Genomic DNA, 230686 nt, shown 5'->3' on the forward strand with positions numbered 1-230686 from the left:
TCGATCACCGGCAACTCGACCAACCCGACCCGCTTCCAGCACCCGGTAGCCGGCACTTATAAGAAAGAGTGCTACGAGCAAAACAAAAAATACTTCTCGGTCGCTTCGGGCGGCGGCACCGGACGCACGCTGCACCCGGACAACATGGCCGCAGGCCCCGCTTCGTACGGGATGACCGATACGATGGGCCGTATGCACTCCGACGCACAGTTCGCCGGATCGTCGTCGGTGCCCGCTCACGTGGAGATGATGGGCTTCCTCGGCATGGGCAACAACCCGATGGTCGGCGCTACGGTGGCGGTCGCCGTAGCCATCGAAGAGGCGATGAAGTAACGCCGCCGAAATTTTCAAAGAGGAAGGGCGAACCGATCACGGTTCGCCCTTCCTCTTTTTACCGACACCGACGCATCCGGCACGATCACTCGACAACGACGTCCCAGATGCCGGCGCTGCGTTCGAGTTCGACCAGCGCCGCCGCATGGTCGTACAACGTCTCGATATAGGCCGTCCGCAGGTCGTCGTAAGTCCGCTGCGCGTTCAACACCTCAAGCAACGGCGTTTCGCCCCGGTCGTAACTGTATATCTTACCGTCGATGACCGATTTGGCTTTCTCCAGCAACCCCGTTTCGTAACGTCTGACCTGTTCGGCCAGCGAAAGGTACTGCCGCAGGTTTTGCAACACTTCGGTCTGCACCTCCAATTCGGCCTGCCGGTAGCGGGCTTCGGCCTGTTGGATCCGGTACTTGGCCGCCTGCACGGTACCTTTGTTCAGGTTCGAAAATTTCAACGGTACGGAAAGCCCCACCGTAACGCCGTTGAAACGCGGCGCCGGAGCGATTTCGTTACGCACTTCGGTATTATGGTTCACACCGAGCGATACGTCGAAATCCATATTCCGTTCGCGCCGGGCTACCGTCAGCGCACGCCGGGCAACCTCCGTGTCTTTCAGCGCGGCGGCCAGGTCGGCTCGGTTGTCCAGCGCGGACTGTACGAGCCGATCGGGATCGAACGTCCGTTCCGGCATGTGCAACGAGCCCGACGGCACGTAGAGCGTATCGCGGTCGAAGGTCGCCGTCTGCAAATTCAGCGCGAAAAAAGCGTTGTGCAGGTCGGTACGCGCCTGAAGCAGTTCGTTGTACATCATGCCGGCTTCGAGCCCGCTCTGGATATCGTCCACGCGGGTAATTTTGCCCAGCGTGTATTTGACGCTGTCCCCTTCGGCAAGTTTGCGGATGTTCTCGTAAGCGTCCTGCTTCACGCGGAACAACTCGGCCTGCTTGACCGCATCGAGATAGGCAAGCGTCGCTTCGGCCCGCAGGTTACGGAAATAGTCTTCCAGCAACGCCCCGCTCAGTTCCTGTTCGCTGCGGGCCAGGTCGATCCGCGCGGCGCGCTTGCCGGGCGAGAAGGTCTTGCTCAGCTCGGCCGACACGCTCTGCCCCATCTGCATCCGCCGGTCGGCGTTGTTGCCGTACTCGACGCCGAACTGCGGATCGTTGAATACGCCCGCGGCTTTCACCTCGGCATCGGCGATGCGGACATTCAGCTTCTCGGCGGCATAGGAAAGATTTTCCCGCCAAACCCGACCGATGTACTGGTCGTACCCCAGCGGACATTCCGTCCGGTGGAGCGTCTGCGCCTGGGCCGCGACGCCCGGCAGCAATGCTATCCATAAAATGATTCTCTTTTTCATGCTTGATCCGGTTCCGGTCTTTTACGTTTGAGATGATAACTTTCGACCATGTAGTAGAGCGCCGGCAGGATGAACAGCGTCACGACGGTCGCGAACAACAGTCCGTAGACGATGACGGTGGCCAGCGGTCGCTGCACGTCGGAACCGATCCCGGTCGACAGCGACGCCGGCAGCAAGCCGAGCACCGCCACCGTCGCGGTCATCAGCACCGGACGGAAACGGTGACGCGCGCCGGAAACCACCGCATCGAACAGCTCCTTCCCCTGCTGCCTGCGCAGGTTGTTGATGTGCGAGATCATGATGACCCCGTTCTGGATCGCCACGCCGAACAGCGCGATGAATCCCACCGCCGACGAGACGTTCAGCGTCATACCGCGCACGTTCAGGGCCAACATGCCGCCGAACAGCGCCAATGGAACGACGCTCATCAGTACGGCCGCCTGCCGGAATTTTCCGCAAACGACGATCAGCAGCAGCAACATGATGCACAGCGCCAGCGGAACGACAAAGGCCAGCCGCGCGTAAGCCCGGTGCTGATTTTCGAACTGTCCGGCCCATTTCAGGTGAAATTCTTCGCGATCGTACTTCACGTTCCGGGCGATGGCCCGGTTCGCATCGCGCAGGAACGTACTCAAATCCACGCCGCGCAGGTTTACCCGGACGGTCATGTGACGCCTGTTCATCTCCCGTGTGATCGTGCTGGCCCCGGTGGTCATCCTGACCTCGGCGACCTGCGAAAGCGGAATTTTCGTACCGCTGCCGTTGGTCAGCATCAGCGACCCGATCTTTTCGGGCGTATTCCGGTACTCTTCGTTCAGCCGGCAGGTCACGTCGTACGACTTGCTGCCGACAAAAACCTGCGAGATGGCGCTTCCTCCGATCGCGAACTCGATCAGCTCGGTCACATCCGAAACGTTCAGCCCGTACTGCGCGATCCGGTCGCGGTCGGCGATGATCTGCAACTGCGGCAGCGGCGGTTCCTGATCCACCGCCACGTCGACGGCGCCCGGCACCGTCCTGAGCGTTTGTTCGATCCGCTCGGCGATGCGGCGGGTTTCGTGCAGGCCTTCGCCGTAGATTTTTACGGCAAGGTCGCTGTGCGCTCCGGCCACCTGATCCATCACCATGTCGATGATCGGCTGCGAAAAACCGACCGAATATCCCGGCATCTTCTGCAGCTCGACCGCCATCGCATCGATCAGTTCGCTCTTGCTGCGCCCGCTTTTCCAGGTATTATAGGGCTTCAGCCCGACGCCGCATTCGACGTGCGACAGCGAGAACGCCTCCGCTCCCTCGTCGTCGCGTCCTACCTGGGTCATCACGTACGAGACCTCGTCGAATCGTTTCAGCGTCCTGCGCAGTTCGGCTCCCATCTCTTTCGACTTTTCGATCGAAATGCCCGGCGGAAGCTGCACCTGTATCCAGATCGCCCCTTCGTCCATCGGCGGCAAGAAGTCCTTGCCGACCGTAACGGAAAGCACGACGGCCCCGGCCAGAATCGCAGCCAGCGGAGCGAAAATGCGCTTCGGACGCTTCATAATGTTCCTTATCCGGCGGTCGTAAGCTTCGGTCAGCCTTTCGAGCCACCGGTTCCGGTAGGTTTTGCGCGGCATCCGGTAAGCGAGGAACGCCAAGCCGGGAGTCAACAACAACGCGACGGCCAACGCTCCCAGCAGCGCATATCCCACCGTATAGGCCATCGGGGTAAACATCTTCTGCTCGATATGTTCGAAAGCGAACAGGGGCAGGTAAGCCGTAATGATAATCAGCGTCGAGAACAGGATCGGACGCGCCACTTCGGTGGCACGCCGGACCACGCCGTCCTTGGAAAGCTCGACGTCGGGACGACTTTCACGTCCTTTGAGAATCGTCTCCATCATCACGATCGCCCCGTCGACCAGTATCCCGAAGTCGATCGCCCCGAGCGACAGCAGGTTGGCGGGAATATCCGTAATCTTCATCAGGATAAAAGCGATCAACAGCGACAACGGGATCGTTACGGCCACCAGCAGCGCGCCCCGCCAGCTACCCAGGAACAGGATCAACACCAGCACGACCAGCAGCATCCCTTCGAACAGCGTATGCGACACGGTATGCAGCGTCGTATTGACCAGGTCGGTGCGGTCCATGAACGGATGGATCGAAACCCCTTCGGGCAATATATCGCCGTTCAGTTCGTCGACCGCTTCGTGCACTCCTTGCAGCACCTGCGAAGGAGTCTGTCCGCGCAGCATCTGCACGATCCCTTCCACGCCGTCCTGATAGTCCCGCGTATCGTCCGTAAATCCCAGCACCCCCTTGCGCTCGAGGTTGCCGTATTTCAACCGGCCGATGTCGCTCAGGTAGACCGGGACGCCGTTCTCGGTCTTGACCACGATGTTCCCGAGGTCTTCGAGCCCTTTGACCAGTCCGATTCCACGGATCACATAGCTCAGATCGCCGTGCGAAATCATGCTGCCTCCCGCATTGACGTTGTTCTTTTCCACCTTTTCGACCACGTCGGCGAGCGAAATTCCGTACTGTTCGAGTTTGTGCGGGTCGATCTCGATCTGGTACTGCGTCGTGATCCCGCCGTAATTGCTGACGTCCGCCACGCCGGTCACCTGTTTCAGGCGCGGAATGATCACCCATTTATGCAGGTCGGTCAGCTCTCGCAGATCGTGCCGGTCGCTTTCGACCACGTAACGGAATATCTCGCCGGTCGGCGAAGTCAGCGGATTCAGGCCCGGAACGGCATTGTAGGGAAGTTCCACGTCCACCAACCGCTCCTGCACGCGCTGCCGGGCCCAATAATCGTCCACCCCGTCCTGAAACACGAGGATCACGGTCGACAGGCCGAACGTATTTTTGCTCCGCATCACATGCAGGCCGGGCAGGCCGTTCATCGCCCGCTCGATCGGAATGCTAATCTGTTGCTCGATCTCTTCGGCCGCCAGTCCAGGAACCTGCGTAACGACCTGCACCGTTACGTCGGCGATATCCGGATAAGCGTCGATAGCCAGCCGAGTCCACGCGTAGTAGCCGATCACGGCCAACAGGCCGAACAGCACAAACATCAGCGCCCGCCGATGAATGGCCTCATAAATCAACTTTTTCATAAGCTACCGCGCGTCGATCAGGTAAAACGCCCCCTCGGTAACGACCTCGTCGCCATCGCCGAGGCCGGAAGACACGACCGTCTGCCGCTCGTCGGAAGACGATACGGAGATCCGGACTTTACGGTAACGATCCTCGGACTCGCGTACCAGCACGTAACAATCGTCCTCCCGCTGCAGGACGGCCGAGGTCGGAATCACCAGCGCGCGCGACGGCGTATCGGTTAGCTGTACGGTCCCGTACATGAACGGTTTCAGCCGCCGGTCACGGTTATCGCACTCGATAATGACCTCCACCGAACGGGTTTCCTCGTCGAGCAATTCGCTGACATGATAAACGGTACCGCTGAAAACGGTATCCGGAACCGCCATCAGACGAATATCCGCCCGATTCAACCGACGGATCAGAGGGATGTCCTTTTCTTTCACATGGGCTACCACCCAAACCTTGTTCAGATCCGCCACCAGAGCCAGCGGACCGGCGTCCTCTTTGATATATTGCCCGATAACGATATTGTTTTTCACGATTTCGCCGGCGATCGGCGAAGTAATGACCAACGGCTGTCCCAACGTCATCTTTTCAGGTTCGATCTGGAACACGCTCAATGCGGCGAGAGCGTTCTCGTAATCTTTCTTCCGGAGTTCGTAGTTTACCTCCGCCTCCTCGACCTCCTTGGCGACGCCGACATTGTTACGGAGCAGGTCTTTCTCTCGGTTCAGGCTTTTCAGGGCCAGTTCCATCTCCTGTTTGGCCTGGTAATAAGCCTTTCCTGTCTCGAAAAACGACGGAGAACTGATCGAAAAAACGGGACTTCCCGGCACGACCTGCTGGCCGAGACGGACGAACGACTTGACGATACGCCCGGCAAACGGCGAGGCGATCTCGGCATAACCGGTCGGAATAGCCTGCACGACCCCGGAGGTCGTAAACGCAGCCTGGTAATCGGAAAAATGAATCGATTGGGTTTTAATGCGCTCCCGGATCGGAGAATCCGCCGCCAGCACGACGCACTCTTCCTCCACCCGGACTCCCCGGTCGTCTGCATGCCGCTGCCCCTGCGACCTGTCCGCGCAGGCATACAGCAATACAAGACCAATGGAAAAAATTATTTTTTTCATTTGCTCGAATTATAAAAAACATACGCTTTTTCCTCTCCGGAACGAATTTCCGGAGAAACCGTGACTTACGAAAACCTGTCGGTAAATCACCCGCAAATGAAAACAGGAGGGGCCCTGAGCAAAATGCCAGGCAAACGAAGGTGCGAAACGTACCGCGAAAAGAAAACATAAATCGGCGTAACGATCGTCCTTGCGAAAAGAAAAGCCGGAGCGACAGCGATCCACAAAACGATTGCCGACAACAAACCGATCGTCGCGCACTGCTCGGCCGTATGGGAATGCGAAGGCATCCCGCCTTCGAACGGAATGTAAGGATGGGAGTGCGTAACGGTTCCCCACTGGAAATGATGGGTATGGTAAAAAAGCGTAGTACTGAAGTAGTAACTCATAAAGAGCACCACCATCAGCCATTTCGCTATTTTCACCAGTCCCTGCTTCATACGCTCGACGTCCGGTACAAAGATAATCGTTTATTTTATATATCACCGTTTCCGGCAAGAACTGTCGGCACAATCCCGCCGGATTCATTCCCGCGCCGGCCGTTCGGTCCGTCCGACGAAAGCCGGCAGGCTGCGGACGTCGCCTCCCCGACAAATATAAAACTAAGGGGTTCGGCAAATTTGCCGAACCCCTTAGTTTTATAGACAGGATTAAAATCCCTTTAAATCCTTATTACAAAGGCATCGCGATAAGTCCCTGAGAGTACTGATAGCCGACCCACGTCTTAGCTTCGTCCGGAACGATACCGGCTTCATTCGTGAAGTAACCTACCTGGGTCGCCCCCGCTCTGGTTCCGTCCACAACGATGTCGCCCGCTTCGAATTTATCGGTACCGGCATCGGCTACGTAAGAAGAGATCACGTCGCTCTGCGAATAGAGAATCTGGTATTTACTGATGTTCGCATTGTACACGACCGAAACGCCGCCTACACCGCTGGGAACCGTCAGTACCGATCCGTTATCTTTCAGCGTCGTGTACCAATCACTGCTGCCGGCGCTCGTCGTTGCGACGTGAATGTCGCTGCCGACCTGGAAGTAGAGGTAAATCATCGCGTCGTTGATGAACATCGAAACTACCTTACCGCTTTCAAGGATACTCTTGTCGCCCAGAATCTCCCAGTTATCTTTTCCGTTGGCGGATTTAGCCATCCAGATTCCGTTTTCATCGTGAGACAACGCCATGAAATAATCCGAACCGACTTTGGCTATCGCCATATTGTTAGCATATCCCAGGTTATCTCGCTGCGACAGCATCGCATTGTTCGCAGTGAAGACAAATTCGGGTTCATCCCACGACTGACCGTCAGCCGAATGCGCCTTAACCATCGCCGAGAAGTCGTATGCGTTGAAATTATCGAACTCTACGCCAGGATTCTGGAAGTACACTTCGTAAGACAGCGCCAGGAATTTCTTGGTCGAAGCGCCGTTGGCGTAAGCCCAAACTTCGTCGTCCGGTTCGTTCGTCGTTACCATTACCGAGTTGCCCGCGCTTCCTTCGACAACAGCCAGATAATTTCCGGCAGGCAGGTATTCGCCCGCTCCGGTAGGATAAGCCCATCCGCCGTCATAAGTCATAGTCTTCTGGAAGACCGGCGTTTTGGCCATACTCGTCGCATAATCCGTATCCCACGGATACAAGGTAAAGGTGCAAGAACCGCTGCCCATGTAGCACAACTGATTGAATGCCGTGGAAGCGTAGAATTTCAATGCAATGGGGCCGCTGCCCAGATCGTACGCGTCTTTACCCCAATGTGCGTTGTTGGTATTATCGGTAACAGCATACCACCAGCCCGTCTTATTATACATATGCGGTTCGCTCTGGAACTTCATCGGAGTCGAACGCAGGAACCACGCATCCATCGATCCGTCGCTGTTCTTCACGAACGAAACGTTTCCGCGGAGATCGGTCTCTTCGTAGATCGGGTACTCGATCAGTTCCGAAGCGCCGGCCTGCGTAACCGTAACCGGTACGGCTTCGCCTCCTTCCGGATAGATCGTGATCGTCCCGACGCGTTCGCGGCTCCGGTTGCTGGCCAGAATCTGGAACTGAAGCGTCACGTTGTCCACCGCTTTACCCAACACAGGGATAATCCACTTCTGCGCGTTGTCGCTGATCGAATAGTCGTACGGCACGTTCACCGTGAATTCGACTTTGATCACCGTATCGCCCGCTTCCACGTTATAGGTGTCCTGTTTAACCACGGCTCCGATCGGGGTCGGCTGGTAAATCCTCATGGTTTCGGTCTGTTCTCCGCTGGAGAAAACCAAAGAAGCCTCGCGGGCAAACTCGTAGGAAGTGTTCGCGCCGGCGACAAGAGTCAGTTTATATTTACCGAAACTACCCGTGGTATCGCTGATCTTCACCCACTTGTCAGTGGTTCCTTCCGGATATTGGATCTTTACAGTCCAATCGCCCGGCGCCTCGATCACCCGGTAATCCCGTCCACCGTCGACGGGAACTTTCCAGGTGGTCGTATCGAGCATGAATGAGAAGTCGCCCAACTTCATAGACGACTGGAAATCATCCTCGCACCGCCAGAATATTACCGAAGACAGCAATAATAAACTGCATAAAGTAAATTTTTTCATAGTTTGAGCATTTAGAGATTTTAGATTGAACAAATATAAAGAATTTTTTCATAATTAATCAAATAAATACGATAAATTGACTCGAAATTTGTCGGGAAAAATTATTTTGCACCCTTTCGCAGCGTCGCGCCGGACGGAAACAGCGAACATTCTCACCCCCTTACAATCCCGCGCCGCGCCGAACGGCCGTTCCGTCCCGTTCCGAAAAACGAACCCTTTTTCGAAATTTTCAGGCCGGTTTTATAGGAAAATAAGACATTCCGGTCAATGGTTGGTGCCCTCGAACAGGTCATGACTCTCCTTCGCCGGATCCGTTTTTGCCTTAAAACTGTTGAAAACATACCCCAACGTCAGGGCGATCAGCGGATATTTGGGACGGATGCGCGTCAACGACTGCAGGTCGGCCGTACGGATATCGCTGACATAACGCGCGCTGCCGAACAGATCCCGGCAGGAGAGCGTCGCGGAAAGCTTCCGTTTGAAGAACTGCTGCCGGACGGCGAGATTGACGTACCAAAAAGCATCGGTACGCCCCTGGGTCGTGACCGAAGGCCCTACGAAGTTGGCGTCCAACTGAATCCGCGTATTTTTGCCGGCATCGAAGGCATTGTTCCACATGATGTCGTAATTCGTACTCGATTCGCGTCCGCCCCCGGCGGCCAACTCGTTGCGTATCTTATAATAATACAGATTGCCGTTCAGCGAGGTATTCCACCAGCGCGCGACGCGAACGACGGCGGTCAGCTCCACGCCGGTCGAATAGTCGTGCCCCACGTTGGCCATCGAGTCGAGCGTGACGCCCGCCTCGTAAGGCACCCGGAGCCGTTCGATCTTGTCCCTGCGCGAACGGTGGAAAAAAGTCGCCGAAACGTTGTTGTCCCGAAAACTTTTCCGGTAGGTCAGTTCGTACGAATGGATGTATTCGGGACGGATATCGGGATTGCCGATCTCGGCCGTATAGTAATCGCGGAAAGTAATATAGGGCTCCATGTAAAAAAGCTGCGGGCGGGTGGTTCGCCGCGAATAGGAAACCAGCAGCCGGTGGCCGCGCGGAAACGTATATCCCAAGTGCATCGACGGAAACCCCTCGAAACGCCGTTTGTCGCGGCTGGCCCCGGCGATCGAACTGCGCAGGCGGGTGTGGGTATATTCGCCCCGGACGCCGGCCTGGATCTCCAGCGCGCGCAGGTTCTCGGACAGAATCGCGTAGACCGAATTGACGTTCTCGCGGAAATAAGAAGTATTGTAAATGTCGTCGCGCCAGTAAAACGTTTTCGTCTCGGGATTCCAGAACTGCATTTCGTACTTGCTGTCCTCCAGGTAAGAGTAATACTGGTAACCGGCCTCGATCTTCCCGGTTTTGCTGTACGGCAGCACGTAGTCCAGGTTTCCGCGGGCCGTGATGCGGTACTCGGATTCCCAGGCGCGGTGCCCTTGCTCGCGTTCGCCCTGCAGATTGAAGAGATCGCTCTGGAAATATTCGACCGCGCCTCCGCCGTATTTATAATAAAAACTGGCCGAAAGCTCGTGTCCTTTGTCGTTGAACCTGTGTCCGACGGCCACGGTTCCCAGGCCGATGGTTTCGCGGTTGTCGTAATCGTCCAGGCTTCGGTAGTCGCCGATCTCGCCGTCGCCCGTTCCCTGCGAAAAGCGGCTCTCCCGGTAATCCAGTCGGCCGTTGCGCTTGTTGCCCCGGTATCCGCCTTCGACGTCCACCGAGAACGACGTGCGCGGAAGCGCGTACGCCCATCCCGCCTTCAGCGTATAATTGTAATTATCCCCGACGCGCGGCCCTTTCGAACGCGACGTGGTGGTAAGGTCGTCCACGACCGTCGTCTTCTGCTGCTCGAAATCGCTTTTGCGCAATTTGTCGAACCACACGCCGCCGGCATACCAACGGGAAGCCTCGTTCTGACGGGTCAACAGGAAATCGACGTTGCGCGACAACGCCGTGCTGCCGGACAGGTTCACCGTGCCGCTGAGCCCGCGTTGCGTATGCTTTTTGGTAATGACGTTGATAATGCCCACATCGCCCTCCGCGTCGTGCCTCGCCGACGGAGTCGTAATGATTTCGATGTTCTCGATATGCCCGGCGGGAATCTGTTCGAGCGCCTGCGAACCGGAAAACACGCTGGGCTTGCCGTCCACGTAGACCGTAAACCCGCTGCTGCCGCGAAACGACAGGTTTCCCTCCGCATCCACGCGCACCGAAGGGGTATTCTCCAGAATATCCACGGCCGACCCGCCGCCGCCCATGATGTTGGACGAAGCGTCCACCACTTTTTTGTCGAGCTTGTAAACGAGCTGTTTTCTCGCGGCGACGACCTCCACCTCGGCGATCCCGTTCTCCAGCGGGGTAAGGTACAGCACGCCCAAATCGACCGTGCCGGCCGAATGTTCCAGCGCGACCTCGCGGGTCAGCACGTCGTATCCTATCAGGCGGATCATCAGCGTATAAGCGCCCGGATCGACGGAATCCAGCCGGAAACCGCCCTGCTCGTCCGGCAGCGTCTGACGCGCCGGCCGGACATTCCCGCCGGTAAAAAGGTAGATTTCGGCGAAATCGATCGCCTTTCCGGAGCCGGTTTCAGCCAGTCTTCCCGCCACGCAGATCGGAGAAGCGGCCGCGGGCGCCGCGAAAAAAGTCAACAGCAACAGGCAAAGCAGTCTCATGCAGTTCGGTTAATCGGGTTAGGTCAGGGTTAGGTATTCGAAACGACAAATGTAAAATAAAATATCCGAATTCGGGAAACGCGACCGGAGTCGGCTCCTCTCCCCGGCGGAATCCGCCGCACTTTTTTTTGGGAGAATGCACAGTTTTTCGTACCTTAGTCCACGAATATAACCCGATCTAAAACCGACTCAAAATGAAAATCTTTACCACGATCGCCTGCTCCGCGCTGGCTGTTGCATTCGCATCCTGCGGCTCCTCTCCGAAAAAGACGGAAGACCCCGACCGGATCACGGTAGCCTGCTACTATTTCCCGAATTACCACACCCACGACCGACGTAACGACAGCCTCAAGGGCGACGGCTGGGCCGAATGGGAACTGGTCAAGAAAGCCCGTCCCTGTTTCGACGGCCAGCAGCAGCCCAAAGTGCCGGCCTGGGGATATACCGACGAAAAAGACCCGGCGGAGATGGCCCGTAAGATCGACGCGGCAGCCGACAACGGGGTCGACGTTTTCATTTTCGACTGGTATTACTACGACGACGGGCCGTTCCTGAACCGCGCGCTGGACGAAGGCTTCCTGAAAGCGCCGAATACCGAAAAACTGAAATTCGCGCTGATGTGGGCCAATCACGACTGGCTCGACATCCACCCCTACACGAAAGGCGACGAACAGAAAATCCTCTATCCGGGACGGGTGACGCCCGAAACGTTCGACAAGATCGGCGACCTGATTATCAAAGAATATTTTACGAAACCGAATTATTGGACTGTGGACGGCAAGCCCTACTTTTCGGTCTACGACGTGCAGAAATTCGTCGAGAACTTCGGTTCCGTCGAAGCGGCCCGCGCAGCTATGGACAAACTGCGCGAAAAAGCCGTGGCGGCCGGCCTGCCGGGAGTTCACTGGAACCTGGTAACGTGGGGCAATCCGGTGCTTCCGGGCGAAAAAGCCGCCGAGAATACGCCCGAACTGCTGAAAAAACTCGGATTCGACTCGGGAACTTCGTACGTCTGGATCCACCACACGCCGCTGCCCGATCTGCAAACGGACTACATCAAAGCCATGGACGACTATTTCGCGTTCTGGGACAAGGCGCGGGCGGAATACGGCGTGCCGTACTACCCGAATGTAACGATGGGCTGGGACCCGTCTCCGCGCTATGTGGAACAAACGCCCGAGGGCATTAAAAACTACCTGGTAACCTATACGATCGGCAACAACACCCCCGAAAATTTCCGGGAAGCGCTGCAGCGGACCAAGGACAGACTGCTCGCCGACCCGAACGGGCCGCGCATCCTGAACATCAACAGTTGGAACGAATGGACCGAAGGCAGCTACATCGAACCGGACTCGATCCACGGGACGGGATATCTCGAAGCGATCAAAGCCGTCTTCGGACAGGCCGCGCCGACAGCAGCCGAGTAACATAACACACGACAGAAAAACGATGATCAGATTCAAACTCGCCGTAGCGCTGTTGCTGGGAAGCACGGTCGCCTGCGCACAGAACGAAAAGAAACTGCAAGCCGATTTCCTGAAACCCACGCTCGAATACCGGATGAACGTCAACCGACACAGTATGCCGCGCGACGACCGGGAGCAGGACTCGATGATCCAGTGGATCATCTCCAACGGGTACGGCGGCATGGCGACCAACGTCAACCCGAACGAATACCTCAAAAGCGACGAAGAGCTGAAAGTATTCAATCGGTTCGTCCACGCATCGAAAGCGCGCGGACTGGACCTGTGGCTGTACGACGAAAGAAGCTATCCGTCCGGAATGGCCGACACCTACGTGCTCGACGAACATCCGGAGTGGGAGGCGGAAGGCCTTCTTTTTAAAGATACGACCGTCAACGGCGGAACCGCCGTCGACCTGCCGCTGCTGCCGGGACAGCCGATCCTGGTCAAAGCGGTGCCTTCGGTCGACGGGCAGTTGGAATACGACCGGGCGCGGAGCCTGCTGTCGTCGATTCGCGACGGTCGGATCCGGTGGACGGCTCCCGACGGCACGTGGACGATCGCCCAGATTTCGCACGCGCCGCTTTACACCGGATTCCAGGCCGGCACCGACCGGGGCGGAACGACGCCGCGCTACCCGAGTCTGCTGATGCCCGAAGTAACCAAACGGTTCATCGAACTGACGCACCGGCGCTACGCGCAGGCTTTTACAGAGAAACTCGGAACCCTTTTCACCTCCACGTTTACCGACGAACCGTCGTCGATGGCTCTGCCGTTCCCGAACCTCGGATACGGCGTCTACCCGTGGAAAGAAAACGTATCGACCGAATTCATGACCCGTTACAGCGCCGACCTGAAAGACGTGCTGCTGCCGATGATGCTGGATCGGGGGCCGGAAGGGGAGAAACTCCGCTACCGGTATTTCCGGATCATCGCGGATTTCATGAGCCGGAACTATTTTCGTCAGATACGGGAATATTGTTCCACGCAAAAGCTCAAATCGGGCGGACACCTGCTCGTCGAAGAGACGATGATGGCGCAGGTTCCGCTGTACGGCAGCATCATGGCCTGCTACCGCGAGATGGACGTACCGGGCATTGACGTGCTGACCGGTATGCCGAGCTTTACGCGCCGCTACCTGTACTCTTCGCGATTGGCGTCGTCGGCCGCCGAACTGCAAGGCAATTCGATGGTCATGTGCGAATCGTGCCCGATCTCGGACTATAATTTCTATGACGGCAAAGAGGCTCCCACGATCGAAATCAAAGGATCGCTGAACCGCCAGATCGTCGGCGGAGTGACCGACTTCAACAACTACCTGCAACTTCAGCACGAAGATTCGAACGGTCGCAAAGCGTTCAACGACTACATCGCCCGCGTCGAAATGATGCTGGCGGGAGGCGTGCGGGCTTCGCGCATCGCCGTCTACTACCCGGTCGAAACGCTGTGGTCGAAATACCGTCCGCTGCCGACCTGCCTGCAAAGCTGGGACAACGTCGCCGGAGGAGCCCCCGAAGCGCAGCGGCTGTCGCAGTTGTTCGACCGCGTCAGCGACTGCCTGTACGACAACGGCTGGGAATTTTCGTACGTCGACGCGGCCGGGATCGAACAATCCAAGGTAGAGAACAAAAGTCTCGCGCACGGCGAACTGCGCTGGGATGTGCTGATCCTGCCGGACGTCGAGACGATTACGCCGCAGATGTTGACCCGCATCACGGAGTTCGCCCGGGCCGGAGGTTGCGTGATCCTGCTCGAAGCGCTGCCGAAAAATACGCCGGACGCGTTCCCGTCCGAAGCGGTCGAAAGCGCCGTCGCCCAGATGGTCGGGGACAAGACCCTCACCCCTGCGGTCTACTACGAACCGACGTTCAACGCGCGGCTGCTGAACTACCTGCTCGAAGGGGTGCTCGACCGCGATATCGTATTGGACTCCTACGCCGGGGTGTTGCACAGCCACAAACGGATCGGCGGACGGAACGTCTATTTCATCGTCAACGATACGAACGCCCCGAAAACGGTCAAGGCAAACTTTCCCGGCGCCAAATCGCTCGAAGGATGGAATCCGCAGACAGGCGAAGTCAAACCGCTGGAAAACGGCGCGCCGCTACCTTTCGGCCCGTACGACGGCATGATCATACGACAAACCAAATAACTTAAAACCAACAGACAACTATGAAATTCAAACTGTTTCTCGCAGGAATCCTGCTGTCGGTATTGCCGGCGCTGAACTCTTGCAACGGATCCGGCGGAGCGAAACGCGCCGGAGGGGACACGGAAGTGACCGAACTGCGCTGCCGCGACCTGGACGATCCGGAAGGCGTCGATCGGGCCGTATTCAGTTGGCAGATCGAATCGGAAGCCGACAGCGTCGTGCAAACGGCCTGGGAGATCGAAATCGCTTCCGACGAAAAGGCTTTGAAGAATGGAAAAGCCGACGTATGGTCGTCCGGCAAACAACTTTCCGACCAGCAACTGAACGTCCGTCCGCAGGGCGCCGACCTGAAACCGGGCGAGCGTTACTGGTGGCGCGTCCGCATCTGGGACGGCGCCGACCGACCGACTTCGTGGAGCGATCCCGCATCGTTCTCGCTGGGTCCCGCAGCCGACCAATGGCAAGCGAAATGGATCACCGCCCAATGGGAGGAAGGCAGTCCGCTGCCCTATTTCCGCACCGTTTTCAACGCGGATCAACCGGGTACGAAACCGGTACGCGCCGTGATCTACCTCTCCGGTCTCGGGTGCAGCGACCTGTTTTTCAACGGCCGCCGCGTAGACTCGACCCGGATACTCGACCCGGCTCAGAGCAATTACGAACTGTATGCGCTGTACAGCACGTTCGACGTGACCGACCGACTGAAAAAAGGGGACAACTGCATCGGCGTGATGCTCGGCGACGGCTGGTACAACCAGGGCAAGGTATGGGGCCCCGGGTTCAGCTACGGCAAACCGATCCTGCTGGCGCAAATGGAAATTACTTATAAGGACGGTTCGAAAAAGATCATCGGCACGGACGAAACCTGGAAATGGGCGCCCGGGCCGGTACTCAGCTCGAACCTCTACGCCGGCGAGGTATACGACGCGAACAAGGAGATCGCCGGCTGGGCCGATGCGAAAACTCCGTGCGCGGACTGGCAGTCCGCACTGCCGGCCGGAGGCGTTATTCCGAAAGAACTGAAACCGCAACTGATAGAACCGATCCGAATGAAACAGGAGATCGCTCCGGTAGCGTTGTGGCAGGATCCGCAGGGCAACTGGATCTACGATTTCGGCGTCAACGTGGCAGCCATCCCGCTGCTGACCGTCGAACAGCCGGCCGGCACCCGGATCAAAATGCGGATGGGCGAAACGCTGGCCGCCGACAAGTCGATCGAATACAACACGACCGGCGTAGCCGCGACCGGCGTCGTACAGACCGACGAATACGTCTGCACCGGAAAAGGCAAGGAAAAATGGACGCCCCGGTTCACGTACCACGGATTCCGCTACCTCGAACTATCGGGCGCGGCGACCCAACCCGAAAAAGACTGGCTGAAAGCGGTGGTCGTACACACCGACGTCGAACGGATCGGTACGTTCGAATGCGCCGACCCGCAAATCAATCGCCTGCACGAACTGGCCGTCCGGACGATGTTGAGCAACATTCACGGCCTGCCGACCGACTGCCCGCACCGCGAACGCTGCGGCTGGCTCGGCGACGCCCATGCGGTAGCGCCGTTCGAAAGTATGAATTACGGCATGAATAACTTCTGGATGAAATACATGGGCGACGTCAGCTCTTCGTCGTCGGTATTCCTCGAAAACACGCTGCATCAGAAACTGCACAACAGCGAATTTTATTTTGCAGACAAGCAACCGGGCATTCCGTTCATGATCTCCCCGGGACGCCGCCTGTGCGGCGTGGCATCGCCGGACTGGGGCACCGCCGTCGTCCAGATCCCGTGGGATATCTACCTCTATTTCGGCAACAAGGAAGCGCTCGAAATCTACTACGGCGAAATGAAACAATGGGTCGATCACATCGCGGCGCTGACCGAGAACGACATCGTTCCCTACGGTCTGGGCGACTGGTGTCCGCCGAACGGAAACGCGGCGATCGACTGCCCGATCCCGGTCAGCTCGACAGCGTTCCACTATCACGACGCGGACCTCGTTTCGCAAGCGGCGGCCGTACTCGGCAAAACGGAAGACGCGGCGCATTATGCCGCCCTGCGCGACCGGATCGGCAAAGCTTTCGTCGATAAATTCTACGACAAAACGAACAAAACGTTCGGCAGCCAGACCGCAAACGCGATGGCGCTGGCTTACGGCATGGTGCCGGCCGGCGACGAAAAAGCGGTTTCCGACGCCACCGTCCGCAACATGAAGGAGAAGTACGACAACTTCATGCACACCGGTATCTTCGGATTGGGCCACATCGGCCAGGCATTGTCGCGCTACGGCAACAGCCAGGCAGCCTGGGACATGTTCACCAAAACCGGCGAAAACAGTTTCGCCTACATGTGGACCGACGCCGACGCCACGACGCTGTGGGAAACGCTGCCGGTCAATGCAGCCAGCAAGGAACTCTGCCTGAGAGGAAGTTCGCTGAGCCACCCGATGCAGGGCGTCTACGACACGTGGTTCTATGAAGACATCGCCGGCATCCGTCCGGACGCTTCGGGCCCCGGTTTCAAAGTGACCCGTTTCGAACCGACGATGACGGCCTACCTGCCGTGGGCGAAAGCGACGCTGGAAACCCCGTACGGCGAAGTCAAAAGCGACTGGAAACAGGAAGGCGGCAAAATGGACTGGAAGATCGAAATTCCGGCGAACGCCTCCGGACTGGTAGCCCTGCCAGACGGCAAAACCGTTACGGTCAACGGCCAGCCGCTGGACAAGAACCGTTATCCGACCGCCGGACAAGGCGCGGAAAATCCGCTGTACCGCTTCCCGTCGGGACACTACGCGATTGTTATCGAATAGCACGCGTCCATCAAAAAGCAAGGCGGATACCGATCGGTATCCGCCTTGCTTTTATTATGAAACCGAGGTTTACGATTCGATATACCCGAACCGGCGCAGTTGACGTTCGTCGTTCCGCCAGTTGTCGTTCACTTTGACGTACAATTTCAGAAAAACCTTTTTATCGAGAAACTGTTCAAGCTCCTCGCGGGCCTCGGTGCCCACCTTTTTGAGCTTACCGCCCTGATGGCCGATAACGATTCCCTTCTGGCTTTCCCGGGCCACGTAGATCGTCGCCGCAATCCGATCCATATCCGCGTCCTCTTTGTATTCGTCGATCACGACCTCGGTGCAGTACGGAATCTCTTTCTGGTAATTCAACAAGATTTTCTCGCGGATGATCTCCGACGCGAAAAAGCGCAGCGTTTTGTCGGTCAGCGTATCTTTCGGGTAATAGGGCTCGCCCTCGGGCAGGGCCGCCAGGATACGGTCGAACAGCCCGCCGATGTTGAAATTGTTCAGCGCGGACACCGGCACGATCTCGGCGTCGGGCAGCACTTTCCGCCACCGTTCCACCAGGGCGTCGAGCGTCTCCTGCGTAGTCAGGTCGATCTTGTTGATCACCAGGATCGTTTTGGTACCGCCGCCGGCGATCTTCGAAACGATCCCGTTGTCGTCTTCCGGTTTTTCGAACACGTCGGTCACATACAGCAGCACGTCGGCATCGGAGAGCGCGCTCCGTACGAAACGCATCATCGACTCCTGCAACTTATAATTCGGATTGAGTATCCCCGGCGTATCGGAATAGACGATCTGGAAATCGTCGCCGTTGACGATCCCCATGATCCGGTGGCGGGTCGTCTGCGCCTTCGACGTGATAATCGACAGGCGTTCCCCGACCAGCGCGTTCATCAGGGTCGATTTTCCCATGTTCGGGTTCCCAATGATGTTGACAAATCCTGATTTATGCATAATCGATGTGTTTCGGACAAAGATACGGCTTTATTTCCGGAAACGATAAAAACATCCGGCGCAATGTGCACGCAAAAGGAGGACGGCGATCGATCGTCGTCCTCCCGTTCATCCTGCTTTCCACCGGACGCCCTATTCGTCCTGAGGCTGCTCTTCCGGACGCGGACGATTTCGGTCCTGCATTTTGGCGCGTTGTTCCGTCCATTTTTCATACTGTTCTTCGGTCAGCACCTTTTTGATCGATTCGTCCATTTTGGCCATCCGTTCGGCATGCGGACCGCCCTGCCCCTTACGGCCGTCGGATTTGTCTCCCTGTTTCGGACGGTCGGATTTCTTCGGACGGTCGGATTTCATCTTCGCAGAGTCGGCCCGCGCCGCACGATCCGCTTTCATCTCTTCGAAATTGGAGAGGAATATCCGGCGGATCTGCTCGGCCTGGTCGGTCGACAGCGAAAGCTGTTCGGTCATGCGCTGCGTCATCCGGTCGGCCCGCTGCTCGGGAGTCATTTGTTCGCGGTGCTGCGGCTGAGCCGTCGCACCGATCGCGGCAAACAGCATTGCGAATGCCGATACAAAAAAATGTTTCGCTTTCATAATTTCAAAATTTAATGTTTACAAGAATCCTGTTCCGCAAAAATAATTCCAACGGCGCAGAGCGATTCCGAGAAATCGGCGAAACGCCGAATCGGCGCGGCGAAACGACCGGACGGAACGGCAAAACGCCCTGCCGGACGCGGAACTAACGCCAGAAAGAACGGTCGAAGGAGGCCTCGACGCGCATTTCGACGCTGTCGGGCAGCGCTGAATAGAAATCCATGCCGAGCACCCGTTCGAGACTGTCGACGCTGATCGCATAGCGAAAACAATCCCCGGCCGGACGCTCCGTATTCGGGATCAGGAAAGCGATCGCCCGGAAAGTACCGCCGTCCCGCGCCAGAATCGTTTTAAAAAACCGCTGCGGAATCCCGACGCCGCCCCGGATGCGTCGCAGCGACGGGGTCAGTTCGCCGCCGGTCACGATGTAGAGCGAATCGTAACGCGCCGCCCAGCGCCGCACCCGTTCTTCCAGCCTGCGCCACGTCCCGCGGTTCAGTCCCGGCCGCTGCGGCGAAACGTTCGACAAACGGAACGTAGCCCCGTTCTCCTGCGGGGTATCGTTCCGGTCGGCCGACGGCAGCAGGTGTCCCCGATCGAAACCGCTACCCGTATAATCCCGGTCTGCGGCCGAAGGCCACCCGCGGGCGATCACTTCCGGATCGCTCTTGAAAACCCCGCTGCGCTTCACCCCCTTGCCGGATACATCCCTGCGCGTCAGCAGGTAAGCTACCCAGGCAGCCTGACGATAAGCCGTATCGTACAGCATCGTATAGCGTCCCTCCGGACAACGGACGACAAACTCGTCGTTCGCGAAAAAAGGACAGGCGAGAATCTCGGGATCGGTTTCCGGCGATCCGCCGGAGCGCGCGCCGCGTTCCGCTTGCCGTCCACCCGTCCAGGGACGCACCGCAACGACCTGCGAAACGATCGCCAACACGACGATCGCCAACACCAGCAACAACACGATTTTCCAATGGGTCTGCCTCGATATTTTTATGGGGGTTCGTTTTTTCATGGCCGCGTAAACCGCACCAAAGGTAAAAAAATATTATCTTTGACGCATCAGACATCCGATAAATCAGAATCTATGCCATCGTCCAACTTCGTCGACTACGTGAAAATATTCGGCCGCTCCGGTAAAGGCGGCCCCGGCTCCCGCCATTTCCGCCGCGAGAAATTCATCGAATTCGGCGGCCCGGACGGCGGAGACGGAGGCAACGGAGGCAGCATCGTCCTGCGCGGCAACAGCCAGTACTGGACGCTGATCCACCTCAAGTACAAGCGTCACATCTTCGGCGAGGACGGCGAAGCGGGCAGCGGGGCGCGCTGCTCGGGGAAGAACGGGACGGACGTCGTCATCAACGTGCCGCTAGGCACCGTCGCACGCGATGCGGAAACCGGGGAAATCGTCTGCGAAGTCACCGAAGACGGACAGGAGGCTGTCCTGCTGAAAGGAGGCCGCGGAGGACTCGGCAACTGGCACTTCAAAACGGCGACCAACCAGGCTCCGCGGTATGCGCAACCGGGCGAGGATTGCGTCGAAGGATGGTTCATCCTCGAACTGAAAGTGCTTGCCGACGTCGGGCTGGTCGGATTCCCGAACGCCGGGAAATCGACACTGCTGGCAGCCGTTTCGGCGGCGAAGCCCAAAATCGCGAATTACGCTTTCACGACCCTCGAACCGAATCTGGGCATCGTCGAATGCCGCGACCACAAGTCGTTCGTGATGGCCGACATCCCCGGCATCATCGAAGGGGCGCATACCGGCAAAGGGCTCGGAACGCGCTTCCTGCGTCACATCGAACGCAACTCGATCCTGCTGTTCATGATCCCGGCCGACACGAAAGACGTGCGCGAAGAATACCGCATCCTGCTGAACGAACTGGAACAATACAACCCCGAACTGCTCGACAAGCAGCGCCTGCTGGCGATCACCAAAAGCGACCTGCTGGACGAAGAACTGCAAGAAGCCATCGCCGCCGATCTGCCGGACATTCCGTCGATCTTTATCTCGTCGGTCAGCGGGTACCACATCCGACAACTCAAAGACATGCTCTGGGAAGCCCTGCAACGCGACAATCAGTAACCGAAAACATACGCGGGCCGGAAACGGGGCAATTCCATCACCGCATTTTTCGGCGATACGACTTTCAACTGATAATTCCGGTTGAACCAACTCAGAATCCCTTCGATATAACCGCTGCCCGAAGGAAGCGGCCAATTTGCGAAGTCGGCCTTCGCAGAAGTTCTCACGATCAGCGTATCCCCCGCGGGATCGACCAGATGCCGATCGGTATCCGACATGGTGTCGCACCAGTTCTCCGAGCACTCCGCATCGACGAACTGCACCCGTTCGAAAGCCACGTAACGGCTTATCCAGGCGGCCGCCAGATCGGAAAAAACGAGGGTATCGGGACGAATATCGGTCACGCCGCCCTGCTTTTTCAGAAATTGAGGCCAGACCGACTGCGGAATGAACCCGTTTTCGTAAGCGAAATCGTCCGACGCCGCGCCCAGCGACACCACGCCTCCGTAGTCGCCCAGCACCAGCCCCTGGCAACGGATCCGTACGCTCTGCCCGACCGGAAATACGGTAAAGAGATCGCGTCCGCCGACCTTGACCTCGATTCCTCCGGTGGCATCCTGCACGACCAGCGTATTGCGGAACGCCCCGTAAGCATCGTTCGCCGTTACGACGACGCGCAGTTCGACGTCATCGGTCACACGAAGCGGATAACCGCGATACAGCGATTTCAGGTAAGCGACCGACACCGGATCGCCCCCGGGACTCTCTCCGTCGTCCCGATCGAAACCGTTTTTGGACACGCAGCCGGCCAACAGCAACAGCAGACAGCAGCTAATCAACCTGTACATCATTCAAATCACGCATTTTAAGTTCATACACCCGGCGTCCGCCCACTTTTCCGGGCAGCAGAATACCGGTCACCGAAACCGGCCCGTGCGGAACCCGTTCGCCGGCAAACGAAGCGTAACCGCTCGTATAGACATAAACAGAATCCGCTCCGCACCGGAATTTCAACAAGGCGCTGCGCGGCGTACCGTCGGCCGATACCGCCGCAGGGACGGCCCAGGTCGTATCCGACGGCGTATCGAGGCACAGCCGGGCGATCCGCACCAAACAGCCGATCCGGTCGTCGTTCAACCCGGCGATCGTCGTCGGCAGCGCTGTCGGCAGGATCGTTTCGCCGGTTCGCAACAGATGACGCCGCACGATCGCCGGACTCTCCATCGGGGCGACGGGTTCCGTCGCCGAACCGCCCCGCAAACCGATCCGCAACAACCCGTCGTCCAGCGCCGCGGTCAGGCCGTCGGCGGACAACGTCAACCGGCAACCGACCGGATAATCGTTGTGCAGATCGTACAGTCCGGCGCAGACCTCGACCGCGCCGGAATTGTCCTCGAGCATCAGCGTCCGGTAGAAATTATCGGCCCGGTCGGATGTGGTCACATACCCCGACAACACGACCCCGGAGCCGGAAAACGCAACCGGGCCCACCGCACACCGTTCGCGGAGCGTGGCGACCGACATATTGGGCAACGGCGCGGTTTCATCCGCAGGATGCGGTTCGCCGAAATCGTCATAACCGCACCCGGCGGCCAACAGCGCCGCAGCGCATCCGATCCATATTTTTATAAATCCATTCATTTTCGACCTCGTCAAATCTAAAAACGAAAATTCACAGTCAGGTAATAGGTGCGCGGATAGGCGTACAGGTACTTCGATCCGAAAGCCGTGATGCTCTGGTTCAACCCCGTCCCGCTTTTGCGCAGCCGCATCTGTTCGTAACCGCTGTAAACGATCTCCTTGCGGTTGGCCAGATTGTTCACCGCCGCGCTTACCGACAGGTAACGACTGCCGAGTCGAAACGATTTCGACACGAACAGATCGATCGTAAAAGCCTCCGGAAAACGCTCCTGCTCCGTCAGCGCTCGCAAGTCTTCCGGCGAAGCGGCATAATCGTACACCCGGCCCATCCGGTTCAGCGGACTGACCGTCGTGTAATGGTCGGCCGCATAATTGACCGACAGCGAAGCCATCCACAGTTTCGCCCCCCGGTAGCTCAATTCAGCCGAAGCGATCCGCTGCGGTGACCCGCTCAGGCGATACCCTTTCAACAACGAACGGGCGCGGTCGGCGATCACACTGCCATCCTTGTCGGACAGGATGCGTACCGACGGATCGTTCCGGTAACTGTTACGGGCCTGCGATGCGGCGACACGCAGAGCGAACCGCCGCGTAAGCAGCACCTCGGCCCCGAACTCGACTCCTGCATACAGTTTCCCGATCCCCGAAAGTTCCATGTCGGAATAGACCGACGCGATATCGTCGTAGTAGCGGCGCACTTCGGATTCGCCGCGCGAAACCGTCGCATACGCGCACAGTTCGAGTCGAACGGTCCGGCCCGCGTACCGGTAGCTCAGCTCGCCGCCGAACCGGTTCGCCGTACGCGGATCGCCAACCGTACGGTTCCGATAATCGATCGACACGAACACATCGCGCGCGGCCGGAGCGACGTCCTCGTACAGCAGGTCGAGGCGCAACGTATGCGCCGGCGTGAACAGGCAATCGATCCCGCCCTTGAGCGTATATTCGGTAAAATGCAGCCGGGAGGAGCGCCCGTAGGAGTCGCTTCCCGGAAACAATTCCTTCTCATAACGCCCGTTGCGGGAATATCCGACCGGGGCTACCCGCAACGCGACGTATCCGCCGAAACGCTCGTCGGAGCGGTTCCTCAGATCGGCCGTAAGCCACCCTTCGCCGCAGACGTAATCCAGGTCGTAGTCGTACCCGTACCGCTCCCCGACGGCCACCCGGCGGTCAGGCGCGCGCAGGTTATTCTGCAATTTGTCGCCGAAATAGCGATCGTCGATCAGGTACGGGTCGATGTCGAACAGAAAAGCGGCACCGAGCAAGTCGTCCAGCCGGTTGTAAGCGGTCGTCCGGTCGATCCGCACGCGCACCCCTCCCCGCAATCGCAGCGTCCGGGAAGGATGGTAATCGAAACAAGAAACGAACTGCCAGTTCCGGAACCGATCTACGGCGCTGCCCAGCACATAGGCGGCCGGCAGCGTATCGCGATTTCCGTTGGCGAGGTACAACTCCTCCCAATCGATCTGCGTAACCCGGACGTCGCGCTGCCTCCATGCCGCGGAGACGGCCCCGGACACCTCCGGATTCTCGTAGGAACCGGGCAGGTAGCGGTAATAGTCGGGCAACGGATTGCGCGCGTCGTACCAGTCGAGCGCCGAACGCGAAGAGGTGCCCCACAGAGCCGAAACGGTCGTAGTAAGGTTCCAGCGGGTGTCCGCTCCGCAACGCCAGGTAATCAGCGCCATCGGCGTCCGTTCGCAGCGGACGCGGGACGGGCGGACGCGTCCCTGCTGGTATCCCCAGGCCGGATTGTAAAGACGATCTCCGGACGCTTCGAATGCTTCGCCGGTCGAAGCGCTGCGCAATCCCCGCTCGGACGGGGCCATCAGGAACACGGCGGAAAGGGAATTTTTCGCGCCGAGCCGGCGCCCGAGCGAAAGACACAGCGACCACTCGTCGGCGTAGACGCCCCGGATATGCCGGTCACGCCCCCAGCGCCGGGTTCCGGTCGCTGCGAAAGCCCAGCCGCCGCCCAAGGTTCCGGTCGCGATTCCCGCACGCAAACCCTGCCGGAAACGGCGGTCGGTAAACATCCAGCCTGCACGGCCGCCGGGCGGCTCGTGCAAAACGTCGAGATCGTATTCGCAAATGTTACCGGCATTGCCGACCGTCGAAACGGACGGCGCGATCCCCGGCTGTTCATCCAGCCGGACGGGAGCCTGGCGAACGGCCGTTAGCACATTCCAGAACGGCTCGCCGGTAACCGGATTGTCCAGATCGATCCCGTTCAGCAACCGGCGGCTGCAATTCCACGCATAACCGCGCCTCGCATAACGGACGAACGAAAAACGATACCGCGACAGCGAAGCGAACGGCCCGTCGTAAGCCGAAAGCGGCACGGACAACCACAAGGAAACGGTATCGCCGTCCGGTTCGTAACGGTCGACGACATCGAAACGCTGCTGTTCGTCGAAAACCACGACGCTGCCCTGCCCGTGCAGCGACACGGAAAAAACAAGCATCCCGAGAATCGGCAACCACCGTTTGTTCATGGCAGACAGTTTTAACCCGCACGGGCGCACGGCCCCTCCGCTTCCGGCAAAACACCTCCGCCACCGCTCTCTCTCCGATCGAGCAAGCACGCAAAAAAACCGTCCGGGCTATGAAGTTACGCAAACCGAACGATTTATACAACTTTTTAGAACATTATTTTGCTTTACAGCAACATTTCACACGATTCCGCAAGGATACGAAACAAACGTGGGAATGCCTTTTACAGACATTCCCACGCCGTTCGATCGGTTTATTACGCTGTGAGCGCTACTGCAATAATTTTTTGACCGCCTCGGAAATCGCGCGGCCGTCGGCCTGCCCGGCAAGCTGTTTGGTGGCCACTCCCATCACCTTTCCCATATCCGCCGGCGAAGCGGCTCCCACCTGCGCGATAATCGCTTTCAGGACGGTCTCCAGTTCTTCTCCGCTCAATTGTTTCGGCATAAACACTTCCAGCACGGCCGCCTCGGCCAATTCGTTTTCGGCCAGTTCCGGTCGGTTGTTCTGCGTATAAACGGCGGCCGACTCCTTGCGCTGTTTTACCAGCTTCTGAATAATTTTCAGCACGGCGCCGTCGCTGATTTCGTCCGATCCATCGGCCGTTTTGGCCAGCAGGATCTCCGCCTTCACGGCCCGCAGGCCTGCCAGACGCACTTTCTCCTTGGCGAGCATCGCCGCTTTGATTCCGTCGTTAATCTCTTTTTCCAGACTCATATCGGTATTTTTTAATTTCTATGTTCAACGATTTGTCCGGCTCCGGCCGCACGCCGCTAAATATCGATGTTGGCATACTTGGCATGCCTTTCGATAAATTCCCGGCGCGGCGGCACGTCGTCGCCCATCAGCATCGAGAAGATACGATCCGCTTCGGCGGCGCTCTCGATATTCACCTGACGCAGGATACGCGTTTCGGGCGACATGGTCGTTTCCCACAACTGTTCGGGATTCATTTCCCCCAGACCTTTGTAACGCTGTACATGGGCCCCTTTCGACCCGAATTCCGCCAAAGCCGCCTCGCGCTCCTCTTCCGTCCAACAATAGCGACTATTCTTACCCTTTTTGACCTGATAGAGCGGCGGCGTCGCGATATAGACGTGTCCGTTTTTGATCAGGTTGTTCATGTAGCGGAAGAAGAACGTTAGCATCAACGTCGCGATGTGGCTGCCGTCGACATCGGCATCGGTCATAATAATCACGCGGCCGTAACGCAACTTATCGAGGTTCAGCGCCTTGCTGTCGTCTTCGGTTCCGATCGTCACGCCGAGCGCAGTGAAGATATTGCGGATCTCCTCGTTCTCGAAGATCCGGTGCTCCATCGCCTTCTCAACATTCAGTATCTTACCCCTCAACGGCATGATAGCCTGAAAATTCCGGTCGCGGCCCTGTTTGGCCGAACCGCCTGCGGAATCGCCCTCGACGAAGAAAATCTCGGCCTGATCGCGATCGCGCGACGCGCAGTCGGCCAGCTTGCCGGGCAGCCCCGATCCGGACAGCACCGTTTTGCGCTGTACGAGTTCGCGCGCCTTGCGGGCCGCATGCCGGGCCGTGGCGGCCAGGATCACCTTCGACACGATGGCGCGGGCGTCTTTCGGGTTCTCTTCCAGATAATGCGTCAACGCGCCGGAAATCGCCTGATCGACGACGCCGGCGACTTCGCCGTTGCCGAGTTTGGTCTTGGTCTGTCCTTCGAACTGCGGCTCCTGCACCTTGACCGAGACGATCGCGGTAAGCCCTTCGCGGAAGTCGTCGCCGTTGATCTCGAATTTCAGCTTGGTCAGCATACCCGAATCTTCGGCGTATTTCTTCAGCGTCCGGGTCAGCGCCCGGCGGAAACCGGTCAGGTGCGTACCGCCCTCGATCGTATTGATATTGTTGACGTACGAATGCACGTTCTCGGAGAAACTCGTATTGTACTGCATTGCCACCTCGACCGGAACGCCGTCTTTTTCGGTATCGATATAGATCGTGTTTTCGATCAGCGATTCGCGGCTGGCGTCGAGGAACTTGACGAATTCTTTCAACCCTTCGGTCGAGTAATATTCGTCGTGAACGGACTCCCCGTTTTCGTTCTTCGTGCGCAGGTCGGTGATATTGAGCTTAATTCCCTTGTTCAGGTAAGCCAATTCGCGCAGGCGCGAGGCCAGCGTCTCATAATCGTATTCGGTGACCGTAAAGATCGAACTGTCGGGTTTGAAGGTGATGATCGTTCCGTGATCGTCCTCGGTCGTCTCGCCGATGATTTCCATGGTTCCCTGCGGAACGCCCTTGCTGAAGTTTTCCCGGAAGATTTTTCCTCCGCGGTGCACTTCGGCGACCAGCAGCGTGGAGAGCGCATTCACGCAGGACACGCCGACGCCGTGCAGACCGCCCGACACCTTATAACTGTCCTTGTTGAACTTACCGCCGGCATGCAGCACCGTAAGCACCACTTCGAGGGCGGGACGCCCTTCCTTCTCGTGCATATCGGTCGGAATACCGCGCCCGTCGTCCTTAACGGTGATCGAGTTGTCCTCGTTGACGAAAACGTCGATGCGGGAACAGTACCCGGCCAACGCCTCGTCGATCGAGTTGTCGACCACTTCGTACACCAAATGGTGCAACCCCCGGACTCCGACGTCCCCGATATACATCGCGGGGCGCTTGCGCACCGCCTCGAGGCCCTCGAGCACCTGAATGCTGGAAGCGGAGTACGCCTCCCCGGTTTGTTGGATCTGATCTTTTTCCTCTACGCTCATATATTTTTCCTTTCTATTAATTTACTCTGCCAAAAAGTTGCCGGCCAGAACCGTTCCGGCCGAACGGATCCCGCCCCGGCGCACGGCATTCCGGCCCACCGAAACGCCCGGAACGATTCGAACAAAGATAGTCATTTTTCCGCTAAATTCCAAGGATCGAATGGAGATCAATCTCGGCCACTTTTCCCTGATGAAAACGCAGCGTACGGGACGGATACTGCTGGATATTGCTGATGTTATGCGTCGACATCAGCACGGCGCACCCGCGTGCGACGATCGACGCGAACAACTGCATGATCCCGTCTGCGGCGGCGGGATCGAGGTTGCCGGTAGGCTCGTCGGCGAGAATCACCTGCGGGTTGTTCAGCAGGGCCCGGGCGATCGCCAACCGCTGCTGTTCGCCGCCCGACAACTGGAACGGCATCTTATACTCCTTGTTTTGCAGGCTTACCATGTCGAGCACTTCGGCGATCTTGCTGCGGATCTGCAATTCGTTTTTCCACCCGGTCGCCTTCAGCACAAAATGCAGGTTCTGAAAAACGTTCCGGTCGGTCAGCAATTGGTAATCCTGAAACACGATTCCGATCCGGCGCCGAAGGTACGGCACGTCTTTGCGGCGCATCCGCCGCAGGTCGAACCCGACGACCATCCCGCCTCCTTCGCGCAGCGGCAGTTCGGCGTAAAGCGTCTTGAGCAACGAACTCTTGCCCGACCCGACCCGGCCGATCAGATAGACCAGTTCGCCGGGAAACACCGTCAGATTGACATCCGACAGCACCATATCGCTGGTTCTGCCGTTACCCCGGAAACTGGCCTCCCGCAGGGCATCGTCGAAATGGAAAATCGCCACATCCCGTAGTTCTATCACCGCATTCGGATTCATCGCTTTCAAATTTGATCCGGCCCGCCGACACACATTTTCCGTGCGGGCACATTTAACAAAACAAAGATACCGATTGTTTGGACAGCATCTCCCGTTTGTTGATGAAGTGTTGATATTTTTCACGTCCCCGAAACGTCCCCGGATATCTCCGGACGAATTTATATTGCCCGTAAAAATAATTCTTCCGAAAAAACGTATATCTTTGTACCGGGATCGTACTACCGTGCGATCCCGATCAGGGGCTGACCGGTTTTGACAGCAGGCAGAGTCTGATTGTAAGCACGCCGAGCGTTGTGTGGACTCTCGTAAAACTGAATGCTCAAACTACAAATGGCGATAATAGCTATCAACTCGCTGCTTAATTTTACAGAGTAAAATGGCTTAATCCGGCAGTCCAAGGAGGCTGTCGGACGAGTACCCCGCCGAAGCTTCGTTCCGTAGCGGAAGGCACCGGGGTATCATTCAAACGGAAATAGCGAATCGGATGCCTATAACGGTTTGCGAAAATCAATAGGCTGGGGCCGTAACTGGGTCGCCTTCGACCAGGTTGCGGCAGAAGGATCAACCGAAGGATAAGCGTGTAGAAAGCTTTTGGGTTCCTTGTTTGGACGAGGGTTCGACTCCCTCCAGCTCCACGGACTCGCGGAACATCAGCGTATTGAACAAGACGAACGGCTTTACCGAAAAGTAAAGCCGTTCGCTGTTTTGAGGTTATTGTCGTTCTGAGATCCGATTGCCGTTTATTTGGATTGCCGTATCCGGGAACAGCCGCCGGATACGCTCCACTCCCTCCTCGGTGATTTTCCCGGATAACATCAACTGTTCGATTTGCACTGCGGCCAATTCATCCGGTATATCGATTTCATCGACGAAGGCTATTTCGAGTTTTCTGATTTTTTTCAGTTCCAACAAAACGGCTGGAAATTCTTTAACCCTGATCGAGATGCCGGAATCCGCATCGGCTTCCAGTTTACTTTTCAATCCCCGGTTTCGAACGTCTTTCTTTCTGACCATCCAGCCTATCCGGGGCCTCAGCGCAAAATTATCCTTGTTTTGCTCCAAGCCTACGAAACCGGCCCAAAGTTCCAACGGGGTTTCGACCGCTTCGCCGTCGCGTACTTCCAGAAATTTCAGATCGACTTTTACGATCTCGCTGGGCAAACAATCGCGTCCTTCGAGCCGCTCCAGATTGTTCCTTTTCCCGTCTTTATCATAAGGGAAAAATTTGACGATCCATCCGTCGATGATTTCGGGCGCTCCGTATTTTTCCTGAGAATGATATTTAAACATATTACGCCAGAACGCTTTGTCTACTTCGCCTTTGGACGCTTTGACGAACTCCTCCAAAAGGGGCTCCAGTTCGGAAATCCACCATTCCAGTCCGTACTCCTTCAACTTTCTGGCTTTGTTCAGCACTTTTTTCCAATCCCCGGGGGTCCCTTCGAGCGTTATTTCGGGAATCCCGCAAACTATATACATCACGATAAATTCGAAATAAGGCTTCACCGCTTCCATGACCGTCACCTCGGAAGCAATTCGCTCCGACGGGGTCGTCGTCGAAAAATCGCCGGTCAGCAATCCGGCCAGTTTTTTCCCGGTATATTTTTCGATCTGTCCGGTAAATCCGCAAAGGGTCCGTTCCCACGGGAAAGCAGGATCTTCCGGCCTCATATCCGCTTCCACGATCAAAGACAATTTTCCGGAAAAATCGACGAAACAATGCCTCAGAGAGTCTTGATTGGCTTTCACATGCCGTGCAAACCCCTGGCTGATCAACAGCCAGATCATATCCGGAGACAAAACGAACGGTCTGTGTTCGGCGTATGCCCCATACATGCCGTTGAAAAAAGGATTATATTTACTATAAATCAAACTGTCCGGGGCTTCGCTTCGGGCAAGAATGCCGAACGGATAATTTATATTATTTTCTTCCACTTCGAAGGGCCTCAATTCGACGTCGGACAATATAAGTCTCTCCCAAACCTCCCCGTAGGATTGCATTCTAACCGGCCCCTCGGGTTTCGAAAGTTCCTCGACTTCGAAAGTAACTTTATGTTGGGCAAACGCGGAAAGGTTCCCGAACAGACACAGGCAGAACAGCAATTTTTTCATAATACCGGATTTTGTCGTTTCCGATGTCAATTCTTCGGACAAGTCTGTACTTCAACGGACGACCGTAGACAAATATAACATTATTTATTAAAAATACGGCAAACGCGATATCGAAATATTATCGTCCAACGGACAATTCGCCGAAATCGTAAAATGAACGACGAAACATCTCGGACTTTCCGCAGGGATCAAAAATGGCGCGGTTCTTGGAAATTTCAGGATCGGAACCGTCCGAAGGACAGCCGCCCGCGGTTTGCTCCGCGCCCGTGCCGTCGCATGACCGTCCCGAAAAAAATCACAGAACCTCTAAAATTTACAACCATGAACGACAGCGTCAAGGAAAAGGCCGAAAAGGTAAAACGGAAAATCGATGCCGGCATCGACCGAACGGCCGAAAAGATTTCGGATGTATCCGACAGCGTCCAGCAGCATGCGACGCACGTAAAACATGCCGTAAAAGAAAAAGTAGCCCGAGCGGCGGATTCCGTCAAAGAGAAGGCCCAGCACATCAGCGATTCGATGCGGGAGACGAAATAAAATCGTTCCTGCGTCCGCGCTGAAAATACGGATCGCCATCCGAAACGAATATCCGCACCGACGCGGCCGATCTGCAAATGCCGCAGCCGGTTCGCAACGCCCCGATTCATGCCGGACAATCGCCGACATGCAGCCTATCACGAACACCGGCCGGCGCTATTCGTAGCGCCGGCCGGCATTTTGAAAACGAAACGCCTCAGGCATCCGTTCCGAGTAGCCTTCGCACCGTTTTTCTCAAATCGTCCGGCGAATAAGGCTTCGAAACGACCGTATTGCATCCGGCGGCCAAAGCTTGTTCCTTCTCGCTGTAAAAGACGTGCGCCGTCACGGCGACGATCGGAACGTCGGGCGAGATCGCGCGGATTTTTTCGGTCGCCTCAATCCCGTTCATCACCGGCATCCGGATATCCATCAGGATCAGGTCGGGACGTTCGCGCACGAAGCTGAGCACCGCCTCCTGCCCGTTCGGCACCCACCGAAGCACGTATTCTTTGGACAGCGCGGCTTCGAGCAATTTGAAATTGGTTTCCACATCCTCGGCGACCAGAATCACTTTCCGCCGTCTGTCCGCCGAGCCTTCCGCATCCGTGCATACGGCCGTGGCCGAACAGCAAGGCAAACAAAGCGTAAACGTACTCCCCTCGCCGACCTGCGAACGCACCTCGATCCGTCCGCCGAGTCGCTCGGCGATGCTCCGGCAGATGGAAAGCCCCAGCCCCGTCCCCTGCACAAAATCGTTCAGCTTTTCGAAACGGTCGAAAATAAGCGGGACTTTCTCCTGCGGGATACCCCGTCCGGTATCGGTCACAAATAGTTCCAACCAATCGTTCCGCAACTTCGCTCCGAGGGTGATCCACCCCCGATCCGTATTTTTGATCGCGTTCGAAAGGAAATTGAAAAGCACCTGCGTCAACCGATTGCGGTCGGAAGAGATCCATACCGGCAGCCGCGGGCACTCTATTCTGAAACCGACTCCTTCCTTCATTTTCAGCCGGTGCACTTTCTCCACCTCCTCGAGCAATCCGGTAATTTCCACCTGCTGAAAATGGGTTTCCGCCCGTCCGGATTCGATCCGCGAGAGATCGAGAATATCGTTGATCAACTGCAGCAACAGGTTGCTGTTTTTGCGAATGATATCCAGGTATTCCTCCCTGTGCGCATCGCAGTCGTCGGCGGCGAGCAACTCCGAAAACCCGACGATCGCATTCAGCGGAGTCCGTATTTCGTGGCTCATGGTGGCCAGAAAAACCGATTTCAACCGGTCGGCCTCCACCGCTTTTTTCTTCGCGACGATCAGTTCCTCGGTGTGCCGGACGCGGTCGCCCACGTCGTGGATCAGCGCGAGCACCCTGTTCCCTTCAAACGGGGCGATCCGCGCCTGAAAATAGTGCCGTCCGTCCTTGTCCAGCGGATATTCGATCTCTTTAATCTGACCGTCCTGCAGGCACTCCCGTATATTGCGAACGAACAGATCGCTCACCTCCGGCGAATAGATCGTCCGCCCGTCCGCTCCGATCAGCTCGTTCACCGGATGGAGCAGGATCGTGCCCCGAGACATCAACACGTCGGTAATAACAAAACGGTCGTCCAGGATAAAAATAAATTCCGGCAATGCCTCGACGATTTTCCGGTTCCGCTCTTCGAGGCTCCGGATGCGGGCCTCTTTTTCGCAGCGGGAAGTGATGTTCGACGTATAGGCGATCAATTTGCGGGGACGACCCTGTTCGTCCGGCTCGCAGGAGAAAAAACAGTCTTCCAGCCAAACCGCCTGCCCCTCTCGGCCGACGCAGCGCACCCGTATCTTGGATACTTTGGTATCGGATGCCAACATGCATTCGAAAGCGTTTCTGTAAGAATCGACGTCGTCGGGATGCGCGAAACGGTAAAAATCGTCGATATCCGCGAATTCGATGCCGGCATCCCGGAGCCCCAGCACCCGGAAATAATCGTCGTCGAAACAGCAGGCTCCCGTCGGGATATCGTATTCCCACAGGGCGATCCGGTGAGCCGCCAGAACGGAAATGACGTTTCGGTATTTGTTTTCGATCGAATGATCGTGCTTTTCAGGAGGAAAAAAGCGGTCGTTTTCGTTCATGTCACACTTTTTGGATAGCAGTCCGATAGTAAAAGTATAAATAATCGCGTTCGAAGATACCTCTGCGGATATTTTTTCACCGGATTTTTCTGACCGCCATCCGAGCGTTATCGGAAACATCTCAGTAAGAATGCACTGCAAACCGAAAGCAGCCGCGACGCCCGCCAGGGCGACGACCGCTTCCCGTAAAATTCAATCTATAAATCCAACTTGACGACCGTAATGCCGGCCCCGCCGAGTTCTTCGTGCTCGTCCCGGGCGCTTTTGACCAGATCGACCGCGCGCAGGTAATTGCGAATCTCCTCTTTGAGGGCCCCGGTACCTTTGCCGTGCAAAATCCGGATTTCGGAAAAACCCAGCATGATCGCCTCGTCGACAAAATCCTGCGTAGCCTGCAGCGCTTCGGACACCCGCATACCGCGCACGTCGATCTGCTGGGTAAATTGCAGCCGGCGTTCGGCCGTACTGTAATTCGTGACCGGAACGGGCGCGGAACGTTCGTTGCGCACCGCCTTTTTATATTCGGCATTCGAGATGGGTTCCAGCCGCTCGGCGTCGAGAGTCGTCAGAATTTGCCCGAAACCGACGGTGGCCCGCTTACCGCTCACGCTAACAACCTCGCCTACGGCATCCTGCCCTTTGATCCGCACTTTAACGCCCGGCTCTACGATCCGGGGCTTTTCGGGGGGCGGCGCAGGCGTCGCACTCCCGGTCTCCGGCTTGCGGTTGCGGCGTTCGGCACGGCGCTGTTCGCGCCGGCGGATCTGCTCGATTTTCCGGTCGATCGCTTCGTCTCCGGCGGAATCCTGTTCCAGCGTCTCTTTAAATTCCTCCATTTTGCGCCGCACCTCCAACGTCTTTTCCTTATCTGCCTGCGACTCGCGGATCACCCGGATCGTATTTTCGATCTGTTTGTTCGCTTCGGCGGTAATCTGCCGCGCCTCGGCCTTCGCCTCGCGCAACAGCCGGCTGCGCTCCGCCTTCAGCGTTTCCAGCTCGGACTGATATTTTTCGGAAAGTTCGTCCACGCGCTTTTCGGCCTGACGGATTTTATCGCGCTTTTGCTCCCAGTAACGGCGGTCGCGGGCGATCTCGCGCAACTGGCGCTCGATGTTGATATGGTCGCTGCCGGCTTTTTCCGACGCGCTGCGGATGATCTCTTCCGGAAGCCCGATCTTGCGGGCGATCTCGACGGCGAACGAACTGCCCGGCTTCCCCATTTCGAGCCGGAACAACGGGCGGATGTTCTGCACGTCGAACGTCATCGCGCCGTTCTGAATGCCGCGCGCATTGCTGGCGTAGTATTTCAGATTCGAATAATGCGTGGTAATCACGCCGAAACAGTGCCGCTGTTCGAACTTCTCAAGCAGCGCCTCGGCAATCGCTCCGCCGATGATCGGCTCGGTACCCGTGCCGAACTCGTCGATCAGAATCAGCGAACGCTCCCCCGCGCTGCGGAGGATATTCTTCATATTCAGCAAGTGCGAACTGTAAGTACTCAGGTCGTTTTCAATCGACTGCTCGTCGCCGATGTCGATGAAGATATCTTTGAAAATCCCCATCTCCGAATTTTCGGAAACCGACACGAGAAACCCCTTCTGAAGCATGTACTGCAACAGCCCGACCGTTTTCAGACAGACCGATTTGCCGCCGGCGTTCGGCCCCGAAATCACCAGGATATGCTTGTCATCGGTCAGGGTCAGGTCGAGCGGAACGATCTCCTTCCCTTCGCGCCGCAACGTCTGCGCGAGCAACGTATGCCGGGCCCGGATCAGGCGGATCGAACTGCGGTTCTCGACGATCGGCAACGTACAGTCGTTGGCCAGCGCGAAACGCGCCTTGGCCCGGATGAAATCCATCGTCGTCAGGAAATCGCCCGACTCGCGGATACGGGGCAGGTCGGGACGGATCGCATCGGTAAAACGGGTCAGGATACGCACGACCTCGCGGCGCTCCTCGTATTCGAGCGCCTTCAGTTCGTTGTTGAGCTCCACGACCTCGATCGGTTCGATATAGACCGTCTTGCCGGTCGCCGACTCGTCGTGGATCAGGCCTTTGATTTTCTTTTTATTGGCGGCGGCCACCGGGATCACGGCGCGCCCTTCGCGGATCGAGACCGACACGTCGCCGTCCACGATGCCCGAAGCCTGCGCCTGTCCCATGATCTGTTGCAGGCGGCGCGACACCTGGCTCTCCCGGTCGCGGATCGTCCGGCGCAGCGAGAACAGTTCCGCGGAAGCGTTGTCCCGCACCTTTCCGAACTTGTCGACGATCGAGTCGATGTGGTTGATGATCTCCGGAAAACCGTCGACCCCGCTACACAGGGCCCTCAACTGCGGATACTGCTCGTCGGTACGGGCATTGAAAAAGGCGACCAGCCCGTGGACCATCGCCAACCCTTTGCGCAACGCCGCCAACTCGCCGACATCCAGGAAAGAGCCCTCGACGGCCCCTTTTTTCAGGAACGCGTCCATATCGACAAAGCTGCCTTCGGGCAGTCCGTTGTCCATCATCAACACCGTTCGCATCTCGAAAACCTGACCGAGACGCGCGACGACCGACTCGTAGTCGTCACTGAACGCCGCCTCGAAAAGTTTATCGACTGCGCCCTGCGTCACGCAGAGCGCCTTGACCTGGCTACGGATACGATCGAAACCGATCTTATTCTCAAAATTATCGGGATAAACCAAAACTTTCGGAAAAAAATTAATACGGTAAACGGACGCGCTATTCGTCCCGGTTGCGCCGGCCGAACACCGACACGTTGATATAACGGCTCGGGTGCGCTTTCAGATCTTCCAGCAGGGCCGACAGATTCGCCGTGGCGTCCACCAGTTCGTCATACAACGCCTGGTCGTTCAGGAACCGACCGACCGTGCCGTCTCCGTGGTTGACTTTTTCGAGCGTCGTGTTCAGCGATTCGAGCGTCGTGGTCACCTGCGCGATCATCGTCGGAATCTTCGACTTGCTTAGCGAATCGCTGAAATTCTCGACGTTGGTGACGATCCGGTCGATCTGTCCTGACTTGCCGTTCAGCGTTTTGGACAACTCGTTCAGGTTCTGCACGATCTCGCGAACGTTGTTTTTCTCCCCGGCGATCACTTCGTTGAGATTACCCGATATCGAAGCGATGTTCGTGAATGTCGCATTCAGGTTGTCCTTGTTGTCGGCCATCAGCGTATTGATATGTCCGAGCGTAATCATCAGTTGGTTGATCACGTCGTTGGCGCGCTGTTTCAGGAACTCGAACTCGCTGCCGGCCACCTCCAGGAAATCCTTGTTGATCTCCGAAAAGAGCGTATCGCCCTGTTGCAGGTATTTGGCCGACTTGCCCAGTTCCAGTTCGACGGCCTTGCCGCCCATAAGCCCGTCGCTGAAAATCCGCGCCTTGGTATCGTCCGGAATCTTGAATTTCGACTTGATCGAAAATTCCACGACCACCTTATCCGACCGTTCCGGATCGAAGCTGATATCGCTGATCGACCCCACCTTATAACCTTTGATCAGCACGGCGGCCGACGACTGCAGGCCGTTCACCTGATCGTATACGGCATAGTAATGCACCGACGACGTGAACAAATCCCGTCCCTTAAGGAAATTGATCCCCCAATACAACGCCGCGATCATCAGTATCCCGAAAAAGCCTATCTTAAATTCTCTGCTCAGTTTCAATTTCATGCCTAAAATTTTATCTGTCCGTTATTCACAATCGTTCGTTCAATCACTGCTGCCTGCGGCGCGCTTCGCCGACCGGGATCGTTTTATCGCCGTCGAATGCGACCAGGAACGCGTCCCGGATACTCTTGCGCACCTGGGTTTGCAAAGATAACGCTTCGTGGTAAGACGACGTGCCGCCGACGAAATATTTGTACGTGCCGCCGATCACGATCTCCTGCACCTCGCCGCGATAAGGCCCGAAACGGGACGAATTCTTCGGCAGTTTCTGCGGGGCCGAAGCGACTTGAACCCGGTAGACGATCTCCCCGCCGCTGTCGTCCGCGACGCTCTCCGTTGCGGCCGTTTCCGGCTCGTCCCGGGCGAAATCCGCCGCAGAATCGTTCCTCGGCTGCGAATCGTCCCCGTCGTCGTCACTCAAAACAATCCGTGTGCCACGTCCCTCGCTGCGCACCTTGTACTCGCTGAATGCGTTGAACAAACAGCGCGCATACGTCTCGCGCCCTTTGTCCGAACCGACGAACTTCTCCTCCGCGGGATTCGAAATAAACCCGAACTCCGCCAGGATGCTCGGCATCGCCGCCGACCACAGCACCAAAAAACCGGCCTGGTGCACGCCGCGGTTCTGCATTTTGGTCTGACTGGCAAACTGTTTCTGCACCATATCCGCGAACGTGCAGCTTTGCGACAAGTAAGCGGACTGGATCAGCGAAAAGATAATGAACGATTCCGGCGAGCCGGGCACGTATCCCTGGTATTTGGTCGAATAATCGTCTTCGTACGAAATCACGTCGTTCTCCTTCATCGCGACATCGAGGTTCTTGCCGGCCTTGTCGACCCCCATCACGTAAGTCGACGTGCCCGACGGCGCGGAAGATTTGTTGCTGTTGATATGGATCGAAATGAACAGATCCGCTCCGGCCTTGTTAGCGATGTTTCCCCGTTCGTTCAACGGAATCAGCACGTCGGTCTTGCGCGTATACACCACTTTGACATCGGGATATTTCTGGCCGATCATCTTTCCCAAACGGAGCGCAACGTCCAGATTGATATCTTTTTCCTTGTAAATCCGGCCGACGGCTCCCGCGTCCCGTCCGCCGTGTCCCGCATCAATTACGACGGTATTTATACCGATTTCCTTCTTTTGCGCGTTAGCAGTAATAACGACGCCGAAAAGCGAAAGAAAAACGACCGAAACCGTTAAAAACGTGAGGCTTGAAACTTTCATTACGGCAAACGTTAGAGAACTCTTTTTTTTTAACTATTTTTGCGGACGAAATTTGATAACTTTGCAAAGTTAAATTATTTGTTGGGATTTGCGGCTAAAAAAAGCGAAATATATCTTACTCCTGCTATGTCTGATCCCGTTTGGACAGCTTGTTTTCAGCCGCGAGAGGGCTTATCCGGCCTCTTCGGACGAATCTTTTTTGCAGGATACCGCAGGACGCGATTCGCTGACGGAAAACGTTGCGATCGCGCACGCGGCCGCAGACTCCGTCCCCGGACTGGATTCTTCCGCGACGCCGCAATATGCGGCGGCCGACAGTGCGGCCGTCGCCGCGCGGGATACTTCCAAGAAAGACACCGCGCAGCGCAAATCGTTCCTCGACGACGTAATTTCGGGGAAAAACCAGGATTCGCTGGTTTACGATCTTCGTAACAAAACGGTCTACATCTACGAGAAAGGCGACGTCGACTACCAGGATAAAAACCTGAAGGCGGACTTCATGAAAATCAACATGGACGACAAGATCATCTTCGCCTACGGACGCGAAGATACGACCACCAAGACGAACACCCGGCCCGAATTCACCGACGGAGGATCGACCTACCAGATGGACACGATCACCTACAATATCGCCACCGAAAAGGCCCGTATCAAAGGCGTGACGACGCAGGACGGCGAAGGCTACCTGAAAGGCTCGCGCGTCAAGAAAATGCCCGACAACACGATCAACATCGCCAACGGCAAGTACACCACCTGCGACTTGGATCACCCGCACTTCTACCTGGCGATGACCAAGGCCAAGACCATTCCGGGCAAGAAGGTGATCGTCGGCCCGTCGTACCTGGTGATGGAAGACGTGCCGATCTATTTCCTCGGGCTGCCGTTCGGCTTCTTTCCGACGATGAGCGGACGCCACTCCGGTTTCATCATGCCGACCTGGGGCGAGGAGGCTATCAAGGGATTTTTCCTGCGGGACGCAGGGTATTACTTCGCGTTCAACGACTACATGGACATGACCGTCCAGGGCGGTTTCTACACGCTGGGATCGTGGCAAGCGAGCCTCGCTTCGCGGTATGTCAAGCGGTACAAATACCGGGGCGGCCTGAATTTCTACTTTTCGAAAGACATCATCGGCGAACGCGACGAGCCCGACTACGTCAACATGAACAACTTCAACCTGCAATGGACGCACCAGCAGGATGCGAAGTTCCGCCCGAACTCGACCTTCTCGGCCAGCGTGAACTTTTCGACCAGCGGTTACAGCAAATACGGGGCGCAGACGATCAACGACTACCTGAACACGCAAACCAACTCCAGCATCTCCTACTCCAAATCGTGGGCCGGTACGCCGTTCTCTTTATCGACCAACATGCAGCACTCGCAGAACTCGCAGGACACGACCGTTTCGCTGAGTTTCCCGAACGTGGTTTTCAGCGTATCGCGCGTCTATCCGTTCCGGCGCAAAGAGGCCGTCGGCAAGCAGCGCTGGTACGAGAAAATTTCGTTCACCTACACGGGAACGCTCGGCAACAACGTAAAAGTCAAAGAAAGGGATCTGTTCACCGACCGGATGTTCAAGCAGATGAAGAACGGCGTCAACCACAACATTCCGATCTCCACGTCGCTAAACCTGCTCAACTACATCAACGTCAGTCCTTCGGCAAACTATCAGGAACGCTGGTACTTCCGCAAGATCGACAAGGAGTGGGACCCGGTTTCCCGGTCGGTCGTCAACGGCGATACGACCACCGGCTTCTACCGGCTGTACGATTACAGTTTCTCGGTCAGCGCCACGACCAAGCTGTACGGAACCTACCAGTTCAAAAAAACGGCTGCCGTGCAGGCGTTCCGCCACACGCTGACCCCGACGATCAGCTTCAACTACCGCCCCGATTTCGGAGCCGCCAAATACGGGTATTACAAATACGTGCAGAGCGATACGCTGGGTAACATGAGGCGCTATTCGCCGTTCGAGGAGGGTCTGTACGGGGTGCCGAGCGCGGGGCGTAGCGCGGGCATATCCTTCGGACTCACCCAAACGCTGGAAATGAAAGTGCGCAGCAACAAGGACACCTCGGGATTCCGGAAGATCAAGCTGATCGACAACTTCAGCATCACGTCGTCCTACAATTTTCTGGCCGATTCGCTGAACTTGGCTCCTTTCTCGATCAACCTGCGCACCAACCTGTTCAAAAACGTCGGCCTGAACGTCAACGCCACACTCGACCCCTATCAGATAAACGCCAACGGACAAAAGGTCAACAAGTTCATGCTGCGGAAAGGAAAACTGGGACGGCTCACGAGCGTCAGCACCTCGTTCGGTTATTCGTTCAATTCGAAAAACCGGGGATCCTCGTCGCCGGCAGCCATCAACGACATCAACAGCGGGACGACCGAAGTGCCTCCGGAATATACCGACATGTTCACGCAACCCGGCTACAACCAGATCGACCCGTTCACCCGGCGGCAAATGATGTCGGCCACTTACTACGACTTCAGCATCCCGTGGAATTTCGGATTCAATTACAGCTTCAGCTATACGAAGCCCGGGCTTCAGGCCAATATCGTCCAAACCCTCGGCTTCAACGGCAGCGTCAACCTGACGCCCAAATGGGGGGTTACGTTCAACGGCGGTTACGACTTCGGATCGAAAAAAATCACGCCGGGAACCTTCACGCTGACCCGCGACCTGCACTGCTGGCAGATGTCGTTCAACTGGGTTCCGATCGGGTTCCGCAAGAGCTGGAGCTTCACGATCAACGTGAAGGCTTCGATGCTGAAAGACCTCAAGTACGACCGCAACAGCAGCTTCTACGACAACTTCTACGACAATTAAACGGTCGCGGGCCGCGTTAGTTAGTACGATATTTGCAATCTCTATACTGCTTTGAAATGAAAAAAATAATTTTGTATTGTATGGCTATTCCCGTCCTGACGCTGGGAGCCTGCGGCGAAAAAAAGAATCCGCTGCTGGTGACGTCCACCGCGCCCTACGAAGCGCCGCTGTTCCCGCAAATCACAAACGAAGATTACAAACCGGCTTTCGACAAAGCGCTCGAAGAGGCCCGCGCGGACATCGACCGCATCGTGAACAATCCCGACGAACCGACCTTTGCGAATACCGTCGAAGCGCTTGCGTTCAGCGGAGAACGCCTCGACAACGTCAGCAGCGTCTTTTTCAACCTGAACGAAGCGAACACGAACGACACGATGCAGAACCTGGCGCTGGAAATCTCGCCTGTTCTGACCGAATTCAGCAACGACATCACGCTGAATCCGGCGCTTTTCGAACGGGTCAAAGCGGTCTACGCCCGACGCGACTCGCTCGCCCTGACGCCCGAACAGTCTCGCCTGCTCGAAAAGACCTACAAGGATTTCGCGCGCAACGGCGCGGCGCTGTCCGAAACGGATAAAAAGACCTACCGCGAGTTAACCGCCAAACTGTCGCAACTGACCCAGAAATTCAACCAGAACACGCTCGGCGCGACCAACGCCTTTATCCTGCACATCACCGACTCGGCGCAGGTCGCCGAACTGCCCGACTTTGTCCGCGAAGGAGCGGCGGCCGAGGCCAAAGAGCGTAACCTCGAAGGGTGGGTCGTCACGCTGCAATACCCGAGCATGTCGCCGTTTATGATGTACTCGTCGAACCGCGAGCTGAAGGAGAAGCTGTGGAAAGCGTATAACACCCGCGCGTTCGGCGGCGAGTTCGACAACTCGAAGATCGTCGAAGAGATCGCCGACACCCGGCTACAAGTGGCCCGCCTGCTCGGCTACGATACTTACGCCGACTATGTGCTCGAAGAACGGATGGCCGAAAGCGCCCCGACGGTCAACGCTTTCCTGACCGAACTGCTCGACCGGGCGATCGGCGCCGCGCATGCCGACGTAAAGAGCGTCGCCGAATATGCGGCCGCGAACGGTTTTACCGGCGAGTTGATGCCGTGGGATTTTTCCTACTATTCCGAAAAACTGAAAAACGAAAAATACAGCATCAACGAAGAGCTGACCAAGCCCTATTTCAAACTCGAAAACGTGCAGGCCGGCATTTTCGACCTGGCCGGCAGACTCTACGGAATCTCGTTCAAAGAGAACCCCGACATCCCGGTCTACCACCCGGACGTAAAGGCCTACGAAGTGCACGACGCCGACGGGAAATTCCTGGCCGTACTGTACATGGACTTCTTCCCGCGGGCCTCGAAACGCGGCGGGGCCTGGATGACCGAATTCCGCAGCCAGTCGGCGCGCGACGGGCAGGACACCCGCCCGCTGGTCTCGCTGGTTTTCAACTTCACGAAACCGACCGAGAATACCCCGTCGCTGCTGACATTCGACGAGGTCAGCACGATGCTGCACGAATTCGGACACTCGCTGCACGGCATTTTCTCGCAGGGAAACTACCCCGGCATGACCGGCACGTCGGTCTACCGCGATTTCGTCGAACTGCCGTCGCAGATTATGGAGAACTGGGCTACCGAGAAAGAGTTCCTCGACCTCTGGGCCGTACACTACCAGACCGGCGAAAAGATGCCGGCCGAGCTGATCCGGCGGATCATCGACGCCAAGAACTACCTGGCCGCCTACCAGCATATCCGCCAGGTATCGTTCGGTTTGTGCGACATGGCCTGGCACAGCATTACCGCCCCCGTGAACGAACCGGCCGACGCTTTCGAAGCGAAGGCAGTCGCCAGGGCCCAGGTGATGCCGCGGGTGGACGGACAGTGCATGTCGACCTCGTTCACGCACATCTTCGCCGGAGGCTATGCCGCCGGGTATTACAGCTACAAATGGGCCGAAGTGCTCGAAGCGGACGCGTTCTCGCTGTTCAAGGAAAAAGGCATTTTCGACCGGGAGACGGCCGCGTCGTTCCGCGAAAACATCCTGTCGAAAGGCAACTCGGAGCACCCGATGGAGCTGTACGTCCGTTTCCGCGGACATAAACCCGACACGCAGGCGCTATTCGACAAAATGGGAATCAAATAGTCCGAAACACAAACCGGGAATTGCTATGAAAAACCGACGTTACTGCCTGCTGGGATTGCTTGGAATCGGCCTGTGGGCCTCCGGATGCAACCGTGCGAAACCGCTTCCGTCCGACTATTTCGGAGGCGAATTCGTCTGCTACGACGACACGGCCCGGTTTTTCGACTGCGCGACCGGCCGTACCTATCTGCTCGACCGCAGCGGGGCGTATCCGAAAGTCATCGCAAACTACGAACAAATGCGGCCGGCCCCCCACGAGCGGGTTCACATGTTCTGCCACGCCGAGATCCGGCAAGAAGCCGACTCGTCGAACGGCCCGGTCCGGATGGTCGTCCGTGAACCTTTCGGTTTCGACCGGGCGACCCACTGCGATCCGAACGGCCTGATCGCGGGCATGTACCGTAGCAACGCGAGCGGCGGGGAAGGCAACCGGATGCTGCACCTGAGGGGCGACTACACCTATACGGTCGTCCGTTTCACCGAAACGACCGAACAGCGCGAGGACGGACGCTGGGGACTGAGCTCCGAATCGGAACTGGTACTGAACCCTCAGGAAGCCGGCCGGCCCCAGCGCCGGTTCGAGATCCTGTTCGAACCGGAAACCCTCGTAGCCAACGACGGACTCGGACAGCTTACCTATCAAAAAGTTTATCTGGACTGACCGTCCTTGCGGACAGACAAAAACGAAAGCGGAGGAAAACGACATTTCCTCCGCTTTCGTTTCGATGCCGGAACGCTAAACGTCCAGCGAATATCCGTCGCGGTACTGGTAATGCATCCGTTTAGTGGCTTCCGGATCGTTCATGAATTTCTCGACGATCGGGTTCCACACCACCGGACGCTTCAGTTCGTTGGCGATGTTGCCCAAATTGCAGACCGTGCAGGAACTATGTCCCACTTCCACCGGAACGTTCGGATCGATCCGCGAACGCATCGAGTTGATAAAGGTCTGGTAGTGCCCGACTTTCGTCTCGTAAGGCACGCTGCTGTCCTGCTGTTTCTCGGCCTTCGGCATGAATTTCGGGTCGGAAGCGAGGAATTCGCCGCGGCACACCTGGATCCAGCCGTTGTCGCCGTAAATTTTGAGTCCCTGCTTACCGCCGTCGAACTCCTGTTCGGTAACGGTCGTTCCGTTGTCGTATTTATAAGTCAGGTGATCGTAATAGCTGTATCCGGCGGGAATAATCTCGACCGGGCCGTTGCCGTCCTTGCCCATCGCCCACTGCGCGATGTCGAACATGTGCGCGCCCCAATCGGTCATCAGGCCGCCGCCCATGCCCTGATACCAGCGCCATGCGCCCCAGAGCTGTTCGTTCTGCTCGGGATCGATCGTGATGACCGGGTCCAAATCCGAATTGTAATAAATGGTTTCGGGCAGCGGACCGAGCCACTTGTCCCAATTCAGGCCGGCCGGCACTTCCTGTTTCGGCAGCGTGTAGGGAGTCGGCGAACCGCCCACATGCACCTTGATCAGCCCGATCTTGCCGAGTTCCCCCTCGCGGCACAGGTTGGCAGCGTGGATAAATTCGGCGTCGGAACGCTGCTGGCTGCCGATTTGCAGGATGCGGCTGTACTTACGCACCGCTTTGCGAAGCTGCTGTCCTTCATAAATGGTCAGCGTCATCGGTTTTTCGAGGTAAACGTCTTTGCCGGCCTTGCAGGCGGCGATAGCGATGATCGCATGCTGGTGATCCGGCGTGGCGATCACGACCGCGTCGATATCGGGACGCGCCAGCAGCTCTTGATAATCTTCGTACAGGTCGACCTTGCATTTTTCGCCGTGATCGGCGTAGTATTTCTTCACGCGCTTATCGAAGCGGGCGCGTTTCACGTCGTAGACGTCGCAGCCGGCCACTACTTTCACCCCGTCGATGGTAATGAAACCGTTGAGCAGGTGCATCGCCTGCTGACCGAGGCCGATAAAACCGATGTTGATCGTGTCGTTGGCAGCGGTTTTTTCATTTTTTTTGCTTTTCGCAGCAGCCGCCAGCCCGGAGGGCATCAGTAACGCCCCGGCTGCGCCGAGTGCGGAAACTTTCAGAAAATCGCGGCGTGAGAATTTCGATTCAGAACTCATTTTCAGTTGGTTTAATAATTTCGGTTTTTTGTTTTTGGGAAATCATGTAGGCAAGTTACTCATTTCGCCCGGGAAAAACAAAATATTTTAAAAAAACGATTCCGTTTTGCATATCCCGCGTCCGTTCGTTACCTTTACATTTCGACAACTTAATCGAAAAACCTATGAAAACGTTTTTTTACCTACTGTTGGCACTGTGCTGCGCGGCCTGCGCGCCGAAAAAGCAACCCGTTTCGCTGATTTTCGACACGGATATGGCTCCCGACTACGACGACGTGGGCGCCATGGCCGTACTGCATGCGCTGGCCGACTCCGGCGAAGTCGATATCCTGGCCACCGTCTCGTCGAATAAACAGGAGACCACCGCGCCGTGCATCGACGTACTGAACACCTATTTCGGGCGGCCCGGGATTCCCGTCGGCGCGCCGAAAGGCGAAGGGGTCAGTATGGATACCTGGCATAAAGGGCTGAAGTGGACCGAAGAACTTCCGTCCCGTTTCCCGCATAAGGTCGAAAGCGCATCGCAGGCCGAAGACGCCGTATCGGTTTACCGGCGGGTGCTGAACGCGCAACCGGACACCAGCGTCGTCGTCGTGACGGTCGGCTTTTTCACGAACCTGAAAGACCTGCTCGAATCGGGGCCGGACGCCGACAGCCCGCTGTCCGGCAAAGAACTGGTCGCGGCCAAAGTGAAACGGCTGGTTTCGATGGCCGGGTATTTTCCGGAAGGCAAGGAGTTCAACGTGATGATGGACGCGCCGGCCAGTCAGTACGTATTCGAGAACTGGCCGACCCCGATCGTTTTGAGCGGATTCGACATCGGCGAAAAGATCATCACCGGCAAGCAGACCGCGGCCATGCCGGTCGAAGGGAGTCCGGTGCGCGAAGCCTATAAAATGTGTCTCGAACAGGATAATCCGGAAGGACGGAACAGTTGGGATCAGTCGGCCGTACTGGTCGCCGTACGCGGAGCCGAACCCTATTTCGGTCTCGAAACCGGCACGCTGACGGTCACGCCGGCCGACAGCAACGATCACTGGACGCCCGATCCGGCCGGCCGACACGCGCGGCTGCTGCCGAAAATGCCGACCGAACAGGTTACGGCTACGATCGAAGCATTGATGATGCATCAGCCCACGGTACGGAAATAACTTTCGCAAGCCGCTCCGGACGTAACTTTTGCCGAAGGAAAACGTTTTACGGAAAACAACCAACCGAATGGAAGCCATGAAAAGAATCATACTGATCCTGGGGAGCCTGTTCCTCGGATACGCGGTCTTCGCACACCCGGCGGACCGCTATTTCGACGACGACGATTACGATGACGGCGATCTGTACGAATGGGGCGTGCAAATCAACAATTACGCGGCCCCTTATTCCGACCAGTTCGTGATCTGGGCCGCACGGGAATACAATTTCCCGCGCAACGACCTACGGTACTACCTCCGCAAAGGATACTCGCCGAGCGACCTGCTGGCCGGAATCGAACTGTCGCGCCGATCGGGATATCCGTTGCGCGCCGTGATGGACTATTACCGGCGCGGCAAAGACCGCAACTGGATCAACGTTTCGCTCCATTTCGGAATCGGACGTTCGTCGGCGGACTTCCGCATCATCCTCGGCAGGTTCCGCGAATACAGTCGGTACTGGAACGCATACTACGCGCACCGTCATCCGGGACGGGTTCCGCCTCCCGTTTACCGCCACGGCTGGTCTTACTTCCGGCCCGATGCGCCGCACCGCCGGCCCGCGCCCAAACCTCCGCGCCCGGTCGTACGCCCCCCGCACCCTCCGCGTCCGCAAATGCCGGGCAACCGTCCCGCCGTTCCGCCGGGACATCCGGTTCGGCCGCAGCGGCCTTCGAGCACCGACCGGCCGCAGCGCCCCGAATACCGTCCGCGGAACCAAAAATCCATCTCCGGACATAGCGCGCGCGACGCTTCGCGGAGAAACGACGACCGCCGCAGCGACCGAGAGAAGGATCGGACGCAAAAGGTCGATAAAAAGGAAAATAACAAAAGTTATCGCCGCTGACCCTACGCTCCGACCGCAACATTCCGCGCCGGACGGAAAATCCGCTGGATGTCGTTGCCGGAAGGATTCTGAAACAGCACCAGGTCGAATTCGGGCACGACCGCGATGATATGGTCGAACAGATCGGCCTGGACGCTTTCGTAGGCGACCCACTCCTTGATGACCGAAAAACAGTACACCTCGACCGGAATCCCGTTCGGAGTGGGCTGTAGATGGCGCACCATGCAGGTCAGCTCGTGGTTGACGACGGCCAATTTTTTCAAGTAGAGGTTCAGGTAAGCTCGGAAAACAGTCAGGTTGGTCAGCCGGAAAAAATCGGCGCCGTTCGGGTTTTCCGCACCGTTACGGTACCGGTCGAATTCGGTCTCGCGCTGAACGATATAGTCGTGCAACAGCTCTATATCCTTATATTTTTCGGTCATTTCGGGCGTACAGAACCGGACGCTGCCCAAATCGATGTTGATCGAACGCATGATCCGCCTGCCGCCGGACTCCTGCATCCAGCGCCAGTTCTGGAACGAATCGCCGGTCAGGATGAAAGGCGGAACGGTCGTAACCGTATTGTCGAAATTCTGTATCTTGACCGTATTCAGCGTCACTTCGAGCACCGTGCCGTCCACGTTGTACTTCGGCATACTGATCCAGTCGCCCGGTCTCAACATTTTGTTGGCGGACAACATGACTCCGGCCACGAACCCCATGATCGTGTCCTTGAATATCAGCATCAGGATCGCCGCCGAAGCGCCCAACCCGGCCAGCAGCTTCAGCGGCGAACGGCCGATCAGCAGGCTGGTCACCACGATCGCCGCCAAAAAGAACAGACCGACCTGCAGGATTTGAAGCAGGCCTTTCAACGGGCGGTCGTGCAGGGTTTCTTTCTGTTCCAAAATGCCGAAAAACACCTTCAGCAGCATGTTGACGAACATGACGACCACGAAAATAACGTACAGCAAACAGATTTTCCGGAGCAGCACGGGCGTTTCGGAATGTTCCGGAAAAGCCAGCGGAATCAGGATATAGATCAATGCGACCGGAACGATGTTCGAGAACTTGCGCAGCACGTCCCGATTGAACAACAGTTCGCCCCAACGCTTCTTCGTCCGGACGATGATCCGCCTGCCGACGGCGAGAATGACGAAACGACAAATGACGTCGGCCGCCAACGCGCAAAGCAGGATCATCGCGATGATGACGAACTGATCGAGCAGATGGGCCGTCTCGGGCTCGATACCGACCTGCACGAGCAGGTTGTGCGCCCATTTAACCAGAACACTATCTTCCATAAAAACTGAAAATCAACATTTATCCGAAGTTTACGAGCAAATATTTGGCCAATGCCCGAACCGCCCGCGACAAATGCCGGAAACCGGCAAACAAACGCCCGCGCAACGTCTGCCCGCCAGGCAAAAGAATACGAAAAAACGTCCGGGGCACATTCGATTTTGAAACGAATTTTCTATATTTGCAGGAACCTGACTTCCTTAACTTAACTTTTTACTTCGCATGCACAAAAAGACGAAATGGGCAATTACCGCCCTGATTCTTGTCGTCGCGATCGGTCTGGGCACTTACCGGCTGATGCGCGAAAAAAAACCGGATGCCGGTATCGACGCACCGCCGGCCTCTTCCAGAGCCAACATACTGAACGTAAACGCGCAGATCGTCCGCGAACAGGAACTGAGCGACGGCATTTTCACAATCGCCACCCTGCTTCCGGATGAGGAAGTCGACCTGACGTTCGAAACATCCGGCAAAATCGAGCAGATCAATTTTACCGAAGGAACCGTCGTGCGCAAAGGCGATCTGCTGGCCAAAGTGAACGACAAGCCGCTTCAGGCCCAGCTATCGAAATTCGAAGCCCAATTGAAGCTGGCCGAAGACCGCGTGTACCGTCAGAGCGCACTGCTCGAAAAGGATGCCGTCAGCCAGGAAGCCTACGAACAGGCGCGCACCGAACTGGCGACCCTGAACGCCGACATCGCCCTGGTCAAAGCCAATATCGGCCTGACCGAACTGCGCGCGCCGTTCGACGGGATCATCGGGCTGCGCCACGTCAGCGAGGGGGCTTACGCTTCGCCGTCGGTAGTCGTGGCCAAACTGACCAAGACTTCTCCGCTGAAAATCGAATTTTCGGTACCCGAACAATACGCGTCCGAGATCCGTAAGGGAACGCGCGTCACTTTCCGGCTGACCGGGGAACTCAAACCGTTCGAAGCCTCGGTTTACGCCATCGGTTCGAGCCTCGACGCCAACCACCTGCTTCCGGTGAGAGCGCTCTATCCGAACGCCGACCGGAAACTGATGCCCGGCCGCTTCGCCAACGTGTATGCGCAAACGCGCAAGGTACTGAACGCCATTGTCATTCCGACCGAAGCCGTCGTCCCGGAACTGGGCGTAGACAAGGTCTTCCTGTACAGGAACGGAACAGCCCAGCCGGTGCAGATCGAAACCGGACTGCGCACCGACGCTCAGGTCGAAGTGGTCAGCGGATTGCAGACGGGCGACACGCTGATTACCTCTGGAACGTTGCAGTTGCGTACCGGACTGCAAGTGAAACTCGACCGTATCGACTAATTCCGCCGCCGTATGAATATTTCAGAAATCAGTATCCGGCGGCCGGTGCTCGCCACGGTGATGACCGTGATCATCCTGCTGTTCGGCCTCATCGGGTACAATTACCTCGGCGTGCGGGAGTATCCGAGCGTCGACAACCCGATCATTTCAGTCTCGTGCTCCTACCCGGGCGCGAACGCCGACGTAATCGAGAACCAGATTACCGAGCCGCTCGAACAAAACATCAACGGCATCCCCGGCATCCGCTCGCTGTCGAGCGTCAGCAGCCAGGGATCGAGTCGCATCACGGTCGAATTCGAACTGTCGGTCGACCTCGAAACCGCCGCCAACGACGTGCGCGACAAAGTCTCGCGCGCACAACGCTACCTGCCGCGCGACTGCGATCCGCCGACCGTATCGAAAGCCGATGCGGACGCTTCGCCGATCCTGATGGTCGCCATCCGCAGCGACAAACGCTCGCTGCTGGAACTGAGCGAAATCGCCGACCTGACGGTTAAAGAACAACTTCAAACGATCAGCGACGTCAGCAGCGTTTCGATCTGGGGTGAAAAGCGCTACTCGATGCGGCTGTGGCTCGACCCGGTCAAAATGGCCGGTTTCGGCCTTACGCCGGTCGACGTGAAAAACGCCGTAGACCGCGAGAACGTCGAACTCCCGTCGGGCAGCATCGAGGGAAACACCACGGAACTGACCATTCGCACGCTCGGACTGATGCACTCCGCAGAAGAATTCAACAGTCTCATAATCAAAGAAGAGAACAACCGAATCATCCGATTCCGCGACATCGGACGGGCGGAGCTCGGCCCGCAGGACACCCGCAGCTACATGAAGATGAACGGGGTGCCGATGGTCGGCGTCGTCGTGATCCCGCAGCCCGGAGCCAACCACATCGAAATCGCCGACGCGGTCTACGAACGAATGGAACGGATGAAAAAGGATCTGCCCGAAGACGTGGAAACCAGCTACGGATTCGACAACACGAAATTCATCCGCGCCTCGATCAACGAAGTCGAAAGCACCGTATACGAAGCCTTCTTCCTGGTGATCGTCATCATTTTCCTGTTCCTGCGCGACTGGCGCGTGACGCTGGTGCCGTGCGTAGTAATCCCCGTCTCGCTGATCGGATCGTTCTTCGTGATGTACCTGGCCGGATTCTCGATCAACGTGCTGTCGATGCTGGCCGTGGTGCTGGCCGTCGGACTGGTCGTCGACGACGCGATTGTGATGACCGAAAATATCTACATCCGCATCGAACGCGGCATGAGTCCGAAGGAGGCCGGTATCGAAGGAGCTAAGGAGATCTTTTTCGCCGTCATCTCGACGACCATCACGTTGGTGGCCGTCTTTTTCCCGATCGTATTCATGGAGGGCATGACCGGCCGGCTGTTCCGGGAATTCAGCCTCGTAGTGGCCGGCGCGGTGATCATTTCGGCATTCTCGGCGCTGACTTTCACACCGATGCTGGCGACCAAGCTGTTGAAGCACCGCGACCGGCCGGGGTGGTTCTACCGCAAGACCGAACCGTTCTTCGTCGGCATGAACCGTTTTTACAGCCGCACGCTGGCGGCGTTCCTGCGCCGCAGGGTGCTCGCCTTCCCGATCGTGCTGGCGATGGTCGGCATCATCTACGTCCTGTGGAGCCGGATTCCGTCCGAGATGGCGCCGCTGGAAGACCGTTCGATGATTACGATCAATACGCGCGGACCGGAAGGCGTCACTTACGAATACATACGCGACTATACCGAGGACATCAACCGGCTGGTCGACACGCTGGTTCCCGAATCCCGGGCCGTCACGGCCCGCGTATCGAGCGGCAGCGGAAACGTGCAGATCGCGCTGAAAGACATCACCGAACGCCAACGGTCGCAGATGGATATCGCCGAACAGCTATCCAAAGCGGTCAAAAGCAAGACGATGGCCCGCGCGTTCGTGCAGCAACAATCGACTTTCGGCGGCCGACGCGGATCGATGCCGATTCAGTACGTGCTACAAGCCACCAACCTCGAAAAATTGCAGGAGGTACTGCCGGAGTTCATGGCCAGGGTCTACGACAACCCGACTTTCCAGATGGCCGACGTCAACCTGAAATTCAGCAAACCCGAAGCCCGCATTTCGATCAACCGCGACAAATCCAACCTGATGGGCGTCAGCACCCGCGACATCGCGCAGACGCTGCAATACGGGCTCAGCGGCCAGCGCATGGGGTATTTCTACATGAACGGGAAACAATACGAAATACTCGGCGAGATCAACCGGCAGCAGCGCAACAAGCCGGTCGACCTGAAATCGATCTATATCCGCAGCGACAAAGGCGAGATGATCCAGTTGGACAACCTGGTGAGCCTGGCCGAAGGCATCGCGCCGCCGCAGCTCTACCGCTACAACCGTTTCGTTTCGGCCACGATCTCCGCAGGCCTGGCCGAAGGCAAAACGATCGGTCAGGGACTCGACGAGATGGACAAAATCGCGAAAGAGGTACTAGACGACACGTTCCGCACCGCGCTGGCCGGCGACTCGAAAGAGTTCCGCGAAAGTTCGTCGAGCCTGATGTTCGCCTTCGTGCTGGCCATCGTACTGATCTACCTGATCCTCGCCGCCCAGTTCGAAAGTTTCAAAGACCCGTTCGTCATCATGCTGACCGTACCGCTGGCTGTCGCCGGAGCGCTGATATTTATGTTCGCGACCGGGCAGACGATGAATATTTTCAGCCAGATCGGGATCATCATGCTGATCGGCCTGGTCGCCAAGAACGGTATCCTGATCGTCGAATTCGCCAACCAGAAACAGGGAACGGGCGTCGCCAAGATGCAGGCCATCGAAGAAGCGGCGCTGCAACGCCTGCGCCCGATCCTGATGACCAGCGCCTCTACCATTCTCGGGCTGCTGCCGCTCGCCTTCGCCACCGGCGAGGGAGCCAACGGACGGATCACAATGGGGATCGCCGTGGTGGGCGGCATGCTGGTTTCGACGATCATGACGCTGTACATCGTCCCGGCCATATACACCTATGTCTCCACGAACCGATTAAAAAAGCAAGCATGAGAAAATACGTTTTGTCGATCGCAGCGGGATGTCTGTGCGGAATGTTGTCGGCACAGCAGACCTACACGCTGCAAACCTGCCTGCAGGAGGGACTCGAGAAGAACTACGCGATCCGCATTTCGAAAAACGAACAACAGATCGCCGCGAACAACGTGACGGCGGCCAATGCCGGCCGCCTGCCGTCGCTCGACCTGGCGGCCGGTTATTCGGGCGCCCTGAGCGAAAACCGCACCGAAAGCGCCGAAGGAGAACGCGGCAGCGTTTCCGGAGTTTACGACCAAACGGTAAACGCGGGACTCGACCTCGGCTGGACGCTTTTCGACGGATTCCGGGTGCAAACCAATTACAAGCGATTGGAGGAACTGCGCGGTCTCGGCGAAGTCAATGCGCGGATCGCTATCGAGGATTTCGTAGCGGGACTGACCGCCGAATATTACAATTACGTACAGCAGAAAATCCGGCTGAAAAATTTTCTTTACGCCGTCTCGCTGTCGAAAGAGCGGCTGCGGATCGTCGAAGCCCGCTACCGGATCGGTAACTTTTCGCGGCTCGACCTGCAACAAGCGCGCGTGGATTTCAATGCCGACAGTTCGCAGTATATCAACCAGCAGGAACTGGTGCAGGCGTCGCTGATCCGGCTGAACGAACTGATGGCGGGCCCGGACGTCAACGCTCCGCTGCAAATCTGCGACTCGCTGATCCGGGTCAACAGCCGGCTCGAAGAAGGTGAATTGCTCAAGCGGATGCTGCAAACGAACGCCTCGCTGCTCAAAGCCGACCGCAATACGGCGCTCGCCGGACTGGATCTGAAAACGCTCCAAGCGCGAAACTATCCTTACGTCAAACTGAACGCAGGATACGGTTACCAACTGAACCGCTACGGCAACAACGCCAACCGGCAGCGGCAAACCTGGGGCCCGGACGTCGGCGCGACGCTCGGCATCACGCTGTTCGACGGCAACCGACGGCGCGAACAACGCAACGCCCGCATCCAGATCGAAAACGCCGAGCTCACCCGGCAACAGCTCGAACTGTCGCTGCGGGCCGACCTGGCCGACTTCTGGCAGGCTTACCGCAACAACCTCGAACTGCTGAAACTCGAAGAGGAGAACCTCGTCGCAGCGACCGAGAACCACGAAATCGCAATGGAGCGCTACCTGCTCGGCGACCTGTCGGGCATCGAGATGCGGGAAGCCCAGAAAAGCCTGCTGGACGCCGAGGAACGCATTCTCTCGGCGCAATACAACACGAAGCTGTGCGAAATCTCGTTACAGCAGATCAGCGGAAACATTTTGTCTTATCTGGAATAACTCCGTACAATTTTTTATCTTTGTACAATAAACGAAGAACCGAATCAACCTTATGAAAAAACTTTTACTTCTCGCCGCAGCCGCAGCGCTGCTCGCCCCCCAAGCTTACGGGAAAGAGAAAAAAACTTCCGCGCCGGCCTCCACGATCAAAGTACGCAACGTGCTCGAACCGGCCGCTTACGGAGCCACCCATTTCGGCGGCTACCTGGGCGAAAAACTCGACCTGTGCATCAACAACCGGTTGATGGCCCAAGACATCGAACGGGTCGTACAGCCGTTCCGCGACAAACCGGACGGCAACTGGGGCTTCCGCTCCGAATTCTGGGGTAAATGGTACACGGCGGCCATGCAGGGCTACGGTTATGCGCCGACCGCCGAGAACCGCGCCGTGGTAGATAAAGCCGTGCAGGAACTGATCGCCACGCAGGACAAAAACGGATACATCGGTACCTATCTCGACGAGAACCACCTCGGCGAATGGGATATTTGGGGCCGTAAATACGTCATGCTCGGCCTGCTGGCCTATTACGACCAGACGCAGGACAAAAGCGTGCTCGACGCCGCCTGTAAAGTGGCCGACAACCTGATCTCAGAAACCGGTCCGGGAAGCGGGGTCAACATCGCCGCGACCGGATGGATCGGCTGGAAAGGGCTAGCCTCCTGCTCGGTATTGGAACCGATCGCGCTGCTGTACCAGAAAACCGGGGATAAACGCTACCTCGATTTCGCCGAATATATCATCAAGTCGTGGGACACGCCGAACAAGCTGACGCCGACCGGACTACGGCTGGTTCAGGAAGCCGTGTCGGGCACTCCGTTATGGAAAATGAGCGGCGCGCCGAAAGCCTACGAAATGATGTCGTGTTTCGAAGGGCTGTGCGAAATGTACCGCATTACGGGCGATCCGCTCTATTTCGAGGCCTGCCACAAGTTGATCAACACGATCATCCGCGACGAAATCATGATCGTCGGATCGGGTTCGATGGCCGAAATCTGGTGCCACGGCAAGATGCGCCAAACCGAACCGATGTATCAGGGGATGGAGACCTGCGTGACGGCAACCTGGATGAAGTTCCTGTATCAAATGTTGCGCCTGACCGGCGACAGCCGCTATGCGGACGAACTGGAAACCAGCCTTTACAACGCCCTGCTCGCCTCAATGTCGCCGAAAGGGGAATGGTGGTCGTACTACGCCGGCCTGATGGGCGAACGGGTACACAGCCACCAGCAGTTCCCGGACGTGGTGATGAGCTGCTGCGTAGCCAACGGTCCGCGCGGACTGATGATCACTCCCTCCTGGGCCGTGATGACCACCGCCGACGGCGCCGCAATCAACCTGTACGGCAAAATGAACAGCACCGTCAAGACGCCTTCCGGACAACCGCTGAAAATCAATATGGAAAGCGAATACCCGGTACAGGGGAACGTGGCGGCGACCGTGAATTTGCCCCAAAGCGAAGCCTTCGCGCTCGAACTGCGCATCCCGCAGTGGAGCAAGCGCACTGCCATCAAGATCAACGGAGAACCTTACGACGGTTACATCCTGCCGGGCACGTACGCTTCGATCGAACGCACTTGGAACGACAACGATAAGATCGAGGTCGAACTGGACATGCGCGCGCGCGTGGTCGATGCGCCGTCGGGCGTAGGCGACGCCGCCATTGTCCGCGGGCCGATCGTCCTGGCGTTCGACTCGCGGCTGATTCCGCGTCGCGACGGCGTGACCGAACCGCCGATGTACCGCTACGAATTCATGCGCGACACGGACAACTACATCGACGTTCAGTTGGTCGAAAACCCGGAAACGCCGGCGATCTGGATGACGTTCGACGTACCGTGCAAGGACGAAGCGGGCAACAAACACATCCTGCGGATGTGCGACTACACCTCGGCCGGAAATACCTGGCAGGAAGGCAATATCTTCCGCGTATGGGCGCAACAGCCGTTCGATTTCCGTCACCTGTACACGAACAACGTGGATTGGCGCGTCAACGTGACCGTAGGCGTCGGGCGTCCCGAGATTCCGGACATTTATAAGAAATAATATTTTCACCCTATGTTCGAAGCGCCTGCACGACTCGTGCAGGCGCTTCGAACGTGAATACGGATATGACGACGATAACCCGGGCGGAAAGATGCGACCTGCAACAGATCCTGGATCTGCAATACCTCGCTTACCGAAGCGAAGCCGAATTGCTGAACGACTTCCGGATTCCCCCTTTGCTGCAAACGCTGCAAGAGCTGCGAGCGGAATTCGAAACGGGCGTCGTACTGAAAGCGACCGACGGCTGCGGCAGAATCGTCGGCTCCGTCCGCGCGCATACGGACGGTCGCACGCTGTTCATCGGCAAACTGATCGTCGGGCATCAACAACGGAGAAAAGGGATCGGCACCGAACTGCTCGGATCGATCGAAAAAGAGTATCCACCGATGCGAACTCTTCACAAGCCATAGCAGCGTTCGGAACCTGGCTCTTTATCGGCGGCTGGGCTACCGTCCTTTCCCCGAAAGAGAGGCCTATCCCGGAATGCGGCTCGTCTATCTGGAAAAATTTCCCAGGCAGGAAAACGTTCCGGCGGGCGAAATCCCGTAATTACGAAAAAAAGGAAAACGACCGACAGACTGCCGGTCGTTTTTCGTTCTTATATAAGTCGCGCCTCGCTACGAAAACAGGCGACCTACTTTTTCGGCCACCTCTTTTGCATCCGGATCGATCGGGAAGACGGCCGACGGCTTCAGGTAATGTAATTTTTTGCCCTGCATAAAGCGTTTCTCCCCACCGCCGGTAACGTTCAGCATAACGATCTTTTCCGGATCGACCTCGCCGTCGCGCACCGCCTGGATCAGCGTAGCCAGCGCCACGGCCGGAGCGGAGTAAATATCCACGCCTTCGCACTCCAGGAAAAGCTCTTTAGCGGCGCGCGCTGCTTCGTTGGTCGCAACCAGGATATCGCCGCCGGTATCGGTCAACGCATCGAAGAGCCCGCCTTTGATCCCGTAGGGCGGCTTGCGGTTCGACAGCACTTTGGCGTCGATCTCTTCGGCGTCGATACGGGCGCAGTCGTCGTTGTAAGGCAGCATTTCGCGCGAGCGGGCTTTCCATGCATTGTACATCGGCACGAACGGCGCGTTCTGCGACACCATCAGCCGCATTTTGTGATTGCCGAACCGACCGTCCTCGATCAGGCGCAGGTTGGCTTCCCAGGCGGCGATCGCTCCGGTTCCGCTGCCTACGGCTTGGAAATAGTAGTCCGGAATCCGGCCGATATGCGTTACGGCCGAAAGCACCGTGGTCGCCATCCCGTCGCGGCGAGCCACGTTCTTGGCGCCGCCTTCTGCGAAAAATTTATCGGATTGCAGGGCGAGGTTACTCAGATGGATCGCATCGAAATAGTCGCTTCCCTTCTGCGAAACGATCAGTTTCACGCAATCGTTCAGCGGCGCGTCGAACCACAGCGCGTCGATGTTGTCTTCCGGCACGCTCAGCAGCAGCGGAATACGGTTATCGGAACAGACTTTGGCAAAAGCGCGCGCCGTATTGCCGGCCGAAGCCACCACCAGCACTTTGTCCTTGTGGCTGCCGTTCAGCCTTCCGCAAACCGAATACGCCTCCGTCTCTTTGAACGAGCAGGTGGACATCCGGGCCCCGATCTCCGGGAAATAACCGTTGAACGTAATATACAGATTTTTAAGCCCAAGTTTCTGCGCAAGTCCTTTGCTCTTGTAAGTTACCGGCGCGCACGAACCGGCCAGCATCCTTTTGACCGGCAACCATTCGGCGAAACGGTAAATCCCGTGCTCCTCGCCGTGCGGATGGATTTGCTGCGATTCGTAAACGGCGCGGATCAGCGACGGATGCGAACTCTGCGTATCGTCGAGCGTCCAGCCCTCGTCTTCGAAAATCCGTTTCGTCGCGACATTCTGCAACTTATACCTGGTGGCGTTAAAATTTTCCATGTTCTTAATCGGATGAACTATCGTTTCTGCGTTTCCCGAACGACCGGGACGCTTTACAAAAGTAGGACAATTTTAAGAAACAGCCAACAGAAACGACCGGATACAGACCCCGCAACAACCACAGATACCGCAAAATACGTCTTTATACTTACGTCCGATTTCCCCTTTGCCCGACGAATGCGACCGGATCGGCCATCGCACAAAATCCGGGGAGCAGCGCTCTTTTTTTTCCGGAAGGAAAAGCCTACCTTAGTGGCGGGCAATCAAAAGACGGAGACTGACATGGGAGCAAAAACGACACTGGACCGCGACATCAGCTGGATGTATTTCAATCACCGGATTCTACAGGAAGCGCAACGGGACAATGTTCCGCTGCTGGAACGGCTGAAGTTCCTCGGCATCTATTCGAACAACCTCGACGAATTTTTCCGGGTGCGGGTCTCCACGATGAAACGGATCGTGGAATACGACAACGAACCGCAGAACCGGCCCGCATCGACCATCCGCGAGCTGCGCGAAATCACCCGGCTGACCAAGGATTATTCGCAGGAATTCGACGAAACGTTCGAAAACCTGAAGGGAAAACTGGCCTCCGAAGGCATTTTCATCGTCAACGAGCAGCAGCTCACCGATGAGCAGCAGCGCTACATCCGCACGGTGTACCGGACGGATCTGAACAGCGCCACCTATCCGTTGATCATGACGCAGGGATCGAAGCTCGACGAACTGACGGACTCAAGCATCTATCTGTCCATCAAAATGATTCGCCGAAATGCCGCAACCGGAAAACCGGTGCGCGACTTCGCGCTGATCGAACTGCCGACCCGCGAGTTCGACCGTTTCATCGTGCTGCCGTCGGACGGCGACACGACCTGCATCATCTTCCTCGACGACGTGGTGCGTTTCTGCCTGCCGTTCATCTTCGCCGGGCTGGGTTACGAATCGTTCGAAGCCTACACGCTGAAATTCACGCGCGACGCCGAGATGGCGCTGGACGGCGACATCGACGAAGGACTGGTCGAAAAAGTGGCCCGCGGCGTCAAGAACCGCAAAAAGGGGGAAGCGATCCGCTTCGTTTACGACCAGCGAATGCCCGAAGAGATGCTGCGCTATCTGAAGCGCAAATTCCGCATCGACCGCTACGACGCCTGCGTCGGCGGGTCGCGCTACCACAATATGAAAGACCTGATGGCTTTCCCGGATTGCAGCCGTAGCGATCTGAAGTTCGAAAAGCGGGTGCCCGCCCCCGTTCCGTCGATGGACAGCCTCGGCAGCGCGCTCGACGAGATCCGCCGCCGGGACGTTTTTATGCACTATCCCTACCACAGCTTTTCGAACTATATCAAGGTGCTGCGAGAAGCGGCGCTGAGCCGCGACGTGCGCAGCATCAAAACGACGGTTTACCGGCTCGCCAAAGATTCCAAAGTGGTCAAAGCGCTGATCTGCGCCGCCAAGCACGGCAAGAAAGTAACGGTCATGGTAGAACTGATGGCCCGCTTCGACGAAGCGTCGAACATCGGCTGGTCGAAAAAAATGCAGGACGCCGGCATCCAGGTGCTTTTCGGCGTCGAAGGACTGAAGGTACACTGCAAACTGACCCATATCGCCTCGACAAAAGGCAATGTCGCCTGCATCAGCACCGGCAACTTTCACGAAGGAAACGCCCGCACCTACACCGACACCGTCCTTTTTACGGCCGACAAAACGATCGTCCGGGAAGTCGACCGGGTATTCGAATTCATCCACCAGCCATACAAAACGATCGCCTTCCGGAAGCTGATCGTTTCGCCGCAAGGGATGCGCAAAAAATTGTACGCGCTGATAAACAACGAAATATTCAATGCCAAAAACGGCAAAGAAGCCTATATCTTGTGTAAAATCAACCACATCACCGACGCCAAAATCGTCCAGAAACTGTACGAAGCTTCGGCGGCCGGCGTCAGTATCCGCCTGCTGGTGCGGGGCAACTGTTCCCTGGTCGCCGGACTCGGTCCGAAAAGCGATCGCATCGAAATCCGCGGCATCATCGACCGTTACCTGGAACACGCGCGCATCCTGATCTTCTGCAACGGCGGGGACGAACAATACTATATCGGATCGGCCGACTGGATGCCGCGCAACATCGACCACCGGATCGAAGCCTACGCACCGGTCTACGATCCGGAGATCCGACGGGAACTGAAAACGATCGTCGAATTCGGACTGGCCGACAACGTGGCGGCGAGGATCGTCGACGGCACCGGCCGAAACCTCATCTACGACAACGGAGAACCGCCGTTCCGTTCGCAACAGAAACTATACGAACACTATCACGACCTCAGCGGAGACCTGTAACTTTCAAACACTTTCCGAACCATGCAAAACAAAAAACTGAATTTCGCGGCGATCGACATCGGATCGAACGCCGTACGACTGCTGATCAAGAGCGTCAACGACGGCGACTCGCCCGACAAAATGACCAAAACCGTACTGCTACGCGTCCCTTTGCGGCTCGGCGAAGAGGTATTCGGCACGGGAAGCATTTCCGACGAAAAGGAGAAACAACTGCTGCGCACGGTGAAGGCTTTCCGACTGCTGATGAAAGTGTACGACGTAACGGCCTACCGCGCCTGCGCGACGTCGGCGATGCGCGACGCCTCGAACGGTATGCAGATCGCCCGGAAAGTGCATAACAAGACCGGCATCCGGTTGGAAATCATCAATGGGCTCGAAGAGGCGCGGATGGTTTACGACAGCCACATTGCCGACCTGCTCGGCCGCGAAGGACATTACATTTATGTCGACGTCGGCGGCGGCAGCACCGAAGTCAGCGTCATCTCGAACGGGAAACTGATCGGTTCCAACTCGTACAACATCGGGACGGTACGCTCGCTGGGCGGCATGGTCAAACTCGCCGACATCGAGTCGCTGAACCGCGACCTGGCCGTACTGGCCGCCGATTATCCGGATCTGAAAATCATCGGCACGGGCGGCAACATCAACAAGCTCTACCGGCTCAAAGGCAATAAGAACGACAACCGGCTCGACGTGGCCGACCTGAAGGCCATCTACGACGAACTGAAAGCGCTGACGGTCGAAGAGCGGATCTCCGCATTCCGCCTGAACCCCGACCGGGCCGACGTCATCATCCCGGCAGCGGAAATCTTCCTGAACATCGCCGAACGGGTCCATGCGGACAGCATCTGCGTGCCGACGATCGGCATTACCGACGGCATCGCGCACGCGCTTTACATCCGTTACCTGAACGACCGGGAAGACTGACGGCAGGCTCCCGTTTTTTCGAACGGAAAAGTCCGGAACGCCACAGTACTGCGGACGGCCGCACCGGAAAAAACAGTTCCGCAATATAATTTTTCACTTCTCCAACACACGCGCCAATACGCTGACAACAAAACTATTACAGCATACGTTCCGAACAAAAACACATTTTACGCATTTCAAAAACGACCGGACTTTGTAACTAAACGAAGCTCCGGCCGTTCTACTCTCAACAAAGACGACCAAGCCGGCGTGTCGTTAAAATCAACCGAAACGTCCCGCACAAAAGCGGGCGCGCACCAAGTGTTTTAACGCTCTTGAATTGTTTAACTAAAAAACTTAATCGTCATGAAAAAAGTACTGTTATCGATCGCGGCTTTATTTACGGTAGCTACCTATGCATCCGCCCAGGAAACCGGATTCGGATTCGGCCCCAAAGTGGGCATCAACCTGTCGAACCAAACCCTGCTCGACGGAGATTACAAAACGGGCCTGACGGCCGGCGTATTCGCAGACTACCGTTTCAGCAACCTGTTCGCCCTGTCGGCAGACGTACTCTACTCGCGTCAGGGAACCAAAGGCGAAGGCGTCAAAGTGAAGACCGATAACCTGAACATACCGATCCTGGCGAACTTCTACCTCGTAAAAGGACTGGCCGTCAAAGCCGGTATTCAGCCGGGCTTTCTGCTCAAAGCCAAAAACAACGACGTCGACGTCAAGGCTGCTTACAAGAAAGCGGACGTTGCCGTACCGGTCGGCGTTTCATACCTGTTCAACTGCGGCCTGATCCTGGACGCCCGCTACAACATCGGCCTGACCAGCCTCGCCAAAGACAAGGACATCGTCACGCGCAACAGCGTATTCGCCGTTACCGCCGGTTGGAGATTTTAATCGCGACCGAGACAGGCAAACGCCCGGATACGACCGGAGCGGATTTAAAAAAACAGGGCGTCTTTCTTTCGAAAGACGCCCTGTTTCTCATGTTGCTTTTCGCTAATCGTCGTAACCGGTCAGCTTGAATTTAGTATCGAATTTCAGCTCGAAACCGTTATCCAACTTGATCTCGTAACCTCTACGATCCCGTTCGATCTTCACGATTTTCTGCTTCGGATGCTTCTCGGCAACGTGCTTTTTGATCAAAACGGGAACGGTGTTAGCCGGAATAACGGCATATCCGCCGTCTACTTCCTCCCACTCTCCCTTTTTGTCGAATTTTACTTTGGTGCCGTCCTCGAACAACACCTCGTACTCTTTGCCGGTCCACTCGTTTTCCACTTTGGCGTAAGACACCGTGTTATCCGGGAAACAGGCTTTCAGAAATTGCTGCGCCTTTACCGGCAGGTTGTTCACCTCGATCGGCGTGCCGTCGTCGGCGGAAACGGTGAGTTGCATCGCGAACAGGCAGGCCAACAAAACAAACGCTTTTTTCATAGCTCCTAATTTTTTTTTTAAATAATAATCGTTTAGACTCCCTGCAAAGGTAATACCTAAAACTTATCGGGCCGCAGTTTACGGACGAACGCCGGAGGCGCGGCCCGGCTACGCTCGGAATACGGAAAAGCAAAGACGCTTTCAATCAGCGTCTTTGCTTTACTTCGGTTCCTGTCCGGAACAATTCCGAACCCCGTAATTTTTCGAACGGATTACTGAACCTCTTGGATGATATTCCAATTGTCGATTCCGATCACCGCCTTATAAGGTTCGAAAACCGCATCCTCGGTTGACGTCCCGGCTGCCTGATAGGCATACCATACGAGTTTTCTACCCATCGGATCGTCGGGATCGTTCGGGAATTTGCGCAATCCGATCCGCAGGCCGTATTCCTCGGGATGATCGATCCAGTTATGCCACTGCATCGCGTCGATGCCGTCGAGCTTTTTCAGCTTTTTCCAGGCATAAGCGAAACCGGCGGCCTGTTCTTTAAGATACATGTCCGCATAGGTTCTCGAATTGGTTCCGTTTTCGGAGAGCCATACCGAACGCTTGATCGTCTTCTTGTACTTATTTTCCGATTTTTTGGCCCAGGCGCTCAGCACTTCGAGGTTTTTGAACGTCACCAGCTTCGTATTCATGTTGAACGAAGCCTTATTATCGTTCCAGGTTTTCGCATCGTTCAGATCCTGCGGATAAGGATGGTAAGCCACCGCCCATTGGAAGTCGCCTTCCGCCGTACCGAATTTCCTCAGCAGATCGAGCATGTCGCGGGAAGCGTAACTGTCCGAAGCGGCCTCCGTCCACGAATGCGTAAAGGAAGCGAACACCTCGGTATTCGGATCGTACTGCCGAGCGATGTTGTAGCACATTCGCATCGACTTGAGATACGTATCCGTATAAATGGTGATCGGCTTGACGCCCATGTTCGTCCAGTCGAGCCCGGCATCGACCTCGTTGTGCATGATCCAGTGGTGGATACGACCGTACGGACTGCCGGTCTGGCAATAACGGCTGGCCAGGAAATCGAGCGCGGCGGCATAACAGTTCACGCTCTCCGGATTGGTCATATTCGGCATCGTGTAGATCCCCCGCGAAGTGTAATCCGGATGCAGCAGCAGTTTTCCCACCTCCGAGCTCGAAGGAGCGACCAGGAGGATAGCGGCAACGACGATATTCCGTTTCTGGGCCGCCTGCAACGTTTTGTCATAGTTTTCCACGCTGCCTTTATCGAAATAGTAGATTTTACCGCCGTATTCGTGCGCGATGGAATTGCCCGAAGGACTGAGCGACATCATGCCGACGAAAGAAACGTTCATCGTGATGCTGGTAATCCCCAGATCATCCAGATCGCTCTCGGGACCGCCCAAATGGTATCCGCCGAGCCCCTTTTTGCTGGCGGGTTTCGCTGCGGGCAATTGTTGCGTCGAAGCGATCTCGGTAGCGTAACGCGCATGAGACACCAATTTATCTTTCGTATCGCCGTTCTCTACGATCGCCCATTTCGAAAGGGTCCGGTCGTATTTGAACCCGTCCCGTTCGACATAGCGGTCCATTTCCTTGCTGAACGTCCCGTCGGTAAGAGCCGTTTTGAACTCGAATTTGGTCGTTTTCAGCAGATCGACGTAAGGCGGAATTTCGCAAAGGCTATAGCTGCCCGAAGCGGAACAGTTCCCTTTCACGGTAATTTTGGTCAGTCCGGCTTCCACCGAGGTTACCGACGTAGAGGACGGATACAGCGTCGACAGATAGGATTTCAGGTTGTTTTCGAACGCCGCTTCGGACTTGCTGTTCTCTTCTTCCTCTTCGGCCTCCTGTTTCTCCTGCTCGGTCATTCCGCGGAAATGAATCCCTTTTATATAGAGTTTAATCCCCGATTTGTCTCCGAAATCGACCCGCAAACAGTTACCGGCTTTCCCCCATGCGAATTTTACGAGCGATTCGCTCACGTTGGCTTTCCAGGTTTTCCAGGTCTGCGAAGCGGGAATCCCGTCCACTTTCACCGAACGGTCTTCCGACACGCCGGAAGAAGGAGTCGAGGCGAAAAACAGTTGTAAGAATGAAATTTCCTTATCGCAACGGTACTGAAAGGTAAGAATGCAGGAGTCCGCCGGATTGGTACGCTCCAACGAATTGGTGAAAATGTAGGGGTCCGTCCCGGTCATCGACATTTCGTACTCGCCGGTCGAAACTTCTTTGACGGAAATCTGATTCGCCGTCTTGGTAGCGAAGGTCAGGTATTCGGTTTTCGGAGTCGGCGTAGGATCCGGGTCGGGGGGATTAGGTCCCGGACCGGGATCGTCCCCGTTATCCTTTCCACAGGACGCCAACAGCAACGCCGCGACCATCAATGCGGGAACCGCTTTCCGGCAGACGGCAACCGAACGCTGCCAGAAAACGCCCGCGGACAAAATGCCTTTCGGTTTGAAATCGACTCGTTTCATCTTAATTAAATCAGGTTACAAAACCTCCGAAGGGAAGTTTTCAAGGTTAATTTTAAGTTAAAAATAATTCCGTAATCATTTTGCAAAGTAGGAAAAAAATCGCCGATTAACAAATTTCCGAAAATGATTTTCGGCCGAGGGCGTCAAACTTTCGACGAAAACGATCCGGCGAATCCGGACATTTCCGTCCGAAATTCGGCATTTCCATATCCGCCTCATTTTTATAACACTATGTATCAACCGAATAAACCCACACATGTAACTTATCGCCGAAATATGCGTTATTTAATAAATAAGATTATTTTACCGTACCCCGATTACCTCGGACAGAAGAAATGAATCCGTAAATATCTCCGGAGAAATTCCGCGCCCCCCGGAACAAAGATTTGCGGAGATATCTGATTAAAATTACCTTTGCGGAGAAAATCCGATAAATGTATCCGACAATTATGAAAATACGCTTATTGTTAACGCTCCTGGGCGCCGCAGCGCTGACGGTTTCCTGCATCAAGGACGAACCGCTGAACGCCGAAGCGGACATCATCGAATGCACCGTTCCGGGAGACATCGTCAAAACCGATCCCAAGATCGCCGACAACACGGTGATGATCCTGATCGTCCCGGGCTCGACGGACGTTACCCGGATGGCCCCGGAGTTCAAGCTGACTCCCGGAGCCGTCATCGAACCGGCATCGGGCACCGTCCGCGATTTCACCACTCCGAAGCTTTACAAAGTCACCTCGCAGGATGGGCGCTGGAACAAATCCTACTTGGTCAGCGTGATCGAAACCGACCTGCCGACCCTGTTCAGTTTCGAAGACTGGAAAGAGATAGGAAAATACGAACAGCCTTACGAAATCATCGCCGGGGGTGTGGCCCAAGAGATATGGTCGTCCGGAAATGCGGGTTACGCGCTGACCGGAGGCGCATCCGTCCCGAGCAAATTTCCGACTTGTTCCACCCCGATCGCCCACGGAGGCCGGCTGGCGGCCAAACTCGAAACCAAATCGACCGGGACGTTCGGTTCGGCCCTGAACATGCCGATCGCCGCCGGGAACCTGTTCATCGGAACGTTCGACGGTATGCTGGCTACCAAAAATCCGATGGAGGCCACCCGGTTCGGTCTTCCGTTCGGCAAAAAACCGCTGCGTCTGAAAGGTTATTACAGCTACGTGTCGGCCGGCAACGTGACCGATAAATACAACAACCTGGTGATCCCCGAACAGCGGGATTCCTGCCAGATTTACGCGGTGCTGTACGAGACGGACGACAACGTCGAATGCCTGTTCGGCGACAACGTGCTCACTTCGCCGAACATCGTCGCCAAGGCCGTCGTCCCGGACCCGGTCGAGTCGCCGCTGGGAACCTACCTTCCTTTCGACGTGGAATTCACCTATCTCAAGCGGTTCGACGAGGAAAAAATGAAGAATTACAAGTACAACCTGACCGTCGTCTTCTCGTCCAGCCGTTACGGAGCCTATTTCAAAGGAGCCGTAGGAAGCACGCTGCTCGTGGACGACGTAGAAGTGATCTGCGAAGAGAAACCGGCAAACTAACCCGACAACCCAACTATGACGATGAATAAAAAACACATCATCTGCCTGGCGGTCGCACTGCTGTGTATCGGCGGCGTATCCGCCCAGTCTTTCAAAAAATTCGAATACCGCGTCAAGGCAGGTTTCAACATCGGCGGCACGACCCCGCTTCCGCTACCGGCCGAGATCCGGAAACTGAAAGCGTACTCGCCGACGCTGGCTTTCGCCATCGAAGGAAACGTCGTCCGAAACCTGACTGCGAAATGGGCGCTGATCAGCGGACTCCGTTTCGAAACGAAGGGGATGTCGGCCGGCGCCCAGGTGAAGAATTACCAACTGACGATGAACGTGGACAACGGCGACGAACAAGGGCTGATCTCCGGAGTATTCACCGGACAGGTCAAAACCCGGGTGCAGAACGAATACCTGACCGTGCCGGTGATGGCAATGCGCCAGGTCTCCCCGCGTTGGGAACTGAAACTGGGGTTCTTCTTCTCATACCTGTTGCGGGGCGGCTTCAGCGGAAACGCCTACGACGGATACATCCGCGACGGAGATCCGACCGGAACCAAGATCGGCGTCGAGTCGGCCACGTACAATTTCGATAACGACATCCGGCGGTTCAACTGGGGCGGCGAATTCGGAGCCGAATGGATGGCTTACCGCCACCTGTCGGTATACGGAGAGCTGACCTGGGCGGCGAACTCGATCTTCAAAAAAGGATTCAAAAGCATCGGGTTCAACATGTACAACGTCTACCTGAACATCGGGTTCGGATACGTTTTCTAAAGGCATCCGGCCGGTTCGCATACGCCGGGAAAAACGGACGATCCGTTTTTTCCGGCTTTTTTATCGGAGAACCGCAGGCAACGAGCCGGTAATTCCGGTAAAATTCCGCACGGTTCAAAACTTTTTGCGGAAAATGGCGTACTTTTGTGTCGCTTCAATTCATTCGGAACATGAACGATCTACTGACACATATCGCCGCTTGCGTCGGGGGCGCATTCGAAGGGACGGACACGACCGTCGTCCGCGTGACGACCGACAGCCGGCGAGCCAACCTCCCGGAAGGTACCCTTTTCGTCGCGATCCGCGGAACGAACCGAGACGGACACGACTACATCGAACCGTTATACCGCAAGGGAGTGCGCGCCTTCATCGTCGACGCCGCCGTCGACGTCCGACGCTACCCGGAAGCCGGATTCGTCCGCTGCGACGATTCGGTAGCGGCGTTGCAGCGGCTGGCCGCCTGCCTCCGCGACCGCATCCGCGGCAAAGTGGTAGCCATCACCGGCAGCAACGGCAAGACCGTCACCAAAGAGTGGATCGCCCAGCTCTGCCCGCCGGGCGTAAAACTGTTCCGCAGTCCGAAAAGCTACAACTCGCAGATCGGCGTACCGCTGTCGCTGCTGATGACCGCGGGCGACGAGCAGATCGCCGTGATCGAAGCGGGTATCTCCCGCAAGGGCGAGATGCAGTCGCTCGAACGGATCGTCCGTCCCGACATCGGCATCATCACGAACATCGGCGACGCCCATCAGGAGAATTTCGACACGCCGGAAGAAAAGGCCGAAGAGAAACTGAACCTGTTCGCCCACACGCCGACGATTATCTACAATGCCGGCGACCCGCTGTTGCGGCGCCTCGTTCCGGCCCGCTATCCCGACCGGCAGTTGATCGCCGTCGACGCGAGCCGCTGCGACCTGAACGGACTGCCCTACCCTGACGCCGCCTCGCGCGAAAACGCGGCCGAAGCGCTGACCCTGTACGGAGTAATGGGGTACGACATGTCGCAAGTCCGGGGCGGACTCCGCTCGCTGCAAAACGTAGCGATGCGGCTGGAACTCAAAGACGGCATCAACGGCTGCAAAATCGTCAACGACAGCTACAATTCGGACATCAACTCGCTGGGCATCGCGCTGGAATACCTGTCGTCGGTAGCCGGCCACCGCGAAAAAACGCTGATCCTGTCCGACATCGACCAGAGCGGTCTGAAACCCGACCGGCTGTACGCCGGGGTGGCCGAACTGCTGAAGGCGAACGGAGTGACCGAACTGATCGGTATCGGCGAAGAGATTTTCAAACATGCGGAGGCATTCGACTGCCGCAAGGAGTTCTACCTGACCACCGAAAATTTCCTGCGGGGCGTCAACCGGTCGCGCTTCTCGAAAAAAAGCATCCTGCTGAAAGGAGGACGCCGGTTCCAGTTCGAACGGATCGGACGCATCCTCGAAGACAAGATACATACGACCGTACTGGAAGTCAACCTCGACCACATGATACACAACCTGAACTACTTCCGCAGCCTGCTGCGCGAAGGAGAACAAGTGATGGCGATGGTCAAGGCGTCCGGCTACGGCAACGGCACTTTCGAAGTCGCCAACATGCTCGAACAGCAGGGCGTCGGCTTCCTGGCCGTCGCGTTCGCCGACGAAGGCGTCGCACTGCGCGAGGCCGGCATCACGATGCCGATCGTCGTGCTGAACGCCGATTCGGACAGCTTCGACTTGATGCTCGACTACCGGCTCGAACCGGAGATTTACAGCCGATCGTCGTTGCAGTCGTTCGCCGAAACGGTACGCCGGAACGGAGAAACCGACTATCCGATCCACATCAAGCTCGACACCGGCATGCACCGCCTCGGATTCGAACGGCAGGACATCGACCCGCTGATCGACGCGCTGAAAACGATCCCGGAACTCTACATCCGCACGATCTTCACGCACTTGGCCGGTAGCGACGAAGCCCGGCACGACGACTTCACGCGCGGCCAGATCGCCCTGTTCCGCGAATTGAGCGACCGGCTGGTCGCCGCCTTCCCGCAGCGGCACATCCTGCGGCACGTCGACAACAGCGCCGGGATCGAGCGCTTCCCGGAAGCGCAGTTCGACATGGTACGGCTCGGCATCGGACTGTACGGCATCAGCGTCGCCCACCAGGAGCACCTGCTGCCGGTCAGCGCGCTCAAAAGCCGCATCGTCCAGATCAAAGAGGTTCCGGTCGGCGATACGGTCGGCTACGGCCGCCACGGAATCGTCGCAGAGCATCCCGTGCGTACGGCGACCGTCCCGATCGGCTATGCCGACGGCCTGAACCGTCGGCTCAGCTGCGGAAAATGGAGCTTCATCGTCAACGGCCGGAAAGCCCCGATCATCGGAAATATCTGCATGGACACCTGCATGATCGACATCACCGGCATCGACGCGCACGAGGGCGACACGGTCACGGTCTTCGGCGAAGGAGCGCCGGTCGGCGAAATGGCCAACGTACTGGGAACCATCCCCTACGAAATCATGACGGGTATTTCGACCCGCGTCAAACGAATCTACACCAAAGAGTAATGGGAAAGGGGAAAATCTACATGCTGCCGACCCCGATCGGCGATACGCCGGTATGGGATGTGCTGCCGCAATACAATCGAACCGTAATCGACCGCCTGGAATACTTCATCGTCGAAAACACCCGTTCGGCCCGCCGTTTTCTGAGCCGCGCCGGCATACAACGGCCGATCGACTCGCTGCGTTTCGCCGAACTGAACGAACACTCGACGCCGGAAGCGGTGGCCGAACTGCTGACCCCGGTGCTCGCCGGAACGGACGCCGGCGTGATCTCGGAAGCGGGCCTGCCCGGCGTAGCCGACCCGGGCGCGGACCTGGCGGCGCTTGCGCACCTGCACGGCGTGGAAGTGGTTCCGCTGGTCGGCCCGTCGTCGATCCTGCTGGCGCTGATGGCCTCCGGGCTGAACGGGCAGTCGTTCGCTTTCAACGGCTACCTGCCGGTCAAACAACCCGAACGCGGCCGGGCGATCCGGCATTTCGAAAAACGGGCGCAAACCGAGAGCCAGTCGCAGATCTTTATCGAAACGCCTTACCGCAACCTGAAACTTTTCGAAGATTTTCTGAAGGAATGCAACGGGAATACGCTGCTGACGGTCGCGGCGGATATCCTGCAACCCGACCAACTTATCCGCACCGCGCAGATCCGCGACTGGAAGGCGAAAACGCCCGATATTCACAAACGCCCCGCGATTTTCATCCTCGGCGTCTGAGCGGGCCGCCCCCCGGATTATATACAATCGAGGTCGATTCCGTCTTACGCCCGAACTTTGTTCTGCCCGAAAAGGCCGCCGGGAAAATGCTTCCGGAACGTATCGTCGATGATGTGAATCCCCTCTTTGGTCGAGATGCCTCTGAAAAAACACATCGTGATGTACTTAAAGGCATCGGACACCGACACGTGCACCTCGTCGTACACCGAAGGCGAAGCGAAAATGGTATTGATCGAGGCCATCAGCGCGACGGCCGTAAAGTCGAGGTTGAGCTCCGGGAAAAACAACCCTTCGTCGATCCCCTTCTTCAGGGATCCTTTCAGTCGCTCCTGCCCGCGCTGGCGAATCTCGGAATAGACCCGCTCGAAGACGGCGGGATAGAACCGTTTCAGATCGCTCATGAAATTGATGTTGGTCATCATCATGTTTTCCCAATCTTCCAGTAGCAGGATAAACTCCTCGATGACGTTGCGGGCCGATGCGACACGCCGGTCGTGTTTTTCGTCCTGCGACGCATAAAAATGCCGCACGCATTCGACGATCAGCGACTCCCGGTCGCCGAACAATTCGTAAATCGTCCGCTTAGAGACGCCCAGGCGGGACGCGATATCGTCCATCCGGACCGACTTCACGCCGTTACGGACAAACAGATTCGTCGACTCCGCTACGATTCTATCTTTTAGCAACATGGCAATACCTTAACAATCCGGTTCCAAAGATACGAAATAAAACTAATAAACAAAAAAAGTTTTCAAGTTTACAAAGTTTTGCGCCGGATAAGGCTCCGCCCGGCCACGCACAGCGCATCTTCCCGTCGCCGATCCGGCCACGCGACCCGTCGAAAACAACGGAACGTTTCCCCCTGTCGGGAACCCGTCACACAAACCGTTTGTCGTCCAGATAAGAATCTTTGTAACCGAGGAAATAGAGAATGCCGTCCAGCCCGATCGTCGACAGCGACTGTCCGGCCGTGGCTTTTACTTTCGGTTTCGCGTGGAATGCGATACCGAGCCCGGCCACGCTGAGCATCGGCAGGTCGTTGGCTCCGTCGCCGACGGCGATCGTCTGCTCAATGTCCACGTTTTCGACTTGCGAGATCAGTTTCAGCAATTCGGCTTTGCGCTTGCCATCGACGATGTCGCCGAGGTAACGGCCGGTCAACTTGCCGTCAATGATCTCCAGTTCGTTAGCGTACACGTAATCGAACCCGAATTTCTGCCGCAAATAATTGCCGAAATAGGTGAACCCGCCGGACAGAATCGCCGTTTTGAACCCGATGCGCTTGAGGATATGCATCAACCGGTCGAGCCCCTCGGTATAGGGCAGGTGGTCCGCAATGTCGGCGAGCACCGACTCGTCCAGCCCTTTGAGCATGGCCACCCGGCGCCGGAAACTCTCCGTGAAATCGATCTCGCCGCGCATCGCGCTTTCGGTGATCGCGCGTACCTGCTCTCCGACCCCGGCGCGCTCGGCCAATTCGTCGATCACTTCGGTTTCGATCAACGTCGAATCCATATCGAAACAGATCAGCCGGCGCGTCCGGCGGAACATATTATCGGCCTGAAACGAAATATCCATCCCCATTTCGGTCGAAAGCCGCATGAATTCGGACTGCATCCCCTCGCGGTCGCGCGGCGTACCGCGCACCGACAGTTCGATGCACGATTTTGGAGCGCGCGCATCGACATCCAACGGAATACGCCCCGTGAGCCGCAGGATCGAGTCGATATTCAATCCCTGCCCGGCCACCACGTTCGTGACCGCTGCGATCTGCTGCGCGCTCAACTTACGGCCGAGCACCGTGATGATGTAACGGTTTTTCCCCTGCATTCCCACCCAGTTTTCGTACTGTTCGGCGGTAATCGGCTTGAAACGCACCTGAATGCCCAATTCGTAGGCTTTGAACAGCAAGTCCTTCATGATGTCGCCGGCCCGCTGGGAATCGGTCTTGAACAGGATGCCCATCGACAGGGTCTGGTGGATATTGGCCTGCCCGATATCCAGGATCGTCGCATCGTAGCGCGCCAAAATATCGGTCAGCGAAGAAGTCAGCCCCGGCTTGTCCTCCCCGGAAATATTAATCTGTATGATTTCTACCTTTTCGTTCCTGTTTTCCATAGATTCGTAAAATTGCTTACTCTCCTTTAATCCTTTAGTACTCGAATTATTCCGGCATGCGCTCCTCCTCGTCCTTCGCCGGGCTCCCGATGTTGCGGTACTCGACGGGCGTCATCGAAGTCCGCCGTTTGAAGAACATCGAAAAATATTCCGGATTCTCGTACTTCAGACTGTACGAGATTTCCTTCACCGGACGCGTGGTCGTGGTGAGCAGCAGCTTCGCCTCGTTCAGTTTCAACTCCTGCATATATTGGGCCGGCGAGGTTCCGGTAAACTCCTTGAACGCTTTGCGGAAACCCGAATAGCCGATATGCAACCTGTCGGCCACTTCCTTGGCCGACAGGTTTTCGTAAACGCCCTCGCGCATGATCACCTTCGCCTTGTTCATTTTGTTGATCATGTTCTCGTCGACGAAATCGCGGGTGCGGTGACGGTAATACATCAACCCGAGCAGGTGCATCACGATCCCGCCCAACGCTTGCTGAAACCCGGAACGTTCCTCGTTCGCGATATCGAAAGCCTTGATATACAGGTCGACAATACGCTCGTTAAGTCCGATATTGAACACCGGGGCCTGGTTCACGAAGAAGCCTTCGCCGACGATCCGGTCGATCACCTCCCCTTTGAACCCGATCCAGTACTCTTTCCAACCGGTATTGGCGAAAGGCCGGTACGTATGCCATACGCCGGGGAAAAGAAAAAACACCTTTCCTTCGGTAATCAGCTGCGACTCGCGCGAATCGCCGTACGTAAAAATACCTTGGCCGTCGGTGATATACAACAATTGGTATTCGCTCAGCACCCGGCCTTCGTCCACATTGAAAAAATAGCCCTGCGGATGGCTCGACGGAGGGTAATTCTCTTTCGCGGAGATCGTCTGGCTACCCACGCTGGTCACGACGAGCCCCCAGAGCTCGTCCTCTTCGGTCGAGATCAGGTACCTGGATTCGTTGTTGATGTCGGTAAGACTCATGGCGCGGCGGTTCGGTCGGCGGTCTGTACGGCAGACCGCTATGCGTATGCAAAAATAAGATTTTTTCCGGTACGATGAACAACCGATCCCTTATCCATATTGCAAAGCGCCGGACTTTTCGATGACAGTATATTAATTATCAACATATTAACATGCATTAAATCGGACGGACGCATCAAACGGCAAAAAACGGCGGCGGCAAATGCCGTTTTCCGTCAAATAATGTTCGGGACTTTGTTGCCGTTTTCCAAAAAATCGTACCTTTGCAGCGGTTTACAGTGCAGACCCTTTCGTTTAATCTTTATCTAAATGGCTAATACACCCCAGTTTGTCCCGACGGCCGAAAACACTTACGTCATCTCATATCCGATTCACGGAACGGACGCCGCTTACGATTTCGCGGCCATTCTGGCCAGGTCCAGAACCTGTGAACGGCAGGGCGACGTGGAACAGGCCTGCAACCTGCGGTACGAAGGCGTCAAGAAGCTGATGGATCTGATCCCCGACGAAGACGAAGTGCAGCTGGACTGGGAAGAAGAGGAGAACCAATCCGTGCTGGAACTGCTGAAACGGTCGGCGATCGACCATTTCCTGGTCGGCGACTTCGAAATGGCGGCGGGAATGATGGAGATGCTGCTCGACATGGACCCGGAAGACCACCTCGAAACTACCAAGCCGCTGGCATTTTGCTACCTGGCGCTCGAAGACTACGAACTTTTCGACGAAATCGTCAACGACATCAGCGACAAATATCCGGAAAAAGAGATCTTGAAGCTCTGGAGCGAATTCCGGCAGACGGGCAGCCTCCCCGCCGGCGAATTGATTCACTTCAAAAAAAGTTTTCCGGTATTTTACGCCGAGTTCACGTCGAACGTCCACGAAGTGACTCCGGAATACTTGGCCGACATCGAGAGCGAAAAGCCGCTGCGCCAGACTCTCGCCCGCGAATTGTGGCTACAGACCGAACACCTCTGGACGCAGTTTCCCGGCTTTATCGAAGCGCTGCGCAACCACTGAACGGCCGAAGGGTAAACCGGTCGCGGACCGCCGTTCGACAACGGGGAATTCGCGTCCGCCGCGCTTCGCGGAGTGCTACCGACCGTTTTCGGCCGCCCCGCAGCAAACTTTTAGAATCCATGAAACGCCCTGAAACAAAACCGCCATCCGGTACCGGCAGCACCTATCCCTGGGGGGATGCGAGACGTTACAACAGCTATTCCGGATACTTCCGGCGACTGTTCGGCACCCGCGTGCAAAAATTGTCGGTCAATGCCGGATTCTCCTGCCCGAACCGCGACGGCACGGTCTCGACCGGCGGATGCACGTTCTGCAACAACTCGGCTTTCTCTCCGTCCTATTGCACGCCGCAGAAAAACGTCCGGCAGCAGTTGGAAGAGGGAATCGAATTCCACCGCCGCCGCTACCGCACCGCGGAAAAATACCTGGCCTACTTCCAGTCCTTTTCGAATACGTATGCGTCTCTGGAGAGGCTCGAAACCGTTTTTTCGCAGGCATTCGAAGTGCCGCAGGTAGCCGGGATCATCGTCGGCACGCGCCCGGACTGCATCGACGAACGCAAACTCGACTACTTCGCCCGGCTCGCCGAATCCCGCTACGTCGTGATCGAATACGGCATCGAGTCGTGCTACGACCGCACGCTGCAGGCCATCAACCGCGGACACGACTTCGCCTGCGCGCAGCGGGCCGTGGAGGCGACGGCGGCGCGCGGCATCCATACCGGAGCGCATTTCATCCTCGGACTGCCCGGCGAAACCCGGGGGATGATGACCGAACAGACCGAACGGATCAACGCGCTGCCGCTCGACACCGTCAAATTCCACCAGTTGCAGTTATTCAAAGAGACGCCGATGGCCGAGCAGTACGCACGGCACCCGGAGGATTTCCGCTTTTTCGGCAAAGAAGAGTATATCGACTTTTTCATCGGCATCCTCGAACGGCTGCGTCCCGACCTGGTCGTCGAACGTTTCGCCGGCGAGGCGCCGCCGCGCTTCCATGCAGGCCCGGCCTGGGGACTGATCCGTAATGAACAACTGTGGGCCGAACTGGAACGCCGCCTCGAGGAACGGGACAGTTGGCAGGGAAAATCGTACGCCAGAACGATCTAATAATCAAACCGGCCGACCGCCGTTAAAAAAATCCGGAAAGTTGGAAGTTATCATTTTTTTTTATAATATTTGCAGTCCGACATCAACACTGCTGATATGACCATCATCCAACTGGAATACCTGCTGGCCGTAGCCAACTACGGCAGTTTCTCGCTGGCGGCCGAAAAATGTTTCGTGACGCAGCCTTCGCTGAGTATGCAGGTGAAAAACCTCGAGGAAGAACTGGGCGTCATCGTGCTCGACCGCAGCAAAAAACCGGTATTGCCGACGGACGCGGGCCTGGCGGTCATCCGCCAGGCAAAAGAGGCGGTACAGGCTTTCGCCATGGTGCGGGAAGTCGTATCCGACCTGCAAAACGAAATTTCGGGAACGCTGCGGCTCGGGGTCATTCCGACGATCGCTCCTTATCTACTGCACCGTTTCATTCCGGATTTCGTCCGCAAATGCCCGAAGGTCGAACTGCAGATCCGGGAAATGATGACCGGCGACATCATCCGCGCGCTCGACCGCGACATGCTCGACGCCGCAATCATGGCCGGGGGCACTTCGCCCGAAGGCATCCGCGAAGAAGAACTTTTCAACGACCGTTTCTTCGCCTACGTGTCGACCGACCACCCGCTCTGCCAGCGCAGCAACATCCGTATCGAAGATATCGACGTGCGCCATTTGCTGCTACTGTCGGAAGGGAACTGCCTGCGCGACCAGGTGATCGAACTGTGCCAAGCCCAGAAAAACATCGCCCGGCAGTACTCTTTCGAAAGCGGATCGCTCGAAACCCTGATGCGGATCGTGGACAACACCCCGAACCTGATAACGATCATTCCGGAAATGGTCGCCGACTACATCGACGAAAAACACCGTCCACAGGTCAAAACGCTGGCCAAAGGGGCCGCATCGCGCAAAATCACGATTGCGGTTCGCCGCACCTACGTCAAACGGTCGCTGATCGACGCGCTGAAAGAATCGGTCATGAACGTCGCGCGGAACTGATCCGTTTTATCTTTTGCAGGATATTTGCAGTTTTCCGGAAGGGCGCCTGAACGCCCCTCCGAAGTTATCCGTATAACTACGGGCAAAAAATTTTGAATTTATAACTTTTTCGTATCTTTACCTCCTTAAAATGAAGTAAAAACCTATGAGTAAACTGATCGATACAATCGCAGAGGCTATACAGGACAAAAAAGGAAAAAACATCATATCGCTGGATCTGAGCGGTTTCGACGGGGCTGTATGTCCCGCTTTCGTTATCTGCAACGCCGACTCGACTACGCAGGTCGAGGCCATCGCCCGGGGAATCGAAGAGAAAACGCTGGCCGATCTGGGCGAAAAAGTATGGCGCGTCGAAGGAATCACCAACAGCGTATGGGTCGTAATGGATTACGGAGACGTGCTGGTGCACATTTTTCAGACCGAGCTGCGCGATTTTTACAAACTCGAACAACTCTGGGCCGACGCTCCGGCGACCCGCTACGAATCCGAAGCGTAAGACAATATCGCAACGGGCCGACCGTTGATTTTTTTGGATAAAAGCATCACATAACAAACATGAAACCGAATCATAACAACAATATGCCCCAGTTGGGGGGCAAACGTCCGAAATTCAACATCTACTGGGTTTGGATGATCCTGGCCGTGGTGATCCTCTCGTGGGGACTGCTGGGTAACGAGAAAGTGACGCACACGACCACATGGGACGGCGTGAAGGAGATGATCGAAAAGGGAGACCTGCAAAAAATCGTCGTCGTGAACAAAGAGACGGCCGAGGTCTACCTGAAACCCGACAAGGTCGCGTCCTACTCCGACCGGAAAGAGTACAAAGGGATCACCGAACAAGGGCCCCAGTTCTCGTTCAATATCGGGTCGCTCGACTATTTCCAACACAACCTGGAAAACGCGCAAACCGAATACGATCAAGAAGTTCCGCTCAGTTTCGAAACGCGCCGCAACATCTGGGGAGATGCATTTACGCTGATCTTCCCGATCCTGATCCTCGTCGGAATCTGGTGGTTCCTGTGGCGGGGCATGTCGCGCGGCAACAATGGCGGCGGCGGCGGGATCTTCAGCGTCGGCAAGGCCAAAGCGCAGATGTTCGACAAGGATGCGAACGTCAACATCACGTTCAAGGACGTCGCCGGACTCGAAGAAGCTAAAGTGGAAATCATGGAAATCGTCGATTTCCTGAAAAACCCGGGCAAGTACAGCGACTTGGGCGGCAAAATTCCGAAAGGCGCCCTGCTCGTAGGCCCTCCGGGAACCGGTAAGACGCTGTTGGCGAAAGCCGTGGCCGGAGAGGCGAACGTGCCGTTCTTTTCGATCAGCGGTTCCGACTTCGTCGAGATGTTCGTCGGCGTCGGCGCGTCGCGGGTGCGCGACCTGTTCCGGCAGGCAAAAGAAAAAGCGCCCTGCATCGTCTTCATCGACGAGATCGATGCGATCGGACGGGCGCGCAGCAAGAACGTCGGCTATTCGTCGAACGACGAGCGAGAAAATACGCTGAACCAGTTGCTGACCGAGATGGACGGTTTCGGAACGAACGCCGGCGTGATCGTGCTGGCCGCCACGAACCGGGCCGACATCCTCGACAAAGCGCTGCTGCGGGCCGGACGCTTCGACCGCCAGATCAACGTCGAACTGCCCGACCTGAAAGAGCGCCGTGAAATTTTCGACGTGCACCTGAAAAACCTGAAGCTCGATCCGAAGCTCGACCGCGACTTCCTGGCCCGCCAAACTCCGGGATTCTCGGGCGCCGACATCGCCAACGTCTGCAACGAGGCGGCCCTGATCGCCGCCCGCAACAATAAGAAACAGGTCGAGAAGGAGGATTTCCTCAGCGCCATCGACCGGATCATCGGCGGCCTGGAACGCAAGAACAAGATCATCATCCCGTCTGAAAAACGGACGATCGCCTATCACGAAGCGGGGCACGCCACAGTAAGCTGGGTACTCGAACACGCCAACCCGCTGATCAAGGTAACGATCATCCCGCGCGGCAAAGCGCTGGGCGCGGCTTGGTACCTGCCCGAAGAGCGCCAGATCACCACGAAGGAGCAAATGCTCGACGAGATGGCCGCCATCCTCGGCGGGCGCGCATCGGAGCTGCTGAACTTCGGCAAAGTATCCACCGGGGCGCTGAACGACCTCGAACGCGTGACCAAACAGGCTTACGCAATGGTCGCTTACTACGGAATGAGCAGCGAAGTGGGGAACCTGAGTTTCTACGATTCGACCGGACAGAACGACATGGCGCTGACCAAACCGTACAGCGAACGGACGGCGCAGGAGATCGACGCCGAAGTGAAGAAGCTGATCGACGGAGCCTTCCAGCGTTCGCTGGAAACGCTCGAAAAACACCGCGCCGGGCTGACCCAGTTGGCCGAACTGCTGCTCGAACGGGAAGTCATTTTCGCAGAAGACCTCGAAAAGATATTCGGCAAACGCAAAGGCGAAATCCGCAAAGAACTGGAAGTCAAAATCGAAGAACCGTTGAACAGTGAGCCGTCTGCTGAATAAAACGCTGTATGTCCGGACGCTGAGCGGCATCGCGCTGCTGATTGTCGTACTGGGAACGGTGCTGTGGTCGCCGTACAGTATGCTTGCATTGGGCGTATTTCTCACGGCCGGAATCATGCGTGAATTTTACCGAATCGGGCGGCTTACCGGCGCGCGGCCGCTCACGACATATCCGATCGTCGTCGGAGCGGCGATCGTCGTTCTCGCTTTCCTGATAAAAACGGGCACGCTTGCGCCGGTCTGCCTCGCGGCGGCGCTTCCGGCGGTCTTCGTCCTGTTCATCGCCGAACTCTATCGCAAACAGCCGTCGCCGTTGACGAACATCGCATGGGAAATCGCAGGGATCGTCTATGCGGCGGTACCGATGGCGCTGTTCGTGACCCTTCCGGTCGCCGTCCGCGGCGCGGCGATCGACTATTCGCCGGCCGTCCTGCTGAGCATCCTGTTTATCGTCTGGGCCAACGACGTGGGCGCTTACCTGTTCGGCGTGGCGTTCGGACGGCGCAAACTGTTCGAGCGCATCTCCCCGAACAAATCGTGGGAAGGATTCTTCGGCGGGGTAGCCTGCGCCGTGGGCGTGGGTATGCTGGTCGCGCTGTGGCAGGACGCTTCGGTTCCGGCATGGGCCGGGGCCGGGGGAATCGTCGCCGTTACCGGGGTTTTCGGCGACCTGGTCGAATCCATGTTCAAACGTTCGGTCGGAATCAAAGACTCCGGGAACATTCTTCCGGGACACGGAGGCTTCCTGGATCGCTTCGACGCGCTGATTTTGGCATTGCCTTTTGTTTACACCTATTTTAGCATTATATTTACGCTCTGAAACCCAATCTGAGATAGTATGAAAATCCATAAGGAGGGAGCTCCGATCATCCTGTGCGCCGCGGCTCTGGCAATCGTTCTTGCCGTACTTTCTTTCTGGTTGCTGCCGACAGCGGCGGCATGGATCGTATCCGTGGCGGCATGGATCGGCGTACTGTTCATCACCTCCTTTTTCCGAAGCCCGTCGCGGCCGCTGTTGCAGGACGACGGAGCCGTGTATTCGCCGGCGGACGGAACGATCGTCGCGCTCGAGGAGGTCGAAGAAAAAGAATATTTCAAGGACAACCGGATCGTGGTATCGGTCTTCATGTCGATCTGGAACGTGCACATCAACTGGTTCCCGGTTTCGGGAACGGTCGATTACTTCCGACACCACCACGGGCTGTTCCTGGTGGCGTGGCACCCGAAATCGTCGGAAGACAACGAACGGACGACGACGGTCGTGGACATGGGAGGACAAAAAATCATGTTCCGCCAGATCGCCGGTATGGTGGCCCGACGGATCGTCTCTTACGCCCGCGTAGGGCACCGCGTCGAACAAAATTCGCAGTGCGGATTCATCAAGTTCGGCTCGCGGGTCGATCTGTTTCTGCCGCTGGACGCCGACATCCGGGTCAAGCTCGGCGACAAGGTGGTCGGTACGCAAACGCTGATCGCACGGCTGAAAAAGCAGTAGTTTCGGCCGGGTTATGCCGGAATCCGCTCCCCCAAAAAAGAGATAAAGACATTCCTACTCTTGAGACCTAATTTATAAAGATGTCTAAAATATACCGGTATATCGTTGCAGGGGTCATCACGGCAGTGGTTCTGTTCCTCGTGTGGTACTTCAGCAACGTGGTCGCGTATATCCTGACGGCGGCGGTGCTGGCGATGATCGGCAAGCCGCTGACCGACCTGCTCAGCAGGCTGCACATCGGCAAGACGCGGCGGCTGCGCGTTCCCCGCTGGCTGGCCGCCCTGTGCACGCTGCTCATGATCTGGATCGTCATCGTCGGACTGTTCGGGCTGTTCGTCCCGATCGTTTTCCAGAAGATCAATGAATTTTCATCGCTCGACATCCCGCAGCTCATCGGCTATTTCCACGAGCCGCTGATGTCGCTCGAACACTTCATCAAACAAACGTTCGCCATCCGGGACGACGAATTCTCGATCATCCAGGCCATCACCGAGCAGATCAAGCCGCTGCTGAACATCAACCTGATCAACAACCTGCTCGCATCGATCGTCAATACGGTCGGCAACGCGGTCATCGCGGCCTTCTCGATCTCGTTCATCACTTTCTTTTTCCTGAAGGAAAGCAGTCTGTTTTACGACATGGTCATCATCATGTTCCCGAAAAAATACGAAGCGAACATTTCTCGAGCGCTCGACTCGGTAACCAACCTGTTGGTGCGCTACTTCACCGGAATCGTTACCGAATCGGCGCTGATGACCGTGATCGTCTCGATCGGCCTGCTGATCTGGGGCCTTTCGCCGCACAACGCGTTGGTGATCGGGCTGATCGTCGGCGTGCTGAACGTGATCCCGTACGTCGGTCCCACGATCGGTATCGCGATCGGCATTTTCATCGGCGTCACCGGTATGCAAGGCGACGTCTCGACCGGCGGGATGGCGCTGCGGATCGCCGGGACGATCCTGTTCGCGCAGGGCGTGGACAACTTCGTCCTCCAGCCGGTACTCTATTCGAACCGGGCCAAAGCGCACCCGCTGGAGATCTTCCTGGTAATCCTGATCGCCGGATCGCTGGCCGGCGTGCTGGGTATGTTACTGGCTATCCCGGCCTACAATGTAATCCGCGTCTTCGCCAAGGAATTTTTCAACAATTTCCGCGTCGTCCAGAAACTTACCGAAAAAATCTGACGGATTCCGGACAAATTTTATTAAATTTGTTTGTCTTTTTTGCGGGCGGCCCGTAAAAAAGAAGTCGCTTTTCCCTAAAATTTTACGCTCATGCGCAAACTGTTCCCGCTGCTCGTCCTGAGTCTGCTGCTGTCTTCGAACGCCGCCGTCGCCGAAAAAGCGGCCGAACGCGGCGTAAATTCCGAACGGCTGATGCTGGCGGGAGACCGCCCCGACCCTTCGATCATCCGAGACGGAGATACCTATTATATGGTGCATTCTTCGTTCGAATACGCGCCGGGCCTGCTGATCTACCGATCGAAAGACCTGGTGCGCTGGGAACCGCTGGTCAATGCGTTGCACCGGTACGTGGGATCGGTATACGCCCCGGATATCGTCAAACACAACGGCCGGTGGTACATCTATTTTCCGGTGGTCACTCCGGCCCATACGACCAACATGGTCGTATGGGCCGACTCCCCGGAAGGGCCGTGGAGCGAACCGGTCGACTTGCAGATCGGCGGGATCGATCCGGGACACGCGGTCGATGCGGAGGGAAACCGCTACCTGCTGATGAGCAACGGCTACCTGGTTCCGCTGGCCGCCGACGGGCTTTCGGCGACCGGCCCCGCACGAAAAGTTTACGACGGATGGGAATTTCCGAAGGAGTGGGACGTAGAAGGATTCTGCCTCGAAGGGCCCAAAATCCGAAAAATAGGAAAATACTACTATATGCTGACGGCCGAGGGAGGAACGGCCGGGCCGCCGACCAGCCACATGGTCGTCGTCGCGCGGGCCGAGCGCCTGACCGGCCCGTGGGAAAACAGCCCGTACAATCCGCTGGTACATACCTACTCCCCGGACGAGCGCTGGTGTTCGAAAGGACACGGGACGCTGATCGACACCCCCGACGGACAGTGGTACGTCGTTTACCACGCCTATGAACGGGGATTCTACACGTTGGGTAGGCAAACGCTGATCGAACCCGTCGCCATGACCGAAGACGGCTGGCCCGCCGCGGTTGCCCGTCCTGCGAAAAAACAGCCGGCGAAACAGGAAACCGCCGCTTCTTTCTCGGACGATTTCTCGACCGACCGGACCGGAACGCAATGGCAGTTCGCCGGGGAATACGACCCGCAGCGGGCGCGCCGAGAGAACCGTACCCTCGTGATGCAGGCCTGCGGCAACGACCCGTCCGACGCCTGTCCGATGCTGTTCGTTACCGGAGATCATGCCTATGAAATGGAGGTCGAAGCGGAATGCGCGCCGGAAGCAGTCGCCGGACTGGTGCTCTTTTACAATCCGAAACTTTATACCGGAATCGGCCTGGACAAAGGACGCCTGGCAATCCACGTGCTCGGCAGGGCCGAGTCGTTCGACGTGCAGCTTCCCCGGCACGTCTGGTTCCGGCTGCGGAACGACCGGCACGTCGTCTCGTTCTGGTACAGTCCCGACGGACGGAATTGGACGAAGGCAGACAAAAGCTGCGAAACCTCGGGCTATCACCACAACATGGCCGGGGAGTTCCTGAGCCTGCGGCCGGGGATCTACGCGGCGGGCTGCGGCGAAGTCGTTTTCAGGAATTTCAAGTACAAAACATTATAAAACAACCACAAACAAATCAAACGGAATGAAAAAAATCCTCTTTCTGAGCTTGTCGTTGCTGACGGCCGCCGGGATGTCGGCCAAAGTGACGCTGCCGTCCGTACTGGGCAGCAACATGGTGCTGCAACAGCAGTGCAACGCCAATCTGTGGGGCAAAGCCGCCCCGTCGAAAAAAGTAACGGTCACCACTTCGTGGGACAACCGCAAATACACCGTCCAGGCTGCCGCCGACAGCACCTGGAAGACGGCGGTCGCCACGCCTGCCGCCGGAGGACCTTACTCGATCCGGATCAGCGACGGCGAAGCGATCGTACTCGACAACGTGATGATCGGCGAAGTCTGGATCTGCTCCGGGCAGTCGAACATGCAGATGCCGGTCACGGGCTTCCCCGGACAGCCGGTAGTCGGTTCGAACGAGGCGATTCTGAACGGGACGAACAGCGACATCCGGATGTTCGTAGTACGCCGCGAAGTGAGCGACCGGCCGCTGGACGATTGCAACACCGACACCGGATGGCAGGAAGCTACGACCGAAAGCGTCGCCGGATTCACCGCCGTCGGCTATTTCTTCGGCCTGAACCTATACAAAGTGCTCGGCATTCCGATCGGCCTGATCGAAACGGACTGGGGCGGAACCCGCATCGAAACCTGGATGGACATGGAAACCGCCCAAAAAGTAGAACAAAACCAAGTTGAAAAAGACAAAAACCATCAGGCCCCGAATAAGACCGCACAACTGTACAACGCGATGATCCATCCGTTGGTCAACTACACGGCCCAGGGATTCATCTGGTATCAGGGCGAATCGAACATCCACACCGGAAACGCGCACCTGTACAGCCAGTATATGCAGCAGCTCGTCTCGCTGTGGAGAAACGAGTGGGGCAACCAGCAGATGCCGTTCTACTACGTCCAGATCGCGCCGTTCGTTTACGAAGGCGACGACAAAACCAGCGTACCGCTGATCGTCGAACAGCAGCTCGCCGCAATGGACAAAATCCCCTATTCGGGTATGGCCTCGACGACCGATATCGGCAGCGGCCCCTGCATTCACCCGTCTCAAAAAATCCCCGTAGGCGAACGTCTCGCCCTGCTGGCGCTGAGCAAAACCTATGGCAAGAAGGGCCTGATCTGCGAAAGCCCGCGCTTCGAATCGGTGCGTTTCGAAGACGGCAAGGCGATCGTGCGTTTCAAGACCGAAGGTACGCTGGGCCCGGATTATTCGGGACGGATCAAAGGCTTCGAGATCGCCGGAGCCGACAAGATTTTCGTTCCGGCACGGGCCGAATACATCGTCGGACAACCGGAGATCGCCGTCAGCTCGACGATTGTCGAGAATCCGGTCGCCGTGCGCTACGCGTTCCGCAACGTACCCGACCAGACGACACTGTACAATACCGGAGGACTGCCCGCGTTCCCGTTCCGCACGGACGACTGGAACGATGCGCAGTAAAACGGCTGTTCCGCGCAGCCGGCAAGCGTAACCGGCCGGCCGACAGCAATAATAAAAATAAAAAAGTGCACCGTCCGAGGGACAGTGCACTTTTTATTTACAGACTCCGGAAACGAATCTTACCGTTTCGAAATATCCTGGTATTCGACTTCGAGCCCTTTTTCGTACAGCGTCATCGCGCGGCGGCTCATACCCATGCTCGAGAATCCGCCGTCGTGGAACAGATTCTGCATGGTCACTTTACGCGTCAAGTCGGAAAAAAGCGTCAGCACATAGCCCGCGCAATCGTCGGCCGTCGCATTGCCCAGCGGAGAGTTCCGGTCGGCGTAATCCATCAGGTCGCCCATCCCCAGCACGCCCTTGCCGGCGGTCGTCGGCGTCGGCGACTGCGACACGGTATTGATCCGGACGAATTTTTCGCGGCCGTAGATGTACCCGAAACTGCGGGCGATCGACTCGAGCAGCGCCTTGGCGTCGGCCATGTCGTTATAACCGTACAGCGTCCGCTGCGCGGCAATATACGACAGCGCCACGATCGAAGCCCAGTCGTTCAGCGCATCCTTTTTACGGGCTACCTGAATCACCTTATGGAACGAAATTGCCGATATATCGAGCGTTTTGGTCAGAAAATCATAATCCAGATCGTCATAAGTGCGTCCTTTGCGGACGTTCGGGGACATCCCGATCGAATGCAGGATGAAATCGAACTTGCCGCCGAAATGCTCCATGGTCTTCTCGATCAGGTTCTCCAGATCGGGTACGCTGGTGGCGTCGGCCGGTACGACGATGGCGCCGCACGCCTCGGCCAGTTGATTGATGGTTCCCATGCGGATCGACACGGGAGTATTGGTCAGCACGATCTCCGCTCCCTCTTCCACGGCTCGCTCGGCCACTTTCCACGCGATCGAGTCTTCGTTCAGGGCTCCGAAAATCAGCCCCTTCTTTCCTTTCAACAAATTATACGACATCTTTATTCACTTTTGATCGGCGCAAAGGTAGTCAAATATGTCGAACTCCAAAAAGGGGATTACTGCGGCACGAAAATGTAGGTGATAGTGCCGCTCTGCTTATCGGACCCCGTATCCTCCACGTTGAAACGAGAATTGCGGGCCGCCAGAATGGCCATGTCGTTGATGCAACTGCTGTTGGTCGAGCTCTCTTTCATAGATGCCGAGACGACCTTGCCGTTGCGGTTCACGGTGATGTTCACGGTCACTTCGCCGCCGCCCTCGCACTGGTAGGCCGGCATGTACAGCGAAACGTCGCGGCGGCCCGGCAGCCAGTAGGATATCAATACGCTGCCTTTCTGCTTGACGCCGCTCTCCTTTTCGCCCTCCTTCGCTTCGCGCTGGGCCTTGCTGCGGGCGATCATCTCCTGTTCTTCGCGGCGGCCCTTCGCAAAAGCGTCCTGCGAAGCCTTCACGCGTCCGGCTACGGCCGCAGCCTCTTCGTCGAGCCCCTCCATAAAATCGGCGATCGATTTCGACGAGGAAGCGCCCCCGCCCGCAGTCGACGCCGTCGTACGGCCGACCGACTCCGAACGGCCGTTCTCATCGGAGATCCGGTTTTTGACATTGCTGAAATCGTCCCCCTCGTCCTGCTGCTCGGGCACCTGCTGCTGAAGCGTTTCGAGCGCCTGCTGCATATCGGTCAGGTCGATGTACATCGCTCCCTCGACGCGCTCCTGGTTCATCGCGATTTTTACCGAAACGAATACGATCCCGAAAGCCAGGTAAGCGATAATCATGCAGCACAGTCCCACCCGGTGCTCATAAGCCCATGAGCCCAGATCGGTGGGGCCTTTTTCGAAAGGCAGCCTCGGCCGCGGCGGCCGGACATTCGGCGGTACCGGACGCGCAGGGGGCGCCGGTTTGCTTGTTTCCTGCATCGTTTCCCTATAAAAACCGAACAAAAGTACGATTTCTTTCAAAAAATTCATACCTTTGCGCGCAAAATAATGTTTTTTCAAAAGTTATGTCACCGAAACAGCAGACATTGAACGCTCCGATCACTTTTCAGGGAAAAGGCTTGCACACGGGGCTTCATGTTACTATGACCGTCAACCCGGCCGAAGCGGGGCACGGCATCAAATTCAGAAGGATCGATCTCGAGGCCCAACCGACGATCGAAGCCCTGGCCGATTTCGTGGTGGATACATCGCGCGGAACGACCATCGAAAAACGCGGCGTCCGCGTCAGCACGATCGAGCACGTTATGGCGGCTCTGTGGGGCTGCGGCGTAGACAACGCCCTGATCGACATCGACGCTCCGGAAACCCCGATCATGGACGGCTCGGCGCGGGAATACGTCGAAGCCATCGCGCGAACCGGACTCAAAGAGCAGGACGAGGAACGCAAATATTATTCGGTGAGTGAAAAAACGCTTTTCGAAGCGCCCGAACGCGGCGTCGAGCTGGCGGTATACCCGGACGACGAATTTTCAATCAACGTCAACATCGATTTCAACTCCAAAATCATAGGCAACCAGTATGCGCGCCTCGACCGTATCGGGGATTTCGCGGAACAGATCGCCCCGTGCCGCACGTTCGTCTTTCTGCACGAACTGGAACCGCTGATCAAGAACAACCTGATCAAAGGAGGCGACCTGGACAACGCCATCGTGATCGTCGAAAACAAGATCCCGGACGAAGAACTCGCCCGGCTGTCGGAACTTTTCAACAAAAAGGACGTTCAGGTCGACGAAGGCTACCTGAACAACATCCAACTCCGCTTTCCGAACGAACCGTCTCGCCACAAGCTGCTGGACATGGTCGGCGATCTGGCGCTGATCGGTATGCGCATCCACGGACGCGTAGTCGCCTACCGCCCGGGCCATGCCGCCAATACCGAACTGGCCAAAATAATCCGCAGGAACATCAAGCGGGACGCGGCTAAGCCCCGTTTCCATTTCGAGCCGGACTCGACTCCCGTATACGACATCAAACAGATCAAGGGCATGTTACCCCACCGTCCTCCGTTCCTGCTGGTAGATAAGGTAATGCACCTGGACAGCGAGAACGTGGTCGGGATTAAGAACGTAACGATGAACGAGCCGTTTTTCGTGGGACACTTCCCGAACGAGCCGGTCATGCCGGGCGTGCTGATCATCGAGGCGATGGCCCAGTGCGGCGGGATTCTGGCGCTCAGCAGCGTTCCCGACCCGGAAAACTACTCGACCTATTTTCTCAAGATCGACGGCGTGAAGTTCCGGGACAAAGTGGTTCCCGGCGACACGTTGCAGTTCGAACTGAAACTGGCCGAACCGATCCGGCGCGGAATCGTCACCATGGAAGCGAAAGCCTACGTGGGCAACCGTTTTACGACCGAAGCGACGCTGATGGCGCAGATCGCCCGCAACAAAGACTGACAACCCGAACAGAAATCCATAATCCGAGTATAATGATAAGTAAATCAGCCCATGTTTCCGAAAATGCAAAATTGGGAGAAGGCGTAACCGTCGAACCTTTTGCATACATTGCAGCCGATGTCGTGATCGGCGACGGTTGCTGGATCGGCCCGGGAGCCGTGATCCTGGACGGCGCACGGCTGGGAAACAACTGCAAAATACACACCTCGGCCGTAATCGCCGGCGTACCGCAGGATCTGAAATTCCGCGGCGAATACTCGACCGTGGAGATCGGCGACAACACGTCGATCCGCGAATGCGCCACCATCAACCGCGGTACGGCGGCCAAAGGAGTGACCAAAGTGGGAAGCAACACGCTGATCATGGCTTACGCGCATGTCGGACACGATTGCACCGTAGGAGACAACTGCGTGATCGTCAACGGCGTTTCGCTGGCCGGAGAAGTCGAAGTCCAGGACTGGGCGATCCTCGGCGGACACTCGGCGGTTCACCAGTTCTGCCGGATCGGGGCCCACGTGATGCTCAGCGGAGGATCGTTGGTCAGCAAAGATATCCCGCCGTTCGTGAAAGCGGCCCACAACCCGCTGTCGTTCGTCGGAGCCAACTTCATCGGTTTGCGTCGCAGGGGATTCTCGCCGGAAAAAATCAACGAGATCCAGGAGATGTTCCGCATCCTTTTCCAATCGGGCTACAACTATTCGCGCGCCTGCGAAATGGTCGAAAACCAGGTGCCGCAATCTGCCGAACGGGATCTGGTGCTCGACTTCATCCGAAGCTCCAAACGGGGCATCCTGAAGCCGTACAACCCGAAAAAAAGCGACGACGAAATCGAATAACGACAGGCGCCGAACGACCGTCCCGGTGCATACGACTGATCCGGATCCCGGTCCGGCCGTTGTATTCGCTGGTCGCCGCGACACGAAAATTAACGGAAATTTGTTGTTTTTTTCAATAAATAAAGCTACATTTGCAGCGTAGCGGAAAGATGGGGGACGGGAGTCCCCCGTTTTATTAACCCTACCCCGGAACTTTCGACAAATCGTACATCCATGATAGATACCGAACGGATACGTGAAATCATCGACGAAAAACTGGCCGGAACGGATCTGTTCCTGGTCGGTATCCGGCAGTCGCCGTCCAACGAGATCGAAATTACGATCGACAGCGACACGTCGGTGGGAATCGACCGCTGCGCGGAACTGAGCCGGGCGGTCGAAGAGGCGTTCGACCGGGATGCAGAGGATTTCGAACTAACGGTCATGTCGGCCGGCATAGGTCAGCCGCTCACGATGCTGCGGCAGTACCGCAAGCTGATCGGCCGGGAAGTCGAGGCGGTGCTGAAAGACGGATCGAAACTGACCGCCGTTCTGAAAGACGCGTCCGCAGAGGCGCTTACGCTGAGTTACAGCGAAAAAGTAGCCGTAGAAGGTAAAAAACGCCGGGTATCGGTCGAACGCGAACGGACGATCCCGCTCGCGGAGATCAAGACGACCCGCGAACACCTGCGATTCAAGTAACGAAACGGCAGCCGGCCCGGCGAGGGCCGCAACCGGATATAAAACATACACAAAAAAAGCTAAAGTAAAGTTAACCAAAACGTACCGGGGGCAATGGTCGGAAAACCGTAAGGCCGTATTGCCTGTTAAAATTTTACATTACAGATATGGACAATCTCAATCTCGTAAACACGTTCGCGGAGTTCAAAGAGCTTAAGAACATCGATAAGAGCACCATGATCGGTGTTCTGGAAGATGTGTTTCGTCACTTGCTGATCAAGACTTACGAAACGGACGAAAATTTCGACGTGATCATCAACCCGGAAAAGGGAGACCTCGAAATATGGCGCAACCGGACGATCGTGGAGGACGGAACGGTGGAAAACCCGAACCAGCAGATCTCGCTGACCGACGCCCGCAAAATCGACCCGACCTACGAAATGGGCGAAGAGGTGGCCGAAGAGATCAAGCTGGCCGACTTCGGAAGGCGCGCCGTGCTGTCGCTGCGGCAGAATCTCGCCTCGCGGATACTCGACCTGGAAAAGGCCAATCTGTTCAATAAATACACCGAAAAAGTGGGCGAAATCATTACCGGAGAGGTCTACCAGGTATGGAAAAAGGAAATACTCGTGCTGGACGACGAAGAGAACGAACTGGTGCTGCCGAAAGCGGAACAGATCCCGAACGACTTCTTCCGCAAGGGTGACAGCATCAAGGCGATCGTTTCGAAAGTGGAGATGAAGAACAACAACCCCTACATCGTTCTGTCGCGTACCGCCCCGGAATTCCTCGAACGGCTTTTCGAGATGGAGGTCCCTGAAATTTACGACGGCCTGATCACGATCAAGAAGATCGTCCGCATCCCCGGCGAACGCGCCAAAGTCGCCGTAGAATCCTACGACGACCGCATCGACCCGGTAGGCGCCTGCGTCGGCATGAAGGGATCGCGCATCTACTCGATCGTCAAGGAGCTGCGCAACGAGAACATCGACGTGGTGAACTATACGACCAACACGCAGTTGTTCATCCAGCGGGCGCTGAACCCGGCCAAGATCTCGTCGATCAACCTCAACGAGCAAACCAAGACCGCGGCAATCTACCTGAAACCGGAAGAAGTTTCGCTGGCGATCGGCAAAGGCGGCCTGAACATCCGGCTCGCGAGTATGCTGACCGGATACGATATCGACGTCTACCGCGAACTGGAAGAGGAAGACATCGCCCTGGATACGTTCAAAGACCGGATCGACGGCTGGATTATCGACAAGCTGAAAAGCATTGGCTGCGACACGGTCAAGAGCGTGCTGGAACTCTCCGTCGCGGAACTGGCTCAGCGTTCCGACCTGGAGGAAGAGACCGCGCAGGAGATCATCGACATCCTGAAATCGGAAGAAGAGGACGTGAGCCTGGACGAATTTAAGGATGAGATCGACGAAGCGATCATCGATAAGTTCAAGAGCATCGGCCGCGACACGGCCAAAAGCGTACTGGAACTTTCGGCCGAAGAACTGGCCAAGCGCACGGGGATCGACGCCGGAACCCTGCAGGAGGTACTGAATATTTTGAAATCGGAATTCGAATAGCGCGCGGAAACGGGCCGGACGAAGGAAGCCGGCCGCGAACGATCGCAGAACGTTACGAAAGAGGAATGAATACATTCGCTTTATCCATGTGCATCGGCCTGGGCGCAGGCATTGCGGACATCGTCCCGATGATCGCGCAGAAACTGCCGGCGCACTCGACGGTATCCGTTTTCCTGCACTACTTTTTCGTTTCGATCGTGATCGTGAACATGGATTTGCCGCACATCCCCTGGTGGATCGAGGGAGGCGTGGTAGGCCTCGCGCTGACGATCCCGATGCCGATTCAGGTGGGGCACGCCGACCGCAAGCCGTTGCCCGTCATCGCGGCGAACGCCGTCGTACTGGGAACGCTGGTCGGGATAGCGGGTCACCTGCTACGGTGACCGTCCGGCAAACAACTTAGATAAGAACAAATAAGAGTCGATATAGATCCGAACCCGAAAAACGAAGCAATATGTCAAATGAAAGAAGACTTAGACTCCATCAGGTTGCGAGAGAGTTAAAAGTGGGACAAACAACAATTATTGAATTTCTTGAAAAAAAGGGAATCAAGGTGGACAATTCGCCCAGTTCGATCATCGAACCGGCTGCGTATGCCATCCTGGATAAAGAGTTCGGCGGAAACAAGCACATCGAGAAGGTGAATATCCGTGAAAAGATAAACCTGAAGCATGAATCCGTTTCGCTGGACGACCGCAAGGAGAACGAGCAGAACGGCTCCGACGACGGCGCCGATTTCAAGAACGAGGTAATTATCAAAAGCGGCGTGATCAATGTCAAGGACGAAGTGGCGAGAATGGCCACACCTAAGATATTGGGTAAGATCGATCTATCGGACAACCACAAGAAGAAAAATACGGCGGAACCGGCTACGGAGAAAAAACCTGAAGCTCCGAAGGCGGCTCCCATCGCGACCCCCGTGAAGAAACAGGAAGCGCCCAAACCGGCTGTCGAGCCGGTCGTCAGCGCTCCGGCTGCCCCTGCTACGCCGGCAGCGGCCGCTCCGGTTGCCGCCTCCGTCCCCCATGCAGCACCGGCCGCTGCGCCCAAGCCCTCCGAAACCGTCGCGGAAACAACGGCCGATAAGACGGAAGTCGTAATCCAGAACCAGACCTACGACCAGCGGATGGCCGCCGACGAAAGCAACCTGTTCCGTCCGGGCGAAGGCACTAAACTGTCGGGGCCGAAGGTATTGGGGAAAATCGACGTGAAATCCTTCGAAAAGAAGAAGGGCGAGGACAGCCACCGCAAACGGGAGAAACGCAAGCGGATTTCGAAAGACAAAGTAGACATTACGCAGAAGCAAAACCAGCCGACCGGCAAGGACAACCGGCCGAAGGCTGCGCCGAACGGCGCTCCGGGCGCGGCGGGTTCCGGTAAAAGCGCCTTCAAGGACAGGCGGAAAGGGAAAGCGGTAAAACCGGTGGTGAAAGCGGAAGTCAGCGAAGAAGAAGTACAGAAGCAAATCAAAGATACCCTGGCCCGTCTGACGGCCAAAGGCCCGAAGTTCAAAACGTCGAAGCACCGCCGCGACAAGCGGGAAGCGGTATCGGCCCGTATGAACGAAGAGCTGGAACGCCAGGAAAAAGAAAAAAGCGTACTGAAGGTGACCGAATTCGTAACGGTCAGCGAACTGGCGACCATGATGGACGTCAGCGTAACCGACGTCATCACGGCCTGCATGAACCTGGGGCTGATGGTTTCGATCAACCAGCGCCTCGACGCCGAAGCGTTGGTCGTGGTGGCCGAAGAGTTCGGTTTCAAAGTCGAGTTCGTTGCGGTTGAGATTCAGGAAGCAATCGACACGGAGGACGAAACGGACGAAGACGCCGTTCCGCGGCCGCCGATCGTTACGGTGATGGGGCACGTCGACCACGGTAAAACGTCGTTGTTGGATAACATCCGCAAGGCGAACGTAATCGCCGGCGAAGCGGGCGGTATCACGCAACACATCGGGGCATACAGCGTGAAACTCGACGACGGCCGGCGCATCACGTTCCTCGATACGCCGGGTCACGAAGCGTTTACGGCCATGCGTGCCCGCGGGGCGAAAGTGACCGACGTGGCGATCATCATCGTAGCCGCGGACGACAACGTGATGCCGCAAACCATCGAGGCGATCAACCATGCGGCCGCCGCACAGGTCCCGATCGTTTTCGCGATCAACAAGATCGACAAGCCGGGAGCCAACCCGGAAAAGATCAAAGAGGAACTGTCGGCCATGAACTACCTGGTTGAAGATTGGGGCGGTAAATACCAGTGCCAGGAGATCTCGGCCAAGCAGGGCATCAACCTCGACAAGTTGCTCGAAAAGGTGCTGCTCGAAGCCGAATTCCTCGACCTGAAAGCCAATCCCGACCGGAAAGCCCAAGGCGCGGTGATCGAATCCACGCTGGATAAAGGGCGCGGTTACGTTGCGACAGTGCTGGTACAGAACGGCACGCTGCGGGTCGGCGACATGCTGCTGTCGGGCATCTACACCGGCCGCGTGAAGGCGATGTTCAACGAACGCGGCACGCGGATCACCGAAGCGCCCCCGTCCACGCCGGTGCTGGTGCTCGGGCTGAATGGCGCTCCGCAAGCCGGGGACTCGTTCAACGTGATGGACGACGAACGTTCGGCGCGCGACATCGCCAACAAGCGCGAACAGTTGCAGCGGATGCAGGGCCTGCGCACCCAGAAGCACATCACGCTCGACGAAATCGGACGCCGCATCGCGATCGGCAATTTCAAGGAGCTGAACATCATCATCAAGGGCGACGTGGACGGTTCGATCGAAGCGATGGCCGACTCGCTGATCAAACTGTCGAAAGAAGAAGTTCAGGTCAACGTGATTCACAAGGCCGTAGGCCCGATCTCCGAATCGGACGTGATCCTGGCCGCCGCTTCGAACGCCGTGATCGTCGGATTCCAGGTGCGGCCTTCCGCCGCGGCCCGGAAACTGGCAGAGAAGGAAGAGATCGAAATCCGACTCTACTCGATCATTTACGACGCGATCAACGATATCAAAGACGCCATCGAGGGTATGCTCGCCCCGGTGATGAAGGAGGAAATCGTATGTTCGGTCGAAGTGATGGAAGTGTTCAAGATCACGAAGGTCGGCACGGTCGCCGGCTGTCTGGTGCGCGAAGGCAAGATTACGCGGCATACGAGCATCCGCGTAATCCGCGACGGCATCGTGGTCTACACCGGCAAGCTCGGTTCGCTGAAGCGTTTCAAGGATGACGTCAAAGAGGTGAACAACGGGCTCGAATGCGGACTGAACATCGAGAATTACAACGATATCCACGTAGGCGATATCATCGAAGGTTACGAACAGGTCGAAGTTAAAAAATAACCTCGCCGACGCCGAACCCGTCGTTTTGCGGGCCGTCCTCACGAATCGGGGGCGGCCCGCTTCGATTTTATGCCGGTCATCCGGCACGAATTTCCGATAAAATGATTAATTTTGGCAGAAACCGAACCGAATAACCCGAAATTAGCCTATGAAACTTTTGTTGAGCTTCGCACTGATGCTGTGCGGCCTGGCGGTACAGGGCGCCAGATTTTCCCCGATGCAGGCCGTCGACCTGCAGTGCGAGTACCTGACTACGCCGCTGGGGATCGACGTCGCCGAACCCCGCCTGATGTGGAAATTGCAATCTCCGGTCGGAGGAGTCTCCCAGAGCGCCTACCGGGTCGTCGTGGCGACCTCGCCCGAGCAGCTCGAAGCCGGGAACGCCGACGTATGGAACTCGGGGCGGATCAAATCCGGCGACCAGACGGTCGTATGCAGCCCCGCCGCTCCGCTGAAGTCGCATACCCGTTACTTTTGGAAAGTCGAAACGTGGGACGACAACGGCCGTATGCCGGTCACTACGCCGGTATCGTGGTTCGAAACCGGCAAGATGACGCCCGGCGAATGGAAGGCGCAATGGATCACCGACTCGCACGACAAACAGTATAAGCCCGCCCCGATGTTCCGCCGCGAATTCGCGACCGGAAAGCAGATCGCTTCGGCCCGCGCCTATATCTGCGGACTGGGTTACTACGAACTTTACCTGAACGGGGAGCGCGTGGGCGACCATCTGCTCGATCCGGGCTATACCGATTTCTCGAAACGGGTGCTCTACGTAACTTACGATATCACCGCTCAACTCGGCGAAGGTAAAAATTGCATCGGGGTCGTGCTCGGTAACGGCTGGTATAACGAACAAACTCCGGCCGTGTGGAACTTCCATCTGGCTCCGTGGCGCGACCGCCCGCGGCTACTGTGCGAACTGCATGTCACCTACCGGGACGGATCGACCGAAACGATCGGCAGCGACGCTTCGTGGAAAACGGCGACCGGCCCGCTGCTGTACGACAACCTGTACACCGGCGTAACGTACGACGCCCGGCTCGAACAGCCGGGATGGAACCGTCCCGGATTCGACGACGGCGCCTGGCAGCCCGCCGTGACCGTCCAATCGCCCGCGCCGCTGATCGAAGCGCAGAAAATGGCGGCCGTCGCCGCATCCGGATCGGTAAAACCGGTATCGGTCGAGAAGATCAACGACACGGTATACGTCTACAACCTGGGGAAAAACTTCGCCGGAGTATGCCGACTGCGCGTGAAGGGGCCGCGCGGAACCGTCGTAACGATGCGGCACGGCGAATTGCTCGATTCGGCCGGACGGGTCGATCAGAGGAACATCAACATGCACCTGCGCCCGACGAACGCATCGGAGATCAGCCAGTTCGACACCTATATTCTCAAAGGCGAAGGCGCCGAAACCTTTATGCCTCCGTTCACGTATCACGGTTTCCAGTACGTCGAGGTAACGACCAGCGTACCGCTGCAACTGACGGCCGAGAACCTCGAAGGCATAGTCATGCACAGCGACGTGCGACCGACCGGCGATTTCAGTTGTTCGAACAAACTGATCAACCAAATATTCGACATTTCGAAACGCTCGTACCTGAGCAACCTGTTCGGCATCCCGACCGACTGCCCGCACCGCGAAAAGAACGGCTGGATGGCCGACGGCTACATGGTGCAGGAAGCCGGCATGATCAATTTCGACAGCCGGAACATCTACGCCAAATGGGTGAACGATATGATCGACGCGCAGGAGGCCGACGGCAACGTGCCGGGTATCGTCCCGACTTCGTGGCACTGGGATTCGAACTGGGCCGGCCCGATGTGGGACGCCGCGATCTTCATCACGCCGCACCTGCTGTACCAATACAGCGGCGATACGCGGGCGATCGAAACGATCTACCCGGCGGCCAAACGTTACCTGGAGTACTTGCAAACGCGCGAGGAAGCGAACGGCACGATCAACCACGGACTCGGGGACTGGCTGTTCTACAAAGCGCAGACGCCGGTCGATTTCATGGCCACGTGTTTCTATTACTGGGATAACGTGCTGATGGCGCAGATGGCCCGGCTGACCGGCCGCGAACCGGAAGCCGCCCCTTACGAAGCGAAAGCCGAAAAGCTGAAAGTCCTGATCAACGAACTGTTTTTCGATCCCGAAAAGGTCTGCTATTCGAACGGCACGCAACTGTCGTATGCGCTGCCGCTCTATGTCGGTATCGTCCCGGAACAATACGAGAAACGATTGGCCGAAAACCTGAACCGTTGCATTGCGGACAACGATTACAGCCTCGATTTCGGCTTCATCGGCAGTCTGGTCGTACCGGCCGTGCTGTCCGACTACGGATATGCCGACGCCGTCTACCGGATGGTCACCAAAACCACGCTACCCTCATGGGGCTACTGGATCGAACAGTGCGGAGCGACCTCGCTGTTCGAAACGTGGGACGTCCTGCGGAACATCGGCGACGCATCGCGCAACCACCCATCAATGGGCGCCGTCAGTGCCTGGATGTACAAAACGCTGGCCGGCATCCAGGTCGATCCGGAACAACCGGCATTCCGGCACGTGCTGATCCGCCCGGCTTTCGTCGACGGATTGAACTGGGCGAAGGCGTCTTACGATTCGCAGCGCGGCGAGATCCGCAGCGCCTGGGAGCGCAACGGCGACCGGGTAACGCTGAACGTGCAGATCCCTGCCAACATGACGGCCACCGTATCGCTGCCGTCCGCCGCCGTCGAAGCAGTCGGTTGCAAAGGAAATGCGAAAAACATCCGGAAAATCACGGACAAAAAGTCGTCCGGAGTCGCTTACCGGATCGGTAGCGGAGCCTACCGTTTTACCTGTACGATAAACTGAAAAACCCAATCATAACCGATACAAACAACTGAAATATGGATTCCAATGAATTTTCGAGGCGGGAATTTCTGAAAAGAGTTCTCGCGCTGTCGGCGGCAGCGGCCCTGCCGACCATCCTGACGAAAAACACGTTGTCGGCGGCCCGGCCCAAACCGCGGATCGTCGGCCCGAACGAACGGGTCAACCTGGCCGTCTGCGGGATCGGCAACCGGGGCGGCGAAATTCTCCGCGAGTTCGCTAAAACGGGCGAGGCCAACATCGTCGCGCTGTGCGACGTAGACATGGGGGCCCCGCACACCGAACAGTCGCTGAAGCAATTCCCGAACGTGCCGCGCTTCCAGGATTTCCGGCAGATGTTCGACAAGATGGGCGACCAGATCGACGCCGTTTCGGTCGGGGTTCCGGACTTCTCGCACTTCCCGATCTGTATGCTGGCGATGTCGCTCGGCAAGCACGTCTATACCGAGAAGCCGATGGCACGCACGTTCTACGAGGTCGAACTGATGATGAAAGCGGCAAAAAAGTACAAGGTAGTCAACCAGATGGGCAACCAGGGCCACTCCGAAGGGAATTATTTCCAGTTCAAGGCATGGAAAGACGCCGGAATCATCAAGGACGTTACGGCGATCACCGCCCACATGAACGCGCCGCGTCGCTGGCACGGCTGGGATACGAACATCAAAAGTTTCCCTCCGGGACAGCCGGTCCCGCAGACGCTCGACTGGAACACCTGGCTGATGACGGCCCGTTTCCACGATTACAACAAGGACTACGTCAACGGACAATGGCGCTGCTGGTACGATTTCGGCATGGGCGCCCTCGGCGACTGGGGTGCTCACATTCTGGATACCGCCCACCAATTCCTCGAATTGGGACTGCCCTACGAGATCGACCCGGTGCGGATCGACGGGCACAACGACTTCTTCTTCCCGCAGGCCTCGACGCTGGTGTTCAAATTCGGAGCGCGCGGCAACATGCCGCCGGTAGACGTCACCTGGTACGAAGGACAGAAGAACATCCCGCCAGTGCCGGAAGGCTACGGCGTATCCGAGTTGGATCCGAACATTCCGGCCCCGAGTACCGGGCAAATCCAGCCGGCCAAGTTGAATCCGGGCAAAATCATTTATAGCAAGGAACTGACCTTCAAGGGCGGTTCGCACGGCAGCCTGCTGTCGATCATCCCGGAAGAAAAGGCCAGGGAGATGGCGTCACAGTTGCCGGAAGTCCCCCAGAGCTCGTCGAACCACTACAAAAACTTCCTGTTGGCCTGCAAGGGACAGGAACAAGCACGGTCGCCGTTCGACGTCGCCGGGCCGCTTTGCCAAGTGTTCAACCTCGGCGTGCTGGCGCAGCGCCTGAACGCGAAACTGCTGTTCGACCCGAAGAAAAAAGTGATCACCAACAACGAACGGGCCAACAAACTGCTGAAAGACCTGCCGCCGCGCGAAGGCTGGGAAGAGTTCTACAAACTGTAAAAAATGCCGGACAGATTTTAAAATCTGTCCGGCATTTTTTATTACCGAATCCTACATCCGGCATATAAACGACCAGCCGAAAGAATCAACCGGCTTTGACGTAATCATTCCACGTATTCACATACTCGTTACCGTCCGCATCTACGGATTTGAAAGTACAACTTCTGCGTTTTTCCTGAGCACAGGGAATCTGAACTTCCTCACCGCCATCCCCCTCTGAACCGGCCAATGCTTCGACGTTTTCAAGCAACAGATCATCAGCCGACCTGTCTTTACAATCATACCGCGCAAAAGCTCCTAAAACCGCTACGGCCAACGCGACCGAACCGGAAAAAATAACTGTTTTTTTCATAGAATCTACATTTAATGAATATCAGGCAATTTAAATCTCACCATTTCGGGTTCGAACGACTCGGGATGCAAATAAAAAGCATACAACCACTCATCGTCCGTATCCGGCTGAATATAACATACCGGTCTGTCCAATAAATATTTATGCACCGGATTCCCATTCCAGTCGCAAAGATATACCTCTTTTACATACCCGGGAGAATAACCGTTTCTCTTTATAGACCTCTCCCGTTCCGAATAATCGATTTTAGGATCGGCACAGTAGATAAACGCATCTGTAACCGATAATTGATACCCCGATTCATAATGATCGACAATTTTATAAGTTCCATCGGTTCGTTGCGTGCATATCGGCAACCGATCGAATAATCTGCCCCTGTTCGACACCGTACTATCTCCAAGCGTAAAAATCTCGACAAATTTCGAATTAGAACAGGAATAAACGAACTGTCTGGCCGAAGGCCGTTTGCGCAAGTCTCCGGAATAAATTTGAGATTTATTGTAACAAGTAACCTCGTTACCGCTATCCGGATAGCGAACCCCCAGACTCGACACCCGCTCACTACCGGTATTCAGTAATGTAAACAAATCGTCGCTGTCGCCGAACCCCTGCATCAAATAAGTCGAATCCGTAACCGGTAAAAGATTATAGGCAAAAGATTCTACATAAGGATAATCGACCACGCTCCATGCAGAAAAATCGAATACGTTTTTCAAATTGTTCACGGGTATGACAAACGACTTTCCTCGGGGATTATACGCAACGATCATCAAGACGCTGTCTCGATTCAAAAAATGTATGCTCGAAGCGTTCACCTCGAAAGGCCCGTTCCCTTTTGTCAAAAAAGAACCTATAAATTTCAAACTGTCCTGCGATATCCTGAAAACAGAATAATATTTATCTTTATTCCAATTTTCGAAAATGACATAGTCATCGATAAATATCAAATCGGATTCCGTGAAAATAATCCGGTCCACATTCACAGAAGTCGCCGTCAAGGGGTACTCCAAACCTTGCCACTTTTCTTCGCCCCAGTTTTTTCGCCCTTCGCAACCGCATAGCACACACATCCCGATCAAAATGACCGTTAATTTCCCCATACTAAGAATATATCGGCAACACGACATATCTGGAAATTAGATATGTTTATAATCTTTCCACGTATAAGAATGTGTATTTCCATCCGCATCTTTAGCAGAAAAACTGCATTTACTCTTTTTTTGGGCACTACAAGGAATTTGTACAGGTTCCGACGATTCATCCCCTGCCAATGCTTCAAGATTGGCTTGAAATAACAAATCCATAGATTTACACTGACTCCGATCAATATAAATATATGCTCCTACTACAATGGCCAAAGCCAAACTGATTTTAATAATTCTTTTACTTTTCATCGGTTTTTGATATATATATAGACATAACACACGTATTCTTTTACACAAAAGAATGAAAAATAAATAAAAAAAGAATCGGCAAAAATACCGACCCTTTCGTATGGACTCCGGAATGAATCGATCCCGTCACATCCGGCTGATCCGCGCCACGGGGACAACGTCCATCGGGGCAAACTCGCCGCGCTGGTATTTGAAATACCCGGTGACGGCGATCATCGCCGCGTTGTCGGTCGTAAATTTGAACTCGGGAAGAAACGTATTCCAGCCGCGACGGACGCCCTCCTCGACAATCGCACGGCGCAGGCCCGAATTGGCCGAAACGCCGCCGGCGATCGCGATGTCGCGTATGTCGTAATGCCTGGCCGCCCGTACCAGCTTGTTCAACAGAATCTCGATGATCGTCGATTGCAGCGAAGCGCACAGATCGGCTTTGTTCTCCCCGATAAAATTCGGGTTCTCGCGCATCTCGTCGCGCAGAAAATAGAGGAACGACGTTTTCAGCCCGCTGAAGCTGTAATTGAACCCGTCTACCGACGGCTTCGCGAATTTGAACCGTTTCGGGTCCCCTTCCTTAGCCAGTTTGTCGATTACCGGGCCGCCCGGATACGGCAGTCCCATCACCTTGGCGCATTTGTCGAAAGCTTCCCCGGCGGCATCGTCGATCGTCGTGCCGACGATCTCCATCTCGCCGTAATCCTTTACCAACACGATCTGCGAATGACCGCCCGACACCAGCAGACACAGGAACGGGAATCGCGGATGCGCCAACTGCCGGTCGGGCAGATCGATGAAATGGGACGAAATGTGCCCTTGCAGGTGATTGACGTCCATCATCGGAATATCCAGCGACAGCGACAGCCCTTTGGCGAACGAAACCCCGACCATCAACGAGCCGAGCAATCCCGGCCCGCGGGTAAAAGCGATCCCGTCCAAATCCTTCAGGTCGATGCCGGCCTCCCTGATCGCCGTATCGACCACCGGAATGATGTTCTGCTGATGCGCCCGCGACGCCAGTTCCGGGATCACGCCGCCGTACTTGCGGTGAACGTCCTGACTGGCAATAACGTTCGACAACAGCGTCCGGCCCCGAATCACCGCGGCGGAAGTATCGTCGCACGAAGATTCGATACCCAAGATCGTAATATCCATTTTGGCTTTATTATTTATAATAAATTTAGTAAACTTGTAGTTCTTTTCAGAGAGACATGCGAAGCGCCGTAACGCAGAGCGGCTCCGATTGAAAACCAACAGAATACCGCACGCAGCTTCCGAATGGGCAAAGTTATAAAAATAATACGATCTTTCGTGTCGGCGGTGATCCTGCTTGTGATATTTTTGCCGGTCGCCGTCACGCTGCTGCTGCACATGCAATCGGTGCAGAACCTGATCGTCGGTCAGGGCCTGAAAATGCTCAGCGAAAAAGCCCAAACCGAGTTCTCGGTCGAAAAGGTGCGTTTCCGGCTGTTCAACCGGCTGTCGCTGGAAGGCCTTTACGTAGAGGACTACCACGGAGACACGCTGTTCTATGCGCGCAACGTCGTCGTCCCGCTGGGCAGTCTGAACGTTTTCACGGGAGCCGTGCGGCTCGGGGACGTCGAACTGGACGGAGTGCGGTTCAACTTGATGCAGGACAGTTCGCGGACGAGCAACCTGAAACAGATCCTGCTGAAATTCAAGAAAGAGAAGAAACAAAAGAAAAAAGGATTTCGGCTGACGGCGTCTTCGGCAACGATCCGGGACATGAATTTCCGCCACCGGAAATTCGACGTCCGCCCGAAAGAGTACGGCGTCAACTTTACGGATCTGGACGTTCGGAATTTCAAACTTCTCGTACGGGACGTATCGGTCGCAGACGACAGCGTGAACCTCGCGATCGACTCGCTGACGCTGCGGGAGCGCTGCGGGCTGCACATCGAAAACCTGTCGACGCGGCATTTCCGGATCTCCGGATCGGGTATGCACTTCGACGATTTCCGGCTAAAGACCGCCGAATCGGACGTACGGATGGCCTATCTCTATTTCGACTACGACACGTGGAAAGGGTATAACGATTTCCTGAATAAAGTGAATATCCGTTCCGAATTTACCGCCTCGACCGTTAGCTTTCAGACCATCGCCTACTTCGCCCAGGGACTGCGCAACTGGCAAACCGTCTTCCGCAATGCTTCGGGACAAGTGGAAGGGCCGGTCTCGAACATGAGAGGGAGCGTGGGGCCGGTCGAAACGAGAAACACGCGGGTCGACGTAAAATTCCGCATGACCGGGCTGCCGGACGTGAACCGCACCCATTTCTCGTTCGACGTGCAGGAACTGCGTACCGAGGCCGCCGACATCGCCGACATTGTGCAGGACATCGCCCGGAAATCGGTCGGAAAGAATTACGCCACGCTCGAAAAAATGGGGCGAATCGCATTTACGGGCCATTTCGACGGTCTATTCAGCGACTTCGCAGCCGACGGCCGGCTGCAATGCGAACTGGGAAGCGCCGACCTGAAACTGAATATCAAGCCGCTTCAGTCCACGCAACGCGCGACCGGTTTCGACGGGACGCTGAATACGAACGATTTCCGGATCGGCTCGCTGCTCGGCATCCCGAAACTCGACCGCATCGCGCTGAAAGCCGACGTGACGGGACAGCTCGGCAGCGCGCTGCGGATGAAAGCGCAGGCGCAGATTCCGCTGCTCGAATACAACGGATACGCGTACAACGACATCGTCCTGAACGGGGAATTCGAGAACAAGGAGTACACCGGCGCCATCGTCTCGACCGACCCGAACATCGCGTTCGATTTCGATGGCAAACTGAACTTCAACGATTCGCTGCCGGCCTACAATTTCAATCTGGCCCTGCATAACGCCGACCTGTACAAACTGAATTTCAACCGGCGGGACACAGTTTCGGTGGTGCGGGGCAATCTGACGGCGCAAGGCTCGGGCATAGGGCTCGACGAGCTGAACGGCACGATCGAGATCGACGACATGACCTACATCAACCATATCGACACCGTCAAAACCGGACGGATCCGTATGCTGGCCGACAACCACGGCAACCGGAAACTGCTGGGTTTCTATTCGTCGTTCGCCGATGCGGAACTGAAAGGCAGGCTCAGCTACAACAAAATGTTTTCTTACTTCAAAAACACGCTGATATCCTACCTTCCGTCCATCTCGGAACACGACGGGCAGGAGCGGGAAACGATTCCGCCGGCCGACGGGGCTTCCAGCATCGACAACTACTACCTGCTGAACGTCAATGTAAAAGAAGCCAACAACGTGGCGGGCATCTTCATTCCTGGCCTGCAAGTCGCCCAGGGAACCACGCTGGCCTTTCTGTTCAACCCCGAAAGCGACGTCTTCTCGCTGACGCTGAACTCGGAACTCATCGAGAACGAACAGTTCTTCGTCTCGAACCTGAAGGCGTCCGCCCGTAACCAGGGCGACTCGATCTCGATGTTCGTAACGGCGAACGACCTGCTGGCCAAAAACCTGTACATGCCCAACTTTTCGGTCATCGGCGGGGCCAAAGAGAACCGGGTCAACCTGGCCATGCGGTTCAACAACACCGCAAACGGCACCTACGCGATGCTCAGCACCACTTCCGCGCTGTCGGTCAATCCGGAAACGGGCGTTCCGCAGATCAAAATCAACTTTTATCCTTCCACGCTCACGACCGGCAACCAGACCTGGCGAATCGGCGCCCGGCAGATCGTCTACGACTCCACGCGGGTCGTCGTAGACAACTTCCGGATCGAAAACGGCCCGCAACGCCTCTCGGTCAACGGCACGGCCTCCCGCAGTAACCAGGACACCCTTCGGCTGAGCCTGCAACACTTCGACCTGAAGCCGTTGTCGCAGATCACTTCGAGCCGGGGCTACCTGTTCGAAGGATACACCAACGGCTCTGCAGACCTGATCGCTGCATACGGCGAAGGAGTGCTGAACGCAGACATCGATTTCGACAGCATCCGCGTCAACCAAATCCCGTGGCGAGACACGAAGTTCAACTGCCTCTGGGATTTTCAGTCGAAACGGGCCCGTTTCAGGCTGTCCGACCGCAAACTGGGCGACAACATCGTGGCCGGTTTCTACTCCCCGACCGAACGCCGTTACGGCGCGGAAATGAACATCCGGAAAATCGACATGGCACTGCTCGCTCCGGTGCTGAAAGGCGTGCTGCGCGAAACGCAGGGAGAGGCCAGCGCCCGGCTGACGCTGAGCAGCAGAAACCTCCAACCCGTTCTGAACGGCGCCATCCGCGTCGAACGTTTCGAAACGACGGTCGATTATACGAACGTTCCCTACGCCCTGACCGGCGGCACGATCGACGTAGCCGACAACGTGATGACCCTGCAGCCGGCCGAACTGACCGATCCCCGGGGAAACCGCGCCGGATTCGACATGAAATTCGACTTCCGGAACCTGCGCAATCTGGCCTACGACATACACGTGCGGCCGCAGAACACGCTCGTACTGCAAACGACCGAACAGCAGAACGACCTTTTCTACGGAACGATCTTCGCGTCGGGCAACGCCACGATCCAAGGCAATAAAAACGGCGTCAACATGAACATCGTCGCGACGACCGCCGACAACTCGCATTTTTACATGCCCCTGGGCAACAGCGCGGATATCTCCGCCGCCGACTTCATCGTCTTCGAAGACCCGCGTCAAAAAGCCATCCGGGACAGTCTGGAAAAAGCGAACAGCACGAACCGGTTGCGGCAGGCCCTCGCGCGCAGGATGCGCCGGATGGACAGCCTGCCGTCGAACATGGACATCAAGATGGCGCTGAACGTCAAGCCGAACGTCGAAATGCAACTAACCCTCGACCAAGCCGGCGACAACCTGCTCAAAGGACGCGGCAACGGCACGATCAACCTACACGTCAATCCGCGGAACAAAGATTTCACGATCTACGGCGACTACGACATCACGGACGGCAGCTACCGTTTTTCGCTGAAGAATTTCGCTACGCGCACGTTTGCCATCGAAGACGGCAGCCACATCCAGTGGACGGGCGATCCGGTCAACGCGCTGGTCGACATCACGGCCGTCTACAAGCTGAAGGCCTCGCTGGCCCCGCTGCTCGGGGCCGGGGAGCAGAACTCTCGGCGCAACGTCCCGGTGGACTGCATCATCCGGCTGTCCGAACGGCTGACGCAACCGGCTATCACGTTCGATGTGACCGTCCCGAACGCCGACCCGGAAACCCAAAGCGTTATCCTGAACTCGATGAATACGCAGGAGATGATGTCGACCCAATTCCTGTGGCTGCTGGCCACGCAGAGTTTCTATGCCGACAATTCGTACACGAACCAGAACCTGAACATCGGCGCCATGGGCGCGACCGTGACCGGCATCGACTTCCTGTCGAACCAATTGAGCAGCCTGCTCTCGACCGACCGTTTCCGACTGGCGCCGAAATACCGCCCGAAAAGCGAGGAAACTTCGGACGAATTCGGCACCGAATTTTACGGGGAACTGATCAAAGACAAGCTGATCGTCGAAGGCGACGTCAGTTACGACACCGGCAACGGCGTACAGATGAACAAGCGTACCGCCAACAGCCTGACGGGCGACGTAACGCTGAGCCTGCTGCTCGACGAGGCCGGTAATTTCAAGGTCAAGGCCTTCACGCGCACGATCGACCGGTTCGACGAGAACCAGGGCCTTCAGGAAAGCGGGATCGGCATCTCGTACCGGCAAAGCTTCGACACGTTCGCCGATCTGATCCGCAACATGCGCAACCGGATCGAGCGGATCCGCGAACGAAAAGCTTTGAAAAGACAACAGAAATCGAAAAAAAACGCTTCTGCGGAACCGGCCGGCGAATCCGGAAAGTAGCGGCCATCCCGCGAAACGTTTCCGGAGCGGACGGAATTAATCCCAAAAAGCGATCTGCTGGTAGTAAGGATTGATGTGCAGGTGATACAGACCGGGCCGGGAAGCGTAATGCTCCGAAAGACTCCGGTTTCCGAATGCGACTCCTCCGAAAAAGAACAGCAGCATACCGGCCAGCAGCAGCGATACGCGGCGTTCCGTCCGGCGACGCGCCCCGATGCGGCCGAACAACGGAACGACCTTCTCCCAACACAACCCGACGATCGCGGCGGCATAGCCTATGAAAAGCACCGTTTTCAGAATCGTCGATTCGAAAAGCACTCCCGAAAAAGCGAAAACGGCGGCTATATACAATGCCGTCCCGAGAAAATAGACACGCAACACGCCTTCGGCCGCTCGTTCCGACAGTCTCGAACGCAAGAAAGTCAGCAGCACCGGAAAGAGCGCGAAACAGGCCGCCAACAACACGTCGAACAACAGCCCGGACACGAATGCCTGACCCCAATCGAAGGCGGACATCTCCGTCCACACGTCGCGGTTGTAAAATAGAAAAAACGGCTTCTGCACGGCGAATACCAGCACATAAGCGACCCAGACCGCTGCCGAAAATACGATATTGCGCTTTGCTTCCATAATCATCGGTCCAAAGGTAGAAAAGCGCGCACGGACGGAAAGGTCTTTTGGGAATCAAACTTGTCCCGAAACTCCGAATCGCATTTCCCCGAAACCTCATATAATACAAATTCCGTACCATCCGTGCCATAAATCCGACCGAAACCGCCCCCGGAGACATTGTTAAAAAATTAAAAAAAGCCTTTGATTTCACGACAATACTCCGTTACTTTGCACCGGAGGGAATGATAAATCCGGGCGTATGGTCGACTATCTGAATCACGTAATCCTGCAGCAATTCAAAAACTGGATGCTTCCGATCGCCATGATCGTAGGCGGCGTATTCTATCCGTTCGTCTCGTCGCTCTCTTTCCTGACCCCCTACCTGATTTTCCTGATGTTGCTGGTGCCCTATTGCAAGCTGTCGTTCGACGACATGCGCATCACGCGGCTGCACGTGATCCTGCTGGGGATTCAGATACTCGGGAGTCTCGCGCTGTTCGGGATCATCGCGCTGTTCGATCCGCTGCTGGCCCAGGGCACTTTCATCTGCGTGATGGCTCCGACCGCCACTTCGGCGGCCGTAATCACCGGTATGCTCGGCGGAAACATCGCCATGCTGGCGACTTACACGCTGCTGAGCAACCTGACGGTCGCCACGCTATCGCCGCTGGTCTTCTCGCTGATCGGCTCGCAGACCGCGCTGCCGTTCTTCGAGTCGTTCGGGATCGTCTGCCGGCAAATGATCCCGCTGCTGATCCTGCCGTTCGTAATCGCCGTGCTGCTGAAACGCTTCGCGCCCCGCATACACCGGCAACTGCGCGAACGCCAGCAGATCTCGTTCTACCTGTGGGCCGTAGCGCTGACCATCGTGATGGGCAACACGGTCGCCTTTCTCATGAAACAGGATGCGTCAAACTATGTCAATGAAATCTGGATGGCGCTGCTGGCGCTCGCGGTCTGCTGCGCCCAGTTCCTGGCCGGACGCCGCATCGGACGCCGCTATCGCAACAAGATCGCCGGCGCACAGGGCCTCGGACAGAAGAATACGATCCTGGCGATCTGGATGGCACAGACTTACCTGACGCCGATCGCTTCGGTCGGTCCGGCCGCATATGTCATCTGGCAGAACCTCATCAATTCGTACCAGCTCTGGGCTAAACGGCACCGGGAGCAAGTACTTCCGAAAAAAGAGCCGGTCAAAACCCCGATCGGTCTACCGGGCACACCGGTAATACACCCCCAGCGGTAACGCCTTGCCGAACGGATCGGTGAAATAGAGTTCGCCGAACTGCTCCGCAGAGCACGCCCCGACCAACTGACGCACCGCGCTGCGGGCCAGCAACGCCGACAACCCCATCGAATAGAGATTCAACACCAGAAAGCCGTTCTGCGGTTCGAGCAACTCCCCGCACAGCGAAAGCATTTCGTTGATATGTTCTTCGAGCACCCACTTTTCCCCGTCCGCGCCGCGCCCGTAAGCCGGCGGATCGAGAACGATGCCGTGGTAGGTTTTGCCTCGCTTCACTTCGCGGCGCACGAATTTCAGCGCATCGTCGACGATCCAGCGGACGCCGTCCAACCCGGACGCCTCCATGTTCTCGCGCGCCCACCCGACCACCGGTTTCACCGAATCGACATGCGTCACCTCGGCTCCGGCCGCCCGCGCGGCCAGCGAGGCTCCGCCGGTATAGGCGAACAAGTTCAGCACCCGCGCCCCAGTCCCGACGCGCCGCACCTGCCGGTATATATAATCCCAATTTTCGGCCTGTTCGGGAAAAATTCCCACATGTTTGAACGACGTGAGCCCGAGCCGCATCCGCAACCGCATCGCTTCGCCGCCATATTCGACGAACCACTGTCCCGGCATCCCCGGTTTGCACACCCACTCGCCGCGATCTTCGCTGCGCCTGTCCTTGCGGAACACGGCGTCGGCGCGCTGCCGCCATTCGGCATCGCTCAGCGAACGGTTCCACAACGCCTGCGGCTCCGGCCGGGCCACTACGTAGCGGCCGAAACGCTCCAGTTTTTCGAAATTTCCGCTGTCGAGCAACTCGTAATCGTTCCAGCGGGCAGGGGTCAGCAAATCGGATTTCAGCATAATTTTCGGATTATTCGGTTCGGTTGCGGCAGACAACGCTCATCTCGCAACGCTTGCAGTCAAACATCAATTCGTAACGGTTACGCCCGGTTTCGATAAAAAGCCGGCCGCGGTAATCCGGACGTTCGCGCAGGCACTGCCCGATCTCGCGGCGCAGGCAGTAACGCATCCGCATCACCCGCACGCCGTCGAAACGGTCGTTCAGATCGTATCCCGCTTCGACGGTCTCGACGCCGTGCTCGCGGTAAAAACGTTCGGCCAGCGGATTGGTCACGTTGTCCGCGCCCGTCAGCGCCGTTTGCGGGAAAACGGCCTGCCGGTTCTCCGGCCGGCGAACCGGTCCCGGATATGCGGCGCTCCGGTTTCCGTCCAACTTTTCGATGCATGTCCGACGCAGGGCATTCAACACGGCGACCGGCACGAAACGCGGCTCGTCGCAACGAATCTCTACGCCGGAAACCGCATAGATCGTGTCCCCCGTCTTCGAAATCTGCGTCCGTATCGTCTCTTCTGCCTGCGACGGGTTGCGCGCTGCGGCAAAATCGCCGTCGACGGAGCACCCGGCCGACACCCGGCCGTCGTCCAACGTCAGCGCCAACCGCTGCGGCCCGACCGACACGTATGCCGCAACCTGAATCCGCCGCCGCGTCCGGGCCCGGTTCAGAGCCGCGACGAACCGGCGGTCGTAATTACGGAACAAAGCGGTTCCCGCCCGGATACCGCCCGGACGGTTCAAAAAAATCCGGTCGCCTTCCACGCGGTTGACACGGGTTCCGACCAGACCGCCGTCCGGCCCCGCAAAGCAAACGCCGTCGCCCGCCGCCAGCACCCCGAGACCGGCGCCTTCCACAAAATCCCGCGCAACGCGGGTCGCCTTCCCGACCGGCTCGCCGAACGATTTGGGCGTATCGAACGACGCCGCGCCGCGCGACGCGCCGTTTATATAGTAAGAAGTCGCGCCGCGCGAAAAACTCTTCCGGGGGTCGGGCGAAAAATCCAGCGCGCTCACCCCCTGCGACGCCCTCCGCAAGTCGCTGCGTCCGGCGATCAGTCCGTCCAGCCGGTTGCGATACCAGCCGACGACATTACGCACATAGTTGATATCCTTCAACCGTCCTTCGATCTTGAACGACGAAACGCCCGCGTTCGCCATGTCGTCCAGATGCTGCGAAAGATTCAGGTCGCGCAGCGACAGCAGGTGCTTCCCGCTCATCAGTCGCTTTCCGTTCTCGTCCACCAGATCGTACGGCAGCCGGCACGCCTGCAAGCAGGCTCCGCGGTTGCCGCTGCGCGGCGACATCGAACGGCTCAGGTAGCACTGCCCGCTGTACGCGACGCAAATCGCCCCGTGCACGAACGCCTCGATCCCGGTGTCCGGAACCGCGTCGGCAATCCCGCGTATCTCCGCCAGGGTCGCAGCGCGCTCGAGAATGATCCTCGAAAAACCGGCGTCGCTCCAAAACCGCGCCCGGTCGGGAGTCATCGTACACATCTGCGTCGAGGCGTGCAACTCGACCGGCGGAAGATCCATCCGCAGAAAAGCCATATCCTGCACGATCAGCGCATCGGCACCCGCGCGGCATACTTCGCGGGCGATGCGTTCGGCCTCGCGCAGTTCGTCGGCAAAAACCAACGTATTCATCGTCACGAACACCCGCACGCCGAAACGGTGCGCATAGTCGCACAACCGCGCGATGTCGCCGACCGAAACGGCCGCATCGACCCGCGCGCCGAAACCGGGCGCACCGACGTACAGCGCGTCGGCGCCGCAATCGACGGCGGCGCATCCGTATTCGTAATTTTTGGCCGGAGCCAGCAGTTCGATCGTTCTCATCGCTTTTGGACGGATATTTGCCGCAAAGGTAACAAACAATCGGAATTTTGCCGCCGCCCCGGCCGCGTACGAATACACCGAATATTTTTACGCGAATTCCGTTAAAAATAATAACTTTGTTTAATTATTTTCAAAACGACAACTATTCGGCATGGCAAAAAGAGGATCATTCGGCAGCAGGTTCGGAACCGTCGCAGCGGTCGGAGGTTCGGTCATCGGGCTCGGAAACATCTGGCGATTCCCGTATGTGGCCGGCGAGAACGGCGGCGCCGCATTCATTCTGATCTACCTGGCAACCAGCTTTCTAATCTCGATTCCGATCATGCTGTCCGAATTCAGCATCGGCCGTTCGACCCGCCGCAACCCGATGCGGGCTTTCAACAAACTGGCTCCCGGATCGAAATGGAAACTGGTCGGTTACATGGGAATCCTCACGGCCTTCGTGATCCTGTCGTTCTACTGCGTAATCGCCGGCTGGGCGTTCGAATTCCTGAAGGAATCCGTTTTCAACCAATTCAACGGGCGGAGCGCCGACCAAATCCGCGACAGCTTCAACGGATTCGTCGCCAGCGGATGGAAGCCGGTGATCTGGACTTTTCTGTTTACGGTCGCATCGGCGGGAATCGTTCTGTCCGGAGTCGAAAAAGGGATCGAACGCTATACGAAAATCCTGATGCCGATGCTGTTCGTACTGCTGCTCGGCATGGCCGTCAACTCGCTGACCCTCGACGGCGCGCAGGCCGGCATCGAATTCCTGCTGAAGCCCGACTTTTCGAAAATCACCGGCACGACCGTCTTACAGGCGCTCGGACAGTCGTTTTTCTCGATGAGCCTCGGCATGGGCGCGATGATCACCTACGGATCGTACCTACGCAAAAATGAGAATATGCCCCGCGTGGGAGCCATGGTGGCCTTTTCGGATATCACGGTGGCGATCCTGTCGGGACTGGCCATCTTCCCGGCCGTCTTCTCGTTCGGCATCAGCCCCACTTCCGGACCGGAGCTGGTTTTCCTGACGCTGCCGAACGTCTTCGCCCAGATGACCGGCGGCTATATCATCTCCGTCGTCTTCTTTTTCCTGTTGTTCGTCGCAGCCATCACCTCGTCGATTTCGCTGTTGGAAGTCATCGTGCTATACATGACCGAAGAGTTGCGCCTCAGCCGCAAGCGGGCTATTTTCTACACCGCATCGGCCATCACGGTCACCGGATCGCTGTGCGCGCTGTCGATGATGCCCGGTTCGAAACTCTCGGTCGCGGGCATGAATCTTTTCGATCTATGCGACCAACTGTCGTCGAACGTGCTGATGCCGCTGGGCGGCCTGCTGATCGTCCTGTTCACCGGCTGGGTATTTTCCCCCGTAAAATTCAGGAACGAATTTACCAGCAACCTGCAATACGGCGTAAAGATTTTTCCGCTGATCCGTTTCCTGATAAAATTCGTAATTCCGGTCGTGATCGCCATCCTGTTCCTGAACAGGATCGGACTGCTCTGATCAACGCAACCTGCGGCGGAATTCGGCGCAGGCCACGGCCGTAGCCACGGCGACGTTCAACGACTCGGAAGTAGCCGTTCCGCCGGGATAAGACGGAATGTACAGGCGGCGGGACACGCATTTTTCCACATCCGGGCCGATTCCTTTCCCCTCGTTTCCCATCACCAGAATCCCGTCCGCAGAGAGCTCCGCGCCGTAGATGTCGTCCCCGTCCAGGAAAGTGCCGTAGACCGGAATGCCGTCCGACAGCGCCTTCTCCAGCAGACCGGACAGCGGCAGGTAATGCACCCGCACGCGCGTAATCGCGCCCATCGTCGCCTGCACTACCTTCGGATTGAAACAATCGGCCGTCGCTTCCGAACAGACGATATCTCGGATACCGAACCAGTCGGCCAGCCGGACGATCGTCCCCATATTACCCGGATCCTGCACGTCGTCCAGAGCCAGCACGAGCGCACCGTCCCCGAAACGTTCCGGCTGCGCGTAATGCGGAATTTCGACCAGGGCGAGCACGCCGGCAGGCGTTTTCAGCATACTGATACGCTCCATCTCTTTCGGGGAGACCCGCACCAGTTCGGTATCGGCCCGCAACGGCAACCATTCCGCACCGTCCCCGACGGCAAGAACCCGGCGCACCGGAAAAGAAGAGGCGAGCATTTCGCGCACCGATTTCTCCCCTTCGGCCACGAACAGCCCCGAGGCGGCGCGCTCCCTGCGTGAAGACAGCGAACGAATAAAAGCGATTTCGGCTTTGGTCAACATCTTACGGCGATTGAATTTACATTTTCGGACTTCGGGACGCGTCTGCAAAGATACGATTATTTTACCGGATTGCACCGAAACGTTTCATACTCGCTCCGGAATACCCCGGTCACGATAAAAAATCCGGCACGACAAAAAAACGACCTCTTCCCGAAAAACTTTTTCCGCATCGGTTTGCACAATCGAAAATCTATCCGTACTTTTGCAGTTCAGAAACTATTCTGAAGAGAAGACCGTTTCAGCAAGTTTACGAAAATTCATAACTTACTGATATAGAATGTCTGACAAAAAAACCGCCCGTCTCGTTCTGGAAGACGGAACCCTATTCAAAGGGTACTCGTTCGGCGCCGCAACCTCCGTTCCCGGAGAAGTCGTTTTCAATACCGCGATGACCGGATATCCCGAAAGTTTAACAGATCCTTCGTACAGCGGCCAGATTCTGGTGATTACCTACCCGCTGGTGGGCAATTACGGCGTTCCGCAGTTTACCGAAGAAAACGGGATGCTCCGATTCTTCGAATCGAACCGTATCCACATCCGGGGTCTGGTCATCTCCGACTACTCGTTCGAGTACAGCCATTGGAACGCGGTCGAAAGCCTCGGCAAATGGCTCGCCGACAACGACGTTCCGGCCGTTTGCGGCGTCGATACGCGGCAGATCACCAAGATCATCCGCGAACGCGGCGTGATGCTCGGCAAGGTGCTCGTAGAAGGAACGCCCGAACCGGAGCAGTTCGTCGATCCGAACCGCGAAAATCTCGTCGCGCAGGTCAGCACGAAACAGGCGCAGACTTACGGTAACGGTCGGCACCGGATCGTACTGGTCGACTGCGGTTGCAAGTACAACATCATCCGCTGCCTGTGCGACCGCGACGCGACGGTGATCCGCGTACCGTGGGACTACGATTTCACGCAACTCGAATACGACGGGGTGATGCTGTCGAACGGCCCCGGAGACCCGCAGCAATGCGGGGCCACGGTCGCCAACATCAAAAAGGCGATTGCGCTCGGCAAGCCGATCTTCGGCATATGCCTGGGCAACCAACTGCTGTCGATCGCCGCCGGAGCGACCACCTTCAAACTGAAATACGGACACCGCAGCCATAACCAGCCGGCGCTGATGGTCGGTACGAACCGTGCCGTCATCACGTCGCAGAACCACGGTTACGCCGTGGACACCGCCACGCTCGATCCCGAATGGGAACCCTATTTCGTAAACCTCAACGACGGCACCAGCGAAGGCATCCGCCACAAAAGCAAGCCGTTCTTCTCGGTACAGTTCCATCCGGAAGCCTCCGGAGGGCCGGTAGACACCGAATTTCTGTTCGACCAGTTCATCCAAAACATCGAAAAATGCAAACGATAGATAAAGTGGAAAAAGTGATCCTGCTGGGTTCGGGAGCACTCAAGATCGGAGAAGCCGGAGAGTTCGACTATTCGGGTTCGCAGGCGCTCAAAGCGCTCAAAGAGGAGGGAGTTTACACGGTGCTGATCAACCCGAACATCGCGACGATCCAGACGTCGGAAAACATCGCCGACAAGGTGTACTTGCTACCGGTGACGCCCGAATACGTCGAAGAGGTTATCAAAAAGGAGCGGCCGCAGGGCATCCTGCTCGCCTTCGGCGGCCAGACGGCGCTGAACTGCGGCGTCAAGCTCTACCAAAGCGGCGTATTGGAAAAATACGGCGTACGCGTGCTGGGCACTCCCGTGCAGGCGATCATCGACACCGAAGACCGCGAGAAATTCGTCGAAAAACTCGACGAAATCGACGTCCGGACGATCAAAAGCGAAGCGGTAACATCCGTTTCCGAAGCCAAACGGGTGGCGCACGAGTTGGGTTATCCGGTGATTATCCGCGCGGCCTATACGCTCGGCGGCCTCGGATCGGGTTTCTGCGACAACGACGAGGAACTGGACGCGTTGGCGAACAAAGCGTTTTCGTACTCGCCGCAAATTCTGGTCGAAAAATCGCTGAAAGGCTGGAAAGAGGTCGAATACGAGGTCGTGCGCGACCGCTACGACAACTGCATCACGGTCTGCAATATGGAGAACTTCGACCCGCTGGGCATCCATACCGGCGAAAGCATCGTTGTGGCCCCGTCGCAGACGCTTTCCAATGCGGAATACCATAAACTGCGAAAACTGGCGATCCAAATCATCCGGCACATCGGGATCGTCGGCGAATGCAATGTGCAATACGCCCTCGACCCGCACTCGGAAGACTACCGCGTGATCGAGGTGAACGCCCGGCTGAGCCGTTCGTCGGCGCTGGCGTCCAAAGCGACCGGTTATCCGCTGGCCTTCATCGCGGCGAAACTGGGCCTCGGATACGGCCTGCACGAGCTGAAAAACAACGTCACCAAGAGCACGACCGCCTGCTTCGAACCGGCGCTCGACTACATCGTTTGCAAAATCCCGCGCTGGGACCTCGGCAAGTTCAAAGGCGTTTCGCGCGAGTTGGGTTCGAGCATGAAATCGGTCGGCGAAGTGATGGCCATCGGCCGCAACTTCGAAGAAGTAATCCAGAAAGGGTTGCGGATGATCGGACAAGGTATGCACGGTTTCGTCGCGAACAAAGAGTTCGAAGTGAACGACATCGACGCCGCGCTGAGCCATCCGACCGACAAACGGATCTTCGTGATCGCTCATGCGCTGAAAAAGGGATACACCGTCGAACGCATCCACGAACTGACCCGGATCGACCGCTGGTTTCTCGAAAAACTCGAAAACATCATCCGGATCGAAAACGAACTGGAGCAGCACAATAACATCGCCAACGTGCCGGACGACCTGTTGCTGGAGGCTAAGCAGCGCGGTTTTTCGGACTTTCAGTTAGCGCGCATGGTGAGCAAAAGTACCGCAAAAAACATCGAGGCCGATATGCTGACGATCCGCAAATACAGGAAAATGCGCGGCATCACGCCGTACGTCAAGCAGATCGACACGCTGGCGGCCGAATACCCGGCGATGACCAACTACCTGTACGTCACGTACAACGGCACGTCGCACGACATCGAATTCGCGCACGACAAGCGTTCGGTGATCGTGCTCGGATCGGGGGCCTACCGGATCGGCAGCTCGGTGGAATTCGACTGGTGTAGCGTCAATGCGCTGAACACGATCCGCCGGCAGGGGCTGCGTTCGGTAATGATCAACTACAATCCCGAAACCGTTTCGACCGACTACGATACCTGCGACCGCCTCTACTTCGACGAGCTGACGCTCGAACGGGTGCTCGACATCACCGACCTCGAAACGCCCAAAGGCGTGATCGTCTCGACCGGCGGACAGATCCCGAACAACCTGGCCCTGCGGTTGCAGAATGAGCACGTCCCGATCCTCGGCACTTCGGCCGAAGACATCGACCACGCCGAAGACCGCCACAAATTTTCGGCGATGCTCGACAGGATCGGCGTCGACCAGCCGCGATGGAGGGAACTGACCACGATGGACGACATCTACCGTTTCGTCGACGAAGTGGGCTTCCCGGTGCTGATCCGGCCGAGCTACGTGCTCTCCGGCGCCGCGATGAACGTCGTGTCGAACCGCGAAGAACTCGAACACTTTTTGACCCTGGCGACCAACGTGTCGAAACAATACCCGGTGGTGGTGACCGAATTCATCGAACATGCCAAGGAAATCGAAATCGACGCGGTGGCGAAAAACGGCGAAATGCTGATCTACGCGATCTCCGAGCACGTCGAATTCGCCGGCGTGCATTCGGGCGACGCGACGATGGTTTTCCCGCCGCAGAAAATGTACGTCGAAACGATGCGGCGGATCAAGAAGATCGCCCGCGAAGTGGCGCGGATGCTGAACATATCCGGGCCGTTCAACATGCAGTTGATGGCCAAGGACAACGAGATCAAGGTGATCGAATGCAATCTGCGCGCATCGCGGAGCTTCCCGTTCGTATCGAAGGTGCTGAAGGTGAATTTCATCGATATCGCGACCAAAGTGATGCTCGGCGTCGATCCCGAAGTGCCGCATAAATCGGCGTTCGAACTCGACTACGTCGGTATCAAGGCGCCGCAGTTCTCGTTCTCGCGGTTGCAGAAAGCCGACCCGGTGCTCGGCGTCGAGATGGCGTCGACCGGCGAGGTGGGCTGCCTCGGCGAAGATTTCCACGAGGCGATCCTCAAAGCGATGCTGTCGGTCGGCTATACGATTCCGAAAAAAAACATCCTCCTGTCGACCGGCGATTCGCGGTCGAAAATGGACATGCTGTCGGCAGCCAAGGCACTACAAGCCAAAGGATACGACATTTTCGCTACGCGCGGAACGGCCGTCTTCCTCGAAACGAACGGCGTACACGCCACGGTGCTGCACTGGCCCGATCAGGACGAACAGCCCAACACGCTTACTTATATCAAGGAAAAGAAGATCGATCTGGTGGTCAATATCCCGAAAAATCTGTCGAAGGACGAACTGAACAACGACTACACGATCCGGCGTAGCGCGATCGACTTCAACATTCCGCTGATTACCAACGCCCGGCTCGCCAGCGCATTCATCAATGCGTTCTGCCGGCTGAGCAAAGAAGACGTGCGGATCAAAAGCTGGAACGAATATTAGCCGGGAACTTTCCGGAATACCTCTCCAAACGCCGGAACAATTGTAATTCCGGCGTTTTTACTTATTTTTGTGTTCCTACCCTAAACCCGAAAAACCATGCGCCCGCTATTCGCACTTTTACTACTTTTGCCACACCTTTTTACCGGCGCGTTGTCCGCCCGCTCGCACCCGAACGCTGCGACCGTACCGGACGGCTACCCGTTCCTGTTCGGGGCCCAATACTACCGCGCCCCGACGCCCGAAACGGAGTGCTGGGAAACGGATCTGAGTCGCATGAAAGAACTGGGATTCACCGACGTTAAATTCTGGGTGCAATGGCGCTGGAACAACCGCAGAGAAAACGAATACGATTTCGGCGACCTGGATCGTCTGACAGACCTCGCCGAAAAAAACGGACTGCGAGTAACGTTCAACACCATTTTCGACGTGGCCCCCGTCTGGCTTTATGAAAAATACCCCGACGCGAAACAGCTCGCCAACGACGGACGGAGGATCGAACCCTATACGGTGGGGCATCGTCAGGGCGGCGGCCACCCGGGCCCCTGTTACAACCATCCCGGAGCGCTCGAAGCCCGCAAAGCGTTCATGCGGCAGGCGATCCTGCATTTCCGCGACCGCAAAGGAGTCCGTTTCTGGGACGTCTGGAACGAACCGGAACTTTCGTTCCCGCAGCGCGACGCGCAGCTCGACCGCCTGGTCTGCTACTGCGACCACTGCCGGGCGGAATTCATCAGCTGGCTGCAACGGAAATACCGCGACATCGAAACCCTCAACCGGATCTGGGGCCGTTGCTACAACGACTGGGAAGAAGTCGAACTGCCCCGCAACACGGAAACGATCAAGGACTTCATCGACTGGCGGCTTTTCCACAGCTACACGATGACCCGCGAAGCTCAATGGCGGTTGGAAATGGTGCGCGAGCTTGCGCCCGAACAAGCGGCCTACCTGCACGTAGTCCCCAACACGATGCAACCGTTTAATGCGGTAAGCACCTGCACGGACGATTTCGCAGTAGCCGAAATGTGCGACGTTTTCGCCGCCACGATGAACAACGGGCCGTTTTTCACGCCGCAGGTGCTGTCGGCCGGCCGGGGTAAGATCTGTTACAACGTCGAAAGCCATATCAACGGCGGGGGAATTACGACGCATCAGGCCATGCTGGGCATGGACGATTTGCTGCACGACTTCATTCCGCAAATCGGACTGGGCATCAAAGGATTCCTCTTCTGGCAGTACCGACCCGAGGTGCTGGGCATCGAAGCGCCGGCGTGGGGTCTCACGCAGCTCGACGGAACCGACCGCGAGATCACCCGAGCCGCTTCGCGGTTCGTCCGGACACTGGCCCCCGTCTCCGATAAACTGATGCGCTCTTTCCCGCAAGCCCCGCAAATAGGCATCTGGAAAAGCGCCGGCAACGAAATTTTCCACTACTGCATGTTCCGCAATTTCGACGGGCTGGCCGCCGGCGTAAACGCCTATGCGGAATACTGCTATCGCAACAGTTACGGTTACCGCTTCGTCAATTCGGAAGGACTGGAACGACTGGACGGCATCCGCGTGCTGATCCTCCCCGACTGCTACTACCTTTCCCAACGCGAAGCCGAAGCCATCGACGCCTGGGTGCGAAAAGGGGGCACGCTACTGGTCGAAGCGCACGCAGGAGGCTATAACGACGACACGGGCCGGCACAGCCGCACGCTGCCCGGTCTGGGGCTGGACGACAAATGGAACCTGCGCGAAAAAAATACCACCTCCACGTTCCGGCTCAAGCTCGACACGCAGGAAGGGGTCAACGTCCGCCTGAGCGAAGACGCCGCCAAAGCATTGCGCGACTTCGGCGTATCGGGAGGGCCCTACGTCCCCGTCGCGATGCGAAACGGGGACATCCTCTGGGGCGCGCTGCGCTATGCCGAACTGGACGCTCCGGATGCCGACACGCTCGGGGCTTTCCGCCCCGGAACGGCCTGCATCGTCCGCAAAAAGATCGGCGACGGAACCCTGTATTACTGCGGAACCAACGTCGGCGAAGGCAGTTTCAAAAACAAGGCGGCTTTCGACGCGCTGCTCGGCGAAGTGCTGCGCACCGGAAATGCCGCGCCGACGCTGGGCGCCCGGGGAGGCGTTCGCGCCGATGCGCTATACGAACGGGATCGTCTGAATTTCATCGCCCTACGCAATCCCGGCGCGGAAGCCCGCCCCGTTTCGCTCGGCTTCGAAGGCCGCGCGCGCGGCCTGTTCTCCGGACTGGAGATCGAGGGCGGCAGAGAAATTTCCGTTCCGGCCGGTTTTTGCGACCTGTTCACCGTCGAACCCGAATAACCGTCCGCCCATGCCTCTGATTTACCGATCCGAATTGCCGAACGGGCTGATCGCGCTGTGGAAAATCGACGAAAGCGAAACCGAATTGAGATCGCTGTGCACCCCGCAAGAGCGCATTTACGCCTCTGAGCGCCTCACGACCGGGAACCGTCGCAAAGAGTGGCTGGCATGGCACGCGCTGCTGCACGAAACGACGTCTCAGGCCGAAACCGGCTACGATCCGAACGGAGCGCCGGTGCTGAAAAGCGGAGAATACATCGGCGTAAGTCACACGAAAGGTTACGCTGCGGTCATCATCGCAAAGACTCCCTGCGCGGTAGACATCGAACTGCGTAACCGGAACTTTTTGAAAGCCGCTCCGAAATACCTTTCCCCGGACGAACGGCAACGGTTCGGCACGGAGGGCGACCTGCCGGGTAAAATCTGGTGCGCCAAAGAAACGCTTTACAAATGGGCCCGAATCCCCGAAACCGACTTCTTACGGGACATCCGGATCGACAGCGTCGATCCGGTCTACGGTACGCTGCGGGGAACGATCCGGGAATACGGCGTCACATTGCAAGACTGTTCGAATGAAACCCTTTTTATGATCTATTGTTTCGGAAACCGCATTCCGGAAAGAGAAAACAGGTAAAAACCGCCGTTTTTTCCTATTTTTGCGCTGCGAACGCCGCACTCTAACTTCAAACGATAAAACATGACTATCTCTACGCTGATTAGGACCGCCGTCCTGCTACCGGCTTTGACAGCCGTACTACTGGCAACGCCTCCTTGCATACAGGCGCAGGTCAAACAACGGATCGCCGTTCCGGAAGACGCCGGCCGGTGGATTACGACTGCGTTTGCCAAAGGAAAAGTTCCGCCGTTTTCGTTCGTTTACGGAGGAAAACCGTCGGCCGAATTCATCCGCAAATGGAAGCATACGATGCAAAAAGAGCAAAGCGACGATCCGCAGGTGGTCAAATACCGGATCTCGTACCTCGACCCGGCGACCGGACTGCGGGCCGACTGCCATGCGACCGGGTTCCGGGAATTCAATACAGTGGAATGGGTGATGAATTTCACGAATACGTCCTCCGAAAACAGCGATACGCTGGAGCTGGTACGCGTCGCAGACTACACGATGGAAACGGCCGACGAAGGCGACTTCAAACTGCTGTATGCAGAAGGGAGCTACGGATCGCGGGCCGACTTCCGCCCGATCCTGACCGAACTCGGCGCAGGAGATTCGATTCGAATGGCTCCGGAAAACGGCCGGTCTTCCGACCGCACCGCCTTCCCGTTCTTCAACCTCGAATCGCCGGATAAAAAAGGAGTGGTCGTCGGCATCGGCTGGACGGGCGGCTGGTACGCTACCCTGTCGCGAAGCGGCAAAGCCGCTACGCTGAACTCCGGTATGGAAAAAATGAAGCTATACCTCCGCCCCGGCGAATCGATCCGCACGCCGCGGATCTGTATGCTGTTCTGGCAAGGAAACGACCCGATGGACGGCAACAACCGTTTCCGCCGCTTCATGCTGGCGCACCACACCCGCAAAATCGACGGCAAATTCGCCGAATACCCGCTTTCGGCGGGATTCGATTGGGGCGATCCGGCCCCGTGCAACGAGTACGGCTGCCTGACCGAAGAGTTCGCCGTCGCGCTGATCAACCGCTACAAACAGTTCGGCATCGTGCCGGAAGTGTTCTGGCTCGATGCGGGTTGGTACGAAGGTTCCGGCGGGCCGGATTTCTCCGGCGGCAACTGGTCGACCTGCGTCGGCAACTGGATTATCGACAGCACCCGTTTCCCGCGCGGACTCAAACCGCTGTCCGACGCGGCGCACCGGGTCGGGGCGAAGTTCATGGTCTGGTTCGAACCGGAACGCGCGATCGTCAACAGTTGGCTCGCAAAGACGCACCCCGAATGGATGCTCTCGTCCTCCGATAAAAATCCGGTGCAATTGTTCGACCTCGGCAACCGGGAAGCCTGCGCCTGGCTGAGCAAATACATCGGCGACCTGCTCGAACAGAACGGGATCGACTACTACCGGCAGGACTTCAACATGGGCATCAGCCCGTACTGGGAAGCCAACGACGAACCGGGCCGCACCGGTATGAAGGAGATCCGTCACGTCGAAGGGCTTTATAAATTCTGGGATTACCTGCTCGACCGCTTCCCCCGCCTGATGATCGACAACTGCGCGGCCGGCGGCCGGCGGCTCGACCTCGAAACGATGAGCCGCAGCGCGCCGCTGTGGCGCACCGACTACCGGTACGGCGAGGTAAACGGCTACCAGTGCCACACTTACGGGCTGAACTTCTTCCTGCCGCTGCACGGCACCGGCATTTACGGCACCGACGACTACAATTTCCGGTCGAGCCTCAGCAGCGCGATGGTCATCAACTGGGAGATCACCAGCATCCGCGGCTCGATTCCCGACATGCAGCGGGTGATCGCCGAATACAAGGAACTGCGTCCCTACTTCTACGAAGATTATTATCCGCTGACCGGACTCGGCGACCTGACCGGCGACGACGTATGGCTGGCCTATCAACTGAACAAACCGTCGGACGGCACGGGCATCGTCGTTGCGTTCCGGCGCAAAGACAACCCGCAAGATTCGACTGTCGTGAAACTGAGGGGACTCGATCCGCAACAGGTTTACAGCGTGCAGAACGGCAACGACGGCAAAATCGCCGCAAAAACCGGAAAGGAACTCGCCGACGGACTGACGCTCGAAATCGGCGAAGCGCCGGGATCGCTGCTGCTGAAATACAGCCCTGCGGGAAAATAGAGCTTTGCCGGCAGCGAAATCTTCGAAAAATGTTTTGTTTCTTAAAATTTTAAGCTAACTTTGCGGCATAAAAGAACGGAATATGTCACAGTTTAACCACATTCACGTGCATCATCATCACCTACGTCCGTCACGGTAGGCAACAGCGTGTTTGTATGAACTGAAACCGATATTCAATCACACGAAAGAGGCTTACCCGATTACGGAAGCCTCTTTTTTATATCGTTCAATCCGGTACGAAACAACTAAAAAACGAAAATATGTTACGAATTGCCATTCAGGCCAAAGGCCGACTCAACGAAGAGAGCGTGGAACTGCTCGCCGAAGCGGGCGTATCGATCGAAGAAAGCAAACGCAAGCTGCTGACGCGCTGCGACGATTTTCCGCTCGAAGTGTTGTACCTGCGCGACGACGACATTCCGCAGGCCGTTTCGATGGGCGTCGCCGACGTCGGGATCGTCGGTCTCAACGAAGTGGAAGAGAAAGGGTTCGACGTAAAAATCGCCCACAAGCTCGGATTCGGCAAATGCCGCATTTCGCTCGCCATCCCGAAAGCCGACGCGTACGACGGGATCGGCTATTTCAACGGCAAACGGGTGGCGACGTCCTACCCCGTCATCCTGTCGCGTTTTTTCAAGGAAAACGGGATCAACGCGGAGATCCACGAGATCGCCGGCTCGGTCGAGATCGCTCCGTCGGTCGGGATGGCCGACGCCATCTTCGATATCGTCAGCTCCGGCGGCACGCTGGTGACCAACGGGCTGAAGGAGGTCGAAAAAGTGCTCTTCTCGGAAGCGGTGATGATCTCCAACCAATCGTTGTCGGAAGAGAAACGTCAGATCCTTTCGCAATTGCTGTTCCGCATCGAATCGGTCGAGCGCAGCCGCGGCATGAAGTACGTGCTGCTGAACCTGCCGCACGAAAAAATCGACGAGGCGATCCGCATCCTGCCGGGCATGAAGAGTCCGACGATCCTTCCGCTGGCTCAGGAGGGCTGGAGTTCGATCCATGTCGTGATTAACGAACGCGAGTTGTGGAGCAAAATCGAACAGCTCAAGACGATCGGCGCAGAAGACATCCTCGTTCTTTCACTCGAAAAAATGATCTTGTAATGGAAATCCTGGTAAATCCCGACCCGCGCGAATGGGGGCCGCTGCTCAGCCGCCCGCAGATCGACCGTTCGGTGATCGGACAGCGGGTAGCCGATATCCTCGCCTCGGTGAAAGCCGGAGGCGACAAAGCGCTGTTCGAACTGACGCGGCAGATCGACGGGATCGAACTGAAATCGGTCATCGTCACGCCGGACGAGATCGGACAGGCAACGGAGAACGTTCCTCCGGAACTGAAAGCCGCCATCGCGACTGCCGCCCGCAACATCGAAGCGTTCCACGCGGCGCAGCGTCCGCAACCGGTCGAACTGGAAACGATGCCGGGCGTCAAGTGCATACAGCGCGCCGTGCCGATCCAGCGCGTCGGGCTCTATATCCCCGGAGGTTCCGCCCCGTTATTCTCGACCGTGTTGATGCTGGCGATCCCGGCGCGCGTAGCCGGCTGCAAAGAAATCGTTCTCTGCACCCCGCCCGATAAAAACGGCGACATCGCCCCGGCGATCCTCTATGCCGCCTCGCTGGCCGGCGTAGACCGTATTTTCAAAGCGGGGGGGGCGCAGGCGATCGCGGCGATGGCTTACGGCACCGAAAGCATCCCGAAAACGGATAAGATCTTCGGCCCGGGCAACCAGTACGTCACCGTCGCCAAACAGCAGGTCAGCACCTCGACCGTGGCGATCGACATGCCGGCCGGCCCGTCCGAAGTGCTGGTAATGGCCGATTCGGGCGCCGTGCCCGCTTTCGTGGCTTCCGATCTGCTGTCGCAGGCCGAGCACGGAAGCGACTCGCAGGCAATTCTGCTGACGCCGTCGCGCGGTTTTGCCGAACAGGTGGTCCGCGAAGTGGAACGACAACTGGCCGAACTGCCGCGCCGCGACATCGCGACCCGGGCGCTGGACAACAGCCGCATCGTCGTGATGGACAGCGAGGACGACCTGATCGCATTCAGCAACGCCTACGGCCCGGAACACCTGATCATCTCGATGGAAAATCCGTGGAAAATCGCCGAAAGAATCACCGCAGCCGGAAGCGTCTTCATCGGAAACTATACTCCCGAAAGCGCGGGCGACTACGCATCGGGCACAAACCATACGCTGCCGACCTACGGCTGGGCGCACGCTTACAGCGGCGTGAACCTCGACAGCTTCCTACGCAAGATCACCTACCAAGAGATCACGACCGACGGACTCCGCGGCATAGGGAACGTCATCGAAACGATGGCGGGGGCCGAAGGGCTCGACGCGCACAAAAATGCGGTGACGATCCGGCTGAAAAGCCTCGGGTAAACGACGCCGCGAAAAACGCCCGGCAGGCCGCGACCGGTTGCGGAAACGCCTGCCGAAATACAGTAGCGAAAACAAGACAAAGACACGAACGATGGATATCCGCGAACTACTCAGAGAAAACATACGCACGCTGGCCCCCTACTCGACCGCGCGGGACGAATACCAGGGCGAATTGGGCATCTACCTCGACGCCAACGAAAACCCGTACGACAACAACTACAACCGCTACCCCGACCCGCATCAGAAAAACCTGAAACGGAGGCTGGCGGAAATCAAGGGCGTGCCGGTCGAAAAGATCTTCATCGGCAACGGTTCGGACGAACCGATCGACCTGGTGTTCCGGTTGTTCTGCGAACCCCGGCGGCACAATGCGGTGTCGATCGCCCCGACTTACGGCATGTACAAGGTGGCGGCGGCGATCAACGACGTGCAGATGCGCGAGGTGCAGTTGGAGCCCGGTTTCACGCTGGATGCGGAAAAGTTGTTGGCGGCGGCCGACGAGAACACCCGACTGCTGTTCCTCTGCTCGCCGAACAACCCGTCGGGCAACTGTTTTCCGAAAAAAGAGATCGAAAAGGTCATCCGCCGTTTCAACGGCATCGTGATCCTCGACGAAGCGTATATCGACTTCGCCGGCCAGCCGGGCTTCCTGTCCGAACTGGACGAATACCCGAACCTCGTCATCCTGCAAACGCTGTCGAAAGCATGGGGCATGGCGGGCCTCCGGCTCGGGTTGGCTTTCGCACAACCGCTGATCGTCGATACGCTGAGCCGCGTGAAATATCCGTACAACATCAACGTCGTGACGCAAAAAATCGTCCTCGAACAGTTGCGGAAATCCCCCGACGCGCAGATCGCCGAAATCGTTTCGGAACGCGGACGCGTGCTGGAAGGACTCGCGAAAAACCCCGTCATCCGGAAAATCCACCCGACGGACGCCAACTTCGTACTGGTCGAAGTGGACGAACCGCGCACAATATACGACCGCCTGATCGGGGCGGGCATCATCGTTCGCGACCGCTCGCGGATCAAAGGATGCGAAGGCTGCCTGCGGATCACGATCGGCACGCCGGAAGAGAACGACCGGCTGCTCGAAACCCTGAAAAAACTGTAACGATGAAACGCGTACTTTTCATAGACCGCGACGGAACCCTGATCAAGGAACCGCCGGTCGATTACCAGGTCGATTCGTTCGAAAAACTGGAATTTATGCCCGGGGCGATCACGGCCATGAGCCGCATCGCTACGCTCGGTTACGAGCTGGCGATGGCCACGAACCAAGACGGATTGGGAACGGCGAGTTTCCCCGAAGCGACGTTCTGGCCGGCGCACAACCTGATGCTCAAAACGTTCGAAGGCGAGGGCGTTCGCTTCGACGACATCCTGATCGACCGTTCGATGCCCGCCGACAACGCCCCGACGCGCAAACCGCTGACCGGGATGTTCGGCAAATATCTCGGCGGAGACTACGACCTGAAAAATTCGCTGGTCATCGGCGACCGCACGACCGACATCGAATTGGCCCGAAATCTCGGCGCAAAGGGAATCTTGTTGCAGCCCGTCGAAGCGGGACGCGCGATATTGGCCGAAAGGGGCCTTGCGGAGCACTGCGTGCTGATCACCGACGACTGGAACCGCGTCTGGCAATTCCTGCGCGCCGGCGAACGCACCGCCGAAATCGCCCGTAAGACGCGCGAGACGGATATCCGCGTGGCGATCGACCTGGACGGCAGCGGGTCGTCGCACATCGACACCGGACTGAAATTTTTCGACCACATGCTCGAACAGATCGTGCACCATGCCGGAGTATCGCTGATCGTCGAGGTCAAAGGCGACCTTGAAGTGGACGAACACCATACGATCGAAGATACGGCCATCGTGCTCGGCGAAGCGGTTTACCAGGCGCTCGGATCGAAACTCGGCATCGAACGCTACGGTTTCTGCCTGCCGATGGACGAATGCCGGGCCAGCGTGCTGATCGACTTCGGTGGCCGGATCGACTTCGACTGGAACGTCCCGTTCCGCCGCGAGCGCATCGGCGACGTGCCGACCGAAATGTTCCGCCATTTCTTCAAGAGCTTCGCCGACGCCGCGCGCTGCAACCTGCACATCGCGGCCGAAGGCGAAAACGAGCACCACAAAATCGAGGGCGTGTTCAAGGCCTTCTCTCGCGCGCTGCGGATGGCCATCGCCCGCAACGGCTTCAAATTTGAATTGCCAAGCAGTAAAGGAGTATTATGATAGCAGTAATCGACTATGACACCGGCAACCTGCGTTCCGTCGCCAACGCGCTCGGACGACTGGGAGCCGAATACCGGATCACCGCGTCGCCGGACGAGATCCGTTCGGCCGAACGGGTATTGCTGCCCGGCGTCGGCGAAGCTTCGACCGCGATGGAAAAACTGCGCGAACGCGGACTGGTCGAGACGATCCGTTCGCTCACGCAGCCCGTACTGGGTATCTGCATCGGCGTACAGTTGCTGTGCCGCCGCAGCGAGGAGGGCGATGCCGAGTGCATCGGAATTTTCGACAACGAAGTGCGTAAATTCACGGCCGAAGGGCTCAAAGTACCGCACATGGGATGGAACAGCATCGGAAACCTGCGTTCGCCGCTGCTGGACGGCATCGCCGAAGGTTCGTACGTCTACTACGTGCACTCGTACGCCCCGACCGTCAACGGTGACACGATCGCCACGACCGTTTACGGCGAAACGTTCAGCGGCGCGATCAACCGCGGCAACTTCTTCGGGACGCAGTTTCATCCGGAAAAAAGCGCCTCGGTCGGCGAACGCATCCTACAAAACTTTTTAACGCTATGATTGAAATTATCCCGGCAATAGACCTGATCGGCGGCCAGTGCGTCCGGCTGACGCAGGGCGACTACGACCGCCGTACCACCTATTACAAAGACCCGCTCGACGCGGCTCGACGCTACGAGGACTGCGGCATCCGGCGGCTGCACCTGGTCGATCTGGACGGGGCCAAGGCCGCGCACCCGGTCAACCTGAACGTGCTCGAACGGATCACCGTTTCGACCTCGCTGCAAGTGCAATACGGCGGCGGCATCAAAAACGCCGAAGCCCTGCGCGACGTATTCGGCAGTGGGGCCGCCCGCGCGATCTGCGGCAGCATCGCCGTCACGCAGCCCGATGCGTTCCGCGAGTGGCTGGCCGAATTCGGCTCCGCGAAAATGATCCTCGGCGCAGATACCCGCGACGGACGGATCGCGATCAACGGCTGGCTCGAAGCCGCTACGGTGGGAGTCGAAGAACTGATCGGATCGTTCCGCGACGCAGGACTGTCGCAGGTGATCTGCACCGACATCGCCAAGGACGGTATGCTTTCAGGCCCGTCCGTCCCGCTGTATCTGCAACTCCAAAAAACGTTTCCGGAGATCGACATTACGGTCAGCGGCGGCATCAGCTCATGGGAAGACATCGAAGAACTCGATCGGAACGGACTGCGCAGCGTCGTCGTCGGCAAGGCGATCTACGAAGGACGGATCCGTTTCGAACAACTCGAAAAATACATGCTTACAGTACGAACCGACAAAAAACAACAACGGTGTTAGCGAAGAGAATCATCCCCTGCCTGGATATCAAGGACGGGCAGACGGTCAAGGGAATCAATTTCCTCGAACTGCGCGGCGTCGGCGACCCAGTCGAACTGGGACGCAGGTATGCCGAAGAGGGAGCCGACGAACTGGTTTACCTCGACATCAGCGCGTCGATGGAAGGGCGCAGGACTTTTGCCGAACTGGTGACGCGCATCGCCGCGAACATCAACATCCCATTCACGGTCGGCGGCGGCATCGCGTCGGTCGAAGACGCCGGACGGCTGCTGACCGCCGGGGCCGACAAAGTGACCGTCAACAGCGCGGCCGTCAATAACCCCGACCTGATCAGCGATATCGCGTCGAAATACGGCAACCAGTTCGTCGTCGTGGCGATCGACGCCAAACAGATCGACGGCCGGTGGCGCGTGACCACGCACGGCGGACACCGGCTGTCGGACAAGGAACTGTTTTCGTGGGCCGCCGAAGCGCAGCGGCGCGGAGCCGGCGAGATTTTATTCACGTCAATGGACCACGACGGCACGAAAAACGGCTACCCGTGCGAAACCTACGCTCGGCTATCACAAATGCTGTCGATCCCGGTGATCGCTTCGGGCGGAGCCGGAACCGCGCAGCACATCGCCGACGTATTGACCGAAGGGCGTGCCGACGCCGCCCTTGCCGCCAGTATTTTCCATTATGGGGAGATCCCGATCCCCCGCCTGAAACAGGAGTTGAACAAACTGCATATACCTGTCAGATTATGATAAAATTCAGTGAATTGAACACAACCAAGCGTTGTGAGGGACTGGTTCCCGCAATCATCCAGGACGACAATACGCGCCAAGTCCTGATGCTGGGCTACATGAATGAGGAAGCCTACGACAAAACCGTGGCCGAAGGTCGCGTGACCTTTTTCAGCCGCACGAAAAACCGTCTGTGGACGAAAGGCGAAACCAGCGGTAACTTCCTGAACGTCAAAAGCATCGTCAAAGACTGCGACGACGACACGCTGTTGATCCGCGTCGTACCGGTCGGCCCGGTTTGTCACAAGGGAACGAAAACCTGTTTCGGCGGACGCGAAAACGAAGGATTCATCGGCGAGCTGCAAAGCGTAATCCAGCAGCGCCACCGCGAAATGCCGGAAGGTTCGTACACCACGAAACTGTTCACCAAAGGCGTTAAGAAGATCGCACAGAAAGTAGGCGAAGAAGCGGTCGAAACCGTCATCGAGGCAGTAGCGAACAACAATACGGACGTGGTTTACGAGGCATCCGACCTGATCTACCACCTGCTCGTACTGCTCGAAAACCAAGGCCTGTCGATCGCCGACCTGGAAGAAGAACTGGCCGAACGACACAAGTAGGCATAGAAAATGCGGGGCTTTTCATTATCTTTACAAACCGAAACGCTAAAACTAAAACTATGGACAATAAAAAAATCGGAATAGCCAGCGACCATGCCGGCTACCAACTCAAAGAATTCGTAATCGGTTACCTCGACTCGAAAGGCTACGACGTGTACGATTTCGGCACCAACTCGGAAGAGAGCTGCGATTATCCGGACTATGCCCACCCGCTGGCCGAGGCCATCGAAAAAGGGGAACTGCCGCGCGGTATCGCGATGTGCGGTAGCGCCAACGGCATCACGATGACGCTGAACAAACATCAGGGAATCCGAGCCGCCCTTTGCTGGGAACCCGAAATCGCATCGTTGGCACGCCGCCACAACAACGCCAACGTCTGCACCATGCCGGCGCGGTTCATCAGCACCGACACGGCCCGCGAAATCGTCGATATTTTCCTGAACACCGAATTCGAAGGAGGCCGCCATCAGGCTCGTATCGATAAGATTCCGTTGAAAAACTGCGGCTGCGGAGAGAAAAAATAATTTTCGAACCGAAGACGAACGCCGGCGGATTTCCGCACGACGACCGAATGCGCGAAGGCAGGGCACAAAACCCTGCCTTTCATTTCATCCCTCAAAAATTTTCGGCATAAAATCGGTAAAAACCGCAATTTTTTTTTCGTAATAATTTGTAAAATTAAATTTTAATCGTACTTTTGCATCACCAAAACGAAGCGCTTCACCAGCAGAGAAAGGGGAAGAGGGAGCACGAAGAAAGAGATTTGCAGAGATAGAAAGGAGAAGAGTTCGTTTTATTATTTTGCGGAAATAGCTCAGTTGGTAGAGCACAACCTTGCCAAGGTTGGGGTCGCGAGTTCGAGTCTCGTTTTCCGCTCTTAAAGCCTCATAAAGAGGCTGCAAAAGACAGAAAAATCCTTATGTATCAATGATATGTAAGGATTTTTTATTTGGGGGGGCCGCTGAGAGAAAAAGCAATGGAAAGCAGCTTCGCGTGACCTTGTTCGCGACCTCTCGGCCGTGAGCGGAAAAAGGTCACGATTTGAGGGTTATTTCGCTGTATTGCTGCATCTTAACCAGTAACATTTCTGTGCTGCAAACGTATAACTATTAAAGCCGAGCAGTCATGGAAAGAAAGACTTTCAGCGTGGTTTTCTTCTGCAAGAAAACCAAGGTAACACGCAAGGGCGTCGCCCCGATCTACGTCCGGATCACCGCCAATGGACAGTCCACCGAGATTTATACCCAATGTCAGGTAGAGCCGAAAAAATGGAATCAACGGCTGGAACGCATCCCGTTCCGCGACAAGGTATCGATGCGGATCAACCAGATCGTTGCCAGCTATCGAGCCAATATCCTCGCGGCATACGATCAGCTTATCTGAGAAAACAAAGAGCCGACCTGCTTTGCCATGAAGGAACGGCTGTTTCGTCCCGGTGCGGATTCCCGCCCCTTTCTTACCGAGCTCGCCAAATATTACGACAAGCGGCAGAAGGAAGTCGGCGTCCGCATTACCCAACTGACCGCAAACAAATACCACCGCTTGCTCAGGTACTTGCGGGAGTATACACGGGTACAGTACGAGAAGGACGACTTACCGCTATCGCTCGTGGATTATGAATATATCGACGGTTTCAATACCTTCCTGCAAACGGCGCATAACTGCAATAACAATGGTGCAGTGAACCTGCTTTGCTGTCTGAAAAACTTTAATCCTCTACGCCATCCGCAACGAATGGATCGAAAAGAATCCGTTCCGGCATTACAAAATGAAGATCGATAAAACCAATGTAAAAACGCCTTTGACTAAATCGGAGCTCGATCTGTTGATCCGTAAACAAATGCCCAACGATCGGCTCGACCGCATCCGTGACGTGTTTGTCTTTTGCTGCCTGGCAGGATTGGCCTTCACCGATGCCGATCATTTGCGCCGCGAGCATCTCTCGACCGACGAACAGGGTACGCAGTGGATATACAAGCCCCGCGAGAAAACAGCCGTAATGAGTCGGATTCCGCTATTACCGTATCCGATCAAGCTGCTCGACAAGTATGCGAACGATCCGGAGCTTCAGGTCAAAGGCAAACTATTGCCCGTGCCGAGCAACCAGAAGATGAACAGTTACATCAAAGAAATCGCCGCAATCTGTAACATCGGTAAAAACCTGACGACACATGTGGCTCGGCATAGTTGGGCTACAGCAGCACAAAAGCATAATATTCCCATTTCCGTCATTAGTGCCGGAATGGGCCACGCTTCCGAGCGAACGACTCAAATCTATATGGCTGCGTTGGAAAATTCAGAAAATCGACACTGCTAATCAAAGAATTACAACCATTCTGACTAAATGTGTCTCTACACAAGAGACCATACAAATGTATATTAATAAATGTTAACAGCCAAATTTCCGGATAAATTTTAAAGTTAAAAACTCCTTTTGCATCGATGTAACATACTAATAAATAGAAATATAATTGCGTATTACCCGATTGTTTACGTCAGAGTATAATTATCCATCATTCAGTTTCTGCATTCCTTGAAATATCTGAGTTTTCGTTTTCAAATAATGACATGGCCAAACACATCATAAAATATATGCGTTCATTATCAATCATTTAACATCTTGTATGGTCTCTTGTGTAGAGACGACCATCATAATTGTCTGATTAGGTTGTGCGTATAAAAATTGTTCGCATAAAATAATTCGGACTTGTATGGAACAGGACGGAAATAAAGGAAGGAATTGAAATTTTCAGGTTTATCTCCTTTATTACAAGTAATGCATTATTATCCAATGCTTTATATAATAGCAGTGGTATGGCATAGAAATGTCTATAACTGAAAAAAACAATCGTTTTTCGGGAAGCAGATATGGATCTCCGGAAAAAAATGTTAGGGACTATCCTCCCATCTTAGCTGAACAATCCGAAAGCAAGAGAAACAGCCAAGCTGTAAGGTGGTACGTGCTGACGCTTCCTTCCTGTCACCGGGGACCGGCCGTCGGTCTGCAAAGGGAGTTGGACCGCCGCATCCGTTGCGGAGAACCGGAGTTCGAGTTCTTCGCTCCCTCGTACGTGGAAGTAAAGAACGAGGACGGACATTTCGTCAATACCCGCCGTCCGTTGCTTTACAACTACGTTTTTGTCCGCTCGTCGGAAAGCGAGATATATCGGATGAAGCAGGAATTGCCTCAATACAACTTCCTGCCGCGAGTGCGGGAAGGGCTACGCGGATACTATCCTTACCTGTCCGACGAGGCGATGCGCAACCTGCAATGGGTTGCACGTTCCTACTGCGACGAGCTTCCTGTCTATATGCCCGAAACGGAGAGGCTCGCCAAAGGCGATCGCATCCGTATTATCGCGGGGAGATTCAAGGGTGCTGAGGCACGCGTAGCGATCCGACCCGGCGGAGGACGGAAAGATGTCGTCGTATGCGTAGAGAACTGGATGTGGGTTCCGTTGCTGCATGTCCGTCCGGGAGAGTACGAAATCATCGCTCTGCATGAAAGCGGGAAACACGTATATACCCGGCTGGATAACGACCAATTGCTGGAAGACCTACACGAGGCTTTGGGGCGTCGCTGTACTCCGAACAGTGTAACGGACGCAGATCGTACGTTGGCTTCCGAAACGATCAGGCAGTATGGCAAATTGGAAATGAATAGCGACGTATTGCGCTGCAAACTCTATTCCATACTGCTTTCGGCTTACACAATACTCGAAGCTACGGACGAGTGCGAAAACCTGATCGGAATGATCCTCAAAATACTCCCTTTGGTCAAAGCGGAACAGGCACGTGCAGGATTGCTCGTCACACTTTACGGATGCACGGACAGCAGTCTTGATTACGAACGGGCCCACGAGATCGTCGACCGATGGAAAAAGGAAGAATCTCCCAAGAAGAGCAAGTTGCGCCTGATCCGGTGGCTGGACGATTACGACAGCTGGCTGGGACACTGAATGCTACGCTCTTATACACTTAATTTTCCGAGTCCCTGCTTCAGGTATAGTTCTCGGACTTGTATAGAAAACAGATACGGAATAAACCGGTAGCCGGACTCGATCGAAACATCACTTTAAGTCTGGGAAGCCAGTATGCGACAACCTATGGAAAACGCAGAAATCATGGCAGGAAGACCGCAACGAAATACCGAAGCCGAACCATCGGGAGTACGTCTGATGGCCTTCCTGGCAGCTCACCGAACGGAAGTGCTCGCTCGGGAACAAAGTAACGAGCGATTCATCCACTTGTATGGCACAGGCGGGTACTGGGCGGCTTTCGAACGATCCGCCTACCAGCTATGCCGGTTGTTTCCCCGAAACGAAACCGCGATTTTCCATTTCGCGACTTATCCTTTCCCCGTCGTCATGGCATCTATTGCGGACGGCGAGCTGCGGGCCTACTCTCGGAGACATATACTGCGGACCGTTGATCCGGATCATAAAGTGCTGACGGTTCCGGTACTCGCGCCCGAGGCGTACAAACGATGGCGTGGCGAAAAAATAGAAGAATTCGCGTAACGAGATACTTTGCTCATTTCACGAACGGCATTGCTCGTCCACGAGATATCGCGGAAAATCGGTTGTTCGGAGAGCGAATGATTTGCCCGTTCCGTCATAGCCTGGGGATGATAATTGGTCGGCTTGTGCTATAAAATTTAAGTAGAGCCTTATGACAAAGTATGCGGGCGTACACATGCCACATTCAATCTACCAAACACAATAAACACGAACCTCAAATCTGTAACAAGAATTGATTCGCCATAAAAAGCACGCGCTCTAAGAAATGAGAATGCCGAATCGTTGCATTGCGGAAACAAAAACTATGTATCGCCTCCCGAACGATGCTTGCTGGCCGGCAATCCGACTTCTCTAAGCAAGATCTATATTATAGATCGCAACAACGGTCGAATCGATTATTTATTCTACTTATGAGCCACAACATCCTGATTACCGGCGGTGCCGGCTTCATCGGAAGCCACGTGGTCCGCCTGTTCGTAAACAAATACTCCGGCTACCGCATCGTCAACCTCGACAAACTGACCTATGCGGGCAATCTGGCCAACCTCTCGGACATCGAGCGTGCGCCGAACTACACGTTCGTCAAAGCGGACATCTGCGATTACGAAAAGATGCGGGAGGTATTCCGCAACTACGACATCGACGGAGTGATCCACCTCGCCGCCGAAAGCCATGTGGACCGGTCGATCAAAGACCCGTTCACGTTCGCCGGGACCAACGTGATGGGAACGCTTTCGCTGCTTCAGGCGGCCAAAGAGTACTGGAACGGAAACTACGAGGGGAAACGGTTCTACCACATATCCACCGACGAGGTGTACGGGGCCCTGGAACTCACGAAACCCGACAGAGACCCCAACGGCAACGAATGCGGGGGAGTACCCTACGGGGACGGCTTCTTCACCGAAACGACCAAATACGCCCCGCACAGCCCCTACTCGGCCAGCAAGGCTTCCTCGGACCATTTCGTGAGGGCTTACCACGACACCTACGGGATGCCCACGATCGTCACCAACTGCTCGAACAATTACGGACCCAACCAGTTTCCAGAGAAACTGATCCCGTTGTTCATAAACAACATCCGGCACAACAGGCTCCTGCCCGTGTACGGCAGGGGAGAGAACGTACGCGACTGGCTGTATGTCGAGGACCACGCCCGGGCGATCGACCTGATCTTCCACGAAGGGAAGACCGCCGAAACGTACAACATCGGAGGCTTCAACGAATGGAAGAACATCGATCTGATCCGTGTAATCATCAAGACCGTCGACCGCCTTCTGGGCAGGCCGGAAGGTACCGGCGAAGCACTTATTACCTACGTCACAGACAGAGCCGGACACGACCTGCGTTACGCGATCGACTCCTCGAAACTCAAATGCGAACTGGGCTGGGAACCTTCGCTGCAATTCGAGGAAGGCATCGAAAAAACCGTCCGCTGGTACCTCGATAACCAAAAGTGGATCGACAACGTTACTTCCGGAGAATACCAGAAATATTACGAAGATATGTACCAAAATAGGTAACCGGGAAAGGGGAAAGGGGAAAGGGGAATGCTGAAAGCCGAGAACAACCGCCGAATAGCAAAAAATACAGGCATACTATATCTCCGGACGATACTCATTCTCGTCATCACGTTGTATACGTCCCGTATCGTGCTGAATACGCTCGGCATCGAAAATTACGGAATATACGATATCATAGGCGGATTCGTCGCATTTTTTTCGGTCGTCAGCGCCACGATGGTTGCCTCAACGCAGCGGTTCTTGACTTTCGAACTCGGAAAAAAGGAGGGTCATTCTCAGGAAGTATTCGGAGCCGCAATGACGATTCATATCGTCCTAGCGCTGATTCTGTTGTTGCTGTTCGAGACCGTCGGTCTGTGGTTTCTGAACGCCAAGTTGAATATCGCCGCGGAAAGAATGCATGCGGCCAACTGGGTCTACCAATGTTCGGTTCTGACTTTTCTGATCAATATCCTGAGTATTCCCTACAACGCGACGATCATCGCCCACGAGAAAATGAACGTCTTCGCCTACATCAATATTCTGGAGGTGACGTTGAAACTGCTTATCGTTTATTTTCTGCTTATCTCGCCGGTCGACCAGCTAATCCTTTATGCGGTGCTCGTACTCTGCGTAGCCGTATTCGTCCGCTTTATTTACGGCGCTTACTGCTTGAGACATTTTCCGGAAACCCGATACATGCTGATTCGAGAAAAATCCTACTATAAAAAGATTTCCCAATTTGCCGGGCTGAACTTTTTAGGAGCCAGTTCGTATATCTTGGCAGGACAAGGTATCAATCTCCTGCTTAATCTGTTTTTCGGCGTGACGGTCAATGCAGCACGGGGAATCGCCTTGCAGGTCGAAGGAGCCATCATGAAGTTCGTCAACGACTTTACGACAGCCCTGAACCCGCAGATTACGAAATCTTATGCCTGCGAAGACAAGGATTACATGATGGAATTAGTCTGCCGGGGATCGAAATATTCATTCCTGCTCTTCCTGTTTCTAGCGCTTCCCGTGATGGTCGAAACTCCGCTGGTACTGTCCATTTGGTTGAAAGAAGTACCGGAGTATACGGTGATTTTCGTCCGATTCTCGTTAAGTATCGCGATGCTCAATACGCTCTCCGCCCCTTTGACGACTTGTGTTTTGGCCACGGGCAACATCAAGGCGATGTCGCTCTGGATCGGGACGGTGCGATTGTGCGTGCTGCCGTTGGCCTACTTGTTTCTGCGATGGGGCTATCCCCCGTTTATCGTATATGCGGTCGTTCTGCTGACGGATATGTTGCTGTTGTTCGTTCGTATCGGCATCGTGACGAAAGTGGTCCGGTACAGCGCCGTTTTTTTTATGAAAACCGTCATATTGAGGCTCATTCCGGTATTACTTCTTTCGGGGCTGTCGGCCGTTCTGCTGTCCCGTTTCATTGCGGCCGATAGTTTCGTCGGGCTGGTAGCTTTTACTGTAACTTGTTTATGCGTGACCGCAGGAGTGGTCGCATACGCCGGATTGAACGATACAGAAAGAACGTACGTCGTCACGATGGTCCGTTCGAAATGGGGTAAACCGAAACGTTGAATATCTTAACACCCTAATAAACAATGATAAAAGAGGCTATTGTACGGGCCCTGCGATGGATAGTGAAAGGAACCCCGAACGTTCGAATTACGGCGAACATCGTCGAAACAGCTCCGCAGAACAGGCTCGCAGGCAAAAAAGTGATCGTTACCGGAGGCGGACGAGGCTTAGGTTTTTACATCGCACGGAAGTGTCGGCAAGAAGGAGCGTCCGTCTTGATCGCCGGACGGGACGAGCGAGTGCTGCAAGAAGCGTCGCAACGGCTCTGCGACTGTCCTTATCTCGTATTCGATGTCCGGCAAACGGCAGGTATCGCCGCTTTCCTGTCCGAAGCCGACAGACTGCTGGGAGGCCGAGTTGATTGTTTGGTAAACAATGCGGGTATATCTCTGCATGAAAAATCGTTCGCCGATGTGACTGAGAAGGGATTCGATCGCCAATTCGACACGAACCTCAAAGGCCCCTATTTCCTGACTCAGACTTTCATCGACTACATGAACAGAGAGAAAATCGGACAAGGCAACATCCTATTTATTACTTCGGAAAGAGGTCTCTATTGCGACGACATTCCCTACGGGTTGACCAAGGCGGCGATCAACAGTCTCACGACCGGCCTCGCCCGTCGACTGATCGCTCAGGGGATTCGGGTCAATGCGATCGCACCCGGCGTAACGGCTTCCGACATGACGGGGGTCGATAAGAACGGCAACCTCTATTGGCCCTCTTCCTGTGCCGGACGGGTTTTCCTTCCCGAAGAGGTGGCCGAAGTCGCGGCTTTCCTCCTGTCGGACGTTTCCATGTGCATTTCAGGTGAAATCGTGCCTTGCAACCAAGGGAACCACTACCGATGCGACTGGTAATCAATCGTTCGAAAAAATATAATATAAAATATCATGAATAAGTCGTATACGAACGAGCGGAATGTCCAGATCGTGATCGCGCTCCTCAAGGCGCACGGAATCCGCAAAGTAATCGTGTCTCCCGGCACGACCAATGTCGCTCTGGTAGGAAGCATACAATACGATCCGTGGTTCGAGATTTTTTCGGCGGTGGATGAACGTTCCGCAGCCTATATGGCCTGCGGATTAGCGGCCGAAGCGGGCGAACCCGTCGTACTCAGTTGTACCGGGGCCACGGCTTCGCGCAATTACATGCCGGGGTTGACAGAAGCGTATTATCGGAAATTGCCGGTACTGGCCATCACCTCGATACACGATTTTTCGAACGTGGGACATCTCATGCCGCAGGTCATCGATCGGACGGTCTCCCCGCGCGATGTCGTCGGACTGAAAATCGAATTGCCGTCCGTCAGAGACGACAAGGAAGCGTGGGATTGCGAGATCAAAGTGAACACGGCTCTGCTCGAACTCAAACGCAAGGGCGGCGGTCCCGTGCATATCAATTTGGCGACGGGAGCCAGTTGCAGCTTCTGCGTCAAGAACCTTCCTGCGGTACGGATGATCGAGAGGATCGGATACGGAGACATTCACCCGGAAATGCCCGCCGGTCGAATCGCCGTCTTTGCAGGAAGCCATGCTCGATGGAGTCCCGAACTGACCGAAGCGGTGGATCGTTTTTGCGCATCGCGCGATGCCGTGGTATTTTGCGACCATACGAGCGGCTATCACGGGAAATACAAAGCGTTGTACGCGCTCGTCGCCGGACAGGAACAGTACGATCCGGGATTGGGACAAGTCGACTTGCTCATCCATATCGGGGAAGTGTCGGGCGATTACTTCACGGCGGGCCGGATGAAAGGTTGCCAAGTGTGGCGAGTGAGCGAAGACGGTGAGATTCGCGACACTTTCCGTCGGTTGCGTTACGTGTTCGAAATGTCGGAACGGTCGTTTTTCAAACATTACACCGTCGGCGAAGGTACGTCCGACCGCTTTCTGCGGCAATGCCGGACCGAGTACGACAATTTGTACGCAACGATTCCCGATCTGCCTTTTTCCAATGTATGGATCGCCTCGCGGATGGCCCCTCGCATACCGGAACATGCTGTCGTGCATTTCGGAATCCTCAATACGCTACGTTCGTGGAACATGTTCCGGATGCCGGAATCGGTCGTCTCGAACTCCAATGTCGGCGGTTTCGGGATAGACGGCGGGGTATCGACTCTGGTAGGGGCTTCTTTGGCCGACCCCGACAGACTCTGTTTCTGTTTCATCGGAGACCTCGCGTTTTTCTACGACATGAACGCGATCGGCAACCGGCATGTCGGAAACAACATCCGCATTATGTTGATCAATAATGGGAAAGGCACCGAGTTCAGAAATTATTTCCATCCCGGACAGATGTTGCTCGGCGACGATGCCGACCGGTACGTCGCCGCAGCCGGCCATTACGGCAACCGGTCCCGCGTCTTAGTCAGACATTATGCGGAAGATTTGGGATTTACCTATCTGTGCGCATCGGACAAAAAAGAATTCGAACGAGTATATGAACAGTTCCTGACCCCGGAAAAGACACCTAAACCCCTGTTGTTCGAAGTCTGGACGAACAGCGATGAAGAGAGCGAGGCGCTGCGGATTTTGCGGAACATGAAATCGGACCCGACGGGAAAAACGAAGCATTTAGTGAAACAATACCTTGGTCCTAAAGGGATCAACTTCGTGAAAAACATTCTGAAAAAATAACGATATAATACCGATGAAAATAGGCATCCTGACTTTCCATTGCGCCCATAATTATGGAGCAGTATTACAGGCATACGGACTACAGGAATATCTTAGGTCGCAAGGACACGAAACGTACATAATCGATTATCGTCCCGGTTATCTGACTCGAAACTACAAAGCGTTCAATATTCGCTTCTGGATGGCCTCTACCCCGCGGGAGATAGTATATAAATTGCGCTACGAGCCTTTTTTATGGAAACACAGAATATTGCGGAGCAAAGCATTCGACCGATTCATACGGAACCGTTTCGACCTGCATCCCTATGTCCGGCATACGAATTTTTCCGATTTCGATGCGATTTTTTTAGGGAGCGATCAAATCTGGAACAAAACGATTACCGGGCAGCGTTACGACGAGGTATTCTTTGGAGGAAACGCAACATGCAGGGTTATCGCCTATGCGGCCAGCATGGGACGCGGAACGCTTTCCGACAAAGACCGCGAACGCCTCCGGCAATATTTGGCCCCTATGACCGCAATCGGCGTAAGGGAGGAATCGCTGAAGGAGTTGTTGCAGCCGCTGAGCGCCAAACCGGTTTACACAACGATCGACCCCACGCTTCTGGCAGGCGCCGAAATGTTCGAAAAGATCGCCTCGCCCCCGGCCTCAGATCGGAAATACGTCCTCGTATACGACTTGAGCCCTTACAAACGCGAGGTGCTTGAGATCGCCCGGAATGTCGCCGAAAAGATCGGGGCTCGAATCGTGGAACTCGACGCCTATCCGCTGACCGGATTCTCCATGCGATACAAAGACCAGACGGCATCGCCGGAACAATACCTCGGCTATTTCCGACATGCAGCCTTCGTGGTCACGACCTCTTTTCATGGCACTGCATTCTCGTTGCTGTTCAACCGACCTTTCTACACGATCAAGCAGGACAATCCGGCAGACCTCCGAGCGCTCTCCTTGTTGGAAAAAGTAGGATTGACCGACCGGTTTATTCCACTCGGAACGGTACCCGGATGCAATCCCGTCCGGTACGAAAAAGTAGAGCAGCGTCTTGCATCGGAAGTAGAAAAATCACGAACATTCATCGACGACGCTCTTTCGTCGCCGATTCGTTAAAACTCATTTTTCATGCCTACCCGACGAATAGCATTTCTACTGCCCCGATCCGGCGTCACTCCAATCGGTGGATACAAGGTCGTCTATGAATACGCCAACCGACTGGCGGCCGACGGATACGAAGTCGAACTGGTCTATCCCGCCTACGTAGCTCGATTCCAACAAAGCCTGCTGGTGACCTGCCTGAAGTGGAGCAAATCGTTGATCACGTTTCTTTACCGAAAGAGGAAGGGGTATTCGGGTCGGCAATGGTTTCCACTACATGAACGGATTAAGGAACATTGGGTATGGTCCCTCGTCGAAAAGCGCGTTCCTTTAGCAGATGTTTACATCGCTACGGCAGTCCAAACCTCGCGTTATCTGGAACGATATGTAGGCATTTTGCCGGAACGAAAATATTATTTCATACAGGGATTCGAGAATTGGGGCAGCAACACATCTGAGCATGTCATGGAATCCTACCGCTATCCTATGCGAAAGATCGCCATCGCCCGTTGGCTCGTCGAACGAGTCGAGTCGTGTGGCGAAAGTTGCGCATTGATATACAATGGATTCGACTTCGATTATTTTAAAAGGGAAATCCCTTGCTCGGACCGAGACAAATTCCGTATCGCCATGATGTATCACGCTTTGGAAACGAAAGGATGTGCTGACGGCTTCAAAGCATTGGAGATCGTCAAAGCACGCTATCCTCAAATAGAGGTTTCCATATTCGGAGCGACACCCCGCCCCCGACATTTACCCAAATGGTATCATTATGTACAGCGCCCCGACCGGCAGACGCACAATCGCATTTATAACGAAGCGGCTATTTTTATCGGAACGAGTTGGTCGGAAGGCTGGGGGCTGACCGTAGGAGAAGCCATGATGTGCGGCGCAGCAGTTGCTTGTACGGACAATCCGGGTTATTCGGAGATGGCACGGAATAGCGAAACGGCCCTGGTATCGCCGATCAAAAATTCACAAGCGTTGGCCGAGAACATCATCCGTTTGCTCGAGGACGACGAATTGCGCTGTCGTATCGCAGAGGCTGGCTATCGAAATATACAACAATTCACATGGGAGGCATCTTATCCGAAATTTCGTTCGTTGATCGAAAACGGCTGTCGGCAAATATAGTCGCTCCCCTCATTACAAACGTATGCATACTTTAGGTATCGTTACGTTGCTATTCGTTGGCTGCGCCATTATCGCATTGGGCGAATCGAGCATAAAGCGAAAACAACTGTATTTTATATACGGGCTGACCGGATTTCTGATGGTATTGGCCGCCGGATTGAGAGACGGAAATACCGTCAGCGATTACAAGACTTACCTCAACATGTTCCAATACCCAGAGGAGGCGTCTACGGTAGAACCCACATTTACCCTCATCGGCTCTCTGGTCAAAGCAGTTTGTCCGTGGCCCGTCCTATTATTCGTGATTTACGCGAGCATCGGCGTTACATGCAAGATTTTAGCTATCAAGAGACTGACTTCATTATTATTTCTGTCGTTAGTCATTTACATATCGAACGTGTACCTGCTACACGACATGACGCAAATCAGAGCCGGAGTTGCGTCCGGCATTTTTTTGCTGGCCATTCGACCTCTGGCCGAACACAAAATATTCCGTTATACGGCTTTGATTCTGCTAGCCTCCCTTTTCCATTATTCTGCACTGCTGCTATTACCGCTGGTCGTGCTAAAAAACCGGCCGATTGCAAGCAAAAGCAAATACCTCTGGTGGAGTATCGTACCGCTGGGATTCGTGGCCCACAGTACGATGTTTGATATTTCCGTCATCCCCATCGAAAGTATTCGACTCAAACTGGAAATGTATCAACGTCTTCAGGAACAAAGCGTACAAGGGTTTACGGATGCCAATCTGTTCAATCCGTACTTTTTGTTCCGATGTGCGCTGTATTACGGCATGCTGTGGAAACGTGACACGATCGGAGCGCACAATCCCTATTTCCCGCTATTGATTAAGATAGAAGGAATCGCCCTCTTTCTGTTTCCCGCACTTTCATTCATCTCGTTACTCGGGTATCGGGGATCCGAATTACTGGGCGTCGTCGAGATTATCCTGTATCCGCTGTTCATGTACGCATTCCGGCCTCGAATAGCCGCCAAGATGGCGGTGATCGGAATCGGCACTCTGCTACTGGCGGTCAACATCATTCATAAACATTTGATTTTTATATGAAACCGTCTGTTTCTGTATGCATGGCAACCTATAATGGGTCAGATTATATCCGGGAACAACTGGACTCAATCTTACCTCAATTGAACGACGACGACGAAATCGTCATATCGGACGACCATTCATCGGACGATACAATCGAACGGATTAAAGCTTTGGGAGACCCGCGCATCAAAATTTTCTACAACACGGGAGAACAGGGATTCACGTCGAATTTCGAAAATGCCCTGAAACATGCCACTAAACCGATCATATTCTTGTCGGATCAAGACGATATATGGATGCCCTCCAAAGTCACCTATTGCATGGAGCGTCTGGTCGGAGGATTCGATCTGGTAGTCCACGATGCCGTCATCGTCGACGAGAACAAAAACGTTTTACACGACTCTTTCTACCGTGTGAGGCATGTTCATCGAACGCTCATAGGCAATCTTGTCAAATTCGGATATTTGGGATGCTGCATGGCTTTCAGACGCAAGATTCTGGAAGTAGCTCTACCGTTTCCGACGAATCGCAAATGTTGTCTCCACGATAATTGGCTCTATTTGGTAGGAAACGCTTTTTTCAAAAGCACAATTGTGAACGAGAAATTAATTCTCTATCGTCGACACACCCATAACACCTCGACCGGCGGCATAGGTTCTTCCACCACGACAGTGGGCTTTAAACTGAAGTATCGTTTTTACCTGATATACCGATTGATCGGTCGGATGCGACTTGATCGTCATCGAAAATAAATATTCCTATGAAAAACATTCTGATCACGGGCGGCGCGGGCTTTATCGGCTCGCACGTCGCGCTCAAGCTCGCCGACAAAGGATACGAAGTCACCGTGCTCGATAATCTGTCGCCGCAGATTCACGGTAAGTACCCCCAAAACACCTCCCCGTTATACCGCAGCATCCGCGACCGCGTGCGCTTCCTGCGCGGCAGCGTAACCGACCGGGACGACTGGCTGCGGGCCCTCGACGGACAGCATGCCGTGATCCATTTGGCCGCCGAGACCGGAACCGGACAATCGATGTACGAGATCGAGAAATACACTACCGTCAACATCGGCGGAACTTCGCTGATGCTGGATATACTCACGAATACAAAGCATTCAGTATCTAAGGTTGTTGTCGCCGCATCGCGCGCAATCTACGGCGAGGGACGCTATCTGAGCGAGGAGATGGGATACGTCTATCCGCTCTCGCGCGCCGACGAGGACATGAGACGGGGAGACTTCGAGTGCAAGTACCCCGGCTGCACGAAGCCGCTACGGCTGGTCGGGACGACCGAAGACTCGGCGATTCACCCTACGTCCGTCTACGGCATCACCAAGCAGGTGCAGGAACAGCTCGTGATGACCGTCTGTCCCACGATCGGCATCGCCCCGGTCGCCTTCCGCTATCAGAACGTCTACGGACCCGGCCAGTCGCTGTCGAACCCTTACACGGGCATCCTGTCCATCTTCTCGACCCGGATTAAAAACGGAAACGGAATCAATATCTTCGAGGACGGCCGCGAGACGCGCGATTTCGTCTATATCGACGACGTGGCCGACGCGACGATCCTCGGTCTGGAAAAGACCTCGGCCGACGGCGAGGCATTCAATGTCGGCACGGGCGTGGCGACCGACGTCATGACGGTCGCGCGCACGCTGATCGACAAATACGGCACCGAGGCACCTCTCACGGTCAGCGGGAACTACCGGCTGGGCGACATCCGCCACAATTTTGCCGATATCTCGAAAGCCCGGCGGCTGCTCGGATTCTCTCCCCGCTGGTCGTTCGACGCCGGCATCGAGCGGTTCGCCCGGTGGGTAGACGGCCAGCAGGTGCAGGCAGACCGGTACGAAGACTCGATCGAGGAAATGAAACGAAAAGGATTGTACAAATAGTCCGTCCCCGTCGCCCCCGACGAATCCGGACTTACCCGTACAAGCGGCGGACGTCCCGGCAAGATTCTGCTCCGCCCCGCATCGGCGGCAGACTTTGTCCCGGGCAGTTCTCCGGCGCATCGAAATCCCTCCGCCCTTCTGGTCATAATCCTGTCGCCCGGCGAGTCGGGGCCGCGATACGAGTCGTCCCGATCGATACGAAGCCGTCCTTCCGGCTCCATTCCGCTGCGTACCATAAACGATACGGTAACGATACGCCTCGTAACGCCTACGGAGCAATTTTCGACTCGTCTTCTTAAAGCAATTTCTTTTCCCGGAGAAACGGACCGACTCCCGGAACGCGTCCGCGCGCAAACCGTCTATTGCACCATTTTAGTTATAAACGATCATGTTTTTAGAAAACAAAAGCATTCTGTTCTTCTCCGCGCAAGCGTTCGGCTATCAGAACGAAATCCGCGCGGAGATGGAGCGCATGGGAGCCCGTGTGGACTATTTCGACGAGCGCCCGGCCAACTCGTTCGCGATCAAAGCCGCGATCCGGATCAACCGGAATCTGCTGGCCCGCTACATCGACCGCTACCATGCCCGGATCATCGAGCGCACCAAAAACCGGAAGTACGACTACGTCTTTTTCATCAAGGGCGAGTCCATTTCCGTCGAGAATCTCGAAAAAATCAAAGAACTGCATCCCGAGGCGAAGCTGATTATCTACCATTGGGACTCGATTGCCAACAACCGCAACGCGCTGCGTATCCTGCCCGTGTTCGACCGGGCCTTCTCGTTCGACAAGCCCGACTGCGAGAAGCTCGGCATCCGCTTCCTGCCGCTGTTCTACCTGAGAGATTACGAGGAAATCGGCCGGCAGGAGCCTGACTACCGCTACGACCTGCTGTTCGTCGGCACGGTTCACAGCGACCGGTACGGGCTGCTGCGCCGCGTGACCGGGCAGATCGAGCGGGCCGGCGGACGCTGCTTCGCCTACATGTTTTTCCAGAGCCGGATCCTGTACTGGAAAATGAAGCTGCAGAACAAGAGCCTGCGCGGCACGTCGGTCAGGGATTTCCGCTTCGCCCCGCTGCCGAAAGCCGGCTTGCTCGATCTCTACCGCAAATCGCGGGCAGTAATCGATATCCAGCATCCCCGGCAAACGGGCCTCACGATGCGGTGCATCGAAACGATGGGCGCCAAAAGAAAACTCATAACCACGAACGGACATATCGCTGAATACGACTTCTACGACTCGAACAATATTCTGATCGTGGACCGGCAGAATCCCGTCGTGCCGCCCGGCTTCACGACCTCTCCCTACCGGGACATACCTGCCGAGGTATACGACTGCTATCGGATCGACCGCTGGCTCGAAACGATTCTCAAATCGTAGTTCCGGCCGGATCCGACATTTTGACGAAGGACGAACTTTCCGCACGAGAGGGGCTGTCTGCAAATGCAGACAATCCCTCTCGTCTTTCTGACAATCTTCCATAGGGCAAACAAGGCCTACGGTACGGTATCGTAACTTCACGGAATACTTTGAGGACTCTGTTAAAACCAACTCGAACTATTTCCAGACTACGACACAGATATTCGGCCTGAGATTCGACGTCGGCATAGATGGTGAGTTATCCCGCCACTGCAGAGAATTTGTTAGCGTCGAGGCAGTATACGAAGCAGCGATTGAGAAAACGGCAGGAGAGCCTTTCGCCCAATATGCCCGGCCGAATACAGATAGAAATAAGGGTTAATTAGCATAACGCAATCCCCCGACCTACCGGGGTGCTCATATTTTCAATTTGTTATATTAGCCTATTTAATGGTCAGTACTTTGCCTGCATTAGCATGGCTTCTCAATGTGCCGCATATTGTTGAGAAGTGTTTCGCGGATACCGGATTCGGAATAGATGATGTTTCGGTCGCCGATAACGGTGAAAGGTATCTGCCGACTGTCGCGCAAATTCTGCAACGTGCGGAGCGAGATATGCAGGTAGGCAGATATTGCTTCTCCCGTGAGGTATCGTTCATTCATAACCGAGGGATGTTTCCCTGCCCGGTGTCACGAATAGTCTTAAAAAGTCTGGAGTAGTCCGGATGGCGGATTAACAGATATGCCGTCGTTGGATAATCGCACGTAGTTTTGGTTGGCTACAAATCCACACTGCTCCCGATTCAAGGTCGTGTCTGTTAAGAAATGCGACACCGAAGCATTTCGAGTTTCGGTTTAACGAGTTAAACCGAAATGTTTTCGTTAAACGAAAACCTAACTTTGCTGGGCGCATGTGCAACCCGTTGGTGATTTTGTTAAACCGTTTTTCAAGGAGAAAAGGGCCTTATCGAGTTTTTTATAGGGAAAACCCCGCGGTGCCCGGGAAAAAGGCTGGCACGAATATACGGCTACAACTGTCTGCACCGAATGGACAAATCTGCCCCGTTTGCGCCCCTGCCGGCTACGCTTGCAGTGAAGTAACGTCAGGGAAGACGACTTGTCCTGACATGACTTTACATTCGGGCGCTTCGGTCCGATATGGCTGGACATTTTTGCGAGTTCACAGAGAGAGAGCTCAGAAAGGGGGCAGACGATAAGGATTTCCGGAGCCGAGTCGATGCGACGGGCCTAAATCATCCGGCCGGAGAGGGAATCCGATTGCAGACTTATCGCCGAGGCAGGTTGATTTTTTAGGGACCTCTTTGTCCGGCATTCGGAAGAAGTCTGCTGGTGTACCGTCAATCCTTGAACGGGATAAGCTCGCAAAGGCAACGAATTTCAGGGACAACGATAACAAACCGAATTAAAACCGGGGCAACTTCCACCCGGGTTAAGATTCATCCAAGCCAACCTGAATCCGGAAATGACATAATTTTAGTGAAAATATATCGATTTACTGCGCTAAACGGAATTTGTCGCCGATCCGGCTCCGTAAATGATCCATATCTCGCTTGATCTTGTCGTTGGCGCTTCGCGTAAATCCATGTGGAGACAATGCCATAAAATTCTACATAACTCACGATATCACACATCTTATAAATAATAGTGTATTTGTGCCCGAAATGATTATACGTCCACAGAAACCGCAAATTCTGTAAATGTATTCCATTAACTTTATTCGGTTGATTTTGATGATTGTTTTGCTTGTATAATCGATTTATTTGCTATTTTTGTACAAGCATAAGGAATACAATAGGCTGTAAGATCAGCACTGCTTATAAGTGACCTGAGAACAAACAAAGAGCCTGAATATATTGATCCATAATGGATTGAAACCGAAGGTTCGGTTTTCGTTTTCCGCTCTTAAAGCTCTGATAAAGAGGCTGAAAAAGATAGAAAAATCCTTATGTATCCATGATATGTAAGGATTTTTTCTTTTTAGGCCCTGAAAGGAAAAACGGTAAAAAGCAGGGGCGCATAACCTTCCTGCGACCCTATCCGTCCCAAATCAGGAACGGCTTTTAAACAACTATTACCCTTGCTGTTATACAGACATCAAACCCTAATTATCAGACACTCATTCCCGAGGAATCACATGATAGACGCGGGATATTGCTATTTCTGCCAGCATACGTTATTCCCCCGTCGAAGGGTCTGCTCCGCCAGTCATTTGCTTCTCCGGCAATGTCAACAAAAAATCCGGATGGAAACCATCCGGATTTTTTGTTATTCAACCTATAAACAACGACAAGGCCGGTAAGAGCGATCGCACCGCCTCCTGCCCCCTCGCTTCGAGCCGATTACACCGCCGACGCCCGCATCGCGATAAAAGACAAGGACATCGGCAGCGAATATGCCAGCGCTTTCCGTATCACCGAAAAGAACGACCGAACCGTTCGTCCTCGCTATGAATAGCACGTTCTGAAAACAGTTCCGGCAATCGGGTATTACAAGGTACGTACCGTCAACCGATATAATATCAGCGATTATAATTCAGATCTTTCAACAACCGTCTATTGATCTTTCTACGCTGGGCATCGAAAAACCACCCCCATTTGTTGAAATACCGGATTATATTACGTATGTGAATGAGCAGCATTCTCCGGTTTTTATACGAAGCCGCTTCATGCAGATGCACGATGGATGCTCCGGGGTAATACATCGTACGGTACTGAAGGTGCATCCTGCGCGACAAATCGATATCCTCGCCATACATAAAAAAACGTTCATCGAACAACCCGACTTTGCAGAGCGCTTCTACGCGCAAGAACATAAAACAACCGGACAGAAAAGGAATATTCTTCTCTTTATCGTAATCGGAGAAACGTAATTCGAAACGTTCCCGACTCTTTTTAGCCCAACCGGTCGGCAAAAATCTGCGGAATATCAGATCGGCCGGGGTGGGCAACAGTTTGCAAAGATACTGCAACCGTCCGTCCGGATAGAAAACCTTGGGCATGATTTGTCCCACGTCTTCGTGAGCATCCATATAGCAGGCGAGGGATTCGATTGTTTCCGGCGCAAACCGAATGTCCGGATTCAGAACAACGTGGTATTTCGCACCGAGTTCCATCGCTTCCCGGATAGCGAGATTGTGAGCTCCGCCGTAACCGATATTGGCGTTGTGGATATACCGGATTTTCGAAGACCGTTTTTCCAAAATGCGCAGGGCATCGTTGCGGGAGTTGTCGATAATGTAAAGTTTATCGATAGAACTACGAAGGACGCAATCCAGCACGGCTCCCGCCTCCGGAAGCGAGGTATGGTATGTGACAACCGAAGCGGTAAGCATCATTGATTCGGCTTTAAGTCGCCGAAAAGTTTTTCTTCGACGATGCAACAGATGATATGTCCGATAAGAATATGCGATTCCTGTATCCGGGGAGTCTCGCCGGACGGCACTTTTATACATAAATCGCACATCGAATCCATTTCGCCGCCCGTAAATCCCGTAAGTCCTATCGTTTTTATTCCTTTTTGCCCGCACATGCGCAGAGCCTCCACGAGATTTGCCGAATTTCCGGATGTCGAAATGCCGATGAACACGTCTCCGGCAGATCCCTGGGCCTGTATTTGACGGGAGAATAATTTATCGTAGCCGTAATCGTTCCCGATGGCGGTGATGATCGACGTGTCGGTCGTCAACGCAATGGAAGCAATACCGGGCCGGTCAAAATAGAATTTGCTGACAAACTCTCCTGCGATATGCTGTGCATCGGCGGCGCTTCCGCCGTTACCGGCCAAGAGCGTTTTTTTCCCTTGTTCGTACGCATCCACGATCATTTGGGCAGCGGCCGCAATGTTCCGCATCAGCCCCTTGTCCGATAAAATGGCCTGCTTGGTCGATATCGACGCCCGAATCTGATCCGCAATACACTGTTCAACATTCATAATCCGCTATTTATCAATGAAAAATTTTCCACCCGTGCGTTCCCCCTTCGCTGAATTGAAACTCGACGATATTGCCATCGAGCTGATTCAATGCCCGTTTCACCTGCAACCTTTTTGTAGGTTCCACCGCAAAGATTATAAATCCGCCGCCGCCGGCGCCCGAGACTTTACCGGTAATGGCTCCCGCTTGAACGGCCCGCTCCATCGCCTCTTCGATGACCGGATTACTGATGGCCGACGCCATTGCTTTTTTGTCTTCCCAGCCTTGTCCGAGGATTCTGGCGAAGGAAGAGATGTCCCCCTTAAGCAATGCTTCCTTCATGTTTATGGCATTTTGTTTAATGCGGTGCATGGCTTCGACAGCCCGATTATTACCTTGCGACGTGTTTTTTTTCTGTTCGTCGATAATCTCCGCGGAACTGCGGGAAGCTCCGGTATAATAGAGCAATATACTGGCTTCCAGTTCATCGACGATCCATTTCTTGATGCGTAACGGATTCACGATAACGTGGTCGTCTTTGAGAAACTCCATAAAGTTAAAACCTCCGAAGGTAGCAGCATATTGATCCTGTTTTCCTCCGCTCAATGCAAGATCTTTCCGTTCGATCTCATAGGCCAACCGGGCTATTTCATAATCGCCCAGGGGTAGATTGAGCCACTCGACAAAAGCTTTGACAATGGCGACTACCATTGTGGACGAAGAACCGAGTCCGCTTCCGGGAGGCGCATCCGAATAAGTAGTGATACGGCACGACGGCACCGGAACGCGGAAATCTTTCACAATGCGGTTATAGACCCCCTTATGCAGGTTCAGCGTTCCGTCGACGGGAAGTACCGGCAAAGATTCGAAAATCGCCGCCTGCCCGATGTCGGTTGCAATAATCTCGATTTTGCCGTTCTGCGTCTCTTCGATCGTACAATGAGCATAAAGATTGATCGTCGCGTTAAGAATCAATCCTCCGTAGAGATCGCTATACGGCGATACGTCGCTGCCGCCGCCGGCTAAACCCAACCGCAGAGGCGCTTTACTTCGAATGATCATAGGAAACCTTAATTAGGTTACAGATAATTTAAAATGGATTTCGTCTGATATTTGGCACGAAACGATTGTGCTAAACGTATTTTGTCGGCAATCGTCACCAGACGCCGGTTTTCTAAAATCCGCACGTACTCTTCCGGCGTGTCGACGATGCGGGTATGTTCCCCGAGCGGCAGGTAGAGATCGATCCCCTCCCATGCGACCGCGCTTCCCAATACGGGAGTGCCGAGCGCCAACGCTTCGACCACTTTGACTTTGATGCCGGCTCCGTGAAACAAAGGCGCGATCAGCCCTTGCGCTTCAGCGATATATCCGTACGGATTCTCTACGAACCCCAAATATTCGACCCGGTCGGTTTCGTCTATTTTTCGCCTGACGTCGGAAGGCATGTTGCCGCCGATAATTTTTATATTCAGGCGGGGCGTACGGGGAAACACCTCGTCGAGAAACCACGTCAGACCCTCTGTGTTTTCTTTTCGGCCCCAGGCGCCGTACATTACAAAATAGTCCTTGGGAACGATCGTCTTGTAATCGGTGCGCAGCAACAATTCGTCGAAATACAACGATATGTGATGCGCCTTCACGCCGTAAATATTCCGAATGAGCGTTTCGTCCTTGGGGCTGTGGCAAAATATCAGCGTCGCGGTTTTGTATAATAGTCTCTCGCTGAATTTTACGAACCTATTCTCAAGATAACCGAATATGTTTTTCTGCCTGGAAAATTTCTGGATCATCACGTCGTGCGTAATGACTATTTTTCGGGAGTGTCCGGCAAATAGCGCATAGGCGAATACCTGTCCGAAATTGAAAATCAACGCGTCGTACCGATGCTTGTTTTTACGGATGTAACGGACGACCGACCATTGAAAACGAGCCGTAAAGATCGGATGCAGAAATGGTAATTTTAAAGCATTGAACAACTTATCCTTTTTGTCGACAACGATACACTTCAGCATATTCGTATCGGGAACGGCTATCCCCTCCGCCTCGCTTCTGTTCCTGAAACAGATCAGATCGACCTCGTACCGACCACTCAAATCCTCGATTAATTGCCGCGTATAATTCTGGCCCGCGGTCTTGCGGCTGGGAACAAATGCGGAAATCAGCAAGATTTTTTTCATATTTTCTCAAAGATCATTCTGAATAAATGCCTCGAATGTTCCATGCTGTAATTTTGTTCGTAGATTTTTCGGCTTTCCTCGTTGAACCGCCTCTGCGGATACGGATAACCGTTGATCTTATCGATGAATTCCCGAGCCGTATTGCACAGCCCTCCCACCCGATCGAAATCCAACGCGTATCCGGAAAAGGCTTCGGTGGTGCCGAAGATCGTTTTCCCGTACATCAGCGCCTCCGCCGTTTTGAGTTTCATCCCCGAACCTTCGAAAATGGGGGCGATTACGAAATCCGCGCGATAAAAATATTCGGAAACATCTTCCACGGTTCCTATCACTTTGACGTTATCGCATTCCAAATCGTTTTTCAGCGTTTCGAACCCTTTGCCTATAATCAAGATCTCTGCGTTTACATGAGGAGCGACATGCTGAACGAACCACCGGACACCGTACTCATTCGGAAAAAAAAGACTGCCGGCAAAAATTCCGCGAGGCTTTTGATCCCGGCGTTCGGTAAGTTTGTTGTAATCCAGCTTGTCATCGAATGTCACCGGCACCAAAAAATCGGCGGATCGTTTATATATCTTATGCAACAGGGCGCTGTCCCTTTCGCTCAGGGCGATAATCGTATCGCTGTATCGAATCGCCATCCATTCGTTGTAGGCAAATGCGAAAAAAGAGAGTACGTTTCCTATTTTTTTCAGCCGGCGCACCACGTCGTAACTGTATTTGATTTCGACGTTATGAAAAAAAGTAACGATTTTGCAACCGGGATAACGCTTTTTAATAGCTTTGGCCAGCAATCCGTAATTCGAGCTATTTATAAAAACGTAATCGGGGGCTTCGCGTGCCATTACGGCCAAAGCTTCCGTTTTCACGGACCGGGTCAACCCTACGGTATAACCTTGCAATGTCCAGCGCAATTTCTGCACATTGGACAGGACACCCATTCGGAAATCTACACAGTACAAGTTATCCCGGAATAATTCGGTCAAAAGAATCCGGCTCTTATTCAAACCGATTCCGCCTCCGAAGTTATTTTCTGCCACCGGACTGATCAATAAGCATTTTTTCCCGTTCATCAATTTGAATTTAGGAGTTGGTCTTTGTATCTATCCATTATATACATGCGTTCCGGATAATTGCTTCCCGTCAGAAGGACATTGTCGTATCGATACAAAATATTGTTCGAACAGATCGATACCCGGATCAAAGAGTAGATCATGATTCCTCCGACGAACAGCATCCTGTTCGATTTTAATGTAAAACACCGCGCAACGGCCGGCCACAGCACCAGGTAGGAGAGTAAAAACAAGAGACCTATCCGATCCACGAGGATCGTTATTTCGCTCATCCATAAGTTTATAAACAAATAAACCAGGAACATGTTCAAGAAAACGGCATGTTCGCGGGTATTGAGTTTTTTATAAAAAAGAACGACCAGTACGAAGGTCAGCGTCCTCTCGAGGTAACCGATCGAAATGCCTCTTGCCTGCGCGTACAAATCCGAATTGAGATAAGCCCCGGTCAACGCCGCGTATTTTCCCCCGAGAAGCCTCCCGCCTTCCGAAATCAAAGGGGCCATGTAAGCGATCTGCGAAAGGTAAAGGAGATTGCCGACGACAAATACGACGATGAAACACTGCCGGGGCAATGTCCGGGGCACAAAATACAGCGGGAACAAAAACAGGGTGCTGGAATGGAACATGAAAGCCAGCGTCATTAAAAGCAAATAAGGGAGAAACCGCCTTTGCTGAATGTACTTTACGGAAAGCAGGAAAAGCCCGATACTTTTCATATTTCTCAAAATATCCAACTCCGCCCCTAAATACAAAGCAATAAAAATCAAGAAACTGAATGCGTAATTCGAGGAATGCCGTTTGAAAAAAACGTGTAAAATGGAGACGTCTATGACAACGCATACGAGTATAAAAAAATGATAATTCGACGATATGAGTTTTACGACAGACATGAACGTTACAAACCCGCCCTCGAATGTCCCGATATCGTAATTATTCAGATAGCCCCTGCTAAAAAGAGGAACGATTTCCTGATACGCCGGATAATAATTCACCCAATCCCAACCGACGAATCCCCTGAAACCGAAAAACAGAACGAACAGCGCGCAACAACAGATCCGAACACATTGTCGAATCTTCCGGTTATTGTCATAGTTATACTCTACGACTGTCAGTAGAATAAACAACGACAATAAGAGAAGGTACGGAACGGAATAAGTATAGCTGTAAAGCATTCTCGGGGAGTAAGCCGGACGGTCGTTCTATGATCTTTCGGGCCGGACCGCATCGTACAGCCGATAACCGTCTCTGATCGCTTTTCGTTTTATTTCTTTTTCGTGGGGCGTGGAACGGTAAACGGATTTAATGCAAGGTATGAGTAAATAATACAATTTACTCAGAAAAAAATGTATCCCGGTATAATGCTTAAGCGTGAAGTAGATCCTGTTACGCGTGTCGTAATAGAGCGTAAAATCGCTTTTCTTTCCGCCCGTAGAAGTGCTTTCCTTATGTTGAAGGAAAGACTCCGGCACATACAATACGTTGTGTCCGCGCCGAAGGGCCCTATACACGAAATCCGTATCGTCGTAGTAAACGAAGTAAGCCTCGTCCATATATCCGATCTCTTCGAATAATTCTTTCCGGATAAGCATAAAACAGGTAGGCGCATAGTCTACGAACCTGCTTTTGTCGAACTGTCCTTTATCTTCCTGGTAAATGCCGTAATGAAGCGACGAACAGGCGAAATAAGTGTAACACCCTCCGGCATACCAAATTTTATTCGTCCCGTGAAAATGAATTTTGGGTACCGCCATCCATGCCTTCCCGCTCTCCAGCGCACGCACCAGACACTCTATGGTATCCGGAACCAACACGATATCGTTGTTGGACAACAACACCCTATCGCAGCCGTCCCTCAATGCGGCTTTAATGCCGATATTGTTTCCTTTGGCTACTCCGTAATTCTCTTCATTCTCGATCACGACGGTTTCGAACCGGGCGGAGGCACAAAGTTTCCGCGCGACGGCAAGCGAATCGTCCGGGGATTTATTATCGACGATATACAGGATAAAATTGGTGTATCTCTGCGTCCCCAGCGTCTCGAAAAACTCGGGCAATACGCCGGCGCTGTTGTACAAAACAGTCACTATGCCAATTCTGGGAGTCATCGTTCCGCCTATTTATAAAGTCCTTTCGTTTTCATCTCTTCGATGGAGTCTTCGTACCGGTCTTTCTGGATATCCTGGGTATTCACCCAATCGGTAAATTGCCGAATCCCCCTGTCGAAACTCCACCGGGGTTCGAAACCGAGTTTCGTTTTGATTTTCGTCAGATCGGCGTAATTGTGGCGGATATCCCCGAGACGATAGTTCCCGCTGACCGTCACAGGGACTTCGATCCCGTATTTTTCGATCAGCGTCTCGGCGACGGTCAGCACGTCCGTCGCGACGCCCGTACCTACGTTGAAGGATTCTCCGTCGGCCTGTTCCTTTTCGAGTCCCGCTATCGTTGCGTCTACGACATCTTCTATGTACACGAAGTCCCGGCTCTCTTTTCCGTCCTCGAAAACATTGATTCCGTTTTTGTTTTTAATCCGGGTCGAAAAAATAGAGAGAATCCCCGTGTACGGGTTGCTGAGCGACTGCCCCGGCCCATAAACGTTCTGATACCGGAAAGCGACGGGCGCGATGCCGAGCGTCGGACATACGGTCATTACCAGTTGTTCCTGGACATGTTTGGTGATTCCGTACACGGACGTCGGATGTATCAGCGAATCTTCGGTAGTTCCGACCAAGGTCAACGGGGCCGGTTCACCGGGATATTTACATTCGAAATCGCCCTGCGACATGTATTCCTCCGTACGGGACAGCGGGTAAACATAACCGTAGGTTCGGCTGAGGTATCTGCCCTCCCCGTAAATGGCGCGCGACGAAGCGACGACCACTTTTCGTACCCGATGTTTCGAATTGGTCAGTATATCCAACATCAACGAGGTCCCGCCGATATTGGTCCCGGTATATTTCTGAATTTCGTACATACTTTGTCCCGTCCCGGTTTCCGCCGCCAAATGGACGATCGCATCCTGATCCTTCAAGGCTTTTTCCCAATCTTCCCTGACGGTCACGTCCCCGTGAACGAATCTGACCTTATTTTTAATACTGCCGTAAAGGGGAGATCTGTCCGGATCGTCCCCGTGAATCTGAGCAGCGAGGCTATCGAGCACCGTGACTCGATAGCCGCGTTTTAAAAGTTTGAGCGCGAGATTCGAACCGATAAAGCCTGCGCCTCCGGTAATAAGTATGTTTTTCATGATGTATGGATTATTGTCGGAAAATATGCAACGACCTTACGCCTCCTGCCGGCAGCGTATCAGGCCGTCCGTATGCTCGGGATCCGCCTGTTTATCCAGATCGTTAAGCGACACGATGAATCATCCGTGCGATTCGATAAAATCCCCTGCGGCGTTCGTTCGACGCCACTTTTTCCGGGAAAAATCGTAAAAAAGATTTCAATCGACAGCGTCTTTTACCTCTGAGAGAACGTGCCGTCCGCATAACTTTCAATAAATATATCTATGTTTTCAAAATCCGCATAGTGCTCCCTGAGCCATTCCATATCTTTATTCCACCATTCGATCTGCAACAGCGCCTTGATCTGAGTATCCGTAAATCGATAGCGAATATGTCGCGCGGGCACGCCTGCGACGATTTCATACGGAGCCACATCTTTCAATACGACAGCGCCCGCTCCGATAATAGCGCCGTCGCCGACCGTCACTCCCGATACGATTGTTGCCCCCCGGCCAATCCAGACGTCGTGTCCGATCTTGCAGTTGTACCGCCCGGACGCTTTTTTGAACGGATGATACTTCTCCGGCCCGGCATGGAAGGTAAAATTCACGCAACGATTAAAATTCATATAAAAGGCGGGATAAGTAGTCACCCAAACGGCAGAGGGATGACTCGCAAGTCCAATCGCGACATCGTCGGCAATGCTGCAGTACCGTCCGATATACGAATCTCCAATTACACAATGCCCCGAAACGTAAGTTCCTGATCCTAAATACGACCTGCTAATGAAGCTGGCGGTTCCGATGGAATGATATCCTTCATAGATGCAATCGTACGCCTCAACTCTTCGGCCGAAAGAGACATGGTATTTCCGACCGATATACCATTTGACGAGCCCCCATTTGATACGACTCAATATGATTCGAATCTTTTTATTCATTATATTCGGTTGAATAAATCGCGATACGCGTCATTGACCCGATAATCATGCGATAAATCGCCCGCCAAACATTCTTTCTCGCCGGGATGAGTCGCAAACCATTCATTAATATTTTTTTCCATTTCCAGACACAGTATCCTAGCATACCCTTTTTGTACAATATTAGCCGGACTTCCCGCTAAAACGATATTTGTCCCACCCTCTCCGAGCTTTACATAATTTTTATTCAAGAAACCTTTTGATGCGATAATAGTTCCCTCCGGGGTTCTTGTACCTTTCATGATCGTAGACGTGTTTCCGATCCAGTTATAACGACCGATCTCGATAGGAGCGCTCTTTTTACGGACAGCGCCATTAGACAATTCGATAGAATAGTGATAATTGGTATCTATAAAACAACTTCCAAAAGCGACCCGGCAATAATCCCCTATGGTGATCGATTCTTCACTGTAAATTTTCACATCATGACCGAATACTACATGAGCCCCGATATTTACATTGCTTTTCCCCGTCAATCTGACAGCATAGTCGAAATCGAACATACAAGGCCCGTTAAAAATCAATTCGGTTCCCTGATCCAACAAAATCATAGCACTTCTCGTCGGTGCGGAAAACGAACCTTGTTGGTATCCGAATTTAATCATCCCTCTTGAAATGGGTCCGAAAATTACGATTTTACCGGATAAACAATAGAATTTTACATGTCCGTAAATGTATATAGGCAATCGGATTGCCTGACTGAACGGAAGAGTTCTAAAATTGATATACAAAGTTTTGAACCACCGGATACGCGTACGGGAAAAGAATTTTTCCATGCGCCATAAAATGCCGTTAACAAGACGGGCTGCATTCATCGTTTGACCAATTTAAATTGTGCGGTGATATTGTGCATGATATTTTTAAACCGGCTTTTTTCTTCGTTTTCGATTCCGCAAAACCAACCCGTTATCAAAAAAGTACAGGTACAGAGCAGTGACGTGACGACCAATCTCAAAAATCCGGTATGCATATAAAAAATAGCTACGATGCCGGCCAGAACCGTCGCCCCCGTAACGATCGTAATCGGAACGATAACCCGTCGGACGAATTTGCGCACGGATATCCCGACAATACGGTTCGCCAAGTAGATCCGCACCCACATACAGATGAGTTCTTCGCCGACGACGACCCATAATACGCTGTAAGCGGACATCCCGGCCTTAAGCAAGAAATAACCTACCGGCAAATTCAGAAAATGCAAACTTCCCATCCAAATATACATCCATTTAATGTTGCCGGTAGCGTCGATGGCAGTTCCCAAGCCGCATGTAATCATAAACAGCAAAGTGGACAGCAATACCAACCGACAGAAACCGACCGTGTACTCAGGCGGGTTTCCGAGCCACAAGTGGAGAACGTAAGGCATTTCTATAATCAGCGGAATGGAAAACAAGGCGCAGAGAAAAAACATGTAACGACATGCGACAAGCGATAATTTCTTTACCCTGATCCGATCCTGAGCCCCTTCGCTTTTGATGATCTGCGGTCTGATGGATTGCAGAATGGCCGTAGCAAAAAACTGCATCAACCCGTTGACCTGATTGGCAATTCCGTACGCAGCATTCACGACCACTCCGAAAAACACATTCAATATCATCGGGATTCCCTGTCCCCGCCCCATACTGCCGACCGATGCAAAAGTATACCAGCCGGCAAACGAAGTCAACTCGCGCAACAGCGTTCTGTCGTTCAATGATTGAAATACGATACGAGTTTCGGGGTATTTCATCCTACAGATAATCATTTTCAACAATAGCGAAATGATCATGACGGCAACGATGATGGCAGAGTACATGATCAGCCTGTTGCCCGGATATGTCAATAGATATACCGCTCCCAGCAATTTGAGAACGGTTTCCGCAATTTCGATCAGAGATAACAACAGCATGTTCTCCCGGCTGATGAGAACGGCTATATACGGAACGGCTACGATGGAAAAAAAAACGCTACAACTCAGTAAATGCAATATAGACAGCGTATTGCTTATTTTATCCGGCGCGATTGTCAGGACATGTTTAATCCCGTATATGCCGACAGTCTCTATTAATAAAATAACACATACGCCGATGCCGATATGGAGAATTAAACTATAGTAAAATATTTTTTTAAGATGCCGAACATCCTGTTTTCCCAAAGAAAAAGATAAAAAACGTTGAGTAGACGCCGCCAATGAAGTATTTAAAAACGCCAGCATAGACACTACGCCTGCCACCAGATTATAAATACCATAATCTTCTACTCCTAACGCCTTAAGAACCAAACGGGTCGAAATCAACCCCACTAAAATGGAAACAACCATTTTAGCGTATAAAATAGCTGTATTTAAAATGACTCTATTGCCAGGCTGCATCCGTAAAACGTATTTTACCAAAAAGAGAGAAGTTCTCCGCCGAATTCTTATTCAGGCCGGAAGGTTCTTTTGTGCGGTTAAAACAATGGTTCCGCACCTGTGATGCGATGAGTGAACGCGATAAAATATACGGCAAAAGGCGATCCGGCGTTAGATCTTTTCTAAAAAACACCCCGGAATATAGGAGGTGGCAACGGCTACGATGCCCTCTATCGAGACCACCAGCCGCCTGTTCCCTTTGATTCTCCGGATATAACCTTCCGCGCCCTTGAAGATGCCTTCGGTTACGCGTACCCGGTCGCCGGTATGATAAACCGTATCTTCGCCGCCGAAATACTCCAGTTCCCGATCGCCCGAAGAGGTCACCAACCTAAAGATATTCATTTCGCGTTCCGGAATCGCGGCAGGGCGCTTCGTATCCCGGTCGCAGTATACGATAATGCGGTTATTCAACTGCCGCTGCAATCCGATCGCGGCATGTTCCGTCGCGCGAACGAACATCAGGGAAGAAACGGCCGGTTTGCGGCAGATTTTTTTCTCTCCGCGCCACATCATCTCGACCGTTTTGAGGGGGATATAACTTTCGAAAGCCTTATCTTTCAGATAAGCTTCGATCTCGAATACTTTATTGTAGAAAACTTTGAGCGCGTACCAATGCTCCGAAGCGGTTTCGCTTGTCATCCGTTTCACAAAAGGACATTCCTTCCATTCCCCCGTGCCAGAAAATCGTCTTTACACGCAGTCAGATAAGTTTTGTCCGCTTAATATCGATTTGATATTCCGGAACGCGGCTCTGCGCCTGACCCAGGTGCGAATGCCGTAAACCCCGAAAAACCCGCTTTCAACGTACGAAACGGTATTTTATCAGCGCAAACATAACAATTATTCATGTAATGGCCAAACATTTTTATTGTCCGACGACTTTCGACGCGCGATTAATACTTTGATTTTCATCAAAATAAAGTCCGACATTCGAATGACAATAATTTTTGCCCATAAAACGCTGACAGATAGGCAGCAAAACATCCCGGATTTTTTTGACAATATAGCCAATCAGGATATTCCCGATAAGACTTCAAAGAAAAAATAAAAGAACGGCGCCGAGCTGTCCTTTTTATTTGATTAAGGTATAAAAAATATGCTAACTTTACGGAACCGGAACACGGCTTGCCCCGTACCGCACTTGATAAACCGGCAAATCCATCCATATTACGACCTATGAAACGACGTATCCCCGCCGGGCTGGCATTAGCGGCCGCCCTGTCGTTCCTGCAACCCGCGACGGCGCAGCAAAGCGTTCCGCAGGAAACGATGAAAAAAGTTTACGAAACGGTAAAGACGCCTTACAAATACGGACTCGTCCTGGTTCCGGAACGGGACGAAGACATGGTGGACTCCCCGACCGTGTTCCGCGAAAAAGGCAAGTGGTACATGACCTACGTGTTGTTCGACAGCACGGGGTACGAGACTTGGCTGGCCGAAAGCGACGACCTACTGAAATGGAACACGCTCGGACCGATCCTGTCGTTTGCCGGGGGAAGCTGGGATTCTGCCCAGCGCGGGGGATACCTCGCGTTGCAGGACTACCGCTGGGGCGGCAGCTACCGAGCCGGAAAATACGACGGCCGCTACTGGCTGTCCTACATCGGCGGAGCCACGCAGGGATACGAAGCCGGCATGTTGAACGTAGGCATGGCCCGCACCGGCGGGAAGATCGCCCGGCCCCACGAATGGGAAGGCTTCGACGCTCCGGTCATGACGCCCGCCGATCCGGACGCCGGGCCATGGGAGCGCTACACGCTGTACAAAAGTTCGGTGATCCGGGCCCCGAAACGGCTGCTCGGCGCCCCGTTCGTCATGTATTACAATGCCAAAGGAAGCGCGGACGGCAAAGAAAGTATCGGGATCGCGTTGTCGGACGACCTGAAAACCTGGCGGCGTTACTCCGACCGACCGGTGCTGGAACATCCCGAAGGGATCACCGGAGACGCGCAGATCCAGAAGATGGGCGACCTGTACGTCATGTTCTACTTCGGCGCATTCTGGAAAGGGAAACCGTATGCGGCTTTCAATCGTTTCGCCTGTTCGTACGATCTGGCCCACTGGACGGACTGGACGGGCGACGATCTGATCGTCCCGTCCGAATCCTACGACAACCTTTTCGCCCACAAATCGTTCGTAGTGAAATATAAAGGAGTGGTATACCACTTCTACTGCGCGGTCAACGGCCACGATCGGCGCGGCATCGCCGTGGCGACGTCGCGGGACATGGGCCGGAGCAGTCTGCAATTCCGTTAGCCCCGCCCCGAAAAACGGAGCCAGCTAAACGATCTATTTGATTTTCAGCCTGTTCAGCGCCCATACATAGGCCGCCGCGTTGCGGTTGTGCTCGGACAGGGTCTTTGCGAAATTATGGGCGCCGGACAAGTCGTCCTTGGCGCAGAAATAGAGGTAGTCGTGGTCGGCGTAGTCGAGCACGGCATCGATCGCGGCGATCGACGGCATACAGATCGGCCCCGGCGGCAAGCCCGGGTATTTATAAGTATTGTACGGGGAATCGACGGCCAGGTGGGTATGCAGGACGCGTTTGATCGAGAAATCGCCGACAGCGAACTTGACCGTCGGATCGGCCTGCAGCGGCATACCGCGCTTCAGCCGGTTGATATAAACCCCCGCCACGACGGGCATTTCGTCCTTGCGCTTGGTCTCCTCGTAAACGATCGAAGCGAGGGTCATCGCCCCGTCGCGGGAGAGGCCCGTGCGGGCGAGTTTCGCATCGCGGTTTTTCCAGAACCGGTCGGACTCTTTCTTCATTCGCCGAATAAAATCATCCGCCGAACTGTTCCAATACATTTCGTAAGTATTCGGAATGAACATCCCGATGAAGGTCTGCGGCGCGTATCCGTATGCGCGGGCCGTAGAATCGCTCAGCAGCGCCCGCGCAAGCGTCGCCGAATCGGTTTCCAGCCGCCGGCCGACGCTGCCGGCCAACCGGTCGAGCGTCCGGACATTGTTGAAAGTAACCCGTACCGGAGCCTGAAGCCCTTGCTTCAGTCGGTCGATCAGCGCGGCGTAGGTCATCCCCGCGTCGAGCTTGTAACGTCCCGGACGAACGGTCTCGTCCAGACCGCGTATACGCGCTATCCGCACGAATTTGCGTACGTTGCGCAACGCGCCGCTGCGCCGCAGCGAATCGGTCAGCCGGTCGAAATCGCTGCCGGTAGGAACCAGCACGACCGCGTCGCGGGCCACCGCCCCGCCCCAAAAGTATTGCCATGCGGAATAACCACCGACACAAACCGTTACCGCAAGCGCCGCAAACGCGGCAAGCAGGTAATACTTTCCTTTTCGCTTCATCCGGAAAAATATTTTTGCAAATATAGCGAAATTGTTTAATTTTGTCCCTGGGTAAGTCTTATACGACCAGCTCCTGCTGAATCCCCCAGGGTCGGAAGACAGCAAGGGTAGGCGGTTGTAGCGGTGCGATATAAGTAGCTTACCCATTTTTTATTTCGACCGTCACGACAAAACGACACAGGGTTATGATCATCAAAATCTATCCGCAAAACCCGAATGAGAAATCCGTCGCGCAGGCGGCGGACATCCTCGCGCGCGACGGCGTGATCATCTATCCGACCGACAGCGTCTACGCGTTCGGCTGCTCGCTGAAAAGCACCAAGGCCATCGAGCGGATCCGCGCGATCACCGGTAAAACGGGCCCCGACTTTTCGATCATCTGCCCCGACCTGAGCGTAGTCGCGGCATACGCCAAGGTGGACAACACGGTCTTCAAACTGCTGAAACGCAACCTGCCCGGCCCGTTTACCTTCATCCTCAACGCATCGGGAAAAATTCCGGACAAATTCCTGGAAAAGAAAAAAACGGTGGGGATACGTATTCCGGATAACGGCATTCCGATCGCGCTGGTCGAAGCGCTGGGCAATCCGATGGTCACGGCCTCGGTCAAAGACAGCCGGGAAGAGGAGTACACGACCGACCCGTCGCTGATCTACGAGCGTTACGGAACACTGGTGGATGCGGTGATCGACGGCGGATACGGCAACCACGTCCCGACGACGGTGGTCGACTGCACCGACCCGGACGACATCTCGATCCTGCGCGAAGGCATCGGCAACCTCGTTTAAACCGACAATCAGAAAATCGTTACGATGGAAAAATCATTCAATAGCATTGCATGGAGGGAGGCGGCGACCGGCGGGTTCTACATGGGCCTGACCTATGCGATCCTTGCGATCGCCGGTCACCTGATGCGCTCGCATACGGGCGTCGCATCGCTGGCGGGCGCGCTGGGCTTCTTTTCGATCGCCGGATTTCTCTATTTCTATTCGAGCCGGATGGCGGCCCTGCGCGGAGCCGCCGGCTTTTCGTTCGGCCAAAGCATGGCCTTCGTCTTGCGGATGTCGCTGTTCGCCGGGATTCTCGGCGGACTGGGCATGTTCGTGCTTTACAAATGGATCGACCCGGAATTTTTCCGGCAACAGATGGACCTGGCGATCGCGACCTACGTGGAAAACGGATGGGACGAGAAAGCGGTCGAGTCGGCCGGTACGATCGCGGCGAGAATGATGGGGAACCCGCTCTTCGTCGTGTTCAGCGGCGTGGGTACGATGATTATTTACGGCGGACTGCTCGGCCTGATCGTATCGTTGTTCGTCAAACGCCACGGCGACCCGTTCGCCGGTGCGAACAACGGACAAAACGGCACGATGCCCCCGCAATCCGAATAAAAACAACAGCACGATGTCAGAAAACAATCCGAACATCTCGATAGTCGTCCCGCTGTACAACGAGGAGGAATCGTTGCCCGAATTGCTCGCATGGATCGAGCGGGTGATGGCGGAGAACCGCTTCTCGTACGAAGTCATCTTCGTGGACGACGGCAGCAACGACCGCTCGTGGGAAGTGATCCGCTCGCTGCACGACGCCAATCCGTGCGTCCGGGCCATCCGGTTCAGGCGCAATTACGGGAAATCGGCCGGACTCTACTGCGGCTTCGAAGCGGCCCGGGGCGACGTCGTGATCACGATGGACGCCGATCTGCAGGACTCGCCGGACGAAATCCCGGAACTGTACCGGATGGTTACCGAAGAGGGATACGACCTGGTCAGCGGATGGAAAAAGCGCCGGTTCGATCCGGTCGGGAAGACGCTGCCGAGTAAATTCTTCAACGGCACGGCGCGGCTGGCTTCCGGAATCAAGCTGCACGACTTCAACTGCGGCCTGAAAGCCTACCGCAACCAGGTGGTCAAAAGCATCGAGGTTTACGGCGAAATGCACCGGTTCATCCCGTTCCTGGCCAAGCAAGCCGGTTTCAAACGAATCGGCGAAAAGGTCGTGCATCACCGGGCCCGGAAGTACGGGGTGTCGAAATTCGGATGGGAACGGATGATCAAGGGATATCTCGACCTGATCACCGTCCTGTTCATGACCCGCTTCGGCAAAAGTCCGATGTACTTCTTCGGCGGATTGGGCACGCTGATGTTCCTGGTCGGCGGCGCGACGACCGTATGGGTCATCGCCGAAAAACTGTATAAACAGGCGCACCTGATTCCGGTGCGCGGCGCGACCGATCAACCGCTGTTCTATATAGCGATGGGGGCCGTCGTCATCGGCGTACAACTGTTCCTGGCGGGTTTCATCGGGGAACTGATCAGCCGGAATTCCGGGGACAGGAACCGCTACCTGATCGATGAAAAACTTCAAAACAAATCCGTTTCACAATGATACAACGCATTCAAACCGTATACCTGCTCCTGTCGGCACTGCTGCTGGGGCTGATGTTCTTCCTGCCGCTGGCCCATGCGATCGGCCCGGAAAACTCGGTTTTCCGGATCATGGTCTGGGGATACGACGACCCGACGGCCAGCAGCAGCCCGATCGTCAACTCGCTGACTCTCGCAGCCACGGCGCTGCTGGGCGCAACGATCGTGCTGGAGATAATCACTGTTTTCCGCTACAAAAAACGCAGGCTCCAAAAGCGCTTGTGCACGGCGCAAATCGTACTGTTGTTGCTGACGGCCGGCGTGACGGCGCTCTACCTGAAGTCGTTCGGCGAAGAAGGCTTCGGCCCCGTAGCGCTGTCGGTGACCGCGGCCTTTCCCCTCGTCGCTGCGATCCTGACCCTGCTCGCTCGCCGGGGAATCGTTAAAGACGACAAACTGGTACGATCCCTGGATCGCATCAGGTAATTCATTTGACCACTATGAAAAAAGCTTTGTTATATTGCGGAATAGCCCTGCTGACCGCCGTTCTTCCGGGATGCAAGGAGATGAAAGACGACATCGATACGCTGAAACGGCCCTACCCGACCGGCATCACGCTGCTACAGTCCGAAATCACCGTCCTGAACGGATCGACGCTGAAAGTGCCCTTCCGGGTCAACCCATCGAATTATATCGTCCAGGCGGAAGACCTCCGACTGGACGCCATCCGTTCGCAGATCACCAAAGCCTCGTACGTCACGACCATTCCCGAATGTTCGCTGGTCGGCGTAACGCCTTATAAAAACCAGGCCGGAGAGACCTGCGAAGGACAGTGGATCGCCGAGATCGAAATTCTCGACGGCGCCTACTACGGCGACATCGACTTCACGCTGGTGCTAAATTATACCGATGCGGACAACCGGCGCGTGGCGCTGACGTCCGCGACTTTCGGAAATCTGAACACGCGGATCAAACTGACCGGGGACATGGTAGACATCGACGTTTCGCCGGCCGTATCCTACGTCGAACTGAACAACACGCCGATCGCCACTTCCGTACGATTGCTGCCGTGCGCCATTTCGGAAGGCAGCGCTACGAAATTCGACATGGAGGACGCGATCGTCGACAGTTGCAAGCTCGGAGGCGAATTCGCCGGATATTTTTTCCTGACCGACAAAGACAACGCGACCTGGACGATGGAACCGATCGGACTCGACTTCCCGAAACCCGACGAAGCCTTCGTACCGGTCGATATAAACATCTACCTAACGGACCGGAACGATACGACCAACCACGTGTTGAAAACGGCTCTCGTGAAAGTTTACCAGACACGGTGCATCGCGCCTGCCATTACCCTGAAGGTTTCCGATTACGCCGAGATCACCGAAGCCAACAAAACCCTCGACATCGAAATGGGCGAGATCATGGCCGCCGTAGGCGTTACTTCGGAGTTGTTCCAGCAGGTTCGTCCGCCGCTCGGATTTACCCAGACCAAACAGTTCATGCACGAAGACGGAACGTCGGCCAGAACCTTTTTCATGCAGAGCCTCAAATACAAGGACGACAAAGGTACGACCTCCCCGGAAGCCATGTACCTTCAACTGATCTTTTTCGCCCCGCTGGACACGGAGGATATCGGATCGTACTACATCAGCCTGAATACGCTATATTCAAGAACATTAGATCCGCAACCTACGATTGCGGCCAACATCAAGATACCGGTGATCGTCACGGAATAAAAAACGAAACGGGCGGATTAAGAAAATCCGCCCGTTTCGTTTCACCCCGTTCACCGGCCGTCAACAACCGCCCTCCTCCGGGCGAGCCGAAACGTAATTCCGCCACCGGTCGAGCACCGTCCGCATATCGTCCGGCATCTCGCTCTCGAAAAAAACCTCCTTCCCGGTCGCCGGATGGATGAACCCGAGACTACGGGCATGCAATCCGTGGCGCGGCATCGTCCGGAAACAATTTTCGACGAACTGTTTGTATTTCGAGAAAGTCGTTCCTTTCAGTATCCGATCGCCGCCGTAACGTTCGTCGTTGAACAACGGATGACCGATGTATTCCATATGCACCCGGATCTGGTGCGTGCGCCCGGTTTCGAGCCGGCATTCGATCAGATTGACGTAACCGAGCCGTTCGAGCACCCGGTAATGGGTTACGGCGTGTTTGCCGCCGTCGCCGTCCGGGAAGACAGCCATTTTCAGCCGGTCGCGCACGCTGCGGCCGATATTTCCGACGACCGTGCCCTCGTCGGCCTCTATATTGCCCCACACCAGCGCATGATAGACCCGATGGATCGAATGATCGAAAAACTGTTTGGCCAGGCGCGCATGCGACCGTTCGTTCTTGGCAACTACGAGGATACCGGACGTATTCTTGTCGATTCGGTGCACCAAACCGGCCCGCATATCGCCGTCGCGGAACAGCGGCAGATCCTTCAGATGATAGGTCAACGCGTTGACCAGCGTTCCCGAATAGTTCCCGTGACCGGGATGCACCACCATGCCGGCCGGCTTGTTGACGATAATCAGGTCGTCGTCTTCGTAACGGATGTCCAACGGTATGTTTTCAGGAATGATCTCCACTTCCCGCAACGGATAGGGCATCACGATCGATACCCGATCCAGCGGTTTGACTTTATAACTCGACTTGACGGGCACGCCGTTCACCAGGATATTGCCGGCGTCCGCCGCCGTCTGAATCCGGTTCCGCGAAGCGCCTTCCATCCGGTTGGTCAGGAACTTGTCGATTCGCAACAGGTTCTGGCCTTTGTCGACCGTCACGCTGTAGTGTTCGTACATCTCCTCCGTCGGGTCCGCCCCGTCGGTCAGTTCGGGATCGTCCCCCAGCAAATCCTCTTCGTTCATCCGGACTGGAATATTTATTCTTCGACTTCGCTTTCCGTCGCAGCCAGGCTGTCGGCCAATTCCCGAACGGCCTTTCGAGCATCCCGGTCGGACTGCTTGCGCCCTGCCTCGAGCTTCTTATCATCGAGAGTCAGCGAGAAATTCACCTTCGTTCCCAGCGTCCGGCGGCTGCCCGTGGCGGGCGACTGCGCATGAACCCGGGCGTCCACTTCGTTCAGGGCCGTAATCCCTTCGTCGCGAGTGATCTTGCCTACGTTGAAACCGGCTTCCCAAAGGCGGCTTTTCGCCTCCCGTGCCGTAAACCCGACTAGCTGCGGGATCTGCTGCACGTTTCCTTCTTCGCCCATGCCGACGACCAGCGTAACGCCCGACCCCATTTCGGTCTGCAACTTGCTGCCCGGCTGCACCACCTTACCGGCGCAACGCTCTTCCAGCACATAATTGGTCGCAATGTCGCTCTTATAGATCAGCTCCTTGATTTCCAGACCGGCCATCTCCAGGTTGTTTTTCGCCTGACGCAACGAGAATCCGGTCACATAGGGAACGGTCACCATCTTCTGATGGAACGAATTGATCGTCACGAAAATATGACGGCCGGATTTCACCCGGGCCCCGGCCGACGGGTTCTGTTCCAGGATCACGCCGCCCGGATAGGCCGGGACATACAACGAATCGTTGACCTCGATCTTCAGCGAAGCCCCCTTTCCGGCCTTGACGGCCTCCTCGACGGTCATCCCGCTGAAATCGGGAACGTCGCGCACTTGTCCGTGGCGAGTAAAAAGATTCAGCAGCAAATTCACAACGCACATAAACACGATGATCGCACAGGCAGCCAGCACCAGATTGCGCGAAATCGGATTGCCGTTGATCTTCCGGGCCAGTTTTCTCAGAAAGTCCATATCGTACGGTTAAGACGACCGGTTCGACCGGTCAATTCCGGGTTAAATATACTACTTTTTAACCGGATTGTAAAACGTATCGCGTTCGACGGGCAGATATCCCGCATCGCGGATCAGCCGCTCCATATCGGCGGCGGTCATGGCCGGAGACTGGTCCTCGGCTCCCGCCATCGAGTAGATTTTCGTGCTGTCGTCGATCGTGCCGTCCATATCGTCGGCCCCGAACGCCAGCGCGATCTGCGCCGTCGTCTTGCCGAACATCGGCCAGTAGGCTTTGATATGCGGAAAATTATCGAGGTAAACACGCGCCAGGGCCGTCATCCGCATATCTTCGACGACACTCACTTCGCCTACTTCGGACATGGAGTTGTGCCGGCTGCGGTACTTCAGCGGAATGAACGCGTTGAAGCCGCCCGTTTCGTCTTGCAGCGTGCGGAGCCGGTCGAGGTGGTCGATGCGGTGTTCCCAGTTTTCGACATGCCCGTACAGGATCGTCGCATTGGTCGAAATCCCGATCCGGTGCGCTTCGCGGTGCATCGCAAGCCACGTTTCGGAACTCCCTTTCTCCGGGCAGATCCGCGCACGGATCGCTTCGTCGAAAATCTCGGCGCCGCCGCCGGGAATCGCCTCCATGCCGGCTTCCTTGAGCAATGCGAGGCCGTCGTGCGGGGTCAGTCCCGCCTTGTCGATCATATAGGCCAGTTCGATCGCCGTGAACGCCTTGACCGAAGCCTGCGGCAGAATCCGCTTTACCTTCCGGATCAGATCGGCATAATAATAGATGTCGTGTTGCGGATGCACTCCGCCGACGATGTGAATCTCGGTAGCCCCGCTATCGCGGTGCGCTTCCACCTGCGCGAGGATCTCCTCTTCCGAATAATCCCACGCGTCGGAAGCTCCCGCCGGTCGCCGGTACGAACAGAACCGGCAGTTGAAAACGCAGATATTGGTCGGCTCAATGTGGAAATTGCGGTTATAATAGACCTCGCGGCCGCTTTTACGCTCCTTGACCCGCGAGGCCAGCAACCCCAGCAGCGCCAGCGGCGCACCGGCCAACACCGACGCTTCGTCGCGGCTCAGGCGCTGCGAACGGTCGACCTTTTCGGCCAGCGACTCATACTTTCCGGATAACCCAAACATGATTCCTAAAATATTTACGGTACGAAAAAAGGCTGCCAAATGCTTAGCAGCCCCTTCATTTCTCTGTCAGGAACGATTATTTCCAACGGGTGTCGTCGGAAACGGTCAACTTCTTGCGTCCTTTCGCGCGACGGGCGGCAAGCACCTTGCGACCGTTGGCAGTAGACATTCTTTCACGGAAACCGTGCTTGTTGATCTTTTTTCTCTGAGAGGGTTGAAAAGTCCTTTTCATCGCGTTTTATGTTTTTATCTATTTTCGTTTCTCTTGTCCTGCGTCCGATTCGCACGCAACGGAGTGCAAAGGTAAAACATTTTTGATTTATACAAAAACTTTTTGAGAAAAATAAGCATACCAGCGAAATAGCCGATACGGGAAATGCGCCGTCCGTCCCCCTATTTCGGAAAGTAAACCACTTTTTTGGTTTCGAAAAACGGCTCGCCGAAGAAATCCGGAATATCGAACACCGTGTACGGTTTGCCCACCGCATCCAATTCGGCGTCCAGGTCGCCGCCCTTGAGGTACAGTATGCCCCCTGCCAGCGATCCGGCCCCGGCGACCGGTTCCAGCTTGTTCCACACCCAACCGACGAACGGTTTCATTTCGGTGACGGCCCGGCTGACGACGAAATCGAATTTTCCGGGCATCTGCTCGACGCGGCTGTGAACGCCTTCTACGTTCGAAATTCCCGCCGCACGGGAAATCTCCCGCACGACCCGGATCTTCTTGCCGATCGAATCGACCAGCGTGAAACGAACCTCCGGGAAAAGGATGGCCAGCGGAATCCCCGGGAAACCGCCTCCGCACCCCACGTCCAGCACCCGCGCACCGGGGTGGAACGCACACACCTTCGCGATGGCCAGCCCGTGCAGCACATGCCGCAGGTAAAGCTGGTCGATGTCCTTACGCGAAACGACGTTGATCCGGTCGTTCCATTCGCGGTACAACGCCCCGAGAGCGGCGAACCGTTCCCGCTGTACGGCCGTAAGTTCCGGAAAATATTTCAGAATGAGTTCCATGTTCTGTTTGTCATGAATTCCGCCCGTTGCCCGATCCGGCGGCAAGTCGGCCGCGCAAACCGTTCCGTCGGACAGGCGGCCTTTCGGAAAAAAGGCGAGCGTTCGATCCCGTAAAAGATTTCAAAATCACTTATCGCGCGAAAGAACGAAATCGGCGAACAAATGCAGCGAACGAAGTACGTCGGACTCCGGATAGCCTTCCAGGAAGGCCAGCGCCCGATTCCGGTATTCGGTCATGCACTGCCGCGCATACGCGATGCCGTCGCTGTCGAGCACCGCCTTGCACAGATAATCGACGTTTTTAGGCGAATTACGCACGTCGCTGAGTTTGGCGACCAGCTTCCGGCGGCGTTCGGGCGCACTCTGGTCCAGCAAGCGAAGCAGCGGCAGCGTGATCTTGCGTTCGCGCATATCGCCTCCGGCCGGTTTGCCGGTCACCTCCATCGGCGAATAGTCCAGAATATCGTCCTTGATCTGAAACGCGATGCCCAGGTGATCGCCGAACTGCCTGAGAGCCGCCACGCGGTCGGCAGGCGCACCTACCGAAATCGCCCCGACCGCAGCGCAAGCTCCCAGCAGCGAAGCGGTCTTCTTATAGATGATATCGTAATAGATCGCTTCGGTCATCGCCAGTTTCTCGGTCTGTTCGGTCTGGATCAGCTCCCCCTCGCAAACTTCGTGGATCGAACGGGTCACCTCGGTCAGCATGTCCCAGCCCCCGTTTTGCAAGCTCACGTGATACGTGCGGGCGAAAATATAATCGCCGATCAGCACAGCCGTGCGCGAATGCCACAGCGCATTGACCGACGGAGCGCTGCGACGCACGTAAGCCTCGTCCACCACATCGTCGTGGATCAGCGAAGCCGTATGGATCATCTCGACGAGCGAGGCTCCCATGTAGCTGCGATCGGCCACTTCGCCGTGCAACGCCGCCGACAGCAACACCAGCAACGGACGCAGTTGCTTGCCCCGGTTACTCAGGATGTAATCGGTGATGGAAGCGACGTAGCGGTTGTCGCTGTGAAGGATGGAAGCTATATACTCCTCATAGCTGCGGATTTTTCCGGCTATGGGAAGCTGTATCTCTTCGAGCGTAATTTTCCGAGTCTCTTTCATCGAACCACAAATATCCGAGATTTTTCCGAATCGTCAAAATTTAATCGGAGTTTTTACCGTATGCGACACAAACCGGATGCGGCGCGGCGCAGACAACACGAACCGCCCGAGTCCGTTTTACAGATTAGAAGAGAAGCCCGTAAGCGTCCCGACAGGCTTTTGCGTAGGGACCGGTTGTGATTAATTGTTGATAAATGATCCGGAAATCCGGCGGAAAAACCGAAAATTTATGCTAAACTTGCATGGTTCTAAAATTTGGGGAAATCTGCGTTTATGGTAAGATCTATATTGTACTACATCCTTTTGGTTGTGTTCACGTTACTCTGTTTCATCCCGTTCGCAGTCCTATTTTTGCTGACGGTGCTTTTCGACCGGGAACGGGTGGTGCTGCACTGGGCCTCGCGGATGTGGTCGTACGGGATTTTCAGGTTGTGCCCCTGGTGGCGCATACGGATAGAAGGCGCCGAAAAAATCGACCGCAGTCGGCCGTGGGTGATCGTCACGAACCATCAGTCGATGCTCGACATCCCGCTGATGTACGTACTGCCCACGACGTTCAAATGGGTATCGAAAAAAGAGGTGCAGAAAATGCCCGTTTTCGGTTGGGTGCTGTGGATGCACGGCGACATTCCGGTCGAACGCGGCTCGCGGGGCAGCGCCAAACAGATGCTCGAACGCTGCCGGCAGCGGTTGTCGCGCGGAACGTCGGTGATCGTCTTCCCGGAAGGGACGCGCACCAAGACGGGAGAGATCGGACGGTTCAAAGACGGGGCTTTCTTGGTGGCCAAGCATGCCGGCGTGGGCATCCAACCGGTCGTGATCGACGGCACGTGGAGCCTGAACGACGGCTGGCGGCTGCGGATGCCGCATACGTTCCGGGTAAAGGTGCTCGACGCGCTGCCTGCGGAATACGTAGCGTCGAAGGAAGCCCGCGAACTGGCCGTCGAAATGGAAAACCGGATGCGGACGGCGCACCTGCAAATGACCGGAAAACAACAATAAACGAAAAATAAAAGAGATAGGAGCACGAGAATCGACTATGGGTATGGTTGCAGATTACGGGGACGAACACATCCGGACACTGGATTGGAAAGAGCACATCCGGCGGCGGCCGGGTATGTATATCGGGAAACTCGGCGACGGAACGTCCGCCGACGACGGGATCTACATCCTGATCAAAGAGGTGCTGGACAACTCCGTAGACGAATACATGATGGGCTTCGGCAAGAGCATCGACATCACGATCGCGGACGACAAGACCGTCACCGTACGCGACTACGGACGCGGCGTGCCGCTCGGCAAACTGGTGGACGTGGCGTCGAAGATGAACACCGGCGCGAAATACGACTCGAAAGCGTTTAAAAAATCGGTCGGACTGAACGGCGTCGGCATCAAGGCGGTCAACGCGCTGTCGGACGCTTTCCTGATCCGCAGCGTGCGCGACGGCGAAGCCCGCAGCGTGCGGTTCGAGAAGGGGAACGAAATCGCGGACGTGTCCGAAAGCGGCGTCGGCGAAAAGAACGGGACGATGGTGTCGTTCCATGCCGACGAAAGCGTTTTCGGCAGCTACGACTTTCACATGGAATACGTGGAGTCGATGGTACGCAACTACACTTACCTGAACGCCGGGCTGACGATCAGGGTCAACGGGCAGGCGTTCGTCTCGAAAAACGGGCTGCTCGACCTGCTGCAGGAAAACCTCGGCGAAGAGCCGCTCTACCCGCCCGTTCACCTCTGCGGAGAGGACATCGAAGTGGTCATCACGCACGGGCACGGCTACGGCGAAACCTACTACTCGTTCGTCAACGGTCAGCATACGACGCAGGGCGGAACGCATCAGACCGCTTTCCGCGAAGGGATCGCCAAGACGATCAAGGAATTTTACAAAAAGGACTACGATGCGGCAGACGTCCGCACGTCGGTGATCGCGGCGATCAGCGTCAAAGTCGAGGAGCCGATGTTCGAATCGCAGACCAAAACGAAACTCGGTTCGAAAGAGATGGGCCCGAACGGGCCTACGGTGCGGAACTTCATCGTCGATTTTCTGAAAACGGAACTCGACAATTTCCTGCACAAACACCCGGAAACGGCCGATATCCTGCAAAAAAAAATACAGGAAAACGAAAAAGAGCGCAAGGCGATCTCGGGCATTCAGAAAAAGGCCCGAGAGATGGCCAAAAAAGTGAGCCTGAACAACAAGAAACTGCGCGACTGCCGCATCCACCTGACCGACAAGAACGACCGCGCCGAAGAGTCGATGATCTTCATCACCGAGGGTAATTCGGCCAGCGGCTCGATCACCAAATCGCGCGACGTGAATACGCAGGCCGTGTTCAGCCTCCGGGGCAAGCCGCTGAACTGCTTCGGGCTAACAAAAAAAATCGTTTACGAGAACGAGGAATTCAACCTGCTGCAGGCGGCGCTGAACATCGAGGAGGACATGGACAACCTGCGCTACAACAAGATCGTCGTGGCGACCGATGCCGACGTCGACGGGATGCACATCCGTTTGCTGCTGATGACTTTCTTCCTACAGTTCTTTCCGGAAGTGATCCGTTCGGGACACCTGTACATTTTGCAGACGCCGCTGTTCCGCGTCCGCAACCGACGGGAAACGCGCTACTGTTACAGCGAGGAAGAGCGGCAACGGGCGGTCGACCAACTGGGCCCGAACCCCGAAATCACGCGATTCAAAGGATTGGGCGAAATCTCGGCCGACGAGTTCAAAGAGTTCATCGGCGAAAACATGCGGCTCGACAAAGTGCGGCTGACCAAGGAAGACCCGGTCGCCGATCTGCTCGAATTCTACATGGGCAAGAACAGCATGGAACGCCAGGGCTTCATCATCGGCAACCTGCGGATCGAGGCCGATTACGTGGACAACCTGATTTAAACGCGATCCGGACTATTTTCAGGCAAGGAACACAACACCAGACATGAACGAAGAACAAAATATCAACAACCGCCGGGACGACCTCCCGGCCGGCGCGGAAACGGACGGAGGAAATAACGCCCGCGCCGGAAAATACGGACGTCTGACCGACGACAAACCCGACCGGCGCAAACTGACCGGCATGTACCAGGACTGGTTTCTGGATTACGCATCGTACGTGATCCTCGAACGCGCCGTGCCGCATGTCGAAGACGGGCTGAAGCCGGTGCAGCGGCGCATCCTGCACGCGATGAAGAAACTGGACGACGGCCGGTACAACAAAGTGGCGAACATCATCGGGTCGACGATGCAATACCACCCGCACGGCGACGCCTCGATCGGTGACGCGCTGGTGCAACTCGGGCAGAAAGACCTGCTGATCGACTGCCAGGGAAACTGGGGCAACGTGCTGACCGGCGACGGAGCCGCCGCCCCGCGTTACATCGAGGCGCGGCTGTCGAAATTCGCGCTGGACGTGGTGTTCAACCCGAAAGTCACCGAATGGATGCTGTCGTACGACGGGCGGAATCAGGAACCGGTAACGCTGCCTGTCAAATTCCCGCTGTTGTTGGCCCAGGGAGTCGAGGGCATCGCGGTCGGACTGGCATCGAAAATCCTGCCACATAACTTCAACGAACTGATCGACGCGAGCATCGCCTACCTCCGGGGCGGCGACTTCGAAATTTACCCGGATTTTCCGACCGGGGGGCTGGCCGACGTATCGCGCTATAACGACGGACTGCGCGGCGGAGCGGTCAAAGTGCGCGCCCGGATCAACAAGATCGACAAACGGACGCTGGCGATCACCGAAATTCCGTTCGGCACGACCACCGAGTCGATCAAGGATTCGATCATCCGCGCGAACGACAAAGGCAAGATCAAAATCAAGAAGGTCGACGACAATACGTCCGACAAGGTCGAGATCGTAATTCACGTCAGCAACGACGAGTCGTCCGACCGGACGATCGACGCGCTGTACGCGTTCACCGACTGCGAAGTGTCGATCTCGCCGAACGCCTGCGTCATCATGGACGAGAAACCTCACTTCATGGGCGTCCGCGAAATCCTGCGACGCTGCGCCGACCATACCAAAGAACTGCTCAAACGCGAGCTGGAGATCCGGATGGAAGAACTCGAACAAGATTGGCACATGTCGTCGCTCGAAAAGATCTTCATCGAGAACCGGATTTACCAGTTGATGGAAGAGTGCACCTCGCGGGAAGCGGCCTACGCCGCCGTCGGCAAGGGACTCGAACCGTTCGCCCGCCTGCTACGGCGCGAAATCACGCTCGACGACATCGTCAAACTGACCGAACTGCGAATGATCCGCATTTCGCGCTACGATGCGTTCAAAGCCGACGAACACATCCGCAACGTAGAGGACGAGATCAAGCAGGTGAAGCACGACCTGGCACACCTGATCGACTACGCGGTCGCCTACTTTACGCGGATACGCGATAAATACGGTAAAAACTGCGAGCGGAAAACCGAACTGCGCAGTTTCGACTCGATCGAAGCGACGAAAGTGGTCGTGGCGAACGCCAAGCTGTATGTCAACCGCGAAGAGGGATTTTTCGGGATCGGAGCGGCGATGCGTAAGGACGAGTTCGTCTGCGACTGCTCGGACATCGACGACGTGATCGTCATCACGAAGGAAGGCAAATACATCATCACGAAAGTGTCGGACAAGGCGTTCTTCGCGAAGAACATTTATTATATAGGTATCTTCAAGCGCAACGACGAACGGACGATCTACAACGTGCTGTACCGCGACGGGCGCAACGGGCCGGTGATGATGAAACGTTGCGCGATCAAAGGAATCACGCGCGACCGCGAATACGACATCACCAAAGGAACGCCGAAAAGCGATATCTTGTACATGAGCGTCAACCCGAACGGCGAAGCCGAAATCCTGAAGGTTTACTTCAAACCGAGGCCGAGGCTCAAAAAGCTGATCGTCGACCTGAACTTCAGCGAACTGGCGATCAAAGGGCGGCAATCGCAGGGCAACCTGTTCTCGCGCTACGCGATCCATAAGATCGTATTGAAGGAGCGCGGCGCATCGACCCTCGGCGGCGTGGACGTATGGTACGACGACGAAATCCGTCGGCTGAACACCGACGGGCGCGGCGAATTGCTCGGCGAATTCGTCGGCGACGACAAGTTGATCGTAATGACCGGCAAAGGGCTTTATTACACGGCGAACTACGACCTGGGCCTGCATTTCCCGGAGGACACGATCCGCGTCGAAAAATACGACAGCGACCGGATCTATTCGGTCGTCTATTTCGACGGAGAACAGAACTACTACTACGTCAAGCGGTTCAATGCCGAATCGAGCGACAACAAAATGCAGAATTTCGTCGAAGACACCGCCGGATCGTACATGGTGGCGATCAACAGCGACACCTATCCGCAGTTGCAGGTCGTTTACGGCGGACACAACGCCGGGCGGCCCGACGACACGATCGACGTCGACGAGTTCATCGGAGTGAAGAGCCACCGGGCGAAAGGGAAACGAGTCACGACGCTCGACGTGGATAAAATCGTATTCGCCGAACCGCTCGACAAGGAACCGCGGCCGGAGGAGACGCCCGGACGTCCGGACGACGAAAACGGAGCGGAAGAGACTTCCGGAAAGACCGGGAAGACCGCGCCGGAACGCAGCAGCGCGCCCGACGCCGGCGGTGCCGGCAAAACCGCTCCCCCGAAAAATTACGTCGCGGGGGATACCGTCGAGTTCGACATCGCCGCCGAAGAAGAACAGCTGCAGAACACCAAACAGATGAACCTGTTCGGGGAAGAATAATGTAAAACCGATCCGAAAGATGCTGATATTTTTAGTGGGATACATGGGCTGCGGCAAAAGCACGATCGGCCGGACACTGGCAAAACAACTCGGCGTCCGGTTTCTGGATATGGATACGCTGCTCGAACAGCGCTGCGGCAAAAGCGTTGCCGAAATCTTCACAGAAACAGGCGAAACCGGATTCCGGCAGTCCGAACGCGAAGTGCTGGCCGAGCTGACCTCCGAACGGGAGGCCATCGTGGCGACCGGCGGCGGCGCGCCGTGTTTCTTCGACAACATGGAAACGATGAACCGCGCGGGACTGACGGTCTATTTCAAAATGAGTCCCGAGAAACTGGCCGGGCGCCTCGAACACGGCAAGGCGAAACGGCCGCTGCTGCGCGACAAAAGCGAAGAAGAATTGATCGGTTTTATCCGCGAAAATGTCGCAAAACGCGAAAAGTACTACATGCAGGCAAAGCTGATCATCGACTGCGACGGAGTCCGGGACGACTACATCGCACATCACATCGCCGAATACATCGAAACGAAAAAAGAGCAGTAAATCCGATGAAAAACCTGTTTTACCTTCTGATTCTGGCCGCCGTAACGGGATGCTCCCCGTCGGGTTCGCAGCTTTCGTGGCGACAAGAGACTTTCGGACACAGCACTTTCACCGCAGACAGCGATTATGTCGAAGTGAGCTATCCGGTTGCGGCGGGAGGGCGAAGCGCCGATTCGATCAATCGGAAAATCGCCGACCGAATTAAAACCGGTTTCGGCTTGACGGACGAAGAATACGCCCGAATGACGCCGCAGCAGGCGACCGACTCGCTATTGGCGCGCAAAAACCGCGATCCGCAGACCGCCCGTCTTCCTTACGACTTGCGTTTCCACGGAGAGATCCGTCAATGCGGTAAGGTAACGTCGTTGCGGTGCACCGTCTATACCCTGACCGGCGGGGCGCACGGTTTGCTGACCAACCTGTTTTTCAATTTCGATACGGAAAGCGGAAAGCCGCTGGATAAAGCCGATCTGTTTTCCGATACCGCCGGACTGCAACGGCTGAACCGGCAATATTTCGCGAAGCACCTTTCGGACGCAGCTCTGAGCGAAGACGCTTTGTTTGTTGGAACGGATCAATTACCTTTGCCGGAAAATGTGGGCATCGACAGCAGCGGCGTGACCATGCTGTACAATCCGTACGAGGTGGCTCCTTACGCGATCGGAACGATCGAATACCGGATTCCGTACGAACAGGCCGAGCCGCTGCTGAAACGGATCGCCCGCCGGTAGCGACCGCGCGGCCGGACGACATAAAAACGAATAAACATTAAACCCTATAACGATGATCCTGTTTTTCAAGAAAGACGATACCGTATATGCCGTTCAGGCGACGACGGAATTTTCTGCGGAAGAGATATCCCGGCTGCAATGGCTTTTCGGCGGAGCCGAACACCTCGGGGCCGAAAGCCTCGAAGGTATTTTCATCGGCCCGCGCCGCGAAATGATTACGCCGTGGAGTACCAACGCCGTCGAAATCACGCAGAACATGGGCCTGCACGGCATCCTGCGGATCGAGGAATTCGCCGAAGCGCAGGACGAAAACGCCGCGTTCGACCCGATGCTGAAGCGGAAATACCATACGATCGACCAGCAGGTATTCACGATCAGCAAGCAGCCCGACCCGGTAGTTTACATCGACGACATCGCCGCTTACAACAAACAGGAAGGGCTGGCGCTCAGCGAAGAAGAGATCGCCTACCTGGAGGACGTCAGCCGGCGCGTAGGGCGTAAGCTGACCGACAGCGAGGTATTCGGTTTCTCGCAGGTCAACTCGGAACACTGCCGCCACAAGATTTTCAACGGACAATTCGTCATCGACGGCGAGGAGAAGGACACGACCCTTTTCGGGCTGATCCGCAAAACCACGAACGAGCACCCCGGCCGCGTCGTTTCGGCCTACAAAGACAACTGCGCCTTCCTACAAGGCCCGAAGGCCGAACAGTTCGCCCCTGCGACCCACGACACGTCGGACTATTTCGAGATCAAGGAGTTCGAGAGCGTCATTTCGATCAAGGCCGAAACGCACAACTTCCCGACGACCGTCGAGCCGTTCAACGGCGCGGCGACCGGAACCGGCGGCGAGATCCGCGACCGGATCGCCGGCGGCAAGGGGGCGTTCCCGGTAGCCGGAACGGCCGTTTACATGACGGCTTACCCGCGGCTGGACGGCGGACGCGAATGGGAAAAGCAGACCGAAGCCCGCGAGTGGCTGTACCAGACCCCCGAAGACATCCTGATCAAAGCGTCGAACGGCGCGTCGGATTTCGGCAATAAATTCGGGCAGCCGCTGATCTGCGGCAGCCTGCAAACATTCGAACACTTCGAGAACGGCAAGAAATACGGATTCGACAAAGTCATCATGCAGGCCGGCGGCGTAGGCTACGGCCGCAAACAGGACAGCATCAAGGACGAACCGCACGCGGGCGACAAGGTCGTGCTGCTCGGCGGCGACAACTACCGCATCGGCATGGGCGGCGGAGCCGTTTCGTCGGTGGCAACCGGCGAATACGCCGGAGCGATCGAGCTGAACGCCGTGCAGCGTTCGAACCCGGAGATGCAGAAACGGGTTTACAATGCGATCCGGGCCGTATCGGAAGAGGAGATGAACCCGGTCATCTCGATCCACGACCACGGCGCGGGCGGCCACCTGAACTGCCTGAGCGAATTGGTCGAAGCGACCGGCGGCCGAATCGACATGGATCAACTGCCGATCGGCGACCCCACGCTCAGCGCCAAAGAGATCGTCGGCAACGAATCGCAGGAACGCATGGGACTCGTGATGAAGGAAGAACACATCGGGAAACTGCGCCGCATCGCGGAACGCGAACGCGCCCCGTTCTACGTAATCGGCGAAGCGACCGGCGACATGCAGTTCACGTTCGTCAACCATAAAACCGGCGAAAAACCGATCGACCTGAAGTTGGAAGACATGTTCGGCAAGGCGCCGCGCACGGTGCTGAACGACCGCACGGTCGAAGAAACGTTCGAAGAGCCGGCATACCGGGCCGGCAACCTGGTGAAATACCTCGAAAACGTGCTGCAGCTCGAAGCCGTAGCCTGCAAGGACTGGCTGACCAACAAGGTCGACCGGTCGGTGACCGGCCGGATCGCGATGCAGCAGACCGCCGGCAGCATCCAGCTTCCGCTGAACGACTGCGCGGTAGTAGCGCTCGACTACCAGGGAACGCACGGCATCGCCACGGCGCTCGGGCACGCTCCGGCGGCGGCGCTGGCCAATGCGCCGAAAGGATCGGTGCTGGCGATCACCGAAGCGCTGACCAACATCGTGTTCGCGCCGATCGACGGCGGGCTGTCGTCGGTATCGCTGAGCGCAAACTGGATGTGGCCGTGCAAGAATCCGGGCGAGGACGCGCGGCTCTATTCGGCCGTACAAGCGGCCAGCGACTACGCGCTGGCGCTCGGAATCAACATTCCGACCGGCAAGGATTCGCTGTCGATGACGCAGAAATACCGCGACGGCGAACTGGTATACGCCCCCGGTACAGTAATTATCACCTCGGCAGCCGAAGTGTCGGACGTTAAAAAGGCAGTGTCGCCGGCACTCAAGCACCGACGCAGCCAATTGGTATATGTCGATATGAGCCGCTCGGCTTTCGGTCTGGGCGGCAGCAGCCTGGCGCAAACGCTCGGCAGCGTCGGCATGGAAGTGCCGACCGTACAGTCCGCCGATTATTTCTCGAAAGCGTTCGCGGCGGTACAAGGTCTGATCGCCGAAGACAAGGTGCTGGCCGGACACGACGTATCGGCCGGCGGTCTGATCACGGCGCTGCTCGAAATGACCTTTGCGGATAACACGAGCGGCATGGATCTGAGTTTCGCGGCGCTCGGCGAACGCGACATCGTACGGTTGTTGTTCAGCGAAAAACCGGCGCTGGTGCTGCAGGTCGAAAACGGCGTGGAGGTCTGCGAAGACTTGAAATTCGCCGGCGTCGACGCCTATGTAATCGGGGACGTCAACCAGGAGCGCCGGTTCGCGTTCATGCACGACGGACTGGAAATGTCGCTGTTGGTGAATGATCTGCGCGACACATGGTTCAAGACTTCGTACCTGCTCGACCGCCGTCAGAGCGGCCCGCAGAAAGCGGCGCAGCGTTTTGCAAACTACAAGAACCAGGAACTCGTCTACAAATTCCCGGAAAACTTCACCGGGAAACTGTCGCAATGGGAACTCGAAGCGAGCCGCCGCAAACCGTCGGGCATCCGGGCCGCCATCATCCGCGAAAAAGGGATCAACGGCGACCGCGAAATGGCATGGTGCATGCACCTGGCCGGTATGGACGTAAAAGACGTGCATATGACCGACTTGATCGCAGGGCGCGAAACGCTCGAAGACGTGAACCTGATCGTATTTACCGGCGGATTCTCGAACTCGGACGTACTCGGATCGGCCAAAGGCTGGGCCGGAGCGTTCCTGTACAACGAAAAGGCGAAAAAAGCGCTGGACAAGTTCTTCGCGCGTCCCGACACACTGTCGCTCGGCGTCTGCAACGGCTGCCAGTTGATGGTCGAACTGGGGCTGATCACGCCGGCGCACGAGGAAAAACCCCAAATGCTGCACAACGACTCGCACAAGTTCGAGTCGGCCTTCCTCGGCGTACAGATCGAACCGAACGACTCGGTGATGCTGAAATCGCTGTCGGGTAGCCGGCTGGGTATCTGGGTAGCGCACGGCGAAGGAAAATTCCGGCTGCCGTACGAAGAGAGCTGCTACAACATCCCGGTGCGCTACCTTTATCCCGAGTATCCGGCCAACCCGAACGGCAGCGATTACAACGCGGCCGCCATCTGTTCGGTCGACGGCCGTCACCTGGCGATCATGCCGCACCTGGAACGGGCGATACGCCCGTGGAACTGGGCATACTATCCGGAAGAGCGCACCGAAGACGAAGTGACGCCGTGGATCGAGGCATTCGTCAACGCACGCCGGTGGATCGAACGTAAAAAAGGAGAGACGCGCAATGAATAACGCACCGATCGGGGTTTTCGACTCGGGATTGGGCGGATTGACCGTGTGGAGGGAGCTTTACCGGAAACTGCCGCACGAATCGCTGATCTACTACGGCGACGGGAAAAACTGTCCATACGGAGACAAAAACCGCGAAGAGGTGACCGCTTACGTCGATCTGGCCGTCAGGCGGCTGATCGACCGAGGCGTCAAACTGATCGTCGTCGCCTGCAACGCCGCGACGGCGATGGCGATCGATCACCTGAGGCGGAACTACGCGCTGCCGCTGGTCGGGCTCGAACCGGCCGTAAAGCCGGCGGCGATGGCATCGCGCAGCGGAGTGATCGGAATTCTGGCGACGGCGGCGACGCTGAACGGCCGTCTGTTCCGCGAAACGTCGCAACGCTATGCCGACCGGGTGAAAATCCTGACGCAGGTCGGGGAAGGTTTCGTCGAACTGGTCGAAAGCAACCGCGAGCAAACGCCCGAAGCGCTGGCACGGGTCGACAAACTGCTCCGCCCGATGCTCGATGCCGGAGCCGACCAAATCGTACTCGGCTGCACGCACTACCCTTTCCTGTCGGCGGCCATGCGCCGGGTAATCGGGGAACGGCGGGTCGACCTGGTGAATCCGGCGGCGGCGATCGAACGGCAGGCCGAGGCCCTGCTGCGGCGATTCGACCTGCAGGCGGAGCCGGAACATACCCCGCAGTACGATTTTATGACCAGCGCCGACGAAACGTACCGGCAGCGGTTGATCGCCAAAAGCGAGCAGGTACGGACGATGGACATCGATTAAAAAACGCCGGAGCATCCGGCGCGGATAATAAAAACCTGAAAACGGGTTGCAACTATGGCAGTTAAAAAAAACGCGGCAAAACAACCGGAAGTCAAGGGCATGAGCGACACGAAGCGGTGGATCTACGGATTCGCCTTGCTGTTTTTCGCGCTGTTCCTGGCGGTATCGGTGCTGTCGTTCTTCTTTTTCTGGAAGGACGACCAGTCGGTAACGGACTGGACCCATGTATTCATGTCTTCCAAAGAAACCGTCAACGAAGCTCGGGTGCAAAACTGGGGCGGGAAACTCGGAGCCGTCCTGGCCAAAACCGTCGTAGCGGACGGATTCGGGCTGTTCGGGCTGTGCATTCCGGCCGTGCTGATCATCTTTTCGCTGCGGATCATGCGGTTCCGACCGGCGATGCTGCGTAAATCGGTGCGGCTGACGCTGATCCTGATGATCCTCGGGTCGCTGACGCTCGGATTCCTTTTCCGGGGCAATTGGGAAGTGTTCGGCACCGGACTGGGCGGACGGCACGGCATTTCGATCGCCGAATGGCTGGTATCGGTGATCGGAACGATCGGAACCGGGTTGTTGTTGTTGTTGTCGATCGTTCTGTATGCCATCTACATCAACCGCAACACCATCTCGATGATCAACCGCGTCGGCAAAGGGATCGTCGACAACGGGCGTAAAGTCGGCGAAGCCGTATCAACGACCGCGGCCGGCATCCTCAGCCACGAAGCCAAACAGACCGACGACGCGAAACCGGAAACCAAAAGCAAAAAAGGGAAAAAAGAGATCGACGACGACGATCCGTTCATCGTGCGTTCGGCCGACGACGATCCCCCGCTCTATCCGGGCGAGTTGATCGACGACAACGGATTTACGATCGTCGACCGTTCCGGAGCGCCGGCTCTGCCGGAAGAAGAACCCCGACCGGCGCGCACCGGGAAAGTCGAAGTGGACGACGCAGGGTTCGTCATCACGGACATGAACGCCAAAACGGCGCCACCGCCGCCGGAAAAAGACGAAGACGGATTCGTTATCCAGTATGCCAGCGGGGATGAAGCCGAAGAAACGCCCGCTCCCGCGACCGGCAAAACGGACATCGGAACGGATACCTATACGTATCCCGAACCGCCGGTTTCGGCAACGGAGACCGCCTGCCCGCCGGCTCAGGAAACGCAGCAGTTCCAATCCGCTCCCGCATATACCGCCGAGACCCCCGAGACTTCCGGCGCCGAGGCGAAAGACGACGCGTTCGTCGCGGCCGTTCCGGACGGGCTCGATATCGAGGAACGACGCGATCTGACGGTCGAACGGCTGCCGGGAGACGAAAGCCTCAGCGACGAGGAGATCGAAAGCGCGCTGTACGACCCGACGCTCGACCTATCGTCGTACCAGCGCCCGCCGATCGAACTGCTCGAAGACCACAGCGTCGAAGTCAGCGTAACGAGCGAAGAGATCGTCGAAAACAAAAACCGGATCAAAGAAACGCTCGAAAATTTCGGGATCAAGATCGACAAGATCAAAGCGACGGTCGGGCCGACGGTCACGCTGTATGAGATCGTACAGGCTCCCGGCGTTCGTATTTCGAAAATCAAGAACCTCGAGGACGATATCGCGCAGAGTCTCGCCGCGCTCGGCATCCGGATCATCGCGCCGATCCCGGGCAAGGGAACGATCGGCATCGAAGTGCCGAACAAAGACAAGAAGATCGTCTCGATGTACTCGATCATCAAATCGGTGAAGTTCCAGGAATCGGACTACGACATCCCGGTGGTGCTCGGCAAAACGATTCAGGACGAAACGTTCGTCATCGACCTGGCCAAAATGCCGCACCTGCTGGTAGCCGGCGCGACCGGACAGGGCAAATCGGTCGGATTGAACGCGATCATCACGTCGCTGCTGTACAAGAAACATCCGTCGGAACTGAAGCTGGTGCTGGTCGATCCGAAGAAGGTGGAACTGACGCTCTATTCGAAGCTGGAACGTCATTTCCTGGCGAAAATGCCCGGCGAAGAGGACGCGATCATCACCGATACGCACAAGGTGATCTATACGCTCAATTCGCTCTGCATCGAGATGGACGCCCGTTACAACCTGCTGCGGGCCGCCGAGGTGCGTAAGATCACCGAATACAACGACAAATTCATCCACCGAAAGCTGAACCCGAACAAGGGACACCGCTTCCTGCCCTACATCGTCGTAATCATCGACGAGTTCGCCGACCTGATCATGACCGCCGGGCGCGAAATCGAAACGCCGATCGCCCGGATCGCGCAGTTGGCGCGGGCCGTCGGCATCCACCTGGTGATCGCCACGCAGCGACCGACGACCAACATCATCACCGGCGTAATCAAAGCCAACTTCCCGGCGCGGATCGCTTTCCGGGTCACGTCGATGGTCGATTCGCGGACGATCATCGACCAGCCGGGAGCCAACCAACTGATCGGGCGCGGAGACATGCTGGTTTCGACCGGCAACGACCTGATACGCGTACAATGCGCGTTCGTCGATACGCCCGAGATCGAACGGATCACCGAATTCATCGCCGGACAGCGCGGATACGTAGGCGCTTACGAACTGCCGGAATACACGCCGGAAGGAGGCGGAGACACAGGAGCCGCAGGCAGCAAACCGAACGACCTGTCGCAACTGGACGCGATGTTCGAAGACGTCGCCCGTTTCGTGGTACAGAACCAGCAGGGGTCCACCTCGTCGATCCAGCGGCGTTTCTCAATCGGATACAACCGCGCCGGCCGGCTGATGGATCAACTCGAAATGGCCGGCATCGTCGGCAAAGCCGAAGGCAGCAAACCGCGCGAAGTACTGATCCAGGACATTCTGTCGCTGGAACATATTTTCAAGTCGCTCGATAATTTTTAATCGCAGAAACGCGTTTTTACAAAAGAGCAACGGAACCGACCGATTCCGTTGCTTTCGAAGAGAGTTCAAACCTGATTTTTCCGTTATGAAACCACACGACCGATCCAGCCTGCTCCGCAGAATCATCCTGCCGCTGCTGCTCGTTTTCACGCTCACCACGGCTCATGCCGACGAGAAATCCGCGAAACTGATCCGCACGCTATCCGACAAGATCGCTTCCGGCAAAGCGTACGAAATACTCTTTACGGCCAGCATGGAGAACGAGTTCAGCGACGTAGCCGGACGGATCGTCGTCAGCGGCGACCGCTATTACGTCCATGTAAACGATTACGAACTGTTCTGCGACGGCAAGCTGCTATACACCTACAACAGCAACGAAGACGAGGTGACGATCGAAAAGCCCGACCCGAACGACCATTCGCTCCTGTCGAACCCTTCCCGTTTTTTCAAGATGGATGAACAGGATTTCGATAACGCCTATAAAGGAAGCGTCGCGGTCGGCGGACAGACGGCGGAACGGGTGGAACTGACGCCGAAAGTCAAGGGCGCAGGCTACCGGTCGATCCGATTGCTACTCGATCCGCAGAGCGGACTGCCCGTCGGTATCGATTACGACACGGACGGCGCGGGTACCGTCGAAATCAGAATCAGCAAGATCACGCCTGACATCGCTGTCGCGCCCGATCAATTCACATTCGACAAAAAGAAATACAAGGATGTCGAAATAATCGACTTCAGATAATTTACCCGGCCGGATCGAGGTATTCCAACTGCCACCGGAGTTCTTCGGCGACCTGTTGCGGCAAACTTTCCGCAGCCGCTCCGTAAACGGCGATCCGGTCTTCCACCATTCGGCGCATCGACAGGCCGGTACGGGCCAACTGCCGTAAGGCCGTCACAATCCCGCGCAAGACGGCGGAGCTGTCGATTTCCCGAAAAACGAGCTGGTCGATCCGGTCGAAAAACGCCTGTCTCATCGTCTGTTCCATCTCCGGACGCACCGTCGAAGCGGCCGTCAGCAAACCGGCGTAACGCAACAACGGCTTCGGGGAGTCGAGCCACTCAAGCGCAACCCGCTCCGCGCCGGGCGCCTTGCGGAACAGATTATACACCACCTGCTCGACCAATTCGGTATTCGCGAACCCGTCCGCCCACAACCGCATCTGATCCGGCGTAACTTGCTGCGGATCGTCGACGAAAGCGGCAGCCAATTTCAACTCGCGCACCTGCTGACGGTATAAAAGCATCGCCAGGGAGTGCGACGTACCGTACTCCCCGGCAATGCTTCGGATCGTCGGAACCGAAACCCCATAATTCAACGGATAATTCAGTCCCCTGCGTTGCATCGCTTCCGCCACAGCGCCGTTCATCTCTTTTTTCAGGCGTCCCAACAAGCGGATCATCAATGCGGTATCGTTCATTCGGGAACCCTATTTAACGGCCGTAACCGGCACCTGTACCACCACCCCGAACTGATAGATCGGCATCCGTGCCTGGGCGATCTGACGGTTCCCATCGGTCAGCCGGCAGTTCACCATATCGGCTATGCGGTAAAAGACTCCGCCCTTGATCTCCTTGTTCCGGTTCGCCAGCGGAGAGGCCTCGGCCTTTTTCTCAGGGGTCATTTCCAGCGTGATCGGACGGCCCGAAAGGTCGTTGTCGGGCAACAGACCCGCCGTATCGGAGAAGCGGCATACGACCAAAGTATTTTCGTCTTTCGACGGAAGCGCATTGTATTCCCTCGCGACCGTCTGTCGATACTGTTTACCGAGGAACAAAGCCAAATATTCCTGTTCCAGGCGGCTGATCTCGTCCAGAGCCGCCTTCAAACCGCCGCCGAACACATTCTCGCCGGCTTCACCGGTCACCAGATCGAGCCGATGCCGGCGCAACGAAAAGATCATGTTAGCCGCATCCGCCGCCATCGATTCGGCGCTTTTCTCGACCGTGCTCTGCTTGTCGATCGGCACCTTCAGAAAAGCGGTATCGCATTCGACATAGGAAATCACATCCGGGCCGGCGCCCCGCATCCGGACTCCCTTACGTATCGGGCCGGCGATGCCGGCCGGTTCCACGCCGTCCAGCGGGGCCGCAACGAATCCTTCGGGAGTCGGATCGTAAATCCGCACCGGACTTTTGTCCGGATTGTCCAGCGCGTACACTTCCGCCGGATCGGCCTCCTGAACGCCGCAAAGCGTCGCACTCTTGATCGTATAGATATCCTTATCGGCCAGCGGAGCGATCACGCCGAGGTATTTCTGAGCGAACCGGGCATACGGGCCGACGCGCACGCTCTCTTTTTCCGCAACGACACGCACTTTGACCACCGTGCGCGGCAGCGCATAAGCCACCGAGTTGGGATTCGTCATCTGATCCGCCTTATAAGCTTTAACCTGTGCCGAAGCCCCCGTTACCAGGGCGCACAACGCACCTAAAACCAACACTTTTTTCATAATCTATCGTTTTTAATTCGCTATTCTCGCCGAAACAGTACGAACAAAAATACACTATATTTCGAAAAACGCTCACATTTTCAGATAAAAATCTCCGGTCAGCGCCCGGTACCGGTCCGTATAACCCGTTCCGCCTTCCGGCGCAATCGCCAGCACTTCCGTTTCGACGCCCCCCCGGAATGTCCGGAATTCGATCAGCATCCGTTTCGGCACCGTCCCCGGCACCGGGCAAACGGCAAGCGTCCGTGCCGGAAACAGGCCGTATCGGGCCGCCTGCCCGGTAAACGCATCCGCTCCGTCCGCCGGCAGCACGACGCTCAGGCATCCCTTTTCGGTCAACAGCCCGGCCGCTCCGGCCAGCAATTCCGGATGGGGCAGCGAATCGGTATGCCGCGCCCGGGTACGTCCCGGATCGGGACACTTCAGCGAACCGACGAAATAAGGCGGATTGGAGACTATCCGATCGTATTTCCGCGTAGCGTGCCCGCAAAAGGACGCGAAAGACTCACCGAAAAGAGCCAGGCGTTCCGCCCAGGGCGACCCGGCGAAATTTTCCGCGGCATCCGCACAACTGCCGGCATCGATTTCGACGGCGTCGATCCGCGCCGACGGATTCCGCTGGGCCGCCATCAGCGCGATCACGCCGGTACCGGTGCCCACATCCAGCATCCGCGCGCCGTCTCCGCCCGGATCGAACCAGGCGCCGAGCAACACTCCGTCGGTTCCGACCCGCATCGCAGCGCGGCGCTGCCACACCGTAAACCGTTTGAAAGAGAAGTAATCGTTTGCCATAACCCTACGGAAAAGGGGAAGAAAACCGCTTTCCTTCCCCCTCCGTCCGTTCTTATATCGTCCTATTTTTTGACATACTGCGTCACATCGACCAGACCGGTCTGTCCGAGATACTGCCTGATATTTCCGCGAACGACGATTTTTTTTCGGTATATGGCCTCATTGTCCACCAGGTTCAGCTTATCCCGGATCGTTCCTTCGGGCAATTCGACGGCCACGACCCGCGAAGCGTCGTCCGGAGTACGGATATCGGACAGCAGGATATTGGTTTTGACCTTGACCGTATCGGAATAGACGGCTCCCGTCTCGACGCTGGCGCCGTCAACCGCACCGACCACGTAACCCGTGATCCACACGTCATCCTCGTCCTTGGTCAGCGCTTTCACCCCTTTGATGCTGTACGGATGGTAGGCCGTACCGTCCCCATTGGGCGGAATCACCATAATCGTAAACATCAGCGGCGTATAGGGATTGATCCAGGTCTCGTTCTCGGGACTCTGCAACGTGGAACCGTAACCGTAGGCCGACGTAAAGACGGTCTGCGCCGTTTCCCCGAATTTCATCCCGACGATCGCATGGTAGAAACCCTTCACATAGGTCGTATCCGTTCCGCCGGTATTCACGGTGATCGAATCGTAACGGTTCGAAGAGCTGTAAATATTATACTTTCTGGCCGTATCCTCTATATTCGTATCGAAAACGAAACCGTCCATAAAACGTCCCACGTAATACACGCTGACCGTCGTATCCGCTTTTACGGTAGCCGTATCCTTGCCCAAACTCAACGTCCGGCGGTAAATGTTGGCCCTCACCGTATCTTCGATCGTCTTGCCCCACTCGTTATAAGCGAAATCCTGCACCAACTCGTTTTCGGCAATCACCGGATCGGCGACAATTTCGAGCAGTTCCATATCCATAATGATCGGCGTGCTCCCGGGAACGGAAGCGACCTGGCCTTCGTAGCCCGAACCGAACGACGTCCCCGAAGTCCCGTACGCCAATCCGTAAGGAATATAGGCACGGACGACGTCCCCCGCATTCATCTCGCCGAGCGCGTACAACATGCCGCTCGGCACGGAACCGTTATCGCTCTTAAACTGGAAATATTCGGGCACGTAATGCGTATAATATTGAAAAGTGCCCTGCAACTGCGCCGTAGCGCTGTCGCGCGTAACGAATATATTTCCCGTATTGAGGATCCGCCCCGTATAGTTTACCCGTATCCAGTTGCCTTCCTGCGGATGCCTGATCACGTTACCGGGCAAGGAATCCAGCTTTTTAGTATAAATACCCGTCGACTGTTTGACGGCTCCGTCGCCGTAATATTTCATCCATTCCTCGAAGGCGAGCTGTTGCCTGCCCCCCAAATCGTCGGAAGGCTGTTTCGCGCAGGAAGCGACCGACACGGCAACGATAAAAACAGACAGGATCGCCCGAATAACTTTTATCATGGTTTCACTACTTTTTTAATTTTTACCGCCCACACGACCGGCTGATCGGGATTCACGACTCCCATGTTCTCGGTTCCGTAAACCAGGTCGGAAGTCATGAACAGCAACAGCGAATCGTTCTGACGGCTATTCACCAGGCCGTATTCGAGACCTTTGACGAGCGAAGCGCTGCCCAGCTTGATCCGCCGCGTCGAGAAGTCCCAGTACTCCGGATTGAGCACCTCCAGGTCCTTCGCAGGAATCCACTCTTTCACGTTGGTGTAGTAGAGCGCGCCGATCGACGAAGAAAACAAGTAGGCGGCGAAATCGAAACTGACCGAATCGCCGTATTCGACCGGCACCTCCCGGTCATATCCCTCCCGATCCGCATTAGCCACATACCGGTAAACGCCGTTGGGCGTCGTATAGGAAAAATCCATCCTCGAAAGGTAACTCTCGAAAGAAGTACGCTGCTTATCGAGGTAGGTCTCGTCGTCCTTACACCCGCCGAAAGCAGCCGCCAGAACCAATATGTACAAAATTCGTTTCACTGCCGCAACTCTAACCGGTTACAAATCTACGACTAATTTCCTCCAAAAACAACACGCCCCTCCCGCTATTATATCAAACTGCGTCCGGCCCGAAATATTGCCCGTTGGCGGAAATCTTTTGCAAAAAAAACGGACGCCGCCTATTTTTTCATCACGAAATACTTCTGCGCTTTCAACAAGTTCCGGCTCTGGAGCACCATCGTCTTGGTTTCGTTGATGATGGTCAGGTAGAGGATGCTGCTGCGCGTGGTCGAGGCTTTCGCCTTCACGCGCTTGATCTGGCTCTTGATCGCCGCAGCGAGCGTATCGAACAGTTCGTCGCGCATCCGCAGGATTTCGTCCAACTCCTCGAAATGGCTGGTTCGCAGCATTTCGTTGATATGCAGATAAATCCGGCTTACCTGATCGTTGACCCGTTTGAGATCTTCCAACTGATCGACGCGGAATCCCTCGTGGTTGTTATTGATATGGTCGAAACTCGGCCGGGTGATATGCACCAGCGCCTTGGCTACCTCGTCGAGGTAGTCGGCGATCTGCACGTAATAATGCCCCGTTTCGACATAGTTCTCCTGCAACTCGAGCAGCGTCGGCAGCACTTCGTGTTTCCGTTCGTGCGCGACCTGATAGAGCGCCTCCGATTCGCGAACCATGTTTTTGAGCAGCTTACGGTCTTCGTTGAACAAACCGATCAGCGTCTGGTTGTAGATCGTCGTCACCTTGTTCATCATTTCGGTAATCTCCCGCACGCTGCGATCCACGATCGAACTTTCGTCGGTAACGGCCTTATGTTCGGCCTGCTTTTCGGCTTCGCGTTTCAACTTCCGGTTATGCGCCTTCGTACTCCGGATCATCAGATAACAGCACAGCACGCTGAGTCCAGCCACGGCGAACACCCCGCCCCACATCAGCAAAACGGCAACGGCAAAAGAGACCGTGAAGGCCACCAATGCCGTAAAGAACCATCCGGCAATCACGGTCAACACCCCGGTAATCCGGTACACGGCACTCTCCCGCCCCCAGGCCCGGTCGGAAAGCGAACTACCCATCGCCACCATAAAGGTCACGTAAGTAGTCGAAAGCGGCAGTTGCAACGACGTAGCCATCGAGATCAGCAGCGAGGCGACCGTCAGGTTCACCGTCGCCCGGATCAGATCGAAAGGCGCTTTGTCCTTCGCATTGGCGACCGGGACGAAACGGCTCGCGATGAAACGCTGAATCCGCTCGGGCGTATATTTCTCGTAATTCTTATTGCAGTTGATCGTGGCGCGGACGATCGCCCGCGACGCAGAGGTCGAACCGAAACGCTCTACGCCTACATCCTGGCGCGCCAGATTGATCTCGGTGTCGGAAACGCTCTGGGCCTTTTTCGAGAACCACAGCGTAACGACCATGACCGCTCCCGAAAGGAACAGGATCAGCAGGTTGGCGACGACCGGATCGTTCAATCCGCCCATCAGCATATTCGTATCCCCGGTCGTCCGGACGATGTCGTAAGCGTCGACTCCGGCGACAAACACCCCGATGAAGTTCACCAGGTCGTTGCCGGCGAAAGCGAGCGCCAGCGAAAACGTGCCCGCCAGCACGGTGATCCGCAGGATATTCACCTTCAGCATACTGAGAATCGACATAATCAAGCTCCAGCCGACCAGCAGCCCGCCGAGCATCATCGGTATATGCCCTTCCATCCAGCTCATCCAGTCGGCGGGAATGACCTGCGTCCCTTTCAACCCTTTGAAAACGGCGAAATACGAAATAGCCGTCAGAGCGATCCCGCACCAGACGGCTCCGTACGACTTCAGTTTCGACTGGTAACGGAACGAAAAGATCAGCCGCGTGATGTACATCACGACCGTACCGCAAACAAAAGCGATTACCACCGAAATCAGGATTCCGCCGATAATCGCCATTGCATTGCCCGTATTGATCATGTCGGCCATCGTGGCCAGCGAACCGTCGGGCAGCGTCACCAGCGCATCGTTCGCTATTTTGAAGATACTGATCCCTACGGCGGCTCCCAACAGCCCGAACACCAGCGACACGGTAGTAGAAGTAGGCATTCCCAGCGTGTTGAAAATATCCAGCAGGATCACGTTGGTGAACATCACCGCCAGGAACAGCAGCATGACCTCGGCGAATGTAAACATCTCCGGATGGAAAACGCCGCTGCGGGCGACTTCCATCATCCCGTTCGAAGTGATGGCTCCGACGATGATTCCGACCGAAGCCACCGTCATGATCACATAACGGGGTGCGGCCTTGGAACCCAGGGCCGAATTTAGAAAATTCACCGCATCGTTAGCGACTCCCACAACCAGTCCCGAGACTGCCAGAGCAAGCATAATGATGACGATGATCAGGTATAAATCCATATGATAGTATGTTTATTCGATTTTCATGTAACAGCGCCGGGGCTTTCTGCCGAAAACCCTAAAAAACAAACCATTACTGTCAGAAAGCATAGACATATGCCACGAATTTGGCAACAAAAATAGAATAATTTGCCGGATTGCCGTAATTTTCCGTAAAAAAAATCGATCCGGCCGCAAAAACGGAACGATCTTTCCGTCGCCGCGTTCCGCGTCCCGCGGCCGGCGTCACAAACGCTTCAACGCAAGCCGCACCAATTCCTCGACCGAAGCCGCCGGAGATTCCTGCTGAATAGCCCGCAACGCCTTCTCGGTCGCCTGCCGCGTAAATCCGAGCATCGTCAGCGCGGCCACCGCCTCGGAGAAAGTCTCCCCCGCCGCACCCTGCACCGGAACGGAAGTCGCGGCAGCGCTGCCCGCGCCGATCTTATCCCGCAATTCCACGATGATTTTCTGCGCGGTTTTCAGACCGAGTCCCTTGACGGTCTTCAGCACGTCGGCCTGTCCGGTCGCGACGATCGTGCAGACCTCCTCGGCCGTAAACGAAGAGAGGATCATCCGGGCCGTATTGCCCCCGACTCCCGAAACGCCGATCAACGACCGGAAAATATCGCGTTCGGCGCGGCTGAAAAAGCCGTAAAGCACCTGCGCGTCCTCACGCACCGCAAAATGGGCATACAGTTTCACCTCTGTCCGGGAACCGATCTGCGAAAAAGTCTGCAACGAGATATTCAAAAAATACCCGACGCCCGCAGCTTCCACGACGACCGACGCCGGAGTCAGCGTCTCGATCCGACCCGTGATGTATTCATACATAATACGCTACCATATTTACCTGCAAAAATAAGCAAATGAAAAGAAATAATTAATATATTTGCGCAATAATCGACGGAAAAACACGCTCTGTCAAACGGATTCGAACAGGTACGGAAAATCCGCAAGCACGAAACAAAACCGAATTTTATAAAACACATTTTTAAAATCTGACATGAAAAAGATCCTGTTAATTCTCGCTGCGGTCGCCCTGACGACTGTAGGCTGCAACAAAAACCAAGCCCCGGCCGGCGGCGAAACGAAACCTGCCGCAGAAACCACGGAAAGCGACGCTGCAGCAGCGGCATCGAGCGGGACCATCGCTTACTTCAACGTCGATTCGCTGATCAGCAAGTACGACATGTACCTCGACCTGCGCGCCGAATACGAAGCCAAAGCCAAAAAAGCGGATGCGGAACTCACCTCGAAAGGGCGCAGCCTCGAATCCGACCTGAAAGATTACCAGAACAAGATCGACAAAGGGCTGGTCACCCGTTCGGAAGCGATGACCATGCAGGAAAATCTGGAGAAAAAACAGCAGTCGTTCGTTCAGCACCGCGACAAAGTGATGAACGAATTGGCCGAACAGGAACAGGTCATGCTGAACAAAATCCACTACAACATCACCGAATACCTGAAGGAATTCAACAGCGACTACCGTTTCAAAATCATTCTCAGCACGACTTCGGGCGGCCCGGTCATGAACGCCGACCCGTCGCTGGACATCACGCAAATCGTTCTGGAAGGACTGAACAAAAAATACGCCGCGGAAGGCAAAACCAACAAAAACAGCGAAAAACTATCGCTCGACAAATAAACCGTTCCGTCCGGGCGGTAAAAAAGGCTTCGCGATGCGAAGCCTTTTTGTCTTCCTATACCCTAATCTCGCTTCTCTTTCGGTTTTCGGACAAGGACGGATATTTTTTTATTCCCCGAATTTTCCTTTATTTTGCAAAGAAACCGAACGTGGGAAATGCATAAATTCACCTTATACCTGAAAGTCACCGCACGCAGGCTCAGCAACCCGGTATTCTTCATGCTGCTGGGATTATCGCTGATCTTGTGGTACGTGACCAAGCTCAGTCACTCCTATACGGCCGATATCAACATCCCCGTCCGCATCGACAGCGTCTATTATTCGGTGCGGTGTCAGGTGGAAGGATCCGGATACCAGATCTTGCTGCACAAGATCGCTCCGCGTAAAAACGGAGTGTTCATCTCGTCGGACAACATCGCGGTAACGCCGTCGACGACGGCCTCGGGCCTGTACGATATCTCGCCGTTCTGGTTGCAAAACACCATTTCGTCCCAGATCACCGACCTGAAAATCAAATCGGTGGCCGCTCCGGTCGAAATCGAATTTCCAAAACGAAGCGATGATTAAGGTCGGTATAACCGGAGGGATCGGAAGCGGAAAAAGCACGGTTTGCCGCCTCTTTTCGTTGCTGGGGGTTCCGGTGTACGACTCGGACACCGAAGCCAGGCGGCTGATGAACACCGACCCGGCCGTCATCGGAAAAATCCGGGAATTGCTCGGCAGCGCCGCTTACCGGGACGGAGTCCTGGACAGGCGGGCGGTCGCCGCGCAAATTTTCGGCAACTGCCTCCTGCGGGAGCGGCTGAACCGGATCGTCCATCCGGCCGTCGCGGTCGATTTCATGCGATGGGCCGGACGGCAAACGGGTCATTACGTCATCCAGGAAGCCGCCGTGCTGTTCGAAAGCGGCGCCGACCGGCTAATGGACGCCACGGTCGAAGTGACTGCGCCGGAAGCGCTGCGTATCCGGCGTACCTGCCGGCGCGACGGAACGGACGAAGCGTCCGTGCGGGCGCGGATCGCGGCCCAGCTCAGCGAAGAAGAACGCATCGCGCGGGCCGACCACGTGATCGTTTCGGACGACCGCACGCTGGTCATCCCCCAGGTATTGAAATTGCACGAATTATTCGGCCAATTATGAAACTGACCGTAGGAAAAATCGAAATCAGCCTTGAAAAACCCGTCGTCATGGCGATCGTCAACGTGACGCCGGATTCGTTTTTCAGCGGCAGCCGGAGTCAGGAAGCGGATGCGATCGAACGCCGGGTGCGGCAGGCCGTATCGGAAGGCGCCGCCATTCTGGACGTCGGCGGGTATTCGTCGCGTCCGGGAGCGGACGACGTCTCCCCTCGGGAGGAGTTCCGCAGACTCGTCTCGGCGTTGGAGATCATCCGCAAAAAATTTCCCGACACCGCCGTGTCGATCGACACTTTCCGGGCCGGCGTAATGGAAAAAACGCTCGAAAACTTCGGCCCGTGTATCGTCAACGACATCACGGGCGCGGAAGCCGAACCGGAAATCGCCGGCGTAGCCGCCCGTTACCGGGTGCCGTTCATTGCCATGCACATGCGCGGCACGCCGCAGAATATGCAGAGCCGGACGCACTACGACGATCTGATCGGCGAAATACGCGGTTACTTCGCAGCAAAAACCGAAACGCTGCGCAGCGCCGGAGTCGAACAGATCGTGCTCGATCCGGGATTCGGTTTTTCAAAAACCGTCGATCAGAATTTCATGCTGCTCGGCCGGATGGGCGAAACATTCCGCGACACGGGGCTTCCGTTTTTAACCGGCATCTCGCGCAAATCGATGATCTACCGGACGCTCGACACGACGCCGGACGACGCGCTGACCGGCACCTCCGCGCTGCACTGGGAATGCCTGCGCCAGGGAGCCTCGATCCTGCGGGTGCACGACGTTCGCGAAGCCGCGCAGGTCATCGCGCTGTGGAACCGTTTTACCGCTGCAAATACCGCAAAACCATGATAAAAACCAAAGATATACACAAAAGTTTCGGTGCGCTCGAAGTGCTCAAAGGAATCGACCTGTCGATCGACAAAGGGGAAGTCGTTTCGATCGTCGGGCCGAGCGGCGCCGGCAAAACGACGCTGCTGCAAATCCTCGGCACGCTGAGCCGGCCCACTTCCGGCGAGATCGAGATCGACGGCGTGGCCGTGCATACGCTGTCGGACAAGAACATCTCGAAATTCCGCAACACGAAGATCGGCTTCGTATTCCAGTTCCACCACCTGCTGCCCGAGTTTTCCGCGTTCGAGAACGTGTGTATTCCGGGCTACATCGCCGGACGCGAACGGCACGAAGTCGAAAAACGGGCCGCCGAACTGCTCGGGATGCTGGCCATGGAACACCGTCTGACCCATAAACCCGCCGAACTGTCGGGGGGCGAACAGCAACGCGTAGCCATCGCTCGCGCACTGATCAACTCGCCCGCCGTACTGCTGGCCGACGAGCCGTCCGGCAACCTCGACACCAAAAATAAGGAAGAGATCCACAAACTGTTCTTCACGCTGCGCGATACGTTCGGGCAAACGGTCGTCATCGTGACGCACGACGAACAATTGGCCGAAATGTCCGACCGCAAAATCCAGATGATCGACGGACTGATTCGCCCCTGATGGAACACGACGAACTCAAAGAGCTGCTCGACGGCCTGCACGACCGCTACAACGCGCCCGACTTCATTGCGGACGACCCGATCTCCGTTCCTCACCGCTTCGAACGCAGGGAGGACATCGAGATCAGCGGTTTTCTGGCCGCCACGATCGCATGGGGCAACCGCAAATCGATCGTTCGCAATGCCGGCCGGCTGATGCGCCTGATGGACGACGCTCCGTACGATTTCACCGTCCATGCGTCGGAACAGGAACTGAACGCGCTGCTGAACTTCGTTCACCGCACGTTCAACGGAGCGGACTGCATCGCCTTTATTCGCGCCCTGCGCCGACTATGCAGCCGCTACGGAAGTCTCGGCGGCTATTTCGAACAGACATACGCCGCCACGGGCGATCTGCGCACGGTACTGTCGCGGTTCCGCACGACGTTCTGGGAAAACGATCATCCGACGCGCTGCGAAAAGCACCTCTCCAGCATCGACAAGGGCGCGGCCTGCAAACGGTTGAACATGTTTCTCAAATGGATGGTGCGCAGCGACAGTCGCGGCGTTGATTTCGGACTGTGGCGGACGATCCCGCCCTCGGCGCTCTACTTGCCGCTCGACGTCCACACCGGCAATACCGGCCGTGCGCTGGGCCTACTCACCCGACGGCAAAACGACTGGAAAGCGGTCGAAGAGATCACCGGCTCGCTGCGGCGGCTCGATCCGGACGACCCCGTCCGGTACGATTTCGCCCTGTTCGGAGTCGGAGTGAACCGGTCGTCGGACGAGCTGCCGCCGACCGGCGCAAAAATCCGCTGATTCCCCGATGCGCCCCGGGTTCGCAAAATAACAAAGGCTTCTCCTTACGAAGAAGCCTTCGTTCGATCCGGACATGCCGAGGCATCTACCGGGCGTATTTGATCGCCGCCTCGATATTGATGCCGCTCTCCCACGGCCGGCACCGACAGCCGCTCGGCTGTCCGTCGACATAATATTCGACCCATGCGCCCGAATCGTCGCGCAGGGCCATCATCCGGTCGTAAACCTCTGCGGCGAGCGGATCCCCGCAGTCGGCCAGCGCATATAGGAACATGCCGAAATCGTAGCCCAGTATCCGGTCCTGCGACGAGATTCTCCCGGTCTTCCGATAAAGCGCGACCACCTCGTCGAGCAAAGCCCGTTTCTCGGAATCGGAAAGGAGCTGCGCATTGATGTAGATCGGAAAAAGGTAGGCGGACGGAATACTGAAACGCTCTACGGGCGGCAGTTCGACCCGGCTGTTGTCTTTGCGCATGCAATCCTCGCAGAAATAAAGACACCCTTTGAAATGGTAGGTCTCGGTAAAGTAATCGAAATGATCGGGGTGCAGGCAAACGCCGGGACGCGTAGCCGGATAGCTGACCTTCGCCTCGCGCTGCGGATTGTTGATGAACAGCTTGCCGTCCCGGTAAAAATTATCGCGGTAACGATCGCTGCATTGCCGTACGTCGCGTTCGAGCGCGGCGATCCGGTCTTCGTTCCACAGCGACCGCGTACGGACGAAATCCAGCAACCGCGAACTCCCTTCGATAAACAGCAGCGTCGCCTCGGCCGAACCGTGGTACATCACCTTGCGCGGCACGACGCCGCCGGCAATGTAAGTCTCGTCGCCGTTGAACGGCAGCATACCGTCGATCAGGTTGCGTTGCTGCGCCTGGGTCGCCCACTCGAGCATCGGAAGAATTCGTTCGAGGAACGCCGCATCGTTCGTTTTCCGGAAATAATCGAACGCCTGCACGACCAAATAACCGGTAATCTCGGTCTCGTCGTTTTCGTGACGGTGGAAAATTCCGGGATAACCGATCGCCTGCGCATTCTGGATATATCCGTAAGCCTTCCATATGTTATGGTAGAACTCCAGGATGCCGCGGGCCTCTTCGCTGTGTCCCAGCGCCAACAGCGCCCGCGAAACCCCGTACTGATCGCGCACGTAGCCCATATGGTAAACGATCCCGGCCAGTACGCCGCCTTCGCGTCCTTGCTGGCTCTTGATCAGCACGCCGATGTCGTCCACGGCCCGGAAAAATTCGTCGCGGCGGTCGTCCGGCAGGTTCGACGCTTTGAACCGGTGCTGCTTCGCCGCATATTTCTTCCAGCTTTTCGCACTCGCCTTCTGCAACGATTCGGGCGATGCGGAAGCGATCGCCGCGCTGTTTTCGGCAAGCCGGCGTTCGTTCGGTCCGGCAACTACGTACAAGGCTCCGTCGCCCGGAGTCACGTTCAGCACCCAACTTTTATCGCCGCCCGCTCCCGGGACGAGCGTCGCCGAACCGGTCGTAAACACCTCGTACAGATAACCCGAAGGGGCTTTATAACTGCTGTAAAAAGGAACGCCGGGAGCGATGCCGATCCGGTAACGCCGGTTCGCATTCTTTAATTCCGCGGCCGACATATCCTCCCTGACCGTTATCAGCTCCTCATACGGAGCATACCGATCTTCCATCCTGACGGTGATCCGGTAACTGAACGGACGCTGCGCATGAATACGGCGGACGAAACCATCGCTGCCGACGGTTACGAAATCGGTCTGACGGGCTACTTCCGCCCCACCGTCGGTAATCAGGCTGTGCCAAACGGCCGTCCGAGGCTCGCGTTGCAGATCGACCCGGTAATCTCCCTGCAGATTCATCGTGAAAAATCCGGGAGAAGAGTAAGGCGGACCGAACAGTTGCAGGATATCGGCGCCCTGTCCATAGACGCACAGACCGCCGTTTCCAATCGCATGGATGCCCGGCACCTGCGAATTATCCTGCCGAACGACCGCGCCCGAAGCGCCGTCAAAAACGGCAACCGCGCCTAAAAACAGGCATGCAAAACGTAGTAACTTCATCTTTTTATTTAAGTTTTGGTTAGGTTCCGACACAAACCGGCCGCAATCCGCCGGTCTACTCCCCGCGCCGTTGCAAAACGCCCAGGCGGCGTTCGACCTCACGGCGGATCGCTCCGAAATCTCCGTTCGCCAGTGCACCCTGCCGCACCACGATGCGTCCGTCGACCATCACCGTCTCCACGTCGGACGGCTTCGCGCAGTAAACCAGGTTCGCGACCAGGTCGTGACACGGAGTCAGGTGCGGTTTATCGAGGTTCAGCACGATCAGGTCGGCGCGGGCCCCTTCGGCTAACACGCCGATCTCGCCCTTCATGCCGATCGCATCGGCCGCCCGCGTCGTCGCCATCCGCAACACTTCGTACGCCGGCAATACGCACGGATCTCCGGTAGCTACTTTCTGCAAAAACGACCCCGTACGCATCTCGTCCCACATATCCAGGTCGTTGTTCGAACTCGGCCCATCGGTGCCGATGCCGACGTTGGCGCCCCGTTCGAGCAACCGGGCGACCGGAGCGATCCCGCTCGCGAGCTTCATGTTGCTCTGCGGATTATACACGACGGAAACGCCCTGCCGGGACAAGATCTCCATATCCGTTTCGGTCAGGTGGACGCAATGCACCGCCAACGCGCGGTAATCGAAAACACCGAGATCGCGTAGATGCTCCACCGGCGTTTTACCGTATCGTTCGCGAATCGTTTCCACTTCCGACAAAGTCTCGGCGACATGGATATTGACGCCTACCCCGTTGCGTTCGCACAGTTTCAGCGATTCGCGGATTTGTTCGGGCGTACAGGTGTACGGGGCATGCGGAGCGACCCAAACCCGGATGCGATCGCCGGCGGCGCCGTTATACCGTTCAATCATCCGCTGCGTCCGTTCGACGTAACCGTCGAACGCCGTCCCGACGAAAGCCGGACTGACGACCGCCCGGATTCCGCTGCGGATCGCCGCCTCGGCGACCCGGTCGGCATACCAGTACATATCGACGAAAGCGGTCGTACCGCCGAGCAGCATTTCGGCGATTCCCAGCTCGGCCCCGCTGTAAATATCGTCGCCGTCCAGTTTCGCCTCGAACGGCCAGATCTTTTCGGTCAGCCACGGCATCAGCGGCAGGTCGTCGGCATAGCCGCGCATCAGGGTCATCGACACGTGGTTGTGCAGGTTAATCAGACCCGGCATCACGAGCCGTCCGGCGCCGTCCACCACCTGCAATCCTTCTCCTCGCTCCCGCTCGTAACGTTCGATCCGCTGCGGGGAGTCGCTCACCAACGCGATCCGGTCGCCGCTGATGGCAACCGCGCCCCGGTAATATTTCGGTCTGCCGGGCTGTTCCGTCATCGGAAGCACCAGGCAATTTTTTATCAATAGTTCCACAATCGTCCGACACTAAATAACCTACCCGTCCGTCAAAGGGCGGGCCAAAACAAAAATAATCAAATATCCGGTAATTTCCTCCTACGGAACGACGTTTCCGCGGATCGTAACGATATACTGCTTTTCGGGCGTATTCGTCAGAATTTTGACGGCTTTCAGAAAAGAGCCGTCTTGCTTGGCGGGATCGTAAACCACCGTCACCGTACCTTTCCGTCCCGGAGCCACCGGTTTCCGCGAAAAGCGGACTTTCGTGCAATTGCAGGCCGTTTCGGCTTTTATAATCACCAGCGGAGCGTCCCCGGTATTTTCGAAACGGAAATCCCGGCTCACGGCTCCGCCCTTTTCACCGACCTCGCCCAGATCGTACGTTTTGGTCTCGAAGGCGACGGCAGGCTGGGCGCAAAGCTCCCCGCCTCCGAAAACGACACATATCAAAATCAACAGATACCTCATACGCTGTTACGGCTATACTCCGTTCTGCGGAGAACGACGTCACTGCATCCGGAAATTGTAGGTAATGGTTCCCGACTGCGAAACCGGAGCGTTCTCGTCCACGTTGAACTGCGCGCGGCGGGCCGCCTGCAGCGCGGAATTGACCAGCGAACTGTTCTGCGTCGTGGAACCTTTCGAACGATAGGTCGCCGCAGTGACTTTCCCCTGCTGATCCACCATGATTTCGATCACAACGCGTCCCTGGTCTTTAGCGCTGTAATCGGGTTTCGGAAGCATTCCGACCAGCGATCGCCCGGACAGGCTCGCCGAATTGCCGCCGGTGCCCGTCCCGGTTCCTTCGTGGCTTCCTTCCGGCGTTCCGGCCGGGTTCCCCTGATTGCCGGCCCCGGTTCCGGTTCCTTCGCTCGCAGCTTTGCTGCCCTCGGTGCGGCCCGGAAACAGCGCTTTACGATTCACCTCACGCGGCTTCTCGACCGGTTTCTGTTCGGGCTTGGGCTTGGCCTCGACCTTCTTATCCTCTTTTTTCGGCGTTTTCTTTTCGTCTTTCTTCTTCTCCCTAACTACGACGTCGGTCTCCTCGAAGTCCTGCGTCAACTGCTCGTCCTCGGCAGCCTGCTGCGGCGGAGCCTGTTGCTGCGGTTGCTGCGGAGCCTCGGCAGCCTGGTCGTTCATCGCGAGGTCGGCTCCAGGAGCAGCCTCCTCGACATTCCCGAAATTAATCATCAGCCCCTCGCCGTTGTCGGGAGGCGGAAGCAGTTGAAATTTCAACAGCAACAACAACAGCAACACCGACACTGCGTAAATCAGCGTCGCTATTCCGCCTACGAGGCGCTGCTGCGTACGGTCTTCCGGCTGAAAGTCAATCATCGGTTATTCCGGTCTCGTTGCCAAAATCAGTTTGAACTTATTCTTCATGGCGATGTTCATCACTTTCACCACCTCTTCGATCGGAACGCTTTTGTCGCAGTGCAGCGACACGGTAGGATCTTCCGTTCCGGTCAGTTTCGCGACCAGCGTCTCTTCGAGCCGATCGAAGGAAACGGGCGTCGTCTCGATGAAATAGCCCAGATCTGAGTTGATCGAAACCGTCGTGTACGGTTTCTCCTTCAACTGATTGGAACTTTTCGGCAACGTCAGCTTCACGGCGTTCGGATTGATCAGCGTGGTCGAGAGCATCATGAAAAGCAGCAGCAGGAAGATCAGGTCCGTCATCGACGAAGCGCTGAACCCTACATCTACTTTCGATCCTCTTTTAATGGCCATAATCGTGCGATTTTAATTCTTGTAACAAGTGTTGTCTTACTGTTCGATCGGCTGGTTCAGGATATCCATGAACGCAATCGAGTTGGCCTCCATCTGGAATACCAGCTTCTCGATACGGGCCACCAGGTAGTTATACCCGAAATAGGCCGGCACGCCGACCGTCAGACCGCCGACCGTCGTCACCATCGCCACGTACATACCGCTGGCCAACACCGTCATATCGACCGTTCCTCCCGCCTGCGACATGTTCATAAAAGCCTGCACCATGCCGACCACCGTACCGAGAAACCCGATCATCGGCGCGCCGCCGGCGATCGTCGCCAGAATCGGCAGACCGTTTTCGAGCTTCGACACTTCCAGGTTGCCTACGTTCTCGATCGAACTGTTCACGTCGCTCAGCGGACGGCCGATCCGCTCGATCCCCTTTTCGACCATCCGGGCGATCGGAGTGTTGGTGGAACGGCAAAGTTGGATCGCCGCGGAGATTTTCCCGTCGAAAATCTGCTCGCGGATCCGGTTCATGAAATTCACGTCCACGGCGGAAGCCTTGCGGATCGCCCAGAACCGTTCGAAGAAAATAAACACGGCCACGCCCCCTAAAATCAACAAAGGCCACATCAGGAAACCGCCGGCCAGGAAAAGCTCTCCGAAACTCATCGTTTGGGCAGCCTGCTCGGTCGCCGCAGCGGCAGCGGCCGTGGCGGCAGCCACCGGTTCAGTTGCTTGCAACAAGATCATCATATCTACAAATTGTTATTTTAAATTTTGAAAATACGCTTCCGTTTTCAATTCACAAAAATACGTTTTATTATGAATCCTACAAACATTCGCCGGCCCCGAGTTTTCGTTTTTTTTCACCCCGGATACAATCGGTTATCAGGCAAAACGTTAACCTCAGGGGCAAGCCGGATTTTGTTCCGAAGCACGCGAAAAATCGCACGTCTCGGCATCCGTCCGGCTTCACTTCAGCCTGCGTATCCGCTCTTGTAGGCGGCGCAAACCGCACCGGGCAAGCGGTGTTTCGCCGAAAATCCGCCGGAAACCGGCCTCGTCCAATCCCAACCAGTCGTCGACGTCCAACCGTTCCAGTTCCGCAAGCGGTGCGAAAGAGTCGTTCACGGAGACCGGGGCTTTGCGGTTGTAAGGACAGGCCCTTTGGCATACGTCGCACCCGAACAGCCAGCCGTGCAGATCGCCTTCGTCCCCGTCGCCGGCTTCGATCGTCCGGCGAGAAATGCAGCGCCCCGCGTCGATCGTCCGGTCGGGACGGATCGCCGCGACCGGACAGGCGTCCACGCAGGCGCGGCAGGTTCCGCACCCGTCGCGCACGAACGGCGCGTCCGGCTCCAATTCGGCCGTCGTAACCACCTCGCCCAGCAACAGGAACGAGCCGAGCCGGGGATTCGCCAGCAACGAATTGCGTCCGATCCAGCCCAGGCCGGCCTCGACCGCCCACGACTTTTCGGCCAGCGGAGCGGTATCGGTAAAAACCCGTCCGGACGCCCCGGGCACGAGTTCCCGCAGGTAGGCCGACAATTCGTTCAACCGTTCGCGGATCGTCAGATGGTAATCCCTCGAATGCGCATAAGAAGCGATGCGGGAAGCCACCTCGTGCGCCGACGGCGGGCGGTGGTAGCCGACCCCGCAAACGATCACCGAACGGGCGCCTCCGCAGAGCGCCCCCGGATCGAACCGTTTGCCGGTATTCCGGCGCAAATACTCCAAGCCGCCGTCGCATCCGTCGGCGAGCCAATTCTTAAACCGATCGTACTGCCGCTCCAGCGAACGGCAGCGGGCAATCCCGCACAGATCGAATCCGAGCGACAAAGCCTTCCTGCGGATTTTTTCGGAGTTTGTCATTTTTGCCGTTTACGGTTCGGGTTATTTGCGCAAAAGTACGATTTATAAAACAAAAATCTTTACATTTGCATTTTACATAGGGAGTGTTTATCGCTTTTAACAAACGTATCAATTATGTTCAACACGCTTCTGGAATTATATCAGCACAGCATCCACGCTTACAGTTCCAATAAGTGTTTTTCGATGTACGGCGGGGAGGCGCTCACGTACCGCGATTTTGCAGACCGGGTAGACTCCCTGATCGAAACGTTCGTCGCATCCGGTCTCAGCCACGGGGACAAGATCGCCCTGCTGAGCAACAACATGCCCAACTGGGGAGCGGCTTATTTCGCCGCCGCGATTTCGGGCATGGTCATCGTCCCGATCTTGCCGGACTTTTCCGGAGCGGAGATCGACCGCATCATCCTGCACTCCGAGGCGAAAGCCTTGGTCGCTTCCGACAAACTCTATACGAAAGTATCCAAGGAAGTTATCGCACAGCTACAGGTCGTAATTCGCTCGATGAACCTCGGGGTCATATCTTCCCATTCGGACGCTCCGCGCGGAACGATCAGGGATCCGAAAGAGGAAGACCTCGCCGCCATCATCTATACTTCCGGAACGACTTCCCGGCCCAAAGGGGTCATGCTGTCGCACAAAAACCTTTGCAGCGAACTGGCGATGGTCAGCATCCTGCAACCGGTTTACCAAAACGACGTCTTCCTGTCGATCCTGCCGCTGTCGCATACTTACGAATGCTCGCTGGGCATGTTGCTGCCGTTCATGTGGGGAGCCTCGGTGATCTATCTCGACAAAGCGCCCACCGCCGCCGTACTGCTGCCGATCCTCAAAGAGGTACGGCCGACTATCATGCTGAGCGTACCGCTGATTATCGAGAAAATATACAAAAACAAAATCCTGCGCCAACTGTCGGCCAACCGCCTGATGCGGTGGCTGTATCGGAAAGAGTGGGGCCGCAAATGGCTGCACCGCATAGCGGGCAAAAAACTGATGAAACTATTCGGCGGCCGCATCCGCTTTTTCGGGATCGGCGGGGCAAAACTCGACGGAACCGTCGAGCGCTTCCTGTTCGAAGGGAAATTTCCGTACGCGATCGGCTACGGGCTGACCGAAACGGCTCCGGTACTGGCCGGCGTCAACCCGTCGATGGTACGCCACCAGTCGACCGGTCCGATGCTCGAAGGCGTCCAGGCGCGGCTGGACAACGTGAATCCGCAGTCGGGCGAAGGCGAAATCGTCGTCAAAGGGCCGAACGTGATGATCGGCTACTACAAAGACCCCGAAGCGACCGCCGACTCGTTCACCTCGGACGGCTGGTTCCGCACGAAAGACCTCGGCCTATTCGACCAGGACGGATACCTCTACATCAAGGGACGGCTGTCGAACATGATTCTCGGCCCGAGCGGCGAAAACATCTATCCCGAAGAGATCGAAAACGTCCTCAACAGTCATGCGCTCGTCAACGACTCGCTGGTCAGGGAGGACAACATGGGCAAGCTGGTGGCGATCGTCTACTTCAACCGCGAAGAACTCGAACGCAAATACAAGACGATGAAGGAAGAACTGGGCATCCGGATGGAAAACATCAAGCACGAGCTACTCGCTTACGTCAACTCGAAAGTAAACCGCTTCTCGAAAATATCGACCGTCATCGAACAGAAAGACGAATTCGAAAAAACGCCGACCCACAAGATCAAACGGTTCCTCTATAACAAAAAACAAAAATAAACCCGCATGACCGAACGAGAAACGGAACGCTATCAACGCAACCTGCTGGTCGAAGGGTTTTCGGCAACCGGGCAGCAACGGCTCTCGGAAAGTCGCGTAACGGTGGTCGGAGCCGGAGGACTCGGCTCGGCGACGCTGAACTACCTGGCGGCGGCGGGAGTCGGCCGCCTGCGGATCGTCGAAAACGACACCGTATCGCTGAGCAACCTGCAACGCCAGATTCTCTACACGACCGCCGACCTGGACGCTCCGAAAGCGGAAGTCGCCGCGGCACGGCTGTCGCGGCTGAATCCGGCCTGCCGGATCGAAATCCGCACCGACCGGCTCGACGGCGGCAATGCGGACGAAATCCTGTCGGATTGCGACGTCGTCGTGGACTGCACCGACAACTACGCCACCCGTTATGCGATCGACGATTTCTGTTCGGCCCGGCGGATACCGATGGTATACGGTACTGCCGAGCAGATCGGCGGACAGGTTTCGGTCTTCAACACGGCGGGGGCCGGATCGTACCGTTCTCTTTATCCGGAACAGCCGGTACAACAGCCGATCGTCGGAGTACTTTCGCCGATCGTCGGAGTCATCGGCTCGCTGCAAGCGCTCGAAACGATCAAGCTGCTCGCGGGTATCGGCGACGGACTGGCCGGACGGCTGCTGACGATCGACGGACGCACGATGCGCATCTTCACATTCGAAATCTGACGCTCTATGTTCGATATAGCCAGGCAACGCGGCACGGTCCGCGAACAACTCCGCATCGCAGACCTGATGTCGCTGACCCCGAAAGGGAAACGGGTGCTCGAGATCGGCGCGCGGGACTGTTACCTATCGCGGAAACTCACCGCCCTGTACCCGGAAGTGGTAGCGCTCGACCTTACGAAACCCGAAATCGACGCGCCCGGCATCACGGCCGTACAGGGCGACGTTACCGGACTCCGTTTCGCGGACAATGCGTTCGATACCGTTTTCTGCACCGAAGTGCTGGAACACGTCCCGCCCGAGAAATTGCAGCAGGCCTGCAACGAGATCGTCCGCGTCGCATCGCGCTACGCGGTAATCGGCGTTCCCTACCGGCAGGATCTGCGCGCCAACCGCACCCGTTGCCTACGGTGCGGCGCGGTCAATCCGACGACCGGCCACCTGAACCGTTTCGACCGGCAGCGGCTGACCGCCCTGTTCCCCGGCATGACGCCCCGCGAGATCCGGCTCACAGGACGCGGACAGGCCGTCACCAACCCGCTGTCGGTGGCGATCTACCGCCTGTGCAGATATCCCTACGGCAGCTACGAACAGGAGGAAGGATGCATCCGCTGCGGCGAAAAACTCGTCCGACCGAAGATCGACCGAATACAATGGGCGCTCTGTTTCGTCGCACGCGCATTGAACCAGATTCAGTACAAACTGTACGGCCGCAACAGGCCGATATGGATTCACATCCTGTTCGAAAAAACAGCCTGAACCGACGAAATTAAAACCGGGACGCTCGCGATGAGCGTCCCGGTTCGGTTTATACACTTCGCGACGATGCGAAATTATTTCAGACCGATCTGTTTTTCGAGGTATTCCCGGATCGAATGCTCCATCGAATGGCGGTGATAATCGGCGATGTGACAGGCCCAGTCGTTGTCGGTACGGTCGCCCGCACGGCAACAGTTGAATTCGGCGACCTCCTTGTCATAACGATCGAGCAGCGGCAGCATCCGGTCATCGGCGCAATACCGGTTCTCGTGAACGACCAGCGGCAACGGCAGCTTCGGTTTCAGATCGGGCTTCTCGCGCGGATAGCCGACGGCGAGTCCGCAGACGATCGAAACGCCCCGCGGCAACGCCAGCATCTGCGAAACCTTTTCGGGATCGGCCGTGCGGATATACCCGACGCAGCAGCAGCCCAGTCCGAGCGATTCGGCGGCCGTCACGGCGCTCATCATCGCCAGCGAAGCGTCGATCACGCCGACCGTATAACCGTCGATCGTAGCGTCGAACGCCGGCGTATCGACGCCCTTCTGTTTGGCCGCGAGCCGCAGTTTATGAAAATCCATGCAGAAGACCATGAAAACGGCCGACGTCTTGATCTGTTTCTGTTCGGTAATCTCGTACAATTGCTCTTTCAGGGCCTGGTCGGTAACGGCGATTACCGAAAACTGCTGACCGTTGTAACTGGTCGGCGCGTTGCGGATCGCTTCATAAATAAAATCCAGCTTTTCCGGTTCGATCGGCTGGCGTTCGTAACGCCGGATCGACCGGCGCTCCAGCAGACTTTCCTTAACACTTTTCATATCTTTCGAAATTTGATTTTTCTTGCGTTCCGGATCGTTACCCAGCAAACAGGATACCGATTCCAGCCTACATGACCTTCGCAAGATACGTTATTTTCGGGAAACGAGGATCGCCGAAGCGCGAAAATTCTCTATTTCCCGTCCCGCATCCGCGCGTTCATAGACTCCTCAATCGGTAGAGATCGCATATCGAAATCCGAACATTTCAAACCGGGGAGCAAATACGCGTCCTTCAAACGCCACAGCCCGAAAAAGAATCCGCGATCCGATCCGCCCCTACGATTTCGGCCGCGAGATCGATCCGCTCGATTTCCAGCGTTAGCGAGTTCAGGTGGGCAAACTCCTGCTTTTCGACCGTTCGGACTTTGGGCTTCTGCAATTCCCGAGATTCCAGGACAGCGATTCCGAACAAAAGGTAGATCGGCATTTTTTTATGGCGAAAGTATTTTAACTAACAGAAATCTCGGTAGAATCGTAAAAAAAGCCGCTCCCCGAATGGGGAGGGCTTTCAAAAACCAATTTCCGGAAAGGCCCGGCCTCTTACCGGACAGTCGTATCTGTCAGGCTCACTCTAGTTTGCACACATAACAGTATGGGAATATTTATCCCTTGTTTTGCACATGCTGCCATGCGAGAGCCGACGCCCCGAGAACGGCGGCGTTTTTCCCGTCGATACCGGACGGCAACAATTTCACCTTGTTGCGGAAAATCGGCATCATGTTCATCTCCATGTATTTCTTCGTCGGCTCGAAAATATACTTGCCGGCCTTGGCCAATCCGCCGAACAGGAAGATCGCCTCGGGACTGGTGATGCTCACCGCATCAGCCAGCGCGCGTCCGAGCAACATGCCGGTGTATTCGTACGCTTCGATTGCCAACGGGTCGCCGTTGAGCGCCGCTTTGGTAATCATTTCGGCAGTCAGGTCGGTAAACGTCACATGCCGGAATTCGCTGTCCTCGATGCTGTCGGCCATCAGCTTGAAAATCGTTCGTTTGATCCCGGTCGCCGAAACATAAGTTTCGAGACATCCCTTGCGACCGCATCCGCAGACGCGCCCCGTATGGCTGACCGTCACGTGCCCGAGCTCGCCGGCGAAACCGTCGTGCCCGTAAATCAACTGGCCGTTGGCTACGAACCCGCTGCCGAGTCCCGTGCCGAGCGTCACGACCAAAAAGTCCTTCATGCCGCGCGCGCCGCCGTATACCATTTCGCCGACGGCCGCCGCATTGGCGTCGTTGGTAACGATCACCGGCAGCGTCGGGAAGAAACGCTTCATTTTTTCGACCAAATTCACCGTGCCCTTCCACGGTAAGTTGGGCGCGAATTCGATCGTTCCTTTATAAAAGTTGCCGTTGGGCGCGCCGATACCCACTCCGATCAGTTCGTACTCTTCTCCGGCCGTCTTCAGCAGATTCTGGATTCCGATATACAACTCTTCGATATAAAGATCCGAATCCGGGAAATTGCGGGTCGGAAATACGCCCTCGCTCAAAATATTCCCCTGCTCGTCGACTAAACCATAGGCGGAATTGGTACCTCCGATATCCACGCCAACTGCTACTTTTTTCATCTGTTAAATCAGGTTTTAAATTATTTAATTATTTCAAATGGTTGCGAATCACGTAAAATGTCTTTCAAATATACAAAAAAAATCATCCCTGCAAGCATCCGGTTTGAAAATAACGGCGACGCGCCGATATTATTTCGCAATCCGGACAGATTGCGCGTCCGGCGGCAACGTTCCGCCGGACGCCCCGGTACGGCCGTAACGTTTTTTTCTTAACTTTGCATCCGAATCAAACGGAAGACCCTTAAAATCCGGCATTATGTACTCTTTCCACGAACTGGCCGATATCGTTCAGAACGAAATCAAAAACCTGAAATATCCGCAGCAGCCCGAACTGCTGTACGCTCCGATCGTCTATTCGCTCGAAGAGGGCGGCAAACGAATCCGTCCGGTCGCGCTGCTGATGGCCTGCAACCTGTTCCGCGATGAGATCGACTGCGCCAAACCGGCCGCTCTCGCCGTCGAAGTGTTCCACAACTTCACGCTGCTGCACGACGACATCATGGACCGTTCCGACACCCGTCGCGGCAAACCTGCCGTGCATACGCGCTGGAACGACAACGTGGCGATCCTGTCCGGCGACGCAATGATGATCTACGCTTATAAACTGTTGTGCGGATGCGACCGGAGAGTGCTGCCGCAGCTACTCGAAACGTTCAACGAAACGGCCATCGGCGTCTGCGAAGGACAGCAGTACGACATGGACTTCGAATCGCGCGACGACGTAACGGTCGACCGGTACCTGGAGATGATCCGGCTGAAAACGGGCGTGCTGTTGGCCGGCGCGCTCAAACTCGGGGCAATCTGCGCGGAAGCCCAACCGTGGCAGGCCGAACTGTTATACAACTTCGGGATCAACGTCGGACTGGCTTTCCAACTGCAGGACGACCTGTTCGACACGTACGGCGATGCCGCCGTATTCGGCAAACCGATCGGCGGGGATATCCTGGCCGGCAAAAAAACGTTCCTGCTGACTACGGCGCTGAAAACCGCCGATGCGGCCACCCGCGGCGAACTGCTCGCGCGGCTGCACGACGGCGGCATGTCGGCGGCGGAGAAAATCGAAACCGTGCGTGGCATCTACGACCGGCTGGGAGTCCGGAAGATCACCGAAAAGGCGATCGCCGACTATTTCCGCAATGCCGACCGAATCCTCAATAGCCTGGAAGTCGGGATCGAACGCATCGTCCCGCTGCAGGAACTGGGCGAAACCCTGTTGAACCGCAAAAAATAACGGGTCTTTCGAAAAAACGGGGACAACGCGCCCCAACTGCAAAACGATGGAAAAGATAAAACGCGACGAAATCGAGATCATGGCGCCGGTAGGCTGCTACGAATCGCTGGCGGCGGCCGTGCAGGCCGGAGCCGATTCGATCTATTTCGGCGTCGAACAACTGAACATGCGCGCCCGGTCGTCGTTCAACTTCACGCTGGACGACCTGGCAAGGATCGTCGCGACCGCCCGCGAGAACGGCATCCGCACTTACCTGACCGTCAATACGATCCTATACGACGAAGACCTGCCCGAAATGCGCCGGATTCTGGACAGGGCCCGACGGGAAGGCGTGGACGCCGTGATCGCATCGGATCAGGCGGCGATTTTCTACGCCCGATCGATCGGTCTCGAAGTCCACATCTCCACGCAACTGAACGTGTCGAACATCGAATCGGTCGCATTTTACGCGCAATATGCCGACGTGGTGGTACTGGCACGCGAATTGAGCCTCGCGCAGGTGCAGGCGATCCGCCGCGGCATTCTCGAGCGGGATATCCGCGGTCCGCACGGCAAACCGGTCAAAATCGAAATGTTCGCGCACGGTGCGCTCTGCATGGCCATCTCCGGCAAATGCTACCTGAGCCTGCACCACACGAACTGTTCGGCAAACCGGGGAAGCTGTCGCCAGATCTGCCGCAGGGCTTACGAGGTCAGGGACAAAGATACCGGCGAAGAACTGGAGATCGAGAACCATTATATCATGTCGCCGAAGGACCTCTGCACGGTCGATTTCCTCGACCGTTTCCTGGAGGCCGGAGTGCGGGTGCTGAAGATCGAGGGCCGGGCCCGTTCGGCGGAATACGTCAAACGGGTCGTCGAATGCTACGACGAAGCGCTGCGGGCGATCGAAGCCGGAACGTATACCCCGGAAAAGGCCGAGGCATGGAAGCAGCGGCTGCAGACCGTATTCAACCGCGGTTTCTGGGGCGGGTACTACCTCGGCGAACGGGCCGGACAGTGGAGCAGTCACTACGGGTCGTCCGCCACGATGCGCAAGGTGTACGTCGGCAAGGTAACGAATTACTTCTCCCGGATCGGCGTAGCGGAGATCCTGGTCGAAGCGGCTCCGCTGGAAGCCGGAGAGGAAGTTTTCATCACCGGAGAGACGACCGGAGTGTTGGAATTCACGGCCGAAGACATCCGGGTAGCCCTGAAATCCGCCGAACGGGTTCCTCAGGGCGTCTATTGTTCCGTAAAAACCCCTTCGCCGGTACGACGCGGGGATAAACTCAATAAAATGGTACCGTCCGGAAAAGTCCCGGACAACCGGTAAACAGACAATGAACAACCGACCCGAAAATACCCCGGAGCCGCAGCATCCGCCGAAAAGCCCGTTGAGCAAGATACGGCTTTCGAACGCTTTCTATCCGATCCTCATCGGATTGGGAGCGGTAGGGTACATGCTGTGGAAAGACTTCGACATCCAGGTGTTTTCCGGAATCACTTTCTCGTGGCACATGGTGTTCTGGCTCGTTATGGCCGTGGTGTTCATGTTCGGCCGCGACATCGGCTACATCATCCGTATCCGCATCCTCAGCAACAACCAGCTTTCGTGGCGGCAGGCGTTCCGGGTCATCATGCTGTGGGAGTTCACGTCGGCGATCACGCCGTCGGCCGTCGGGGGCACCAGCGTCGCGATCATCTACGTCCACAAAGAAGGGATCAGCGTCGGGCGCAGCTCGGCGATCGTAATGCTCACCTCGTTCCTCGACGAACTCTATTTCATCGTGATGTTCCCGCTGCTGATACTGATCGTCGGCCCGTCGGAACTTTTCGACGTTTCAACCTCTTCCGGAGTGCTTACGCGCAGCCTGATGGGAATCGCGCTGACCGGCTATTTCCTGAAACTGGGATTCGTGCTGGTGCTTTCGTACGGGCTGTTCGTCAATCCGCGCGGGCTGAAATGGCTGCTGTTGAAAGTTTTCAAACTGAAATTCCTGCGCCGCTGGTACCATGCGGCCGGACAGACCGGCACGGACATCATCCGCTCGTCGCACGAAATCCGGCGCTACAACTACAAATTTTGGCTGAAAGCGTGTTCTTCGACCTTCCTGTCGTGGAGTTCGCGCTACCTGGTGGCCAATGCGCTGATCATGGCCTTTTTCGCAGTCAGCGACCAATTCCTGCTGTTCGCGCGGCAGCTGGTGATCTGGATCATGATGCTGGTGATGCCTACCCCCGGCGGAAGCGGCTTCGCAGAATACGTATTTTCGAGCTATTGCAGCGACCTGATCAGCGTTTCGCCGGCTATGCAGTTGGGAGCGGCCACGCTGATCGCCCTGCTGTGGCGCGGGGTAACTTACTACCCCTACCTCGCCATCGGCGCGATCATCTTCCCGCGCTGGATCAAGAAAAAATTCATGCACAAACAGTAATCCACGGATTCTCTAAAAAGACCCAAGGTACGGGCGGAACGGACTGACGCGGCGGTACTACCGGACTTTCAGCAACGCCTCGGCCGTCACGATATCGACCGGCGTAGTAATTTTGATATTCATATAAGAACCTTCGCAAAGATATATCCGTCCGCCGTCCGCCTCGACCACGCTCGCATCGTCGGTAAAAGAGTCCCGAAAAGGCTGTCGATAGGCTTTCCGGAGAATTTCCGTGCGGAAAACCTGCGGAGTCTGGACGATGCGGAACGCAGAACGGTCTACGATGTTGCTGCCCCCGTCCGCGATCCGCCGCAGCGAATCGACCGGTACGACGACCGGAATCACGGCCCCGTAGGCCTGCGCATCCCGCACGGCCCGCAGAATCACTTCCCGGCCGACCAGCGGCCGCACGCCGTCGTGTACGGCGACCAGTCCGGCATCGCCCGCATGATCCAATCCGCGGCGCACCGACTCGAAACGGGTCGCTCCGCCCTCGCAGACTTCATGCGGCGTCGTAAAAGCGTATTCGCGGCAAAGATTCCGCCAATAGCCGATATGCGCTGCGGGCAGTACGACGATCGTCCGGGCATCCGCCAGCGTCTCGGCGAAACGCCGGATCGTATGCATCAGGATCGGCAACCCGTCGAGCACCAGGAACTGCTTGGGAACCTCGGCGCCCATCCGCGAGCCGCTACCTCCGGCCACGATAATCACAGCAATACGGTTCATCTCTTCTTCTCTTCCAGATAGGCCCGGGTGACTCTTCGCAGTGTCTCCGGCACCGGGGTAAATTCGAAATCGAGCGTCCGCAACACCTTTTCATTGCTGTAATACGAACTGCTGACGGCGCTGGACAGGATCGATTCGGACAGGAGCTGCTTGTGCCGGGTCACCCGCCGAAGTTCCCGCTCGGCGGCGGCGGCCAGGTTCAGCGCACGGGTTCCGATACAAATGCGCGGCAAACGGCGGCCGGCCGTCTCGGCGACGATCGAAAAAAACGCTTTGAACGGAAGGTTTTCGGCGGAAAGAATATACCGCTGTCCGACAGCTTCCGGCACTTCGGCCAACAAAACCGTCGCCCGCGCCACGTCCCGGACATCCACGTACCCCTTTACGCCTTTCGTATAGAAAAAGTTCCCGTGGGCACCGAATGCGATCAACTGGGAACTTCCCGATTTCCAGTCCCCTTCGCCGATAACGATCGACGGATTGACGACAACCGTCCGCAACCCCTGCAGGGCGCCCCGCCGGACGATATTTTCCGCATAGAACTTACTGACCGAATAGGCCGACAATCCGACCAGACTGTCCGGTATGCACGTTTCATCGACCAGCTTCTCCCCGGGCCGGGCCGGGCCGAGCGTCGCCACGGAACTGACATGCACCAGCAAGCCGACCCCGCTGTCGAGGCAGGCGTTCACGACATGCGTCGCCAGTTCGGTATTCGCAACGATAATTTCGTCCGACCTTTCCGGATCGAAAGAAACCTGCGCCGCACAGTGGAACAGCACGTCGGTTCCCTCCACCGCTTCACGCAGCGCATGCGGGTTATTCAGCGCCGTTTCCCGAAATTCGATCCGGTCGTAAAAAGACGAAACACCCATGCGCTCCAGCGTCCGGTGCAACAACTGTTGCCGCTTTATATCGCGTACCAACATCCTCACCGTACACCCGGCGCGGAGCAGTTCGGCAACGAGGTGACTACCCACCAATCCGGTTCCTCCGGTAACCGTAATTCGTTTGTCTTTCAGCGTATTCAATTCAACTGTTCGTATCGTTTTCCCATATTATTTTTTTTCCGAAACCGAGCCGGTTGTCCGTGTACTTGAAAAAAACGGGGCGGATGATCCACAGCTCCAGATCCATCACCGCCGCAAACGGAAACCGCCTGAGGTAAGCATTCCGGGCGACCCGACGCTCCTCCCCTTCCGGCCGCGCCATCGTACCGCGCAACTGCAATCCCCGCACCTTGCCGACGACCGAGGTTTCGAGTACCACGGACGCGGCGACCCGCGGATTCCGCGTCGCCTGCCGCACATGCAGCGTATCGGCGGCCGAAGTCGCCACGAACCAGTTGCGCTGCGGCAGGTAAACGTAAAACAAGTTACAACAATACGGCCCCTCCTCATCCTCCGTCGCCAGCGTCAGCACATGATGCTCCGCGAGAAATTTCGCGATCCGTTCGTCGATCATCGGGCCGGAGTCTGTTTCACCGAATCGGGGTTCGCCGCGCGCGACGTATCGGCGGCCGGAGCGAACGACGTGACTTTCAGGCTATCGGCCAACGTGCCGTTCAACTCGGCCATGATCCGGTCGCGGACTCCGTCGAACGCCTGCTTGTTGGCGGCGCGAACCGGTTCGGCCGGCTCGGTGGGCACTTTTAACGGGTCGATCGGCGTCCCGTTGCGCCACAACCGGAAATCCAGGTGCGGCCCGGTGGCCAATCCCGTCGCACCGACGTAACCGATCAACTGTCCCTGACGCACTCGGGTTCCCTTATTAATCCCTTTCGCATACCCCTTCAAATGCAGATAGCCCGAAACCAACTGTCCCGAATTGTGTTTAATTTTCAACGTATTACCGCCTCCGCCGCCATATCCTTTGGCGATCACCACGCCGTCTCCGACCGCTACGACCGGCGTACCGGAAGGCGCGGCGTAATCCACCCCGTAGTGCGGACGCCGGATACGCAATATCGGGTGCAGCCGCGAAGCCGAAAAGCGCGAACTGATCCGGCTGTATTTCAACGGAGCTTTCAGCAGGTTCTTACGCAGGCTCTGCCCCTGTTCGTCCCAGTAACTCACTTTGCCGTCCTGCATGAACGGGATCGCATAATAGTTCTTTCCGCCGTGTTCGAATCGCGCGCCCCAGATCGTCCCGTGACCGATTTCAACCGTATCCACGTATTTCTGGTCATAGATCACCGTAAAGTTATCGCCTTCCTGAATCCCGAAAAAGTCGATCGACCAGGCGTAAATATCCGACAGATCCATCGCCAGCATCGGACTCATCCCATTGTCGATCATGCAATTCCACAAAGACGACGTAATGGTGGCCGTCTTCATCCGCCGTTTGACGGTCACGTTCTTCGTATCCATATAGACCCGCACCGAATCCCCGCTCAGGTCGAACACCAGGTAATCGGTCATCGAAGCCTCGTACACGAAATAGGCCAGCCGGGCCGCCGAGTCTTTCGTCTGGAAGGTGGTATATTTCTGCCCTGCCTTGATCCCGCGCAGGCTGAACACGGGCTCCGACTTCCGGGCAATCTGATCGACCAGGCCGGGACCCACGCCGTAACGACCGAAAATCTGCCCGATCGTTTCGCCGAATTCCACGGTATTCTCGGCAAGGTCGTATTTCCCGACGTCGATTCCGTAAAGCAGGACGGTCGTATCTTCCTGAGGCACATCAACGAGGGCGTCGGATTCGGACGGCGCTCCGCTGCGGTTCAGCGCCAAAACAACGAGTACGGCGAGCACCAACACCCCGCCCGCGGAAACCGCAATGACTTTCCAATTTTTTTTCATTCCGCAAAATTACTTTCCTTCCCGCGAACGCGCAATGTCCGGAAAGAGGTTTTTATGGTCATTTTACGAACGGGCGCCGCCGCGCGGCACTCCGTCCGAAGACTATTTTCCGAATGCGTTGATCGTCTCCCGAATCCGCGCCAGCCGTTCGAGAAGACTTTCCAGTCGATCCAGCGCCAGCATATTCGCCCCGTCGCTTTTCGCAATGGCCGGGTTCGGATGCGTTTCGATAAAAAGACCATCGACGCCGGCCGCGACCGATGCGCGCGCAATGGTTTCGATCATTTCGGGCTGCCCGCCGGTCACGCCGCTCGTCTGGTTGGGCTGCTGCAACGAATGGGTAATGTCCATAACCACCGGATAACCGAGGTTCTGCATCGCAGGGATGCCGCGCATATCGACGATCAGGTCGTAATAACCGAAGGTCGTGCCCCGGTCGGTCAGCATCACGTTCGGATTGCCCGCATCGCGGACTTTCCCGGCGGCGAAGGACATCGCTTCCGGAGCGAGAAATTGTCCCTTTTTGATATTGACGACCTTGCCGGTCTTCGCGGCGGCAACCAGCAGATCGGTCTGGCGGCACAGGAAAGCCGGTATCTGCAACACGTCGACGTATTCGGCGGCGATCGCAGCCTCTTCCGGGTTGTGGATATCGGTCACTACCGGCACGCCGAATCCGCGCCGGATGTCGGCCAGCAGTTTCAGCGCCTTTTCATCGCCGATCCCGCTGAACGAGTCGAGCCGCGAACGGTTCGCCTTGCGGTACGACGCTTTGAATATATAGGGAATACGCAGCCGCTCGGTGATCCGGCAGGCTGTTTCGGCCACGGTTTTCAACATATCCGCGTCCTCGACGACGCAAGGTCCGGCCATCAGGAAAAACATGCCGCTGCCGGTATGTTTGATATTCGGAATTCGGTTCAGCACTTCGTTCATATCCTCGGAATTTTATCCGGTAAAGATAACAAAACCTCCCGATACGACAAATACCCCCCGCAAACCGCATCCGGAGAAGCCCGTTTACGGCTTTTTTTTATACGGATAAAATAGGCAAAACCTCAATCAAGCCGACCTTTTTACAAAAACCACTAATTTTCGCTTTGACACCAGAACTGTTAATCGAAACATATTAATTTGCATTTGTTATACATTCATATCACAAATGAATACTTCATAAAGACATCAATTAAAATATCAAAACGAATTGCAGCGGAATCATGCAACTACGCTTACGACATTTACGGATATGTGCCAAGCCGGCAACGGAGGCAGTTGCTGGGAAGGATATACTTATTACACCTACGATTGCCAAGGAAACCGGACAGGGGGGATCGCAAAATGTAGAAGTTATCTATTGCAACTAATCAAAGGTTAAACATGCTTGATCTAAAAAACGCTAAATCCGTACTCGATCATTTCATTCGCTTATTTTCGATATGTTTTTTATTATCGTCCTGCTCAGGCCCGCGGCAGGACGATAATCTCATGGAAAACAAAAATTTATACTCAATCGACCTCGATCATTCAACAAAGGAACGATCGTTTGTATTCTCATCTATTTTCTGTGATTTGGAAACTATAATTCTCGACTCGGAAGAGAAAGTCATCGGAAATATAGACAAAATACAAGCGGACGACAGCATCATTTATATTTTGGACATCAATATTTCCAAAGGCGTCTTTAAATATTCGCGCAACGGAAACTATATTCAGCAAATAGGAAACATCGGTTCCGGTCCCGGAGAATACATAAAACCCTTCGATTTCACCTTGGATCAGAAAAACAGAATCATCTACATTCTCGACGGGCCAAGACAACGGATCAATAAATACGAAATGACATCGGGCAAGTATCTCGGACATTTCGAAATCAATAAAAACGATCCAATAAGAAGTTACCACATCCAATATAACGACGGAGTTATTTTCACGGACGTATATACGTTGGCTCCATCGAAACGGGACTTTTTATTACAAAAATTAGACACCTGCAAAGGCAAACAACAAAGTACTTTTTTAAATGCAACGCAGTACAACAAAGGATGGAAGAATCCCAGTTATATCCATGACCATGTTTTTTACACCGTGAACGAAGAATCTTCACGGTTCATGCAAGTATTCATGAATACCATTATTTACATCAGCCGCGAAAAGGTAATGCCTTACCTTTCTTTGCAAAGCGAAGATATCATGACCGCGGAAGATATAGAATCGATTGAAAAAGACGCTCCAATCCATTCGGTATTCGATTACATATTTTCAAAAAATAAGATTTTCGATATCAACAGCTATTTCGAACACGACGGTCGTATCTACTTCGTATATCGCAACGGCCTGACTTCGACTTTTACTACGTACGATACGGAAACGAACGAAACGAAACTATACGACACGATTGCCGACGACCTGCTTTTTGAAAAAGATAATATGCACGTATGGTTTCCTAAGTTCGGCTGCGCCGGTAACGAGGGTGTATATTATTATGTCAATACAAATGCAATAGGAAATTTCATGGAGGGCTTTTCCCTGAATCTATTTTCCAAAAACTTAAACAAATCGGATAAATTGAAAAAAATGAAGGACGATGCCAATCCCGTGATATTTTTCTATAAATACAAAACCCTGCCGGATGAATAAAACCGTCGGCAAACATTCCGATCAGTTCGATAAAATGCTGTACGGTTCCAGTCGGTCACAGCAAAAAAATACGTAATCGTCACTTCCCCTCCCGCCGACCGGGCAGCCGTCCTACAAATCATACCGGAGCAACGTATCCATGCAGGCAGGATGCGTGGCATAGATGCAGTCGTTCTTCTCGTCCGGATAAAAAAACAGCGGCGGCATATCGAACCGGTAACGAACCACCGGATTGCCGTCGTAATCGTACACCTCGATCGTATTGCTCGGATTTTTACCTTCCGCATTCCGTTCGCCTTTGAACAGAGCATAAAAATATTTTTTACCGGCAAAGGCGCTTACATAATACAATTCCTCATCTTTAAACGTCGGCTGTTGAAGCTTATACTCCCCCACGATCCGCTTCTTCAATTCCAGAGTTTCCAGATCGTACAGATCGATCTGATTTTTATACAGATATACATAAACGATTACAGAATCGTTCGCAGCCATCTTGCCCCTGCTAAGATCCCACGCAAGTTCCTCTTGAGGACTCTCTCTTTCCATTTTCAATTCGCCGATCATCTCGTTTTGCCTCAGATTGTACTTTTTAATCGAATACTGGGGAGGCATAACGGTCTGATAAACCAGCACGGAATCCTTCAACAAATGCATACTGTTAAAAGCCTCGTGAAAAAGGAGAGCGTACCGTTCGGTGAGACGGACACCGGCAGCGGAATCGACTGCCATCGACTTGAGATACCGAAGACCGTAACCGAACACATATATGCTGTCGGTTTGCGAATCTATCAGAAAGGGGATACTCGGAAACTCATCGGGCCCGTTTCCCTTATTCCCGGTCGCACAAACAAACCGTAAATCGGGAGCGGAGTAAACGAACAGCATTTTCGGAGACAGAATACTCTCAATGATAAGATAATCTCCCTTTTGCAGCATGTGTCCGGGATTCATCGTTTCACCCGCCGGAATACGGACGGCCCGGATCTTTTTCTCCTGCGGAAAGGCCCGCTTTGCAGTAACGACCGTATCGCGGTTGCCGCACGAAAAAAACAGTACGGCAAACGACAATACCCATAAAAGTTTCCTCATAATCCGCGCAGACATTTATATATAGCAGTATCCTGCCAAACTTTCGTGAAGTTACCCTTTTAGAAGCGAAAAGCAAAATAAAAGCATCGTTAAAAGTCAATTTTAACGATGCTTTAATGAGAAAACGTCGATTCTTGGGGTAGAAATGAAAATTTATAAATCATACCGGAGCAACGTATCCATGCAGGAAGGATGCGTGGCGTAGATACAATTGTTTTTTTCGTCCGGGTAAAAATACAACGGCGGTATATCGAACCGGTACAGAGCGACCGGATTGCCGTCGTAATCGTACACTTCGATCGTATTGCTGCGGTTTTCGCCTTTTTCGGTTCGCTCGCCTTTGAACAAGGCATAAAAATATTTATCCCCCGGAATAACCCCCAAATAATACAATTCTTTATTCCGAAATGCAGGCTTCTGAGGTTTATAAACTCCGACGATCCGCCGCTTCAGCCTGAAATCCTTTACATCATAAATATCGATCTGGTTTTTATACAAATAAACGTATATCATTACCGAATCGTTAGCCGCGATGCTTCCCCTGCTGGTATCGAACGTAAGTTCACTTTCGGGGGTTTCCCGTTCGATCTTCAGTTCATCGATACTTTTACGATTTTTCAGATCATACTTGTGAACCGTATATTGAGGAGGCATAACCGTCTCATATAAAAGCACCGAATCATCAATCAAATGCATCTTATTAAAAGCCTCATACATCGGAATCTCATAACGCTCGGTCAAATGGACACGAGCCGCCGAGTCCACCGCAAGACTTTTCAAATGCCTATGAGCATATCCGAAAACATAAAAAGTATCCGTACGCGACTCTACTAAAGTAGGAAATACAGGAAATTCTTCCGGGCCTCTCCCTTTATTTCCGGTCGCACAAACGAACCGCAAATCCGGCACTGTAAAGACAAACAATTGTTTTTGCGGTTGTCCGCTTTCAACAAGAAGATATTCTCCTTTCTGAATCATATAACTGGGATCCATCACTTCCCCTACAGGAAATTTAACAACTTGAATCTTCTTTTCAAAAGGGAAAACCATTTTTTCCGTTATGTGGACATTTTGATTACAACCCCACAATAACAAAATAACAAACAGTAAAGTCAATAAAAATTTTCCCATTAAATAGAATATAAAAATTAAACTTAAGAGGTATTACAAGTTATATTTCTTTCATAAAAATTACCGCGAACATTCACTGCGATCAAATGCATCTGACGCCTTAACATAATCACATGATCCACAATACATAACACTGGTAGCATTTTCCGAAGTATCAATATACACACCATTATGACAAGAATATTTAAATTTTTCCGAACTTTCATCCCCAGACAAGGCCTCCACATTCTTTAACAATAAATCACCAACATTAGGATCATTACGCTTCATATGCATCGTTACCGCAATAAATCCTCCGCTTAAAAGGATAGCTGCCAAAATACTTTTTTTCATAATTTTTTTCTTTAAATTCAATAATCCACATCAATTCATTTACATTTAATTACATTCTAAATTTTTCAGAACAATCGATCCATAGGCATTCTTATATTGGTTTGTCTTTAAAGTTATATTATCCTTTCGCAAAAAGCAAAATAAAATACCGCAAAAAGAACTGAAAAAAACCTTTTGCGGCATTAAACAATCGGGAAAGAATATTTCTAAGGTGTTTTTTTAAATACCATATTATGAAGATTTACTTCTAACTATCAATACTTTCCTTTCCAGAGTTTTTTGATCCGCTGTTCGATTTCGCGCTCTTTCGGGTTGTCGGCCGGATCGTAGAACCGGCGGCCTTCCATGCCCTGCGGCATGAACTCCTGGTCGGCGAAGTGATCCTCGAAGTCGTGGGCGTACTTATAATTGTCGCCGTAGCCGAGATTTTTCATCAGCCTGGTCGGCGCATTGCGGATGTGCAGCGGGACGGGATGGTTCGTCGTATCCTGATTCACGAATTTCAGCGCCCGGTCGATCGCCAGGTAGGCCGAGTTGCTCTTGGGACTGGTAGCCAGGTAGATCGTCGCCTCGGCCAGCGGGATGCGGGCTTCCGGCATACCGACCTTGTGCACCGTTTCGAAACAGGCGTTGGCCAGCAACAGCCCGTTCGGATTGGCCAGACCGATATCTTCCGACGCCAGGATCACCAGCCGCCGGGCGATAAACTTCGGGTCTTCGCCGCCGGCAAGCATCCGCGCGAGGTAATAGATCGCCGCGTTCGGATCGCTGCCGCGCACCGATTTGATAAAAGCCGAGATTACGTCGTAGTGCTGTTCGCCGTTTTTATCGTACAAAGCGATATTTTGTTGCAAACATTCGGTCACGTTTTCGTCGTTAATGACGATCTCTCCCTCTGTAGCGTTGCACAGAATATCGATAATGTTCAACAGCTTGCGGGCGTCCCCACCGCTGAAACGGAACAGCGCTCCGGTCTGTTCGACCCGCACGCCCCGCTCCCGGAGCACCGTGTCGGCAGCGACGGCGCGATCCAGCAATCGTTGCAGATCGCTGTCCTCCATCGCCTTCAGCACATAGACCTGACAACGCGACAACAGCGGCGAGATCACTTCGAACGACGGATTTTCGGTCGTCGCGCCGATCAGCGTAATCACGCCCTGCTCGACGGCGCCGAGCAGCGAATCCTGCTGAGACTTGTTGAAACGGTGGATTTCGTCGATAAACAGGAACGGCGCCGGCGTATTGAAGAAATGACTCTTGCGGGCCTGCTCGATCACTTCGCGCACCTCTTTTACGCCGGAATTGACCGCCGACAGCGTGAAAAACTTCCGGTCGAGAGCCGTCGCCACCAGCCGCGCCAGCGTCGTCTTGCCGACTCCCGGCGGTCCCCACAGGATAAACGACGGCACGTTGCCCGTCTCCAGAAAACGGCGGAACACCCCGCCGCCGCCGACCAGATGGGCCTGTCCGACGTAGTCGTCGAGCGACTGCGGACGCAACCGTTCCGCCAATGGTATATTTGTCTGCATAAAGAAAAAATGTTATCTTTACAAAGGTAATCGTTTTCCCGCACAATTTTTAAGATCGCACCGGCTTTGAAACGCATAGGAATTCTCTCGGACACGCATGGTATTTTCGATCAGCCTCTTCGGAAATTTTTCGAAGACGTCGACGAACTATGGCATGCCGGAGACTTCGGCTCCATCGAAACGGCCGACGCCATTGCCGCCTTCAGGCCGCTGCACGGCGTGTACGGCAACATCGACGGAGGGCAGACGCGCGTGGCATTCCGGCGGTGGGAGCTGTTCGAATGCGAACAGGTTCCGGTGATGATAACCCACATCGGCGGCTATCCCGGGCACTATGCTTCCGGGGTGGAAATGCAACTGCAGATGCACCGGCCGAAAATCTTCGTATGCGGACATTCCCACATTCTGAAGGTAATGTACGATAAAAAAAACAGTCTTCTTCATATCAATCCCGGGGCCGCAGGGATTGCTGGCTTTCACCAGGTAAGGACGGCCATACGGCTCGTAATCGACGGTGAGGACATCCGGGAGCTGGAAGTCGGAGAATGGCCCCGGCGTCCGACATCATAATAAACCCGAATATTCCGGCGTTATCTTCACGAAATTAAAATTAGAGAAAACGCTATGCAAGTAAAGCAAACAAAGACGCTGGAGGCTGTTTTTGCGGCAGGATGCCGCGAAGCACGCCGACGTCACGCCGATGAGGTAACCCTCGACCACCTGTTTCTGGCTATCTTGAAACAGGAAGGAGGGCACGCATCTCACCTGCTGAAAAGGTTGCTGAAAGAATGGGAACTTTATCAGATCAAAATACGTCTCGAACGGGAACTGGGCCCGGTCGTTTTGCCGGACACCCCGCTCAACATCTCCTGTCCGGACGTCCGTTTCGACGAAAACGCGCTGCTCGAGCAGATGCGTATGTCCGGCCCCTGCATGGTGCAGGACACCTGTAACACGGGACACCTGTTGCAGGTCATCGTCGACGACCGCAGCTCGCGCAGCTCGCGGATACTGGTGCTGTACAATGTGACTTCGGAAAAAATCGTCTCCTACCTCGGCGACATGCCTCCCAACGAGGACTACTACGAGGATATGCAATATCTCTCGCTGCTCGGCGAAGAGAACGGAGAACACCCCGAACGACTCGTATCGGGAGTAATGCGTATCGCCGTGACCGACGGGCAACCGGCGGCCAAAGACAGTATGCTCGGCCAGTTCGGCGTCGACCTGACCAACTGCGCGGCCGAAGGCAAACTCGACCCGGTGATCGGCCGGGACGCCGAAATCGAACGGGTGATCCAGATCCTCGGCCGGCGCAAAAAGAACAACCCGGTGCTGATCGGCGAAGCGGGCGTCGGGAAGTCGGCCATCATCGAAGGGCTGGCGCTGCGGATCACGCAGAAGAAAGTCCCGCACGCACTGCTGCACAAACGGATCTTCTCGCTGGACGTCGCCTCGCTGGTCGCAGGGACGAAATACCGCGGACAGTTCGAAGAACGGATCAACCTGTTGCTGAAGGAACTCTCCGGCAGCGACGTGATCCTCTTTATCGACGAAATCCACACGATCGTCGGCGCCGGCAGCACGCAAGGGTCGCTCGACACGGCCAACATCCTGAAACCGGCGCTGGCCCGGGGCGAACTGCAGTGCATCGGAGCCACCACCCTGAGCGAATACCGCGAAAATATCGAGAGCGACAGCGCGCTGGAGCGGCGTTTTCAGAAGATCATCGTGGAACAGCCGTCGGCCGAAGAGACGCTGTGTATGCTGAACAACATCAAGAAACACTACGAATCGCACCACTGCGTTCATTATACCGAAGCGGCGCTGGAAGCCTGCGTCCACCTGACGCAACGCTACGTGCCCGACCGCTTCTTCCCGGACAAAGCGATCGACGTGATGGACGAAGCGGGCAGCCGCGCCCACGTGTTCAAAGTCAAGACGCCCGAACCGCTGGCCTCGATGGAACGCGACGTCGAGACGGTATGCGCCGAAAAGAACCGAGCGATCCGAATGCAGAATTACGACGCGGCCGCCACGCTGAAAAACCGTGAAAGCGCGCTGCGCAGCCGCCTGCAGGAGATGGAAACGCAGTGGAAAGAGCAGATGACCCGATGTCCGGTAGAGATCGACGAGCAGGCGATCTGCGAAGTGGTCGCTTCGATGACGGGTATTCCGGTAACGCGCATTTCGGACAGCGAACAGCGCCGGCTCAAAGAGATGGACGCTCACCTCGCATCGGTCGTCATCGGACAGGACGAGGCCGTTTCCCGCGTAACGCGGGCCATCCGCCGCAGCCGGGCCGGGCTGAAGGACGCCAACCGTCCGATCGGCGTATTCATGTTCGTCGGGCCGACCGGCGTCGGCAAGACCCATGTTGCCAAACAACTGGCCAAATACCTGTTCGATAGCGAGGAAGCGATGATCCGCATCGACATGAGCGAATATTCCGAGAAGCACAACGTAAGCCGCCTGATCGGTTCGCCTCCGGGCTACGTCGGCTACGGCGAAGGAGGACAACTAACCGAAAAAGTACGGCGCCGCCCTTACTGCGTACTGTTGTTCGACGAGATCGAAAAAGCGCACAGCGACATATTCAACCTGATGCTGCAGATTTTCGACGAAGGCCGACTGACCGACG

General features: G+C 55.8%; 187 protein-coding genes, 1 tRNA gene, 2 other RNA genes and 1 pseudogene (2 of these 191 only partly in view). 106 read left to right on the top strand and 85 right to left on the bottom strand.

The features are described from left to right. Nucleotides 1-333, top strand: the 3' portion of a protein-coding gene (locus tag C1A08_RS02925; protein ID WP_101571256.1) for a GGGtGRT protein. Its footprint begins 666 nt before the window's first position; the window shows 333 of its 999 coding nt (coding positions 667-999); its start codon lies beyond the left edge, outside the window; the stop codon is at nt 331-333. A gap of 85 nt (nt 334-418) precedes the next feature. Here the strand turns inward: C1A08_RS02925 and C1A08_RS02930 are convergent, their stop codons facing one another. From C1A08_RS02930 to C1A08_RS02955, 6 genes are all read right to left on the bottom strand, one after another. Beyond that, on the bottom strand, nt 419-1693 hold the full coding sequence (locus C1A08_RS02930) for a TolC family protein (RefSeq protein WP_101571259.1): 1275 nt from the start codon (nt 1691-1693) through the stop codon (nt 419-421). Next, nucleotides 1690-4791, bottom strand: coding sequence for an efflux RND transporter permease subunit (locus C1A08_RS02935; RefSeq protein ID WP_101571261.1), 3102 nt, complete (start codon nt 4789-4791; stop codon nt 1690-1692). The genes C1A08_RS02930 and C1A08_RS02935 overlap by 4 nt, the downstream gene beginning before the upstream one ends. 3 nt (nt 4792-4794) lie before the next feature. Next, nucleotides 4795-5907, bottom strand: a complete 1113-nt coding sequence (locus C1A08_RS02940) for an efflux RND transporter periplasmic adaptor subunit (protein WP_101571263.1) — start codon at nt 5905-5907, stop codon at nt 4795-4797. An 86-nt stretch (nt 5908-5993) separates the two neighbouring features. Further along, nucleotides 5994-6347 carry a hypothetical protein gene (locus C1A08_RS02945; RefSeq protein ID WP_101571265.1) on the bottom strand — a complete coding sequence of 118 codons (354 nt, stop codon included), beginning with the start codon at nt 6345-6347 and terminating at the stop codon, nt 5994-5996. 232 nt (nt 6348-6579) lie between these two features. Next, the gene (locus tag C1A08_RS02950; RefSeq protein ID WP_101571267.1) at nt 6580-8496 is read right to left on the bottom strand and encodes a BACON domain-containing protein; all 1917 of its coding nucleotides are present in this window, start codon (nt 8494-8496) and stop codon (nt 6580-6582) included. A gap of 264 nt (nt 8497-8760) precedes the next feature. Beyond that, a complete protein-coding gene (locus C1A08_RS02955; protein ID WP_101571269.1) occupies nt 8761-11169 on the bottom strand; it encodes an outer membrane beta-barrel family protein in 2409 nt (802 codons plus the stop codon). A 194-nt stretch (nt 11170-11363) separates the two neighbouring features. Here C1A08_RS02955 and C1A08_RS02960 point away from each other — a divergent pair, with 194 nt between their 5' ends. From C1A08_RS02960 to C1A08_RS02970, 3 genes are read left to right on the top strand one after another with little or no spacing between them, the layout of a single operon-like run. Continuing rightward, nucleotides 11364-12596, top strand: a complete 1233-nt coding sequence (locus C1A08_RS02960; RefSeq protein ID WP_101571271.1) for a glycosyltransferase WbsX family protein — start codon at nt 11364-11366, stop codon at nt 12594-12596. A 22-nt stretch (nt 12597-12618) separates the two neighbouring features. Further along, nucleotides 12619-14784: a glycosyl hydrolase gene (locus C1A08_RS02965; protein WP_101571273.1), complete on the top strand. Its 2166-nt coding sequence runs from the start codon at nt 12619-12621 to the stop codon at nt 14782-14784. Between the two features lie 20 nt (nt 14785-14804). Beyond that, a complete protein-coding gene (locus C1A08_RS02970) occupies nt 14805-17594 on the top strand; it encodes an alpha-L-rhamnosidase (RefSeq protein ID WP_101571275.1) in 2790 nt (929 codons plus the stop codon). A gap of 69 nt (nt 17595-17663) precedes the next feature. Here C1A08_RS02970 and era read toward each other — a convergent pair whose 3' ends face one another. From era to C1A08_RS02985, 3 genes are all read right to left on the bottom strand, one after another. Continuing rightward, nucleotides 17664-18545 (bottom strand): GTPase Era, encoded by an 882-nt coding sequence (gene era, locus C1A08_RS02975; protein ID WP_055201954.1) that lies wholly within the window; start codon nt 18543-18545, stop codon nt 17664-17666. A gap of 132 nt (nt 18546-18677) precedes the next feature. Further along, on the bottom strand, nt 18678-19139 hold the full coding sequence (locus C1A08_RS02980; protein WP_101571277.1) for a DUF4890 domain-containing protein: 462 nt from the start codon (nt 19137-19139) through the stop codon (nt 18678-18680). 145 nt (nt 19140-19284) lie between these two features. Then, on the bottom strand, nt 19285-20157 hold the full coding sequence (locus C1A08_RS02985; protein WP_101571279.1) for a DNA/RNA non-specific endonuclease: 873 nt from the start codon (nt 20155-20157) through the stop codon (nt 19285-19287). Nucleotides 20158-20229: 72 nt separating this feature from the next. Between C1A08_RS02985 and obgE the strand changes: the two genes are divergently transcribed. Then, nucleotides 20230-21228 (top strand): GTPase ObgE, encoded by a 999-nt coding sequence (gene obgE, locus C1A08_RS02990; protein ID WP_055201960.1) that lies wholly within the window; start codon nt 20230-20232, stop codon nt 21226-21228. On the opposite strand, the gene C1A08_RS02995 is transcribed toward obgE, so the two are convergent. The 6 genes from C1A08_RS02995 to C1A08_RS03020 form a co-directional block, all read right to left on the bottom strand. Further along, nucleotides 21222-22019, bottom strand: a complete 798-nt coding sequence (locus C1A08_RS02995) for a DUF5689 domain-containing protein (RefSeq protein WP_101571281.1) — start codon at nt 22017-22019, stop codon at nt 21222-21224. The two genes, obgE and C1A08_RS02995, sit on opposite strands and share 7 nt — an antisense overlap. Further along, nucleotides 22000-22809, bottom strand: a complete 810-nt coding sequence (locus C1A08_RS03000) for a DUF5689 domain-containing protein (RefSeq protein ID WP_101571283.1) — start codon at nt 22807-22809, stop codon at nt 22000-22002. Before C1A08_RS03000 ends, C1A08_RS02995 begins: the two co-directional genes overlap by 20 nt. A 17-nt stretch (nt 22810-22826) precedes the next feature. Continuing rightward, entirely contained in the window at nt 22827-25307 is a 2481-nt protein-coding gene (locus tag C1A08_RS03005; RefSeq protein WP_101571285.1) for a hypothetical protein, read from the bottom strand. Nucleotides 25308-25575: 268 nt separating this feature from the next. Next, the gene (locus C1A08_RS03010) at nt 25576-26022 is read right to left on the bottom strand and encodes a GatB/YqeY domain-containing protein (RefSeq protein ID WP_101571287.1); all 447 of its coding nucleotides are present in this window, start codon (nt 26020-26022) and stop codon (nt 25576-25578) included. 56 nt (nt 26023-26078) lie between these two features. Next, nucleotides 26079-28043: a DNA topoisomerase (ATP-hydrolyzing) subunit B gene (gene gyrB / locus C1A08_RS03015; RefSeq protein ID WP_101571289.1), complete on the bottom strand. Its 1965-nt coding sequence runs from the start codon at nt 28041-28043 to the stop codon at nt 26079-26081. Between the two features lie 142 nt (nt 28044-28185). Then, nucleotides 28186-28926 (bottom strand): cell division ATP-binding protein FtsE, encoded by a 741-nt coding sequence (locus tag C1A08_RS03020; RefSeq protein WP_055203458.1) that lies wholly within the window; start codon nt 28924-28926, stop codon nt 28186-28188. Between the two features lie 238 nt (nt 28927-29164). Between C1A08_RS03020 and ssrA the strand changes: the two genes are divergently transcribed. Further along, nucleotides 29165-29564, top strand: a transfer-messenger RNA (tmRNA) gene (ssrA, locus tag C1A08_RS03025). A gap of 73 nt (nt 29565-29637) precedes the next feature. Here ssrA and C1A08_RS03030 read toward each other — a convergent pair. Next, on the bottom strand, nt 29638-31038 hold the full coding sequence (locus C1A08_RS03030) for a DUF4419 domain-containing protein (RefSeq protein ID WP_101571291.1): 1401 nt from the start codon (nt 31036-31038) through the stop codon (nt 29638-29640). Between the two features lie 321 nt (nt 31039-31359). On the opposite strand from C1A08_RS03030, the gene C1A08_RS13035 reads away from it, so the two are divergent. Further along, the gene (locus C1A08_RS13035) at nt 31360-31575 is read left to right on the top strand and encodes a hypothetical protein (protein ID WP_145996503.1); all 216 of its coding nucleotides are present in this window, start codon (nt 31360-31362) and stop codon (nt 31573-31575) included. 196 nt (nt 31576-31771) lie between these two features. Here C1A08_RS13035 and C1A08_RS03040 read toward each other — a convergent pair whose 3' ends face one another. The 4 genes from C1A08_RS03040 to C1A08_RS03055 form a co-directional block, all read right to left on the bottom strand. Then, complete coding sequence (locus C1A08_RS03040) at nt 31772-33670, bottom strand: PAS domain-containing hybrid sensor histidine kinase/response regulator (RefSeq protein ID WP_101571295.1); 1899 nt, start codon at nt 33668-33670, stop codon at nt 31772-31774. Between the two features lie 197 nt (nt 33671-33867). Continuing rightward, nucleotides 33868-36360, bottom strand: a complete 2493-nt coding sequence (locus C1A08_RS03045; protein WP_101571297.1) for an endonuclease MutS2 — start codon at nt 36358-36360, stop codon at nt 33868-33870. Between the two features lie 37 nt (nt 36361-36397). Then, nucleotides 36398-37348, bottom strand: coding sequence for an MlaD family protein (locus C1A08_RS03050; RefSeq protein WP_101571299.1), 951 nt, complete (start codon nt 37346-37348; stop codon nt 36398-36400). A gap of 43 nt (nt 37349-37391) precedes the next feature. Beyond that, nucleotides 37392-38573: an N-acetylmuramoyl-L-alanine amidase family protein gene (locus C1A08_RS03055; RefSeq protein WP_101571301.1), complete on the bottom strand. Its 1182-nt coding sequence runs from the start codon at nt 38571-38573 to the stop codon at nt 37392-37394. 88 nt (nt 38574-38661) lie between these two features. Here C1A08_RS03055 and C1A08_RS03060 point away from each other — a divergent pair, with 88 nt between their 5' ends. The 3 genes from C1A08_RS03060 (at nt 38662) to C1A08_RS03070 (ending at nt 44217) form a co-directional block, all read left to right on the top strand. Beyond that, the gene (locus C1A08_RS03060) at nt 38662-41409 is read left to right on the top strand and encodes a putative LPS assembly protein LptD (protein ID WP_257937033.1); all 2748 of its coding nucleotides are present in this window, start codon (nt 38662-38664) and stop codon (nt 41407-41409) included. Nucleotides 41410-41489: 80 nt separating this feature from the next. Further along, nucleotides 41490-43556 (top strand): M3 family metallopeptidase, encoded by a 2067-nt coding sequence (locus C1A08_RS03065; RefSeq protein WP_055202011.1) that lies wholly within the window; start codon nt 41490-41492, stop codon nt 43554-43556. Nucleotides 43557-43581: 25 nt separating this feature from the next. After that, entirely contained in the window at nt 43582-44217 is a 636-nt protein-coding gene (locus tag C1A08_RS03070; protein WP_101571303.1) for a hypothetical protein, read from the top strand. Between the two features lie 75 nt (nt 44218-44292). Here the strand turns inward: C1A08_RS03070 and C1A08_RS03075 are convergent, their stop codons facing one another. Continuing rightward, nucleotides 44293-45633: a Gfo/Idh/MocA family oxidoreductase gene (locus tag C1A08_RS03075; RefSeq protein WP_055203461.1), complete on the bottom strand. Its 1341-nt coding sequence runs from the start codon at nt 45631-45633 to the stop codon at nt 44293-44295. Between the two features lie 164 nt (nt 45634-45797). On the opposite strand from C1A08_RS03075, the gene C1A08_RS03080 reads away from it, so the two are divergent. Next, nucleotides 45798-46784 (top strand): nucleoside hydrolase, encoded by a 987-nt coding sequence (locus C1A08_RS03080; RefSeq protein ID WP_055202015.1) that lies wholly within the window; start codon nt 45798-45800, stop codon nt 46782-46784. Between the two features lie 76 nt (nt 46785-46860). After that, entirely contained in the window at nt 46861-47667 is an 807-nt protein-coding gene (locus C1A08_RS03085; protein WP_145996504.1) for a hypothetical protein, read from the top strand. 2 nt (nt 47668-47669) lie between these two features. Here the strand turns inward: C1A08_RS03085 and C1A08_RS03090 are convergent, their stop codons facing one another. Further along, complete coding sequence (locus C1A08_RS03090) at nt 47670-48950, bottom strand: mechanosensitive ion channel family protein (RefSeq protein ID WP_101571307.1); 1281 nt, start codon at nt 48948-48950, stop codon at nt 47670-47672. 220 nt (nt 48951-49170) lie between these two features. On the opposite strand from C1A08_RS03090, the gene C1A08_RS03095 reads away from it, so the two are divergent. The 5 genes from C1A08_RS03095 (at nt 49171) to C1A08_RS03115 (ending at nt 57047) form a co-directional block, all read left to right on the top strand. Next, a complete protein-coding gene (locus tag C1A08_RS03095; RefSeq protein WP_101571309.1) occupies nt 49171-50241 on the top strand; it encodes an efflux RND transporter periplasmic adaptor subunit in 1071 nt (356 codons plus the stop codon). Nucleotides 50242-50253: 12 nt separating this feature from the next. Next, nucleotides 50254-53283 (top strand): efflux RND transporter permease subunit, encoded by a 3030-nt coding sequence (locus C1A08_RS03100; protein WP_101571311.1) that lies wholly within the window; start codon nt 50254-50256, stop codon nt 53281-53283. Further along, nucleotides 53280-54593: a TolC family protein gene (locus C1A08_RS03105; protein WP_101571313.1), complete on the top strand. Its 1314-nt coding sequence runs from the start codon at nt 53280-53282 to the stop codon at nt 54591-54593. Before C1A08_RS03100 ends, C1A08_RS03105 begins: the two co-directional genes overlap by 4 nt. 52 nt (nt 54594-54645) lie before the next feature. Next, the gene (locus C1A08_RS03110) at nt 54646-56637 is read left to right on the top strand and encodes a glycoside hydrolase family 127 protein (protein ID WP_101571315.1); all 1992 of its coding nucleotides are present in this window, start codon (nt 54646-54648) and stop codon (nt 56635-56637) included. A gap of 65 nt (nt 56638-56702) precedes the next feature. After that, nucleotides 56703-57047, top strand: a complete 345-nt coding sequence (locus C1A08_RS03115) for a GNAT family N-acetyltransferase (protein ID WP_216645966.1) — start codon at nt 56703-56705, stop codon at nt 57045-57047. A 207-nt stretch (nt 57048-57254) separates the two neighbouring features. Here the strand turns inward: C1A08_RS03115 and C1A08_RS03120 are convergent, their stop codons facing one another. Beyond that, entirely contained in the window at nt 57255-58550 is a 1296-nt protein-coding gene (locus tag C1A08_RS03120) for a cysteate synthase (RefSeq protein WP_101571317.1), read from the bottom strand. A gap of 282 nt (nt 58551-58832) precedes the next feature. Between C1A08_RS03120 and C1A08_RS03125 the strand changes: the two genes are divergently transcribed. The 3 genes from C1A08_RS03125 to C1A08_RS03135 all read left to right on the top strand — a co-directional run bounded on the left by C1A08_RS03125 (nt 58833) and on the right by C1A08_RS03135 (nt 62699). Beyond that, the gene (locus C1A08_RS03125) at nt 58833-60884 is read left to right on the top strand and encodes an RNA degradosome polyphosphate kinase (RefSeq protein WP_101571319.1); all 2052 of its coding nucleotides are present in this window, start codon (nt 58833-58835) and stop codon (nt 60882-60884) included. Between the two features lie 21 nt (nt 60885-60905). Continuing rightward, nucleotides 60906-61811 carry a Ppx/GppA phosphatase family protein gene (locus C1A08_RS03130; protein ID WP_101571321.1) on the top strand — a complete coding sequence of 302 codons (906 nt, stop codon included), beginning with the start codon at nt 60906-60908 and terminating at the stop codon, nt 61809-61811. Nucleotides 61812-62156: 345 nt separating this feature from the next. Continuing rightward, entirely contained in the window at nt 62157-62699 is a 543-nt protein-coding gene (locus C1A08_RS03135; RefSeq protein ID WP_101571323.1) for a porin family protein, read from the top strand. A 102-nt stretch (nt 62700-62801) separates the two neighbouring features. Here the strand turns inward: C1A08_RS03135 and C1A08_RS03140 are convergent, their stop codons facing one another. Beyond that, nucleotides 62802-63239 carry a PepSY-like domain-containing protein gene (locus tag C1A08_RS03140; protein ID WP_101571324.1) on the bottom strand — a complete coding sequence of 146 codons (438 nt, stop codon included), beginning with the start codon at nt 63237-63239 and terminating at the stop codon, nt 62802-62804. A 212-nt stretch (nt 63240-63451) separates the two neighbouring features. Next, the gene (locus tag C1A08_RS03145; RefSeq protein WP_101571326.1) at nt 63452-65683 is read right to left on the bottom strand and encodes a DUF5722 domain-containing protein; all 2232 of its coding nucleotides are present in this window, start codon (nt 65681-65683) and stop codon (nt 63452-63454) included. A gap of 449 nt (nt 65684-66132) precedes the next feature. Here C1A08_RS03145 and C1A08_RS03150 point away from each other — a divergent pair, with 449 nt between their 5' ends. The 4 genes from C1A08_RS03150 (at nt 66133) to C1A08_RS03165 (ending at nt 71266) form a co-directional block, all read left to right on the top strand. Then, entirely contained in the window at nt 66133-67239 is a 1107-nt protein-coding gene (locus C1A08_RS03150; RefSeq protein WP_101571328.1) for a PCMD domain-containing protein, read from the top strand. A gap of 21 nt (nt 67240-67260) precedes the next feature. After that, a complete protein-coding gene (locus C1A08_RS03155) occupies nt 67261-68007 on the top strand; it encodes a porin family protein (RefSeq protein ID WP_101571632.1) in 747 nt (248 codons plus the stop codon). Between the two features lie 170 nt (nt 68008-68177). Then, nucleotides 68178-70559 carry an alanine racemase gene (gene alr, locus C1A08_RS03160; protein WP_101571330.1) on the top strand — a complete coding sequence of 794 codons (2382 nt, stop codon included), beginning with the start codon at nt 68178-68180 and terminating at the stop codon, nt 70557-70559. Beyond that, nucleotides 70559-71266, top strand: a complete 708-nt coding sequence (locus C1A08_RS03165; RefSeq protein ID WP_101571332.1) for an SAM-dependent methyltransferase — start codon at nt 70559-70561, stop codon at nt 71264-71266. The genes alr and C1A08_RS03165 overlap by 1 nt, the downstream gene beginning before the upstream one ends. A gap of 44 nt (nt 71267-71310) precedes the next feature. Here the strand turns inward: C1A08_RS03165 and C1A08_RS03170 are convergent, their stop codons facing one another. The 3 genes from C1A08_RS03170 to C1A08_RS03180 all read right to left on the bottom strand — a co-directional run bounded on the left by C1A08_RS03170 (nt 71311) and on the right by C1A08_RS03180 (nt 74357). Beyond that, entirely contained in the window at nt 71311-71955 is a 645-nt protein-coding gene (locus C1A08_RS03170; RefSeq protein ID WP_101571334.1) for a TetR/AcrR family transcriptional regulator, read from the bottom strand. Nucleotides 71956-72142: 187 nt separating this feature from the next. Beyond that, nucleotides 72143-73384, bottom strand: coding sequence for a phosphoserine phosphatase SerB (serB, locus tag C1A08_RS03175; RefSeq protein WP_055202046.1), 1242 nt, complete (start codon nt 73382-73384; stop codon nt 72143-72145). A gap of 46 nt (nt 73385-73430) precedes the next feature. After that, entirely contained in the window at nt 73431-74357 is a 927-nt protein-coding gene (locus tag C1A08_RS03180; RefSeq protein ID WP_101571336.1) for an AraC family transcriptional regulator, read from the bottom strand. 309 nt (nt 74358-74666) lie between these two features. Between C1A08_RS03180 and C1A08_RS03185 the strand changes: the two genes are divergently transcribed. From C1A08_RS03185 to C1A08_RS03230, 10 genes are all read left to right on the top strand, one after another. Beyond that, nucleotides 74667-75374, top strand: coding sequence for a hypothetical protein (locus C1A08_RS03185; protein WP_101571338.1), 708 nt, complete (start codon nt 74667-74669; stop codon nt 75372-75374). A gap of 119 nt (nt 75375-75493) precedes the next feature. Beyond that, complete coding sequence (locus C1A08_RS03190) at nt 75494-76483, top strand: TIGR01212 family radical SAM protein (RefSeq protein WP_055202053.1); 990 nt, start codon at nt 75494-75496, stop codon at nt 76481-76483. A 96-nt stretch (nt 76484-76579) separates the two neighbouring features. Continuing rightward, nucleotides 76580-77473, top strand: a complete 894-nt coding sequence (locus tag C1A08_RS03195; protein ID WP_055202055.1) for a hydrogen peroxide-inducible genes activator — start codon at nt 76580-76582, stop codon at nt 77471-77473. 145 nt (nt 77474-77618) lie between these two features. Further along, nucleotides 77619-77969 carry a ribosome silencing factor gene (gene rsfS / locus C1A08_RS03200; RefSeq protein WP_055202057.1) on the top strand — a complete coding sequence of 117 codons (351 nt, stop codon included), beginning with the start codon at nt 77619-77621 and terminating at the stop codon, nt 77967-77969. Between the two features lie 59 nt (nt 77970-78028). After that, entirely contained in the window at nt 78029-79993 is a 1965-nt protein-coding gene (gene ftsH, locus C1A08_RS03205; protein WP_055202059.1) for an ATP-dependent zinc metalloprotease FtsH, read from the top strand. Next, on the top strand, nt 79974-80813 hold the full coding sequence (locus tag C1A08_RS03210; RefSeq protein ID WP_228385760.1) for a phosphatidate cytidylyltransferase: 840 nt from the start codon (nt 79974-79976) through the stop codon (nt 80811-80813). The genes ftsH and C1A08_RS03210 overlap by 20 nt, the downstream gene beginning before the upstream one ends. An 18-nt stretch (nt 80814-80831) precedes the next feature. Then, nucleotides 80832-81488: a phosphatidylserine decarboxylase family protein gene (locus tag C1A08_RS03215; protein WP_101571340.1), complete on the top strand. Its 657-nt coding sequence runs from the start codon at nt 80832-80834 to the stop codon at nt 81486-81488. Between the two features lie 80 nt (nt 81489-81568). Next, nucleotides 81569-82672, top strand: coding sequence for an AI-2E family transporter (locus C1A08_RS03220; RefSeq protein ID WP_101571342.1), 1104 nt, complete (start codon nt 81569-81571; stop codon nt 82670-82672). A gap of 90 nt (nt 82673-82762) precedes the next feature. Continuing rightward, nucleotides 82763-84256: a family 43 glycosylhydrolase gene (locus tag C1A08_RS03225; protein WP_101571344.1), complete on the top strand. Its 1494-nt coding sequence runs from the start codon at nt 82763-82765 to the stop codon at nt 84254-84256. Nucleotides 84257-84281: 25 nt separating this feature from the next. Further along, a complete protein-coding gene (locus C1A08_RS03230; protein ID WP_101571346.1) occupies nt 84282-85709 on the top strand; it encodes a sialate O-acetylesterase in 1428 nt (475 codons plus the stop codon). A 119-nt stretch (nt 85710-85828) separates the two neighbouring features. Here the strand turns inward: C1A08_RS03230 and C1A08_RS03235 are convergent, their stop codons facing one another. Continuing rightward, nucleotides 85829-86677, bottom strand: coding sequence for an enoyl-ACP reductase FabI (locus C1A08_RS03235; RefSeq protein WP_101571347.1), 849 nt, complete (start codon nt 86675-86677; stop codon nt 85829-85831). A gap of 59 nt (nt 86678-86736) precedes the next feature. Next, nucleotides 86737-87597 (bottom strand): energy transducer TonB family protein, encoded by an 861-nt coding sequence (locus C1A08_RS03240; protein WP_180951510.1) that lies wholly within the window; start codon nt 87595-87597, stop codon nt 86737-86739. An 86-nt stretch (nt 87598-87683) separates the two neighbouring features. Between C1A08_RS03240 and C1A08_RS03245 the strand changes: the two genes are divergently transcribed. From C1A08_RS03245 to C1A08_RS03280, 8 genes are all read left to right on the top strand, one after another. After that, on the top strand, nt 87684-89075 hold the full coding sequence (locus tag C1A08_RS03245) for a bifunctional UDP-3-O-[3-hydroxymyristoyl] N-acetylglucosamine deacetylase/3-hydroxyacyl-ACP dehydratase (RefSeq protein WP_101571351.1): 1392 nt from the start codon (nt 87684-87686) through the stop codon (nt 89073-89075). 32 nt (nt 89076-89107) lie between these two features. Next, nucleotides 89108-89911 (top strand): acyl-ACP--UDP-N-acetylglucosamine O-acyltransferase, encoded by an 804-nt coding sequence (gene lpxA / locus C1A08_RS03250; protein WP_055202079.1) that lies wholly within the window; start codon nt 89108-89110, stop codon nt 89909-89911. 213 nt (nt 89912-90124) lie between these two features. Beyond that, complete coding sequence (gene rimP, locus C1A08_RS03255) at nt 90125-90592, top strand: ribosome assembly cofactor RimP (protein WP_055202081.1); 468 nt, start codon at nt 90125-90127, stop codon at nt 90590-90592. 146 nt (nt 90593-90738) lie between these two features. Further along, nucleotides 90739-92151, top strand: coding sequence for a transcription termination factor NusA (nusA, locus tag C1A08_RS03260; protein WP_081032479.1), 1413 nt, complete (start codon nt 90739-90741; stop codon nt 92149-92151). Between the two features lie 65 nt (nt 92152-92216). Beyond that, entirely contained in the window at nt 92217-92534 is a 318-nt protein-coding gene (locus C1A08_RS03265; RefSeq protein ID WP_101571353.1) for a hypothetical protein, read from the top strand. 71 nt (nt 92535-92605) lie between these two features. Further along, nucleotides 92606-95488: a translation initiation factor IF-2 gene (gene infB, locus C1A08_RS03270; RefSeq protein ID WP_101571355.1), complete on the top strand. Its 2883-nt coding sequence runs from the start codon at nt 92606-92608 to the stop codon at nt 95486-95488. A gap of 148 nt (nt 95489-95636) precedes the next feature. Beyond that, a complete protein-coding gene (locus C1A08_RS03275; protein ID WP_101571357.1) occupies nt 95637-98351 on the top strand; it encodes a glycoside hydrolase family 78 protein in 2715 nt (904 codons plus the stop codon). Between the two features lie 35 nt (nt 98352-98386). Continuing rightward, nucleotides 98387-99826: a Gfo/Idh/MocA family oxidoreductase gene (locus C1A08_RS03280; protein ID WP_101571359.1), complete on the top strand. Its 1440-nt coding sequence runs from the start codon at nt 98387-98389 to the stop codon at nt 99824-99826. Between the two features lie 85 nt (nt 99827-99911). On the opposite strand, the gene C1A08_RS03285 is transcribed toward C1A08_RS03280, so the two are convergent. The 4 genes from C1A08_RS03285 to tsaD all read right to left on the bottom strand — a co-directional run bounded on the left by C1A08_RS03285 (nt 99912) and on the right by tsaD (nt 102721). Further along, nucleotides 99912-100178, bottom strand: coding sequence for an NVEALA domain-containing protein (locus C1A08_RS03285; RefSeq protein WP_081032481.1), 267 nt, complete (start codon nt 100176-100178; stop codon nt 99912-99914). Between the two features lie 11 nt (nt 100179-100189). Beyond that, a complete protein-coding gene (locus C1A08_RS03290; RefSeq protein ID WP_180951511.1) occupies nt 100190-101278 on the bottom strand; it encodes a BF3164 family lipoprotein in 1089 nt (362 codons plus the stop codon). A gap of 36 nt (nt 101279-101314) precedes the next feature. Beyond that, on the bottom strand, nt 101315-101572 hold the full coding sequence (locus C1A08_RS13040) for an NVEALA domain-containing protein (RefSeq protein WP_145996506.1): 258 nt from the start codon (nt 101570-101572) through the stop codon (nt 101315-101317). A gap of 126 nt (nt 101573-101698) precedes the next feature. Next, entirely contained in the window at nt 101699-102721 is a 1023-nt protein-coding gene (tsaD, locus tag C1A08_RS03295; protein ID WP_101571361.1) for a tRNA (adenosine(37)-N6)-threonylcarbamoyltransferase complex transferase subunit TsaD, read from the bottom strand. Nucleotides 102722-102877: 156 nt separating this feature from the next. On the opposite strand from tsaD, the gene C1A08_RS03300 reads away from it, so the two are divergent. After that, complete coding sequence (locus C1A08_RS03300) at nt 102878-107416, top strand: translocation/assembly module TamB domain-containing protein (RefSeq protein ID WP_257937034.1); 4539 nt, start codon at nt 102878-102880, stop codon at nt 107414-107416. Between the two features lie 36 nt (nt 107417-107452). Here C1A08_RS03300 and C1A08_RS03305 read toward each other — a convergent pair whose 3' ends face one another. Beyond that, nucleotides 107453-108052 (bottom strand): hypothetical protein, encoded by a 600-nt coding sequence (locus C1A08_RS03305; RefSeq protein ID WP_125147099.1) that lies wholly within the window; start codon nt 108050-108052, stop codon nt 107453-107455. Nucleotides 108053-108287: 235 nt separating this feature from the next. On the opposite strand from C1A08_RS03305, the gene C1A08_RS03310 reads away from it, so the two are divergent. Next, nucleotides 108288-109277: a bile acid:sodium symporter family protein gene (locus C1A08_RS03310; RefSeq protein WP_257937035.1), complete on the top strand. Its 990-nt coding sequence runs from the start codon at nt 108288-108290 to the stop codon at nt 109275-109277. Here C1A08_RS03310 and C1A08_RS03315 read toward each other — a convergent pair. Both C1A08_RS03315 and C1A08_RS03320 read right to left on the bottom strand, forming a co-directional pair. Beyond that, nucleotides 109242-110126, bottom strand: coding sequence for a class I SAM-dependent methyltransferase (locus tag C1A08_RS03315; protein ID WP_101571365.1), 885 nt, complete (start codon nt 110124-110126; stop codon nt 109242-109244). The genes C1A08_RS03310 and C1A08_RS03315 overlap by 36 nt on opposite strands. Before the next feature lie 10 nt (nt 110127-110136). Then, nucleotides 110137-111960: a peptidase U32 family protein gene (locus tag C1A08_RS03320; protein ID WP_101571636.1), complete on the bottom strand. Its 1824-nt coding sequence runs from the start codon at nt 111958-111960 to the stop codon at nt 110137-110139. A gap of 151 nt (nt 111961-112111) precedes the next feature. Between C1A08_RS03320 and C1A08_RS03325 the strand changes: the two genes are divergently transcribed. Next, the gene (locus C1A08_RS03325; RefSeq protein WP_055202105.1) at nt 112112-113455 is read left to right on the top strand and encodes a sodium-dependent transporter; all 1344 of its coding nucleotides are present in this window, start codon (nt 112112-112114) and stop codon (nt 113453-113455) included. Here C1A08_RS03325 and C1A08_RS03330 read toward each other — a convergent pair whose 3' ends face one another. Next, nucleotides 113456-114217, bottom strand: a complete 762-nt coding sequence (locus tag C1A08_RS03330) for a TrmH family RNA methyltransferase (protein ID WP_172970744.1) — start codon at nt 114215-114217, stop codon at nt 113456-113458. A 277-nt stretch (nt 114218-114494) separates the two neighbouring features. On the opposite strand from C1A08_RS03330, the gene carA reads away from it, so the two are divergent. The 14 genes and pseudogenes from carA (at nt 114495) to rpiB (ending at nt 131728) form a co-directional block, all read left to right on the top strand. Beyond that, entirely contained in the window at nt 114495-115583 is a 1089-nt protein-coding gene (gene carA / locus C1A08_RS03335) for a glutamine-hydrolyzing carbamoyl-phosphate synthase small subunit (protein WP_101571367.1), read from the top strand. After that, entirely contained in the window at nt 115571-118795 is a 3225-nt protein-coding gene (gene carB, locus C1A08_RS03340) for a carbamoyl-phosphate synthase (glutamine-hydrolyzing) large subunit (protein ID WP_101571369.1), read from the top strand. Before carA ends, carB begins: the two co-directional genes overlap by 13 nt. A gap of 96 nt (nt 118796-118891) precedes the next feature. After that, nucleotides 118892-119815 (top strand): annotated as a pseudogene (locus C1A08_RS13530) (beta-galactosidase); the annotation flags it as partial. A 1309-nt stretch (nt 119816-121124) separates the two neighbouring features. Next, a complete protein-coding gene (locus C1A08_RS03350; RefSeq protein WP_101571374.1) occupies nt 121125-121748 on the top strand; it encodes a 4'-phosphopantetheinyl transferase family protein in 624 nt (207 codons plus the stop codon). 63 nt (nt 121749-121811) lie between these two features. Continuing rightward, a complete protein-coding gene (locus tag C1A08_RS03355) occupies nt 121812-123890 on the top strand; it encodes a glycoside hydrolase family 36 protein (protein ID WP_101571376.1) in 2079 nt (692 codons plus the stop codon). Between the two features lie 260 nt (nt 123891-124150). Then, nucleotides 124151-125002, top strand: a complete 852-nt coding sequence (gene hisG, locus C1A08_RS03360) for an ATP phosphoribosyltransferase (protein ID WP_055202117.1) — start codon at nt 124151-124153, stop codon at nt 125000-125002. Next, the gene (hisD, locus tag C1A08_RS03365) at nt 125002-126285 is read left to right on the top strand and encodes a histidinol dehydrogenase (RefSeq protein WP_101571378.1); all 1284 of its coding nucleotides are present in this window, start codon (nt 125002-125004) and stop codon (nt 126283-126285) included. The genes hisG and hisD overlap by 1 nt, the downstream gene beginning before the upstream one ends. 91 nt (nt 126286-126376) lie before the next feature. Next, nucleotides 126377-127399: a histidinol-phosphate transaminase gene (gene hisC / locus C1A08_RS03370; protein WP_055203472.1), complete on the top strand. Its 1023-nt coding sequence runs from the start codon at nt 126377-126379 to the stop codon at nt 127397-127399. A 2-nt stretch (nt 127400-127401) separates the two neighbouring features. Continuing rightward, nucleotides 127402-128526: a bifunctional histidinol-phosphatase/imidazoleglycerol-phosphate dehydratase HisB gene (gene hisB, locus C1A08_RS03375; protein ID WP_055202121.1), complete on the top strand. Its 1125-nt coding sequence runs from the start codon at nt 127402-127404 to the stop codon at nt 128524-128526. Continuing rightward, on the top strand, nt 128523-129104 hold the full coding sequence (hisH, locus tag C1A08_RS03380) for an imidazole glycerol phosphate synthase subunit HisH (RefSeq protein ID WP_055202123.1): 582 nt from the start codon (nt 128523-128525) through the stop codon (nt 129102-129104). Before hisB ends, hisH begins: the two co-directional genes overlap by 4 nt. Beyond that, nucleotides 129101-129856, top strand: a complete 756-nt coding sequence (hisA, locus tag C1A08_RS03385; protein ID WP_101571380.1) for a 1-(5-phosphoribosyl)-5-[(5-phosphoribosylamino)methylideneamino]imidazole-4-carboxamide isomerase — start codon at nt 129101-129103, stop codon at nt 129854-129856. The genes hisH and hisA overlap by 4 nt, the downstream gene beginning before the upstream one ends. Continuing rightward, complete coding sequence (gene hisF / locus C1A08_RS03390; RefSeq protein ID WP_055202127.1) at nt 129850-130605, top strand: imidazole glycerol phosphate synthase subunit HisF; 756 nt, start codon at nt 129850-129852, stop codon at nt 130603-130605. The genes hisA and hisF overlap by 7 nt, the downstream gene beginning before the upstream one ends. After that, nucleotides 130602-131204: a bifunctional phosphoribosyl-AMP cyclohydrolase/phosphoribosyl-ATP diphosphatase HisIE gene (gene hisIE / locus C1A08_RS03395; RefSeq protein WP_055202129.1), complete on the top strand. Its 603-nt coding sequence runs from the start codon at nt 130602-130604 to the stop codon at nt 131202-131204. The genes hisF and hisIE overlap by 4 nt, the downstream gene beginning before the upstream one ends. A gap of 59 nt (nt 131205-131263) precedes the next feature. Beyond that, complete coding sequence (rpiB, locus tag C1A08_RS03400) at nt 131264-131728, top strand: ribose 5-phosphate isomerase B (protein ID WP_101571382.1); 465 nt, start codon at nt 131264-131266, stop codon at nt 131726-131728. Between the two features lie 84 nt (nt 131729-131812). Here rpiB and C1A08_RS13045 read toward each other — a convergent pair whose 3' ends face one another. Then, on the bottom strand, nt 131813-132034 hold the full coding sequence (locus C1A08_RS13045) for a hypothetical protein (RefSeq protein ID WP_145996507.1): 222 nt from the start codon (nt 132032-132034) through the stop codon (nt 131813-131815). Here C1A08_RS13045 and C1A08_RS03405 point away from each other — a divergent pair. From C1A08_RS03405 to C1A08_RS03470, 16 genes are all read left to right on the top strand, one after another. Beyond that, nucleotides 132008-132080, top strand: a tRNA-Gly gene (locus C1A08_RS03405). The two genes, C1A08_RS13045 and C1A08_RS03405, sit on opposite strands and share 27 nt — an antisense overlap. Nucleotides 132081-132329: 249 nt before the next feature. Continuing rightward, complete coding sequence (locus C1A08_RS13355; protein WP_257937036.1) at nt 132330-132587, top strand: Arm DNA-binding domain-containing protein; 258 nt, start codon at nt 132330-132332, stop codon at nt 132585-132587. A 27-nt stretch (nt 132588-132614) separates the two neighbouring features. Beyond that, nucleotides 132615-132986 (top strand): phage integrase SAM-like domain-containing protein, encoded by a 372-nt coding sequence (locus C1A08_RS13360; RefSeq protein ID WP_257937037.1) that lies wholly within the window; start codon nt 132615-132617, stop codon nt 132984-132986. Then, on the top strand, nt 132973-133521 hold the full coding sequence (locus C1A08_RS13365) for a site-specific integrase (RefSeq protein ID WP_257937038.1): 549 nt from the start codon (nt 132973-132975) through the stop codon (nt 133519-133521). Before C1A08_RS13360 ends, C1A08_RS13365 begins: the two co-directional genes overlap by 14 nt. Before the next feature lie 589 nt (nt 133522-134110). Further along, nucleotides 134111-135163, top strand: a complete 1053-nt coding sequence (locus C1A08_RS03415; protein WP_101571638.1) for a transcriptional regulator — start codon at nt 134111-134113, stop codon at nt 135161-135163. A gap of 165 nt (nt 135164-135328) precedes the next feature. Then, nucleotides 135329-135724 (top strand): hypothetical protein, encoded by a 396-nt coding sequence (locus tag C1A08_RS03420; protein ID WP_101571639.1) that lies wholly within the window; start codon nt 135329-135331, stop codon nt 135722-135724. A 410-nt stretch (nt 135725-136134) separates the two neighbouring features. Then, nucleotides 136135-137244: a dTDP-glucose 4,6-dehydratase gene (gene rfbB / locus C1A08_RS03425; protein ID WP_101571384.1), complete on the top strand. Its 1110-nt coding sequence runs from the start codon at nt 136135-136137 to the stop codon at nt 137242-137244. 27 nt (nt 137245-137271) lie between these two features. Further along, nucleotides 137272-138804 (top strand): oligosaccharide flippase family protein, encoded by a 1533-nt coding sequence (locus C1A08_RS03430; RefSeq protein ID WP_101571386.1) that lies wholly within the window; start codon nt 137272-137274, stop codon nt 138802-138804. A 23-nt stretch (nt 138805-138827) separates the two neighbouring features. Then, the gene (locus tag C1A08_RS03435) at nt 138828-139664 is read left to right on the top strand and encodes an SDR family NAD(P)-dependent oxidoreductase (protein ID WP_101571388.1); all 837 of its coding nucleotides are present in this window, start codon (nt 138828-138830) and stop codon (nt 139662-139664) included. Nucleotides 139665-139697: 33 nt separating this feature from the next. Then, nucleotides 139698-141443, top strand: coding sequence for a thiamine pyrophosphate-binding protein (locus C1A08_RS03440; RefSeq protein ID WP_101571390.1), 1746 nt, complete (start codon nt 139698-139700; stop codon nt 141441-141443). A 13-nt stretch (nt 141444-141456) separates the two neighbouring features. After that, entirely contained in the window at nt 141457-142554 is a 1098-nt protein-coding gene (locus tag C1A08_RS03445) for a polysaccharide pyruvyl transferase family protein (protein WP_101571392.1), read from the top strand. A gap of 12 nt (nt 142555-142566) precedes the next feature. Further along, nucleotides 142567-143673 carry a glycosyltransferase family 4 protein gene (locus C1A08_RS03450; protein WP_101571395.1) on the top strand — a complete coding sequence of 369 codons (1107 nt, stop codon included), beginning with the start codon at nt 142567-142569 and terminating at the stop codon, nt 143671-143673. A 22-nt stretch (nt 143674-143695) separates the two neighbouring features. Further along, on the top strand, nt 143696-144742 hold the full coding sequence (locus C1A08_RS03455) for an EpsG family protein (protein ID WP_101571397.1): 1047 nt from the start codon (nt 143696-143698) through the stop codon (nt 144740-144742). Continuing rightward, a complete protein-coding gene (locus C1A08_RS03460; protein ID WP_101571399.1) occupies nt 144739-145476 on the top strand; it encodes a glycosyltransferase family 2 protein in 738 nt (245 codons plus the stop codon). The genes C1A08_RS03455 and C1A08_RS03460 overlap by 4 nt, the downstream gene beginning before the upstream one ends. Before the next feature lie 8 nt (nt 145477-145484). Then, a complete protein-coding gene (locus tag C1A08_RS03465) occupies nt 145485-146621 on the top strand; it encodes an NAD-dependent epimerase/dehydratase family protein (protein WP_101571401.1) in 1137 nt (378 codons plus the stop codon). Between the two features lie 388 nt (nt 146622-147009). Next, nucleotides 147010-148002 (top strand): lipopolysaccharide biosynthesis protein, encoded by a 993-nt coding sequence (locus tag C1A08_RS03470; RefSeq protein WP_101571403.1) that lies wholly within the window; start codon nt 147010-147012, stop codon nt 148000-148002. A 450-nt stretch (nt 148003-148452) separates the two neighbouring features. Here the strand turns inward: C1A08_RS03470 and C1A08_RS03475 are convergent, their stop codons facing one another. The 13 genes from C1A08_RS03475 to C1A08_RS03535 all read right to left on the bottom strand — a co-directional run bounded on the left by C1A08_RS03475 (nt 148453) and on the right by C1A08_RS03535 (nt 162405). Further along, complete coding sequence (locus C1A08_RS03475; RefSeq protein WP_180951512.1) at nt 148453-148644, bottom strand: helix-turn-helix domain-containing protein; 192 nt, start codon at nt 148642-148644, stop codon at nt 148453-148455. 1876 nt (nt 148645-150520) lie between these two features. Next, the gene (locus C1A08_RS03480; RefSeq protein ID WP_101571641.1) at nt 150521-151333 is read right to left on the bottom strand and encodes a glycosyltransferase family 2 protein; all 813 of its coding nucleotides are present in this window, start codon (nt 151331-151333) and stop codon (nt 150521-150523) included. Further along, nucleotides 151333-151932, bottom strand: coding sequence for a D-sedoheptulose-7-phosphate isomerase (locus tag C1A08_RS03485; protein WP_101571405.1), 600 nt, complete (start codon nt 151930-151932; stop codon nt 151333-151335). The genes C1A08_RS03480 and C1A08_RS03485 overlap by 1 nt, the downstream gene beginning before the upstream one ends. A 13-nt stretch (nt 151933-151945) precedes the next feature. Next, nucleotides 151946-152974, bottom strand: coding sequence for a GHMP family kinase ATP-binding protein (locus C1A08_RS03490; protein WP_101571409.1), 1029 nt, complete (start codon nt 152972-152974; stop codon nt 151946-151948). 17 nt (nt 152975-152991) lie between these two features. Beyond that, on the bottom strand, nt 152992-154092 hold the full coding sequence (locus C1A08_RS03495) for a glycosyltransferase (protein WP_101571411.1): 1101 nt from the start codon (nt 154090-154092) through the stop codon (nt 152992-152994). Further along, complete coding sequence (locus tag C1A08_RS03500) at nt 154089-154940, bottom strand: glycosyltransferase (RefSeq protein ID WP_180951513.1); 852 nt, start codon at nt 154938-154940, stop codon at nt 154089-154091. Before C1A08_RS03500 ends, C1A08_RS03495 begins: the two co-directional genes overlap by 4 nt. Before the next feature lie 227 nt (nt 154941-155167). After that, nucleotides 155168-156340 carry an EpsG family protein gene (locus tag C1A08_RS03505; RefSeq protein ID WP_055202140.1) on the bottom strand — a complete coding sequence of 391 codons (1173 nt, stop codon included), beginning with the start codon at nt 156338-156340 and terminating at the stop codon, nt 155168-155170. A 27-nt stretch (nt 156341-156367) separates the two neighbouring features. Beyond that, nucleotides 156368-157273: a glycosyltransferase family 2 protein gene (locus tag C1A08_RS03510; protein ID WP_101571413.1), complete on the bottom strand. Its 906-nt coding sequence runs from the start codon at nt 157271-157273 to the stop codon at nt 156368-156370. Between the two features lie 8 nt (nt 157274-157281). Further along, complete coding sequence (locus C1A08_RS03515) at nt 157282-158415, bottom strand: NAD-dependent epimerase/dehydratase family protein (protein WP_101571415.1); 1134 nt, start codon at nt 158413-158415, stop codon at nt 157282-157284. Between the two features lie 215 nt (nt 158416-158630). Continuing rightward, on the bottom strand, nt 158631-159335 hold the full coding sequence (locus C1A08_RS03520) for a CatB-related O-acetyltransferase (protein WP_055202146.1): 705 nt from the start codon (nt 159333-159335) through the stop codon (nt 158631-158633). Then, a complete protein-coding gene (locus C1A08_RS03525; RefSeq protein ID WP_055202148.1) occupies nt 159335-160189 on the bottom strand; it encodes an acyltransferase in 855 nt (284 codons plus the stop codon). The genes C1A08_RS03520 and C1A08_RS03525 overlap by 1 nt, the downstream gene beginning before the upstream one ends. Next, nucleotides 160186-161724, bottom strand: a complete 1539-nt coding sequence (locus C1A08_RS03530) for a hypothetical protein (RefSeq protein WP_145996508.1) — start codon at nt 161722-161724, stop codon at nt 160186-160188. The genes C1A08_RS03525 and C1A08_RS03530 overlap by 4 nt, the downstream gene beginning before the upstream one ends. A 150-nt stretch (nt 161725-161874) precedes the next feature. Continuing rightward, entirely contained in the window at nt 161875-162405 is a 531-nt protein-coding gene (locus tag C1A08_RS03535; protein ID WP_055202152.1) for a UpxY family transcription antiterminator, read from the bottom strand. Nucleotides 162406-162942: 537 nt separating this feature from the next. Here C1A08_RS03535 and C1A08_RS03540 point away from each other — a divergent pair. Further along, entirely contained in the window at nt 162943-164022 is a 1080-nt protein-coding gene (locus C1A08_RS03540) for a glycosylase (protein ID WP_101571419.1), read from the top strand. 33 nt (nt 164023-164055) lie between these two features. Here the strand turns inward: C1A08_RS03540 and mltG are convergent, their stop codons facing one another. Continuing rightward, the gene (gene mltG / locus C1A08_RS03545) at nt 164056-165081 is read right to left on the bottom strand and encodes an endolytic transglycosylase MltG (protein ID WP_101571421.1); all 1026 of its coding nucleotides are present in this window, start codon (nt 165079-165081) and stop codon (nt 164056-164058) included. A 49-nt stretch (nt 165082-165130) separates the two neighbouring features. On the opposite strand from mltG, the gene ffs reads away from it, so the two are divergent. From ffs to C1A08_RS03575, 6 genes are all read left to right on the top strand, one after another. Then, an RNA gene (ffs, locus tag C1A08_RS03550) (signal recognition particle sRNA small type) lies at nt 165131-165228 on the top strand. Between the two features lie 38 nt (nt 165229-165266). Next, a complete protein-coding gene (locus C1A08_RS03555; RefSeq protein ID WP_055202158.1) occupies nt 165267-165869 on the top strand; it encodes an L-threonylcarbamoyladenylate synthase in 603 nt (200 codons plus the stop codon). 24 nt (nt 165870-165893) lie between these two features. Beyond that, complete coding sequence (locus tag C1A08_RS03560; protein ID WP_101571423.1) at nt 165894-166472, top strand: DUF4199 domain-containing protein; 579 nt, start codon at nt 165894-165896, stop codon at nt 166470-166472. A gap of 13 nt (nt 166473-166485) precedes the next feature. Then, nucleotides 166486-167469 carry a glycosyltransferase family 2 protein gene (locus tag C1A08_RS03565; protein WP_055202162.1) on the top strand — a complete coding sequence of 328 codons (984 nt, stop codon included), beginning with the start codon at nt 166486-166488 and terminating at the stop codon, nt 167467-167469. After that, nucleotides 167466-167933 (top strand): DUF4293 domain-containing protein, encoded by a 468-nt coding sequence (locus tag C1A08_RS03570; protein WP_101571425.1) that lies wholly within the window; start codon nt 167466-167468, stop codon nt 167931-167933. The genes C1A08_RS03565 and C1A08_RS03570 overlap by 4 nt, the downstream gene beginning before the upstream one ends. A gap of 14 nt (nt 167934-167947) precedes the next feature. Further along, nucleotides 167948-169186 carry a hypothetical protein gene (locus C1A08_RS03575; RefSeq protein ID WP_101571426.1) on the top strand — a complete coding sequence of 413 codons (1239 nt, stop codon included), beginning with the start codon at nt 167948-167950 and terminating at the stop codon, nt 169184-169186. Between the two features lie 60 nt (nt 169187-169246). Here the strand turns inward: C1A08_RS03575 and C1A08_RS03580 are convergent, their stop codons facing one another. From C1A08_RS03580 to C1A08_RS03605, 6 genes are all read right to left on the bottom strand, one after another. Then, nucleotides 169247-170320 (bottom strand): RluA family pseudouridine synthase, encoded by a 1074-nt coding sequence (locus C1A08_RS03580; protein ID WP_101571428.1) that lies wholly within the window; start codon nt 170318-170320, stop codon nt 169247-169249. Between the two features lie 14 nt (nt 170321-170334). Next, complete coding sequence (locus C1A08_RS03585) at nt 170335-171219, bottom strand: PASTA domain-containing protein (RefSeq protein WP_101571430.1); 885 nt, start codon at nt 171217-171219, stop codon at nt 170335-170337. 51 nt (nt 171220-171270) lie between these two features. Further along, nucleotides 171271-172359 (bottom strand): CofH family radical SAM protein, encoded by a 1089-nt coding sequence (locus tag C1A08_RS03590; RefSeq protein ID WP_101571432.1) that lies wholly within the window; start codon nt 172357-172359, stop codon nt 171271-171273. A gap of 76 nt (nt 172360-172435) precedes the next feature. Continuing rightward, nucleotides 172436-172591, bottom strand: a complete 156-nt coding sequence (rpmH, locus tag C1A08_RS03595) for a 50S ribosomal protein L34 (protein ID WP_055202174.1) — start codon at nt 172589-172591, stop codon at nt 172436-172438. 161 nt (nt 172592-172752) lie between these two features. After that, the gene (gene rsmG, locus C1A08_RS03600; protein WP_101571433.1) at nt 172753-173376 is read right to left on the bottom strand and encodes a 16S rRNA (guanine(527)-N(7))-methyltransferase RsmG; all 624 of its coding nucleotides are present in this window, start codon (nt 173374-173376) and stop codon (nt 172753-172755) included. A 126-nt stretch (nt 173377-173502) separates the two neighbouring features. After that, nucleotides 173503-174492, bottom strand: a complete 990-nt coding sequence (locus C1A08_RS03605; protein ID WP_055202178.1) for a polyprenyl synthetase family protein — start codon at nt 174490-174492, stop codon at nt 173503-173505. Between the two features lie 273 nt (nt 174493-174765). Between C1A08_RS03605 and C1A08_RS03610 the strand changes: the two genes are divergently transcribed. From C1A08_RS03610 to C1A08_RS03650, 9 genes are all read left to right on the top strand, one after another. Beyond that, a complete protein-coding gene (locus C1A08_RS03610) occupies nt 174766-175494 on the top strand; it encodes a lysophospholipid acyltransferase family protein (protein WP_101571643.1) in 729 nt (242 codons plus the stop codon). Nucleotides 175495-175531: 37 nt separating this feature from the next. Next, on the top strand, nt 175532-177385 hold the full coding sequence (locus C1A08_RS03615; RefSeq protein ID WP_101571435.1) for a DNA topoisomerase IV subunit B: 1854 nt from the start codon (nt 175532-175534) through the stop codon (nt 177383-177385). A gap of 43 nt (nt 177386-177428) precedes the next feature. Further along, complete coding sequence (locus C1A08_RS03620) at nt 177429-180233, top strand: DNA gyrase/topoisomerase IV subunit A (RefSeq protein ID WP_101571437.1); 2805 nt, start codon at nt 177429-177431, stop codon at nt 180231-180233. A 19-nt stretch (nt 180234-180252) separates the two neighbouring features. Continuing rightward, nucleotides 180253-180777: a shikimate kinase gene (locus tag C1A08_RS03625; protein WP_055202182.1), complete on the top strand. Its 525-nt coding sequence runs from the start codon at nt 180253-180255 to the stop codon at nt 180775-180777. 5 nt (nt 180778-180782) lie between these two features. After that, nucleotides 180783-181508, top strand: a complete 726-nt coding sequence (locus C1A08_RS03630) for a DUF3298 and DUF4163 domain-containing protein (protein ID WP_101571439.1) — start codon at nt 180783-180785, stop codon at nt 181506-181508. A gap of 52 nt (nt 181509-181560) precedes the next feature. Continuing rightward, nucleotides 181561-185265, top strand: a complete 3705-nt coding sequence (purL, locus tag C1A08_RS03635) for a phosphoribosylformylglycinamidine synthase (protein ID WP_101571441.1) — start codon at nt 181561-181563, stop codon at nt 185263-185265. Further along, nucleotides 185258-186043 (top strand): glutamate racemase, encoded by a 786-nt coding sequence (gene murI / locus C1A08_RS03640; RefSeq protein ID WP_055202188.1) that lies wholly within the window; start codon nt 185258-185260, stop codon nt 186041-186043. The genes purL and murI overlap by 8 nt, the downstream gene beginning before the upstream one ends. A gap of 54 nt (nt 186044-186097) precedes the next feature. After that, nucleotides 186098-188914 (top strand): FtsK/SpoIIIE family DNA translocase, encoded by a 2817-nt coding sequence (locus C1A08_RS03645; protein ID WP_101571443.1) that lies wholly within the window; start codon nt 186098-186100, stop codon nt 188912-188914. 85 nt (nt 188915-188999) lie between these two features. Beyond that, entirely contained in the window at nt 189000-189656 is a 657-nt protein-coding gene (locus tag C1A08_RS03650; RefSeq protein WP_101571445.1) for a LolA family protein, read from the top strand. A gap of 1 nt (nt 189657) precedes the next feature. Here C1A08_RS03650 and C1A08_RS03655 read toward each other — a convergent pair whose 3' ends face one another. From C1A08_RS03655 to ruvA, 7 genes are all read right to left on the bottom strand, one after another. Continuing rightward, nucleotides 189658-190335 (bottom strand): DNA alkylation repair protein, encoded by a 678-nt coding sequence (locus tag C1A08_RS03655; protein WP_101571447.1) that lies wholly within the window; start codon nt 190333-190335, stop codon nt 189658-189660. A 9-nt stretch (nt 190336-190344) separates the two neighbouring features. Further along, nucleotides 190345-191367 (bottom strand): DUF4831 family protein, encoded by a 1023-nt coding sequence (locus C1A08_RS03660; RefSeq protein ID WP_101571449.1) that lies wholly within the window; start codon nt 191365-191367, stop codon nt 190345-190347. A 72-nt stretch (nt 191368-191439) separates the two neighbouring features. Continuing rightward, nucleotides 191440-192159 (bottom strand): tRNA1(Val) (adenine(37)-N6)-methyltransferase, encoded by a 720-nt coding sequence (locus C1A08_RS03665; protein ID WP_055202198.1) that lies wholly within the window; start codon nt 192157-192159, stop codon nt 191440-191442. Nucleotides 192160-192221: 62 nt separating this feature from the next. Next, nucleotides 192222-193610: a DUF6359 domain-containing protein gene (locus C1A08_RS03670; protein ID WP_101571451.1), complete on the bottom strand. Its 1389-nt coding sequence runs from the start codon at nt 193608-193610 to the stop codon at nt 192222-192224. Continuing rightward, nucleotides 193607-194128: an FKBP-type peptidyl-prolyl cis-trans isomerase gene (locus C1A08_RS03675; protein WP_118457731.1), complete on the bottom strand. Its 522-nt coding sequence runs from the start codon at nt 194126-194128 to the stop codon at nt 193607-193609. The genes C1A08_RS03670 and C1A08_RS03675 overlap by 4 nt, the downstream gene beginning before the upstream one ends. Nucleotides 194129-194280: 152 nt before the next feature. After that, entirely contained in the window at nt 194281-196509 is a 2229-nt protein-coding gene (locus tag C1A08_RS03680; protein ID WP_055202205.1) for an inorganic phosphate transporter, read from the bottom strand. A gap of 225 nt (nt 196510-196734) precedes the next feature. After that, nucleotides 196735-197322 carry a Holliday junction branch migration protein RuvA gene (gene ruvA / locus C1A08_RS03685; RefSeq protein ID WP_101571456.1) on the bottom strand — a complete coding sequence of 196 codons (588 nt, stop codon included), beginning with the start codon at nt 197320-197322 and terminating at the stop codon, nt 196735-196737. 172 nt (nt 197323-197494) lie between these two features. Here ruvA and C1A08_RS03690 point away from each other — a divergent pair, with 172 nt between their 5' ends. The 6 genes from C1A08_RS03690 to C1A08_RS03715 all read left to right on the top strand — a co-directional run bounded on the left by C1A08_RS03690 (nt 197495) and on the right by C1A08_RS03715 (nt 201572). Continuing rightward, nucleotides 197495-198136 carry an OmpH family outer membrane protein gene (locus C1A08_RS03690; RefSeq protein ID WP_055202209.1) on the top strand — a complete coding sequence of 214 codons (642 nt, stop codon included), beginning with the start codon at nt 197495-197497 and terminating at the stop codon, nt 198134-198136. Between the two features lie 156 nt (nt 198137-198292). After that, on the top strand, nt 198293-198703 hold the full coding sequence (locus C1A08_RS03695; RefSeq protein WP_055202211.1) for a hypothetical protein: 411 nt from the start codon (nt 198293-198295) through the stop codon (nt 198701-198703). Beyond that, nucleotides 198696-199277, top strand: a complete 582-nt coding sequence (coaE, locus tag C1A08_RS03700; protein ID WP_101571457.1) for a dephospho-CoA kinase — start codon at nt 198696-198698, stop codon at nt 199275-199277. The genes C1A08_RS03695 and coaE overlap by 8 nt, the downstream gene beginning before the upstream one ends. Beyond that, complete coding sequence (folP, locus tag C1A08_RS03705; protein ID WP_257937039.1) at nt 199274-200122, top strand: dihydropteroate synthase; 849 nt, start codon at nt 199274-199276, stop codon at nt 200120-200122. The genes coaE and folP overlap by 4 nt, the downstream gene beginning before the upstream one ends. Continuing rightward, nucleotides 200119-200772, top strand: a complete 654-nt coding sequence (locus tag C1A08_RS03710; protein WP_055202215.1) for an ABC transporter ATP-binding protein — start codon at nt 200119-200121, stop codon at nt 200770-200772. Before folP ends, C1A08_RS03710 begins: the two co-directional genes overlap by 4 nt. Continuing rightward, nucleotides 200772-201572 carry a TIGR02757 family protein gene (locus C1A08_RS03715; protein ID WP_055202217.1) on the top strand — a complete coding sequence of 267 codons (801 nt, stop codon included), beginning with the start codon at nt 200772-200774 and terminating at the stop codon, nt 201570-201572. Before C1A08_RS03710 ends, C1A08_RS03715 begins: the two co-directional genes overlap by 1 nt. A gap of 85 nt (nt 201573-201657) precedes the next feature. Here C1A08_RS03715 and C1A08_RS03720 read toward each other — a convergent pair whose 3' ends face one another. The 7 genes from C1A08_RS03720 to queG form a co-directional block, all read right to left on the bottom strand. Next, complete coding sequence (locus tag C1A08_RS03720; protein WP_101571459.1) at nt 201658-203622, bottom strand: hypothetical protein; 1965 nt, start codon at nt 203620-203622, stop codon at nt 201658-201660. A gap of 55 nt (nt 203623-203677) precedes the next feature. Beyond that, a complete protein-coding gene (locus tag C1A08_RS03725) occupies nt 203678-204961 on the bottom strand; it encodes an amidohydrolase (RefSeq protein WP_101571647.1) in 1284 nt (427 codons plus the stop codon). Between the two features lie 117 nt (nt 204962-205078). Further along, entirely contained in the window at nt 205079-205450 is a 372-nt protein-coding gene (locus tag C1A08_RS03730; RefSeq protein WP_101571461.1) for a DUF1573 domain-containing protein, read from the bottom strand. Between the two features lie 39 nt (nt 205451-205489). Continuing rightward, nucleotides 205490-206317: a TonB family protein gene (locus C1A08_RS03735; RefSeq protein WP_101571463.1), complete on the bottom strand. Its 828-nt coding sequence runs from the start codon at nt 206315-206317 to the stop codon at nt 205490-205492. Nucleotides 206318-206320: 3 nt separating this feature from the next. After that, nucleotides 206321-206713, bottom strand: coding sequence for an ExbD/TolR family protein (locus tag C1A08_RS03740; RefSeq protein WP_055202226.1), 393 nt, complete (start codon nt 206711-206713; stop codon nt 206321-206323). Between the two features lie 36 nt (nt 206714-206749). Next, a complete protein-coding gene (locus C1A08_RS03745; protein ID WP_055202228.1) occupies nt 206750-207454 on the bottom strand; it encodes a MotA/TolQ/ExbB proton channel family protein in 705 nt (234 codons plus the stop codon). Between the two features lie 219 nt (nt 207455-207673). Beyond that, nucleotides 207674-208573, bottom strand: a complete 900-nt coding sequence (gene queG, locus C1A08_RS03750; protein WP_101571465.1) for a tRNA epoxyqueuosine(34) reductase QueG — start codon at nt 208571-208573, stop codon at nt 207674-207676. 111 nt (nt 208574-208684) lie between these two features. On the opposite strand from queG, the gene C1A08_RS03755 reads away from it, so the two are divergent. From C1A08_RS03755 to C1A08_RS03765, 3 genes are read left to right on the top strand one after another with little or no spacing between them, the layout of a single operon-like run. Then, nucleotides 208685-210301 carry an AMP-binding protein gene (locus C1A08_RS03755; RefSeq protein WP_101571467.1) on the top strand — a complete coding sequence of 539 codons (1617 nt, stop codon included), beginning with the start codon at nt 208685-208687 and terminating at the stop codon, nt 210299-210301. Between the two features lie 6 nt (nt 210302-210307). Beyond that, entirely contained in the window at nt 210308-211003 is a 696-nt protein-coding gene (locus tag C1A08_RS03760; protein ID WP_055202235.1) for a HesA/MoeB/ThiF family protein, read from the top strand. Between the two features lie 6 nt (nt 211004-211009). Beyond that, complete coding sequence (locus C1A08_RS03765; RefSeq protein WP_101571469.1) at nt 211010-211759, top strand: class I SAM-dependent methyltransferase; 750 nt, start codon at nt 211010-211012, stop codon at nt 211757-211759. Nucleotides 211760-211833: 74 nt separating this feature from the next. Here the strand turns inward: C1A08_RS03765 and C1A08_RS03770 are convergent, their stop codons facing one another. The 3 genes from C1A08_RS03770 to C1A08_RS03780 form a co-directional block, all read right to left on the bottom strand. Then, nucleotides 211834-212577, bottom strand: a complete 744-nt coding sequence (locus C1A08_RS03770) for a nitroreductase family protein (RefSeq protein WP_101571649.1) — start codon at nt 212575-212577, stop codon at nt 211834-211836. Between the two features lie 232 nt (nt 212578-212809). Next, nucleotides 212810-213004, bottom strand: a complete 195-nt coding sequence (locus tag C1A08_RS03775; RefSeq protein WP_101571471.1) for a hypothetical protein — start codon at nt 213002-213004, stop codon at nt 212810-212812. 175 nt (nt 213005-213179) lie between these two features. Beyond that, nucleotides 213180-214148 (bottom strand): ROK family protein, encoded by a 969-nt coding sequence (locus C1A08_RS03780; protein WP_055202241.1) that lies wholly within the window; start codon nt 214146-214148, stop codon nt 213180-213182. 256 nt (nt 214149-214404) lie between these two features. Between C1A08_RS03780 and C1A08_RS03785 the strand changes: the two genes are divergently transcribed. The 3 genes from C1A08_RS03785 to C1A08_RS03795 are packed head-to-tail and all read left to right on the top strand — an operon-like array spanning nt 214405 to nt 217796. Further along, nucleotides 214405-215379 carry a polyprenyl synthetase family protein gene (locus C1A08_RS03785; protein ID WP_101571473.1) on the top strand — a complete coding sequence of 325 codons (975 nt, stop codon included), beginning with the start codon at nt 214405-214407 and terminating at the stop codon, nt 215377-215379. 55 nt (nt 215380-215434) lie between these two features. After that, entirely contained in the window at nt 215435-216694 is a 1260-nt protein-coding gene (locus C1A08_RS03790; protein WP_101571651.1) for a peptidase U32 family protein, read from the top strand. 7 nt (nt 216695-216701) lie between these two features. Next, complete coding sequence (locus C1A08_RS03795) at nt 216702-217796, top strand: lysylphosphatidylglycerol synthase transmembrane domain-containing protein (protein ID WP_081032486.1); 1095 nt, start codon at nt 216702-216704, stop codon at nt 217794-217796. Nucleotides 217797-217853: 57 nt separating this feature from the next. On the opposite strand, the gene C1A08_RS03800 is transcribed toward C1A08_RS03795, so the two are convergent. The 5 genes from C1A08_RS03800 to kdsA form a co-directional block, all read right to left on the bottom strand. Then, nucleotides 217854-218525, bottom strand: coding sequence for a 2-C-methyl-D-erythritol 4-phosphate cytidylyltransferase (locus C1A08_RS03800; RefSeq protein WP_055202245.1), 672 nt, complete (start codon nt 218523-218525; stop codon nt 217854-217856). Continuing rightward, the gene (locus C1A08_RS03805) at nt 218522-219556 is read right to left on the bottom strand and encodes an NAD-dependent epimerase/dehydratase family protein (protein WP_180951514.1); all 1035 of its coding nucleotides are present in this window, start codon (nt 219554-219556) and stop codon (nt 218522-218524) included. The genes C1A08_RS03800 and C1A08_RS03805 overlap by 4 nt, the downstream gene beginning before the upstream one ends. Nucleotide 219557: 1 nt before the next feature. Then, nucleotides 219558-219989 carry a pyridoxamine 5'-phosphate oxidase family protein gene (locus C1A08_RS03810; protein WP_101571477.1) on the bottom strand — a complete coding sequence of 144 codons (432 nt, stop codon included), beginning with the start codon at nt 219987-219989 and terminating at the stop codon, nt 219558-219560. Further along, nucleotides 219986-221326: a peptidoglycan DD-metalloendopeptidase family protein gene (locus C1A08_RS03815; protein ID WP_101571479.1), complete on the bottom strand. Its 1341-nt coding sequence runs from the start codon at nt 221324-221326 to the stop codon at nt 219986-219988. The genes C1A08_RS03810 and C1A08_RS03815 overlap by 4 nt, the downstream gene beginning before the upstream one ends. A 102-nt stretch (nt 221327-221428) precedes the next feature. Further along, entirely contained in the window at nt 221429-222262 is an 834-nt protein-coding gene (gene kdsA / locus C1A08_RS03820) for a 3-deoxy-8-phosphooctulonate synthase (protein ID WP_101571481.1), read from the bottom strand. A gap of 549 nt (nt 222263-222811) precedes the next feature. Here kdsA and C1A08_RS03825 point away from each other — a divergent pair. After that, entirely contained in the window at nt 222812-223963 is a 1152-nt protein-coding gene (locus C1A08_RS03825) for a 6-bladed beta-propeller (protein WP_219618090.1), read from the top strand. A gap of 111 nt (nt 223964-224074) precedes the next feature. Here C1A08_RS03825 and C1A08_RS03830 read toward each other — a convergent pair whose 3' ends face one another. The 4 genes from C1A08_RS03830 to C1A08_RS03840 all read right to left on the bottom strand — a co-directional run bounded on the left by C1A08_RS03830 (nt 224075) and on the right by C1A08_RS03840 (nt 228045). Next, nucleotides 224075-225052 (bottom strand): BF3164 family lipoprotein, encoded by a 978-nt coding sequence (locus tag C1A08_RS03830; protein WP_180951515.1) that lies wholly within the window; start codon nt 225050-225052, stop codon nt 224075-224077. Nucleotides 225053-225205: 153 nt separating this feature from the next. Further along, the gene (locus tag C1A08_RS03835; RefSeq protein ID WP_101571487.1) at nt 225206-226183 is read right to left on the bottom strand and encodes a BF3164 family lipoprotein; all 978 of its coding nucleotides are present in this window, start codon (nt 226181-226183) and stop codon (nt 225206-225208) included. A gap of 60 nt (nt 226184-226243) precedes the next feature. Next, nucleotides 226244-226516 carry a hypothetical protein gene (locus tag C1A08_RS13050; RefSeq protein WP_145996509.1) on the bottom strand — a complete coding sequence of 91 codons (273 nt, stop codon included), beginning with the start codon at nt 226514-226516 and terminating at the stop codon, nt 226244-226246. Nucleotides 226517-226770: 254 nt separating this feature from the next. Beyond that, nucleotides 226771-228045, bottom strand: coding sequence for a replication-associated recombination protein A (locus C1A08_RS03840; protein WP_055202265.1), 1275 nt, complete (start codon nt 228043-228045; stop codon nt 226771-226773). 66 nt (nt 228046-228111) lie between these two features. Between C1A08_RS03840 and C1A08_RS03845 the strand changes: the two genes are divergently transcribed. Both C1A08_RS03845 and C1A08_RS03850 read left to right on the top strand, forming a co-directional pair. After that, on the top strand, nt 228112-228615 hold the full coding sequence (locus C1A08_RS03845; protein WP_101571489.1) for a metallophosphoesterase family protein: 504 nt from the start codon (nt 228112-228114) through the stop codon (nt 228613-228615). A gap of 54 nt (nt 228616-228669) precedes the next feature. Next, a protein-coding gene (locus tag C1A08_RS03850; protein WP_101571491.1) for an ATP-dependent Clp protease ATP-binding subunit crosses the window boundary here: on the top strand, nt 228670-230686 show its 5' portion. The gene runs 533 nt beyond the window's last position; the window shows 2017 of its 2550 coding nt (coding positions 1-2017); the start codon lies at nt 228670-228672; the stop codon falls past the right edge of the window.

Source organism: Alistipes sp. cv1, from assembly GCF_900240235.1.
GTDB lineage: Bacteria > Bacteroidota > Bacteroidia > Bacteroidales > Rikenellaceae > Alistipes_A > Alistipes_A hominis.

Coding starts and splice junctions, on each gene's coding strand:
- C1A08_RS03285 (WP_081032481.1), bottom strand. CDS start 100,178: ATGAAAAAAACAGTTATTTTTTCCGGTTCGGTCGCGTTGGCCGTAGCG.
- C1A08_RS03220 (WP_101571342.1), top strand. CDS start 81,569: ATGTCTAAAATATACCGGTATATCGTTGCAGGGGTCATCACGGCAGTG.
- C1A08_RS02955 (WP_101571269.1), bottom strand. CDS start 11,169: ATGAGACTGCTTTGCCTGTTGCTGTTGACTTTTTTCGCGGCGCCCGCG.
- rpiB (WP_101571382.1), top strand. CDS start 131,264: ATGGACAATAAAAAAATCGGAATAGCCAGCGACCATGCCGGCTACCAA.
- C1A08_RS03695 (WP_055202211.1), top strand. CDS start 198,293: ATGCATAAATTCACCTTATACCTGAAAGTCACCGCACGCAGGCTCAGC.
- lpxA (WP_055202079.1), top strand. CDS start 89,108: ATGATAAGTAAATCAGCCCATGTTTCCGAAAATGCAAAATTGGGAGAA.
- C1A08_RS03810 (WP_101571477.1), bottom strand. CDS start 219,989: ATGATCGACGAACGGATCGCGAAATTTCTCGCGGAGCATCATGTGCTG.
- C1A08_RS03055 (WP_101571301.1), bottom strand. CDS start 38,573: ATGAAAGTTTCAAGCCTCACGTTTTTAACGGTTTCGGTCGTTTTTCTT.
- C1A08_RS13040 (WP_145996506.1), bottom strand. CDS start 101,572: ATGAAAAGTAAAAGAATTATTAAAATCAGTTTGGCTTTGGCCATTGTA.
- C1A08_RS03095 (WP_101571309.1), top strand. CDS start 49,171: ATGCACAAAAAGACGAAATGGGCAATTACCGCCCTGATTCTTGTCGTC.
- C1A08_RS02980 (WP_101571277.1), bottom strand. CDS start 19,139: ATGAAAGCGAAACATTTTTTTGTATCGGCATTCGCAATGCTGTTTGCC.
- C1A08_RS02945 (WP_101571265.1), bottom strand. CDS start 6,347: ATGAAGCAGGGACTGGTGAAAATAGCGAAATGGCTGATGGTGGTGCTC.
- C1A08_RS03590 (WP_101571432.1), bottom strand. CDS start 172,359: ATGTTTGGGTTATCCGGAAAGTATGAGTCGCTGGCCGAAAAGGTCGAC.
- hisH (WP_055202123.1), top strand. CDS start 128,523: ATGATAGCAGTAATCGACTATGACACCGGCAACCTGCGTTCCGTCGCC.
- C1A08_RS03740 (WP_055202226.1), bottom strand. CDS start 206,713: ATGGCCATTAAAAGAGGATCGAAAGTAGATGTAGGGTTCAGCGCTTCG.
- C1A08_RS03665 (WP_055202198.1), bottom strand. CDS start 192,159: ATGGCAAACGATTACTTCTCTTTCAAACGGTTTACGGTGTGGCAGCGC.
- C1A08_RS02935 (WP_101571261.1), bottom strand. CDS start 4,791: ATGAAAAAGTTGATTTATGAGGCCATTCATCGGCGGGCGCTGATGTTT.
- C1A08_RS03350 (WP_101571374.1), top strand. CDS start 121,125: ATGCCTCTGATTTACCGATCCGAATTGCCGAACGGGCTGATCGCGCTG.
- C1A08_RS03565 (WP_055202162.1), top strand. CDS start 166,486: ATGTCAGAAAACAATCCGAACATCTCGATAGTCGTCCCGCTGTACAAC.
- C1A08_RS03610 (WP_101571643.1), top strand. CDS start 174,766: ATGGTAAGATCTATATTGTACTACATCCTTTTGGTTGTGTTCACGTTA.
- C1A08_RS03465 (WP_101571401.1), top strand. CDS start 145,485: ATGAAAAACATTCTGATCACGGGCGGCGCGGGCTTTATCGGCTCGCAC.
- rsmG (WP_101571433.1), bottom strand. CDS start 173,376: ATGGAACTCATTCTGAAATATTTTCCGGAACTTACGGCCGTACAGCGG.
- C1A08_RS02960 (WP_101571271.1), top strand. CDS start 11,364: ATGAAAATCTTTACCACGATCGCCTGCTCCGCGCTGGCTGTTGCATTC.
- C1A08_RS03555 (WP_055202158.1), top strand. CDS start 165,267: ATGATCATCAAAATCTATCCGCAAAACCCGAATGAGAAATCCGTCGCG.
- C1A08_RS03115 (WP_216645966.1), top strand. CDS start 56,703: ATGACGACGATAACCCGGGCGGAAAGATGCGACCTGCAACAGATCCTG.
- purL (WP_101571441.1), top strand. CDS start 181,561: ATGATCCTGTTTTTCAAGAAAGACGATACCGTATATGCCGTTCAGGCG.
- hisIE (WP_055202129.1), top strand. CDS start 130,602: ATGATAAAATTCAGTGAATTGAACACAACCAAGCGTTGTGAGGGACTG.
- C1A08_RS03680 (WP_055202205.1), bottom strand. CDS start 196,509: ATGGATTTATACCTGATCATCGTCATCATTATGCTTGCTCTGGCAGTC.
- C1A08_RS03325 (WP_055202105.1), top strand. CDS start 112,112: ATGGCAAAAAGAGGATCATTCGGCAGCAGGTTCGGAACCGTCGCAGCG.
- C1A08_RS03245 (WP_101571351.1), top strand. CDS start 87,684: ATGTCACCGAAACAGCAGACATTGAACGCTCCGATCACTTTTCAGGGA.
- C1A08_RS03440 (WP_101571390.1), top strand. CDS start 139,698: ATGAATAAGTCGTATACGAACGAGCGGAATGTCCAGATCGTGATCGCG.
- C1A08_RS13360 (WP_257937037.1), top strand. CDS start 132,615: ATGAAGGAACGGCTGTTTCGTCCCGGTGCGGATTCCCGCCCCTTTCTT.
- kdsA (WP_101571481.1), bottom strand. CDS start 222,262: ATGAACGAAGTGCTGAACCGAATTCCGAATATCAAACATACCGGCAGC.
- C1A08_RS03310 (WP_257937035.1), top strand. CDS start 108,288: ATGGTCGACTATCTGAATCACGTAATCCTGCAGCAATTCAAAAACTGG.
- C1A08_RS03825 (WP_219618090.1), top strand. CDS start 222,812: ATGGAAAACAAAAATTTATACTCAATCGACCTCGATCATTCAACAAAG.
- C1A08_RS03765 (WP_101571469.1), top strand. CDS start 211,010: ATGTTCGATATAGCCAGGCAACGCGGCACGGTCCGCGAACAACTCCGC.
- C1A08_RS03240 (WP_180951510.1), bottom strand. CDS start 87,597: ATGCAGGAAACAAGCAAACCGGCGCCCCCTGCGCGTCCGGTACCGCCG.
- ftsH (WP_055202059.1), top strand. CDS start 78,029: ATGAAACCGAATCATAACAACAATATGCCCCAGTTGGGGGGCAAACGT.
- C1A08_RS03580 (WP_101571428.1), bottom strand. CDS start 170,320: ATGAACGAAGAGGATTTGCTGGGGGACGATCCCGAACTGACCGACGGG.
- C1A08_RS03560 (WP_101571423.1), top strand. CDS start 165,894: ATGGAAAAATCATTCAATAGCATTGCATGGAGGGAGGCGGCGACCGGC.
- C1A08_RS03040 (WP_101571295.1), bottom strand. CDS start 33,670: ATGAACGAAAACGACCGCTTTTTTCCTCCTGAAAAGCACGATCATTCG.
- C1A08_RS03535 (WP_055202152.1), bottom strand. CDS start 162,405: ATGACAAGCGAAACCGCTTCGGAGCATTGGTACGCGCTCAAAGTTTTC.
- hisB (WP_055202121.1), top strand. CDS start 127,402: ATGAAACGCGTACTTTTCATAGACCGCGACGGAACCCTGATCAAGGAA.
- C1A08_RS03075 (WP_055203461.1), bottom strand. CDS start 45,633: ATGAGTTCTGAATCGAAATTCTCACGCCGCGATTTTCTGAAAGTTTCC.
- C1A08_RS03080 (WP_055202015.1), top strand. CDS start 45,798: ATGAAAACGTTTTTTTACCTACTGTTGGCACTGTGCTGCGCGGCCTGC.
- C1A08_RS03265 (WP_101571353.1), top strand. CDS start 92,217: ATGAATACATTCGCTTTATCCATGTGCATCGGCCTGGGCGCAGGCATT.
- C1A08_RS03145 (WP_101571326.1), bottom strand. CDS start 65,683: ATGAAACGAGTCGATTTCAAACCGAAAGGCATTTTGTCCGCGGGCGTT.
- C1A08_RS03420 (WP_101571639.1), top strand. CDS start 135,329: ATGGCAGGAAGACCGCAACGAAATACCGAAGCCGAACCATCGGGAGTA.
- rfbB (WP_101571384.1), top strand. CDS start 136,135: ATGAGCCACAACATCCTGATTACCGGCGGTGCCGGCTTCATCGGAAGC.
- C1A08_RS03830 (WP_180951515.1), bottom strand. CDS start 225,052: ATGAGGAAACTTTTATGGGTATTGTCGTTTGCCGTACTGTTTTTTTCG.
- C1A08_RS02930 (WP_101571259.1), bottom strand. CDS start 1,693: ATGAAAAAGAGAATCATTTTATGGATAGCATTGCTGCCGGGCGTCGCG.
- C1A08_RS03780 (WP_055202241.1), bottom strand. CDS start 214,148: ATGAAAAAAGTAGCAGTTGGCGTGGATATCGGAGGTACCAATTCCGCC.
- C1A08_RS03180 (WP_101571336.1), bottom strand. CDS start 74,357: ATGAGTCTTACCGACATCAACAACGAATCCAGGTACCTGATCTCGACC.
- C1A08_RS03215 (WP_101571340.1), top strand. CDS start 80,832: ATGAAAATCCATAAGGAGGGAGCTCCGATCATCCTGTGCGCCGCGGCT.
- C1A08_RS02970 (WP_101571275.1), top strand. CDS start 14,805: ATGAAATTCAAACTGTTTCTCGCAGGAATCCTGCTGTCGGTATTGCCG.
- C1A08_RS03800 (WP_055202245.1), bottom strand. CDS start 218,525: ATGAACCGTATTGCTGTGATTATCGTGGCCGGAGGTAGCGGCTCGCGG.
- C1A08_RS03140 (WP_101571324.1), bottom strand. CDS start 63,239: ATGAAAAAAGCGTTTGTTTTGTTGGCCTGCCTGTTCGCGATGCAACTC.
- carA (WP_101571367.1), top strand. CDS start 114,495: ATGTCTGACAAAAAAACCGCCCGTCTCGTTCTGGAAGACGGAACCCTA.
- C1A08_RS03065 (WP_055202011.1), top strand. CDS start 41,490: ATGGCTATTCCCGTCCTGACGCTGGGAGCCTGCGGCGAAAAAAAGAAT.
- C1A08_RS03745 (WP_055202228.1), bottom strand. CDS start 207,454: ATGATGATCTTGTTGCAAGCAACTGAACCGGTGGCTGCCGCCACGGCC.
- C1A08_RS03290 (WP_180951511.1), bottom strand. CDS start 101,278: ATGGGGAAATTAACGGTCATTTTGATCGGGATGTGTGTGCTATGCGGT.
- C1A08_RS03155 (WP_101571632.1), top strand. CDS start 67,261: ATGAATAAAAAACACATCATCTGCCTGGCGGTCGCACTGCTGTGTATC.
- C1A08_RS03515 (WP_101571415.1), bottom strand. CDS start 158,415: ATGAAAAACATACTTATTACCGGAGGCGCAGGCTTTATCGGTTCGAAT.
- era (WP_055201954.1), bottom strand. CDS start 18,545: ATGCATAAATCAGGATTTGTCAACATCATTGGGAACCCGAACATGGGA.
- C1A08_RS03225 (WP_101571344.1), top strand. CDS start 82,763: ATGCGCAAACTGTTCCCGCTGCTCGTCCTGAGTCTGCTGCTGTCTTCG.
- C1A08_RS03775 (WP_101571471.1), bottom strand. CDS start 213,004: ATGCCGATCTACCTTTTGTTCGGAATCGCTGTCCTGGAATCTCGGGAA.
- C1A08_RS03110 (WP_101571315.1), top strand. CDS start 54,646: ATGAAAAAACTTTTACTTCTCGCCGCAGCCGCAGCGCTGCTCGCCCCC.
- C1A08_RS03005 (WP_101571285.1), bottom strand. CDS start 25,307: ATGAACAAACGGTGGTTGCCGATTCTCGGGATGCTTGTTTTTTCCGTG.
- C1A08_RS03455 (WP_101571397.1), top strand. CDS start 143,696: ATGCATACTTTAGGTATCGTTACGTTGCTATTCGTTGGCTGCGCCATT.
- mltG (WP_101571421.1), bottom strand. CDS start 165,081: ATGAAGCGAAAAGGAAAGTATTACCTGCTTGCCGCGTTTGCGGCGCTT.
- tsaD (WP_101571361.1), bottom strand. CDS start 102,721: ATGGATATTACGATCTTGGGTATCGAATCTTCGTGCGACGATACTTCC.
- C1A08_RS03010 (WP_101571287.1), bottom strand. CDS start 26,022: ATGAGTCTGGAAAAAGAGATTAACGACGGAATCAAAGCGGCGATGCTC.
- C1A08_RS03460 (WP_101571399.1), top strand. CDS start 144,739: ATGAAACCGTCTGTTTCTGTATGCATGGCAACCTATAATGGGTCAGAT.
- C1A08_RS02985 (WP_101571279.1), bottom strand. CDS start 20,157: ATGAAAAAACGAACCCCCATAAAAATATCGAGGCAGACCCATTGGAAA.
- C1A08_RS03445 (WP_101571392.1), top strand. CDS start 141,457: ATGAAAATAGGCATCCTGACTTTCCATTGCGCCCATAATTATGGAGCA.
- C1A08_RS03835 (WP_101571487.1), bottom strand. CDS start 226,183: ATGGGAAAATTTTTATTGACTTTACTGTTTGTTATTTTGTTATTGTGG.
- C1A08_RS03655 (WP_101571447.1), bottom strand. CDS start 190,335: ATGAACGATACCGCATTGATGATCCGCTTGTTGGGACGCCTGAAAAAA.
- C1A08_RS03770 (WP_101571649.1), bottom strand. CDS start 212,577: ATGAAAAGTGTTAAGGAAAGTCTGCTGGAGCGCCGGTCGATCCGGCGT.
- C1A08_RS02940 (WP_101571263.1), bottom strand. CDS start 5,907: ATGAAAAAAATAATTTTTTCCATTGGTCTTGTATTGCTGTATGCCTGC.
- C1A08_RS03500 (WP_180951513.1), bottom strand. CDS start 154,940: ATGGCACGCGAAGCCCCCGATTACGTTTTTATAAATAGCTCGAATTAC.
- C1A08_RS02995 (WP_101571281.1), bottom strand. CDS start 22,019: ATGATGTACAGGTTGATTAGCTGCTGTCTGCTGTTGCTGTTGGCCGGC.
- C1A08_RS03165 (WP_101571332.1), top strand. CDS start 70,559: ATGGGAAAGGGGAAAATCTACATGCTGCCGACCCCGATCGGCGATACG.
- C1A08_RS03120 (WP_101571317.1), bottom strand. CDS start 58,550: ATGGAAAATTTTAACGCCACCAGGTATAAGTTGCAGAATGTCGCGACG.
- C1A08_RS03450 (WP_101571395.1), top strand. CDS start 142,567: ATGCCTACCCGACGAATAGCATTTCTACTGCCCCGATCCGGCGTCACT.
- hisG (WP_055202117.1), top strand. CDS start 124,151: ATGTTACGAATTGCCATTCAGGCCAAAGGCCGACTCAACGAAGAGAGC.
- C1A08_RS03320 (WP_101571636.1), bottom strand. CDS start 111,960: ATGAGAACGATCGAACTGCTGGCTCCGGCCAAAAATTACGAATACGGA.
- C1A08_RS13050 (WP_145996509.1), bottom strand. CDS start 226,516: ATGAAAAAAAGTATTTTGGCAGCTATCCTTTTAAGCGGAGGATTTATT.
- rsfS (WP_055202057.1), top strand. CDS start 77,619: ATGAGTAAACTGATCGATACAATCGCAGAGGCTATACAGGACAAAAAA.
- C1A08_RS03645 (WP_101571443.1), top strand. CDS start 186,098: ATGGCAGTTAAAAAAAACGCGGCAAAACAACCGGAAGTCAAGGGCATG.
- C1A08_RS03305 (WP_125147099.1), bottom strand. CDS start 108,052: ATGATTATGGAAGCAAAGCGCAATATCGTATTTTCGGCAGCGGTCTGG.
- C1A08_RS03070 (WP_101571303.1), top strand. CDS start 43,582: ATGAAAAACCGACGTTACTGCCTGCTGGGATTGCTTGGAATCGGCCTG.
- C1A08_RS03030 (WP_101571291.1), bottom strand. CDS start 31,038: ATGAAAAAATTGCTGTTCTGCCTGTGTCTGTTCGGGAACCTTTCCGCG.
- C1A08_RS03235 (WP_101571347.1), bottom strand. CDS start 86,677: ATGTCGTATAATTTGTTGAAAGGAAAGAAGGGGCTGATTTTCGGAGCC.
- C1A08_RS03625 (WP_055202182.1), top strand. CDS start 180,253: ATGCTGATATTTTTAGTGGGATACATGGGCTGCGGCAAAAGCACGATC.
- rimP (WP_055202081.1), top strand. CDS start 90,125: ATGATAGATACCGAACGGATACGTGAAATCATCGACGAAAAACTGGCC.
- hisD (WP_101571378.1), top strand. CDS start 125,002: ATGGAAATCCTGGTAAATCCCGACCCGCGCGAATGGGGGCCGCTGCTC.
- coaE (WP_101571457.1), top strand. CDS start 198,696: ATGATTAAGGTCGGTATAACCGGAGGGATCGGAAGCGGAAAAAGCACG.
- C1A08_RS03495 (WP_101571411.1), bottom strand. CDS start 154,092: ATGAAAAAAATCTTGCTGATTTCCGCATTTGTTCCCAGCCGCAAGACC.
- C1A08_RS03315 (WP_101571365.1), bottom strand. CDS start 110,126: ATGCTGAAATCCGATTTGCTGACCCCTGCCCGCTGGAACGATTACGAG.
- folP (WP_257937039.1), top strand. CDS start 199,274: ATGAAACTGACCGTAGGAAAAATCGAAATCAGCCTTGAAAAACCCGTC.
- C1A08_RS02950 (WP_101571267.1), bottom strand. CDS start 8,496: ATGAAAAAATTTACTTTATGCAGTTTATTATTGCTGTCTTCGGTAATA.
- C1A08_RS03470 (WP_101571403.1), top strand. CDS start 147,010: ATGTTTTTAGAAAACAAAAGCATTCTGTTCTTCTCCGCGCAAGCGTTC.
- C1A08_RS03275 (WP_101571357.1), top strand. CDS start 95,637: ATGAAACTTTTGTTGAGCTTCGCACTGATGCTGTGCGGCCTGGCGGTA.
- C1A08_RS03585 (WP_101571430.1), bottom strand. CDS start 171,219: ATGGACTTTCTGAGAAAACTGGCCCGGAAGATCAACGGCAATCCGATT.
- C1A08_RS03000 (WP_101571283.1), bottom strand. CDS start 22,809: ATGAATGGATTTATAAAAATATGGATCGGATGCGCTGCGGCGCTGTTG.
- C1A08_RS13365 (WP_257937038.1), top strand. CDS start 132,973: ATGAAGATCGATAAAACCAATGTAAAAACGCCTTTGACTAAATCGGAG.
- C1A08_RS03185 (WP_101571338.1), top strand. CDS start 74,667: ATGGCTAATACACCCCAGTTTGTCCCGACGGCCGAAAACACTTACGTC.
- C1A08_RS03530 (WP_145996508.1), bottom strand. CDS start 161,724: ATGCAGCCTGGCAATAGAGTCATTTTAAATACAGCTATTTTATACGCT.
- C1A08_RS03760 (WP_055202235.1), top strand. CDS start 210,308: ATGACCGAACGAGAAACGGAACGCTATCAACGCAACCTGCTGGTCGAA.
- C1A08_RS03525 (WP_055202148.1), bottom strand. CDS start 160,189: ATGAATGCAGCCCGTCTTGTTAACGGCATTTTATGGCGCATGGAAAAA.
- C1A08_RS03130 (WP_101571321.1), top strand. CDS start 60,906: ATGCAAAACAAAAAACTGAATTTCGCGGCGATCGACATCGGATCGAAC.
- obgE (WP_055201960.1), top strand. CDS start 20,230: ATGCCATCGTCCAACTTCGTCGACTACGTGAAAATATTCGGCCGCTCC.
- C1A08_RS03735 (WP_101571463.1), bottom strand. CDS start 206,317: ATGATTGACTTTCAGCCGGAAGACCGTACGCAGCAGCGCCTCGTAGGC.
- serB (WP_055202046.1), bottom strand. CDS start 73,384: ATGGAAAACAGGAACGAAAAGGTAGAAATCATACAGATTAATATTTCC.
- C1A08_RS03795 (WP_081032486.1), top strand. CDS start 216,702: ATGAACAACCGACCCGAAAATACCCCGGAGCCGCAGCATCCGCCGAAA.
- C1A08_RS03620 (WP_101571437.1), top strand. CDS start 177,429: ATGAACGAAGAACAAAATATCAACAACCGCCGGGACGACCTCCCGGCC.
- rpmH (WP_055202174.1), bottom strand. CDS start 172,591: ATGAAAAGGACTTTTCAACCCTCTCAGAGAAAAAAGATCAACAAGCAC.
- C1A08_RS03330 (WP_172970744.1), bottom strand. CDS start 114,217: ATGTTGACCAAAGCCGAAATCGCTTTTATTCGTTCGCTGTCTTCACGC.
- C1A08_RS03840 (WP_055202265.1), bottom strand. CDS start 228,045: ATGCAGACAAATATACCATTGGCGGAACGGTTGCGTCCGCAGTCGCTC.
- C1A08_RS03630 (WP_101571439.1), top strand. CDS start 180,783: ATGAAAAACCTGTTTTACCTTCTGATTCTGGCCGCCGTAACGGGATGC.
- C1A08_RS03510 (WP_101571413.1), bottom strand. CDS start 157,273: ATGACTCCCAGAATTGGCATAGTGACTGTTTTGTACAACAGCGCCGGC.
- C1A08_RS03105 (WP_101571313.1), top strand. CDS start 53,280: ATGAGAAAATACGTTTTGTCGATCGCAGCGGGATGTCTGTGCGGAATG.
- ruvA (WP_101571456.1), bottom strand. CDS start 197,322: ATGTATGAATACATCACGGGTCGGATCGAGACGCTGACTCCGGCGTCG.
- infB (WP_101571355.1), top strand. CDS start 92,606: ATGTCAAATGAAAGAAGACTTAGACTCCATCAGGTTGCGAGAGAGTTA.
- C1A08_RS03430 (WP_101571386.1), top strand. CDS start 137,272: ATGCTGAAAGCCGAGAACAACCGCCGAATAGCAAAAAATACAGGCATA.
- C1A08_RS03605 (WP_055202178.1), bottom strand. CDS start 174,492: ATGAAAGAGACTCGGAAAATTACGCTCGAAGAGATACAGCTTCCCATA.
- C1A08_RS13035 (WP_145996503.1), top strand. CDS start 31,360: ATGAACGACAGCGTCAAGGAAAAGGCCGAAAAGGTAAAACGGAAAATC.
- C1A08_RS03280 (WP_101571359.1), top strand. CDS start 98,387: ATGGATTCCAATGAATTTTCGAGGCGGGAATTTCTGAAAAGAGTTCTC.
- C1A08_RS03785 (WP_101571473.1), top strand. CDS start 214,405: ATGTACTCTTTCCACGAACTGGCCGATATCGTTCAGAACGAAATCAAA.
- C1A08_RS03815 (WP_101571479.1), bottom strand. CDS start 221,326: ATGAAAAAAAATTGGAAAGTCATTGCGGTTTCCGCGGGCGGGGTGTTG.
- C1A08_RS03490 (WP_101571409.1), bottom strand. CDS start 152,974: ATGATCATTCGAAGTAAAGCGCCTCTGCGGTTGGGTTTAGCCGGCGGC.
- C1A08_RS03725 (WP_101571647.1), bottom strand. CDS start 204,961: ATGACGGAACAGCCCGGCAGACCGAAATATTACCGGGGCGCGGTTGCC.
- C1A08_RS03480 (WP_101571641.1), bottom strand. CDS start 151,333: ATGCTTACCGCTTCGGTTGTCACATACCATACCTCGCTTCCGGAGGCG.
- nusA (WP_081032479.1), top strand. CDS start 90,739: ATGGACAATCTCAATCTCGTAAACACGTTCGCGGAGTTCAAAGAGCTT.
- C1A08_RS03690 (WP_055202209.1), top strand. CDS start 197,495: ATGAAAAAGATCCTGTTAATTCTCGCTGCGGTCGCCCTGACGACTGTA.
- C1A08_RS03660 (WP_101571449.1), bottom strand. CDS start 191,367: ATGAAAAAAGTGTTGGTTTTAGGTGCGTTGTGCGCCCTGGTAACGGGG.
- C1A08_RS02965 (WP_101571273.1), top strand. CDS start 12,619: ATGATCAGATTCAAACTCGCCGTAGCGCTGTTGCTGGGAAGCACGGTC.
- alr (WP_101571330.1), top strand. CDS start 68,178: ATGAACGATCTACTGACACATATCGCCGCTTGCGTCGGGGGCGCATTC.
- C1A08_RS03435 (WP_101571388.1), top strand. CDS start 138,828: ATGATAAAAGAGGCTATTGTACGGGCCCTGCGATGGATAGTGAAAGGA.
- C1A08_RS03670 (WP_101571451.1), bottom strand. CDS start 193,610: ATGATAAAAGTTATTCGGGCGATCCTGTCTGTTTTTATCGTTGCCGTG.
- C1A08_RS03520 (WP_055202146.1), bottom strand. CDS start 159,335: ATGAATAAAAAGATTCGAATCATATTGAGTCGTATCAAATGGGGGCTC.
- C1A08_RS03100 (WP_101571311.1), top strand. CDS start 50,254: ATGAATATTTCAGAAATCAGTATCCGGCGGCCGGTGCTCGCCACGGTG.
- C1A08_RS03170 (WP_101571334.1), bottom strand. CDS start 71,955: ATGTTGCTAAAAGATAGAATCGTAGCGGAGTCGACGAATCTGTTTGTC.
- C1A08_RS03650 (WP_101571445.1), top strand. CDS start 189,000: ATGAAACCACACGACCGATCCAGCCTGCTCCGCAGAATCATCCTGCCG.
- C1A08_RS03125 (WP_101571319.1), top strand. CDS start 58,833: ATGGGAGCAAAAACGACACTGGACCGCGACATCAGCTGGATGTATTTC.
- C1A08_RS03570 (WP_101571425.1), top strand. CDS start 167,466: ATGATACAACGCATTCAAACCGTATACCTGCTCCTGTCGGCACTGCTG.
- C1A08_RS03020 (WP_055203458.1), bottom strand. CDS start 28,926: ATGAATCCGAATGCGGTGATAGAACTACGGGATGTGGCGATTTTCCAT.
- hisC (WP_055203472.1), top strand. CDS start 126,377: ATGGATATCCGCGAACTACTCAGAGAAAACATACGCACGCTGGCCCCC.
- C1A08_RS03485 (WP_101571405.1), bottom strand. CDS start 151,932: ATGAATGTTGAACAGTGTATTGCGGATCAGATTCGGGCGTCGATATCG.
- C1A08_RS03720 (WP_101571459.1), bottom strand. CDS start 203,622: ATGAAGTTACTACGTTTTGCATGCCTGTTTTTAGGCGCGGTTGCCGTT.
- C1A08_RS03715 (WP_055202217.1), top strand. CDS start 200,772: ATGGAACACGACGAACTCAAAGAGCTGCTCGACGGCCTGCACGACCGC.
- C1A08_RS03135 (WP_101571323.1), top strand. CDS start 62,157: ATGAAAAAAGTACTGTTATCGATCGCGGCTTTATTTACGGTAGCTACC.
- C1A08_RS03505 (WP_055202140.1), bottom strand. CDS start 156,340: ATGCTTTACAGCTATACTTATTCCGTTCCGTACCTTCTCTTATTGTCG.
- C1A08_RS03540 (WP_101571419.1), top strand. CDS start 162,943: ATGAAACGACGTATCCCCGCCGGGCTGGCATTAGCGGCCGCCCTGTCG.
- C1A08_RS03615 (WP_101571435.1), top strand. CDS start 175,532: ATGGGTATGGTTGCAGATTACGGGGACGAACACATCCGGACACTGGAT.
- queG (WP_101571465.1), bottom strand. CDS start 208,573: ATGACAAACTCCGAAAAAATCCGCAGGAAGGCTTTGTCGCTCGGATTC.
- murI (WP_055202188.1), top strand. CDS start 185,258: ATGAATAACGCACCGATCGGGGTTTTCGACTCGGGATTGGGCGGATTG.
- C1A08_RS03475 (WP_180951512.1), bottom strand. CDS start 148,644: ATGAATGAACGATACCTCACGGGAGAAGCAATATCTGCCTACCTGCAT.
- C1A08_RS03730 (WP_101571461.1), bottom strand. CDS start 205,450: ATGAGGTATCTGTTGATTTTGATATGTGTCGTTTTCGGAGGCGGGGAG.
- C1A08_RS03710 (WP_055202215.1), top strand. CDS start 200,119: ATGATAAAAACCAAAGATATACACAAAAGTTTCGGTGCGCTCGAAGTG.
- C1A08_RS03575 (WP_101571426.1), top strand. CDS start 167,948: ATGAAAAAAGCTTTGTTATATTGCGGAATAGCCCTGCTGACCGCCGTT.
- gyrB (WP_101571289.1), bottom strand. CDS start 28,043: ATGAGCGTAGAGGAAAAAGATCAGATCCAACAAACCGGGGAGGCGTAC.
- C1A08_RS03090 (WP_101571307.1), bottom strand. CDS start 48,950: ATGGAAGATAGTGTTCTGGTTAAATGGGCGCACAACCTGCTCGTGCAG.
- C1A08_RS03195 (WP_055202055.1), top strand. CDS start 76,580: ATGACCATCATCCAACTGGAATACCTGCTGGCCGTAGCCAACTACGGC.
- C1A08_RS03230 (WP_101571346.1), top strand. CDS start 84,282: ATGAAAAAAATCCTCTTTCTGAGCTTGTCGTTGCTGACGGCCGCCGGG.
- C1A08_RS13355 (WP_257937036.1), top strand. CDS start 132,330: ATGGAAAGAAAGACTTTCAGCGTGGTTTTCTTCTGCAAGAAAACCAAG.
- C1A08_RS03050 (WP_101571299.1), bottom strand. CDS start 37,348: ATGAAATTGAAACTGAGCAGAGAATTTAAGATAGGCTTTTTCGGGATA.
- C1A08_RS03190 (WP_055202053.1), top strand. CDS start 75,494: ATGAAACGCCCTGAAACAAAACCGCCATCCGGTACCGGCAGCACCTAT.
- C1A08_RS03150 (WP_101571328.1), top strand. CDS start 66,133: ATGAAAATACGCTTATTGTTAACGCTCCTGGGCGCCGCAGCGCTGACG.
- hisA (WP_101571380.1), top strand. CDS start 129,101: ATGATTGAAATTATCCCGGCAATAGACCTGATCGGCGGCCAGTGCGTC.
- C1A08_RS03355 (WP_101571376.1), top strand. CDS start 121,812: ATGACTATCTCTACGCTGATTAGGACCGCCGTCCTGCTACCGGCTTTG.
- C1A08_RS03085 (WP_145996504.1), top strand. CDS start 46,861: ATGAAAAGAATCATACTGATCCTGGGGAGCCTGTTCCTCGGATACGCG.
- carB (WP_101571369.1), top strand. CDS start 115,571: ATGCAAACGATAGATAAAGTGGAAAAAGTGATCCTGCTGGGTTCGGGA.